The organism is Chthoniobacterales bacterium (assembly GCA_039930045.1).
Classification (GTDB): domain Bacteria; phylum Verrucomicrobiota; class Verrucomicrobiia; order Chthoniobacterales; family DASVRZ01; genus DASVRZ01.
Genome location: JBDSQB010000006.1, coordinates 1 through 170,915, shown reverse-complemented (window position 1 = coordinate 170,915; position 170,915 = coordinate 1). Strand labels below are relative to the sequence as shown.

The following is a 170,915-nucleotide window of genomic DNA, read 5'->3' as shown; positions in this document are numbered from 1 at the left end:
ATGGCGTCAAGACCGGTACGCACCCGCTGGCCATGAAAATCGGCAAGCCGGTGTTCAAGGCGATGGCCAAGCGGGCAGGAGAAAGTGGCGCGGAAAATCAGGCACCCGACTACATCAGCAGCGACTGCGCACTGGCCGGTCATCACATTGCACAAGGCATGGCTGAAAACGGCCTGCCGACTGCGCAGTTGCGACACCCGTTGTCCCTGATGCGCATCGCTTACGGTCTGGAGTGAAAGCCATGCCCACCATCACGACTGAAAGCCTGCAAAGCCTGGAGGCCTACGCACGTATCCGCAAGAGCAGCAAGACTGACGCCATTGCCCACCGCCGCCTGCGTAGCGTGCGCCTGGGCGATCACCTGACGCTGCAGTTCGAAGACGAGCAGACCATTCGTCGTCAGATTCAGGAGATGTTGCACATCGAGAAGATCTTCGAGGCCGAAGGCATCCAGAGCGAGATCGACGCCTATCAGCCGCTGGTGCCCGAAGGCAGCAACTGGAAGGCAACGATGCTGATCGAGTACCCCGACGCGCACGAGCGCAAGCGCGAACTGGCGCGGCTGATCGGCATCGAGGACCGCATGTTCGTCGAGGTCGAAGGCCACAAGCGCGTGTTCGCCATCGCCGACGAAGACATGGACCGCGAGAACGACGAGAAAACGTCGGCGGTGCACTTCGTTCGCTTCGAGTTCAACGCGGCGCAGCGCGAAGCCATCCGCGCCGGTGCCGGCGTGCGCATCGGCTGCGACCACACGCATTACCCGGCGCATGTGACGGTCGAGCCGGAAACACTGGCGAGCCTGGCGGGTGACCTGCGGATGTCTTGAGCTGCAGGTGTCTGTCGGCTGACATAAGCTGCGCGTTTGCGCAACGCTCGAAAGAGGCTCCAGATGAATCAGAAGCAGCAACCAGACAAGCACGACAAGCCGGACAACGCCTTCGGCCTGATAGGCCTGGCGGTGATGGGCCAGAACCTGGTGCTCAATGTCGAGAGCCGCGGTTTCGGCGTCAGCGTCTACAACCGCACGACCGAGGTCATGGAGGCCTTCGTCGCCGAGCACCCGAAGAAGCATCTGTACGGCGCGAAGACGCTGCAAGACTTCGTGCAGAGCCTGGCCAAGCCGCGCAAGATCATGTTGATGGTCAAGGCCGGCGCGCCGGTCGACGCCGTCATCAAGCAATTGACGCCGCTGCTGGACAAGGGCGACATCGTCATCGACGGCGGCAACAGCCTCTACACCGACACCGAACGTCGCGACACCGAACTGGCCGACCAGGGCTTGCGCTTCATGGGCGTGGGCGTCTCGGGTGGCGAAGAAGGCGCGCGCAAAGGCCCGTCGATCATGCCGGGTGGGCCGGCGTCTTCATGGGAAGAGATCAAGCCGATCTTCGAGAAAATTGCGGCGCAGGTCGACGGCAAGCCGTGTGTGATCCACATCGGCCCAGGCGGCGCCGGGCACTTCGTGAAGATGGTGCACAACGGCATCGAATACGGCGACATGCAGCTCATCTGCGAGGCGTATGCGATCTTGAAGGCCACGATCAACCCGACGGCGGACGAGTTTCATGAGATCTTCGGCGAATGGAACCGGGGCGAGTTGGATAGTTTCCTAATCGAGATCACCACGAACATTTTCACCAAGAAAGACCCGGAAACCGGGACCCCGATCGTCGATCTCATCCTCGACAAGGCTGGTCAAAAGGGCACCGGCAAATGGACCGTCGGCCACGCCACTGAGATGGGCGTGCCCCTCAGCGTCATCGGCAGCGCGGTCGAGGCCCGCATTTTGAGTTCGCTCAAAGCCGAGCGCGTCGCCGCCAGCAGCCAGCTTCCAGGGCCGACTCCGGCTCCGTTCACCGGGGATCGCGCAGCGTTGATCAACTCCGTTCGCGACGCGCTTTATGCCTCGAAAATCATGAGTTACGCCCAGGGAATGGTGCAACTCGGGGCGGCCAGCCAGCTCTACAACTGGAACCTCAACTTCAAGGACATCGCCAGCATCTGGCGCGGTGGGTGCATCATTCGCGCCCGTTTCCTCAACCGCATCACGGATGCCTACCAGCAGAATCCGGGTTTGAAAAACCTCATCCTCGACCCCTTCTTCACCGAAGTCGTCACCCGCACCCAGGCCAACTGGCGCATCGCGGTCCGCACGGCGATCGAATACGGCGTCGCCACCCCGGCCTTCAGCGCGGCGCTCGCCTACTACGACAGCTATCGGCAGGCCCGGTTGCCAGCGAATTTGTTGCAAGCCCAGCGCGATTATTTCGGCGCCCACACCTACGAGCGGATCGACAAACCAGCAGGCGAGTTTTTCCACACGGAATGGTTCGCCTAAGAGCGGACTGAGTCGATTCAGCAAAAAGGCGGCGCCTCGCGAGGGGTGCCGTCTTTTTTCGTTGGTGAAAAGGGAGGCTCGTCGAGGAGGAAAATGAAACTCGAATGGCAAGTCGGGCGTCCGTTTGGGCATTCGTAGAACTCCCAATGGCACATCCGGCCTGATCGGGTAGCCTTTCAGGAGGTGAGGGCCTATTTCCCGATCAGATGCAGGAGTGGGGCGGGGTAAACGCCGAGGATAAAGACGGCGGCGATAACCGCGTAAAGTGTGGTGCGGGTGAGCGGAGTCAGAGGCGACTCGAGCGCGGTGTCGGTGCTGGAGATGTTCCAATACATGGCCTTGACCACTTTCAGGTAGTAATAAAAGCCGCAGCCGACGCTGATGACGCCGACGCCAACCAGCCAGTAAAGGTGGGATTCGAGGGCGACTTTGAAGATCATGAATTTCCCGAAGAACCCGGCGGTGAGAGGCACGCCGGCGAGGGACATCATGGCGACGAGCATGGCAAAGGCGAGAAACGGGCTGCGTTTCCCGAGGCCGTTGAAGTGGGAGATGTCGTCGCCTTCGAGATGGCGGCTGGCGAGGATGAGGACGAGGAAACTGAGGAGGGTCATCACGAGATAACCCGCGAGATAGAAAGCGATGGCTTGTTGCGCGGCGGCGGCGAAACTGCTGAGGGCGACGACGGCCATGAGCAAATAACCGGCGTGGGCGATGCTGGAGTAACCGAGGAGTCGCTTCAAATTCGTCTGCGGGAGCGCGGCGAAATTGCCATAAATGAGGGTGCAGAAGGCGAGAATGGAGAGTCCGGTGCTGACGCGCGCGCCAACGACGGGCAGCGGCAGGATGACGGCGAGGAAACGGAGGAGGACGATGAAGCCGGCGGACTTGGAGCCGACGGAGAGGAAGGCGGTGATGGGAGTCGGGGCGCCCTGGTAAACGTCGGCGACCCAGAATTGAAAGGGGGCGGCGGCGATTTTGAAGCCGAGCCCGATGAGCACGAGGACGATGCCGAAGAGGAGCGCAGTCTGATTCTTATCGGTGACTTGGGCGGCGGCCTGGCCGATGGCGGCGAGGTTGGTTTCGCCGGTAACGCCGAAGATCCACGTGATGCCGTAAACGAGGATGCCGGTGGAAAGCGCGCCGAGGATGAGGTATTTCGTGCCCGCTTCGAGAGACGGACGCGACCGGCGGAGGAAGCTGACAAGGATATAAAAGGAGATCGTGACCAGTTCGAGCGCGACGAAGATCATGATGAAGTCGGTCGCGGAGGCCATGAACATCAGCCCGACGCAGGTGAAGACAGGAAGGGTGTAGAATTCGCCCAGACCGGCTCCGGGTTTCTCCGCAGGCACCAGGCGCTGGACGGTGGAGGCGTATTCGAGGCTCATGATCAGGACCACGATGGTGGTGAGGAGGATGAGTTGCTTAAAGAAGAGCCCGAAGCCGTCGGCGACGTAGAAGGGGCCGCAATCGACGTTGGTTTTGGTGAAGAAGCTGAGAATGAGGACGACGGAAAGACCAGCGATGGCAAACAAGCCGAAGCCACGGCGGGTGGGCGTCGGGACAAAGGCCTCGAAGAGCAGCAGGCAAAGACCCAGGAAGAGAACGATGGTCTCGAGAAGAAGCGGTGAGGTCATTTTAAGGAAATCTCAGGGAAGCAAATGGGAAAGCGTCGGGCCGACGAGGTGCAGGAAGCCCTGCGGGTAGAGGCCGCAAACGAGGAGCGCGCCGATGAGGAGGACGAGCGGGAATTTGTAGAGCGGGCGGATGTCGCTGATGCCAGCCCAGCGGGAGACGAGGTCGCCCATGAAGATTTTGCGGTAGGCGCGCAGCATGTAAACGGCGGAAATAACGACTCCCCAGAGGCCGACGATGGTGGCGATTTGATGGAAATTAAAAGCGCCGGTCTGAAACGCATTCGATTCAAACCCGCCTGAAAACGCGCCAAAGAAGACCATCGTTTCGGAGGCGAAATTACCGAAGCCGGGCAGACCGATGGAGGCGAAAGTGGCGAGGCCGAAGCAAAACATGAGGACTGGGGCGCGTTTGCCGAGTCCGCCGAGATCGGAAAACTCCAGCGTCCCGGTGCGTTCGCGGATCATGCCGCTCATGGCGAAAAGAGCGGCGATGGAGAGGCCGTGGGCGAACATCAGAAGCGCAGCACCGTTGATTCCGGTGAGGTTCATGCTGACGATGCCGAGATAGATGTAACCCATGTGCATGACGCTGGAATAGCCGAGCGTGGTATCGAGTTGTTTCTGGGCAATGGTGGCGAGGCCGACGAAGAGGATGTTGCCGATGAGGAGGATGAGAATGATGTAATCGTATTGCTGGACGCCGAGCGGAAACATCGGGAGGGCGATGCGCAACATGCCGTAGAGGCCAAATTTCTTGAGCACACCGGCATGGAGCATGGCGGCGGGAGCGGGTGCCGAGGCATAGGCTTTGGGAGCCCAGGAGTGGAATGGGAAGAGCGAAACGAGCACGCCGAAGCCGACGAGCAGCGTGGGGAAGATCCATTTCGCCGGGAGAAAGGCGGAGGTCTTGGCCAGCGCCTGGAGTTGGGGAATATCGAAAGTCCGCTGTGCGACGGGCACGGCTAGATAAACGCCGATGAGCCCGGCGAGCAGGATGATGCTGCCGATGGCGAGATAGATGGTGATGCGCCAGGCGGCTTGCTGTTTTTCACCGCTGCCCCAGACGCCGATCAGAATGAAAGTCGGGATGAGGGCGAGTTCGTGGAAGGCGTAGAAGAAGAAGAGGTCGAGCGAGAGAAACGCCCCGATCGCACCGGCCGCAATGAGGAGCAGGCAGGCGTAGAAGGCGTTTTCAGATTTCTCCATTTTCGGCGTGACCCAGACGGCGGCGACGGTGACGAGGGTGGCGAGGAGCACCATCGCGAGGCTGAGGCCGTCCGCGCCGAGGAAGTATTTCAAGTCCCACTCGGCGACGACGTCCACATGCGACTGGAACTGGAATCCGCCAGCGGTGCCTTGATAGGCGAGGACGGAAATAATCGTCAGCGCGAGGGCTGCGATGGAGGCCCCGAGAGCGGTTTTGCGGGCGGGTGATCCGAGTAAGATCGCAATGGCCGCGCCGAGCGGCAGCAGCACGATGAGATGGAGAAGCAGGGCGGTATTCACAGAAGTTTAAGCAAAGACGACGTAGTAAAGCAGCGCGATGATTCCGACGCCGAAGAGAATGGCATAGCCCTGGATGTTGCCATATTGCAGGAAACGCAGGACGTAGCCGGTGATCCAGACGCCGCCCGCGCCGACGCCGCGCACGAGCACAGTGTCGATGAGCCACTTGTCGAGGAAAGCGGAAATGACGGCTGCCGAGTCCTGGGTGGCGCGCACGAGGATTTTGTAGAAATCGTCGATGTAAAAGCGGTTGGCGAAGAGCGCGATGCGGACCGGGTCCTTGGTTTTGCCTTTATAGAGAACCAAGGCCACCAGTGCGCCGAGCACGAACACGCCGACAGCCGAGCCTTGGACAATCATCGGCGCGTGCTCCTCGGGCAGCGTGAGAAATTTCCCGATAAAGAACGGATAGCCCGCGATGACGGATGGGATCGCGAGGATCAGCAACGGAACGGTCATGATCAGCGGCGACTCGTGCGCGTGCTCGGCTCCATGGGCGCGAGGCTTGCCCAGGAACGCCACAAACCAGAGTCGGAACATGTAGAACGAAGTCAGAAACGCCACGAGCACGGCGAGGCCGAAGACCCAAATATTATGCTCAAAAGCCCTCGCGATAATCGCGTCCTTCGAGAAGAATCCGCTCAAACCGGGAAACCCGGTCAGCGCCAGCGTGCCGATGGTGAAAGTAGCAAACGTGATCGGCATCTTCTTTCCGACGCCGCCCATTTTCCAGATGTCCTGCTCGTGATGCAGCGAGTGGATGATCGACCCGGCCCCGAGGAACAGCATCGCCTTGAAAGCCGCGTGGGTGAAAAGATGAAACATCCCAATTTGCGGCGCGGCCATACCGACGGCGCAGACCATGTAGCCGAGTTGCGAGAGGGTTGAGTAGGCCAGAATGCGCTTGATGTCGTCCTGTTGCGTGGCCATGAACGCGGCCATGACGGCGGTTCCGATGCCGATCCACATGATGAATTGCAGGGTGAACGCGGCTGGCACAAAGAGGAAAAAGACCTTCGCGAGCATGAAAACACCTGCCGCCACCATCGTCGCCGCATGGATCAAGGCCGAGACCGGAGTCGGGCCTTCCATGGCGTCGGGCAGCCAGACGTGGAGTGGAAATTGCGCGCTCTTGCCCATGGCACCCATGAAAACACCGAGCGTGGCCACGGTGATAAACCAGCTTGGAAGACCCATTGTGGCCCATTTGAGTTCGATCTCACTGAAGACGACGGATTTCGTGGCCAGCCAGACGCAGAGGATGCCAAACATGAAGCCGAAGTCGCCGATGCGGTTCGTGAGAAACGCTTTTTTCGCCGCGTCGCCCGCCGCCGGGCGTTCAAACCAATGGCCGATGAGCAGATACGAACTGACGCCGACCAGTTCCCAGAAGATGAACATCATCACGAAATTGTTCGCGAGGACGATGCCGAGCATGGAGAAAATGAAGAGCGACAACGACGCGAAATACCGGGAGCGGCCCTCGTCCTCTTTCATGTAGCCGACGGAATAGAGGTGAATGAGCAGGCCAATCCCTGTGACCACGAGCAGCATGAGCTTGGTCAGTTGGTCGATCGAGGTGCCGATCGGAATGCGCAGCGCCGGGAGGTTGATCCAATCGAAGGAGACATCCATCGAGTGATCGGGTTTGCCGAATAGAATCAGACTCCCAATGAAGGAAATGGCCACCGCTGCGACAGAAATCGCGGTGCTGAGAGATTTCGAGGGCCGCGTGACAAGGGCAATCAGAATCGCAGAGATCAACGGGGTAAAAAGGACAATCCAGGGTATCACGAGTTAAAATTTCATGGAGTTTAAGTCCTCGACATGGGTCGTCTGGCGCTGGCGATAAAGCGCGACGATGATGGCGAGCCCGACCGCAACCTCGGCGGCGGCGACGGTGATGATGAAAAACACGAGCACTTGCGCGTTGTAATTAGGCAGGCCGTCCACGGTGCGGAAACGGGAAAAGGCGACGAGCGAGAGATTGGCCGCATTCAGCATCAACTCGAGCGACATGAATATGATGAGGATGTTGCGCCGCAGGAGGACGCCGGCGAGGCCGATGGTGAAGAGGAGTCCGCTGACGAGCAGGTAATCGTTAAGTGTGACCATGAGTTTACTTTAACTCCCGTTTGCTGAGGACGACGACGCCGACGGTGGCGACGAGGATAAGGACGCCGATGACTTGGAAGGGCAGATTGAAGGTGGTGAAGAGGGTTTCGCCGACGTGCCAGATGTCGGATTTATCCGTGTGGACCAGTGCGGGAAGTGGCGCTTCGCCCATTTCAAAACTGCTGACGACGCCGCGCACCATGAGTCCGAAAATGAGGACGACGGCTAGGGCGGCGAAGGTCGCGGGCAATTTGAAATTGCGGCGCACCTCGGCCTTCAAGTCGAGCAACATGATGATGAAGAGAAAGAGGACCATGACGGCACCCGCATAGACCATGATCTGGATGACGCCGATGAAAAAGGCGTCGAGCGAGACGTAAAGCGCCGCCAGGGCGAGGAACGAAACGACCAGGCTAAAGGCGCTGCTGACGGGTTGGCGCAGGATGACGACCATGGCCGCGAAGAGCAGCATGAGGCCGGAGAAGATCCAAAAGAGAATGGCGGGCATGATGGAAAATGACTAATGACTAAATCCTAATGACTAAGAAACCTGAAAGCTGAAACCTGAGTGGAAGGTTTCATTTTAGAGGGTTCCACTTGTGGACGAGGCCGTTCATCTCGCCGCCGAGTTCGTAGAGTTTCTTTTTGTCGTGGACCATGTCGGCACGGGTGAGGCCGGTGATGGCGTAATCTTTTCGCAGGAAAATGGCCTGCTCGGGGCAGACTTCCTCGCAGAGGCCGCAATAAATGCATCGGATCATGTCGATTTTGAACTCCTCGGGATATTTCTCCACCTTGGCAAACTTCGACTCGCTGGGGAGTTCGCCGGGTGTGATCGTGATGGCGCGCGGCGGACAAATGAACTCGCAGAGCTGGCAGGCCACGCAGCGCTCGCGGTCGTGCTCGTCCTTCACGAGGGTCGGCGCGCCGCGATAATGTTCGGGCATGTGCGAGTCCCATTTTTCCTCGGGGTATTGCATGACGACCTTGGTGCGGCCGAGGATCATGTTTTTGAAATGTTTCGCCGTGATGGCGAGTCCAGTAACAATGGCGGGAAGATACATCTTCTCGGCCAGAGTCATTTTTGGGCGGTCAACGGTGTAAGCCATGAGAGAAAGGGTTATTTCACAAACGCGAGGATGATCGCGGCGAGGAAGATGTTTGCCAAGGCCAGCTCGAAGAAGAAATACCAGCCGAGTTTCATGAGTTGATCATAACGGAAACGCGGCAAAGTCCAGCGCACCCAGATGAAAAAGATGAGGAGCACGGCCACTTTTCCGAAGAAAACGGCGATGTTGACCAAGCCCCAGAAAAGCGCGGCCAGACCGACGCCGTTGCCGGATGGGATGAAGGGCAGATGCCAGGCACCGAAGAATAGCGTCACGATGACGGACGAACCTGCGATCATGGCGGCGTATTCGCCGAGGAAGAAGAGGGCGAATTTCATCGAGGAATACTCGGTGTGATAACCGCCAACGAGTTCCTGCTCCGCTTCGGGCAAGTCGAATGGAAGTCGATTCGTTTCCGCAAACATCGCGACGGTAAACACGAGGAACGAGATCGCTATCGGAATCCAGAGCAATATTTCCTGGAGGCTGAGATGGCCGTCTGTGAAAGGAATCATTAACCAGCCATGATCGATCTGATACTGGACGATGGTGGTGAGATTCAGATTACCAATGAGGAGAAAAATCGGGATCACCGAAAGGCCGAGGGACAGCTCGTAGGAGATCATCTGCGAACTGGAGCGGATGCCGCCGAGAAAGGGGTATTTCGAGTTAGCCGACCAGCCGGCGAGGACGATGCCGTAAACGCCGACCGAGGCGATGGCGAAGATGAAGAGAACGCCGATGTCCACATTGGCGATGACCATCGGAATCGGGCCGAAGCCGAGGTCGATTCCAAGGGCGTGACCGAGCGGAACGAGGATCGGGTCGAGGTTCAGAAAGCTGCCGAACGGGATGACGGCCAGTGTGATCAGGGCTGGAGCCACGCCGAGCGCCGGGGCCAGCCAGTAGTAGAATTTATTGACGTGACCGGGAGTAAAATCCTCTTTGATGAGGAGTTTCACCGCGTCCGCAATGGGCTGGACGAGGCCGAAGAAGCTGAAATCCTTTTTTCCGCCGAAGAGAGTGAGTGGCACGCCGACTCGGTTGGGGCCGACGCGATCCTGAATAAGCGCGCTGACTTTACGCTCGGCATACACGGTGTAGGAAACCATCGGCAGGACGACGCCGAAGATGATGGCGAGCGTTTTAATCGCCGAAATGAGGATAAAGGTGATGATCGTCCAGTCCATGAGCTGCGAGAAAATGACAAGTCCCGCCCGCTCTGTAAACGAACAAATTCAGCCCGCACACAAAAAAGCCCGGCGGCTCATCGCTGAACACGCCGGACTTTTTTTGATTAGAATGGAACTCGGATTAGGCGACTTCGATGCGGCGGGGCTTCACGCGTTCCGCCAGCGGGAGATTCAAGCTCAGCACGCCGTCGCGGAGTTCGGCTTGGATGCGATTCGTGTCGATACTGGACGCCAGGGAAAATACGCGCCGGTAATCAAACGGACGAATTTCCTGGTGAACCCATTCGCCGACCGGCTCCGCATTTTTGCGATGGCCGATGATGGTCAGCCGCTGGTCTTCGACGGTGATTTCCACGTCGCCTTGGGCAACGCCGGGCACGTCGAGGACGAGCTGCGTGCCCTCCGCGTTGGCATGGAAGTCCACTTGGGGCGTCGCGTAACGCGTGCCGTCCGCAGCTTGGTTGTCAGTGGTGGTCAATGTGTTGAAATACATAGGACTTGGATTCGATTAGGAGACGTTGATGTTGATTTGTTTCGGTTTCGCTTCCTCCGCCTTGGCCAGAGTGACCGTGAGGAGGCCGTTCTGGTAAGTGGCGTTGATGCGATCTGGATTGACCTCGACTGGAAGTTCGACGGACCGCTCGAAGCGACCGAAAAAGCGTTCGCTGCGATGGGTTTCGCCGTCTTTCTGCTCGGTCGTGTCCTTGCGCTCGCCGCTGATCGTGAGAACGCCGTCTTGGAAGGAAAGGGAGATGTCTTCCTTCTTCAAGCCGGGCAATTCGACCACGACCTGGACCTGTTCCTTGTCTTGAGTCACGTCCAGGGCTGGAGCCCAGCCGGTGAGTCCATCGGAGAAAATGCTGCCGTCAAAGAGGCGGTTCATTTCGCGATGGAGTTCGCTCAACTGCGCCAGAGGCGAATTATGATAAACGGGTGTTTTGCGATATTGAATGATGCTCATTGGTTTAGTTTGGTTGAAGTTTGACTGTCCCTTATTTGGGATTCGATTTACCTCTGAGCGTGAATTATGCCTCGGCAAACAGCAGTCGCAGTGAAGTTGCAAACCATTGAAAGTGAGCCACTTCCAAAACGTGCCCTGATTCTCCTGCAACTCGCGCCAGCGTCAGCCTGTCACGCCGATTAGCCTTCTGCGCCGTACCGTGACAACTTGTCCCAAAATAATTTCAACTCCTCTCGCCGAATGGAACCGAAGCTGCTTATTTTCTAAGAGAAATTATGGTTCCAGAAACTCACACGTCTCATCACACTGCCGCGGAAGACTCCTTCGTCATCCAATGCGGAGCCTGCCATAAAAGCGTCGCCGCGCCAAAAACCATGGTCGGCCAGTTCGTGGAATGCCCGTTTTGCCAGCATCAATTCGTCATCGAAGCCCCCGCCGCCGCTCTCACCCGCGATCCGGCAATCGTCAAAGCCGAACTCACCAGCCTCGAAGGCCAGCTCAAGGAAAATGTAACTCAAATCACCGAACTGCGCGGGCACGTCAGCCGGCTCAACATGGAGTTGCACCGGCATCAGTTGCGCATGCAAAATTTATCCGAGCGCCAGACGGAATTGCAGACTGGAATCACTGCCGCCAAGGTCGAACTCGGCTCTGCAGAATAATTTCGCGGGCCTAAAATCGCTGCTTGCGTGTTGTCTGGAAACAACGCAAGTTCGCCGTCCGCAAAGAAACCAAGGATGGGTGGCAGAGTGGTCGAATGCGCACGCCTGGAAAGCGTGTTTGCTGTCAAAGGCAACCAGGGTTCGAATCCCTGCCCATCCGCCACTTTGATAGTAATCGAAGTCCCGCCCTACGCCTCGTCGGCGTCGATATAATCGAACATCGTCTGGATGTCGTCGCGGTTCTCAAAGCCGGATTCTTTCTTCCTCCGCTCGAGAATTTCATTCGCCTCATCGCGCCAGCCGCGCTTCGACATGAAGCCATTCCAGACCTCGATCTCCTCCGCGTGCGGCACGCGTCCATTGGCGAAGCACCAGGCCAGCATTTCCTCGTCTGATTTTCCCGTCAGCGTCTCCAGGACCACATCGCCGTAAGCTACATGGAGAAAATTCAAAATGCGCTCATCGAAGCCGCCGCCGAGGTTTTTCACATAGTCCGCCGGCAGATTACCGGCTCCATTGAGGCGAATTTTGTCGAGCATGCGTCCGAAATAAACGATGCCGCCGACCTTGGCGTGGGGACTGCGCAAATTGGGAATCTTCATCCGGGCAAGAAACTCCATCTTCGTCCCGGCGCAAGAAACATCGGAGTTCCATTGGCATGTGGCCGGTGTTAACAAGGGACTATGACTCCACCGAAAATCGTCGCCTTCTCCGGCAGCAGCCGCACCGGATCCTACAATCGCCTGTTGCTCGCCGCCGCCGTAGAGGCCGCGCGCGCCGCCGGAGCGGAAGTGACCGTTGTCGATCTGCGCGAACTCGCCCTGCCGCTAATGGATCAGGATCTCGAAGCCGCCAGCGGATTGCCTGCGGGCGCGAAGAAATTCAAGTCGCTCCTGCTCGCCAGCGACGGATTCCTCATCGCCTCGCCGGAATACAACAGCGCATTTACGCCGCTGCTGAAGAACGCCATCGACTGGGCCTCGCGCACGGAGTCCGACGACGAGCCAGCCCTCGCTGCCTATCGCGGGAAAACCGCCGCCCTCTGTTCCGCGTCGCCTAGCGCACTCGGCGGCTTGCGTGGACTCGTCGGTTTGCGCGCTTTGCTCGGCAACATCGGCGTCCTCGTTTTGCCCGATCAAGTCACCGTTTCCAGCGCCTACGAAGCTTTCGACGAGGCTGGAAAACTGCTCGATCCGCGCAAGGCAAAACAGATCGCCGACCTCGCGGAAACCTTGGTTGACACGATCGCCAAGCTGCGAGGTTAGTATGAAACTCAAATCAGGCCGCGCTTTTCCAGGGCGGCGGCCATGGCGCGCTCCATCAGCAGCGTGGCGAGGTTTTGCGTGCCGGCATCGAGGGCGGCGTTGGCGCGTTTCAACCGCTGACTTTCCCCCAGCTCGACCGCCTCGCGAACTTCGTTGGTTAGCAGCTCGATCTGTCCGCGCTCGTCCGCACTCACTTCATCTCCTAACACCGCCAGAGCATTGTCCACGGCGACTAACATTTCTTTCGCCTTCAGGCTCGCCTCGGTAAAAATGCGCTCGCTCATGTCGTCGAAGGCGTGCTCCACCGATTCGGCGATCATTTGCTCCACGCGTTCATCGGCCACATCGACACTGCTGGTTACTTCCAAGGTCCGATCTTTCCCCGTCGCCACGTCGCGGGCCAGCACATGGAGAATGCCATTCGCGTCGATCTCAAATTGCACTCCCACTCGCGCCACACCGCGCGGAGCCGGGGCGAAATCGATGGTAAACTCCCCCAGTTTCCAATTGTCTCTAGCCATCTCGCGCTCGCCCTGGAGGACTTTGATGACCATGGAAGTCTGATTGTTAGCACTCGTGGTAAACATCTCGCCGCGCTTCAGCGGAATCGTGGAATTTCTCGGAATGAGAACATTCATTAGGCCGCCCGCCGTTTCGATTCCCAGTGAAAGCGGAGTGACGTCTAACAACGTGATGTTAGTCACCGCACCGCTCAGAATTCCCGCCTGAATCGTGGCTCCGAGCGCGACCGCCTCATCGGGATTTTGCGTGAGGTTGGGTTCCTTGCCAAACCACTCCGCAACCAAGGTTCTAACCAAGGGCATCCGGGTCGATCCGCCGACCAGAATCACTTCATCGAGATCGCCCGGCTTCAATCCGGCATCGGCCAAAGATCTAACACAATGAACCCGCGCGCGCTCGATGATGGGACGCGCCATCTGTTCCAATCGAATGCGACTCAACTGGTAGCTTTGCGGACCCGTCGCCGAAAGAATGGCCAGCTCCACGTTCTCCTCGTTGGACAGCCGATGCTTGGCTTTGATCACCAGCTCGCGCTTCTCCCAATCTGGAATAGCTAGATCACAGTCGGCGATCAGTGCCGCATCCAGATCGTCGCCTCCGAGCTGCGTGTTGCCATTGGTCGAAAGCACCTCGAACACGCCCTGGTTCAACTCCAGAATACTAATATCAAACGTGCCGCCGCCGAAGTCGTAAACGGCGATCTTCGAGCGATCCCGCAGCTTGTCCAATCCGTAGGCGAGCGCCGCTGCGGTGGGTTCGTTGAGGATGCGCTCCACAGTTAGTCCGGCCAATTCCCCGGCGCGTTTCGTGGCTGCGCGCTGGGCGTCGTTGAAGTAGGCGGGAACGGTAATCACCGCACGACTAACCATTTGAGTGAGAGCCGATTCAGCGTCTGATTTGAGTTTGGTTAGGATCAGCGCCGAAATCTCTTCGGGCGAATGAACCACGCCATTGATGGTGACATTTTCTCCACTGCCGATGAGGCGTTTGATCGAGGAAACCGTCGCTTCGGACCGGACCGCCCGCATCCGCGAAGCCGCGCGACCGACGAGCGGAGTTCCATCGTTCTCTGGAAAATAAACCACGCTGGGTGTGAGCCTTTCGCCGTCTTGGTCGGCCAATAAGAATGGAAGTCCGGCCTCCATGAAACCCACCGCCGAGTTCGTCGTGCCGAGGTCGATGCCGATGATGATTTCCTGTGTGCTCATACGATTTTTCCCATCAACGTTTCCTGCAAACGCGTCTCGCGTTTTTGAATTTCGGCGGCCCATTTGGTTAGGAAGGCGAAGTCGCTGCCGAGCGAGGTTAGCAGGTCCCATTCGGCGTTCGACATATGGGGGAACTTCTCTGCCAGCGAGGTTAGCTGTGTGTCGCGAGTGGCTTTTTCCGCCGCCACCGCCGCGCCAGCCGAGGTGAGATCATCCAAGCTGGTGAGAAGGCGCGGAGTCTGCCCGGCGCGTTGCAGGGCCGAGGCGGCGGACTCGATTTGAGTTACAATGGCATCAGCGTTTTTCAAGACCGCGGCGACGGTGAAAAAAAGATCAAAAAGCCGTGCGCCCGGCGTTTCCGCGCCAGCCGGTGTCCGTCCGTGGCGCTCCAGCAAATGGCCGATGCGCCGGGCCGGGTCGCGCAATGCCGAATAGGCTCGATGAATCTCCTCCGCATCGCTGGCTGCCGCTGCGGCCTGGTGCCAGGCGTCTTTAAGCTGCGCGTCGTCCAGCACCAAGGCCTGCCGCAAACCCAGCGTCGCAAAATAATCCTCCATCATTTCCTTGCCGACTTCGTGCCGTTGCGTCTTCGTGGTTACAATCGTCTACGCCGCAAAACTTTCGCCGCACGAGCAATGCGCCACCGCATTCGGGTTCGTCACCTTAAACCCGCCCGCCTGGAGATCCTCGCTGAAATCCAGCTCCGATCCGCTGACAAAGAGCGCGCTTTTCGGATCGACGACCACATTCACCTCCTGCGAGCGCACGAGGATGTCGCGGTTGGCCGGGCCATCGACGAGGTCCATCTTGTATTGCAACCCCGAGCAGCCGCCGCCGATCACCGCCACGCGCAAGGCACCATTGGGCCGCCCCTGCTTCGTGAGCAATCCCGTCAAGCGCGCCCCTGCCCGCTCGGTGACTTTCACGAGGCGTTCGTTGCCGATTTTGTAGTTAATGCCGGGGCTGACTTCCATGGTTTCGCCTACACTAAGAGCAACTCCCAAGGGGTCAACGCTGGAAAAGAGTGACGGGTGGGAGGAAAAAGACGGTGGTGTGCCGAAACGGACCGAGACCCGTTGGGGAGGGAGCCGGGCTAGAAAATGCGCCATTTGGAGTGGCGTTTGCGCCAGCGGCGTTGGGTTTTTTGCTGTTGATGCTGGCGCCAGAGAAGAATGGCGATGCCGGCCACTCCGGCAGCGATGAAGGTCCACACAACGACGGTGCGCAGGTGGTTGGAGCCGGGGTTGCTGGTCACCGGATAGCTGACTGGAGCCGGGGTGAGCCGGGGCATGACCACAAGGGCGGGACCGGGCGACGTGGTATCGAGGACGGGGCGGATGATGACTTCATCGTGCGGCGTGACGGAGGGCACGGGTTCGTAGCCGGGCGCAACGACTGCCGCGATGCTGTGGATGGCGGTGAGCCCGAGTATCAATGCCGCTGCGATGTGTCCCCTGCTTTTCATAATAACCTGACTTTCTGGCGTTAACGACGCGACCGTCTGAGGAGATGTGCGGAGAGTAGGAGGAGCAGCCCCGTTTTTCCAGAGAAAAAGGGCGGCGGCGCGTTTTTTTCTGGAAGGCGGCACCGGCACGGGTAACTCCGACCTTTACAGATGCGGCGCGATGCAGGAATGATTTCGCTCCCTTTTTCCTGTGAATCGAATGCAACTCAAATGAAAAAACTCGGCATCGGTCTGGCTGGCCTCGGCAATGTGGGCGCGGGTGTTTACAAGCATCTGGCGCAGAATCGCACGCTGTTGCGCGAGCGGCTGGGCGTCGATTTCGAGGTGCGGAAGGTGGCGGCGCGCGACTGGAGCAAGGCGCGCGGGATTTCTGTTCCAGTCGAGTTGCAGACGACTGATCCGCTGGCGGTGATCGCCGATCCCGAGGTGGAGGTGGTGGTGGAATTGATGGGTGGGATCGAGACGGCGCTGGAGTTTGTCCTGGCGGCGATCTCAGCGGGCAAGATCGTGGTGACGGGCAACAAGGCGCTGCTGGCGGAGCACGGCGAGGAGATTTTCGCGGCGGCGGCGGCGAGGAAGGTGCCGATTTTCTACGAGGCAGCGGTCGCGGGCGGCATTCCTATCATCAAGGCGGTGCGCGAGGCCTTCGTGGGGAATCATATTTTGTCGATGCACGGCATCATCAACGGCACGAGCAATTACATTCTGACTCGCATGTCGGAGGCGGGGCTCGATTTTCCCACGGCGCTGGCCGAGGCGCAGGCGCTGGGTTACGCGGAGGCCGATCCGGCGCTCGATGTGAATGGCTGGGATGCGGCGCACAAGGCGATCATTCTGGCGTCGCTGGCGTATGGATTTTGGGTGGATTCGAGTCAGATCTTTGTCGAGGGCGTGGAGAAAATCACGGCGGCGGACATCGTTTTCGCGCGGGAACTCGGCTACACGATCAAGCTGCTGGGCGTCATCAAGGCGGGCATCGGCGAACGGGTGGACGTGCGGGTGCATCCGACTTTGATCCCGAAGGGCCATGTGCTGGCGTCGGTAAATGGAGTATTCAACGCCATCGCCGTGCGCGGTGATCTGGTCGGCGATACGCTGTTTTACGGACGCGGGGCGGGTCAGGACCCGACGACGAGTTCGGTGATTTCGGACCTGGCCGAGGCGGCGCTGGCGTTGCAGGCTCCGCGGAATTTCTTTGGGTTCACAGCGCACACCATTTACGGGAAATTGCTGCCCATCGAGGAGGTGGTGACGTCGTTTTACCTACGGCTGCAAGTGGAGGATCGACCAGGCGTGCTGGGTCAGGTCGCGAGTATCTTCGGCGCGCACGAGATCGGGATTTCGTCGGTCATTCAACCTGAGACGCACGAGGGCGACACGATCCCGCTGGTGCTGATGATTCACCTCGCAACAGGGGGTAAAATGCGCCGCGCGCTGGCCGAAGTGGAGGCTCTGGATTGCGTGAAGGCCCCGGCGGCGTTACTGCATGTGGAGACTTTTACCTAACTCAGCCCTCTTTTTATGCAGCCTATTCTCCACGACCGGGGGGTGATTTCCCGGTATCGCCAATATCTTCCAGTGTCGGATGCGACTCCGATCGTTTCCTTGAATGAAGGGTCCACGCCGCTGATCTATTCGCCGAAGCTGAGCGAGCGTCTGGAGAGCGAAGTTTATATCAAATACGAGGGCCTGAATCCCACGGGGTCGTTCAAGGATCGCGGAATGACGATGGCGATCTCCAAGGCAGCGGAAGCGGGCGCGCAGGCGGTGATTTGCGCCTCCACGGGCAACACTTCGGCGGCGGCAGCGGCCTATGCGGCGCGAGCGGACTTGAAGTGCTTCGTCCTCCTTCCAGCGGGCAAGATCGCGATGGGAAAACTGGTCCAGGCCTTTATGTATGGCGCGGAAGTGATCGCCATTGAGGGCAATTTCGACGATGCGCTGCGGCTCGTTCGTGAAGTGGGCGAGACGGGTGCGGTGGCGATTGTAAACTCGATCAATCCGTATCGCCTCGAAGGTCAAAAGACGGGCGCATTTGAGATTATCGAGGAACTCGGCGACGCCCCGGACTGGCATATTCTCCCTGTGGGAAACGCGGGAAACATCACGGCTTACTGGATGGGTTACCGGGAGTTCCATGCGAATGGGAAAGCGACGAAACTACCGAGAATGAGTGGTTTTCAGGCAGCGGGCTCGGCTCCGATCTACCACAATTGCGTGGTCGAGCAGCCGGAAACCTGCGCGACGGCGATCCGGATCGGCAACCCCGCGAGCTGGACTGGCGCGAACACGGCGATCCGGGATTCCCAAGGCAGCATCGACATCGTCAGCGATGAGGAAATTTTAGCCGCGCAAAAATGGCTTGCAGCCAATGAGGGCATTTTCGTCGAACCCGCCAGCGCGGCGTCCATCGCCGGTCTGATGAAATGCACAGGCGCGGACCGGTGTTCCATCTGCCCGCGTCCACAGATTGCGCCCGGCAGCAAGATTGTCTGCGTGGTGACGGGTCACGGCTTGAAAGATCCCGACACGGCGCTGAAACAATGCCCGCCCATTCGCCAGGTGCGCGCCAATTTGTCGGAGATTCTGGCGTTGATGAACTAATTGTTCGCACTGGAAAATCCGGTCAAGCCAGTCCATATAACTGCAACTCGTCTCATGAAAAAACACCTCATCTTCACTCTCACCGCACTCGTTGCGTTGCTGCTTTTGCCCGCCTGCACCACGATGGCACCGCACGGCAAATACACTGTCACCGCCTACAAGCCGCATGACCCAGACAAGGTCGTCGTGAAATTGTCGCTCGCCACGCAAAACCTCTATGTGAAGGAAGGCGACCGCCTCCTCATGGCCGTGCAAGGTTGCGTCGGCAAGCCCAGCGATCCGACTCCGACGGGCAGCTTTCACATCACCGACAAAGTGAAAAACAAACGCCGCCAGAGCCAGCCGGACGCGGGTTATCCCATGGCTTACTGGTGCGAGTTTAAGCCGGCTTACGGCTTCCACGAGGGCTTCGTTCATCCCTATCCCCGCACCCACGGCTGCGTTCGCTTGCATCGCGAAGCCGCCGCTCGACTCTACGCTCTCGTTAAAGTCGGCACGCCGGTGACCATCGCCCATTCGCTGCCAGAAGATCAGAAATACGGCAAGCAGGTCACCAAGCTCGACCAGAGCAAGGACCCCGATCCACCCCGCTCCTACATGCTGTCCTCCGCCTGGTTTAAGGATCCGGCCGGGCCGCTCTTGATCAATCAATAATGTCCGCCTCCGCGCCCAGCCAGCCAGCCAGGGTGAACCTGCGCACGCCCGATGTCATGGCGGCGGTGCAGGCGCAGGTCGAGACGCATTATCGCAGTGAGATCGTGGACCGGTTGCGGGCCAGTGGCGGCACGATTTCCGTCGGCGACACGACGGTGATGCTGGCGAAGCAATTTGGCTTTTGCTACGGCGTCGAGCGAGCCATCGATCTAGCTTACGCGGCGCGCAAAGTTTTCGCAGACAGGGATTTATTCATCCTCGGGGAGATCATTCATAACCCCGAGGTGAATGAACAGATCCGGTCGTTTGGGATCAAAAACCTCATCGGCAAAAACCGCGAAGCCGACATCGATTTGCTAAAACCGGAGGACGTGGTGATCGTTCCCGCGTTCGGCGCGGAGGTTTCCACGGTGGAAAAAATCAAAGCCAAAGGCTGCCAGATCGTGGACACGACCTGCGGCGATGTAATGAGTGTCTGGAAACGCGTCCGCCAAAACGCCAACGACTCCGTCACGTCGATCATTCACGGCAAGGCCAACCACGAGGAAACGCTCGCCACTAGTTCGCACGCCATGGGCAAAGCGGGCACCGGCCATTATCTGGTCGTGCTCACGCTGGAGGAGACGGATTACGTCTGCAATTACATCCGGCACGGCGGCAATCCAGAGCTGCGGCAGGCTTTTCTGGAGAAATTCAAAGGCGCCTATTCGCCTGGATTTGACCCCGACTTGCATCTGAAATCCGTCGGTGTCGCCAACCAGACGACCATGCTTCGTGGCGAGACCGAGGAAGTGCAACGCCGCGTAAAACAAGCCGTCGCTGATCGCGATGGAACTCGACTGGAGAATCCTAATTTCCGCTTCTTCGACACAATTTGCGGGGCCACTCAGGAGCGGCAGGACGCGCTGAATCATCTCTTGGAAGAACCGCTCGATCTCCTCCTGGTCGTCGGCGGCTACAACAGCTCCAACACGTCGCATCTCGCAGAAATCGGCCAGGAAAAGCTTCCGACTTATTTCATTCGCAACTCGACCCGGCTCACCTCGGCCCAGGAAATCGTGCATTACGACTTGCATGCCCACGAGGAAATCACCACCCGCGACTGGCTGCCGCAGGGTCCGCTCAAAGTCGGCATCACCGCCGGCGCCTCCTGCCCGAATAACCTGATCGAAGAAGCCATCATCCGTCTCTACGAACTACGTGGCGTCGGACGCGAAGAGCTGGTCGGAAACGGCTGAGTTCCATTCCCATGGCGGAACGCTATCTGATCGTCGATGGCCATTCCGTGATCTTTGGCTGGCCCTATTTGCGCGCCAAACATGACCGCAACACCGCCGTGGCCCGTGAGGAACTCGTCCGGCTGCTGAGGGATTACCAGGACACCTCGTCTGTGAATGTGGTCCTCGTTTTCGACGGGCAAGGCTCCGAAGTCAGCCAGGAAAACGACCCCGGCGGCATCCAGATTTTCTACTCACGCGCCAATCAAACCGCCGACTCGATCATTGAGCGGCTGGTCGCCAAATACGGCTCCCGTTATCAAATGACCATCGCCACCAGCGACCGCGCGATCCAGCAAACAGCAATCTCATTCGAAGGCGGATTCATCACTGTGGATGAGTTGCAGACGCTGCTCGACGACACAGCAGCCCAGTTTGCGAGGGAGCTGAAGAAGCGGAATAAACGTTAACTGCACCCCTTGAAGAGGAAGATAATGGCGAGCACAGGAATGGGCACGCCTAACAACCAGAGCAAGGCATAGGAGCCTCCGCCGCCCGATTCCGATTGCCATCTTGCACGTGTCTTTTGGAGGAACGTTTTCATACAAATAATTCGCGTGGCATGTGACTCCCGGATGTTTCTGGCTAGCTTCGCTGTGAGGCGAGGGAGATTTTTCCCACACGCCGCCGTGCCTGCCGATCCTGCGAAAGATTGACCCGAGCCGGGCCTAACTCGACATCCAACATTGAGCGGATGAGTTCCACTTCATTGAAACCAGCGTCGGCGATCTGATGATGTTGCAGCCAACGGAGAATTGTGCGGCGTTGCAATGCGACGGGTTGTGTTAGCAACTCGGAAACAGAAAGTGGTGCGTCCCAATCTTCCACGGTGACCAGTTTTTCCAGGCAAAGGCTTTCTTCGCTCAGAATGACGGCGGTGCGGTGGAGATTTTGCCGAACGTTGCGGCCCAGTTTCTTTTCCAGCCAGGGCAGAATGTCGTGCCGCAGGCGGTTGCGTGTGAACTGCCGCGAGCGATTGGACTCGTCTTCCACATAGGTGAGCTGGTGCTCTAAAACATAGGCATCGATCTCGCTGCGCCAGATGTCGAGCATGGGCCGCAAGAGTCGAATGGAACCCGATTCAGTTTCGATTACCTTCTCGCGCTGAATGCCAGCGAGACCTGCGGAACCGCTGCCGCGCAGGAGATTCCAGAGAAATGTCTCCGCGAGATCGTCGGCATGATGGCCGAGAAAAACACCCGCGGCTTGGGTGGCTGCGGTCGCACACGCGAAGAACTCCTGACGCGCCACTCGGAGTCGATTTTCCAAGGAACTAGTCTTGGCAGTCTTTGGCAGAATATCAATAATGACTCGCATATTTGCTACGACTCCGAGTCGTTCAACGAACTTACTGTCGGCCTCAGCGGCTTTGCGCACTCCATGATTGAGGTGGCACAAGACGATGTTCTGAAAGCCCGCAACTCGCAAGAGATGCACCAGAACCACCGAGTCTCGTCCACCAGAAACGCCGGCGAGGTAAGTTGCATCACGCTGTAAGTCCTTGGTAGCCAAGGTAAAGCGCTCAGAGATGGACTTCATGGATCGGTGAAATGGTAAAAACAGCGGATGCGCAACCGGCAGGGCAGATCGTGGATTCGGGCGGCGTTTATCCTGTCAGATCGATAACTAACAGGCAAGCGGCGGCATTTTACGGCTCAGGCTGTGCTCTTAAAGAGTCTAGGAACTCCACCGTTTATGAAAGCACCCTATTTCTCCAATCTGCTCAAAGTCGCCGCCTTGTGTCAGGCATCGGCCCTGTTTTTCTCTGCGACCGCCCAAGCTGGTCTGGTCGTGGACACCTCGAGCCGCGAGCAATCCCGGGTCTTTTACAATGCGATCTATCCCGCCTCGCAAAACATTTCCACTGGCTGGACGGGCAGCGTCGCCGGCAGCAATCCAGGGACGACTTCCGATGCATTCAAGGCCCGGGTGTTTCTGCGGGTTAATTTCTTTCGCGCTTTCGCCGGGCTGCCTGCCGGGGTGACGAACAATCCGAGTTGGAGCACAATGGACCAATCCGCGGCCTTGATGATGAGCGCCAATGGAGCCGTCGATCACACGCCGCCGACCTCATGGAAATGCTACTCCACTCCCGGCGCCACAGCGGCGGGCAAGTCGAATCTTTCCCTTTCGAACTACGGCTCCGACGCGATCTCCGGCTACATGGAAGACCCCGGCAGTGTGAACGCTCCGGTGGGTCACCGTCGCTGGATTTTGTATCCCGAGACCCAGCAAATGGGCACGGGCGACGTTCCCGCGAACGGCTCCAACTACTCTGCCAACGCCTTGTGGACGCTCGACTTGAATCATTATGCTGACGAGCGGCCTGAGGTTCGCGACGGATTTGTCGCCTGGCCGCCGAAGGGATTTGTGCCTTATCAACTGGTCTATCCCCGCTGGTCGTTTTCGTATCCAGAAGGCGATTTTTCCAGCGCATCCGTCAGCGTGACCCGGAATAACGTCAGCATCCCCGTGAGCGTGCAGAGCCGGATGCAGGGCTACGGCGAAAACACGATCGTCTTCGTTCCCAATAACTTGAACCCCGATGCCTGGTCTGGCCCGGTGAAACCGGCGGACGACACGGTGTATCACGTGACCGTCAGCAACGTCGGCGTGGGCGGTTTGCCCCAAACCTTCAGTTACAATGTAATCGCCTTTGACCCCGCCTCGGCGGGGTCGGACACGCCGGATTTTGCCATCAACGGGTCCTACACTCCGACTGTGGGCGCGGATAATGGATACACGGTGGCCGAGCAAACCCTGGCCACCGGTTACCAGTGGAAGATCAGTATGAAAGCCGCCTACACCACCGTCGTCGGTGCTGAATCCACCGCTGGAGTGGACATGAGGGGCACGGCTCGCGACAGCCGGGTTCGTGCGGTGGGGAGATATTCCTATCACCTGACGCATCCCCGTTTCACGGAATCCAGCTTTGTCCTGCAAACGCCCGTTCTCTGCACGGGTACTACCAAACTCAACTTCAGCAGCCGCTTAACCTACGCCACCGGTTATGAAGCCGGCACAGTCGAAGTCTCCACCGATGGAGGCAGCCAGTGGACTCCCGTTTGGTCCCAAAGAGGACGCAACAATGCGGGCGAAAGAGCATTCGCCAAACGTTCGGTCTCGCTTGCTGCCTACAATGGCCGCGAGGTGAAAGTCCGCTTCCGTTACGCCCTGCGCCAAGGCTCGGCTTACACCCAGACCAACACCGGAGTCGGCTGGTATGTGGACAATGTTTCCTTCACCAGCGGACAAAAACTCGTCGGAACCACCGTCTCCGAAGTGAGCCCGACGCCGGAATTTAACTTCCATCCGAATGTCGCCGGAGCCTACCTGCTGCAAGTGCGGTCACAGGTTTTCGACAGCTACTACAGCGACTGGAGCATGACGAAACCCGTCAGCGCGCAGTAATTTCAGCGGCCCCGAACCAAGGTTGCAATGCAACTGGAATCTTCACCGAACCGTCCGGTTGCTGCCAGGTTTCGACCAGCGCGACGAAGAGCCGGGGCATCGCGGTGCCCGAGCCGTTAAGGGTGTGGCAAAAACGATTTTTGCCCTCGGCGTCCTTGTATTTGAGTGACATGCGGCGCGCCTGAAAGTCGCCGAAATTGGAGCAGCTCGACACTTCGAGATAGGCATTTTGGCCCGGAGCCCAGACCTCGATGTCGTAGGTTTTGGTCGAACCGAAACCCAGATCGCCGGTGCAAAGTTCGATCACGCGATAGTGCAGCCCGAGTTTTTGCAGAACGACCTCCGCGTTGGCGGTGAGCGTTTCCAGCTCGGCAAAGGCGTTCTCCGGGGTGGTGATTTTCACCAGCTCGACTTTGTTAAATTGATGGACGCGAATCAGTCCGCGCGTGCCGAGTCCGGCGGCTCCAGCCTCGCTGCGGAAGCATGGCGTGTAGGCGACGTATTGTTTCGGCAGCTCCGCCCAGGGAAGAATTTCCTCGCGATGAAGGTTCGTCACCGGCACTTCGGCGGTCGGAATGAGATACAAATCGGCGTCGCGAGTCGCATATAATTGATCGGCAAATTTCGGCAACTGGCCCGTGCCGACCAGCGCGTCGGCCTTTACCAGAAACGGCGGATTCACCTCAGTGTAGCCGTGCTCATTACCATGCAAGTCGAGGCAAAAATTAATCAGCGCCCGCTCCAATCGCGCCCCAGCTCCGGTGTAGCAAACGAATCCGCTGCCACTCATTCGCGTCGCCCGTGGCAGATCGAACAAGCCGAGTTTCTCCCCCAGCCGCACGTGATCGAGCGGGTTTTCCAGATTCGGCTTTTCGCCCCAGGTCCGCACCACCGGATTAGACTCGGCATCGGCTCCAATGGGGGCGTTTTCGTGCGGCGTGTTGGGCAGATTCAAAAGTAACTCGTTTTGGGCCGCATCGGCTTCGCGCGTGGCCATTTCCAGTTCCTCGATCTGTTTGCCGATGCCTTTGACCTCGAGTTCCATCGCACTGCTGTCGGTGCCTTTGGCCCGCAGCATCCCGATTTCCTTGCTCAGTCGTTTGCGCTGTCCCTGCGCTTCCTGCAACGTCGTTTCCAGCTTTCGGCGGCGCGTGTCGCAGTCCAAAATCGCATCCACCGTATCCGCGAGCGCTGGTTTCCGCGTGGCAAGACGGCTTTTGATCAAATCAGGATTTTCGCGGAGCAAACGGATGTCGAGCATGGGAGGCGCACCATACTGGAGGAGCTCAGAGGGGAAAAGCTGAAAAAACACCCGCGACGCCATGGGTTTCGGGTTGCGACTGTTAGCTGGAGTGATTAGCGTTTCGCAGTGTTTAACTTCGTCTCCTCGTCTCTCAGAAACTGCCTGCTCGCGCTGCTCTTCAGCGGGCTAACCGCTGGTCTGCTTCAGGCTGAAACAGCGGTCCCCTCGCCCACTCCGGCCATTCCGCGCGCGCTGCCGGTGGAGAAGGAAAAAAAGCCCGGTTTCCTCGGTCGTATTTTCAAGAAAAAAGCCACGCCGACTCCGGCTCCCGCGCCGGTAATCGCTCCCACGGCGACGCCGAAGCCGAAATGGAAAAAACGCCCCAAGGCGCCAGTGGACGCCGAAGCGACTCCAACTCCTGCCGACGCCGAGCCCGCCGCTGATACCAATCCAACTCCGAACCCCGGCCTCGCCCCGCTCCCAGAGGCGAAAACCATCGAAAGCCTCCCGCCGACTCCGGGTTCCGCCAGCGCGAATTCCACTCCACTTCCGTCGTCGCTCCCGCCGCTCGTGGGCGGTTCCGTGGATAATTCGGACGATGCACCCGCTGTTCCGACTCCAGCGCCCGCGCCCGTGGCCGTTGCAAAACCCACTCCGGCGGCGACTCCCATCGCCCTCGACGTTCGCAATAATCCGCTGAACCAGCCCATTGCGCTGGTGGACGACTCCATGGCGTTGCAGATCACGCCAGAATCGACTCCAAGTCCCGAGACGACTGCCGCAGAGCGCGTCCAGTTTCAAAAAGCCAAGGCCAAGGCACTCGAAGACGCCAAGCTCCGCGAGTTGAAGACCAAGGCCGATCTGGCTTCCACCACGGCCGAACGCTACGGCGCGCTCAAGCAATATTACCCACGCCTCTTCGCCTCGATGCGCAAGATCGACTCGACGCTCGACGTGCAGATCGACGAAATGGAAGCCGCCGCCCGCCGACGACTCGAACGGATGCAGGCCGACAATTCGGCGTCGCAGTAAGAAAACTGCATCCGGCAGGCGGCGAGTCGCGATTTTCCAGCAGAAATATGGGAAAACGAGTCCTCATCATGTCCACCAGCGCCGGCACCGGTCATGTCCGCGCGGCGGATGCGCTCGCCAAAACCTTCGCCGCGCATCCTGGCGTCTCCAAAGTCATCCACGAGGACGCGCTAAAGTTCACCAACAAGCTGTTCAGCGATTTCTACTCGAAGTTTTACGCCACGCTCGTCGAGTCAGCCCCAAATTTTCTCGGCTGGTGGTATAAGCAAAGCGACGAGCCGTGGAAAACCGATTCCATGCGACTGGCACTCGACCGTCTAAACACGGGTCCGCTGGTTAAGTTCATCGACGATTTCCAGCCCGACATCACGGTTTGCACGCACTTCATGCCGGCTGGAATCATCTCGCATCTGATCACCGAGAAGAAACTTTCCACGCACCTTTCCATCGTCGTCACGGACTTGGATTTTCATGCGATGTGGCTGTCGCGCGTCTTCCATCGCTATTTCGTGGCGCTCGACGAGACCCGCGCTCACCTCGAGCTTCTAGGGTTGCCCAAGGATCGCATCACCGTCTCCGGCATCCCGATCGATGCCGCATTTTCCGCCACGTATGATCGAGATGCGCTGCGAACGGAACTCGGGTTGCGGTCGAATCTCCCGACGCTTCTTATTTCCGCAGGTGCCCTCGGCAAAGGTCCCGCCGAAGACATCGTCTCGGGCCTGCTCACACTGCGGCATCCTGCGCAAACCATCGTCATTTGCGGCAAAAACGAAGAGCTGAAAGAAAAAATCGAAGCGCTCACCGCCGGGCATCCGAATTTCGCCATTCTCGGCTACACCGACCGCATGCATCACTGGATGGCAGCGTCGGATCTCTTCATCGGCAAACCCGGCGGGCTCACCACGTCCGAGGCGCTTGCGGCGCAGCTTCCGATGGTCATCGTTTCCCCGATTCCGGGCCAGGAGGAGCGCAACAGCGATCATCTGCTTGAGAACGGCATCGCCATCAAGGCCAACGACATCATCACGCTGCCCTACAAGATCGACCGCCTGCTCGACGATCCCGACCGGCTCGCCGCGATGCGCAAAAACACCGCGCTCCTGTCGCATCCGCACGCCGCCGACACCATCGTGCAGACGCTGATGCACGATGAATCCAACCCCATCTCCATAGAACCCGACGAAGACGAGAAGAAAGGCGTCGTCGTCACGGAAGTCGTCTAATTTTTTTGCCGATGCCCGAACCGCAACCATTCCTCTGGGGCGTCGCCACGTCGGCGTATCAGGCCGAAGGACATTACAATGGGCCGGGCGAGCCGAGGACGAATTGGGCCGCAGCCGAGGAACGCGGCGACGTGGCGAAACTGGGAGGCTCGGCGGATTTTTTGCGGCACTATCCCGAGGATTTTGCCCGTTGCCGGGAATTGGGTTTGAGCGCGTTCCGACTAGGAATCGAATGGAGCCGGATTCAGCCAAAAAACGCGGACGAGTTTGATCCGAATGCGCTGGAAACCTACGCCCGGCTCATCGCCGACTGCCAGCGCGTGGGCCTCACTCCAGTCGTCACGCTGCATCACTTTGTGCATCCCGAATGGCTCGGGAGCGACCCATGGTTGGAGGCAAATGTCATCGCGCTCTTCGAGAGCTATGTAACTCACGCGCTCACCTTCGTTAACTCGCATCTAACCTCGCAAGGTCTCCAGCCGATTCACCATCTCATCACGATCAACGAGCCCAACATGCTCGTACTCAACAGCTACCTCGGACGCCAGTTTCCCACGGGCACGCGCGGCGGCTTTGGCAAGTGTCTGCGCGCCTACGACAGCCTCATCGCCGCCCATGTACGCGCCTACCATTCTATCCATCGACTCTATCGCGAAAACAACTGGCCGACTCCCTCTGTCACGGTCAACAACTACTGCAGCGACCTCTATTGGAGCGACAAGTTTCTCCTCGACCTGCTAGCCATGCGCGAGCGCGGCATTCCAGACAACAAGCTCGCGGTTTATCTGCACAAGAAGGCCGGTGAATTCGACGCCGCCTTTTCTGCTGCCAACATTCCACTACAGAAGAATCTCACCTGGCTCTTCGGCTCGTTCGTGAAGATGGTTAGCAAACAAGTCGGGCGCGTCACCTTCGGCAAGGCACACTTTCCTTTCGCCCTGCACGAAATCGCCGCCGGCCCGACTGCAAGAACTTTCGACTACATCGGACTCGACTACTACGATCCGTTTGCCGCGCACGCCTTTCGTTTCCCCGTCTGGTGGGATCACGAGTTTAAGTCCAAGTCCTTTCACGAATGGATTATGGCCAGCATCACCAGTAAGTGGTGGGACTGGCGCGTGCTGGCGAGCGGACTCAACTTCTTCTGCACCTACTACTCGAAGGATCTCGATGGACGCGACGTGCTCATCGCAGAAAACGGCATGGCCGTCCGACGCAAATGGGACAACACCGAAACCGGCCGCAGAGATCGCATTACTAGAAGCCAGTTTTTGGAGTTGCACATCGCCGAGGTGAGGAAGATTTGCGCACAGGGCGTTCCCCTCATCGGCTACTTGCATTGGAGTCTTTTCGACAACTATGAATGGGGTAGTTACACACCGCGCTTCGGACTCTATCGAATCAATTTTCTAACTGGCACGGAGCGTCAGGCCGCAACTCCGAACGGCGACAATCCCAGTGCGACTTACGCGCGATTGATCAAGGAATAAACCAACAAAAAAGGCGCATCACGAAAGATGCGCCTTCTTGTTAGTAACGAACTTAACCTTAGTAGGTGGTCGCGGAAGTCGTGGTCGAGGAGCGACGCACGGTAGTCGGCTGGGACATGGTGCTCATGGTGGTGCTTTCCATGGGCTCCGCCATCACACGACGGGAGGAAGTGGTGGTCTGGCTGGTGACTACTGGGTCATCGGCACAACCGCTGAGAACAGCGAGAATGGAGAGAGCCAGGACGGATTTGATGATGGATGTTTTCATAGTTTGGGGTTTCTTATTTTTTGGTTGTGGTGGTGGTTGTAGTGGTTTCCTCGACGACCGGGGCTGGCGCGGGAGCAGGTGCGACGACTTCGGAAGTGGTGGTGACCGTTGGATTAGCCACAAACTTCGTCACGACATAGCTGTCACCGACTCTGGTGTAGTAGATGCGTGCCGGTGTGTTTTGCTTGATGGATTCCTGGGAAACCACATTGCCAGCGGCGTCCACGAAAGTCGTCGTCTTGTTGTAGGTGTAATGCACGGGTGCCGCGGAGCCGGAGCTCACTATGATCTGTGACGAAGTGGGCTCGAATTGCTGCACGACGCCGTCGGTGGTGACAGTGCTGGAAGAGGAGACGACGGAATCTTGTGCGAAGGTGGCTGTCGCGGAGACAACCAGGGCGCAGGCGGCGGCTAGAATGGAGTGTGAGTAGGATGGAGTTTTCATATTTTTAAACGCCAGCTTTTTAATCAGCCGACGACAATAGATCGCAGCCATCCATCCGACTGGATGTAAGTCATTTTACGCTTCGGAAAGGATTAGCTGAAATCAATCCAGCAGCAGCCAGAGAGTGGCGGCTCCCTCGCCCTCGGGAAAATCGGGCAGCGCCTCAGTGCAATGGAACTCCGCCCTGCGCTGGGCGACCCGCAACTCGTCCTTCGCCAGCGCCTGCAACGCGTCGCGGTCGAGTCGCGTGCAATTCGTGGAGAGAAGAATTTTTCCCTTCGGAGCCGAAAGCTCGAGCGCCAGATGCAGCAGATCGCCGAGGTTTTTTTCGACCTGGAATTTCCGCCCCTTGGCACCACGGGAAAAAGTCGGCGGATCCAAAATGATCGCGTCGTAAAGCTCCATTTTCCGAATCATCCGGGGCATGACTTCCAAGGCGTCGTCGGCCAGAAAACGATGGCCTTCAAGTGAGAAATCATTGAGCGCGAAGTTGGCTTTGCCGCGTCCGATGGATTTGGCGGAAAGGTCGATGCTGACGGTTTTCGCACCCGCGCTGGCGGCGACCACGGAGAAGGAGCAGGTGTAGGCAAACGTGTTGAGCACCCGCTGCGGCGCGAGGGATTGGAGATAGGAACGATTGGCGCGCTGATCGAGAAAGAGCCCGACCGAATACCCTGCGGCGAAGTCGATCCCGTAGCGAAGGCCGTTTTCTGAAACGCTTGTTTCCAGAGGCAACGCGGCGTCGCCGGAGAGGAGAACGGGAGCGCTGCGCTCGTTGTTTTGGATCGCGAGATAGCGCCCAAAGACGCGCTGAGACGGGAGTTCCATTGCACTCTGCCAGCCAGCCAGATCTTCCTGAAGACAGGCGATGTCGGCGGAGTCTTTGTAGGAAATGAGATAGTCCGACCCGAGGCGCTCGATCCAGGCGTTACGCGAGGAAAAAACGCGGTGCGCGTTCGTTCCCTGCGAGGTGAGGAGATCGACCAGACCGCGCTCGATCCAGTCGTTGGCGTAGAAGCCGCTCATGTTAGTAATGAGGCGGGCGTTCGTCGCCGCGAATGGTGATGCCGTCGCCGTTGTTTTCCGCACGCAGACGATCCAGTTCCTCGGCCTGCTTTTCGATCTGCGTGCGCAGCTTCAGGATTTCGCGGTCCTGTTGCGAAACGTGTTCCTCCACGAAGGAAAATTTCACTTCGAGATCGGTGATGCGTGCGGCGAGTTCATTCATATCGTTGGGAAAGGAGGAGCGCGAGATGATGCAGGGCGGTGCCAAAAAGGAGAACGAAAAACGGCAGGAAGATCGGTAGCGCCAGCGAATAACCGCCCGCCAGCCACGTGCCAGCCAGCAGGTAAAACCCGAGCGTGACGATGAAGCCAAACCACCTGTCCACTCCCGGTCGCCGCAAAAACAAGAGCGGAGTTAGAACACAACCTGCGAAAATCAGCCCCCGCGCACCGGCTCCGACGGGAGTCAGCGGCGCGCCATTGCAAATCGTGGCGACGGTCGCGGCGGTCCATTCCGCGGGTGTGAGCGAAACGCCAGCGTGCGGATGAATCGTGCGGGCGGACGGCGCGAGATTGCCCAGGACGAGCACGCCCTGGAGTTGGTCGGCGTTGATTTTCTTTGTTCTGGGCGGCATTTCCCCGGCCAATGTGAGCAACAGGTCGGAGGAGTCGATCCGGCGAATGTTAGGAAGCAATCCGAGTTGCACGGGAATGGAGGCGTCATCATCGGTGGCGAGGCGTTGATCGTCGAGGAGCAGGCCGTTGTCCGTGTGAATGGTTTCCACAGAAATCTTGCGGGCCAGCAAGGCGGCTCGCAGCGCTTGCGACGGCACGTTTCGCTGGCCGATTCGGAAATAAATCGTGGCGCGATCCTCGTGATTGGCCAGATTCGCGACGCCGACCTCGACCGTGCCGCGCAAAACTTCGGGCGGCGATTCGCTGACCGAGCCATAGGGAGTCAGGGAGTTATCTGCGGGATCGGCGTTCCAGCCTTTCAGCCACCAGATGTCGTCCTCCGTGTCCTCTTTTCCCCAGCCGAGGCGCACGGGCAAAACCAGCCGGGGCTGGCGGATGGCGAGATCTTTGAATGCGCGGTCAAAGGCGGTGTTTCCCGGCGCGGGCAGCGACTCGAGAATGACGATGGGCGGATGTTCCTTCGGCAGCGCCTTGAGAAAGAGCGAATACTCCAGCGCCGTCCAGTTTTCGGCGTCTTCCATGGAAATCAAAGTCACCGGGACCGGCAATTGCCGTGGACGTTGCTGCGCCGAAATCAGCGCGTCCTGAAACCTGCGCTCCACCTCGCGAATGACCGGGCTGCGGTCGCTGATGTGCCAGAGCAGGAACCCCAGGGCCAGGGCCAGAAGGACGTTGACCGAGGTGACCCACAAAGGCAAACGCATGGCTTTTTTCTACAACGAGTCAGGGCGCAATGTCCCGGAGTTCTTTCGGGAATTGGACCGCTGGCTCCGGCGGACGCGTGCGGTAGAAAATATACCACTGCACGCCGCCAACCAGGGCGCAGACGAAGACGGTGGCGACGAGTTTTCGCGGCCAGCCGTATTCGTGAAGCGCGGGCATTTAGCCGACGAGATTGTCGATCTTTTCGGCGAGCTCGAAGTCGAGATCGGTCAGGCCGCCCTTGTTGTGAGTCGAGAGCATGAGTTTCACCTTGTTCCAGCGCACGTCGATGTCGGGGTGATGCTCCGATTCCTCGGCGATTTCGGCGACGCCGTTGACGAAGTCGATGGACTCGGTGAAGTCGTCGAACTCAAATACGCGCTCGATCTTTTTCCCCTCGATGTCCCACTCGGGGATGCGCTTGAGATAATCTTTTAGTTCACTTTTATCGATGAGGTCGGACATAATTTTAGGAAAGTTGAGTGCTTCTGTCATGTTTCACGCACACCGCGCTTGAAGTCGCGCAGCGTTTGTGTCACTTAATGCCCTCCCTTTACTAAGAAACCTCCAACAGTCAACCGCGACAAATCATATGCTCTACAATAACATCGTCGAAACCATCGGCCGCACCCCATTGGTCAAACTCAATCGCATCTCTGCCGGGCTCGACGCCACCATCGCGGTGAAGTGCGAATATTTTAATCCGCTCGGCTCGGTCAAGGACCGCATCGGTGCAGCCATGATCGAGGCTGCCGAGAAGGATGGAACGTTGAAACCCGACACGCTGATCGTCGAGCCGACCAGTGGAAACACCGGCATCGCGCTCGCTTTTGTCGCCGCGTCAAAGGGCTACAAACTCGTCCTCACCATGCCGGAAACGATGAGCGTCGAACGCCGCACATTGCTCGCCATGCTCGGCGCGAAACTCGTTCTCACCCCCGGCTCCGAGGGCATGAAAGGCGCCATCGCCCGCGCCCAGGAAATCGTGGACAGCACCCCCGGCGCCTGGATGCCGCAGCAATTTAACAACCCCGCCAACCCGGCGATTCACGCCAAGACGACTGCCGAGGAAATCTGGGACGACACCGACGGCCAGGTCGATTTCCTCGTTTCCGCAGTCGGCACCGGCGGCTCCATCACTGGTATCAGCGAAGTCATCAAATCCCGCAAACCCGGCTTCAAAGCCATCGCAGTCGAGCCGAAGGATTCCCCGGTCATCACCCAGTCCAAAGCCGGCGAGCCGCTCAAACCCGGCCCGCACAAAATCCAGGGCACCGGCGCTGGATTTATCCCGAACAACCTCCACATGGACATCGTGGACGAAGTCATCACCGTCACGAATGACGAGGCTTTCGCCATGGCCCGCCGCCTCGCCAAAGAGGAAGGCATCCTCGCTGGCATCAGCTCCGGCGCGAATGTTCACGCCGCGATCGAACTCGCCAAACGCCCCGAAAACAAAGGGAAATTCATCGTCACCATCGCCTGCTCGACCGGTGAACGCTATCTCTCGACCGCGCTGGCCGACGAAGCCCGCGCCGCCGTTGCTGTTTAATTTGTAGCGCAAAAACATCATGGCCAAACTCACCCCCGCCGCCGCTGTGCCGGACCCGCAAATCATCGATCCGAGCCTGGAGGCCGACTTTTTCTTTGAGGAAAACAAAGGAAAAATCCTCACCTTCATCGTCGTCGCGCTCCTCGCGCTCGGCGGATGGATTTTCTATCAATACCACGAAGGCCAGACGCGTTCGGAGCAGGCTGCCGTCTTCTACGCGGCAAAAACTACCAACGACTGGAAGGCGATCATCGCGAAATACCCCGGCACCATCATCGCGGGCAATGCCCAGCTTTTGCTTGCCGACAAACTCCGCGACGAAAACAAACTCGACGACGCCATCGCGCTGCTCAGCGACTTCACGAAAAACGCACCCACCCACCCGCTCATTGCCCAAGGATGGCTCAGCTACGCCGGCACGCTGGAAATGAAGGGCGACCTACCCAAGGCCACCCAGACCTACGCCAATATCGCGGTCCAGTTTGGCTCGACTGAGGCGGCTCCGGCGGCCCTTTCGGCGCAAGCCCGGCTCGTGAAAAAAGCAGGCGACGCCAAGAAAGCCCGCGAGATTTACGAAAACATCGTCCAGCGTTTCCCGGCCAGCATCGAGGCGCAGGAAGCGCAGCAGGAACTCGGCAAACTCGCCGACTAGCCGAGCGGAGTTCCATTTCCCCGGGAGCGCACGCGTCTCGCGTGTTCCCTTTTGCGTCTCGCGAAAGGGCTTTGACGTAAGGCTGTCCCCATCTGAAACAGCTTTGAGGCGAACCGAGCGGAGCAAGATAGCCTGCCGCAGGCAGCCCGCAGGGTTGTGCGCGAAAGCGCCAAGCAAACACCTCAAAGAGCACGCGAGACGCGTGCGCTCCCGAAGAACTTCGCCCCGCCTAACTGGGAGTGCTTTCCCCCGCCACCTTCTCCACGGGCGCAGGCGTCGCTGGCATCAACTCCTGGCGCGGAGCAGCCATCGGTTGCGCCGCTGGCGGACTCGTGAGCTGATTGGCAAATTCCTCCTTCGCCTTGTTAAACTCGCGCACCGCGCCTCCCATCGAGCGCGCCAGTTCCGGAAGCCGTTTCGCGCCGAAAAAGATCAGCACAAAGAAACAAATCAGGAACCCGTCCGGTCCCGCGAGATTACTGATAAAGGCTAGATTGTTCATCGTGGAAGAGACATCGCGCTGATCGAAACCGTTGTAAAAAAGATTTTTCTTCCCTAGAAGAAATCGTCTATGCCACCGACTCTCGACGAACTTCTCGCCCACGCCCGCCGCGATGCCGCCCTCAGCACTGCCGACGGACTTCCTCTTCCCGCGCTGCCCGACGGCGTGCGCATCCGCGACCTTCCGAATTTCCCAGACGACCGCGGCCAGGTCACGGAGCTCTTCGACCCGCGCTGGGGCTGGCACCCGGAGCCGATGGTTTTCAGCTACTTCTTTACCTTGAAACCCCGTTCCGCCAAAGGCTGGGCCGTTCACCTCCAGCACGAGGATCGCTACGCCATCGTTCGCGGGGAAATGCAGGTGCTCCTCTACGACGCCCGGCCCGATGCCTCGACTTTTGGCCGAATCTTCGAGCTGCATCTGAGCGACCGCCGGCCCCGCGCCCTCAGCATTCCCGTCGGCATCTGGCACGCCGATTACAACGCCTCCGACTCGGAATGCATCTGCGTAAATTTCCCCACCATCCAATACAACCACGCCTGGCCCGATAAATACCGCCTCCCGCTGCACACTCCGCTCATCCCCTACCAGTTCCCCGCCGACATCCAGGGATATTGATGCGACTCACCATTCTGCTACCGACGCACAACCGGGCCGACACCCTGGAATGGGCTCTGCGCTCAGTCGCGGCGCAGACCGAGAGCGACTTCGAAGTCCTCATCTGCGGCGACGGCTGCACCGACGGCACGAATCGAGTTGCACTCGAATGGGAGAAAAAGGATGCCCGTTTCCGGTGGTTCGACCTGCCCAAGGCGCCCGGCTTCGGCTACGCCAACCGCAACCTCGTCCTCCAGCAGGCGCGGGGCGAATTCATCGGCTTCATGGCGCACGACGACCTCATTTTCCGCGATCATTTTGCCCGAATGCTGGAGCCCTTCGCCGACCCGAAGATTCAACTCGTGGCCAGCCGTCCGCTCTGGGTCGATGACTCTGGCACCATCCTTCCTGTCGCCAACAACCTCGAATGCAGCCTCGTGCAGGAAGATTTTCTAGCCGGGCGCCATCGGATTCCCGCCACCTGCTACCTGCACCGGCGCACGGCGTTTGCGGAAGTCGGCTTCTGGAACGAGACGCTGCTCCAGAGAGGCGACCTCGACCTCTGGCAGCGCATCGTCCTGCATCACGGCCCGGCCAGCGTGCGCTATCTCACCACGCCCGGCGCACTCCATTTTCGGGCCATCTGGAAAACTGACGCTCAAAAAGATCCGCATTCCTTCCGTGGCTGGCAAACCCTCCTCGAAACGCCCGGAGCCTTTCCTGAAATCCTTCGCGTCCGCCCCGGCGCCAACGAACTCCCCCAGGCCGCCGTCGGCGCGCTCCTGCTCGCGGAAAATGGATGGGAGTCCGCTGTCCGACGCGCGGCAGAACTCGCCCTTGACGCGCAAGCCTGGATTCTCCAACAGCCCCGCTACCAGCCAGAGCTCGTCGAACTGCGCGAAAAAGTGAAGCTCCTCCAGGAGGAATGCCACAAGCTTCAGTCGAGTTCCATCGCACTGCGGGAGAAACTGGCCGCGCAGAAAGCGCGCGCCGAGAAGTGGAAAGAAAAAGCGTCCGCGCCGCGCGTTCGCCGCTGGCCCTGGTCAAAAAAATAGCCCCGTCCTCCCACGACCCGCGTATAGCATTCACCCATGAAAACCCAACTTCTCGGCACCACTGACCTCGAAATTACCCGGCTCGCCTACGGCTGCATGCGCATCTCGGGCACTTGGGAACGCACCGAAGTCGATGCCGAAAAAATCAAGACGGGCAAGGCCGCCGTTCTCGCCGCTGTGGATGCGGGCTACACTTTTTTCGACCACGCCGACATCTACGGCGACACCACTTGCGAGTCCATTTTCGGCGAAGTCCTCAAGGAAAACCCCGGCTTTCGCGAAAACATGGTCATCGCCACGAAGTGCGGCATTCGGTTTGAAGACGAACCGACTCCCGGCCTGCCGCATCGCTACGATTTCTCCTACGAACACATTGTTTGGTCGGTCGAGGAATCGCTCAAACGCCTGCAAATCGAGCAGATCGACCTCCTCATGCTGCATCGGCCCGATTTTTTGGCGGACCCGGATGAAATCGCCCAGGCGTTTACCGAACTCCGCGAGGCGGGCAAAGTCCGGGAGTTTGGCGTTAGCAATTTCCGCCCGTCGCTCCTCTCGATGGTGCAAAACGCGCTCCCATTTGAGTTACAGGTGAATCAGGTGGAAATCCACCCACTGCGCCTCGACGCCTTTACCGACGGTACGCTCGACCAATGTATCGAACGCGTCGTGACTCCCATGGCCTGGAGCCCGCTGGCTGGGGGAAAAGTCGCCACCGGCGCTGTGCCCGATCCGGCGGCGGCCAATTTTGAGCTTCAGACGAATCTGCTCGCCGTCCTCGACACCGCCGCACGGGAATACGGCTGCGACCGCACGGTGATGGTTCTGGCATGGCTTTTGAAGCACCCCAGCGAGATCGTTCCCGTTGTCGGTAGCGCCAACCCCGAAAACATCCGCAACGCCGCCCGCGCCACCGAAGTCCATCTGGATCGGGAAACGTGGTATCGCATCCTGCGGGCCGCGCGCGGGATAAAATTGCCTTAACTGCTGACTTCACTTCGGTGTGTCTTCGGGAGCGCACGCGTCTCGCGTGCTCTTTGAGGTGTCTCGCCTCAAAGCTGTTTCAGAGAGAGGACCACTTACGTCAAAGCCCTTTCGCGAGACGCAAAAGGGAGCACGCGAGACGCTCCCGGGGAATTAAACAGCTATGCCCGCCATGTCCCGGACGATCTCGTAGGAATGCTGACGCGCGTCGGGATCGTAAATCATGGAGTGAATAATCAGCTCGTCGGCCTGCGTTTCCTCCAGCAGCGCCGTGAGTTTTTCCTCCACGGTCGCCGCGCTGCCAATGATCGAGCCGCGCAAAAAAGGCAATTGCTCGGGTCCGGCGTAAACGGCTGCCAGCGATTTCTTGGGCGGCGGAAGCTGCACCGGCATGCCGCGAGCCAGAAACAAATGCGCCTGGTATTGCGAGGTGGCGAGCGATTCGGCTTCGGCATCGGTGTCGGCGGCGAAAATGTTCACGCAGACCATGGCGTAGGGCCGCGGCAGCGTTTCCGAAGGGCGAAAACGGCTCCGGTAAAACTCCAGCCCCGGCAACAAATTATCGGGTGAAAAATGGCCCGCCGAAGCGAATGGAAGTCCCAGCTCGCCCGCCAGTTGCGCGCTGAAACCGCCCGAGCCGAACAGGTAAATCGGCACTTCCGTGCCCGCTCCGGGAAAGGCGCGAATGCGCTGGCCGGGCGTCGGTTCGCGCAGATAGGAGCGGAGTTCCTCGAGCTGCTGGGGGAAGTCGTCGCCCGTGGCGTCGAGTCCCTGCCGCAGCACGCGCATGGTGGCCTGGTCGGCACCGGGGGCGCGTCCGAGTCCGAGGTCGATGCGGCCTGGGTAGAGCGAGGCGAGGGTTCCAAATTGCTCGGCGATGATGAGCGGGGCGTGGTTGAGGAGCATGACGCCGCCCGCGCCGACGCGGATGCGGGAGGTGCCGGCGGCGAGGTAGCCGATAACGACGGAGGTCGCGGCGCTGGCGATGCCCGGCATGTTGTGGTGTTCGGCGACCCAATAACGATGGAACCCAGCTCGCTCCGCATAACGCGCCAACTCCAAGGAGCGCCGAAGGCTGTCGACAGCGGTCCCGCCTTGGAGAACGGGGGCGAGATCGAGCACCGACAAGGGAATTTCGGAGAGTCGCATGAGGGAAGATGGACCGGTGTAAAGCGCAAGCAACCCGGTTGTTTCGAGAACCGTCGAAGTTTCGGACGAGAGGCCGTGGAAGGGCCGACGGCAAGTCTTCGGGAGCGCACGCGTCTCGCGTGTTCCAGCGGACGTCTCGTCCGATGGCCGGAAGAGCTTTGAGGCGAGACACCTCAAAGAACACGCGAGACGCGTGCGCTCCCGGGGAAAGCTACACCGTCAGCTCGGTCTTTGGGTAGCTCCCGAGGATTTTGACGAAACTGCAATGCGCTTCCAGTTCCTCGATCGCCTGCGCGACCGCCGGATCGGCGTAGTGGCCGTCGAGATCGACGAAGAAGAAATATTCCCACGCCTTCCGTTTCGACGGACGGCTGACGATTTTGCTGAGGCTGATTTGCAGCCGGTTAAAGGGTTCCAACGCCGAGAACAACGCCCCCGAACGATCCCGCACGCAGAACATGAGCGACGTTTTATCGTTTCCCGTCGGCGGACAAGTCGTCGGGCTGATGACGAGGAATCGCGTGGTGTTGTTCGGGTTGTCCTGCACGCCAGCTTCGAGGACGTTCAGCCCGTAAACCTCGGCGGCCATCCGTCCGGCGAGCGCGGCGGCGTGGGGCTCGGAGGCGGCGAGTTCGGCGGCGCGGGTCGTGCTGCTGACTTCGATGAGGTCGATGCCGTGCATGTTGCGCTCCAGCCACATGCGGCATTGTCCGAAGACTTGCGGATGCGAGTAAATTTTCCGAATATCCTCGCGCGGGATCCTGGCGATGAGGTTGTTTTCGATCTTCAGCAGGATCTGCGCGCAGATGCGCAGTTCGCTGTCCATGAAGGCGTCGAGGGTGTAATTGACCGCGCCCTCCGTCGAATTTTCGATGGGAACGACGCCGTAATCGGCCTGGCCACGGGCGACTTGGGTAAAAACGTCGCTGATATTCGTCTGCGCCACGTAGCGAACGCTGGCCCCGAAACGACTGCGAGCCGCTTGGTGCGTCCATGTCGCCTCGGGTCCGAGATAGGCGATGGCGAGGTCTTTTTCGAGGGCGAGCGAGGCCGACATGATCTCGCGATAAATGGCGCGAATCGCCTTGGCGTCGAGCCGGCTATTGGGGATCGCCTTCGACATGGCGACGAGTTTTTGGAGGAGCGATTCCTCGCGTTCCGGCGCGTAAATGGAAAGGTTTTGGGCGCGCTTGGTCTCGCCCACTTCATGGACGAGATCGGCGCGCTGGTTGAGGAGTTCGATGATCTGGAAATCGAGGGAGTCGATCTTTTGGCGAATGGGTTCGAGGCTCATACCGGAGAAAGTTCGGGGTTGGATTCCACTGGGGCGAGCGGGAGTTGCTCGGCCTGCGGCTCGGTGGGAAGCGGCGCCTTCGGCAGCGCGATGTGGCGGAGTTCGGTCGAGTTGGGGAGTTCGTCCAATGTTTTCAAACCGAAATGCTCCAGGAAAAACTGCGTGCTTTCGTAGAGCAAAGGCCGCCCGGGAACGTCGGCGCGTCCGGCGATTTTAATCAGACCCGCCTCTAAAAGTTTCTGGATCATGCCATCGACCGCCACGCCGCGAACAGCCTCGATGTCGGCTTTCATGATCGGCTGCCGATACGCAATGATGGCCAAAGTTTCCAACGCCGGCGGGCTCAACCGCGACGGTTTTCCCTCGGGAAAAAGCTGGCGCACCCACACGGCATAGGCGGGCTGCGTGGTGAGCTGCCAGCCGTTGACCTGCTCGACTAGCTGAAACGCGTGCCCGGCGTGGAGGTAGTCGGACTTGAGTTCGTTCAGCGCGATGGCGGCCTCGGCTTCCTTCGTTTTGGCGAGATCCATCACCTCGACGTCATCGGAAAAATCCGTCGCCCCGCGCAGAGCCGCCACGATTTCCTTGGGCAAAAGCGGTTTCTGGGAAGCGAATAGGAGCGCTTCGAGGACGCGTTTCAAACTCATCGCCGGATTCAATACAGAAGCGACTTCCATTTCAATCACGAAGGAAACGCCATCGCGTTTTCCCTAAAATCGCCAAGTGAGGCCTGACAGAGCATGAACCCCGCCGGGTTCGATGGAGGAAATTACGTTGCCGCCGATACCCACGGTAGCTTCGAGGTTCTCGGTGAGATTAAAAGTGTAGCTGAGGTTGACGGAAAGTGTCTGACTAGAACCCGAGGAATCATCCGCTCCGGCATTCGCATTCAGGCTGATCGAGTCGGATTCATTCGGCAGCCAAGCGCAAAGATAGGTCACAAAAACGTCGGCAGTGGGGTGAATTGGCTTATGAGAGATTTTGGGTGAGGTCGAGGCATCGATTCCGAATCCGCCACCGATCCAAAGCGCATCCGTCAATCCCCAGGCGAAATCCAGGCCCGGAGACAAGTCCATGCCTTGGGTGGCGTAACGCGAATGCGGATCGAGCGCAAAAGTGGCATTGAGATAAAAGCGAGTGTCATTATTTCGATAAAGAGCCGCACCGAGTTTGAGGCTCAAGTAGGAATCGCGTCGGATGCGGAAATCGCTGAAGCTACTGAGGTTAGTATCAGTGGAAAGACTGATCCAGGTTTTGGTATCGCCAAACTCGATTTCACTGGAGAGGTTAAAGGCCTCGGAAGAAAGACGGGTGCCGTCATAGCCAACTCCTACTGTGCCACTCAAGCCGTCGATACGAGGGTGTCGAATGTCTTCGGCTTGTAGCGAGAATGCCGCAATGATGCTTAGTAGCGGAGTAACCCAAACATGGAACTTAATTGCACCCACAACCGCCCCCACCCACGCCTTTGCCTCCAGCATAGGCCTCGCGAGTAAACCAGACGTGCTCCGAGATGGAATCGCTCAGTGGATCGCGCCCCGGACGCATGGTGTAGTCGGCGAGATGCCCGCGTTCCCAAGGTTTGACCGTGGTGCAGCCAGTGATAAAGCCGACTACTACGAACAAGGAAAGAAAACATAGTTTTTTCATAATCGCGTAATGTTCAAGAATGGAGTGATTATTTTTGATTTAGCAACTCGCTAATCAACGAAGTAAGAGCCACCTCATCACTTGCTCGGAAACCGTGATGCACTTGATGGATAACACCATGACGATCGATGATGAAAGAAGTCGGCATAGTGGCGACATCTGCTACGGCCACCAATTTATGGCTGCTATCGTGGACCACGGGAAAAGTAACCGGGTTGTTTTTTAGAAAAGTCTGCATGTTAGGTGTGGTTTCGTCCACACTCACTCCCAAGACGGTGAATCCTTTGCCAGAAAATTGTTTCTGCCACCGTTCCAGCACCGGAAAAGACGCCTTGCAAGGAGCACACCAGGAAGCCCAAAAATCGAGATAGACGACTTTGCCATGTAGATCGGGAATATTTCCGGCAAGTCCATAGCTGTGGAGATCGGGGAGAGGTTCGCCCTCTTTCCAACCTGCGGAAGCTGATGAGATAAGGCCTGCGAGAGTGCAGAAACAAATAGATAGTAGAAATATAAACGAGCGGTTTTTCATAAGATCGGGCTTGTATGGTGGGGAGGTAGAAATAAAGCTCAGTCGAACCAGTCTTTCGGAAGAATGGACCGACGAAACCCTCGAGTTTCGTATAACTTTCCATCGCACCAGAGACAGCCTTCGACGTTTTGCGTGCGATCCAGCATGGCAATGGCGTTTTGGCCCCCCAACACCAAGGCCGAGGTGGAAAGCAATCCCGCAGCTGTGCAGCGATTGGCGATAACGGTTGCCGATTTGGTTCCATTCGCAACAGGCCAGCCAGAGCGACAATCCAGTACATGCCCATAGCTGCGCCCCTCAAATTCAAAGCGTCTGCGGTAGTCTCCCGAAGTCGCCACGGTGGTGCCACTGCGCAGGCGGAGTCCACAGTAAGTTTCGCCTGGCCGTGCTGGATCTTCCAGACCGACATACCATGCCCCGGCTTCGTAAGACTCGCCCAGCACAGCGATGTCACCTCCTAGGTTCACCATAATATTCGTAATCCCCATTCCGACGGCTAACTGGCGCAAACAATCCACTGCAAATTCCTTGCCCACTCCGCCGAGATCCAGCATCATGCCTTTTTGCGGAAGAAAAATACGACCCGGTGATCTTTCGACTCGCAGCCAACCTACGAGACTTCTAGCTTGCGCGATCTCCTCTTCCGTGGGCAGGGAATCGCGCTTCCGCTTCCAATCCCATAGTAAACTCAGCGGCAAAGAAGTCGCATCGAAAGCGCCTTGAGTAACGAAATGACACTGCTCGCAGAGATCGAGCAGCATCTCAAACTCTGCATCAATTTCGACTAACCTTATTCCGGCCATTGCATTGACGCGGCACACTTCGCTGTCGGGCTGGAAACGGGAATAGCGTGCCTCAAATCGCCCCAGCCATTGGCCTGCTGCCTGATGATAGGCTTCTGCCTTGGCTAAGTTCTCCGCTTCATAGATTAGCTGGCACTGCGAACCGAGTGCATAGAAATCAATCTCATAAAATTCATCAGCGCACTCCGTTATTCCGGCTGCTGCGAGAGGCGTGTTTATTACTGAAGCAATTCCAGTCATTTGAAATAAGTTAGAATCCCCAATGCATGCCGACCGTTATTGAGTTGGCATCGGGATAGGCCGATTGCGATGTCTTGTGATCCAATCCCTCGATGAGATAGCGCTCATAGCCAAGATCCAAAGCGAGGCGGTCCTTGAGTGCTTTAATGGGGTAAGCCCGCACCTGCAAACCATAGGTAAAGGTTTGCTCGGCAGACAGGCGATAATCAGAGGAATAGTATTTCGGATTTCCCTTAAACTGAGTGTCGTAGAAACTGGCCGCTGTTTGTCGATAATAGCGAAAGCTAGGCCCAATGGTTACTCGCCCGTCGAAAAACGATTTGTAAAATGCGATTCTGGCGGTATGCGAAAAGATGTCGCTATCGTTATGGCCGAAGCGATACGATGTTTCCATGCTTGCATCGGCCCAAGAAATGTAGTGTGTCCACTGGGCGAATAGTAGCTGCTCGAACTTTCGGTCAGGCCTCACATCGCCTTTCACATAATCATAGGGATATATGGTTCCGTAGTAGTCGAAGAACCCAGAGAATAAGGTGCGTTTGTAAGGATCGCTCAGGTAACCTTGCTTCCAGCCCAAGGTTAGATTGACACTTAACAAATCGTTGGGGGTTAGAATCTGGTTTATTCCGATAATGGCATCATAGCTTCTTTTGGCTGCACTGAGCGCAGAGCCATTAGCTCCCACTGTGTCGTCCGAAATAGCAAATCCCAGGACGAGATCGGTATTCTTCTGATTAAGCGAAATAGTATCCTGGAGAGAATAACCATAGGAGATATAATCCGATTCATTGCTATACGAGAATCCAGCAGCGATCGTGTGGTTTTGCCATTGTTTGGCTAGACCCAGAGTAAAGGCGTAGCGCTTGTCGTGCATTTCCACCACAGGGACGTTACCTCCCTTGGTCCAAGCGGGTAGGCCAGTGGGTGATGCCCCGGAGATCGCGCTATATAGTAAAGAACCGTCGAGGACCAGCGTGTCGTTAATATCGAGGCTAAAGAGCGAATACTCCGAATCCACCCGGATGCGGTTATGATCTTCCTGGTAATACTGGTAGCGTGTGTCAAAGAAGTTCTCCGCAATGGCGCTTGAGATGACAAATAGATAGACCATGCCGACCAGCGCCCAAACCCGGATTTGAAAAGGCAGCGCGCTAAAGGAAGAGATGTTAATCATGGTTTTAAGTTGTGAAATTTCTGACTTTCAGGATACCAGCGTGCAGGAATGAAAGCCTGCACGCTGGAATTTTGGGCGTTGCCTCGGAGGAAATATCCTACGGCGAGATTTTTATATCCTCACTCGTTTACGAAGGCTTTGAGACCGGAGGTTTTGGCTTCGGTTTTGGTTTTGGTGGCTTCGGTTTTGGTTTCGGCTTCGGCCTTCTCCTCATTTCTGAAGTAGAGCCATTACCCTCAACATAACCAGGGTCTCCGCTGGGAGGAGCTTCATTGCCTTCGGACGCAATGATCTGATTACTAGTATCTACTTTGGGTGAATACATTGCATTCACCGTGTGCCCGCAGCAAAGCACACCGATCACCAAATAGCTGGCTATTTGTTTTTTCATTTTGTGTTTGTTTGTTTTGTTTCTTTGCTGTTTTTTTTATTCTTCTACTAACTGTAGCTCCATTAAAGCTACGGACTCACATTCGTGGGCATTTCCAGGGAAACAAATGACAGTGCCATGACAATATTGTCATCTGGAAGAACTAGAAATGGCACTTCGTGACAATACTGTCACAAATAATTCATTAGGTTAGTTTTCAGGAGGAATTATGTGAGCCTTTGATGCATTTTTCTCCTAACATGAAACTAAAACTAGACCCCAAAAAGTTCGCGCTCTCTTTAGTCGCGCTCTTTTGCCTGCTCGCCAGCGCTTCTACCCAAATCTATGAAGGACAAACACTAGTTAATGCACGTCTCATTTCCGACACCACCAGCATAGCTTCGGGAAAGTCATTCCAAGTCGGCGTCCTTTTAACTATGGCACCCGGTTGGCACATCTACTGGCGGTTGCCCGGCGACACCGGTTTGCCGACAAAAATCGATTGGACACTGCCTGCTGGATTTCAAGTCGGTGATCTGCAGTGGCCTGCGCATCATGTTGTTAAAGAAGAGGGCAATCTCCAAGTAAATGTTTACAGTGGTGAAGTCCTTCTCTTTGCCACGGTCACTCCGCCCGCCAAGCTGCCCGAGAGTGGGATCACTATCGGCGCTCAAGCGAGCTGGCTAGTCTGCAAAAACATGTGTGTGCCCGGCAAGGCGGACCTCACTCTTCATCTCACCACAGGCAAGGTATTTAGTAGTCCCGATAATGTTTTTTTTGCCCACTACAAGACGCTTGTTCCTAACAAGGTCATTACCGCCCCCTCCGTTCCGCCGACCTCCAACCTTACTCTTCTCCCTGCCTTGCTCTTCGGTTTTATCGGCGGGTTGATCCTGAATCTCATGCCCTGTGTTCTTCCCGTGATTTCGCTGAAGATGTTTTCTTTCGTTAAGCAAGCCGGGGAATCGCGGCAGCGGATTATGCGGCTTGGCCTCGCCTTTGCGGCAGGCATGTTTGCCTGGTTCCTGGGTATCGCCGTTGTTCTACTTATTCTTCGCTCTACCGGACGTGAAATCGTCTGGGCTCAGCAATTCCAAAACCCTTGGTTTAATATCGGCCTCTGCATTCTCATCTTTCTCTTCGCTCTGAATTTACTTGGCGTCTTCGAGATCACATTGCCGAGCTCTACCATTACCAAACTCGACAATACCGCCGGAAACGACGGCTATGGTGGAGCTTTCTTTCAAGGCATGTTTGCCACCATCCTTGGCACTCCCTGTACCGCGCCTTACTTGGGAACCACACTGGCTTTTGCCCTTACCCAGCCCCCGCTGTCACTCCTTGCCGTCTTTGCTGCCATCGCTCTCGGCATGAGCTCGCCCTACCTGCTCATTTGTGCAAATCCCCGCTGGCTGCGCTTCCTGCCTAGACCCGGAATGTGGATGGTTCACCTCAAGGAATTCATGGGCTTCCTACTATTGGCCACTCTCGTCTGGTTCATCTGGATCGTAGGGCGTCAACTAGGCGTCAACGCCGTCGCTTTTCTCGGCACTCTACTCCTCCTTTGCGGCTTGGGAGCTTGGATTTACGGCACCTTCCTGGCTCCTGCTGTGAAAACAGGCTTGAAACGCTTTGGTGCGATAGCTCTCGTCATCGTCCTCGGACTCATCGCCTCCACTTGCATCTGGTTCCAACCCAAGCGGGAAATTGCGAAATCCACCCTTAGTTTCGACGCGCAACTCGCCGCCGCACTGGCCACCGATCAGACCGTTTTCGTCGATTTCACCGCCGATTGGTGCCTCTCCTGCAAAACGAATAAACGTCTCACCATCGACTCCGCTGCCGTTCAGTCTGCTTTTCGTGACCGCCACATCTTCTTTCTTGAAGCCGACTGGACCAGCGGCGATCCCGCCATTACCAAAGTCCTCAAACACTACGGACGCGCGGGCGTGCCTCTCTACATCATCTACCCTGCTGACCGCACCCTGTCTCCTCGAGTGCTGCCTGAAGTCATTACTCCCCAACTCGTTCTGGACGCCCTTTAGAATCACGAAGGCCGCCGGGGCGCGGTTTTACAAACCCGAACCGGCCTGCAACGTGTCGCGGCCCTCAGTGATGACGTCCTTGTAGCTCCCGCCGCTCGGAATCATCGGCAACACGTGCTCGGTGTAGGGAACCATGACGTCGAGGACGTAACATTCCTTGGAATCGAGCATCCGCTGGATGGCGGCGCGGAGGTCTTTCTTGTGAATGACGCGCTCGCAAGTGACGCCAAACCCGGCGCACATCGTCGGGTAATCGGGATAAATGCGCTCCAAATCGTCCGGGTCGCCGAGGAAAGTGTGGCCGCGGTTGCTCTTGTAGAAGCGGTCTTCCCATTGCACGACCATGCCGAGGTATTGGTTGTTTAGAATGATGACTTTGGCGGCGATCTTCTCGATATGAGCGAGGGCCAGCTCCTGAACGTTCATCAAAAACGAGCCGTCGCCGTCGATGTCGATGACTTCCTTGTCGGGAAACGCGACTTTGGCTCCAATGGCGGCGGGCAGGCCGAAGCCCATCGTGCCGAGGCCGGCGGAGGTGATCAAAGTCCGGGGTTTATCGTAGTCGTAATGTTGCGCGGCCCACATTTGATGCTGACCCACGCCGGTCGTGATGATCGCCTCGCCCTTGGTCATCTCGCAAAGGAGTTGAATCGGATATTGCGGCTGGATGAGTTCCTCGGTGTCTTTGAAACAAAACGGGAATTCTTTTCTCCAAGAGTTGATCTGGATATACCAGTCTGGGAACGCGGTAAAACCGGTTTTTACCCTCTCGCGACCGCTCTTGGCGAGCAACTCGTTCAGTCGAGTCAGGGCGTACTTCACGTCGCTCAAGATCGGCAGGCGCACGACTTTGTTTTTGTTGATCTCCGAGTTGTCGATGTCGATGTGAACAATCGTGCCGTGCTCGGCAAACGTCTCGATTTTGCCCGTCACGCGGTCGTCAAAACGCACGCCGATAGCCAGCAGCAAGTCGGCCTCGTTCACCGCGTTGTTCGCGTAAACCGTCCCGTGCATGCCCAGCCATTTCAGCGACAGCTCATGCGTTTCGGGAAAACCGCCGATACCCATCAAAGTCGTCGCGACTGGGATTTGCGAACGCTCAACAAATTCCAGCAACTCCGCCGACGCTTCGCCGGAAATAATTCCACCGCCGCAATAGATCATCGGATGCTTGGCCGCGGCGATCATGCCGATGACTTCGTTCAAAGCCAGATCGTCCGCCTTCGGACTCGGCTGATAACCGCGCAGATCGATATTCACCGGGAAAACCGGCTGCGTGCGGGAGTTCTGGATGTTTTTTGGAACATCAATCAAAACCGGACCCGGACGACCGCTTTGGGCAATGTAAAACGCCTCCTTTACTATGCGCGGGATCTCATTCACGTCCCAAACGAGGTAATTGTGCTTCACGATGGGCAGCGTCATTCCAAAGACATCCGTCTCCTGAAACGCCCCGCGCCCAATCATCGCCTGAGGCACTTGACCCGTAATCGCGATCAGCGGAATCGAATCCATGAACGCATCCGCGATGCCCGTAACGAGGTTCGTCGCGCCCGGTCCCGAGGTCGCCATGCAGACACCCGCGCGACCCGTCGCCCGCGCATAACCGCCCGCCGCAAACACGCCGCCCTGCTCGTGACGCGGGAGCAAGGTCCGAATCTTAGTCGATTTCGTCAGCGCCTGGTGGATCGGCATGGAAGCGCCGCCCGGATAGGCAAAAATGGTGTCCACGCCTTCGCGTTCCATGCAGGCGACGAGGATTTCCGCCCCGTTCATGACTTCACCGCGCTCGGCGGCCATGCTAATGGAATGAATAATGTCTGCGGCAGGGGTCGTGCTCATAAGTTTTTTGAAGAGGGCGAAGTATCTAGCCTAAAAACGGCGCGCGAACAAGCCGAAAGGCGACGGTTTTCATTCGAGTTCCAGTCCCCTCACAGGAGACGGGCGTCCGTGGTTGACTCGATTCTCTCGTAAATTATAGTCGCAAACAATGGACCCGCTGACTCGTGAACGTATGGAGGCTTTCCTCAAGGAAAAAGGCTTCCGCCGCACCACCCAGCGCGATGCCATCGTCGAGGCGGCGTTTTCCACCAACGAACATTACACCGCCGAGGATCTCCTCCTCATGGCGCGCAAACTCGACAAATCCGTCTCCCGCGCCACCGTTTACCGCACCCTCCCGATCCTCGTGCAGAGCGGAATGCTTCGCGAAATGGACTTTGGCCGCGACTTCAAATACTACGACCCGAATTTCGTCGATCACCCGCATCACAATCACCTCATCTGCGTCGATTGCGACCGCATCGTCGAGTTTGAAGACATCGGGATCAACACCATGGAAGACTGCATCTCGAAGCGGCTCGGCTTCTCGCCCGAGGCAAAAATGATCCGCATCGAAGCGCACTGCGACGAGTTGCAACGCGTCGGCACTTGCCAGAAGCGCCTCATTCCTGCCTAACTCCGGTCATGTGGCGCGGACGTTTTAAGCAATCGACGGCGGATTCTCTCCGCACTTTCTCGGAATCCATCTCCTTCGACTGGCGGTTGTATCGTCACGACATTCAGGGGTCCATCGCGCACGCTTCGGCGTTGGAAAAAGCCGGACTCCTGACGCCTGCAGAGTTGCAGCAAATCAAGGACGGCCTGCTCGGCATCGAGGCCGACATCGACGCGGGACATTTCCAATGGGATACCGCCCTCGAAGACGTCCACATGAACATTGAGGCCGAGCTCACCCGGCGCATCGGCTCGGCGGGCGCGAAACTCCACACCGCGCGTTCCCGCAACGACCAGGTCGCGACCGACTTGCGGCTCTATCTGCGCGACGAGATCGTCCACATTCAAGCCGCACTCCGCACCTTGCAGCAGAGTCTATTAGCACTCGCCGGAAAAAACGCCGACGCCATCCTCCCCGGCTACACCCACCTGCAACGCGCCCAGCCCGTTTATTTTGCGCATCATTTGTTGGCTTACATCGAGATGTTTTCGCGTGACGACTCCCGGCTCACTGACACGGCTCGTCGGATGAATTCGCTCCCGCTCGGCTCCGGCGCGATCGCGGGTTCCACCATCGTCCTCGACCGGACTTACATCGCCAACTTGCTCGGCTTCGACAGCGTCACCCACAACAGCATGGACGCCGTCAGCGACCGCGATTTCGCCGTCGAACTCCTCAACGCCCTCGCCCTCATCGGCATGCATCTTTCGCGCCTCAGCGAGGACGTCATTCTCTGGGCCAGCGCCGAGTTTGGCTACGTCACCCTCAGCGACGCCTACACCACCGGCTCCAGCCTCATGCCGCAGAAAAAAAACCCCGACGTCGCCGAGCTGACTCGGGGCAAAACCGGCCGACTCTACGGCAATCTCCTCTCCCTCCTCACCACGTTGAAGGGCCTCCCGATGACCTACAATCGCGACATGCAGGAGGACAAGGAGCCCATCTTCGACTCCATCGATACCGTCAAAAACGCCCTCGAAGTCTTCGCCGGCATGATGTCCGAGGCGCGCGTCAACACCGCCCGCATGGCCGCTGCCGCCGACGATTGGAACCTCATCGCCACCGATCTGGCCGATTATTTGGTGAAACGTGGCGTCCCGTTTCGTCATTCGCACGAGATCGTGGGCGGGTTGGTTGCCCTCTGCAACGAACGCAATTGCGGCCTAGCCGACCTCTCGCTGGCCGATTTTCAGTCGAGTTCCAGTGCCTTCGAGGAAGACATTTACACCATCCTCAACCCCCAAGCCTCCCTCGCCGCCCGCCAAGGCATTGGCGCACCGTCGCCGGAGAACATCCAGAGCGAGCTCACGCGCTGGAATGAGCTTTTGGCGGCATAACTGACGCTCTGAGGCCTTCACAGGCGCTCGATCATTGGGGCCGGATCGGCTTCGCAAAAACCCACCAGGTCTCACGCAGCCCTGCAAATGCCATTGCGACTTTCCGCAATGCTCCGCGCAGTCCCGCAAATGCCATTGCAACTTTCCACAATGCGCCGCGCAGTCCCGCAAATGCCACTGCGACTTTCCACAATGCTCCGCGCAGTTCCTGGTGATTGGCTCGCTATTTTGCCGCCTGCTTCGGGTGATCCCGATCAAACTCCCGCAGTTTTCCTAGGAAATACGGGCCGGTTTCCACCGTCTTTCCATCCGGCAGCCGAATCTGGTAAGGCGTCCCGCTGAACGACGACTTGCTGGCGCACCCGGCGATGAAATCCTCCGCCGTTTTCACCCGCTCGCCGCCCTTGCTGAGCTTTAATTTCAGGTGCGCCACCGCCTCCGACGCGCTGTATTCCGAGCCATTGCGAATGAAGACGCCGCCCTTCATCGACGCGACCGATTGCAGCAAATACTCGATCCGCTGATCCTCCCGCGCGTCGCGGGCGCAGAGGACATTCATCAACAGGAACAGCGGGAGAATCGTCAGGAGGAAGCGTCGCATGGGGTCCAATAAAAAAACGCGCGCCGCCACGAGTCGAGTTGCATTTTCCTCGCGCCAAACGCCGACCAACTTGCGATACCTTGCGCCGATATGCGTCTCGTCCGCCACATTCTCGAAAACTACTGGGTCGCCACGGTGAGCTTCATCGCATTCAGCACCCTCATCGCCCTTTCGCTCTCGATCTCCGGCCTCCATGCCTCGAATGCCGCCATCGCGCTCGCCCTCGGCTCCGTCGCCACCGGCCTCACCCTCTGGAAAACCAACCTCCGCTCCCTCAGCCCCACATCCAACGACTTCTGGCTCTGGAAAAGCGCCGCCGCCATCGCCTTCGTCCTCTTTGCCCTGCGCGCCTTCCTCTGGCTCATCTTTCTCAAAGGCGACCAGATCGCCGTCCTCTCGCGCAACAACCTAGGCGACCTCCCGTTGCACATCCAATACATCCGTTTTTTCTCCCACGGCGCGCCGCTCTGGCCGGTGAACCCGATCCACGCGCACTCCTCGATCGGCTACCCGTTTGGCATCGATTACTTCAACGCCCTGCTCGATGTCCTCGGCGTCCCGCTCTTCAACGCCCTCATCGTCACCGGACTCGCCGGGGCGCTCGCGACCGGCATCGCGCTCTATCGCTGGGGACGCGCGTTCGGCGTCGCCGGGTTTCTCTTCAATGGCAGCGTCGCCGGGTTCGCCATTTTCACCACCGGCAAATGGCTCGACTACCAGCAAGACCTCGATTGGAAAAGCCTCCCGCTCGCGCTCTTCGTCACCCAGCGCGGCTTCCTCTACGCCCTGCCCGCCGGCCTGCTTTTGCTAACCCACTGGCGGCAAACGCAGTCCGCTGAGTCGAATGAAACTCCGCTCAAAAATCCGCTGCCGCTCTGGCTGGAATGTCTCATCTATTCCACGATGCCACTCTTTCACATCCACACGTTTCTTTTTCTCTCCGCGATGTTAGCCAGCCTTGCCGTCTTTGGAAAAAACCGCCGCCGGTTCTGGTGGCTGATCGCCGCCGCGTTTCTCCCCGCGACGCTTCTGATGCTGAAGCTCACCGATAATTTCCACGCCGCAGGTGGGCTCGCCTGGCACCCCGGCTGGATGCAGGGCGCACACTTTTCCGCGACATACTGGCTGGAGAATTTCGGCGCGCTCCCATTTCTCATCGCGGGTTTGATCGTCATGTTAGTCCGCCGCCCCGACCGCGCGGCCTGGCTCTTCGTGGGACCGGCGCTGGGGATGTTAGTCGCGACATTGTTCGTCCAATTCTCCCCGTGGGAATGGGACAACACGAAGCTCATGATGTGGAGTCTCATCGTGCTCCTGCCCTATCTCTGGACTTCGCTTCTGGTGAGAACGCCGATGTTAGTCCGAGTGCCCGTTTGCCTGCTTTTTTTTGGTTCGGGTTTCATTTCACTCTGCGGCGGATTGGCCTCCACCGAGAAAGGCTACGACATCGCCGATCAATCTGTCGTCCTCAGCGTCGCGCAAGCCGTGGAAGACATTCCCATCCTGGAAACCTTTGCCTCCGCCCCCGGTTACGCGCATCCGCTTGTCTTCGCCGGTCGTCGGCTCGCTCTCGGCTACCACGGTCACATGGTCGGCCACGGCATTCCCTACGAGGCCGAGAAACGCGCCATGGATCGTCTCATGACCGGCGCCGACGACTGGCAGGACGCCGCCAAATTTCTCGGTGTCCACTACATCTTCTGGGGCTTGGAAGAGGAAAAGACCTGGCCCGCCAGCGAGAAACCATGGGTGCTAACCAGCGAGTTGATCGCCACAGAGGACTGGGGCGAAATCTACAAGCTCCCGTAGCAGCGGAAGTTTTTAGGGAGCGCACGCGTCTCGCGTGATCTTTGAGGTGTCTCGCCTCAAAGCTGTTCCAGGCCATCGGACGAGACGTCCGCTGGGACACGCGAGACGCGTGCGCTCCCGGGGAATTTACTCCGCTTCCTTCGCCGTCAGATCCGGCTCGCGATCCCCAAACTCTGGACCAAACACCGCAGCGTTGAAAAGCGCGGTGCACGGCTCCTGACCCGAGCGCAAACGGAAAGGCACGAGGTAGTAGGCTTCCTGCAAATGCCCGGCGAGCTCGTCCACTTTGTCGGAGTCGCAGATGAGAAATTCCGAATCTTCATCCGCCTGATACACGCCCGGTTTCGGACAATACACGTGGTTCAAGCCGCCGAAATACCACGGCAGCGGATAGTAACTATCGAGATGCATCTGCCCGCGCATGTTCATTCGCGACGGATCGCGCCGCAGCAGGGAGTCGATGGGTTCCAGCACTTTGTTAACATCGCGATAAGTCTGCACGTAAACATAGGGCAGCTTGTCGTCGTCAAACTTGCGGTAGTTGAGTTCGATAGTTCTCGCGACGGAAAAACTAAAGGCGGCTGTGGTTAGCACGCAGGTTAGAAACGTCCAGCGCAGGCGCAAAATCCAGTCGAGTCCGATTCCGCTCAGCAGATAAAACGGCCAGGCAATGGAGATCACGCACCACGGCGTTTTGTAGGCGATGATCGAGTAGCCGCAGAGCGCGGCCAATGCATAGAGCGCCAGCCAGCGGGCCGGGCCGGTCGAGCGCCAGAGTGTGACCAGACTCGCTGCCACACCAGCTAACATTAGCGGCTCAAACTTCCATCCGAGCCAGAGCCAGTAGTAGTTGAATGGGCCGATTTGCTGATCCTTTTTGGCGTGGCCGGCGCTGTCCATGCCAGTGTGGGTCCAAGTGAGGAAAGTGCTGAAGATTCCTTTCAATCCTTTCCAGTAGAAGAAGTTGCCGGAGTAGAAAAAAATCACCGCAAAGACGGCGAAGGCTAGGTATTTCCAGAATTGATCCCGACTCCAGTGTTGTCGCGATGTTTCCCATTCGGGTCTCACTGGAATGGCGCGTTGCCAGATCGAGTAAGATAGAAATGCAAGTCCGATGGCGACGAAATGGATGGCGTAAGTTTCCTTGGTTAGGATGCAACCCGTCGCGCCGATCACGACTGCCAACATCCCACGAGGGCTCCCTCGACTAACCATTTCCAGGATGCCCCAGGTGAGTTGCATGAGAAAGAGGACGAGCCACGTTTCGTGAATGGCGTAGCGCTGATAAAAGACAAACCCCGGAGAGACGGCCAGGCCCGCCGCAGCGATGGCCGCCGCCCGATCTCCGAAGTGTCGGCGAAACGCCCAGGCCATCCAGATGGTTAGCAGGCCGACTAACACAACGGGTATTCGCAGCGCCCAGAGGTTGCGTCCGAACATGGTCAGCGACAGAAACTCGACGTAGAAATGGAGCGGCCCGTGGTAGTTGGTCGGATCGTATTGATAGCAGCCATTTTTCGTCATCTGATCGCAAAACCAGCCATTGATGCCCTCGTCGAAATGGGCCGGTTTAATGTCGAGCCAGGCGATGCGGAAGAACGCGGCCACAAGCAGGATGACCCACGGAATCCAGCGCGGGACGACATTTTCTTTGGACTTGGCAGAGTCGTTGGCTACTAGTGGCATCTCGCGCATGTTACCGGAAAATCACCCCAGTTTGTCCATTGTGATTCCGGCTTTTAATGAGGAATCGCGGCTGCCGGGGACGCTGGCGGTGCTGGCGGAGTTTGTCGCTGGGAAAAGTGCGGAAGTGATTCTGGCCGTTGAAAAAAGCACCGACGCGACGCTGGCGCTGGCGGAGTCGTTTGCGAAAAAGCACCCTCAATTTCGCGTGCTGGCGAATGACGTGCAACGCGGCAAAGGTTACGCCGTGAAACGCGGGATGCTCGCGGCGCAGGGCAAAATCGTGTTTTTCATGGACGCGGATCTGAGCGTGCCGGTGGCGACGGTGGAGGTGTTTGCAGCGGAGTTTGAGTCGAATCGGGAGATCGACATTTTGGTCGGCAACCGGCAGCACGCCGGGAGCGACATCGTGGCGGCGCAAGGCTGGCTGCGGCGTTCGATGGGGCAGACGTTCAATCACCTCGTGCGAATGATGTCGCGGATTCCGCTGCGCGACACGCAGTGCGGGTTCAAGGCGTTTCGGCGCAAGGCGGCGCGGGATCTTTTTGCAGCGCAGACGATCGATGGATTCGCCTTCGATGTGGAAATTCTCCTGCTCGCCCGCCAACGCGGCTACCGCATGGCTGATCTTCCTGTGGAATGGCGCAACTCGACCGCGAGCAAAGTCCACATCATCCACGACAGCCTGCAGATGCTCTGGGACATCTGGCGGTTAAAAACCTAGACTTCTGGCGGCGTCTGGCCGCGCGCGGCGAACCATTGGCGGAGAAAATACAGATCGCCCCGGTCTTTTTCGCGTCCGGTGCGCGATTTCATGCGCCACAGCAGTTCCGGGCTGGCAAAGGGAATCGCTACGCCGTCGATCTCGTGAATGACGACGCTTTTGGAGGCTTCGGCGTAGTCGATGCCCGAGGCGCTGGCCATGAGGTCAATGAGGATTTCGTCGGCCACACGCACGACGGTAAATTTAGCCACATCGCCGGGATCGAGTTCGCGCACGCAGCCGTCGGGCAGAGTGGCGAGAGCGGCGAAAACGCGGGCTTCGTTTTCCAGACTGGCGTCGATGAGGAGGTCCACATCGCCGGTGTGCCGAGGGTAGCCGTTGGCACGAATGGCAAATCCGCCTACGACGATGTAAGTGGCTCCTTGGGAAGTTAGCTCCCGGCAGAGCGCCGCCAGATCCTCCAATGAAGGATCGCGAGGAATCAGTTCGCCGGTATCCGGGTCAAATGGTCCATCAGCCATTGGTCAGCCTCCTCATGGCTTTTGAAACGATAGACGCCTCTCTTCACACGCAGACCGATGCCTGCGTTTTGCCATTGTTTATTGGCTTCGGTTTCGGAGCGTTTTGCCTGCAAAACACCAGAGGGATTCCTGCGGCCAACCGTTTTGCCGATGAATTCTTCGCAATTAACAATCGGTTGCATGGGGCAAGCACTACTCCGGTTGCAAGGCAGCAGCAAGAGGTTTGAGGTCGCACGGAGAAACACGGAGTTCACGGAGGAGGAAATGAGGCGCTTTTATTCCCTCTTTTTCTCCGTGAGCTCCGTGCCTCCGTGTGAAATTTTTTTAGAGGCGCTCCAGAATGGCGTCGCCCATGGCAGCGGTGCCGACGCGGGTCGTGCCTTCGCTCCAGATGTCGCCGGTGCGGAAGCCGTCGTCGATGCTCTGGCGAACGGCACGTTCGATGGCGAGGGCGGCGGTTTCTTCTCCGAGCGAGTGGCGGAGCAACATGGCGGCGCTGAGAATTTGCGCGATGGGATTGGCAATGCCCTTGCCCGCGATGTCGGGCGCGGTGCCGCCGCTGGGTTCGTAGAGACCGAAGGGAAGCGAGGTTGCGGGGTTGATTTTGCCAAGGCTGGCGCTGGGCAACATGCCCAGGGAACCGGTGATCATGGCCATTTCGTCGGATAAAATGTCGCCGAAAAGGTTTTCCGCGAGGACGACGTCGAAGCTTTTCGGCTGTTTGATGAGCTGCATCGCGGCGTTGTCCACGTAGAGGTGGCTCAAAGTCACATCGGGATATTCGGCGGCGACTTCGGTGACGGTTTTACGCCAGAGAACGCCATTTTCGAGAACGTTGGCTTTGTCGATGGAAGTGAGCTTTTTACTCCGGCCTTGGGCGGCTTTGAACGCAATGTGGGCGATGCGCACGATCTCGGATTTTTTGTAGATCATGGTGTCGATGGCGACCGGTTCGCCGTCGCGCATTTCGGTGCCTTTCGGCTGGCCAAAATAGAGGCCGCCGGTGAGTTCGCGGACGCACAGAACGTCGAATCCGCCCGCTACGAGGTCGGGCCGAATGGGCGACGCATGGGTGAGCGCCGGGAAGCAAAGCGCGGGGCGCAGGTTGGCGAAGAGCCCGAAATGTTTTCGGAGCGGCAGAAGGGCGGCGCGCTCGGGCTGCAAATTGGGCGGGAGCGATTCCCATTTGGGTCCGCCGACGCTGCCGAAAAGGATGGCGTGGCTTTTTTCGCAGGCCGCGAGGGTCGTTTGCGGAAGCGCCTCACCCTCGACGTCGATGGCGATGCCGCCGACGTTGTGCTCAGTGAAATGGAAGTCGAGTGCAAATTTTTCCGCGACTTTGTCGAGGATGCGCCGGGCCTGGGTCATGACTTCGGGGCCGATGCCGTCGCCGGCGAGAACTGCGATTTGATAGGAGTTGGACATAAATGAGGTGTGAGAAAATGAAAACGCCCCGGCCTCACTCAGGCCGGGGCGTTCATTTATTCAGAGCGGAGTCTGTCGATCAATTATTTCCCGCGATAATTCGTCGTGGTGATGGTGGTCGAACTGGATTTGACCCGCTTCGGCTGCTTGGGAATGCCCGGGGCCGGAATGCTAGCTGCGGCGGTCCGATTGGAAGTCGGGAGGATGCGGATCGAGCCTTTGGCGTTGTTTCTCCAGCCATTTGGATCGGCGAATTCCTCGCCGCTGTTGCTCAGGCCAGAAACCTGGTCTTCCAATCCGGTGCCGTAGCCCTGCTGAATGATCGTGGGAGTAACGAAGACGAGCAGGTTGCGCTTGGTCTTGGAATTAATCTTCTCTTGGAAGAGGTAGCCTAAGCCGGGAATGTCGCCCAAGACTGGAACCTTCGAGCGCTGTTTGCTACTTTCATCCTGTAAGAGACCGCCGATGGCCAGTGTATCGCCGCTCTTGATAAGAACATTCGATTCCAAGGTGCGTGTATCGATGATCGGGCTGAACACCGTGGCACCGCTGATGGTGAATTGAGCGTCGGAGACTTTGTTGCTGATCTCGGGTTTGACCGAGAGAGTCACAAAGTCGTCTTTATTGATGGAGGGTTTCACGACCAGCTTGTTGCCGTATTCCTTTTCTTCAAATCCACCGAAGACCGCAGTCGCCGTCTGCTCGTTGAAGTTCAGTTGAGGAACCGGTTGGCTGCGGACAATTTTGATCGTGGCTTCCTGGTTGTCAGCAGTGACGATCCGAGGGTTGGCGAGGAACTCGGCATCCTGATCCTCGTTCAAAAGGCGCATCGTCAGGGACATGGACGGAATACTCAAAATCGCAAACTGATTGCCAATGGAATTGAACTTGTTGCTACCCAAACCTGCGGCCTCATAGAAGTCTGTAGGTTGAAATTTGCCATCAGCAGTAGTCAATGTGGGCGGCTTGTCACCAACAAGAAAGGTTCCGGTTGGATCATACTTGGATGTGCCAGGTGTTACACCACCGTAGCGAAGGGTCTGAGCTTGGGATGAACTACCAAAAACGCCGCCCCAGTTGACTCCGTAGGCTTGCTTCGGATTAGCAGTGACTTCCACGAGGCGCGCTTCGATCATCACTTGGCGGGTGGGCTTATCGATGAGCTGGAGAAACGCTGCAATGGTGGCCATGTTCGACTTAAATTCCCGGTAGAAAATCGTGTTCGTGCGAGGATCGATCTGCGGCGGGATGCCGCTCAGGATTTGCGCTTGGAGCAGCGCGGCAGACGCATCGGCGCGGCCGTAGCTGAAGGTGTAGAAACCAGCGTCGGTCGGCTCTTTTTTCTTCTCTGCCTCGGTCTTGATGAAAAACGTGCCGTCGGTCTCATACATATAGAGGCCCTTGTCTTGGACGATGATCTGGATGGCTTGCATCGCCGTCTTGTTCTCGAGGCGCATCGTCACTGTTCCTTGAATGCTCTCGCCAACCACGAGATCGATCTTGGCCTGGCGGGCAAGCAAACGCAGCACCTGACCGAGTTCATCGCCTTGGAACTCACGAGGCTTGGCCCCGCCGGAAGCGACGGTCGATGTTTCGCTCGTACTCAGCGGGGGAAGACCTGCTTCTCCGGCAGGAGTTGCAGCCGTATCTGGAGCCATGTCGGAGGCAGCTCCGCCAATGGGAGGCTCGATGGCTGCGGGAATTTCGTTATTGGGCACATCCACAGGAGCCGGAGCCTGCAAAGTCGCAGGCGCTTCCGCAGTCGTGGGAATGGCCGGAGTGAGGCTCGGCTCGGGAGCCGCTGGCGGCGTGGGCACCGGAGCGGTGGGTGTAGGTGCTTGGGGAGTTTTCGGCTGGAGGAGGCCAGAGACGAGCTTCGGTGAAGCGGTCGGCGAGGCGACTTCCTGGGCTGAAGTGATGAGGGGGAACAACAGGCACAGGGAACTGAAGGCGCCCAGTGTGGAGATATTTCGGATTCGGGTAAACATGGCGTGCTGCTTTCTAAGGTTTGCGGTTTGCACAATCCTTTTAAGCAGAAAGCAGACCAACCCTGTTCCCGGAGTCAGAAGAAATTGCAGCCTCTTGCATTTGCGAATAAAGCCCCGAATTGGGCGGTTTCTTTCGCAGAAAAGAGATGCGAGTCGGGCCTAACTCGCTGATTTCCGCACTTCGGCGACGAATTGCCGCACTTCCCCGGCGCTTTTTTGCCGGGGATTTTCCTCAACTCCGCTCGCCACATCGACGTATCGCAATTTTGTGAGTCGCAAAGCCGTGGCCACATTCTCCGGAGTCAACCCTCCAGAAAGCAGCAGCCGTTCGGTTTCCGGGGCGGCCTGAATCCAGTTCCAATCAAATGTATGCCCGGTTCCGCCTCGTTCATTTCCGGCAAACGCGTCGAGCAACACTGGAAATTCCTCAAAGTCCGCCACGGCGCGCAAAGATTCGGCATTTTGCACGCGCAGAGCCTTGATCACCATTTTCTCACTCGCGGATGAGAGAGCTTTCGCAAAATCGACCGTTTCATCGCCATGCAACTGGATCGCGTCGAGGAACGGCTCCTCTAGCAGACGCATCGCCTCGTCGCGGGTCGGATTCACCACGACGGCTACGCGAAGCACAGAATCTGGCACCTTTTCCAGCCAGTGACGCTCCGTTTCCAATGCCACGAATCGCTTCGAGTCCGCATAGAAATTAAACCCCAACGCGTCCGCGCCCGCCTCGATCGCCATGCCCGCGTCTGCCGCATTGGTAATCCCGCAAATTTTCACTCCGACCGCTCCGGGCGCGAGCCGCTCAAAGGGCGTCCTCACTCGATCACCCGCCCCTGCGCTTGCTTCATCCCGCGGATTTGCGACGCGTTCGTCATCACTCGCACCCGTTTGTTTTCATCCTGAAACAGCGCACTTAACAACCACGACACCGTGCTGATAATAATGGAACCGAAAACCGTCGTCCAAAACCCGGTCACTTGAAAACCTGGCGTCAGTCCGCTGGTCAGCTTTAGCACCGCCGCGTTTACGATTAGGATAAAAAGGCCCATCGTCACGAGAATGAACGGCAGGCTCAAAAGCAGCAGCACCGGACGCACCAGCGCATTCAGCAGCCCCAAAACCAGCGCCGCCAATAACAATGCCACCCAACTCGTGTAGGTAATCCCGTCGAGGAGTTGGGCCGCGACCAGCACGGACACCGCCGTCACCATCCAGCGCAGGAAGAACGATTTCATGGCGGAAAGTAGCCCAGCCCACCTTGAAACCAAGCGGGAATCTTTTTTCTTCCGTCCCCGGCGTTTTCAGATATAAGACAACGCGTGTGGTCCTTTGGGTGGACCCTCAAACAGAAAGAAGAAAGTCGTATTATGGGAAAAAAAATCGTTAAACCAGCCGTCGTCGAGCCTGTAAAGGCCGTTACCAAAGCCGCTGCGCCAGTCGCGAAGCCGGCCGTGAAATCAGCAGCCAAAGCCGTGGCACCAGTCGCTCCTGTGAAGGAAGTGGTCGCCAAGAAACCGGTCGCTGCCAAAGTCGTTGCCGCCAAGGCCGCCGTCTCCGCTCCCAAGGCGAAGCCTGCCGCCAAGAAAGCTCCGACTCACGCGGAAATCCAGACACAGGCCTACTTCGTCGCACAGCGCCGCATCGCAAACGGCCTGCCCGGCGATTCCGCCAGTGATTGGATTCAGGCCGAAAAAGAACTTCTCGCCGGAAAGTAAGCCGCGCCGGCAAGATTCAGCCCCCATCTGAAAACGGTCGTCCCCGACCGTGCGGCAGCTTTTTATTCTAAAAACACCACTGCCGCCCATGCCGAACGCCTACGAAAAACTCGCTGAACGCGCCCGCGAGATCGCTCTGATCGACAACACCTCCAACGTCCTGCAATGGGACCAGGAGACGGTTCTTCCCAAGTCCGCCGCCGATTATCGCGGGCAGCAACTCGCCTACCTGACTGGGCAATCGCACCGGCTTTTCATTGCGCCCGAAGTCGGCGACTGGTTGAAAGCCGCCGCCGACCACGGCTACGAGTCGGGTTCCATTGAACTCGCGAACATCGCCCGCTGGCAGCGACGTTACGAACGCGCCACGCGGGTTCCAGTCGAGTTTGTCGAGACGTTGGAACGTGAGAAATCCCGCGGCCACGTCACCTGGGTCGAGGCCCGGCAGAAAAACGATTTCTCCCTCTTCCAGCCGAGCCTGACCCGACTCCTCGACCACTCGCGCACCTTGGCCGATTTCTGGGGTTATTCCTCCGACGGCGAACGCTACGACGCGCTCCTCGAATCCTACGAACCCGGCATCACCACGGCCCAGCTCACGAGTTTGTTTGCCGAGTTGCGCCCGCCGCTGATCGCCCTGCTTAACGAACGGAAAAACCAGCACCGCCCGCTCCAGCGCCTCGATGGCACGTTTCCCGCCGCTGACCAAGCCGCCTTTGCCCGCGATGTGGCGGAGGCGCTCGGGTATGATTTCAATGCAGGTCGCATCGACGTCACGGCGCACCCATTTTGCCTCACCGCCGGGCCGCGCGACATCCGCATCACCACGCGCTACGACGAGTCGGACTTTCTCTCCTCTTTATATAGCGTGCTCCACGAAACCGGCCACGCGCTCTACGAACTCGGGCTGCCGCAGGACCAATTTGGCCTGCCCAGCGGCACGGCGAGTTCCAATGGAATCCACGAAAGCCAGTCGCGGTTGTGGGAAAATCACATCGGTCGCTCCAGCACGTTTTGGCAGCGCTGGACCGACGACGCCCTCGCGCGGTTTCCCGATTTGCGCGACTTCGAGCCGGAGGACATCACCGCGGCGACGCAGTCGGTGCAGCCGAGTTTCATTCGAGTGGAGGCCGACGAAATGACCTACGACCTGCACATCATGCTGCGGTTTACCCTCGAAACGGCCCTTCTGCGCGGCGACCTCGAGGTGGCCGGACTTCCATCCGCATGGAACGAACTTTTCCAGAAATCGCTCGGACTCCGCGTGCCCGACGCCGCCCGCGGCTGCCTGCAAGACGTCCATTGGAGCTTCGCCGGGTTTGGCTATTTCCCGACTTACACCCTCGGAAATCTGAACGCCTCGCAACTCATGGCCACGGCGGAAACGAAAATCCCTCACCTCCAAGACGAGCTGACTCTGGGTAATTACGACCCGCTCCTGCAATGGCTGCGGCAGAATATTCATCGTCATGGGCAGACGTTGCTCGCTCCGGAAATCATGCAGGCCGCGACTGGGGAGACGACGAATCCGAAGTATCATCTGGCCTACCTGCGGGCGAAATATCTCTGATCGGGGACGTTTTCGGGAGAGCACGCGTCTCGCGTGTTCCCTTTTGCGTCTCGCGAAAGGGCGGTTCTCGCCATCGGACGAGACGTCCGCTGGAACACGCGAGACGCGTGCGCTCCCGACTGAGTACGCCTACTCCGGCGGTGTGGCTGGCACGCCCTTCAACGCATCGGCCACGGCATCGGCGTATTCGTTGAAAATGCTTTTGCGCTGGACGCCATTCACGTCGCGGGTGCCTTCGTAATCGCCCATCTGGATGCGGTCAAACGTGTCCAAATTGTTCATCACATAGGGCTCCAGGTAGAGCGTCGGGTTCCGGTAAAGGCGGTTCGCGAGGAGGTTGCGATACCAGACGTAGTCGCTGCCGGGCACTTTGAGGGCGTTGGGCGTGGTGTATTCGTAGGGCGGCAGGCGCGTGGCCACGGCGAGACTGCGGGCGACCGTGGCCGAGAGGGCGAGTTCGGTATTAATCGTCTGACTGAGCAATTTCTCGAGCATTTCCAGCCGCACGTCGTCGTAGGCCAGTTCGTCGGCTCCATACTGGCCATTGACCAGCAAATGCAGGTGATTCTTTTCCACAAACGATGGCAGCGTCGGGTCGCCCCAGGCCTCGGCGTTGAAATGAATGCAGATCGTGAGGTCGGGCTTTAGCACCTCGTTGTTGCGCTTGGCCCGGGCGCGAATCTCATTCACGCGATAAAACAGCCGCTCGGCTTCCCATTGAATGGAGTTTTGCTTCTGCGAATCGCTGATTCCACTGTAAGTCGGATGGATGTCCTTCACGCCTTTGAGCTGGAGCGATTCGGTCGCTTCCTCGGTGAGAATCTCGGGTCGAATCGGCGTCAGCGGCTGGTTGTCGTCGCGAACGAGCGCCACGAGGGCACCGGCAGAGCGGAGTTGGGCCGCAATCTTCCGGGCCACGAGCAGCGTCATGTCGCCCTCCGCGACGGGAGTGGTGTCGCCGACCTTAAACCAGCGCTCCTCCATTTTTGCCCAGTCGCCGCCGATGTGGCCGGGGTCGATGGCGATGCGTTTGCCGATGAGCGAACCGGGAACGACCGGCTTCCAGGTGACCGGCACCTCACGTTTCAGCTCCTCGCTTTCGGCGAAATCGAGCTGATAAAACCCCTCGTCGCCCGAGCCTCGCCGGATCAACGCGTGATCGGTGTCGATGCGAATCTGGTCCGCCGCCGCTCCATTCGGCGCATAAATCTCCCGCAGCAACCTCGCGAAATTATCCCGCGTGATCGTCTTTTGAAACTTGTCCAGCCGCGACCAATCCGGCGGGCGCGCCATCACGCTCACCCTCGCTTCCACACTGCCGATGAGCAGAAAAAACGCCGCCACCACCCAGATTACTTTGCGCTCGCTCATGGGGCCGGAGTATAAACCACGGCCTGATGTTACGGATACTTTTTTTAGGCGATATCGTGGGCTCACCGGGCCGCCGCGCAGTGATCGAAATGCTCCCCGACTTGCGCGAGGAACTGGCGCTGGATTTCGTGATTGTGAATGGCGAAAACGCCGCCGCCGGTCGCGGGATCACGGGTAAAATCTCCATCGACCTGCTGCGGGCCGGAGTCGCGGTCATCACCACCGGCGACCATGTCTGGGACCAAAAGGAGACTGCCGGTTACATCGTTACCGAGCCGCGTTTGCTGCGTCCGATCAACTACCCCGCCGACACGCCGGGGACGGGTTCCATCGTTCTCGAGACGGCCAAGGGCAAAGTCGGCGTCATCAACGTCCAGGGCCGCACCTTCATGCAGCCGATTCTGGAAAATCCGTTTCTCGCCATCGAAGCCGAAGTCCTCCGTATGCGCGAGGAAACGAAAGTCATCTTCGTCGATGTCCACGCCGAAACGACCAGCGAAAAGATCGCCATGGGCCGCTTCCTCGACGGCCAGGTTTCCGCCGTTTGCGGCACGCACACCCACACGCAGACCGCCGACGACCAGATCTTCCCCGGCGGCACGGCATTTCTCTGCGACGCCGGCATGTGCGGCCCCGTGGAATCCATCTTGGGTCGTGAGATCGGGCCGATCGTCAGCCGGTTCATCACGAATATGCCCGTCAATTTCCCCGTCGCCGAGGGCGAAGTCCGGCTGCACGGGATGCTCGTCGATATTGATGAAACCACCGGCCACGCCCTGGCCGTCAGCCGTTTCGTCCGCACCCACGCCGCATCACTGGCAGCCCCGGTCGAGTGAACACAGCGCCGGCGGCCTTCCCTCGAAACTGGGAATGCATCGATCTGCTCCGCGGGCTCGCCATTCTCGGGGTGGTCTTTTACCACTGCATCTATCCGGCGTTTCGGGTGCCGCCGATTGGGCTGCGCGAGTTCTTTACCGAGCCGTGGAGTGCGGAGCACTGGCTCTTCCCGCTGACCTTCAGTTCCATCCGCATCCCGCTGTTTTTTGTGATCAGCGGTTTTTGCATTCATTGGTCGTGGTTGCGCTCAAAGTCGTGGAGCGCCGGACGTTTCTTCTGGCGTCGTTTCTGGCGACTCTACCCGGCCTACCTCGTGGCCTTGGTCTGCTTCATCCTCCTGAAAACCGGCTGGCCGATCCGCTGGTCGAAGCACGGCTGGAATATCTCCTCGCACCTGCTCCTCTTCCACAATCTCGACGGGAAGTTCTTCAAATCCTACAACGGCGCCTTCTGGACCCTCGCCATCGAGGTGCAACTCTACGCGCTCTATCTGCCGCTGCTCGCGTTGCGCCGCCGCTTCGGCCTCGGCAAAACCGTCGCCGGGCTCTTCCTCCTCGCCAATGTCCTGCGACTCGTCCTGCTCCCGTGGGCCTTCGATGACCGGGGAAAAATCCGCCTTTTCCTCATGGATGCCACCCTGCTCCATTGGTTCGACTGGGCCATCGGCGCGTATCTGGCCGAGAAAATCTTCCGCCGCGAACCCGCCCTTCGTCGTTGGGCGCTCTGGCCGCTCGTCCTCCTCTGGCTGCTGGCCGACCTCTCACCCTGGACCGCTTTTTGGAAATTCACCCTCGCCTCGCTCATCGCCGCCAGCATCATGGAACGCCTCCTCCTCTGGGAACAATCCGGCGGACGCCTCTCGCGCTGGCCGGTCTGCCGCTGGCTGAGCGGAGTCGGAGTCGTCTCTTACTCACTCTACCTCTGGCACCTGCCCCTGCTCGATCTGGCCGTGAAAATGTTTGCCCCCTGGATTCGGCAGCCGTGGCCCATGTATGCCGCGCTCAATCTCCTCATCGTGCCCCTGCTCCTCGTCCTCGCGTGGGTCAGTTGCCGCTGCCTGGAAGTCGCTGGCGTGAAAATTGGCAACCGCCTCGCGCACCGCCCGGCCCGTCACGAACCCGATTCTCCGCTTGTTCGCGACGGAGCCGCAGGCTAAAGCACAGCCATGGATTTCCACTGGATCAGCGACTCACAAATCTGGATCAGCCTGCTCACGCTCACCTTTCTGGAGATCGTGCTCGGCATCGACAACCTCGTCTTCATCTCCATCCTCTCGGGCAAAGTCCCGCCCGACCAACGCGCCCGCGCCCGCACCACCGGCCTCGCCCTCGCCCTCGTCACCCGCGTCCTGCTCCTCCTCAGCATCTCCTGGCTCATGGCGATGGACCACCCGTTCATGCACGTCCTCGGCCACGGCGTCTCGGGAAAAGACCTCATCCTCCTGCTCGGCGGCCTCTTCCTCATCTGGAAATCCATTCACGAGATTCATAACAAACTCGAGGGCGCCGAGGAAGAGCACGCCACCGGCAAGACCCACGCCACCTTTAAGTCCGTCGTCATCCAGATCCTCCTCATCGACATCGTCTTCTCGCTCGACTCCGTCATCACCGCCGTCGGCATGGGGCAAAACATCTACGTGATGATCGCCGCCGTCGTCATCGCCCTCTTCGTCATGATCGCAGCCTCGGGCGGCATCAGCGCCTTTGTGGAAAAACATCCCACTGTCAAAATGCTCGCGCTCAGCTTCCTGCTCCTCATCGGCTTCGTCCTCGTCGCCGAAGGCTGCGGACAACACATTCCAAAGGGCTACATCTACTTCGCCATGGCCTTCTCCGTCGCCGTGGAAATGCTGAACCTGCGGATGAAGAAAAAGTCAGCGCCCGTGCATCTGCACCAGTAGGCGCGGCGCGTCCGAGCCTCCTGGCGGCCCACTTTTCTCTCCTCGCGACAGGTTGCAGCCTCCTCCTCGTTCCCAAACTCCGTTTGGGAATGCCTTGTCCCCGAAACTCCGTTTCCTCCGGGAGACTTCGGCAGAAGGAAACAAAGTTTCCCGAGCAAGTGCGTTCCCAAACTGGAGTTTGGGAACGAGAAGAGGTTCACTTTCCTCTCCTTGCGACGGGTTGGAGTCTCCTATTGGCCCACTTGGCCATCCTCCTGGCTCACTTGGGCATCCTCCTGGCATCTTGGGGCCGTCAGAATGCCGCGAGGATACGAAAGTGGGCCGCGAGGAGGTGATAAAATGCCCGGAGGAGGTCCCGACGCACCGCGAGGAGGCTCCATCCTATCGCGAGGAGGCCGGCATCTCCTGCCAGGAGGCCCCAGCGGACGGCGCGGGGAAGTTTTTTACGATTTGACTTGGATTGAATTGACTTTTCCCTGCGAAAAGGGCCCTATCGGCGGCAACAACCAACCACAAGGAGTCATCATTATGAGCGAAAGCGTCGAATTTATCAAAAATCGGGCCGTGAAAACCATCAGCGCAGCGAATCAAGTCGCCGCAGACTGGGTCTGGCCGGAGAAATCCCCCGCAGAAATGCAAACGCAGTTGCACGGCATCATCGGCGATACCGATGCGACTCCGCCCGTCGTCGGGCAGGAGGAAATCGTGGCCACCGCTCAGCAAACCATGCTCGGCTCGCGCATTGCCTGGGATGCCGGGCTCGACCAGTTGCATCTCTGGACGACGCAAGGCCTCGGCATGGCTCGCATCAAGTATCGCAACCAGCCGCTGCAGTTTGCCAAGCTCGACGGACTGACGGCGGTCGGTTCTAGCCGTGAGGAAACGCTCGCGGAGGCGCTGGAATGGCAGACGGCCTGGAAAAAACTCGATCCGAGTTGGGCTCCACTGCCCGCGAATACGCTGGTGGCGTTTGAGGCGTTGCGCGATCAATGCGCGGGCGACCTGAAGACCCATTACGCAGCGAAGCAGAGCGATCTGCGCGACGAAACCAACACGCTCGCCGCCCTCGCCCGCGACATGGAGGACATCAACGAAGCTTGGTATGCCGACGTCTGCCGCGTCTTCGTGGCCGGCACCCCGCACGGCGACATGATCCGCAGCACCATCCCCACGACTTACACGCCTCCCACTGCCAAACCACCCGTGCCGCCGGTGGGATAGGCGTATTCACCGCCTCATGATGAAACTCAAGCCGAGAACGGAGTTAAAACTGGCGGGGATTGGATTAGCTGTCATGGCCTTGCTGTTGACGCTGGCTGTCATTGTCTTTCTCAGGCAATTCATCCGGTTTCAGCACATCGCATGGCAGACAATGTTCCGTTCAGAGCACACCTACAACGCTTGCAAAGAAATCTGGCAGTCGCAAATCTTGGGTTTAGCTGGCATCGCGCTCATTTTCGGAGTCGGCGCGTGGGTTATCTTTAGACATGTGGATAAGATTCCAGACTGAGGAAGACGAACCACGTCACGAGGCAGAGCCGAGTCTGAGTCGAATGACGGAATAATCCGCTTTCCCTCGTTCCCAAGCTGAGCTTGGGGACGCGCTTGTCTTGGAAGCTTAGCTTCCTGGACGCTGGCTCGCGGTGTGGACCATGACGCCTCACGAAGCGGGAGCTTCGAGGACAATTACGTTACCAAGCTGGAGCTTGGTAACGAGGGGAACCTTGACCGTCTGAAAACGGATGCAGGGCGACGTTTGTGACTTTCCTGCGTTATCCGATTTTCTTGATTTCCTGATTCCTTCTTTCGGCTTACAGGTGTCGCCGTATGCCGAACCTTCGCAAAGGACATCTCGCTCTGATTCTGCACGCTCATCTGCCGTTTGTGCGGCACCCGGAGCATGCCGATTTCCTCGAGGAGGATTGGCTCTACGAGGCGATCTCGGAGACGTATGTGCCGCTCCTGAAGCTGTTTCACGGGTTGGAGGCGGATGGGATTCGCTTCCGCATGACGATGTCGCTCACGCCGACGCTCTGCGCGATGTTGCGCGATCCGCTGCTGCAACGGCGTTATGTGCGGCACATCGAGCGGCTGATCGGCCTGGCGCGGCAGGAGACGCATCGCACGATCGCCGATCCGCTGGTGCATGCGGAGGCGGAGCGTTATCACGCGCATTTTGTGGAATGCCGCGATCTGTTTTTGAAGTGGGACTGCGACCTGGTGCAGCAATTCGCGGGTTTGCAGAACCGGGGTTCCATTGAAATCATCACCTGCGCGGCGACCCATGGGTTTCTGCCGTTGATGCATTCCTATCCCGAAGCGGTGCGGGCGCAGATTCTGATCGCGCGCGACTCGTATCGGGAGTGTTTCGGACGCGACCCGCGCGGTATCTGGCTGCCGGAATGTGGCTACATTCAAGGCATCGAGCAGGTGTTGCAGGAGGCGAATATCCGGTGGTTTGTGATCGATTCGCATGGGCTGATGTTTGGCCAACCGCGGCCGCGCTATGCGATCTACTCGCCGTGTTACACGCCGGCGGGTCCGGCGGTGCTGGCGCGGGATCGCGATTCGTCGCGCCAGGTCTGGAGCGCGGAGGAGGGTTATCCCGGCGACCCGGCGTATCGGGATTTCTACCGCGACATCGGGCACGATCTGTCGCTGGATTATTTGCGCCCCTACCTGCCGGCGAACGGCGAGCGGAAGAACACGGGGATCAAGTATCACCGCATCACGGGCCGCACGCCGCACAAGGATCTGTATCATCGCGACTGGGCGATGGCGGCCGCCGATGCGCACGCGGGAGATTTCCTGCAGCATCGCATTGCGCAGTTTGAGAAGCTGCTGGCGGGCACGAATATCGAGCCGATCGTGGTGACGCCATTCGACGCGGAGTTATTTGGTCACTGGTGGCACGAGGGCCCGGAGTTTTTGAATCTGTTTCTGCGCAAGGCGGCGTGCGATCAGTCGGTATTTGAGTTGACCACGCCCGAGCGTTATCTGGAGTCGCATTCCACTCAGCAGATGATTATTCCCTCGGCCTCGAGTTGGGGTCACAAGGGTTATTGGGAGGTCTGGCTCGACCAGAGCAATGCGTGGATTTACCCGCACCTGCACGTGGCGGCGGAGCGGATGATCGCGACGGCGACGGAGTATTTCGGTGAGGCGGATGGGTTGAAAAATCGGGCGCTCAGCCAGATGGCCCGGGAGCTTCTCCTGGCGCAGAGCAGCGACTGGGCGTTTCTGATGAAGACGGGCACGGCGAGCGAGTACGCGAGCAAGCGAACGAAGGATCACGTGCTGCGTTTCACGCGGTTGCACGAGCAGTTGCAGGCGGGAAAGATCGACGAGGCGTTTCTGGTTTTCTGCGAGGAGCGCGACAATCTTTTCCCGACGGTGGACTGGCGTTATTATGCGCGCCCGATGGTGGCGGCGGCGGCCTAGAAGACTGACCCGGCATCCGGGATGACGGGGAGGCGCGTTTTTCCAGCATGGCGACTTTGAGTGCAATGCAGGCCGACATCACTACGCTGGCGGTCGATGCGGTTGTCAATGCGGCCAATTCCTCTCTGCTCGGTGGCGGCGGCGTGGATGGCGCGATTCATCGTGCAGCGGGTCCTGCACTGCTGGAGGAATGTCGTACGCTCGCCGGCTGCCAGACAGGCGATGCCAAACTCACCCGCGGTCACCGGCTGCCGGCGAAATATGTCATCCACACGGTCGGCCCTGTCTGGAATGGCGGCACCCAAGGCGCCGGGGGCGAGGCGGAATTGCTCGCCTCGTGCTATCGCCGCTCGTTGGAAATCGCGGCTGCAAACAACCTGACCTCGATCGCGTTTCCGGCGATTAGCACTGGAATCTACGGCTATCCGGTGGAAGCGGCGGCGCAGATTGCGGTGACGACGGCGAGAGATTTTCTCCAAACAACGACTTCGCTGCGGGAGATTATTTTCTGCTGTTTCTCGACACGCGACCTGCAGATTTACCAGCAGCTGCTCGCAGTAGAGTAAGAGCGATATCTCACGCTGATTAAGATGGAACTTGGAGGCGGGGGGGGGAATCGAACCCCCGAATAGGGCTTTTGCAGAGCCCTGCCTTACCACTTGGCTACCCCGCCAGATGATCCGGCAATGGAAAAAAGTAGCGCATACGGGACTCGAACCCGTCCACCAGCCTTGAGAGGGCTGTGACCTAACCGACTAGTCGAATGCGCCGTTTGGTGGGTTGTAGAATAATCGCGAAAATCGGAATGACAAGCGGCAAACCGCGCCCAGATTGCGATGCAACTCGACCCTTAAAATTTTCAATTCTCCAGAGACGGCTGGAGGTCGGATCGTTCGCCGGTCGGGGCCTTGGCCTCGCTGTCGGGGCTGTCCGCGCCCTCGGACTTTGTCTGAACCAGGGCCGCCGGTTTGGTGGGAGCCTTGTAATCGGGCTCGGTGCGAATGCGGGCGAGGCGGTTTTGCTGGGCAAACGACCATGCCTGCGCCTGCGTCTTGAGCGCGGGCGAGGTCTGGCTGATGTGCGTCTCGATGGCCTGATAATACTCACGCAGCAGGGCGCGTTTCTCACGTTCCGTCGGCGCGGCAAAGGCCCGCAGCTTGATGTCGGCGAGGGTAAAATTTTCCTCCGCCTCGGTCTTGGCCGATCGGAAAGCCTCCGCGAGTTTGCGTTGCTCATCCACGGTCGGGCCGCTCAGCGGAATGATGCCGCCCGAGGGCAATGGCTGGACAGCCATGCCGCTCAGATCCGGGCTCGGCTCGGGTGTGGGCGTGCTGAGAAGCGGTTCCTCGGGGAGAACAGATTGCTCGGTGGCCTCCTGCGTGGCGGCGGTGGAATCGTCCTTCGGCTTCGGGCTGAGGGCCTGGGCCAAAGTGAATGCGCAGCAGGCGGCGAGGGCGATAAGTGGTGTCTTCACGAGGCCAAGGTAACAAATTCGCGCCGTTTGCAAAGAATGCGTTTGCACCCATTTCAGCCCGCTGCCAAAACTCGCTCATGGCGACGCACCCGCCCACCATTTCCGCTTTTTCGTCGCTCGCCCTGGACCTCACGCCGTGGGAAGTGGCCGCGGGGTTGCGAACCTGCGCCGGGTTCGTGTTTCTGGATTCCGTGACGGCAGCGGCGGGTCAGATCTCGATCATCGGAGTCGAACCCGACTGCGTTCTGGAGGGAACGGATTTTCCTGAACTGGAGGCTGAGGTCGCGAAACGTCAGCGCGTGACGTCCGACCAGGGCTGGCCTGTCGGCGCGGCAATCGGGTTCGTCAGCTACGAGGGAAAATTTTGCTTCGGCTTCTACGACGATCTGCTGGTTTACGATCACGGGCAGCAGCGCTGGTTTGGCAGCAGCCGACTGGTAGAAAAAATCGCGGCTCCAGTCGAGTTCCATGCGAATGAGAAACTCCACTTCCGCGCCACGCTTTCCGGCGACGAATATTGCCGGCAAGTCGCGCTGGCGAAGGACTGGATCGCGGCGGGCGACATTTATCAGGTCAACGTCACGCACGAGTTTGAGGCGACTTGGAGCGGCGAGGGTTTTGCGTTGTTCGAGCTGTTGCGACACTACTCGCCTGCGCCGTATTCGGCGTTCCTCGATTTGAATGGAACCCAGATCATTTCCTCGTCGCCGGAGTTGTTTCTAAAAATAAGCGGACGCCACATCGTCACGCGTCCGATCAAGGGCACCCGGCCCCGCGCCGCCGACCAGGAACGCGACGAGCTGGCCGCTTACGAGCTGATCACATCGCCGAAGGAAGTGTCGGAGCTGGTCATGATCACCGACCTGGAGCGCAACGATCTCGGGCAGATTTGCGAGTATGGCAGTGTGCGCGTGACCGAGCTTTTGAAACTGGAGCGCTACGAGCAAGTCTTCCATCTCGTCTCGACGGTCGAAGGTGAGTTGCGGTCGAATGTCAGCCACGTCGCGGCTCTCGCGGCCTGCTTTCCCGGAGGCTCGATCACGGGTGCGCCGAAGCATCGAGCCCGGGAAATTATTCGCGAACTGGAGCAGCGCGAGCGCGGCATTTACACGGGCGCGATCGGGTATTTTGGCTACAACGGAGAGAGCCAGTTTAGCATCGCGATCCGGACGATTTGCCAGCAAGGCGACCAAGTCAGTTTCGCGGTCGGTGCGGGAATCGTGGCCGACTCCGATCCGGCTCGCGAATACCAAGAAACGCTCGACAAAGCCGCAGGCATCCTGCTGGCGGCAAGTCGAGTTTGAGTGTTATCGCGGCCAGCGCACAGCCAGCGTGACCCAGAAAACGAGGTTCAGGAGCCCGAGCAAAATCACCGGTTGGATATGACGTCCGACCGGTCGCGACGCCGGAAACGCGAACCACGCCAGCAGCGCGGCGAGGCAAAACCAGCTCGGAAAGTTTTGCAACGGCGGCCAGTTTGGCGTGTTGGCCAGCGGGAAATACCAGAGCCACCAAGCGCGAATTTTCCAGGCGATCCACTCCAGACTCGCATCGGTGGCGACGGCCAGAAGTCCGGTACCGACAGCGATTTGCCAGCGCCGGGCGTGTTCCCAGAAATGCAGGACGGTGTAGCGGGATGCCACCAGAATCACCATCCAGAGTAAGGGAACGGCAAAGGGAACGCCCGCAATTTTCGCGCCCATCTGGCCGGTAAAAATGAATGGGCCAAAAGGAAATCCCGTTTTCGCCCCAAGACCGGCGACCAGCCCAGAGCCGAGTAAGATCGCAATCGCGGCGCGGCGGGCGACCGGGAGGCCTTCGCGGCGGATGAGGTCGATGTAAACAAACGCCGCCGCCAGCACGATCCAGATGGCGTCGGTGGCTCGCAAGAGGGCGATGCAAGTCGATTGGAGACCGGAAGGCGCTCCGTTTTTCGCCTGCGCCGCGCCGATGTCGAACGTCAGCACGACGCCCTCGACCAGTGTCCAGAAAAGGAACGTCCGCCAGAGCCAGCGATGCAGCGTTTCAGTTCTCATCGGACGCGATTTTCCATCCGCGACTCTATACAGAAGCACGCGGGTGGCGAAATAGGTTTGTCGGCGCGCAGGAACTGCGGTTTACTCGCCGACCGCATGAAGATCGTCGCTGTTGCCAATCAAAAAGGCGGTGTTGGAAAAACCACCACCTCCGTCAATCTGGCGGCGTGTCTCGCTCTCATGGGACGCAAAATTCTCCTCGTTGACCTCGACCCACAGGGCAACGCCACCAGCGCCCTCGGCATGAGCGAGACCAAAGACAAGAGCTGCTACGGCCCGCTCCTCGGCGAGTCCAAGCTGACCGACAACGTGGTGGAAACGCGTTACGAAAATCTGTCGCTCGTCCCCGCCGATCTCGATCTGGCTGGCGTGGAAGTCGAAGTCGCCCGGCTCGACGACCACCTCGTTCGCCTGAAAGCCGCGCTCGCTCCGATGCGCAAGAAGTCGCCCTACGATTTCATCCTCCTCGATTGCCCTCCGTCGCTCGGAATTTTGATGACCAACGCACTCGCCGCCGCCGACCTGGTGCTGGTGCCGTTGCAATCGGAATATTTTGCCCTCGAAGGCCTCACCCGCATCATGCAAGTCACCGAGCAACTCAATTCCGTAAACCCCGGCCTGAAGGTCGAGGGGATCGTCATCACGATGTACGACAAGCGGACGAACCTCAATCAGCAGGTCGTCGCCGAAGTTAGAGCGCATTTTCCCGAGGTGCTCTACGACACGATGATCCCCCGCTCCGTCCGACTCGGCGAAGCTCCCAGCTTCGGAAAACCGATCATCGAATACGACCCGAGCAGCCTCGGCGCCTTTGCCTACACCGCCCTCGCCGGGGAATTTATCCGCCGGAATACAAAATCCGCCAAATAACCATGGAATTCCGTTTGACAACCCACGGAGCATTCCCTAATTTCACCGCCCCTTGCAGAAGTCTCGGGAAACCGCATTTATGAGCACATTTTCAGCTAAAGCCAACGAAGTCACCCGCAAATGGTGGATCATCGACGCCAAGGATCAAGTCCTCGGCCGCGTCGCCGAGCGCGCCGCCACCCTGCTTCGTGGCAAACACAAAGCCATCTACACCCCGCACGTGGACACCGGCGATTTCGTCGTCGTGATCAACGCCAAGGAAGTCAAAGTCCTCGGCAAAAAAGAAGTCGCCAAGGAATACATGAGCTTCTCCGGCTTCGTCGGCGGCCATAAATCCGAGACTTTCAAGGCCCGTCAGGCGCGTCATCCCGAGTTGCTCATCGAGCGCGCTGTTCGCGGAATGATTCCCCATAACCGCCTCGGACGTTCCACTTACACGAAACTCAAGGTGTATGCCGGAGCCGAGCATCCGCACGAAGCGCAGAATCCAGCCGCCATCGCCCTCGCCTAATTTTATGTCCACCACACAGGAATACATCGCCACTGGCCGTCGCAAAACCGCCGTCGCCCGCATCCGCCTCATCTCCGGCACCGGAAAAATCGAAGTCAACGGCAAGTCCTTCGAAGACTATTTCCCGACCTTGAACCTGCAAAACACCGTTTTGCACGCTTTCCACACCGCCAAAACGATCAATCAATTTGATCTCCGCGTAAACACCTCCGGCGGCGGCGTCAATGGCCAGGCTGGAGCCATCAAGCTCGCTGTTTCCCGCGCTTTGCTGCAATTTGACCCCGCTCTTCGTGGCACTTTGAAAGAGGAAGGACTCCTCACCCGCGACCCGCGCATGAAGGAACGCAAAAAATCGGGTCAGCCCGGCGCCCGCAAGCGCTTCCAGTTCTCCAAGCGCTAATCCGCCGAGACGATTTCTTTATCGAACAGCCGCAAACGTCAGTTTGCGGCTGTTTTGTTGGGCGGTGAGTCCGCTGAAACTCCCATCGGGGACGTTGAGAGTGAAATGGAAGCTGTTTTCAGCGGAGCGAACGACGTTGCGGGACTAATCGGAGATGTTGCAGCCTTAATTTGAAACGTCGCGGTCTTAATGGGAAATGTTGCAGCGCTAATCTTCAATGTTTTCGCGCTAACTTTCAGTGTTTCCGGGCTGGCAATTGCTGCAAACTGTCTTGAATCAACAACTTGCGCACGGTTCTTGAGCCCTCGCAAATGGCGGGGGATTCGAGTTCCATCGCACCCTATTGCCAAGAAAGAACGTCGTCGGAGTTTTGGAATTGGCCGTGCGCGTTCGGATTACCGAAGATGCCGTCTTTGCCCGCTGACCAGACGATTACGCCTGCATTGATTTCGCGGGGGCCAGCTTTGGCATCGGAGTAGGGATTTGGAATAATTCCGTTGTAGTCCGTGTCGATTTTCACCCAAAACGGAGCTCCATAGGGATCGAGCCATGCGCCTGTTTGTGGATGGATTCCATTGATCCAGCGTCCGCTTTTTTTCCTAGCCTCCTGAACTTCGATGAAGACAACTTTGCGAGGGTTTTGCTCGTGGTCTTCGCCTTTCAAGATGGACATCAGCCGACCATCGGACGGAACGCATTCACGAGAGATTTCAGGGTAATGACCGTATTCCGTGTAGAAGGCTTTGAGTGCGTTTGTGAGTTGTTGGACATCATTATGAGCCGCGGGCTTTGCACAGAACGTGGGCCTATCTTCAACCATCGGGAAAAAAATTCCTAAAATCACCACTGCGGCAAAAACACCGAGAGCGACTTTGCCGACCCAGTTCATAGCAATTTGGATTCGAGTTCCATCGCACTCTGGACGAGGGGCTCGAAACGGGCTTTTTCGGCGTTACAGAAGTCTTCCAATGGGGCAAAGGTCGCGGCGAGATCCTGGTAAAAGAGCGCGATGGCGTGTTTCAGTTGATCGTCGAGGGCGGTGACCAGAGCGTCGCGTTTTTTGGACATTTGCTGGGCGTATTCGCGGAGGATTTGACCGCGTTTGAAGACGGCCACAATGGTTCCGCCCACGGCTCCCACGGCGGCGACGGTGCCGGTGACATCCAATATGGCGACGTGCGTGAGGGCGGCGATGACGGTAGCGACTCCGCCGACGGCCGTGATGGCTCCGGGGACGCGCAGCCAGGCAGCGGTTTCGCCGAAAAGGGATTGGAGTTGGGTTTCAATGCGTCGATCCGACATCTGTTCCAGCAAAGTGAGGTCGAGTTTGCGGACGACCTCGGCGCGTTGATCGAGGAAGAGTCGCGCGGCCTGCAGCCGATCTGCGCTTTCGCCGGTGAAGCCGCGTTGCAGGCTCTCGTGGAGCGATTGCCAGAGGGATTTCAGGTCGCCTTCGATGAGGTCGAGGCCACGTTTGATCTCCCGCTGAACGGCTTCCTGCAAGTCGCTTTCGACCCGTTTCTGGAAATCCTGCTGCCATTCGCCCTTATGCAGCATGAGCTTGAAGGTGCCCATGAGGGTGAGCCGTTCGCGCAAGACTTCCTCGCCTCGAATGCGGCATTTGTCGCAGGCTTGCTCGACGGTTCGCAGGAAGCCGCCGATCTGGCGCAGCGATTGTTCGCGGCGTTGCGCGAGGATGGTTTTCAGCTCGGTGAGGCGAACGAAATCCTGCTCGATAATGGCGAGCGCGTTCTGTGTTTTCTGCTGCAAATCGCGGAGAACGACGCCCGCTGTCCGGCGAATGGACGCGAGTTTCTCCTGACGCAATTCGCCGCCGGCGACGGACTGATTGATGAAGTCTTCCAGTTTTTGAAACTGACTCGAGTTCCATTTCAATGGGTCGCCGGTTTGCCGCGATTCGAGCGCGAGCCTGGCGGAAACGGAGAAAACGGGACACTCGACGCCCAGTTTTTGCAGCGAAGTCTGGCGCAGGTGACTTTCAATCCGCTCCAAGTCCGATGGCGAACGCAGGTCGGCTTGCTGCACGACGAAGGCGACTTTTTTCAGCCATTTCTGCTGGATAAACGCCATGAATTCCCACGCCGACGCGCCCCACGGATTGGTGACGCTGAAGACGAATAAAATCAGGTCGGCCAGCGGGACGAAGCGCTCGGTGATTTCCTGGTGCTCGGCGATGATCGAGTTCGTGCCGGGCGTATCGACGATGTTGAAGTCGCGCAGAAACTCGATGGGCCGGTGCAGCTCGGCGAAGTGGGCGTTGATGTCCACGTCCTCGGCGGTCTCGCCGTGTTTGAAGAGGTAAATGCGGTCGGTCGCGGGCAGGACATCGACGCGGCAAAATTCCTGTCCGAAGAGGGCGTTGAGCAAGGAGGATTTTCCGGCTTTGACCTCACCGGCAACGACGAAAAGAAACGGCTCGCTGAGTTGCTGGCCCAGCGAGGCCACGGTGGCGAGGGTGTCATTTTCCGCCTTGCTGGCGCGGGCGAGATCGGCCAATTCGGCCAGCGCATTTTGCAGGGCGGCGCGGGCTTGCAGGTAGTCCGCCCCGAGTTTCACTGGGCTTTTTTAGAGTGGAGTTTGGGTGTGCTCTCCGGCTCGCCTTCTGGCTTGGTTACCGGCGCTTTGGCGAGCACTCGGGGAGTGGGCGAGGGCTTCGGCTGTTCCATGGCGAGCAGTTCGGAGACGGTGGCAAACTTGTAACCTTTCGCGATCAATTGGTCGAATGTCTCGGGCATCGCCTTCACCGTGCCGCCGTGAATGTCGTGCGCCAGAATGATCGCGCCGTCCGCCGCGCCGCTCAGAATCCGGGAACGAACCACGCTTTCGCCGGGTCGTTTCCAGTCCAGCGGATCGACGGACCAGAGGATGATCTGCGTGCCAAATTCCGCAGGGATCCATTTTTTCTGCGACTGCGTGACGGAGCCGTAAGGCGGGCGCAGCAGGGTCGGTTTCACACCACAGGCGGCAACGATGGCGTCCTGGGTTTTCTGGATTTCGTTGCGCACGGCGGCATCGCTCATTTTGGCGAAAGCCGGATGCGACCACGAGTGGTTGGCGACTTCGTGGCCCTCGGCGACCATGCGTTTCACCAGATCGGGGTATTCCGCTACGTTTTGGCCGACGAGAAAGAAGGTGGCTTTGATGTTCCGCTTCTTGAGTTCGTCGAGGAGAGTCGGGGTGTATTCGCTACTCGGACCGTCGTCAAAAGTCATCGCGAGATACGGCCCCTTAATGTGAACCTCGGCATACGTGTTGGCTTTGCCGGGGGTGAAATTGGCCATGGAAATCTCGGGATCAGGGGAGAGCGGTGCAGCCTCGTTGACGAGGGGTTTTGGAGTGGGCAAAGAAGCCGCCGGAGTGGGAGTCGAATCGAGCTGGCGCGGGGTGGGAAGCGCGTCCTGGGCGCAACCGGTTTGCAGGCCGAGGCCCAAAAGTGAGACGAGTAAGAGAGAAATGCGGACCTTCATTTTTGCTGGAGAAAACGATAGAGGATGGCTTCGAGTTTGCGACTAGTTTCTTCCGGCCACAATGGGCGCGGCGTGACGATGGCCGTGTCCAATGCCGTGTGCTCCGGCCAGTTGGGTTGCAGAGGTATCTGCGGAATGACGCGGGCGAGGACGGATTTGGCGGTCTCGGCATTGGCGAGGAGATGGCCGATGACCATCGTGAGGCTTACTGGTTCCTCGTCCACTTTCCAGCAATCGTAATCGGTGATCATGGCGATGGTGGCGAGGGCGATCTCGGCCTCGCGAGCGAGCTTGGCCTCGGGCAGATTTGTCATGCCGACGACGTCGAAACCGAGCTGCCGGTGAACGTTGGACTCGGCGCGGGTGGAAAATGCCGGGCCGTCCATGTTCACGTAAGTGCCGCCGTTGGTGTGGTCGAGTTCCATTTCATTCAGCGCGGCGGAGAGCAATTTTCGCAATTCACTGGAAGTCGGATCGGCGAAACCCACATGCGCGACGATGCCTTTGCCAAAAAACGTGTGGCCCTCGCGATGCGTCGTGCGGTCGAAATATTGGTCCGGCAAAACGATATGACGCGGCGGAAATTCCTCCTTCAAACTGCCGACGGCCGTCACGCAGATGATCCAGGCGACTCCGAGTGATTTCAGCGCGTAGATGTTGGCGCGGTGATTGATTTCCTGCGGGAGAATGCGGTGGCCCTTGCCGTGGCGCGGGAGAAAATACACCCGGCGACCGGCGAGCATTCCAGTGACAATCGTATCACTCGGCGCTCCAAAGGGCGTTTCGACGGTGATTTCTTCCGATTCGGTGATGCCTTCGATCTGGTAAAGACCGCTCCCGCCGATGATGCCGATGGCTGGTGTGCTCATGATTTTTTGAGTTTCAGGATTTCGTCAAAATGCTGGTCGGCGTGCTCCAGTTCCACTTTGTGAAACAGGGCGCACGCGGCGATGAGCAAGTCGTTGCTGGGGAATGTTCGGCCAGTGGCGCGACCAAGATCGGCCAAGTCGCAGGCGAGTTGCCAGACTTCATCGGTGATCGGCAGTTCCGGGATGACCTGCTCAAACTGCCGCAGCATCGATCTTTCAGCGCCGGGGCCGATTCCCGCCCATAATTCCAATCGCACCGGCGCGCACCAGGCGGCCTGACCGGATTCGACCAAAAATGTCATTCTTTGCCGGATGTTCGCGTCACCTTTTCGGCGCATGGCCTGCACCCAAAAAGTCGTGTCGATCAACTTCACGGGACGTTGTTGTGATCGTCCAAATCATTCAACGCTTCGATTTCGTCATTGGTCATGAGCGACTCAAAAGTCCCAAAATATTTCACCAACTCCGCCATCTTCTTCCGACGGTTAAAATCCTGCACGGCGGTGACGATGGCATCGCGCTTCGTTTTGGCTCCGGTCAGGCGCATGGCATCCGAAAGATCGCTTTCTGGAATATCAATCGTGGTTTTCATGATTCCGATGTAACTCAAATCTGCTTCCGAAACAACCCATTTACCAATTCTGTTTGGTGTGGCGCAGGAGTTCGATGAAGGCCAATTGTGCGGCGGTGAGGGCTTTTTTCTTTTTCTTGAGCAACCCGAGCGGGCGCCACATGTCGGCCCCGACCACTTCCACAGCACTCAACGTACCTGCACGCACTTCGTCTTTCACCGTGACGCGGGGCACAAGCGCGATGCCGCTCTCGATGGCGACGACGCGTTTCACCGTCTCGATATTGTCGAGTTCCATCGCGATCTGGATGCGAATGCCTGCCTTCGCAATCATCTGGTCGATGGCTTTGCGCGTCGGTTGATCGTAGCTGAAGGAAACAAATTTCTCGCCGTCCAAGTCGCGCAAACGGACGCGTTCGCGACTGGCGAAGCGGTGCGACGGCGGGCAGATCAGGACCAGCTTGTCCTTCCAAAACGATTCGACTTCGATGCCTCTCCGCGCCGCTGGAAATGCCACCAGACCGAGATCGACGCGTCCATCGAGCACGGCTTGATAGACCTGCGCCGAGCGCAAAAACTCCAGCCGGATATCCACTTCGCGGTATTTGTTTTTGAATTCCTTCAGATACGGCGGCAGCTCGTGCAGGCCGATGCTGTGTACCGCCGCGATCTGGATGGTGCCCGCGACTTGCGTCTTCAACTCCTCCAGCCGCTGACTGAGCGAGTCGTAAATTTTTAAAATATCGCCTGCCGCCAACAGCATTGCGCGGCCCTCTTCGGTCACGGAGAAATTTTTCTTCCCCCGCTCGATCAGCGTCACTTGGAACTTCTGTTCCAGCGCACGGATTTGCTGGCTGACCGCGCTCTGCGTGATTCCGTGCATTTCCGCCGCACGCGAAAAGCTGGCGGTATCGACCAAATCAAAAAAAATCTGGAAAGTCTCAATTTGCATCGGCGAACTCCGGCAGACTATGATCATTTCTAACCAATGAGCACGTCTTTTTCCAGCATGGCCGACGCGGTTGATTCGATTGAAAGTCGCATCTGTGCCACCGCGCAACGGGCCGGGCGTGAGCGGAGTTCCATCGAACTCATCGCAGTCTCGAAAACGCATCCGCTGCAGGCGATTCGCGAGGCGCGGGACTGTGGATTGCGGCTTTTCGGCGAGAACAAAGTGCAGGAGGCGCGGGCGAAAATCCCCGACGCTCCATCGGATTTACGCTGGCATCTGATCGGTCATTTGCAGAGCAACAAAATCCGGCACGCGCTGCCGCTCTTTGAGCTGATTCACAGCGTTGATTCACTCGAACTCGCCACACAAATCGACCGCATTGCGATGGAACTCGGCTTGTTTCCAAAGGTGCTGCTGGAAGTAAATGTGGCAGGCGAATCGTCGAAATTCGGATTCCAGCCCGATCAGCTTCTGACTCAAATGGAGCCGCTGCTGGCGCTGCCGCGCCTGCAAATCGACGGGCTCATGACCATCGCGCCCTACGCCGAGGAACCGGAAGAATCGCGTCCGTTTTTCCGGCAACTCCGCGAGCTTCGCGACCGGCTTGCAGGTGAAATGGCCATTCCCCTCACGCACTTGAGCATGGGCATGAGCGGCGATTTTGAGGTGGCGATCGAGGAAGGCGCGACTTTGATTCGAGTCGGCACAGCGATTTTCGGCGCACGGAGTTACGCAAAAACACTGCGCCAGGCGGACTAGGTCGCCGTCATTTTTCGCATCGCGGCAAGGACGATTTCCAGACGCGACTCCAAGTCGGATGTCTCCAGAATTTCCTGGCGAATATCCGGCTCCTCGACAAACGCGGCGGCCATCAGATCGCCGACGACTTCCGGGTCCTCGATGCTGTCGAGATATTGATCCATCTTCGGCGGCATCTGGTAGCCGCGCTGGCGCAAGGCCCGGCTTTGCTCGCGGAGTTGGGCGGCCAGGAGGCGAGTCTGAACGCTATCGGTGACGTCGGTGCTGACGCTCTCGATCTCGACGACTCGAAACGGCTCCGACTGCGTTTCTCCGATGATTTGGACGCGGGTGAGACCCTGCAAAATGAGGTCCGACGTTCCCTCCAGACGCTCCACGCAGGCTCGAATGACGCCGATGCCCATGATTTCGGCGAGGTCGGGCACAGGCAGCGCGGGGTCGGCCCATTCAAGGGTTTGCGCGACGCCGAAGATGCGCGGGCCGCCGAGCGACGCCGCCAGCATGGCGCGGTAGCGCGGCTCGAAAATGTGCAGCGGCAGCAGCGAATTGGGAAACAAGACCGCCTGCGGCAGGACGATGATCGGTATCTCATTCGGTATTTCCAAGGGCGTCTCCATGCTCACTAGGGATTACGTTTCTCCCCGGCTGAGCGGTGATATAAATCGAACTCCGATAAAAAAATGACGGCTTTCGGCGCGCATCAGGGCCAAAATCGTGAAATGGCTCGTTGACGCCCCGTGGGTCCGAGTCCATATTCGCGCCCCTTTTCCCACCGGGGAAATCATTCACCCAACCGGGATAAAGCACGCATCATTATGGACCACATTCGCAACATCGCCATCATCGCCCACGTTGACCACGGCAAGACCACGCTCGTCGATCAACTCCTGAAACAATCCGGCACTTTCCGCGCCAACGAGGCCAAAGCCACCGAGGACCGCATCATGGATTCCATGGATCTGGAACGGGAAAAAGGCATCACGATCAAGGCCAAAAACGCCGCATTCCAGTGGCATGAGTATCACGTGAACATCGTGGACACGCCCGGACACGCCGATTTCGGCGGCGAGGTGGAGCGCATTATGAAGATGGTGGACGGCGTGCTTTTGGTCGTCGATTCGCATGACGGTCCGCAGGCGCAGACGAAATTTGTTCTCCGCAAAGCTCTCGAAAACGGCGCGAAACCGATCGTCGTCATCAACAAGATCGACCGCGAAAACGCCCGTCCGCACAAGGTGCTCGACATGGTTTTTGAGCTTTTCATGGAACTCGGCGCCAGCGACTTGCAACTCGATTTCCCGGTCGTTTACGCCAGCGCCAAGGCTGGTTACGCCAAGGACGAGATCGATCAGCCGAGTGAAAACATGGAGCCGCTCTATCGCGCCATCGTTAAGCACATTCCGGCTCCGAAGAAAGCCGATCACAGCTTCTTCCAGATGCTCGTTTCCAACCTCGATTACTCCGATTATCTCGGACGTATTGCTTTTGGCCGCATCATTTCGGGTCGCGTGAAGGTCGGCGACAGCATCGTTTGCATTCATCTCGATGGACGTCGTGAACGCACCAATGTCACTGCACTCTTCGGCCATCAGGGTTTGATGAAAACCGAGATCAAGAACGCCAGCGAAGGCGACATCATTGGTCTTTGCGGCTTCGAAGACGCCTACATCGGCGAGACGCTGACCGATATGGAAGACCGTCCTTCTGTTCCGTTTGTCGATATCGATCCGCCGACGATCAGCATGAAGATTTGCATCAACGACGGCCCGCTGGCTGGTCGCGAGGGCAAATTGCTCACCGCCCGTCAGATTCGCGAACGTCTCATCCGCGAGACGCGCACGAACGTCTCCATTCTGGTGAATGAAACCGAACTCGCCGGTCACTTTGAAATCAAGGCTCGTGGCGAAATGCAGATCGCGATCATCGTCGAGCAAATGCGCCGCGAAGGTTTCGAGCTGCTCGTTTCACGTCCTGAAGTTATTTTCCAACGCGACGAAGAAGGCAAATTGCTCGAGCCGCTCGAAAATCTTTACGTCGATGTTCCGCCGGAAAATCTCGGCACGATTTTGCAATCCCTCGCGAACCGCAAAGCCGAGATCGTCAGCATGGATCACCAGGCGAACAGCGTCGCCGTGCAGGCGGTCGTCCCAACTCGCGGTCTGATCGGCTTCGAGACCGACCTCGTCAATGCGACGAAAGGCCACGGCATCATGTCCCACATTTTCAAGGAATACGCCCCGCACAAAGGCGACATCCCGACTCGTTTCAACGGCGTTCTTATCGCCATGGAAGGTGGCGTCAGCACCGCTTATTCGCTCGAGCCACTTCAGGAGCGCGGACGTTTGTTCATCGCCGCAGCCGTCGAAGTTTATGAAGGCATGATCATTGGCGAAAACGCTCGTCCCGACGATATGCCCTGCAATCCGTGCAAGGCCAAGAAGCTCAGCAACATGCGCTCCACCGGCGACGGCAAAGGCATCTCGCTCTCGCCTCCGCTGACCATGACTTTGGAGCGTTCGCTGGAATACATCGCGCCCGACGAATACGTCGAGGTGACTCCGATCAGCCTGCGACTCCGCAAAAAGATTCTCAACGCCAACGCCCGCAAGCGTTCGCAGCCGATGGTCGCCGTCTAAACGGCGTTCGCTGCCAAACCGAGGTCGTCGAGGGCGACGCGCAGTTGATCCACCGTCGCGGGTTTGGCCAGAAAGCCGCTCGCGCCGGAACGCTGCACGAAAGGGTGCGCGGAATCGTAATTGCCGCTGAAAAAAATCACCTTCGGCGTCGGCGTTCGCGTCATGAGAATGTGACACGCCGTCAGCCCGTTGAGGCGTGGCATCTGGATATCCATAATGACCACATCGGGCATCAGTTTGTCGTAAGCGGCAATGACATCGAGGCCGCCCGTGGTCACAGTGCCGACGGTTTCGTGATCGCAACTCGCCACCATTTTGGCGAGAACTTGGGCGACGTTTCGTTGGTCTTCGGCAATGAGGATTCGCATGAGGGTTTGGCCTCATTTGCAGCCTAACTCGTGCCACCGATGCGGCGGAGTTAGATAATTATGGAGCCCGACTCACGCCCGGCGCTTTGCGGGGTTCACTATTTTCCGGCTGGCCAACGCGTCGCATTCGTCTGAGGTTGGGCAGATGAAGCTTCCCCTCGCCGCCCTCTGCATTGCGCTGCAACTCCTCCACCTCAACACCGTGCTGGCTTATTCCGAGGCTGGCCACCGCGTCGTCGGAGCCGTGGCGGATCAGTTGATCGCCGGCAAACCCACGGGCGATGCCGTGAAAAAACTCCTCGGCTCCGTCACTCTCGAACGTGCCTCGACCCTGCCCGATGAATTGCGCGGAGAGGATCGCGCGAAGGGCACTTTCACGCTCCCGGAAAATCCTGCGCTGCAGTCCGAGTTGCTCGCTTTTCGCACCGCCAATCCGCCGAGCTACGACGACCTCAACCGCATTCCGCCGTCGCATCACTGGTTTCATTACACCGACGTTCCCATCCAATCCGCGAGTTATTCCGCCACGAAACGCGGCACTTCGCAATGGGACATCGTTCACATGATTACCTTCTGCGCCCGCGTTTTGGAGGGAAAGGAAAAGCCTGATAATTCGCTGAAAATCACCCCGGCGGTCGCGCTGGTTTTGCTCACGCATTACGTCGGCGACATTCATCAACCGCTCCATGTCGGCGCGATTTACCTCAACAAAAACGGCGACAGACTCGACCCTAACTCCGACCCTGCCGCCCTTGAGGATCGCGGCGGCAACGACATTAACTTCGGCGGCACCAGCCTGCACGCGTATTGGGATTACGACGCCGTCGAATCCTGCCTCACTTATCGCCGCCGGACGCTGGGAAAATTGACCGAGCAATATCAGCCACGCGACTTCGCGATGGAACTCGCAAAAAAGGAACCCATCAACTGGAAGCCCGCCGCCGGTTCCTCTCCCGAAACCTGGGCCGAAGCTTGGGCGAACGACGTTCTGCCGCTCGCATTGGAAGCGCACAACCGGCTTAAATTTCTCCCGCAGGAGGAGTTTGCGAAGAACCGCGACGGCACCTCCGTCCTGCATTGGACCGCCATCGAGGCGCCGCACATCGGCTCGGACAGTTACAGCATCTGGGCGTCGAAAACCGTGGAAAAGGAACTCCCCAAAGCCGGTTGGCGGTTGGCCGCGATGCTCGATGCGACCCTCGGCGCTCCAGCGAAATAGAATCGCTTTGCTTTCGCAGGGCGCTTGGTTAGTTTCGCAAAAAATTCCATTATGAAACGCGCCTTGTTTGTTGCCGGTGGCTGGGAGGGACATCAACCCGTCCAGTGCGCCGAGATTTTTGCCCCGCTGCTGGAACTGGCCGGTTTCGAGGTGGAAATCAGCCTCACGCTCGACTGCTATCTCGACACGAAAAAAATGCAGTCGCTCGACCTCATCGTTCCCATCTGGACCATGGGCAGCATCACCTCCGAGCAGCTCAAGGGCCTGCTCACCGCCATCGAGCGCGGCACCGGACTGGCCGGCTGGCACGGTGGCATGGCCGACTCGTTTCGCACCGCGACGGAATACCAGTTCATGGTCGGCGGCCAGTGGGTAGCGCATCCGGGAAACATCATCGACTACCTCGTGGAAATCACCGAGCCCGAGGATCCGATCATGGCAGGGATTGAGGATTTTGAGATGCACAGCGAGCAATATTACATGCACGTCGATCCATCGAACGAGGTGCTGGCCACGACCACTTTCGAGAGCCCGCTCTACCCGCACATCAGCGGCACCGTCATGCCCGTCGTCTGGAAGCGGCAATGGGGAAATGGGAACGTCTTCTACTCCTCGCTCGGCCACGTGGCGGATGATTTTGGCGTCACCGAGGCGCGCGAAATCATGCTTCGCGGAATGCTCTGGGCCGCGCGCTAACTAACATCATGTTCGCATCCCCCACTCCCATCGGGATCATCGGCTGTGGCAACATCAGCGGCGCGTATGCGAAGGCGTGCGCCACATTTCACGACCTCCGCCTCGTGGCCGTCGCAGATATCGATCTCACTCGCGCGCAAGCCAGGGCGGCCGAATTTCAGATTCCCAAGGCTCTCAGCGTGGAGGAAATCCTCGCCGACCCGGAGATCGAGATCATTGTTAACCTCACCATTCCCGCGGCTCACGCGGCAGTCGCGACCCGCATTCTGGAGTCGGGCAAATCGGCTTACAACGAGAAGCCGCTCGGCGTTTCGCTGGAAGACGGCCAAAGGTTAGTCGCGCTCGCCCGCGAGAAAGGACTGCGACTCGGATGCGCGCCCGACACATTTCTCGGAGCGGGTTTGCAAACCTGCCGGAAACTCATCGACGACGGAGCCATCGGACGTCCGCTAGCCGCCACGGCATTCATGCTCAGCGCCGGTCCGGAACGCTGGCACCCGGACCCGGAATTTTTCTATCAAATCGGTGGCGGCCCAATGTTCGACATGGGGCCGTACTATCTCACTGCGCTCGTCACGATGTTAGGACCCGTCGCCCGCGTGGCTGGACTAACATCGCAATCTTACTCCGAGCGCACCGTTGGCAAAGGCCCGAAAAAGGATCAAAAAATCCCGGTGCACATCCCCACGCATGTCGCGGGAAATTTGCAGTTCGCCTCCGGCGTCATCGCCACGATGGTCACCAGTTTCGACGTGCAGTCGCACCAGCTTCCGTGGATCGAAATCTACGGCAGCGAAGGCACCCTCGCCGTGCCCGATCCTAACATGTTTGGCGATCCAGTGAAGCTGCGGCGCGCGGGTGAAACGGAATTCCAAGTCATCCCGCACACACACGGTTACGCGGAAAACAGCCGTGGAATTGGCGTCGCCGACATGGCCGTGGCCACAAGTTTAGGACGTCCCCACCGCGCCAGCGGCGAGCTGGCTTTGCATGTGCTGGAACTGATGCACGCCTTCCATCTTTCCTCGGATTCCGGGCGCTATTACGAGTTGCAGTCCACTGTGGAGCGGCCTGCGGCATTGCCATTGAACCTGATTCCCGGTGAAATAGAACCCGTTTCCCAATGAAAATATTCCTCGTCCTTCTAGCCATGATCGGCCTTGCCTCCGCGCAGACGCCCAGCCCATCGCCCGAGACCTTGCCGCGCCAAGGATTCTGGCGTGCGGTGCTGCCGGGTGGCGTTTTCCGGGTCCGGCTGGATCGCATTCAGTCTGTTAGTACTCACGAATACACCATCGAGCCGCTCACACGCGTGACCGAACTCACCATCGACACCGGCGGCGCGGTCGTCACGCGTTTCTATTACCTGGAAATACTAACACCGCAGACTCCGATGGGTCTCGGCCAGTCTGCGGTGGATCTGGTGAAGGAGAAAGCTGAGGAGGCGGCTAACACAGTCAGCGGCGACGCCGGCATCTGGAAAAAGGTGACGAAGATTTATCCCTCCACGACTCACGCGCACACGGTCGAGTATCGCGTGGAATCGAAAGACGACATCCGCAAGCTCATGTCCAGCGCCGAGAAGGCCTGGAGCACGAACCACGGCGAGGAAATCAAACTCGACTAACCTCCCGCGCTTCGATCTCGGCGATGGCCCACTGCGCGTGCTCGGCGATGAGCGGCTCGGGGTCGTGGCTAACATTCCGCAGCGTGGGCAAATCGTCGGGCGTTCCGATGTTTCCGAGAGCGACGCAGACGTTGCGGAGAAAGCCGCGCCGCTTGATGCGCTTGATCGGCGAACCGCGAAAGCGCGCGCGAAATTCGTCGTCGTTCCAAGTGAGATAATCGCGTAACTCGACTGTGCCCGTCGCCTCGGTCGCTTGAAACGTGATATCATTGGAAGTCGCCGCAAACCGATTCCACGGGCAGGCGGTGAGGCAATCGTCGCAGCCGTAAACGCGATCACCGATGGCGCGCCGAAACTCCAGCGGAATGGAGCCTTTGTTCTCGATAGTTAGATAGGAAACGCAGCGCCGAGCGTCGAGCTGTTGCGGCGCGATGATCGCATTCGTCGGGCACGCCGTCATGCAGCGCGTGCAGGACCCGCAATGGCCGGTCGCCGGCACATCCGGCTCAAACTCCAATGTGGTGAGGATCACGCTCAGGAAAAACCACGTGCCCAGTTCGCGGTTGAGTATCATCGTGCTTTTGCCATGCCAGCCGATACCGGCGCGGGCGGCGAAATCGCGCTCCAATACCGGCCCGGTATCGGTGTAACTCCGCTGGCGTCCGCCCTGCGAGGTTAGGAAATCGTTAAGCGAGGCGAGGCGAGGCTCGATGGTGTCGTGGTAATCTTTTCCCCATGCGTAACGGGCGATTTTTCCACGGGCACGAGTGGATTCGTTTCCTTGGAAATAGTTCGTCGCCAGCACGATGATCGATCTCACACCCGGAAGGACTAGTTCCAAGTCACCGCGTTTGTCCGCACCTCGTACTAACCAATCCATCGTGGCGTGTTTTCCCTCGGCCAGCCAGCGGCGGAAGTCTGCCGCGTGCGGCGCGGCCTCGGCGGTGGTCACGCGACAAAGATCAAACCCGACTCTGCGCGCACGCGCGGTGAGTTCGTTTTTCAGTTCGGCTTGCATGACCATCCGGCGGCCTCGAGAACCGTGCTCACCGCCTGTCCGCGACTCACCTTGCCCGTGTCGATCTCGAGCTGCGCCACCTCGCGATACCACGGCTCACGCAAGACCAATAAATCATGCAGCGTCCCGCGCGGATCGGGCGTTTGCAGGAGCGGGCGGCGGTTGTTGCGTGAGACGCGCTCGAAGATCACCTCCTCCGACGCTCGCAGCCAGACGACGAGTCCGATCTGCGGCAGGAGTCGGCGGTTTTCCTCGCGCACCACCATTCCGCCGCCGGTGGAAATGATGCAGCCGCTCTGGCCGAGATGGCTGCGGAGGACTTCGGTTTCAATCTCGCGAAAGACGTTTTCCCCGCGCCCGGCGAAGATGGCGGAGATCGGCTCGCCCGCTTTCTTTTCAATCGCGGCGTCCGTATCGACGAGCAGACAGCCGGTTTTGCGCGCGAGAATGCGGGCCAGGGAACTTTTTCCCGTTCCCATGAAACCGACGAGAAGAATGTTGCGCGCTGGGGCCGGCATGGCCCGAGAACTTACGTCTTGCGGGTCACATTGCGAGCTTTTGCGCCCTTGTCGTCGCGAAAAATCTCGTAATCCACGTGCTCCCCTTCCATGAGAGTTTTGAAGCCCTCCGTCCGGATTTCACTGAAATGGACAAAGATGTCCTCGGCGAACTCGGGGTTCGTGATAAACCCAAAGCCTTTTTTCTCATTAAACCACTTCACAGTTCCTGTCGGCATAACATCTACATCCTGGTTGCGAACGCTCCATCTGGAGGGTTCTTTGCAACATTTACGCTCTTTACAACCGGGCAGATGCGCACCTTGAATGGAAAGATGCCAGCCAATCGTAAAACCGTTGCCGTCGTCATGGGATCGAAGTCCGACTGGGAAACGCTCCGTCACGCCGTCGAACAACTCCGCGCCTTCGACATCGACGTCCACACCCAGGTCGTCTCGGCGCATCGCACGCCGGATTTGCTGGCAGAGTTTGCGAAAAATGCCGCCCAAAAAGGCATCGCAGCCATCATCGCCGGAGCGGGCGGCGCCGCGCATTTACCGGGCATGATCGCCGCGCACACCACCGTGCCTGTGCTCGGCGTGCCGGTCGAGAGCGCCGTTTTGCGAGGAGTCGATTCGCTCCTTTCCATCGTGCAAATGCCCGCCGGCATCCCGGTGGCGACATTCGCGATTGGCAAGGCGGGCGCGATCAATGCCGCGCTTTTCGCCGTCGCCCTGCTCGCTGGCAACGACCCGGAACTGGCCGCGCGCCTGCAAGATTTCCGCAAAAACCAGACGGACACCGTGCTCGCGCAGGAACTTCCCCATTTGTAAATGCAAACGACCGTGCTCGATGCGGCGGACGCCAGGGCCATCGCGCAGGCCGTGGCGGTTTTGCGAAGCGGCGAAGTCGTCGCGCTGCCGACCGAGACGGTTTATGGGCTCGCCGGTGACGCCCTGAATCCGCTCGCTGTCGCCCGCATTTTCGAGGCGAAGAACCGCCCGCACTTCGATCCGCTCATCGTCCATGTCGCCGACTTCGCGATGCTGGAAACCGTCGCCATCGCCGATGATCCGCTCGTCGCCCGGCTCGCGGAAAAATACTGGCCCGGCCCGCTCACGATCCTCCTGCCGAAGCGCGCCATCATCTCCGATCTGGTCACGGCGGGCAGTCCGTTCGTCGCCGTGCGAATGCCCGCGCATCCGGTTTTTCGAGCCGTGTTGCAGTCGTATGGAAGTCCTATCGCCGCGCCGAGTGCGAATCCATTTGGGCAGATCAGCCCGACGGAGGCGCGTCATGTTCTCGACGGTTTGGGCGGTCGCATTCCACTCCTACTCGACTCTGGAAACTGCCAGCACGGGCTGGAGTCCACCATCGTTTATCCGGAAAACGGCACGCTGCACATCCTGCGCGACGGCCCGATTCCAATGGAAGAACTCGCCGCCTTCGGACCGATCCAGCATCAAAGAAACGCCGCCGCTCCGGGCCAGATCGCCTCGCATTACGCCCCGCGCAAACCGCTCATCCTCGTCGATTCCGCCGCCGATGTGCAGGACGCGACCGGAAACGGCTTCCTCGGTTTTCAGTCGAGTTCCATCGGATTCAGCGCCAGTGAAGTCCTCTCCCCAAGCGGCAATCTGGTGGAAGCCGCCGCTAATCTTTTCGCCGCGCTGCACCGGCTCGACGCGGCTCCCATCCAGACGATCTACGCCGAAATAATCCCCGAACTCGGCCTCGGACGTGCCATCATGGACCGCCTAAAAAGAGCGTCCGCCAAACGCTAATTCCCCGGGAGCGCACGCGAGACGCGTGCGCTCCCGGAGACATTACGGCACGCGAAACGCCTTGCCGCTATACGGGTCCTTCGCCAGCGAGCCGGGGGGCAATCCCGTGACATCGATGAAACCCGCTCCGGGGCTAAACGGACTCGTCACATAACCCTTCTTCCCAGGCACCGGCGAGGCAAAGGGCGGCGGTTCGTTCGATTCCGCAGGCGTCGGCTTGGGAGTCGCCTCGGTGACCGGCTTCGGCGTGGGAGAGGCTTTCACTTTCGGAGTCGGCTTTGGCGAAGGCTTCGGAGTCGGGGAAACATGCGGCGCCGTCTCGTGTTTCACCACCGGACCCGAGGCTGCCGCCGAACTGCGAAATGGCTTCAACCGCACATTGCCAGCGGGCGCATCCGACCGACGCTCCAGATTTCTTTCCGCCACCGGCGTCGGCTTCGGCCCGAGATACACCGTGTCGGAATCAATCGAGCGGCGCTGCGGCTGCGACGGCCCATTTGAGTTCAACCCGTATCTGGCATCGCTGTCGTCCTCGTGCTTCGGCGAGAGACGGGTCACGGTGTTATTCCAGGAATCCGCCAACGGCGTTTCACAAGCCGAAAACGCCAGTGCGACCGCGAGAAAGAAGGGAGCCCGAATGAATTGCATGGCCCTGAGATAACGGAAAGTTCCTGAAAAATCCAGTGGCCTTCCTTGGGCTGCCGACATTTTCCAGAGCATGTCTCGATTGAGTTGGCCGACGCTCGGAGAAATCGATAGAGCTAGCTTTGTTTCCCGAGAACTCCGGGCAACTACCTCTCCCATTTATGAACATCCATGTCGCCAAAGACGGGCAGCAATTCGGCCCGTATCCACTCGCCGAGCTCGAACAACTCGTGAGATCCGGCACGTTTCGCGTCACGGATTTGTGCTGGCACGAGGGCATTGCCGACTGGCAGCCGATCAGCTCGCTGGTCACGTTTGCCACGGGGAACGTGCCGCCGCCGATGCCTGTGTCTGTGCCGCCGCCCGTTCTCCCGGCGACACCGGCGGTCAACTCCAGACTCGCCGTCTGGAGCCTGGTCCTGGGCATTCTTGCCTTTATCTTCCTTATCCCTTTTTTGCCTGCGATCATCTGCGGTCACCTGGCTTTGGGCCGCATCAAGCGTTCCGATGGCGCACTCACCGGCCGAGGCATGGCGATTGCCGGCTTGGTGATGGGTTACTTCTTTGTGGCGATATTCATGTTGGGCATCATGGCTGGCATTGCTTTCCCGGTCATTTCCAAGGTGCAGGAAAATGCCAGGCTCACTCAGGATCTGGGTAATGCCAAACACATTGGACTGGCCTGCAAGCTGTGGGCTCAAGATCACAACGGCCATTTCCCTCCTAACTTGGAAGTGTTGGTCCCGGAATATCTGCCCAACCATTCCGTGCTCACCTCCGCCTTCGCGACGGATAAATCCGAGGTCAGCTATGAATACACTCCCGGCCTCACCGAAAGCAGTCCGGGAGATACCGTCCTCTTGCGCGACAAATACACGCGGAGCCACAAGGAAATCATCGTCCGAGTGGACATGAGTGGCGCCGTGCGGCGGATTCAGTAGATTTCCCATGTCATGATTCGCATCCTCCTCGTCCTTTTCCTCGCCTTTCTGGGCAACGCTCCCGCGCTCACGCCAGCAGTCGCGCAACTGCCAATGAACGTCAAACGGGTCGTCTTCCTCGGCGACAGCATCACCTACGCGGGCCAATACACCGCTTTTGTGGAGGCTTACTACGTCACACGGCATCCGGGGCAGAGGATTGAATTCATCAATGTCGGACTGCCGAGCGAGACCGTTTCAGGATTGTCGGAGCCGGGGCACGCGGGCGGTGCCTTTCCCCGGCCAGACCTCCATGAGCGCCTCGCCCGTGTCCTCGCCGCCACCCAGCCCGACCTCGTCTTCGTCTGCTACGGCATGAACGATGGCATCAATCTGCCCTTCGATGAAAAGCGTTTCGACGCGTTCAAGAAAGGCATTCACGATGTTCACAACGCCGTGCTCGCCGTCCATGCCCAGGTCATTCATCTCACTCCGCCTTACTACGACGCTCGGAAAAAGAACAACCCCGCGTATGCAGACACCCTCGACCGCTACTCGCAATGGCTCCTCGATCAGCGCGCCCAGCAATGGAAGGTGGCGGATATTCATGGCCCGATGACCGCCTTCATCGAGGAGAAACGGAAAACGGAACCCACCTTCGCCTACGCCACCGACGGCGTTCATCCCAATGATCTCGGGCACTGGATCATGGCCAAACAAATCCTGCTTTTTCTCGGAGCCAAAGACTTGGAGAAGGCCGAAGACGTCTCCCAAATGCTGGCCGACAACCCCAATGGGCTGCCCATTCTCGCCCTTGTGCGTCAGCGCGAAGACATGCTCAAGGACGCATGGCTGACCTCCACCAAACACCTGCGCCCCGGCATGCAGACCGGCCTGCCCATGGAGGAAGCCCTTAAAAAATCCGCCGAGATACAGATGCAACTCGACGCGCTGTTGAAAAAGCCGGTGCCCGCCACCTAGCCCAGCGCCTCCACCACCATCCGTAGATCACTCACAAACAGCACGTAGTTTTGTTTCCGCATCTCTTCATCGGGGGCGCGGAGGAGGGCGCTGGGGTGGAAGGTGACCATGGTTTTGGAAGTCCACTGCGACTCCAGCCATTGGCCGCGGTCGCGGGTGAGTTTGATTTGATTGCCGAGGAGGCTTTGCGCGGCGGTGGCGCCTAGGCAGACGAGGAGTTCGGGTTGGATGATCTGCAATTCGCGCTCGACCCAAGGGCGGCAGGCGGCGATTTCCTTGGAAGTCGGCTTCTGGTGGATGCGCCGTTTGCCGCGCGGCTCCCATTTGAAATGTTTCACCGCGTTGGTGACGTAGGCCAGCGAGCGATCCAGCCCGATCTCGGCGAGGGCGCGGTCGAAGAGGGCTCCGGCGGGTCCGACGAAGGGACGGCCAGAGCGGTCTTCCTGATCGCCGGGTTGTTCGCCGACGAAAACGACGCGCGCTTTGGTTTTTCCCAAGGTGGGCCCTTCGCCAAAAACGGTCTGCGTGGCATTGCGATAAAGCGGGCAGGCCTGACATCCCCTCGCCGCCTCGCGGATGACCTCGATGTCGTGCGAATCGGGCAGCTGAATCGGATCAAACTCGACTGGAATTTCCTTCGCGGCACTGGCGGCGTTCATCTTCGCCACGCGTCGCGGAGCCTCGGCCAGCAACTCGGGAATGAGCGCCGCCTCGGGAAGATTTTTCCAATATTTCTTCGCCATCTCACTTTGCATCATCGTTTCCTTCACCCGCGCCGGATTGAAAATATGGGCGTAATACGTCAGCCAAAGCGGCTCGACCGTGTCGTCCGTCGGAGCCTGATCCTTCGTCACGCCATCGGTAAACGTGAGCCGGATTCCATCCCAATGCGCGCAACGATCCGGCGTGAGGATCGACCATTTCATCGAGGCGAAACGATCCACGAAAAACTTCGCATTGCGCTCGACGATGTGATGCTCCGGCTCGAACCACGCGACGAACCACGCGACGAACCACGCGACGAACCACGAGTCGGCTCCGTCGCGTTTGATCTCCCGAAACCGGACGAACGCCCGCATTTTGTGGACATCGTGCCGGATGCTTTTCTCCATCGCGAGCAACTCGTAAACGTCCGCATCGACGAGGATTTTCAGCAAATTCGGCTCCCCATGCGTCAGCCGCCAGAGCACGCGATAGAGCAGCGCCCAGCGTTGCGCCGACCGATGACACGCCACCGTCTGCGCCAGATCGAGAAACGCCTTCGGCACGCGAAACGCCGTCGCTGTGGGCGGAGTTGCATCCGATTCATCGAAGATCGCCAGCTCCGGCTCCCCGCTCCCCCATTCCGCCCAGACGATTTCCTCCGGCGGCCACCCCGAAGCGAGCGCTGATCGCGCCAATTTCTGCCAACTGGCAAAATTCGGCAGAACAGTGAGCTGGTGCATCAGAAATGATAGCATCAGTCCGCTCGAATCGCCGCTTGCGGGGCCTACTAACTCGAGTGAGTCACCACGAAAACGTGTTCCAGCCTCGGCTGAAATTTCTGTCGTTTACCCGGTTATTGCGTGTAGTCTCATGGCTGGCCGCTCTTTCCTCCCATGAAAAGCTATCAACCTCCCTCCCGCGTGACTCTGCGCGATGTCGCCAAGACGCTCGGCGTGTCGCATGTCACCGTCTCCCTCGCCCTGCGCAACAGCCCGAAGATCACCGAGGCGCGGCGGGCGGCCATCAAGGCGCGCGCGGAGGAGATGAATTATCAGCCCAATCCGATGGCGGCGGCGCTGGCGCATTTTAAGCAAAACTCCAAGGTCGTCCCGGTTTCGGCTGCGCTGGCCTGGTTGAATTTCTGGCCGCAGCCGGAGAAACTGCGGTCGTATGCCGAGTTTGATCTTTATTGGCAGGGCGCAAAAGTTTACGCGGAGAAACTGGGGTTTCACCTCGAAGAATTTATCTGCAACGAAAAAATGCCCGTGCCACGCATCGAGCAAATCCTCCACGCCCGCGGCATTACCGGCATCCTTATTCCGCCGCACGGCAGCCATCCCATCGACTGGGGCGACTTCCATTGGAATGACTACTCGGTGGTGAAATTTGGCCGTTCGGTGCCGCAGCCAGACGTGAATCTGGTGAGCGCCGACCAGGTGTCGAACACCCTTCTGGCCTTTGACGAAATCCGGGCGCGCGGCTACGAGCGGGTCGGCTTTATCACCGGCCAGTCGGCCAGTCGCGGAATGCTTTTCCAAGGTGGATTTCTGCTCGCGCAGCGCTTCGTCGAGCCCTCCCTGCGGCTGCCGATTCTAGAGGTGGACGAGGTGAATCCGATGCTCTCCCTGCAAACCACGCGGCAGTGGTTTAAAAAGGAAAAACCGGACGCCATTTTTACCGACATTAGAAATCTCCTGCCGCTGCTGGAGAAGGTTGGCTGCCGCGTGCCCGATGATGTGGGATTGGCCGTGACGAGTGTCTTGGACGCCACGGCGGACTCGGGCATTTATCAAAATCCCGAGGAAATCGGGCGAGTCGCATTGTTATCGCTGGTGTCGCTGATCCATGACAACGACCGGGGAGTTCCGAAGATTTCGCGGCAGATTTTGGTCGAGGGCGACTGGGTCGATGGCAAGACGCTGCCGAAGAAGGTCTAACTCGCATCTTCCGAGAGAAGATACGGAGTCGACGGGGCTCGAACCCGCAACCTCCGCCGTGACAGGGCGGCGCTCTAACCGATTGAGCTACGACTCCAAAAATTTTGGAGAGCGGTCATTTTAGGTCGAAAACGACGACCAGCAACGATTATTTTCGGGAAAGTGCCGGAGCTAGGGCAAGGTGGTTAGGAGCAATTCCTGCATCCAGCCGTAGATCGTGATTTGATAAAGCACGAGCTCGCGCAACGACTTGAGCTGGGGCGGAAAACGCTCGTTCAGTTCCTCGTCGCTGAACTCGTAGCGCGACGTCAGGACGAGTCGGGCTTGATTCAACGCGCTCAGCCAGGCATCGGTGTGTTCCAGTGGAATCTGGAGGCGAAACGGGAAATCGTCGTCGCCATCGGACTCGCAGAGATTCTCCGCCAGATCGTGCTCGACGAGGGAGACAGCGGAGCGAAATTGCGTTTTTAATTCCGGTACCACCAACTCCTTCCAGTCGGCGGCCAGCTCCGCATTATCCGGGCTGGGCGAGGAAAAAATCCGGCCTTGCGCCAGCGCGCTGTCCTCGGCGTCCGCCGCCTGCGGAATCTGGCGGATCAGCTCGGCCAGAAAGGGATCGATCCCGAGAAATTCCGCGTATTGGCTGCCGTGTCGGTAAAATTTCATCGTGGCTAATCCTTCTCAATCGTCGCCAGCAGGAGAAATCCGTGAAGTTGCTGCACGATCATCTCGCCTTTTTCACGTTCACCCGTCCAGACCACCGAGCGACCCGCCTTGTGGACCTCCATCATGTGCTTCTCGGCTCGCTTGCGATCAAACCCGAGCACGCGCTGGAAAACCATCGTCACATAGCTCATCAGATTCACCGGATCGTTGTGCACCACCACATTCCAAGGCCGTGCGACTGATTCCTCGGTGCGCGTTTTTTCCTGGGTGAGGGTGTCAGCCATGCGATCTCCCCAGAATCGCTCCATTTGCCCGATGTGAAACCATTTTTCTCTGCAAAAATTCCCCGATCACCTCACCCGCGTCCGCCAGTTTTTCCTGGAAATGCCCGTCGTGCCAGTCGGGCGCACCACAGCGGAGTTCCATATAAATGTAAGCCAGCGCGGCGGACCGCTGACCGATGGCAAAGACGCCGCAGCGCGCGCCAAAAATCGTCGCCAGATGCGCCTCGGCCCCGCCTTCATCGACCGCCTGCCGCAGACGCGAAAGGCATTTTACTCCCGCCGGCACGCCTTCGCGCAGGAGCAGGCGTCCGGCGCGTCCGCTGCCATTGCGCAGCAACTCGGAGGCGTTGCGCAAAATCCCGGAGTCGCACTCGATCAGCTCGCGGCCTTTTTCATCGCTGCCGAGACGCACCGCCTCCAGCAAGCCGGGAAGGATTTCCTGCTGAAAAATCCCGTGCAGCCAGACGGAAAACCGGTCGTCCACCGCGCGAAATCCGGGGTAATAGGTCACCGCCGCCATAGCGACCAAAGCCGGGTTCGCCACCCGCACGACGCGCTGGCATTCCTCCACCAGGCTGAGGAAGGGGCGTTCTGGTGCCGTTTTCATGGCCGGGACGTTACCATGCCGGGTCCGGTTTTCAAATTCGGCACAGTTTCAGCACGAGCGACGAGCCTCCATTTCTGTGCTAGTCTCGACGCCGATGCGGATCTCCAGGCGCGCTTTTCTCAGGACGACCATCGGTGCGGCGGTCGGCGCTGGCGTCGTTTCCCCGGCGCTGGCCGAGCCGTGGCGCGTGGCGGTGGAAAAAATCACCGTCCGTCTGCGAAGACTGCCGCCGGCGTTTGCGGGCTTCAAAATCGTGCAACTGAGCGACCTGCATTACCGGCCTTACACCACGCTTCGGCAGATCGCCCACGTCGTCGATCTTACGAATCGACTGCAACCCGACTTGGTCGTCATCACCGGGGATTTTGTCACCGAAGGGCACGAACACATTGACGAACTCACGCCCATTTTAATGAAACTCCAGGCGCGCCACGGAATCACGGGCGTTCTTGGCAACCACGACCAGGCTTCCGGAGCGAACGCCATCACCGCCGCGCTGCGCCAGGCTGGAATCGAAATGCTCCGCAACCAAGGCCGCGCCCTCACCCACGAAGGTGCCAGCATTTACCTCGCAGGGGTGGATTCCATCTGCGGCGGCGACGGCGCGTATCCGCATCTAAACGACGCCCTCGTGGGACGCCCGTTTGACCAGACCACGATCCTGCTCGCGCATGAGCCGGATTATGCGGACCGCATTCCCATTTCATCCGGCATCTCGCTGCAGCTCTCCGGCCATTCGCATGGAGGTCAAATTTGCCTGCCTCTGGTCGGTGCGCTTGTCCTGCCGGATTGGGGCAAAAAATACTGGAAAGGCCTCCGCCAGCTCAAGCAAACCCAGCTCTACACGAATCGCGGGATCGGCACTATCGGCGTGCCCATGCGAGTTGGCAGTCTGCCGGAAATCACGGAGATTACGCTGGCTCCCACCCAAGCCAGCTAACCATGGCCGAAATCCTCCGCGAACGACCCGACCTCAATAAAAAACTCCACGACGTGCCGCACCGGCCCGGAGTGTATCTGATGCGCGACCGGCTGAACCGCGTGATCTACGTGGGGAAGGCGAAGGATTTGCGCAAACGAGTTGGGCAATATTTCATGCCGTCGCGCAAAATGACTGCCGATGCGAAGACGCGTGCGCTGCTCGACACGGTCTGGGATTTCGAGGTGCACACGGTAAAAAGCGAGCCCGAGTCGCTCCTGCTGGAAGGCAAGCTGATCAAGGAATACCGCCCGAAATACAACATCAGTTTCCGCGACGACAAACACTTCCTCCTCGTCAAAGTGGACGTAAATGAGGAGTGGCCGCGCTTCCGTTTGTCGCGGCAAAAAAAGGACGACGGCGCGCGTTATTACGGACCGTTTGCCCATGCAGGCGCACTGCGGCAGACGCTGGCGTTTATGCGGAAAAAGTTTGGCGTTCTCACTTTCGGACGCGGCACGCCGACCGAGCGCGAGCTGAAGTCTTCGACCTATCAGGTGCCGATGAAGCTCGCCGACATTTCCGCCCCGCAATACCGCGAGCGCGTGGAGCAGGCCTGCGATTTTTTCACCGGACAATCCAAGGAATTACTCGCGCCGCTGGTCGAAGAAATGGAAAAAGCTGCGGCCAAACTCGACTTCGAGCGCGCTGCGGAACTCCGCAACATGCTCGACGACCTACGCCGCACGACCGCGCCTACGAAACGTTTCACCCGCCATACGCTGCCGAGCCAGGTGAACCCGCAGGACGATTTGCTCGTCTTGAAGGATGCCCTGCAACTCGACCGTCCGCCGATGGTGATGGAGTGCTTCGACATTTCCAACATCTCCACCACCCACATCGTCGCCAGCATGGTGAGCTTCCGCAACGGCGTCCCCGACAAATCCAACTACCGCCGTTACCGCATCAAAACCGTGAAGGGCCAGAACGATTTCGCGAGCATGGCCGAGGTGGTGAGGAGGCGGTATTCGCGGGTGTTATTGGAAGGCCGGGAGTTACACTCGGATGCCGCCGAGTTCTCCCAGGAAAATCCTCAAGACGCCCTGGAGCGGCTCTCAACTGCCCCCTCCCCCGTTCGCCTGCCCGACCTCATTATCGTCGATGGCGGGCGCGGGCAGCTCTCCTCCGCTTGCAAGGAACTCCAGCGCCTCGGGTTGCACGAATTGCCTATCATCGGGCTCGCCAAGGAGAACGAGGAGATCTATCGCCCGAGCAAGCCGCTCCCGCTCGTTCTGCCGCATGATTCGGGTGCGATCCGGCTCTTGCAACGCATCCGCGACGAGGCGCATCGCTTCGCCAACGGCTACCATCAGCTCCTCATGAAACGCCGCATCGGCGAGAGCATTTTGGACGATTGCCCCGGCATTAGCCAGAATCGGAAAAACCTCTTGCTGGCCAGGTTTGGCTCCGTGAAACGCCTGCGCAAAGCCAGCGTCGAACAAATCGCCGCCATCGAAGGCATTGGACCGCGACTCGCCGAAAACCTCGTCGCCTTCCTCAAACGTCGGGTAAATTTGCCTGTCGGCCAGCCGGGTTTCTAGCCAGAGTGCCAGGATGACTGCGCCGTTTATCTCCCCCGATTTTCTCCTCGAAAACGACACTGCGCGGCATCTGTTTCACGAGGTCGCGGAGACGCTGCCGATCATCGACTACCATTGCCATCTGCCTCCGCGCGAGATCGCGGAAAACCGGCGTTTCGCCAACCTGCACGAGATCTGGCTGGAGGGCGATCACTACAAATGGCGCGCCCTCCGGGCCAATGGCGTGGCCGAAAATCGGATCACCGGCGACGCCTCACCCCGCGAAAAACTCCAGGCCTGGGCCGAGACGCTGCCCGAGACGTGGCGCAACCCGCTTTTCCATTGGAGTCAGATGGAACTCAGCCGGTATTTCGGGATCGACACGCTGCTCGACGAGACAAACGCAGAGGACGTTTGGAAGGAGGCGAACCAGCAGTTGCAGGCGCCGGAGTTCTCGGTGCATTCGATTCTAACTCGATTCCAAGTCGAGGTCATCGGCACGACCGACGATCCAACCGACTCCCTCGAATGGCATCAGGCGATCCGCGCGTCGGGCATTTCCACCCGGGTCGTTCCGACATTTCGCCCGGACAAAGCGATGGCCGTGGCCGACTTGGAAACGTGGAATCCGTGGATCGATCAATTGGCGAAAATCAGCGGCTGCGTGATCGAGGATTTCACCGATCTACTCTCGGCACTGCGGCGGCGGCACGATTTTTTTGGAGAACTGGGCTGCCGTCTCACGGATCACGGGCTGGCTTTATGCCCCTCGGCCACCGCGACTGATGCGGAACTGGCGACGATCTTTCGTGCAGCGCGCTCGGGCCAAAAACCAACCACTCCCGACGCCGAAAAACTGGCGACTCGCATTCTTATGGAAGTCGCCCGCTGGAACGCCGAAAAAGGCTGGACGATGCAACTCCACCTCGGCGCGCTGCGCAACAACAGCTCCCGAAAATTGCGCGCCCTCGGCCGCGATGCGGGCTACGACTCCATCGGCGACTGGCCGCAAATGGAGCGGCTCGGCGCGTTTCTCGATGCGCTCGACGCCACGGCAGAACTACCGCAGACGATTCTCTACAACCTCAATCCGGCGGATAATTACGCCTTTGCATCGATGGCCGCGAACTTCAACGAAGGTCCGGTGCGCGGCAAAATCCAACTCGGTTCCGGCTGGTGGTTTCTCGATCAAAAAGAGGCCATCGAGTGGCAGCTCAACGCGCTTTCCAATCTCGGCCTGCTCTCGCGTTTCGTCGGCATGACGACCGACTCGCGCTCGTTTCTGTCGTATCCGCGGCACGAATATTTTCGCCGGATTCTCTGCAATCTCCTCGGGCGCGACGTCGAGGCGGGGCTGATTCCGCGCGACTCGAAACGCTTGGAACGTCTCGTCACGGACATCTGCCACGATAATGCCGCGACCTATTTTCGCTTCCGATGAAGCTGTCCCAAGTCGCCCTTCAGCTTTACACCTTGCGCGACCATTGCCAGACGGCGGCGGACTTGGCGGCGACTCTGAAACGCATCCGGGCGATGGGATACCGGGCGGTGGAGCTGGCGGGTGTGGGGCCCATCCCGGCGGCGGAGTTAGATAACATCCTGGCCGGGGAAGGTTTGCTCTGCTGCGCCACGCATGAGCCAGCGAAAGAGCTCCTCAACCACCCCGCCGCTGTGGTCGAGCGTCTGCAAAAACTGCGCTGCCAATACACGGCTTACCCATTTCCGCAGGACGTCGATTTTACCTGCGCTGACGCCGTTCGCCAGCTCGCCCGCAGCCTCGATGCCGCCGGAGCCATGCTGCACGCGGCGGGCATCCAACTGTGCTATCACAATCACGCCATCGAGCTGGCGCGCCACGGCAAAAGCACGATTCTGGAGACGATTTACGCGGAGACGAATCCCGAAAATTTACAAGCGGAGTTAGATACTTATTGGGTGCAATACGGCGGCGCAAATCCGGCGGCGTGGTGCGAGAAATTGCTGGGCCGGCTCCCGCTGTTGCATCTGAAGGACTACGCTTTTGGCCTGAACAACCAGCCGGTGATGGCTGAAGTCGGCTCGGGAAATATCGACTTCGCGACCGTCATCGCCGCAGCGGAAAAAAGCGGCTGCAAATGGTTTATCGTCGAGCAGGATGTGTGTCCCGGCGATCCGTTTGCCTCGGTGAAACAGAGCTTCGACTACCTTCAGGCGCATCTCGTGAGCTAGCTTTATGGCACGGGTTTCACTCCAGAATGTCTGCAAGATTTACGCCGCCGAGAAGGGCCAAAAAGGCCACGCCGTTCGCGACTTCCATCTCGATGTGGCGGATCGTGAGTTCGTCGTTTTGGTCGGCCCGTCCGGCTGCGGAAAATCCAGCACGCTGCGGATGATCGCCGGACTGGAGGACGTTTCCAGCGGCGAGATTTCCATCGGCAACAAGGTTGTTAACCAACTCGCGCCGCAGGACCGCGATATCGCGATGGTCTTCCAAAACTACGCGCTCTACCCGCATCTGAGCGTCTATGAAAACATGGCCTTCAGCCTGAAACTTCGGAAAATTCCCCAGGCGCAAATCCAGCGGCGCGTGCAGGAAGCCGCCGCCATTCTCGGCATCACGGAATATCTCGACCGCAAGCCGATGATGCTTTCCGGCGGTCAACGCCAGCGCGTCGCGGTCGGTCGCGCGATGGTGCGCCAGCCCAAGGTGTTCCTCTTCGACGAGCCGCTTTCCAATCTCGACGCCAAGCTGCGCGGGCAGATGCGGACCGAAATTATTCAACTCCATCAGCGCCTCCAGGCGACGATGATTTACGTGACTCACGATCAAGTCGAAGCCATGACGATGGCCGACCGGATCGTGGTGATGGCGGCTGTCGAAAACCCGGAAACGGGCGGCAAAGAAGGCGTGATCCAGCAGATCGGCGAGCCCTTGAAAATTTATCACGAGCCGGTGAATCTCTTCGTCGCAGGTTTCATTGGAAGTCCGCCCATGAACTTCATCCACGGCACGCTCCGACTGATAAAAGACGCGCTAGTTTTTCAGGAAAATCAGAATGGCCCAATCCAACTTAACTTCACGGATCTACCCGCAGCCCGGGCCTTCGTTAATCGCGAAATCATCCTAGGGGTTCGCCCTGAGGATGTCGTGTTAGTCAGCAGCGAAGGCAAACTCGCGCCGGGCACTTTTCCGGCCATTGCCGACGTGATTGAAGCCCTCGGTGCGGAGACCCATATTCATCTGCAAACCGGTGTCCAAACCTGCGTTTGCCGCACGCAACTCCCTGTGGATCAACGTGAACTGGGACATCGCATGCGGTTCCAGATCAACGCCGCCAAGGCTCATCTTTTCGATCCGGCGACTACGAAGCGGCTCTGCTAGGAAGCGGTGTTAGGACAACACCACGCATCTCCACTAGTTAGGAAAAATCCATCCAGAATTTTCTGGATCGCGATTTATTCATTACTATGGAACTCAACACACTCAAAGACCTCTACATTGTGGAACTCAAAGACCTCTACAGTGCCGAAAAACAAATCATCAAGGCACTGCCGAAAATGATCAAAGCCGCCTCCAACGAGCAACTCGCCGCAGGCTTCAAACAACATCTCGAAGAAACCAAGGTGCATGCTCAACGACTGGAAAAAATCCTTTCCGATCTAGGCCAGACCACTCGCGGACCCAAGTGCAAAGGCATGGAAGGCGTTCTGAAAGAAGGCGAGGAAATGATCGAGGAAGAAGCCGACGAAGAAGTGCGCGACGCCGGGTTGATTGCCGCTGCGCAACGCGTCGAACATTACGAGATGGCTGGCTATGGCTGTGCACGCACCTATGCAGAATTGCTGGGTGAAAAAGAAGGCTCCAAACTTCTGCAACAGACTCTCGACGAAGAAGGCGCCACCGATAAAAAGCTCACTCAACTGGCCACTACCGCCATCAATGTGGCAGCAATGAAGTAACGGCTTCGATTGAAATCTCATGGCCCTGATGACACCTGTCGTCAGGGCCATTTTTTTACATTGCAGTCTGAGTCAAATGTCGGGACACATAGCGTGTCCCTTTTGTTTTCAAAGACAGCCGACCTTCCATGCGTATCGCGTTCATCGCTCCACTCTGGGCTCCTGTGCCGCCGGTGCAATATGGCGGGATCGAGCTCATCCTCGGCCTGCTCTGCGACGGCCTCATTGCATTGGGTCACGACGTCACACTTTTCGCCAGCGGCGACTGCCAGACGCGGGCAAAAGTTCACGCCACGATCCCGAAAAATCTTGGCGAAATGATGGGCGACGCCACGGCCTACACCTCGGAATATTACACGAGCGCCGTGCTGGCCGATGCGCTGCGGCGGCAGGACGAGTTTGATATTTTTCACGCGCACGTGCCGCTGGCCTGGATGCCGCTCGCGTCGTTGTCGCGCCAGCCGTGCCTCTTCACCCTGCACACCAGCGTCCATGTCGATGATCTCTGGGCGCTGGATCGTTACCGCGAAAATCCCGTGGCGGCGATCAGCGAAGCCCAATGCGCCCCGATTCGACAGCAGATCCGGCGCGAATTACCGGTCATTCACAACGGAATCGACTTTGATGCCTATGACGCCGCATTCGAGTCCGGTCCCTATCTGGCGTTTCTCGGCCGCATGTCGCCGGAAAAAAACCCGCTCGACGCCATTCGCATGGCCGCCGCCATCGATTTGCCCATCGTGCTCGCCGGCATTCCGCAGGATCACAAGGAGAAACGTTATTTCGAGGAACAAGTGAAACCGCTCATCGACGGCGAACGCGTCCGCTGGCTCGGCCTGGTCGATCACCCGCGAAAAGTCGAGCTGCTGCGCAACGCCGCCGCGCTCCTTTTTCCGATTCAATGGGAGGAGCCGTTCGGGCTCGTCATCATCGAGTCGATGGCCTGCGGCACGCCCGTTCTTGCGATGAACCGGGGCGCCGTTCCAGAAATCATCGAGCCGGGTGTGACTGGATTCACCGGCACGACGGTGGAGGAACTGATCGAGCTGCTGCCCGCCACGATGGCCCTAGACCGGAGGCAGGTGCGGCACTGTGCGCGGCTGCGTTTCGGCTGCGAGCAGATGATGGAAAATTACCTCGCGCTTTACCGGCAGTTGATCGAGGAAAAGCGCTGATGGAAATGGAACTCCGCCCGCGTTTGAATGTGGCCGACTTTGAGCGAACTTAGGCGCAGTTTTCCGACCATGACCGACCCATTTTCCACACCGACCGATGCCCTGGGACGACGCGTAGATTATCTGCGCATCTCGGTCACGGATCGCTGCAACGAACGGTGTCTGTATTGTCTGCCCGCGGATTTTCACGACTGGCTCCCGCGCGAAAAAGTCCTCACCGTGCCGGAAATTCTAGCCGTCGCCGAAGTCGCCGTGCAACAGGGCGTGCGGCGTTTCCGCGTGACCGGTGGCGAACCCACGGCGCGCAAGGAAATCGTGGAAATCGTCGCCGCGCTGGCCGCCTTGCCCGGCGTCGAGCACGTCAGCATGACGACCAATGCGACCCGGCTAAAAGACCTCGCCCAGCCGCTGCGCGAGGCGGGTTTGAGTTCACTCAACATCAGCCTCGACGCGCTCAATCCACAGCGTTATCGCGAGATCACCGGCGGTCATCTCACCTCGGTGCTCGCCGGGATCGACGCCGCGCTCGCTGCCGGGTTTTCGGTAAAGCTCAACACCGTCCTGATCCGTGGTCGCAACGACAACGAGATTCCGGGTTTGATCGATTTCGCGGAGGCGCGGAATGTTCTCATTCGCTTCATCGAGCTGATGCCAGTGAGTCTCACAGAGATGCTCGACGAATCGAACTTCCTGCCCATCGCCGAAGTGCGGCGGAGTCTGGGCGAATTGATCCCCATCGAGCGCAGTTACGGAGCCGGGCCGGCGAAATATTTCCGGCTCGCCGGGCGCAAGGCCATCGTGGGATTTATCGGCGCGCTGACCGACCTGCATTTCTGCGAGCGCTGTAATAAAATGCGGCTCACCTGCGAGGGCCAGTTGCGGCCTTGTCTGGGGAATCACCAGGAGACCGATCTGGTTCCCGCGCTGCGCCCGGTGATCGACCGCGCGTGGCTCACCCGGCTCTTTCTCGAGACGCTCGCGACGAAGCCTGCGGAACATTTGTTTCGCGAAAATTATCAGCCGGGCCGCGTGATGACTGCCATTGGCGGCTGAATTTCTAACAACACCCGTGAGCTACTCCATCGACGAGATCAACCAGTTCAGTCACGACGAATTCATCAAGATCGTGGGCCCTATTTTTGAGCACTCTCCCTGGATCGCCGAGCGCGGCTGGGCGGCGCGTCCGTTTGAGAACAAAAAACACCTCCACACCATGCTCCGGCACATCGTGGAAAGCGCCACCGCGAAGGAACAGATGAGCCTCATTCGCGCCCATCCAGATCTGGTGGGCCGCGTCGTCCTAACAGCCGAGTCGCAGGGCGAGCAAACCGCCGCCGGCCTGTTGAATCTAACCCCGGAGGACGTGGCGGCCTTTGACAAATACAACCACGAATACAAGGTGCGCTTCCATTTTCCGTTTGTGATTTGCGCGCGCAAAAACAAGAAGGAAGCCATCCTCGCCGCCTTTCCAAAACGCCTCCAGAATACACTGGAACTCGAACAGAAAATCGCGCTCCAGGAGATTTTTGAAATCGCCCTGCTCCGCATCAATGACCTGATTTCTCCATGAGTGGAAAACTAAGCACGCACGTCCTCGACACCGTCATCGGACGCCCCGCTCCGGGCATGAAAATCGAACTCCGCTCGCTCGACAGTGGAATGTTAGTCAAATCTGTTTCGACTAACATCGACGGACGCACGGACAGTCCATTGTTAGCAGGATCGAAAATGGTGGAGGGAACCTACGAGCTCACCTTTTTCGTCGGCGACTACTTCGGACAAAAGCGCTTCCTCGACCTCGTCCCGATCCGTTTCATCATCGACGACATCGACGCCAGCTACCACGTCCCGCTCCTCTGCAGCCCCTGGGCTTACAGCACCTATCGCGGAAGTTAGAATGAAACCTAACTCCGCTAAAAAAGTCCTCGTCCAGTGTGACGAACTCGCCGCCGTCACCGATGAGCCGGGGCGCATCACCCGCACCTTTCATTCGCCGGCGATGCAGCGTGCCAACAAGCTCGTGGGAGGCTGGATGCGCCAGGCCGGACTCGCTGTCTCGGAGGATGCGGCCTTCAATCTTTTCGGTCGCTGGTCCAGCGCGAATCCGAAGGCGAAAACCTTATTGTTAGGTTCGCACCTCGACACCGTGCGCGATGCTGGAAAATACGACGGCCCGCTTGGCGTGCTGGTCGCGCTGGCGGCGGTGGAGAAACTGAAAACGAGCGGAGTTGCATTGCCCTTTCACATCGAGGTCGTGGGTTTTTCCGACGAGGAAGGCGTGCGTTATCAGACGACCTATCTCGGCAGCCGCGCCCTCGCCGGAAAACTAACCAAAGCCGATCTCGCGCTGATCGAGGAGAAAGGCATCGAAAAAGCCCGTCGCAAAGCTGGTGAATTTCTCGCCTACGCCGAGGTCCATATCGAGCAGGGGCCGGTTCTCGAATCCAGAAATCTGGGCGTCGGCGTGGTCACGGCGATTGCGAGTCAGAAGCGAGTCAAAGTCACCTTCACCGGGCAGGCCGGCCATGCTGGCACGACTCCGATGCATGGGCGGCGCGACGCATTGTGTGGCGCGGCGGAGTTCATCACGGCGGTGGAAAATTGCGGCATTCTCGGCACGGTCGGCATCGTGGAAGTGCATCCGGGAGCGAGCAACGTTATCCCCGGAAAAGTCGAGCTCAGCCTCGATCTGCGGGATCAAAGTGACGCCGTTTGCGACCGCATTTACCGGCGGTTGCACGAGCACGCAGATAGAATCGTTAGTCGCCGTCAGTTGACCCTCACTTGGGATCTTCTTCAGGAAACCGATGCTGTTCCCTGCGACAAAGCTCTCACCAAACTCATGCGCCGGGTCGTCGCGGCGCACGAAACGGCCGTCGTGGCGATGCCCAGCGGCGCGGGTCATGATGCGGCGGTGATGGCCAGTTTGTGCCCGATGGCGATGCTCTTTATTCGCTGCAAAGACGGCATCAGCCACCACCCCGCGGAGTCGGTGCAGGCGGCGGATGTGGCCAAGTCCATCGACGTGCTCAGCGACTTCATTGTGGCTCTGGCCGCGACGAGTTAGCCGCTTTATTTCCAGACCAGCTCGACGAGGCCGACATCGGTGGGCAGGGTTTTCAAGCCGCTTTTCGCCAGAACGGAGGTGAGTCCCGCAAAGACAGCGGCAGCCGCGTCCATACCGCCGAACTGAGTGGAATGGAACTCAAATGCAACCGGCGGTTTACGGATGGCATGGGGTTCCCCAGCTCTTTCGGCAGATGGCCAGTTTGCGTCCTGGAAATCGTCTCGTCACCAGCGTGCGCAGACTTCCAGGGTGGCTTTTTGTTCAATATAAGCGCATGACAAAACTGTCATCGGCCTCACCGTGGCTTTTTCCTTTCGCTGAGCTATATTGGCTCATGTCGTTCGCTAGCTTGATCCATTCTCGCCCCCTTTCCACTTCCTCGAAACGGCTTTGCCGGGAGTTCCCGTTGCTGCTCGTCGGCTGGATGGTCCTCACCTCGTTTTGCGGCGCCATCGTCATGGGACTCGTCATGGACGGCATCCTCCGCACGGTCCTCGATAGCAAGGAAGACGAACTTCTCGCCAGCCGCCATCTCGCCCTCAGCACCGCCTATCGGGACGCTGGTCTGCCCGGAGTGGAAAAACTCCTCCGCAGCAACAGTTTCCAACACGAATACATCCGGCTGTCCCAGCCCAGTGGACAAATGATCTTGGAACAAAACCCCGATCACGTCCGATTCAACCATCCGCTCCTGCCCAGGCCCGCCATCGGCGGCAACTCCAGCGTGCCCGATTGGGCGGAGACGATCACCGACCGCGGGCTCGATTACGATTTGCTCACCGGACGCCTTCCCGGCGGTGCGACGCTTTGCCTCGGACTCAACGAGCAGCCGCAGGAAAAATTCTTCCGCCGCTCAGAGAAAGTCGCCGTGCAAATTGGCGGCAGCTTTCTGGTCCTCGGCATTTTGGGCGCGGCGATCCTGCTCTTTCGCTTCCGCGAGCCCACATCATGACGAGTCGGCCGCTCGATCATTCGTGCCAGATTTCTTCCCTCCTGCGGCGCACCTTGTGGGCACTGGCTTTCATTTTTCTCGCCTGGATACTGATCCTGGCCTTCCGCCATCCGTTTAAGAGCGGGCGCAACACCTTTTCCGCTTTTTACTATGCGGCGGCAGCCATTCGTTCGCAGGCCGGAGCCGCCGCTTTGCCGGGCAACTATATTTATCCACCCTTTCTGGCCTGGGCCATCCAGCCGCTCACCCGGCTGCCTGTCGCCGTGGCTTTTCGCGTGTGGCTCGGCTTCAGTTTTTTGCTGACCAGCAGTTCCATGTTAGTCGGATGGAGCGCGATCTCCCGTTATCTCGGGCTGAAACTGGACGTTAAAAACGCCATCACCATCGTTCTCGGTGCGTTTCTGCTCAGCGCGGGCGAGGCCAAAACCGAATGGTCCGTCGCCCAATGCGATGGGCTCGTCCTGGACTCCTTTTCATTCTCCCTCGCCCTGCTCGCCGCCTCGCCCATTGCCGCCGGACTCGTCATCGCCCTCGGTGCCAACATTAAATACCAGACGCTCGTCCTCGTGCCCTATCTCGTCTGGCGCGGACACTATCGGGCCGCCTTGGCCGCGCTACTTGGCTTCCCGCTGATTGGCGCTGTCTCGGCGATTTCACTCGGCTGGCAGGGCAACCTCACCGCCTGGTCCTCGGCCATTGGCGGACTCGGCAAATTCATCGGGCTGCAATCCGAAAAAACCGCCCAGATTCACGCCTTGGATTGGACTTCCAGTGTTTCCCTGCCCAGCGCGCTGGCTCGCATCCTGCCCGTGCTCGGACTTGAGCAAAAATGGGCGTATCCACTGGCACTTGGGCTGGCCTTGGTGCTCTTCGCCGTCATCGCCCGACTTTACCAAACTCATCGCGTCCCCTTCATCGGTCGGCTCACCGGCGGTTGTGAACGGCTGGTCGTTTTTGAGTGGAGTTCCATCATGCTCCTGCTCCTCGCTTATGGACCACAAACCACCCGGCGACACCTCTTCATCCTCATGCTCACGCATCTGCTGGTCGTCATCCTGCTTTTCTCCGACGCCCTGAGCCAGCGCCAGCGCCGACTCCTTTTCTGGACCCTCCTCTTCTATCAAATCGGCCTGCGCCTGCCGCCTTCCAACGGATGGTTCGATCCTTATGCCGACACCTGGAAATGGCTTGGCGGTCCCTCCTGGTGCATCCTGCCGCTCCTTTATGTCCTCATTAAAACGGGAGTCGAATTGGTCGGAAAAACCCGCTGCGTCGTCGCCAAAACGGCCGTATTTCTCCCCAAGTCCCATCGGTTGGCCGTTTAAAGAAACTCAGGCTGGACTTGTCCGCCATCGGCTCGCAGCATCGCAAGTGAATGCCTGATTTCGACCTCATCATTCGCCACGCCGAGGGCCAGCCGTTCGTCGGCATCGCGGAAGGAAAAATCGCCGCGCTCTCCGGCAACGGCACCGCCGCCAGCGAGATCGACGCCGCCGGGCTGCTCCTCCTCCCCGGCGTGATCGACGCCCATGTTCACTTCAACGAACCGGGCCGCACCGACTGGGAAGGCCTCGAGACCGGCTCCCGCGCCGCCGCCGCCGGGGGCGTGACCACTTTTTTCGACATGCCGCTGAACTCCGATCCGCCCACCGTCACGGCGGAGGCGTTTCGAGCGAAAGCAGCCCTTGCAGCGGAGAAATCCGTCGTCGATTTTGCACTCTGGGGCGGGCTCGTGCCGGGTCACGTCGATGATCTGGAGGCGTTGCGCGATGCAGGTGCCATCGGGTTCAAGGCCTTTATGTCCGGCAGCGGCATCGCGGAATTTCCCAGCGCCGACCTGCGCACCCTGCGCGAGGGAATGAAACACGCCGCGCGCCTCGGCGTCCTCGTCGCCGTTCATGCGGAACTCGACCATCTCCACAGGGAATCCGGCCACACCATTCGCGATTACCTTGCCTCGCGCCCGATTGCCTCGGAAGTCGCCGCCATCCGGGCCGCGTGCGACATCGCGGGCGAGACCGGCGGCGCGCTGCACATCGTCCACGTCAGCAGCGCGGCGGGCGTGACAGCCGTCGCCGAGGCGGCGGCGCAGGGCGTCGATGTCACCTGCGAGACGTGCCCGCATTATCTTTTTCTCAACGAAGCCGACGTCGAACGCCTCGGAGCCGTGGCCAAATGCGCCCCGCCCATTCGCAGCGAACTCGAGCGCGCCGCCCTGCTCCAGTGCGTCCGCGACGGCGGCATCCAGACCATCGGCTCCGACCATTCCCCCGCCCCTACGTCGATGAAGCAAGATGTCAATTTCTTCCGCATCTGGGGAGGCATCTCCGGCGTGCAGCATCTGCTCCCGATCCTTCTGGAGTTGAACCTAACTCCCGTGGAAATCGTCCGCCTCACTTCGACCAATGTCGCGAATCGATTCCAACTCCGCTCAAAAGGAGGCCTCGAAATCGGTCGTGACGCTGATTTTGTTCTCGTCAGCCAAACGCCGGAAACCGTCACCGCCGAATCACTCCACTACCGCCATCGCCAAAGTCCCTATATCGGCGAGACCTTCCACGCCACCGTCGTCCGCACCCTCCTGCGCGGCCAAACCGTCTGGGAACGCAGCCACGGTTTTTCCAAAGGCCGTGGCCGCTTGGTGACGCCATGACTCTACATCTGTGGCATTCGGAGCTCGCTAGCCGCCGCTGAGATCAAGACCCGCCCTGAGTACTATGACAAAATTCAGGTTAGATCGGTGTAAAACTTTTGTCGGGAACAGAAAAGGGGTTCGGCCTGAAACCGAACCCCTTTTCTGATTTTTAATTTCCTAAAAACTTAGATGCGGAATTTCTTGGCGCCTTCGTAAGCGTAGTTCTGCACGTAGTTGCTGCGAGGGCCGTCGTTAAGTGCGCGCACTTTGTTGTCGAAGGTAGGGTCGAGGAGATAGAGTTTGCCCTGGTAGTTCATCTCGAGCCAGGCGTGGGTGAGCTTGCTGGTCTTGGTGCGCATGCCGATGACGAGGCGGAGGTTGTCTACGCCGCGTTTTTTGAGGATGGAGTAAAGAGCGATGGCTTTGGCTTTGCAGTCGGCTTTGAATTCGGTCTGCACTTGCTGAGGGGTCTTCCAGTTGGTGCTGTATTGGTAAGGAATCGAGCGCAGGTCGCGCATGTAAGAGTTGACCTCATTCATGGAGACTTCGTTCTGGCCCTGAGGACGCTGCTCGAGAATGAGGCGAACCGGTGTCATCTGGCGGTCGTAAGGAGTGGCAGCCACTTGCTGGAACTGGGCTTTGGCCACACCGCTCAACGCCATCGTTACGAGCACCAAAAGAAGCGAGGCGGTGGAGCGAAAGGAGAGAGTCGAGAAGTTTTTCATACAATATTCTTTAAGCAGTGAACGTGCCACGGCGAAAATTGCGCACTTCGAAAGGTTAATCTACTGATTATCAACGACTTATAGCCGGATCAGCACCGCGCCACCACTTACGCTTTATCAGAAATGATAATCATTGATGAGAAAAATGAGCCTTGAAGCTGGGCTTTTAGGCGGCTTGAGCCTTTTGAAATCTGTTGACCCGCATCCATCGCCTTATACCTTAGCGGTGCTGGAAGGCCTGTTTTACGCGCGATTAGCTCAGTGGTAGGGCGCTTGCTTCACACGCAAGAGAAATACGATGGGATGTGCTAGACTCTTGTGCTTATCTAGTACAGGCATCCACAATAACCCGCCCGGAATCGTGCAACCAGCGATTCCGAATAACTGAAGCGTTCCATTCATCCGGCGTGATTTTCGCGCCGAGAAAAATCGTTGGTTCTAAGGTGCTTTAGAGTCCAACAGCCACCGCCAGCTCGGCCACAGACCTCTGCATAGCTGATAGAAATCGATCACACCGCCTCCGACCACTTCTGTGTGAGGATGACGCACCGCCCTTAGAGACGGATTTACTGCGTGGCCGATTTGGAGTAAGATTCAGTATTTCAAGTCCGCATCGATCAGAGATCTGGAGAGTAATCCTCGAATTTAATCAGAATTGGGGCGTTTAAAATCTTTCGCGATAGCGGTTCGCAATGCCTCTTCGAGGCTGCATCTTTTGATCGTTTCAAGAATAAAGCGCTCGAACTCTCCGAATGCCTACAGGCTTTTGCCGGCAGAGATACCGATCCGAAAGAACAGGCGAAGCACCTCCACCGCGCCATCCATGGAAGTGCTGAATTGACATCGGCATCAGGGTGTCGTTTAATGCGTCGATCGAAATCCTTTTGCGTATAAGACCGGCCGGTTTCAGCTGTCGCGGCTTGAATATCAAATATGGGCCGTCCCAAAGCGTTGTAATTTCGCGTTTAATCGGGGACAGCTTGCGCCACGAAGATGTGCCCAAAGCGGGGAAAGAATCACCGCAATCCAAAGTGCTGCGCATCGGGAGGGCGATCGCAGAACGATCATCGGCGGCAGGGCCTGCCACCCTACAAAGGAATAGCATTTGGGAAGCGAAGCTTCTTTGAGTGCGCCGATAGATTCGGCGCTTTGGTGATTTGTGCGGAGGTGATAGGTTAAAAAATTCAGACCGTGAATGTGGCTATTTGAACGCGAAACACTCTGGTACACAGCACAAAATGAATGTACAGCTTATTACGTCAGGATTAATGTGGAAACGCTCTAGTGCCGGGGCGAGGGGGGTGACCCACTTGACCGCGAGCAGGTCTCGCTGGGAAAATTGCCAGTAATCGAACTTGAACAGTTCTTCGCCGGCCGCGCCGCGGAACACGTAGAAGAGGGGCGCGCCTCAGGGCATGCTCGTGAATTTGTAGAGCACGATCCCATGGGCGGGGATCGTAAGCGGCAGGGACTCGCGAGCCGTATCCACCGTCGCCACGTCCATTTGACGCCATAAATCGCGAGCTTGCTGACGTCCTTTCAGACCGAGCGGCGCAAAGGCGTCGTAACGTATAACCGCAGGGAGACGGCCAAAGTTGCAGAAGCCAACCGCGCGAGAGCCGTCCTCGAGCTCCTTCACATAGACTCGAATATCACCGATGGAGTGCACGCAAGTGGCCTGCCGCCCCAAGGCATCCTGGTTTACCGCGATGACCTCGTCGTTGGTGAGGAGATTGAGCGTGAAGTCATCGAGTTTTTCCATGTCGCAGCCGATCAGCAGCGGCGCGGAAAAGAGGCTCCACAGGCTCATGTGGAGATATTGCTCATCCGGGGTCAACCGGGTGGGATGAGGATTGCCCCAGCCCACGTGACCGAGGATCAGCATGTCCGGGTCGCTCCAGTTCCCCGGTCCCGCGTGGGCGGCGGAGTTGTCCTGCGCCAATGCAATGCCCCGCATGCTAGCCCACGTGTCGGTAATATCATGGGTCGTGCGCCAGCAGTTGCCGTTGACGGAAGCGCCCCAACTGGCGACGTCGGACATGCCGTATTGGCAAAGGCTATACACGATGTCGCGCGGCTGCTCACGCAGCAGGGTCCCCATCAGACGATAGGGAGCGATCTCGGCCTCGCGATCACGCTCGCCCCGGCCGAGGTTGAATGAAGGAGCCTTCTGCGGATCAAGCTTCTGGCCCGCGTCGACGGCACCATAGCTGCACCAGTCGTATTTGAGATAATCGATCCCCCACTTGGCGTAAGTCTCGGCATCCTGCCGTTCGTAGCCATGACTGCCGGCGCAACCTCCACAGGTCCAGGGGCCGGGCGAGGAATAGAGGCCCACCTTCAGGCCGAGGTCGTGAATGGAGGCGACCAAGCCCTTCATGTCCGGAAAGCGCTGATTGGGGATGATCACGCCTCGCTCATCGCGAAAATCCCCCTTGAGCGTGGGATCGCCGGAATCGCGGTGGTTTTGCCAGAAATCGTCGATATTGACGTAGCTCCAACCGTGATTGACGAGGCCGCTGCGCACCATGACTTCAGCGGCGCGTTTTACCTTATCGGCGGAAACCTCTTGGGCGAAACAGTTCCAACTGTTCCAGCCCATCGGCGGCGTGAGCGCGATCTGGTCGCCGCATACGATACGAAACCGCTTGCTCGCGTTTCCTTTGGAGTTCTCCGCGCGCAAAGTCACCGCATAGGCGCCGGGCTTCGTCACGCGACCGGTGATACGACCGCTGGCACCGTCGATTTTGATGCCGTCCGGCAAACCATCGGCCGAGAATCGCATCGGTCGATCTCCCGTGGCGGGCACCGTGTAGAGGAACGGCGAACCGGGACGGACGCCAAAAATAGTCGGGCCATTGATTCGGGGAGTAGCCGGCGAAGGCGGCGTAAGAAGGTAGGGAGCCACGACAGGCATCCCGACCGCGTGGAGGTGTGCCCCCTCGGGCGCACTAAACCGGGCCTCGGCCCAGTCCGCATGATCGGAGTCGATGCCATTTCCGCCGTCGGAAACTTGCAATTCGAGAAGTTTCACCCCGGCGAGGTTCACCCGACAGTCTCGCGCGATATCCCCGGCTTTCATAACGCCGCTGCGCCAAAGCTCCCGGCTGTCGCCTATCACGATAAACTCAACGCTGGATACGCGCCCCTTGACCTCGTCATCGACGCCGACGTGCGCGGCAAACTCATAGGCGCCTCCATCCAGTTGGATTTGCACCGAGCTTTCGGCATGGGTGCCGACACCGCGTGCGTAATCACGTCCTGCGATCCGGAGTGGCTTGCCATCGACGGACGCGTTTTTGCGGGCCGTTCCCCAGCCTTGGGTGACCTCGGAAATATCCAAATCGTCGAGCCAGACGGTGGCGCCGTCATGGACCACAGGGGCCGGATCCGGGTTGAGTGCGAATGACGCCGCGGGCAGCAAGGCCAACACGGACAAGAAAACGAGAGCGGAGCGGGTTATTTTTTTCATGTAAAATGGGCGAGGATGGATGATTGATTCAAGGAGCCGGTTCAACCGTCTCGACGTCGATGAAAACCTTCTCCGGTCGCCCATCGGGCTGCTGGGTTTTCACCTTGATGTTCTTGAAAGCCGCGCCGCGGACGTGCCGCGCATAGATGCCGTAGGTGGGCAGCGTCGCTCCAAACATCCTGTTTTCGGGATAGCCATTTTCGTTTTCCGACAACTGGATCCTCGCATCCTCGGCTGTTCCGCCACCGGGCACCTCGATCTGGATGTTCTCCAAAAGCAGGGTCTCGACCGGATAGCCGGGAATTCCGTTGATAAGAATACCGCTCGTTGCGCTGTTGGTGGCGCTTAGGTTTTTGATCGTGACGCCGGCAAGTTTTCCGGGGGTCGTTTTGGGCCGGTCGCCGTCGCGGAAGGTCTTGAAACGCGCGCCGCGGCGGATGCTGACGGGCGTGCCCACGCGGTCCATCGTGATGTCGCTGATGGTCACAGCGCGCAGGTCGCCGCCATCGACGGCGTAAAGGGCGATGCCGGCCATCCCCGCAGTGGTGACACGGCAGTTGGAGACGGAGATGTTTTCAAAGCCACCGATGGACTCCGTGCCGAGTTTGATGGCATTGCACCAGGTGGAGAGCGTGAGGTTCGTCGCCGTGATATTCCGGGTCGGGGTGAGGCTCGTGGATTTCAGGCATAACGCGTCGTCGCCGCTTTCGATGTCGCAGCGGGTGATCCGCGCATCCTGACAGGAATCGAGGTCAATACCGTCGGCGTTGTTTACCCCCGAGTCCCGGGTGCGGATGGTCACGCCCTCGACAAGGATTCCTTTGCTCTGGAAAAAATTCAGCGTCCACGCTCCCGGATGGGTGAGGTGAACATCCCTGACCTTCACACGGGTGCATCGCACCCAGCGCACCAGGAAGGGCCGTTTCTTGTAAGGACTCTGCCTCGCTCGCAACTCCCGGCCTTGCCCGTCGATGGTGCCCTCTCCCTCGATGCCCACGTTCTCCGCATCGACGGCCACCACGAGCGCATAGCCCATCGGATCTCCGGGGCCATCAAGGAAGGGATCAAGATTGAGGTAGTCGGCGATATCGGTGCTGCCGAGCAACGTCGCGTCTTTCGCCAGGCGCAAAGTGATGTTGTTTTTGATTTGAATCGTGCCGGTCAGATAGCGGCCTGCCGGGAAGTGAATCGTTCCGCCACCGCCGGCGGCGCAGTCATCAATGACTTTCTGGATACTCGCGGTGTTGAGCGTCATGCCGTCACCGATCACGCCGGCCTTGGTTGCATCGATTACTGTGCTCGCGGCGGCGATCACCGATGGCGTGAAAAGAAGATTCATCGCTGCGAGCGCAAACAGCGCCACGGCAAGTTGCAGACCGGCTTTGGGGTATGATGACATAGATCGAATACGGTTCACGCGTGGGGCCGGTGTTAAGGCTTTAGGGATAAGATGGCGGCGTAACCGCCACCCGGGGAGAGGCGGAGGGTGAGCGTGCGCGTGTCACCGAGATCGCGGGTGGTTTCGACCACGGTCTCGGGCGCGGCAGGGTCGGCGCCGTCGGCGAACTCGCCCAGAGTCCAGCCGCGGCCCTTGGCGCGGAGCGCGTCGAGGGAAACGTCCAGCGTGAGGGCGTCGTCGCCGTTCATCGCGGCGATAAACCAGCGCTGGCCGGAGCGACGGGCGATGACGAGGTGTTTGCCGACTTCGGCGGAGAGGACGACGCTTTCGTCCCAGACCGTGGGGAGGTCGCGGAAGAACTCGACGCCGGGCTGGCCGCGGTAGTTGGCGGGACTGTCGCAGAGGACGAGCAGCGGACTGTGATAGACGACCGTCATGGCGAGCTGGCGGGCGCGGGTGCCGATGACCTGGGCGGGATGGGTGACCTTAAACGTGGACTGAGTGCGGTTGAGAAAACCGCCGGGGGTGTAGTCCATCGGGCCGAGGAGACCGCGGGTGAAGGGGAGGATGAGGGTGTGGCGGGCGGTGACGCTGCCACCGAGTTTGTTATACTCGTTGCCGAGGACGCCTTCCTGGGTGATGAAATTCGGGTAGGTGCGGGCGAGTCCGGTGGGTTTGTAGGTGCCGTGGAAGTCCACCATCAGGTGGTTGCGGGCGGCGGCTTCGAGCACGCGAACGCACCACTGGACGGCTTCTTGGGAATCGCTGTTGATGAAGTCAATTTTCACGCCGGCCAAGCCGAGGGAGGCGAGATAACCGAGGGTTTTGTCGATGCCCGCAGTCTGGAGATCGAGGGAATGGCCCCAGGCGAAGAGGCGCACGTTTTTGGCGCGGGCGTAAGCGACCAAGGCGGGCAGGTCGATGTCGGGGACGGAATGGGTGAAGTCGCCGGAGGGCTGATTGGGCGGGGAGAAGAGGCTCTTGTTCCAGTCGGTCATGTGCTGATACCAAAACCAGTCCACGAGTTGGTAGGGCCAACCCATCTCGGCGGCGAAATCGATGTATTCGCGATGGGAGCGGTTGTCGCCGCGGGCCAGCACGGCGGTATATTGGGGCTGGGAGGGATTGACGCCGGTCCACCAGGCGTCCCAGGCGCTCACGCCGGGTTTGACCCAGTCGGCGTCGGCGACGCGGGACGGCGTGGCGAGGGTGGCGACGAGGTCGTTGGTGACGAGGTCGGCGGCGGTGTGGCCGACCATGAGGACGCGCCACGGGCTGACCATCGGGACGCGGCCGACGACGGCTCCGCGTCCATCCTGGCGCGGGGCAAGTTCGGCGCGAACGGCGGCCTCGCCGGTGCCGGTGAGAAAGAGGCCGGCCCAGTCAAGGAGGTCGGACTCGGCCACGGCGACGTAGGCGGAGGGCGTTTCGACGAGAAGGGGCAGGACGGAACGGTAGGCTTGGCCGGGGCGCCAGCTCTCGGAGGTTTTTGCGGGAATGTCGGAGAGCTTGCGTTCGAGCCAGGTGTTCTCGGCGTAGGCGGATTCCATGCCGGCCCAGGCGCGGTGGTCGGCGGGGAAACGGAATTCGGTGAGTTCGCGTTGGAGGGTGAATTCGCCGAGGCCGGATGCTTCGGGTAGGTCGTAGCGGAAGGCGACGCCTTCGTCATACGCGCGCGCGATGAGGGCGAAGGTCCGGACGGGAGCGGTGCCTTCGCTCAGGGTGATGCGAAGCTCGCGGAAGCGGTCCGGCACGGTGCGGCGTTGGCCGAGGGGGTTGTCCCAGGTGGTCTTGCGAGACGCTTTCTTGGTGCCGGTGATTTTGGCGGCGGGGCCGAGGGTGGTGCCGTCGGCGAAGTCGAGGCCGAGAACGGAGTCGGCGAGGAGGGGTTTGCCGTCGAGTTCAACACGGTAGCGCAGGCCGGCGGCGTCGGAGACGACCAGCGTGAGCTTGCCGTCGGGCGAGAGCACCCGTTGCTCGGCAGCGGACGCGAGCGATGCCAGCAGGGCGGTGGCGGTAAGGAGGATGGGGATGAGACGCATGGGAAAAAGGGAGAGGGTCAGCGGGAGTCGCCGCCTTGCCCGACGCGGTAGTAATCAAAGTCCACACGGCCGCCGGCGGTCTTGGTCGAATAATAGAAGAGGGCGTAGCGATAACCCATGAAGTGCAATGGGAAGGTATAGGTTAGACGCGAGGGACGACCGATGGGGGTCCAGGATTTGCCTTCGAGGCTGTAGGAGAAACGGGCAACTTCAGGCGCGGGCTGGAATTCGCATTCGACCTTGAGGTGAACGGTTTTACCGGAGAGAGGAACGGAGGCGATTTCCTCGGGAGTGTCGGAGTCGGCGCTCACCATGACGAGAGATCGGGTGCCGCCGCTCATCTTTACGCCCACAAAACCATAGAGCTTCTGAAACACGGCGAGGCCGGCATAGTCGCCGTCTTTCATGCCGCTCACATCGATGCTGGTGGTGGCGGAACTGCTCGGGCCAAAGGTGCGCTGAGTGAGGGTATTCGGGGCCTCCGGCAGAGTGGCCACGACCCGGTTGGTGACGAAGCTCATGTAACCCGGGCGCGAGGCGAGCGACCAGTAACGAGACTCGGGATTGTGATTCCATTGCCAGGCGAGAGGCAGCTTGGGAGCGCCGGGCTGGCGGTCGAATTCGTCGGAGGCGACGATGCCGGAGGCTCCGGAGACGCCCTGTCCGCCAGCGGGGAGGTCGAGCGTCATGGGCACCTTGCCGTCTTCGCCCAGAACGGGCCAGCCGTCCTTCCACGTCACAGGCACGAGGTAGGGGATGCGACCGACGGCGCCGTTGCCCCTGAAAAGATACGCATACCATTTGCCCTCCGGGGTATCGATGAGGCCGCCTTGGGCGACACCCCGATCATCGAGCGCAATGCGGCCCTCGTAGGGACCGTCGATTGCGTCGGCGCGGTGGACGATGACGCTGGGAGCCCAGCGGCTCTTGGGCGAGGCGATGTTAAAGAGGTAGTAGCGGCCGTTGATCTTGGAAAGCTGCGAACCCTCGCCATTGAGTCCGCCCAAGTCGGAGCCGAAGATGGTGTTGACGTTTTCGATGAGAACCTTGTTCACGCCGCCGGGCTTGATTCCGGAGAGATCGGGTTTCAGCTCGATGAGCGTGATGCGACCGCCTCCGTAAACCATGTAAACGCGACCGTCGTCATCGAAAAACAGGCTGTGGTCATGCAGCACGGGCTCGAAACTCATCTCTTTCCACGGGCCGCGCTCCGGATCACACGTGGTGTAGATGTGGGTGCGTCCGCTGGTGTAGGAGAAAGTCGAGGCATAGAATACGCCGTCGTGGTAACGCAGGCTGCTGGCCCAGGAGCCTTTGCTGTAAGCGTCTTTGCCGTTTTCGAGGCGGAGGGCTTCGTTGTCGGCAAGGGTTTCATAGGCGTAGGAGGCCATGCGCCAGTTGACCAGATCCTCCGACTTCATGATCGGGAGGCCCGGGCTCATGTGCATCGTTGTGCTGCTCATGTAGTAGGTTTTCCCTACACGGATGATACAGATGTCCGGGACGTCGGCCCAGATGACGGGATTGTGGGCAGGATTCGCCGGGGCCGCCGGAAGGGGCTGAGACGCGACGGAGGCGAGGACGAGGGTCACCAGAAGGGAAAGGATAGTGCGGTTCATGGGGAAAGAGGGAGTGCGTAGGGTATTCATATTTGTGCTAAAGGTTTTGACGTGGTCAGTAGGCGTCAGCGTCGCTTATGAACTTGAAAGTGGCATCGCTCTTGTCGGCGCTGTTGGTGGCGGAAGTGATCATCTCGGCCGTCAGTTTGCCCGTCACCGCCGAGCGCCGGAGATAACGGGACGGATCGGCGAGCGACTGGAAAGCCGTCAGCGTTTTATCCGACGGCACCGGAATTGTTTTAAAGGTCGCACGTTGGCGGAAGCCCACGCTGGCGTCGTTCTTCTCCAAGGCGACGGCATCGCCTTTCACGGTGAGATAATAGCCCGGATGAGCCACCGACTGGATCGACACCGTATTGAGCGTGCCTTCGCCTGCCAGGCCCAGCGTGACGTCCCAGCGGAAGGCCCGGTCATCGGCCGGCAAGGTGTCCAACTTCACATCGAAACCAAGGAACGTAATATAATGATCCGGCTGACGGCCCGACTGAATACGAACGGCCCCTCCAATCGGTCCGGTCGATGTGATGAACGATCGCGCGATGGAACCATCGGCGTTGTAGCTCATCTTCTCCACGCAAACCGAGCGCCGTGTCTGGCCGCCCGTCGGCAAGGCGGCGTTGTGGTAGAATACATACCACTGGCCCTTGAACTCGATGACCGCCGGATGGCTGGTGTCGGAACTGAAATCACCCTGGCTTCCGTCGGGGCGAACATTCTCGTTCAGGATAACACCCTTATATTGCCAAGGACCGCGCGGACTGTCGGACATCGCGTAAGCCACTTGCTGGGGCATGCTCATGGCGTCCACGAGGTAGTATTTCCCATTCGCTTTATATAGCCAGGGGGCTTCCCCAAATCCAGATCCGGCGGGACGATCCTTGATTTCGATCTTCGAAAAGATGTCCGCGCCTTCGGTTATCTTTCCGTCTCCGTTCAGGTCCTTTAACGAAATCATATCCTCGTTGAGCAAGGCGTAGTGCAACGTGCAATTACCCCAATAAAGGTAGGCCTGACCATCGTCGTCCACGAAGACGGTCGGATCTATATCCTCAATGCTGTCCACGGGACCGCCGGTGGTAATCGCGTTATCAAACAGCGGACCGCCGATCGCATCGACAAACGGCCCGGTGGGTCGATCCGACACCGCCACACCTACGCTGTAACCTTGGGGATACGGACGTCCTGTCGTGGAATATAAAAAATACTTCCCGTGCCGCTTAACCACTTGGCACGCCCAAGCCGTGCCCGGCCTGCCCCAGGCAAAATCGGCGGCCTTCAAAACGACCCCTTCGTATTTCCAGTCCACCATGTCCTTGGTCGAGTAGCAGACCCACTCGTTCATGTTGAACCAGGCACCGATGGCCGCCTCGTCGCGCCCGGCATAAATGTAGAGCGTATCGCCCTCCACCAGCACGGTGGGATCGGCCGTGAAAATCTGATTACCCTTGGCATCGCGCTTCAAAATCGGGTTGTAACTCTCGGATTTTAACGGATGGCCGACCGGCGGCGCGGTGGCGCCGTCTTTGCCGGTGCCTCCTGCGGGCAGGTCGCGCTGGGAAAATTGCCAGTAATCGAACTTGAACAGGTCTTCGCCGGCCGCGCCGCGGAACACGAAGAAGAGATCGTTGATGCCGGAGGCTCTGGATATCCGGGCAAACTGCGGCTTCCATTCGCCGCCGGTTCCCGAGACCGGCAGAGTTCCGATTAGCTGCCCGTCGAGCTTGCCAAGTCGAATCTCGATCTTCGTCCCGGTGGCCCCCTGCGCCTTGGCCGTGCTGGAGAGGCTGGCCTTGAAGGTGCGCGCGCCGGTCGCGCCGAAATCGACGTGGTTTACCCGGATGTAGTCCCCGTCGTGGATGTTTCGCACAGCCTGGCCGCCGGCGCTGCTCGGCTCTATTTTGACCCCGGAAGACCAGGCAATGGTCTCGGCTTCCACCCGCTTGTAGGGATCGAGGGTGCCGACTGGTGCCGGCCCTTCCTTGGTTGACTGCACCATCGGGATCGAGCCATCCGGGTTGAACTTCAACTCATCGACGCACACGGAACGGTTGAAGCCGCCGCCTCCCGGAAGCGCGCCGTTGTGGTAAACGAGGTAGGTCTTTCCCTTGTAATCCACCACGCCCGGGTGGTTGGTGAAGGAGGTGTTTTGCGGAGCCATGATGACGCCGCGGTAGGTCCACGGACCTTCGGGTGAGGGGCCGGTGGAGTAGCCGAAATGCTCGGGGAGCGGACCGCCGGCAAAAAACAGGTAGTAGAGATTGCCGCGCTTATAGAGCCAGGGAGCCTCTTCGTAGGACGTGCCGCGTTTTTCGTCCGGAGGGGTGCGCCCGCCCAAGGCTTGGACGGTCATCGGATGGCGAATGAGGCCGTTCTCCCCGACGCTGGTGTCGTAGGAAATCATGTCCTTGTTCAGTTTCACCGACCACAGATTGGGATTGCCCCAGTAGAGATAGGCCTGGCCCTTGTCGTCGATGTAAACGGTCGGATCGATGCTGTCGTATTGGGCGCCGATCAGCGGTTTTTGGAGGGGAGAGGTGTAGGGGCCGAGGGGATTATCGGCCACCAGCACGCCAATGCCCCGGCCTTGCACCGGGCAATAGAGATACCATTTGCCATCCCGCTCGATCGCCTGGAGAGCCCAGGCGCCGTTGTCAAAACCGTGCCAGCCGGAGATCTCCTTGGCGGCCCAGGGAAGATCCCGGAGGGAGGCGATCGCGCCGTGCTGGGTCCAGTTCACCATGTCCGTCGTCGTGGCGAGCACCCAGTTCTTCATGTTGAAGTTGCCGATGCTCCCGTCTTCGTCGTGGCCGGAAAACAGGTAGAGCGTGCCGTCATGGACCACGGGGGCCGGATCGGCGGTATACATCGTTTGAATAACCGGGTTGAGCGCGAATGACGCCGCGGGCAGCGAGGCCAACACGGACAAGAGAACGAGAGCGGCGCGGGTTGTTTTCTTCATGGAAATGGGGGCGGGGGGAATCAGGATTGAACCTTCAACGCGAAGGCTGTCTTGCCGTCGAATTTCTCGGGCAGCGAAACGTGCAGGCCGGCGGCGTCGCGCGTGAATTTCAATTTGCCCCCGCCGACGAGCTGGACGCTGCCGATCTTGCCCGGCCACTGCGGCGAATCGGATGCCAGGGATTTGACCGTGAATTTGCCGTCCGCGGGAAGCTCCAGCGCGATGGCATAAAGCGTCTTGCCGTCCTTCGATTGCGTGAAGCGGATGTCTTCGGAGGTGAAGGGCTTGTCGGAGACGTCTTTCTGTCCGTCAAACGGGCCTTTCTCGGCCACCTGGGTGGAGGGTCCTTCGCCATAAATTTTCCACGGACGGGTCGCATAGATCGCCTCGCTGTTCACCTTCAACCATGCGCCGATTTCCTTGACGATTTCGATCTCCAATTCGTCCGGTTGGCCGTCGCGACGCAGCGGCACGCTGAGCATGAGATTGCCGTTTTTGCTGACGATGTCGGCCAGCATCCGCACGACGGACGCGGCGGATTTGTAGCCTTTGCGGTCGTAGATGCCGCGGTCGTAGTGCCAAGAGCCGATACAGGTATCGGTTTGCCAGGGTTGGGGCAGGATGTCGTGCGCTTTGCCGCGCTCGATGTCATAGACCATGGTCCGGCGCTGCATCTCGTCGAGGTGCTTGCCATTCATCACCGCTTGGGTGCGTCCGTTCTTGTCGAGACGCGTGTTGTAGAAATGGGCAGCGAGCTTAAGCGGCACCTCTTCCGCGATGTTGTAGAAGGGAAGGACGCGGTCGTCGTAGTAGATCTGGTCCGGCTGGTAATCGTCCCAGAGTTGCTTGGTGCGTTTGAAGAATTTTTCGAGATACGCGTTGTCGGGCGGACTGCCGGGGCGGTGATTCTGCGCGTAGAGATCCTGCGGGTCGAGGCCCTGCCACCAAAGGCCTTTGCCATCGGCTTTCGTCAGCTTGCCGTCGTATGGCACGCTCGCGAGCGGGCCGTCCTTATCCGCGCCTTGAGCCGCTTCATACCATGTCCAGGCGCGCGCGGCGTGGACGCTCACGGCAAACCGCAGGCCATTCGCCTTGGCGGCCTTCGCCCAGCCGACGATCAAGTCTTTCTTGGGACCGATCGCGACGGAGTTCCACGGCTGATACTTCGAGTTGTAGAGGTCGAAATTGTCGTGGTGATTGGCCAGTGCCATGAAGATTTTCGCTCCGTTTTCCTTGTAGAATTTCACCAGGGTGTCGGGATCGAAATGTTCCGCCTTCCAGGCGTGGATCACGTCCTTGAATCCCTCCTTTGAGGGATGTCCGTATTCGGCGAGGTGGGTGTTATAATGGACGCCGCCTTGTTCATACATGCCGCGGGCATACCAATCGCCGTGCTCCGGCTCGCATTGCGGTCCCCAATGCGCCCAGATGCCGAACTTCGCGTCGCGAAACCATTCCGGTGTCTGGTAATTCGCCAGCGATTCCCAGCTCGGCTTGAACGGACCGTCCGTGATGGGCGGCAGCTGCAGAGGTTGAGGTTTCGTCGCCGGCTCCGGCGCGGCAAATGCACAGCTCAGCGTTAACAAACCTAATGCAAGGTTTTTTGATATCATGGCGTTGGTGGCGTCGGGTGCGGCGGGGATCTTGAGGTTCAACGCGCGCGGAGGCGGTAAAGCGCAGAGCCGTGCGAGGGGATGACGGGGGCGAAGGTGCTGCGGACATCGTCCTGGGTGCGGCGCGCCCAGAGATCACGGACGGCGACGCGGCCGGTAAACCCGACTGCGGAAAGCTCGACGGGAACGGGCGCGGGCGCGTCGCCGGTGTTGAAGACCGCGAGGTATTTGTCCTTCGACTCCGGGACATCGGCGACCCACGCGATGAGGTCCCCTTTTTCGAAAAGCTGGCGGTTGCCCGCGCTTGCCTGGTTGACGGCGAGGACCTCGTCGTTGGTCAGGAGCGCGAGCGTGGCTTCGTCGAGCTGGGTCATATCGGTGCCGAGGATGAGCGGAGAGCGGGCGATGCACCAGAGGCTCATCATCGTGCGTTGCTCGTCGGGCGTGAAGCGGGTGGGTCGGTTCCACTCGATCCTGCCGAGCGGGAGCATGTCGGCGTCGGGCCACGCGCCGGGCGCGCGATACGGCGTCCAGTCGTGGAGGCGCTTGAACTGCTCGCGGAGCTCGGGCCATTTGTCCCAAAAATCATTGCTGATGCGCCACATGTTGGCGTGGGCGGCGATGTGCTCTCCACGAGCGAGTGGCGTGGCGCCGGGCGAGGTGCTGAAGACGATGGGGCGACCGGTCTTGTCGATGGCGCGGCGGATGGCTTCGACCTCCGCCAATTGCACGTCGGTGTAGGGCTGACTAAGGTCGTCCACCTTGATGAAGTCCACGCCCCAGCTCGCGTAGAGGGCTATGATGGAATCGTAGTAGGCCTGGCCACCGGGTTTGGCGGCGTCCACGCCGAACATATCGGGGTTCCAGTAGCAGATGTTGGAGGTGATCGCGATGTCGGCGGCGCGGACGTTGGAGCCAAGGATGGGCGTGTTTTCCTTCACCGCCTGGCGAGGGATGCCGCGCATGACGTGGATGCCGAATTTGAGGCCTTTGGCATGGATATAGTCGGCCAGAGGCTTGAAGCCGGCACCATCGGCGGCGGAGGGGAATTTTTCGACGGCGGGAAGGAGGCGCCCGTAAGCGTCCATGGTGAGCGTGGCGTCCTTGCGGTATTCGAAGCCGATGGAGGCGGGCTCATACCACTGGATGTCCACGGTGAAGATTTTCCAGCCGTGCGGGAGGAGTTTGTCGGCCATCACATCGGCCTGCGCCTTGGCCTGGGTTTCTTTAAGCGCGGTGCCGAAGGCGTCCCAACTGTTCCAGCCCATCGGCGGCGTCAGAGCCACGCCTTTCCATTTCTGGGCGAGGGCCGGCGTGGTGAGGCAAAGGAGCAAGCAAAGTAGTTTTTTCATTGTTTGACGGTCGTGAACTTGCAGAGCACCACGCCGTGCGCTGGGATCGTGAGCGGGAGGGAATCCATCGCGGTGTTCACTGCGGCCAGGTTTTTCTGCCTCCAGAGATCGCGTGGGGTCTGCCTGCCGGCGAGGCCGAGTTTTGCGAAATCTTTGAACGACAATTCCATCGGCTTCACGCTGCGGTTGAAGAAGCCGACGGCGCGGCTGCCGTCCTCCAGTTCGCGGGTGTAAACGCGCAGGTCGCTGTCATTGATGACGCACGTCGCCTGTTTTCCGAGCGGATCCTGGTCAACGGCGATGACTTCGTCGTTCGTGAGCAGTGAGAGCGTGAAGTCGTCGAGTTTTTCAAGATCGCAGCCGATGAGCAGCGGCGAGGCGAGCAAGCACCAGAGGCTCATGTGCGTGTATTGCTCGTCCGGCGTGAGCCGGGTCGGATGCGGCTTGCCCCAGCCGACGTGGCCGACGACGAGCATGTCGGGATCGTTCCAGTTGCCGGGCTTGGCGAACGGCGCGGCTTGGTTCTGCTGGTCAAAACCGATACTGCTCATGCTCTCCCACGTGTCGACGATGTCCCAGGTCGTGCGCCAGCAATTGCCATCGACCGATGCGCCCCATTTCCAGACCTCGGACATGCCGTATTGGCACACACTATAAACGATGTCGCGCTTCTGCTCGCGCAAAAATTTCCCCATCAAGCGAAACGGATGAGTCGCGACTTCGACATCGCTTTTGCCCTTCGCGCCTGCATCCCACGACGAAATACTTTTGTCCGTGGCCGCTTTCCCATCGGCGATGCCGCCGTAGCTGCACCAGTCGTATTTGAAGTAATCAAAACCCCACTTCGCATACGTCTGCGCGTCCTTCTGTTCATGGTCGTAGCTGCCCGTGTGACCGCCGCAGGTCCACGGACCGGGCGAAGAATACAAACCAATCTTCAAGCCCAGACCGTGAACGTAATCCACCAGACCTTTCATGTCGGGAAAGCGCGCGTTCGGCACGATGAAACCGTCCTTGTCCCGATGCGGCCCTTGCAGCGTCGGATCCTGCGAGTCGCGATTGTTCTGCCAGCCGTCATCGATGTTGACGTAAGTCCAGCCGTGGTTGGCGAGGCCGCTCTTGACCAGCACATCGGCGGCAGCTTTCACCCTGTCGGCGGAAACCTCTTGCGCGAAGCAGTTCCAACTGTTCCAGCCCATCGGCGGGGTGAGCGCGATCTGGTCGCCGCAAACGATGCGGAATTTTTTCTCCACCGCGCCGAGGGAATTTTTCGCGCCGAGCATGACGATGTGTTCGCCTTTGATTGCGAGCGAGCCGGTGATGCGACCGGTGGCCGGATCGAGCTTCAGTCCCTTGGGAAGATTCTGCGCGGAGAAGGTCATCGGGCGGTCGCCAGTCGCGGCAATGGTGAACAGGAACGGCGATCCGGGCCGCACGCCGAAGACGGATGCGCCGTTGATGCGCGGCGAGGCCGGTGCGGGCGGGGTGAGAATGTAGGGCTCAACCGATGGGGCGGCAGCTGGGGCGGCTATTGAGTTGGCTGCAAGCAGGGCTATCGACAGCAGGGAGAGAGCGATTCGATTCATGGTGGTGAGGTTAGTGTGTATTTGGAGTTTGGACGGTGCCTTGGGCGCCGTAAATCGGCGATTGTTCTGGCGTGAGCGCAGTCGGCTTCGGCATAGGCGCGTTGACGGCTTTGATGAGAAGATTGTCGAACCACGGCGTGCTGAGCTTTTTCTGCTCGCCGCCGCCCGCGAGCAGGCCGGCCATGCCGTGGGAGTAAAGAGTGTCCGTCACGCTCAGAACCGGCTTGTCGTCCACGAGCGCCGTGATCGAGGAACCCTTAAAACGGAGCTTTAAATTGTGCCATTGGCCGGGCGCGATTCCGGGGACGTGAACAGTGCCGAGCACCTTTTCGCCGCCTTCGCTCTCGCCCTTGCCCGCTTTGATGAGAGCCTGCTGCTCGGCGTCGCCGACGAGTCTATTTTTATCCGTTTTCCCTCGAATGACGACCAGCTGACACTCGCCGTCGGCCGAGAGTTGCAGGAAGTAGCCTTTCGGGTTGAAGCCGTAGCCGGCACCGATATGGTTGATGCGCCCCATCACACCCGCCGAGTCGCCTGGATTCAGGCACACATCGACGCCGACTTCGTAGTCCTGCCACTGGTCATCACCCAGAATCGTGTAAGGCAGCCAATCCGGTTGCGCCCACGAGATCGTGCGAACCGGCACGACTTGGTGCAGGCATTTCCCCTTCCCGTCCGGGCGCTCCGCGATCTCGAAAGCGCCGGAAATGTCGGCCGTGTAGCGCGGCAGCCAGCCCCAGATCTTCGGGTCGGTGTATTCCTCGAATGTCTCGTGGTAGGGGAACGGAAACGGTTTCGCGGCGGGTATATTCGCGAAGGAGCCCTTCTGCTGCCCCGTCGTTGTGGAGAGCGAATAGATCGCATTCGGCTCGAGCGTGAGCGTGAACGCACCGCTCACGGGCGTGATGTCCGGCTGCCGGACGAATTGCGCCTTCTCGTCACTGCGCCAGACACACAACGGTTTCGCGGGCAGGCCGCCGCCGATTTGGAAGCGCACCTGCTGGGACACCTTCGCGCCCTTCGTCTCGAGAATGATGCTGTAATCGTCGCCGCCCGGAGATTTGAAGGTCACGACCGTGCCGCCGCCGTCGAGCGGGCCGCACCCGCTTTCGAGGTAATGCCAGCCGATCTTCGTGAACTGGCCGTAGTGCGCGTAGCCCCACAGCGCCTCGCGGACTTGATAATTCCCGCTCCAAGGCGACCACGCGAGGAGCGCCGCAGGGTCTTCTGCATACGGCTCGATTGGGTAAACGCCGGCGATATCATACCAATTCACGATCCGGGTCGCGCCACTACGGATGTGATTTACGTTGAATGCCTTCACGACGCTGATCGCGCAGTCAAAGCCCTTCAAATAGACGTGCTCCTCGGTGTTCCAGATCGGCTTGCCCATCTCCGCCGCCAGCTTTCGAACTTCGGCAGAGACGGGTTCCTCCGCCAGCGTGTGCGCACTGAGGATGGCAATGGCGTCACGCGCCTTCTCGTCAGCGAGCAGGTTCTTCACAAAGTCGAATTTGTCCTTCGGCCAGTTGTCGAAGGCGTGGATTTTGATTTTCCCAAATCCATTCGCGTCGAGGCTCGCGCGGAGCTGCTTTGCAAAGTCGAGGCTCACGCCCATTTCGTTGCGGCATCCCATGGCGTCGAGCTCCAAGCCGTAGATGCTGCGCAGCCCCTGCAGCCATTTCACGTAATAATCGGCGGCGTCCTGCGACCAGAAATTTCCGTTGCCCACCCAGCCGGGCGCGCTCCAGGCCGAGCCGTCGAGCGAGAGGTCGGGATTGCGCTTCTTCGCCTCGCGCAAGATCCACCACGTGTAGCCGCGCGTGTAGTTGAGGTCGTCACGCGTGTGCATGTGGCTGGGCATCGAGCCCTGCGTGGAATTGCCGTCTCCGGGGATCTCGACGAGCAGCGCGCTCACGGAGGCACCGAACTTCGGCTTGTAAACGAGGTCGAGAATCTGGCTGCGCTGCGGTTCGGGATAATCTTTGAGCAGCACCGACGTCGCGCCACCACCGTTGACCACGCCGATGCCGTCGAAGCGCGGGCCTCCGGCGGCGCCGTTGAGCTGCATGGCTTGCACGGAAGCGGTCGGCGCCGCAGGCACCGACGAAAGGGTGGAGATCACTAGACAGCCGATGGCGGCAAGACGGAGTTGCATGGGAAGATTTTTCAAAGGATGAAGGGAGTGTATTGGAAGTGGTTGAATCGGACGTCGCTTGAGCCGGCGGCCATCAAGCCGGGGCGCAGGGCGAAGAACCCTTTGTAGCGGTTGTGATGCAGGTCGGAGATGTCGATGCGGGAGCGAACGGGCTCCCAAGCGTTGCCGGCGCGGCTGGCGAGCAGGTCGGAGGGAGCCTCTTCGTAGGACGTGCCGCAGTTTTTGTCCCGAGGGTGCGCTCGCCCAAGGCCTTGACGGTCATCGGATGGCGAATGAGGCCATTCTCTCCGGCTTCTTCGTCGTGGCTGGAAAATAGGTAGAACGTGCCGTCATGGACCACCGGGGCCGGATCGGCGGTAAACATCGTTTGTATAACCGGGTTGAGCGCGAATGACGCCGCAGGCAGCGAAGCCAGCACGGACAAGAGAACGATGGCGGAGCGGGTTGTTTTTTTCACGGAGATGGGGCGTTAAGGGCGGGTGGCTTCGAGACGGAGCCCGAAGAGTCCGCCGACTCGGCCTTGGTTCGAGCCTTGGAAGCGCACGGTCAGATTTTGCTGGCCGGTGAGCGACTCGGGCGGAAGGGGATAAGCGACCTCGATCGCTTTGCCCGGCTGGCGGCCTTCGAGGGTCTGCGTGGCGACGACGACTCCGTTGACCACGATATCGAAGGTGCGGTCGCGGTCGCTTCCCCAGTAGGTGCAGATTAGGGTGGACTTGGGGACGGTCGGGAGCGCGAGGACGTAGGAAAAGGCTCCGTTCGGGGCGGCATCGCGCCAAGAGTAGTTGGCAACGTGTCCGGTCAGGCTCTGCTCCGCTGAGAGATCGTGGGCACGCTCGGAGTCGGTGTCGCCGATGATGACACGGTCGAGCACCGAGGTCGCTTCCTTGGCTGAGGCGTTCGGCGCGGGCGTGGTCGGAGATGCCATGGCGGCGGCGTCCGCGAGTTCCCAATACACCGAGTAACGTTCGTGATGCACGGCGTAGAGCGGCTGGAATACGATGCCGGACGCGGGGCCGACATCGTGCGTCTTGAACGTGAGCGTGGAGGCGTCGGCGAGGGTCAGCCAATCGGAGGGGTTGGCGGCGGCGTTGATGATGGCGGGCACCGGCGCGGGCGGGAGTTTGAGGTAGGCGTCTTTGTCGGCGAAATCTCCGGTCATGCCGTCGTGGCCGAGCCGGCCGGCGAGGAGGAGGGGGCCGTAGAAAACGGAGATCATGGAGGGAACGTCCTTGGCGCGTTCGAGGCGGAGCGCCGAGGGGAGCTTGAGGGTGACGACGTCGCCGGTTTGCCAGACGCGTTTCACGGCGAGATAGCTGGAGGGCTTGGCGGTGGCGGGTTGCGGGCGTCCATTGATGGACAGCGCGACCGGGCCGGACAACCAGCCGGGAACGCGGAGGTGCAGCGTGGACTCGGCGGGACGGGCGGCGCGGACGACGGTGAGGCGGACCGTGTCGGTGAATGGAGGGAAACCCTCCTGTTTGATCGCGAGACCCTGGGCGGTCCAGTCGAGGGCGGACGGGATGTAGAGATTCACCCAGAGGTGACCGGGGTGTTGGAAGTAGATGCCTTCGTTGTAGCGGGCGGTGTTTTCGATGCCCGAGCCGACGCAGCAATGGGTGCCGTCGAGGTAGGTGCGGAAGTCGCCGTGCAGGGGTGTGAAATAAGTCATCGCGCCGGTGTCGGGGGCGATGGTGGCGAGGAGGTGGTTGTAGAGGGCGCGTTCGAAGTAGTCGGCGTAGTAGGCGCGGCCAGGAGTGCGTTCGATGAGGCGCGCGGTGAGCTTCAGCATGTTTTGCGTGTTGCAGCTCTCGGCGGTGGTGGGCGGGAGGCGTTTGCCATCGTTGATGGATGGGCCGGCCTCGACGTCGGGGGCGTCGAACCACTCTTTGTATGAGTTGCCGCCGATGGCGAAGGAGTGGTGGCGGGTGACCATTGCCCAAAAGTTTTCCGAGGCGCGGAGGTCGGCGGCGTCACCGGTGAGGTTGGCGTAGCGGGCGATGCCGGCCAGCTGGGCGACGTGGGTGTTGGCGTGGAGGGATTTCAGGCGGTCCTCGTTGGCGGCGAGCGGGTCGATCAGCCAGGGGCGGTTGAAGAGGGCGGCGAGTTCGAGCTGTTTTTTGTCGCCGGTGATCGCATACAGTTCGGAGAGCACGTCGGCCATGCCTCCGAATTCGGTCTGCGGGTTGCGGCTTTGATCGGTGCGGAACATGCGCTCGATCTGGTCGGGCGGGAGGGAGAGGAGGCGTTTCTGGAGATAGGCCGAAAGCTTCAGGGCAACGTCGAGCGCCTGCTTGTTGCCCAGGTAGTGGTGGGCGTCCACGAGGCCGGCCATGATCTTGTGGAGCGTGTAATAGGGCACGACCACGCCGCCCGAGTTTTTGGAGGCGCCCTCCTGCCAATCGAGGGCGACGGACGGGAAGGCGGCGAGGTAGCCGTCCTGTTTCAACGCCTGCTGGCACTTGGCGAGCTCGGCGACGAGGTAGGCGGCTTTTTTGCGAAAGGAGTCGTCGCCGGTGGCGGCGGCCATGCGGGAGGCGGCGGAAAGGTAGTGGCCGGCCATGTGTCCCCGGATGAAGCCGCTGTCCCAGCTGCCGTAGCCGGCGGTGATGCCGGCGGGTTGGGGCAGGCCGGCCAGCTTGCGGTATTCGAAGAGCAGGCGGTCGGGATCAAGCCGGCCGACGTAGCCGGTGCGATGCAGCTCCTGCCGGTCGTAGAAGGGACTGCCGGGGAGCAGCCGCACGTGGGACGCGTCCACCATCTCGGCGGAGCCGGCGGGCGGTTCGGCGTGAGCGGAGGCGGCGAGCGCGAGGAGGAGGAACGCGATTCGCGAGAGCCTGGAGGTGTGGGTGGGGAATGCCACTGGGGGGGCTTACTTGGCGGGTTGGGCCGGAGCGGGCTTGAGGATCGCGAGGCGGTAGGGCAGGAGGAGGTAATTGGGCTCCTGGGTGCCGACAGGAAGGCCTTGGTAGAGGAACTGCAGGTTTTTCGGATCGACCGTCATCGTCTCGTCACTGCCTTCGCGGAGGAGTTCTCCGTGGCTGATGCCTTCGGCCCAGCGGGGGCTGCCGTCGCTCGTGCGCACGTTGGCGTCGCCCGCGAAGGGGGTTTCCTCGGAGTCCGCACCGGGCACCGGCTTCCATTCGCCGTCGAGGCGCTCGGCCAACCAGGCGCGGTAGTAGCGGTGCCCGTGCTTGCCGATGCATTCGACGAGAAGGAGGAACTTGTTGGAGCCCTTGATCCGGTAAACGCAGGAGCCTTCGAAGAGGTCGTTCTTGGCCTCTTGCAGGACGACGACGGGTTCGTCGAAACCACGCGGGAAGTCCGCGAGGGTCGTGCGGCTGCGATACATGCGGCCGGCGTCGTCGGGGAAAAACAAATACGCGTGGGTGTCGTCGCAGATGATCCAGTAGTCGAGCCAGCCTTCGACGACGCTCTTCGGCTTGCCCTCGAAAAAGTCCTGCGGCTGGCTCCACGACATCGGGTCTGCGATGTTGTCGCTGGTCGAGAAGCGCGGCTGCCCCGACTGGAAGATCAGATACCACTTCTTCTGCAGCCGGAAGTAGAAGGCCTGCGGCGCGCAGTTGTAGCCGGCGAGGTTCGGGTTTTCGTCAAGGTAGAAGGGCTTGGCTTTGGGCGCCTCGTCCCAGTTGGCAAAATTGAAATAGGCCATGCCCCAGCCTTTGCTTCCTGCAGTGGTGGCGAAGATGTGCCAGCGGCCGTCGTGAAAAACGACGGTGGGATCTTTCACGGCGACAATGGGGTGAGCCTCGTCGGCTGTGGGGTGAACCAGCGGGCCGGTGGTCGTCCAGGACAAGGGAGTAAGCGGCGCGGTGCCCGAGAGGCTGTCGGCGGCGGAAAGCGTACCGCCAAAGCCGAGCAGACAGATGCCTGCGAAGGCGAGGCTTTGAGAAAGGATGTTATTTTTCATGGGAATCGGCGGGACGGGAGGTGGAGCAAGAGGTGAGCAAGGCTGGAGGCATCGGCGTTGGTGGAGAGGTGGGGCAGGAGGCTGTTTGTTAACCACCATTTTTCGCCCCTTGCCCGACCCGGTAGTAGTCAAAGTCCACCCGGCCGCCGGCGGTCTTGGTCGAATAATAGAAGAGGGCGTAGCGATAACCCATGAAGTGAGGAAAGGTGTATTTAAGGCCCGAGGGACGACCGATGGGGGTCCAGGATTTGCCGTCGAGGCTGTAGGAGAAGCGGGCGAGTTCAGGTGCGGGCGCGAATTCGCATTCGACCTTGAGGTGAACGGTTTTGCCGGAGAGGGGCACCGAGGCGATTTCCTCGGGAGTGTCGGAATCGGCGCTTACCATGACGAGGGACTTGGTGTTGCCGCTCATCTTTACGCCCACAAAACCATAGCGTTTCTGGAAGGCGGCGAGGCCGGCGTAGTCGCCATCTTTCATTCCGCTCACGTCGATGCTGGTGGTGGCGGAACTGCTCGGGCCAAAGGTGCGTTGAGTGAGGGTATTCCTGGCGGAAGCTAAATCAGCGTCAACCCGGCCCGTAGTCAAACGCAGAAAGCCGGGCCGTTGCGTGACTGACCAAAGCTTGTTGTCGGGATTGTGATTCCATTGCCAGGCGAGAGGCAGGGCGGGGTCGCCGGGTCGGCGGTTGAATTCGTCGGAGGCGACGATGCCGGAAGCACCGGAGACGCCCTGTCCGCCGGCGGGGATGTCGAGCGTCATGGGCGCCTTGCCGTCTTCGCCGAGAACGGGCCAGCCGTCCTTCCACGTCACGGGCACGAGGTAGGGGATGCGACCGACGGAGTCGTTGTCCTTGAAAAGGTAGGCATACCATTTGCCTTCCGGGGTGTCGATGAGGCCGCCCTGGGCGATACCGCGATCATCGAGCGCGATGCGACTCTCGTAGGGGCCGTCGATCGCGTCGGCACGGCTGATGATGACGCTGCGTGCCCAGCGGCTCCGGGGCGAGGCGATGTTCACGAGGTAGTAGCGGCCGTTGATCTTGGAAAGCTGCGAGCCCTCGCCATTGAGGCCGCCCAGGTCGTCGCCGAAGACGGTGTTGACGTTTTCAATGAGGACCTTGTTCACGCCATCGGGCTTGATTCCGGTGAGATCGGGGTTCAGCTCGAGGAGCGTGATGCGACCGCCCCCGAAAACCATGTAAACGCGACCGTCGTCGTCGAAAAACAGGCTGTGATCATGCAGCACGGGCTCGAATTTCGTCTCTTTCCACGGGCCGCGCTCCGGATCGCGCGTGGTGTAGATGTGGGTGCGTAAGCTGGTGGAGGAGAAAGTCGAGGCATAGAACACGCCGTCGTGGAAACGCAGGCTGCTGGCGTAGGAGCCTTGACCATAGGCGTTTTGGCCGTTTTCGAGGCGGAAGGCCTCGTTGTCGGCAAGGGTTTCATAGGCGTAGGAGGCCATGCGCCAGTTGACCAGATCCTCCGACTTCATGATCGGGAGGCCCGGGCTCATGTGCATCGTCGTGCTGCTCATGTAGTAGGATTTTCCTACACGGATGATGGCGATGTCCGGGACATCGGCCCAGATGATGGGATTATGGGCCGGCTCCGCCGGCTCCGCCGGGAGGGGCAGAGATGCGACGGAGGCGAGGACGAGGGCCACAAGGAGGGAAATTTTGTGCGCGGGGGCAATCATTGTGAGTAACTGAGTGTGTAGGGTAGTCATATTTTGTGGCTATCATGTCTTTCTTGTTAGACGGATTCAGACCTTCTGGCTCTTCTTCGGTGAAAAGCCCGAGCTCGGAGAGGTGCGTGCCCCTTGGCGCCGTTGTTCACGGTGATGTTGAGTCGGTGGTAGGGATACGCTAGTCTGACAGGACATTAGGGCATTTTAAAATTTGGGTCTTATGTAGTTGAGCAAAGACGATTAGGGTGGATTGTTTCTCAGCTTAGTTAGCAGAATGCGGAGGATATTTTGGGGGCGATGATTCCATCTCCATTCACTTTACAGGGCGTAACCAAAAAGCTCCATTTCGTGTGAAATGGAGCTTACGTTACTGTAACACAGCCTGCCGGCGGATACACTTTTTATATCGCCGCGTTTTGACCTAGACTTATGAAATGAAAATCCACTCCTTTCTCCCAGCCAGCCTCGCCTTGGCGATATTTACGATGTCTATCGGTGCCCTGTCGGCGGCGGACGAACTGTTTATCGATGAAAACTTTGATGTGGGGAATCCCGGTCTGCCCGAGACACCGGGTGGTTACGTCACCGATGAGGCGGAAGTGACGGCCAAGTACGCCTTCAAGGAGGGCGTGGGCGTGGCGGGTTCCCGTGCGATGGTGTTGGACGCCGACTTTGTCGCTATAGATGGGGGGACGCTCGCGGCGATTGGGTTTTCGCGCGCCCAAATGACCGGGAACGAAGGCGTGAGTGCATCGGAATGTTTCATTGAATTTGCTGCCAAGGGATCAAAGGAATCCAAAGAGTTTCAGGTCATCATCAAAGGCTGGAGAGATGCCAATTTTTCAGGGGAAAGTACCGGTTCGATCTCGACCATCCTCAAGCTGCCGGAGACACCCAACACATTTCAGGTCTATCGCATCGCGCTGGACGACTCGTCGCTACAGGAACCCTTCGATCCATCAGGCAAGACACTCCAAATCCTCTTTCAAATTTATGGCTCTAACTGGGGTAACGGGCCGGAGAACGAACTGGTCATCGACGACATCAAGGTCGGGCGCAAGACGAAACCGTGAGGCTCGCGCTTTGGCGCAGCTCGCGGCTGGCAGACATTTTTCCCCAGAGTCTCCATGAAGCGTTTCGTCCTCTTCCTCCTGCCGGTGATTTTTGGAATCACCGTGGGCGGCAGTCTGATTTTTAACCAATCACCGCAGGCGCTGTGGAGGCGCGCTGCAGAGCGGAGCGGGATTTTCACCGGACAAACATCATCAGCCCCCGCGCAGCCCGTCGTCACGCTTCTTCCGCAAGGCGAGCCTGACGCGCCAGACGCGGAGGAAATCACCGGCCCTTATCGCTGGCGCAATGTGGAAATCGGCGGGACCGGCTTCATCACCGGCGTTGTTTTTCATCCTAAGAAACCGGGGCTGGTCTATGCCCGCACCGATATCGGCGGCGCGTATCGTTGGGCTCCAAAAAGTATGCGATGGATTCCGCTATTGGACTGGGTCGGCAACGATGATTGGACATTGTTCGGCATCGAGAGCCTTGCGCTCGACCCGCAGGATGCGCAGCGCGTTTATCTGGCTGCTGGAACTTACACAAACAACTGGGGAAAAAACGGCGCGATTCTGCGTTCCACGGACCAGGGGAAGACGTGGGAGAAGACTCCGGTGCCGTTCAAGTTTGGCGGGAATGAAGACGGGCGCGCCATCGGCGAGCGGCTGGCGGTGGACCCGAATCTGAGCAGCCGTCTTTTCCTCGGAACGCGAAACAACGGACTTTGGAAAAGCGACGACTTTGGCAAGACGTGGCAGCAGGATGCAGCGTTCCCGGTGAAAGAAAAAACGGACGGCGCGGGTGTCGGCTTTGTGCTTTTCGACGCAAAAAGCGGCAATCGTGGGACCGCTTCCTCGACCATCTACGTCAGCGTGGCTACCACGAAGACCAGCCTCTATCGCAGCACCGACGCGGGTGCGAGCTGGCAGGAAATCGCCGGGCAGACAGCGGGTCTCATGCCGCATCACGGGGTGCTCGCTCCTGACGGCACGCTTTACCTCACCTACTCCGACAAGCCGGGGCCAAACGGCGTGACCAACGGCGCGGTGTGGAAACTCGACACGACGACCGGCCAATGGACGGACATCACGCCGCTGAAGCCGGACGTCGGCGGCGAGGGAAAATTTGGCTACTCCGGTCTCGCCGTGGATGCCACAGACCCGAAGACACTCATGGTCGCAACGCTGGATCGCTGGAACAAAGGCGACGACATCCTCCGCAGCAAAGACGGCGGCGCGCACTGGAGCGACTTCGCGCAAAAAGCGACCAATGCCCCCTCCGCCGCGCCTTACCTGAGCTGGGGCCGGGCCAAAACGGACTTTGGCCACTGGATCGGCGATGTGGAAATCAACCCCTTCGACAACAAGCAGGCGTTCTACGTCACCGGCGCGACGATGTGGGCGACGGACGATCTCAACGCAGCAGACGCAGGGCTTCCCACGACTTGGAAAGTTCACGCGCAAGGCATCGAGGAGTCGGCGGTCACTTCGCTCCTCAGCCCGCCGAGCGGCCCGTCATTGATCAGCGGCCTGCTCGATGTCGCCGGATTCCGCCACGACGATCTCGCCGTCTCCCCGGCGGGCGGGATGTGGACGAATCCCACGATGAGCTCTGTGTCTGGACTGGACTTTGCCCAGATGAATCCCGATCTCGTGGTGCGGGTGGGCAGTGGATCGAAGGTTCGTGGCGCGTTCTCCACTGATGGGGCGAAATCGTGGCAGCCCTTTGGCAGCGAGCCCGCGATGAGCCAGGGCACGGATGAAAATTCCCACTGCGTCGTCGCTGTTGCGGCCGACGGCAGTTCATTCGTGTGGGTGGCGCCGGACGGGTCTGCCTACGTCTCGCAGGATCGCGGGACAAATTGGAAACGTTGCGAGGGATTGGGCGCAAAAGTGGAAGTCATCGCGGATCGCGTAAATCCAAAAACTTTCTACGCGCTCTCGCCGGAGGAGCGGAAGCTCTTTGTCAGCACAGACGGCGGCAATACTTTCGCCGAGCAAAGTCACGAACTGCCCGCCGGAGCGAAGGCATTGCGCGCAGTCCCCAGCCGCGAAGGCGATCTCTGGCTCACGGCGGACTGGAACGGCCTTTGGCGTTCGACAAACGGCGGTGCGCAGTTCCAAAAAATCACCGAAGTGGCCAATGCGGAAGTCGTCGGCTTCGGCAAAGCCGCGCCGGGTGGGAACTACGACGCAATCTACCTCGTGGGCGTCGTCGGTAAAACCCACGGCGTCTATCGCTCCGACGACGAAGGCGCGAAATGGACGCGCATCAACGACGACCAGCATCGCTATGGCTGGATTGGCAAAGTCATCACCGGCGATCCGCGTCTCTATGGCCGCGTCTATTTTGGCACCAACGGACGCGGCATCATCTACGGCGATCCGGTGATGAGCCAAGGCGGCACGGCCCTTATCTCTCCATGATGAATCCAAGACAGTAACGATCCTGCGCCGGATTCCTCAATCGACCTAAAAAATGCCCCCCCATCAAATATTATTGCGCAGGACTTCTGCGGGGGATTCCGCGTGTCTGGACGCAGGTCAAAGTGGCGTGTTTGGCCGTCTTGCTCCACCTCACCGCCAAGTCGCAAAAACACATGTCTTCGTTCAAACTCAAAAAATGCGGCGGCGAATGCCTCCTGATCAACCAGCTCCATTCGTTCCTCTTGCTGTGGCTCGTCCTTTTGGCGGCGCCTTCAGCTGAAGCTCAATCCTATGTTTTGAAAGAGGTCGTGATCAAGGGGGGCGGATTCGTGACGGGCATCGTGACGCATCCGAACGTGCCCGGCGTGATGTATTGCCGCACGGACGTTGGCGGAAATTACCGGTGGAATCCCGCGAATAATTCCTGGGTCCCGTTGCAGGATTTCATCGGTCCCACGAACTCGGAATTTGGCCTCTTCGGCGGTGAAAGCATCGCCCTCGATCCGCAGGACGCCAACCGGCTTTACATGACGTGCGGCTGGTTGGGCGCGGGACGTCCGAATGAAATTTGGATTTCCACGAACCAAGGCGCGACTTTCACGCGCGTCACGGCGCCGTTCACGCTGCTGGCTAACAGCGACGGCCGCAGCAATGGCGAGCGCCTCGCAGTTGATCCCAATCTCGGCAGCATCTTGTTCAACGGCACGCGCCTTGACGGTTTGTGGAAGAGCGTGAATTACGCCGCGAGTTGGTCCAAGGTTACGAGTTTCCCCGTCAACACCACGACGAACCAGGTCGGCCTCGTGTTCGTGGAATTCATCAAGAGCAGCGGGGGCAATGGAAGCGCCACGCCCGAGATCTGGGTGGGGGTTTCCCAGGGAGGGAACAATTTATACCGCAGCACGGATGGCGGCGCCAGCTGGTCGGCGGTGCCTAGCGGCGCGCCTGCCGGCTACATGCCGCACCGTGCCTCCCAGGACGGCCTTGGAAACATGTATGTCACTTTCAACGACGCGGCGGGACCGAACGACGTGGGCGCCGGGGCGGTTCGTAAAATCAATCTCGCCACGCTCGCCACAACGAATGTGACGCCGCCGACGAGCCAGGGCGGCTTCGGGGGCGTTTCCGTGGACAAGCAAAATCCCACCACCCTCGTCGTCTGCACGATGGGCCGCTGGTATCCGCACGATGAAGTCTATCGAAGCACGAACGGCGGCACGACTTGGAACGCGTGTTATGGCAGCACGCCGGTCATCGACGGATCGAGCGCGCCATGGGTTAACCTCGATCAGGCGACACCTCCCGTGCCCACTTGGATTGGCGACATCAAAATTGATCCGTTCAACTCTGACCGCGTCTATCACATCAGTGGTGGTGGTGTGTGGTCGAGTTACAACCTGACGGCGACATCGCCAACATGGCAGTTCCGCTCGGACGGCATCGAGGAAATGGGTTTGTGGGGCGGCGGCGGCGCGCTATGCAGTCCGCCCAGCGGACCTCTGTTTTACTGCGCGTTCGGCGACATCGGCGGGTTCGCGGACTACAACCCCGATGTTTCGCCACCAAAAACGGATCACTTCTTCCCGTTCTATGGCAGCAATACGAGCGTGGATTTCGCGGAGCAGAACCCCGCCATCGTCGTCCGCACCCATTATGGCACCAAGTCGGATGGCACGAGTGCGACGGGGGGCGGGCGTTCGACCGATAGCGGAAAAACGTGGACGGAGTTCCCCACGCATCCCTCCGCTGCGGACAACGACCCCGGCGTGATTGCGATTTCCGCAGACGGCACACGGCTGGTCTGGGTGTCACAGGGTTCACCTGCGTTCTATTCAACCAACAATGGCGCGACCTGGACCCAGTGTGGCGGCAACATCACGCCGACCTATTCATGGGAGATGCCGCTTCTTTGCTCCGACCGGGTCAACCGCAACAAATTCTATCTCTACATCACCTCCACGGGAGTGGTCAATGTCAGCACGGACGGCGGTGCGACTTTTGTCGCTGGAGCAACCGTCAGCCCTGGCGCCCCGAACACCATCAACGTGGATAAAGCCATGCGCACCGTTTATGGTCAGGAAGGTAACATCTGGATCTCGTGCATCGACTACGACACTAACAGGGCGGGCCTTTGGCGCTCGACCAACTCCGGCGTGAGTTTCACCAAAGTGAGCGGCGTCCAGAATGCGCAGGCCATCGGCTTCGGTCGCACGGCGAGTGGCAGCGGATATCCGGTCCTCTACCTGAGCGGGCAAGTCAACAATGTCTGGGGTATCTACCGCTCCGAGGATACGGCCGCGAGTTGGATACGCCTCAACGATGACCAGCACCAATACGGCATTGTATCCCAAATCACCGGCGATCCGAAAATTTATGGCCGCTGTTACTTCAACGGACGCGGCTTGCTCTACGGCGACATTTACACCCCGCCGCAAGTCACAAAGATGATCTATCAGGACTCGCTGGTCGATGGCTGGCAGAACTGGAGCTGGGCGACGACGAACACGGCGTCCGCAGCTCCGGTGCGGCGCGGAACGTCCGCCATCTCGGTCACGGCGGGCGGTTATGAGGCCCTCTTTCTGCGGCGGCCGGCGGAGCAGTCCACCGTCGGCTACTCTGCGGTGGCCTTCTGGATCCATGGCGGGCAGAGCGGGGGACAACCGCTCCAGGTCGCCAGTCTGCGCAGCGGGAACACCCAGGTGTTCAAGCCGATCCCGCCGCCACTGGCCGGCCAGTGGACACGCGTGGTGATCCCCTTGTCCGAGCTGGGCCTAACCAACGTGTGGGACTTCGACGGACTGTGGATCCAGAACTCCAGCGGCTCGGCAATTTCCACCTTCTACGTGGACGACATCGCGCTCGTCGGCGAAGCCGATGCGGGAGCTGGCGCGCCGTCGGCTCCGGGCGAACTCGCCACCACGGCAGGCAACGCACAAGTCGCGTTGACCTGGAACGCTTCGAGTGGCGCGACTGATTACAACGTGAAGCGCGCCACCGTCAGCGGCGGGCCTTACACGACAGTCACCACCGTCACCGGCACGAGTTTCACCAACACCGGCCTGACCAACGGGACGACCTATTACTACGTGGTCGCCGCGCTGAATACCTACGGCGAAAGCACGAACTCCTCGCAGCTCGCAGCCACGCCGCTGACTCAAGGGCCTTACGGCGGCACGCCCTGGCCGGTGCCCGGAGTCATTGAGGCGGAAAACTACGACATCGGCGGCCAAGACTTCGCCTACAACGACAGCGATACCGCCAATCAGGGCGGACAGTATCGCTCCGATGGCGTTGACGTGGAGACCTGCGCGGAAGGCGGCTACAACGTGGGTTGGACCGCCACGGGCGAATGGCTCGAATACACCGTCAACGTCGCCTATACCGGCAGTTATCGCATCACGCTACGGGCCGCCTCCTTGTCCCCGCAGATCCAGGGGCACGTCGAGTTTGACGGCGTCAATGTCACCGGCCTGATGACGGCTTCCGCCACGGGCGGGTGGCAGACCTACACCGACGTCACCGTCCCGGACGTCACTCTCACCGCCGGCCCGCACGTCATGCGCGTTTTCTACGACGGCGGAGGCTGGAACCTGAACCGCGTCACGCTTACTGCGAACCCGCTGGCCGCGCCGCAGAACCTGACCGCCACGCCGGGCAGTAAGAAGATCACGCTCTCGTGGAACGCCGTGAGCGGTGCGAACGATTACACGATCCAGCGCTCGAGCAGCAGCGGCGGCTCCATCACGAGCCTGGCCAGCGGAGTCACGGCCACGAGTTACATCGACTCCGGCCTGGCCGATGGGGCGTCCTGGTATTACACCATCGCCGCCAACGGCCCCTCGGGCTTGGGGTCGGCCTCCAGCCCGGTGTCGGCGACTACCTATACCGCGGTCGAAAATTGGCGGCTCACGAATTTCGGCACCATCGCCAACACCGGCAACGCCGCCGACACCGCTAATCCCGATGGCGACGACCAGGCCAATGCTCAGGAATACGTCGCCGGCACGAATCCAAACAGCGGGTCGAGCGTGCTGAAGATCGGCCAGATGCAGACCAACGGAAACAACATGGTCCTGAGCTTCGCGAGTGTGTCTGGAAAAACCTATCGCGTGGAGCGCTCCGACACCCTCCAAAACGGCTCGTGGGTCACCGTTCAGGACAATATCGCTGGCAACGGCAGCGTTATCCTGATCACCGACACCGGCGGTGCCGCCCAACCCAAACGCTTCTACCGGGTGGCCGTCAGCATGTGAAACCCGTCATCCAGCCAGCGTTACCAAAAATACTGTAACATCAATTCCCAGGTTCATTTGTGGGATTTATTATCAGCTGGGCCTATTATGCAAAAGAGTCGAACCCACCAGCAAACTCAAACCTTCCACCCTCCAAAATCATAAAATCCATTAAAATTACCCCTTGGAAGTTCCTTGCCCTGTCCGCCGCCGGATTTGTTCTGAGCGTGACTCCCGCGTTCGCGGCCTGGACCTACACCGGTCCAGGAACTATGACCGGCACTCAGGACTTCTCCGACGCGCCCACCAATACCTACGACATGGGTCCTAGTGATGATGGTGCCTCCATCAATGCCACTCTGAATATCAGCAGCGGCACGTTGACCCTCACTGCGAACATCGCCACGCTTGGCAATGGAGCGGCATCTCCTGCAGGACCAGGCACGATCAACGCAACCGGCGGCACCTTGAACATTATTAATAGATATTGGCAGACCTCCATCGGCCAGCATGTTGAGGCCGCCGGTTCCTCGGTCAATATCAGCGGAGGTGCCACGGTGAATTGGGATATCACGAGCCAAGGCTGGAGTCAGCAAAGACTCGTGATTGCCAATGGCCCTTTTAACTCTGCCTCTGCCTCGATCAATCTGATCGGCGGCACATTTGCGGTCACGTCCGCAAATTCAGGTGACGATGGTCGCGGAGTTTACGTCGGCCCCTTCGGGAATAATTCTGTGGGCACGATCAATCTGACTACCGGAACATTCAGTGTGTCGGGGGCCATTCCCTTCGGACTTGGTGGAAATTTCAGCTCCTTGAATAGCACAGCGGTTTGGGCCAGTGGCAATGGGGCAAGCAAGATAAACATCACGGATGGCATCTTCAAGCAGACGGGCTTTACACTTGCGACCGGACTTTCCACCACGGCAAGCACGTTCATGATCGGCACCAATTCCTATGTCAACTTCATCAGCGGTGGCACGGGTGCCCTCTCGCTTCAGGGGTGGGATCAGTCCAGCTTCGATGCCCTTGTTACTGCTGGCCAGATTAAGCTCAATGGCGCGGCGGCTTCGATCAGCGATTTCTCCTTCTCCTCTGCAGACGGTCAGGGCATATACGGTTTGGCGTCCGTTCCCGAGCCGACCACAATCGCCACTCTTCTGGGTGGCATCGGGATGCTCGCTCTCTTCCGTCGCCGTGGAGCAACTCCTCGAGTTTAGTTTTCAAACCACAAACTCCGAAGCCTCATTTCGTAACAACTGCTGCAAATAAGGGTAGGCATTTTAGGGGGGCCTGGGCCATGCTCAGACCCCTTTTTCTTTTCCGGGTATCACACCGTCCGAAATCATTCGAGTTAGTTTTAGAGTGCCCGCCAAAAGTTCCTTCCGCCTTTGGCAATGTAGCGTGCGCTCTGTGAGCGCATTTTCGGCTCACAGAGCCGACGCTACACCGGCGCAGCCGGAAATTCCTTTTGGCACTCGCTATAGTCAGAATGGGAAGCCGCTTTAGTCAGGATCGTAAACTCGATTCGAGGCTCATTCGCATTTTCTCCTCCAATGAACTCTCTCTCCCTGTAATCAGTCTTCATCGCGGCAACGCTCATCGTCACGACGGGAATCGCCGCCGCGGCGAACACTACCGAGATCAAAACGTATCAGTCCACCATCAGCACGGATGCGGGAGGAGTGCTCGATCTGAAGATGTAGGTAAATTATAATAACGCCGTCTCCAACGCGCCGGTGATGGTGACGACGCATCAGTATTCCGGGTCCACAGGGCTCTTCGATCAGGTGAGACCCAATGCCCAGCAGCTTCGAGATTAGGCCTTTGGATCGCTGATAATGTCCACAGATGGACCGATTTACGGGGGGGGGGAAATACTGTAACATCACGGCGACGGCAGAATGTTTTGAAAGTTTTTCAGCAAACAGAGAATGTTTATCACAGCTCCAATATCCCTATGAGCACAATCTCAAATCAGAGCCAATATGAAAGCTCCCATGAAAACCTCCCATCCCGTTCGATCAAATTTTTTGCACTGAGCCTCCTCCCCTCAAAACCAAGATGAAATACAAGCCCTCTTTCTCCCTCAAACTCCGCAACCGCTTCGCCGTCGCCGTTGCAACCGCGTCCACGGTCGTATTCCTCTTCTCCGGCGATTCCGCCCAGGCGGCGATCTATTATTGGGATACGACCCCGGGCACCTGGCAAACGAGCGCCAATTGGTCCGACAACGCCACGACCGGCGGCACCACGGGCGTTGCGCCTACTTCGACCGATACCGCGGTGTTCAACCAGTCGAGCGTAAACGGTAACGAAACCATTTCCCTGAGCGGCGATACCTCCGTGCTCGGGATGACGACGTTGTAGCCCGGGTCAGTGACCCGGCCACAGCTCTCGTTCAGGGTGGCGTGTGGAATTTTGACAACGCGTCTTTCAGCGGGGTCAACGTCCTCAACGGTGATACCGTTACGTTATCATCCACATTTTTTCGCATTTTCTCCTCCAATGAACTCCCTCTCCCTGAAATCCATTGTCACCGCCGCAGCATTTATCGTCACGACGGGAATCGCCGCCGCGGCGAACATTACCGAGATCAAGACGTATCAGTCCACCATCAGCACGGATGCGGGAGGCCCCCTCGATCTGAAGATGGAGGCGAATTATAACAACGCCGTCTCCAACGCGCCGCTGATGGTGATGCTGCATCAGTATTCCGGGCCGTCAGGTCTTTTCGATCAGGTAAGGCCCAATGCCCAGCAGGTTCGGGATCAGGGGTTCTTTGTCGTCACAGTCGCCATGCGCGGGCGGGAGGGTTCCGGCGGCGTCCGCGACTCCGGAGGGCTTGAGATTTACGATATCCTCGACGCCGTGGAGGCTGCGAAGACCCAGTATGGCAGCTTGATCAACCCGAATAACATCAACATCACCGGCTATTCAGGCGGAGGAGGAAACACCATGTCGGCCCTCACGAAATTCCCCGACTTGTTCCGCACGGGGGGAGCCTTCTATGGCATGTCGGACTACGGTTACGACCTGGTCAATGGCTGGTATAACAATGGGGCCGCCAGCAATCACAAGACGCAGCTTGATACCGACGTGGGCAATCCGAACGGCGCGACCGCGCTGATCACCTCGCGCTACATGGCGAGGGCCTCGAATCTCGCCTCCCGGAACAATCCCTACAGCGAGATTCATTTCTTCGTGAACGGCGACGAGCCCACTTGTCCGCCGATCAACGACACGAGCTATCGGAACAATGCGATCGCCGCCGCGAGTTTTACCGGGGAATTCAATAACATCACTCTGCATACGGGAAATGCCGGGACCTATCAGGATTTCAACGGCAATGGAATCAATGACGCCAGCGAGCAGCAATACTGGCCGCATACCACCTTGACGACCGACCAGCAGGCGTCGGGCCTGTCGTGGTATCTCAGCCGCGTGCTCAATGGCTCGATTGCCGCCCCCGTGCTGAATGCCAGCGACAACCTGTTTGTCGCCGGCTTCGTCCGCACCAAAAAATTCAGCTTCTTCGTCGGCGACGGGCAGAACGGGGCGGGCTCGCTCCTCTATTCCTTAACCCCCGGAGTGAAGACCTTCACCTTCCATCTGCAGAGCACCTACGCGGTCACCGGCAAACTCACGGTGGACACGGCCGACATGAATGGCCAAACGGTCAACGTGGTGCGTAACGGCGTTGTGACCGCCACCTTCACCGGCGGCGGCACTTACCAGGTGACGGGGATCGCGGACAATGAGACGGTTCGACTGGTCGCCCCCAGCGTCGCGACGACCAATGAGGTCCAGTATCTCTCCGGCACCGACAAGGACAACACCGTGCCGTGGGATTTTCGCGTGTCCGCCGGGCGGAATGCAGGCGTCTGGACGACGATTCCCGTGCCGTCGTGCTGGGAGACGAAGGGCTTCGGCACCTACGAATACGGCAACATCAACACCACCGAGTATGGCGAGTATAAGAAAACGTTCAACGTGCCCGCCAACTGGGCCGGCAAGCGCATATTCCTCGTCTACGAGGGCTCGATGACCGACACCGAGACACGCATCAACGGCGCGGCGCCCGGCGGGGGGACGGTCTCGACCCCGACACCGCTGGCCAACGACCGCGCCTTCAACAACGCCGCCTCCACCTCGATGGGGCAGGGCGGTGGCATAGCCGCCAGCGCCACCGGCAACGTGAACCTCGGCACGCTCACCAGCTTCACGCTGGCCTGCTGGATCAAGCCCGAGGCGGACTTCAGCACGATACCCGACGGGCGCTTCCCCCGGCTCATGCTGATCGGCGCGACTGCGAACTACGATGCAAACGGCAATGGCGTCTATCTCGCCGCCTACAACTCCGGCGGCAACACCCGCACGCTCCAGTTCAAGGTGAATACCGATTCCGGGAACGGCGTGATCGCCACCCCCAACGTACTGAGCGGAAGCGACTGGACGTTCGTGGCGGTGACCTACGATTCCACGCTGGGCTCGAACCAGGTGAAAATTTATGTGGGAAACCGATCCGGTGCCTTGGGAACCCCGGTGACCACGGCCACTTACGGGGCGGGCGCATCGGTGCCGTTTGGTGCGAACGCTTTCGCCTATTTCCTGAACCGCGGCGATCGCGGCCGTGCCTTCGACGGCTCGGGCGACGACTTCCGCATCTTCAACGGCGCCCTCAGCCAGGCCCAGCTCGAGTCGGTGCGCGCATCCGGTCTCGGCGCAAGCGCCACGCCACCCACGCCGCTGTATCAGTGGAATTTGAACACCGCTTCCAGCGGCACGACCGTCGCGCCGGTCACGGGTGCGGGCGGCACTCTCACCCTGCAAAACTCCGGCGGCACGGCCACAGACCTGTATTCCGCCATCGGCAGCGGCGTCAGCGCGGGCCAGGCGGCAACATCCACCAGCGCGCTTCACCAGGGCAGCTTTTACGAGTTCAGCTACGACGTGACGAATAACCTGAACTACGGCGCGAGCAATCTGCTCGAAGCCACCGTCAAGAAAGTCTCCGCGAACGCGTCCGTGAACGATGCCGAGCGGACGGCGGATTACTGGGTTTTCGGCGGCATCCATCGGCCGGTGTATCTCGAAGCCCGCCCGCCCGCGAATATCGAACGCGTCGCCGTGGACGCGAAGGCCAACGGGCAGATCAGCGTCAGTTCGTTTCTCTCCGGCGTGACCAGCCCCTGCACCGTGGCGGCCCGCGTGACGGACATGAACAACAACCCACTCGGTGCAGAGTTCACCCAGGCCGCGGCCACCGGCACCACCAGCGTCGTTCTTTCCGCCACCCTGCCCACCCCGCAGCCGTGGTCGCCCGAGTTCCCGAACCTCTACAAACTCACCATCGAGTTGCGCGACGGCGCGGCGGTGCTGAATTCGCGCACCGAGACCATCGGCTTTCGCACGATCGGCTTCGTCGCGAACAGCGGGTTCACGTTGAACGGGAAGAAGATCGTGATGCGCGGTGCAAACCGGCACGAGATCTGGCCGACGGACGGACGCACCACCAGCCGCGCGGTGAGCATCGCCGACATCGAGCTGATGAAGAGCTTGAACATGAATGCCGTGCGGATGAGCCATTACCCGCCTTCGAAACATTTCCTCGAAGAGTGCGACCGGCTTGGCCTGCTCGTGCTCGACGAACTGGCTGGCTGGCAGGGAGCTTACGACAATATCATCGGGCCGGGCCTCGTGCGCGAGATGGTGATTCGGGATGTGAACCACCCGAGCATTTTCGCGTGGGCCAATGGCAATGAAGGCGGTTCCAACGGAACCTTGGACGACGACTTCGGGCTCTGGGATCCGCAGAATCGCAAGGTGCTGCACCCGGCCAACTGGCCCACTGAGCTCACTGGTGGCGTCCGCACGCACCACTACGCCCCTTACGACACCTTCATCAGTTATCTCGGCGCGGGCCAGCCGGTGTTCATGCCCACGGAGATGCAGCACGCTCTTTTCGATGGCGGCGGCGGTGCGGGCCTGGCGGATCATTGGAACGCGATGCGCACCGCGCCCAACGGCGGCGGCATGTTCATCTGGTCGCTCATCGACGAAGGCATTGTGCGCGACGACCAGGGCGGCGCGGTCAGCGTGAGTGGTGCCGACGCGGCCGACGGCATCGTCGGCCCGTATCGCGAGAAAGAGGCCAGCTATTACAGTGTGAAAGCCTTGTGGAGCCCGGTGCAAATCACCGCGCCAAACCCGGCCACCTTCACCGGCTCCCTCGCGGTCGAGAACCGGTTCGACTTCACCAATCTCAACCAATGCACGTTTAGCTGGAAACTCGGCTGGTTTCCGGACCCGACGGATTCGACGGCGGTGCAGAACAGCGGCTTCATCGTCGGCAAAAGCAGTGTGGAATTCGCCGGACCTTCGGTCGCCTCCGGTGCGTCGGGCACGCTCACGCTCGGCGTCCCGGCGAGCGTGGCCAGCTACGATGCGCTGCGCGTGACAGCGAAAGATACCTTCGGGCGCGAGATTTATACCTGGACATGGCCGTTGCACAGCGTGGCCCAGGTGCACAACCGCATCGTGAACGTTGCCGGCACGCCCAGCGGCCTTACCCCTAGTGTCAACGGCAGCGTGCTCAGCATCACCAACGGCACACGCACATGGGCCTTCGATCTCAGCACCGGGAGACTGAATGGAGTGACTGTCTCCGGCCAGCCAGTGTCGCTCTCGAACGGGCCTCGCCCCGTGTCGGGCTCCTGGACGACGTCGAGCGTCACCCACGGGTTCGACGGCGCGGATTATGTCGTGACGATGAATGATGTTACCAGCGCAAGCAACGGCTTCCAGTGGCGTATCCATCCGAACGGATGGGTAAATCTGAAATACCGCTACACGCTCACCGGCACGCAGACGTGGCTCGGCGTCACCTTCGACTATCCCGAGGCGAATGTCACCGGCATGCGCTGGCTGGGGCAGGGTCCGTATCGCGTGTGGAAAAATCGCCTGGAAGGTCAGGAAATCGGGGTGAACTACAAGGCGGCTAACAACATCGTCAACGGAACGCAGTGGGGTTATCCGGAGTTCCGCGGCTACCATGGCCAGCTTTATTGGGCGCAACTGGGGACGACCCAGCAGCCGATCACCCTGACGACCGACACCTCGAATCTCTTCCTGCGCGTGCTCACCCCGAGCCTCACGCCGTCGAACTATACGTGGATCACCAGCGTGAGCCCGACATTTCCCGCCGGCAATCTCTCGCTGCTTCACGCGATCAACGCCATCGGCAATAAATTCCAGAGTCCCGCCGCGACCACCATCGGACCGAGTTCGGCGGATACGACCGCAACGGGCCTCTACGAAGGTGGGGCGGATTTCTACTTTGGCGCGCTGCCCGAACCCGGCGTTGACCGCGATGGCAACGGCCTGGGCGACTCGTGGGAATTGCAGCAATTCAACACGCTCGGCCAGGATCCCAATGCGGATCCCGACGGGGACGGCATGACCAACGCGCAGGAATTTGCGGCGGGAACGAATCCGAACGACTCGTCGAGTTCGCTGAAGATCACCCAGATACAAGCGAGCGGAAACGACTTCGTGCTGAGTTTCCCGAGTGTGTCGGGTAAAACCTACCGCGCGGAGCGTTCCGATACGCTGCAAGGCGGCTCATGGACCACGGTGCAGACCAACGGCGTGCCGCAGGACAATATCGCCGGCAACGGCGGCACCAAGCAGGTCACCGACACTGGCGGGGGCGCCCAAGGAAAACGCTTCTACCGGGTCGTCAGTTGGTGAATCCACCCGGTACGAGGTTCGCGTCGATCTCAATCCTCTTGCCCGCCTTCGCTTCCCCCAAGCTCGGACGGGGAAACCCCAAACGGTTGCGCCCGGGCGCTCCTACTTCGCGTAGCGGCTTTTCAAATGGCGCGGAACCACCGCAGCACTTGCAAGGCGGGCCCAAGTCGTCAGATCAAGGGCGTGGCGCCAAGGATGGTTTTGAAATGTCTTTGCATGATACTGTATCAATTTTACGGCAAGATTATTAATTGGGAAGTTCGCCCGCATTCTGTATTCCTTGAGCAGTATCACAGCAGATCCATGATCGTGAACCCCCTTCTCACCTCCCAGGAGATCCAAGTACCGTGCAAACGGCAACGGAATCTCATCGACTTCGCCGCGTTGCGTCCCAGTCGCGGTGGGAAAGATTCGCTCGACGAAGAAAAGATTTTCCACAAAAATCCGAAGTAACCGTAGTCGTAAACAAAAAAAATATGAACCCAGAAACCTCAATCATCGGATGCGATACGGCATCCACGCCAACACAAAGTACCTGCTCCAAAAAAACCATGAAATCCATACTCGCCATGGCCGGCATCTTGGCCGCTTCAATCACCGCCGCATCTGCGACCCCCCTCATCGACACCACGGTGGGAGTCATGAACACAAACGGTCATACGATTCTCGACGCCACGGGTTCCATTTCCAATGCGACTTTTGCGACGAACGTGGCAAGCGCATTCACCAACAACACCGGTGGTGTTTGGGACTTTAACAGTGCCGCCTTTGGCGCCTTGGGCGACGCCGGCATCGCTAACGGAGATACCATCACCTTGTCCTATGGCACTTCGGCGACCAACAGCTTGGTTATGACATTGGGCTCCACCGACCGTATCAACCAATCCAATAACGGAACCGGGGAACTGACTTCTGCGGGTTTGGGAATGGGGCTTGGTGGCGATTCGGCCACCCGAACTTTTACTCTGAGCACGCCGCTGCAATCCATCGGAATCTTCCTCGGGAATCGGAACGATAACGCTCGCTCTTCCGTGCTGACGGTTACCTTTCTGGACAACACCACCGCCAGCACCTCGGGAGCGTTAGCGGGACCGAATACGACCCCGCAATCCAATTATTTCGAGGGTCTGTCAGCTACTGGGACTAACTACATCAAGAGCTTTTCGATCGCCCAAAATGCTTTCGTCCGTTACGACGATCTTGGTTTCGTCGTCGTTCCCGAGCCAAACGAATTGGCGCTTGTCGCCGTGGGCATGGTCGGCACGGCCATCTTCGTCCGTCGTCGGCGCATGATGGCGTAGGCGCTTTTTTTCGCCAAGTCTCAAAGTTCAAAAGCCTCTGTGGGAAGCCGCAGAGGCTTTTGTAGTGTAGCCGACTTTCGTGAAATTCGATGAGAGCGGCTACGAACGCGATGCGACGCTGGTCACGGTGCAGGACAACATCGCCGGCACTGGTGGCACCATCCAGGTCTATCGACACCAACGGAGCCACGCAGCCGAGGCGATTCTACCAGGTAGTCGTGTGATGATGACTTCGCCACGAATGTTCACAGTGGGTGGCGCAATTGCGCCCATTTTTCTTTAGATGACCTAGTCCTCCAATCCACTCCGCAACACACTTTTTCAAATACTTGAACATGACATCGAAGTTCTACATTAGCACTTTGAAGCCCATAGCCAGGATAGTAAGAACCACTCCAGCAGCGCGCGTTTTTGCCCGATTGAAAGGCTGTCTGTTCATGCGCTCCATTATTGCCTGCGTCTGGGCGGCGCTTTCCGTCGCGCAACTTTCAGCTGCCGAATCACCACGCGAACGTCTCTCGCTCGACGCCAACTGGAAATTTCATCTGGGCGATGACTGGCCGAAAGCGTTGCGGCTGGACAAGGCGGGCGCGAACGCCGGGCCGGCTTCCGAAAAGCATTTCAGCGACGCGACGTGGCGCACGGTGAATCTGCCGCACGATTGGGCGATCGAACTGCCGTTCGACAAAAGCGCCGACAAGAATCATGGCTACAAGGCGCTCGGGCCGGGATTCGAGGCCAACAGCATCGGCTGGTATCGCCGCACGTTCGAGCTGCCGAAGGAGGACGAAGGCAAGCGCATCCGGCTCACGTTCGACGGCGTGTATCGTGACGCGACCATCTGGGTCAACGGCTGGCTCGTCCGCCGTAACGAGGGCGGTTATTACCCGATCCACGAGGACATCACGGACGTGGTGAAGTATGGTGAGCCTAACGTCGTCGCGGTGAAGGTGGACGCGACGAAGTTCGAGGGCTGGTTCTACGAAGGCGCGGGCATTTACCGCCATGCCTGGTTGGAGAAAAGCGCTCCGGTCGCCATCGCGCCGGACGGGATTTTCGTTTACTCGCAGTTCAAGGACAACGTGCCGTCGGATCAGGCGGAGATTCACGTCGAGGCGGACGTGCTGAACACGCTCACCACTGCCGCCAACGCGCAGGTGAACTGCGAAGTCATTTCGCCGGATGGAAAATCCGTCGCGCAATTCAAGGGAACGCAGTCCGTCGGCGGCGGGTTGCAGGCCACGCTGAAGTTGCAGTCGAAAGTTTCCTCGCCGGTGCTGTGGTCGCCGGAATCGCCCCAGCTCTACAAGCTCGTCACCACGGTCTCGGTGGATGGCAAAGTGGTGGACGAAAAGGAAACCGTGTTCGGCATCCGCACCGCGGTCTTCGATGCCGACAAAGGCTTTCTGTTAAATGGCAGGCCTTGCCCGATTCACGGCGTCTGCAATCACCAGGATCACGCGGGCGTCGGCGCGGCGATTCCCGATGCGTTGCAGGAGTTCCGCATCAACCAGTTGAAAAAATTCGGCTGCAACGGCATCCGCACGTCGCACAATCCGCCCACGCCGGAACTGCTCGACGCCTGCGACCGGCTCGGCATGTTGATCATGGACGAAAACCGTCTGCTCGGCAGCGATTCGGAAAACATGCGGAAATGGGACGTGATGATCCGGCGCGACCGCAATCATCCGAGCATCATCATCTGGAGCGTCTGCAACGAGGAGGGCACCGTGGAAAGCAATGATCAGGGCCGCAACACCGCGCGCACGATGCAGAACTACGTCAAGCGCCTCGACCCTACGCGGCCCGTGACGTATCCCGCGCCGCAGGGCGACACCGTTGGCGGCATCAACAGCGTCATCGAAGTGCGCGGCTGGAATTATCATCCCGGCCCGGATATGGACAAGTATCACGCCAAACATCCGCTCCAGTCGAACGTCGGCACGGAACAATCCAGCGCCACCAGCACGCGCGGCATTTATGAGAGCAGCCGGGAGCGCGGCCACGTGGCGGCTTACGACGAAAAGCCGAACCAATGGGTGACCAACTCCGAGACGTGGTGGAGCTGGTTCGCGGAACGTCCGTGGCTCTCCGGCGGTTTCGTGTGGACGGGTTTTGATTATCGCGGCGAGCCGACGCCGTATGCCTGGCCGAACATCAACTCGCACTTCGGCGTTCTCGACATGTGTGGTTTTCCCAAGGACAACTTCTATTACTATCAAGCCTGGTGGACCACCGACACCGTGCTGCATCTCCTGCCGCACTGGAACTGGCCCGGGCGCGAAGGCCAGGAGTTTCGCGTGGACGCGTTGAGCAATTGCAAGGAAGTCGAACTGTTCCTGAATGGCGAGACGCTCGGCAGGAAGGCGATGAAGCCAAATTCCAAGCTGACGTGGAAGGTGAAATACACGCCGGGCACTCTGAGCGCGAAAGGCTTTGATGCCGCAGGCAAAGTCATCGCCGAAACCAAGGTCGAAACGACCGGCGACGCGACGAAGATTCAACTCACGCCGGATCGCAAAACCATCAACGCCGATGGCGAGGATGTGGCGGTGTTCTCCGTGACGGCGTATGACGCGCAAGGTCGCTTTGTTCCAGTGGCGCAGAACAGGATCAACTTCGCCATCGAAGGCGCCGGCAAAATCATCGGCGTGGGCAACGGCGACCCGAGTTGCCATGAGCCAGACACGTTTGTCTCGAACCCTTCCGTGCGGGAGATTGCATTGACCGAGTGGCGTTGGCAGGTGACGAAAGATCATGGGAGCACCAGTTCCGTCCCGGAATACATGGCGAATTTCGACGACTCCAGTTGGAACACGCTCCCAGCTAAAGGCGGCGAATCCTCCACGATTACGACTGACAACACGGCGGCGATTTACCGTGCGCATCTGACGCTGACCGAGGAAGACTTGAGCGGCACGGGCGTGCAAATCCAGTTCGCCGGCTGTGACGACGAGGGTTGGTATTTCGTGAACGGCCAATACGTCGGCGAGACGCACGACTGGGACGCGAAGCCGGCGTTCGACATCACGAAGTTCCTTCGCCCCGGCGACAATCTCATCGCGGTTTGCTGTCTGAACGGCGGTGCGCTGGGTGGGCTGAATCCGAACGTGACCGTGGAAATCATCGGCAAACCCGCCACGCAGCCGTGGTCGCGCAGCCTCTTCAACGGCCTGGCGCAAATCATCGTCCAATCCACACGCGACTCAGGCGAATTCAAATTGACGGCCACCGCCGACGGCCTCCCTGCGGCAACGGTCACAGTGAAAACGCAACCCAGCAAGTCTCGTCCATCCGTGCCCTGAGAATCGGCAACTCTCAAGGAAGATTAGTCCGAGGCCTAGGTCTGATGTTACCGTCACATGAGTTCAATGGATAGGTCATTTGATAACCACCATTTCGACCTACATACTCGCTCGATGAACCAAACGATTCTTTCACTCCTCCTCTGCGCGGCGACATTGCTGGCCGGCGGCAGCGGACTGGCTGCCGGAAATGACAATATGCCCAAGCAAAGGACCGTCTCCGCCGATCTGCGACAAGTAGGCGGCCCACTGAATACCATGTTCAAGCGCTGCGTTGGCGCAGGCCGCGCGAATGAAGGACTACGCGCCGACTGGCAGCGGCAATTGGCCATCGTCCACCGCGAATGTGGTTTTGAGTATATTCGCATGCACGGATTGTTCACGGATGACATGGGCGTTTACCGTGAGGTCAACGGCAAGCCGGAGTATAACTGGCAATACATCGACGAGCTCTTCGATTTCCTGCAAAGCATCGGCATGAAGCCGTTCGTCGAGCTGGGCTTCATGCCGTCGGCGCTCGCCAGCGGTTCCCAGACGATCTTCTGGTGGCGCGGCAATGTGACGCCCCCGAAGGATTATGCGAAATGGGAGGCGTTCATCGCTGCCTTTGTGAGGCATTGCACCGAGCGATATGGGGCCGACGAGGTGCGCTCGTGGTATTTTGAAGTCTGGAATGAGCCAAATCTCGATGGCTTCTGGATGGGAAATCCCGGGAAAAAGCCCTATGAGGAGTGGGTTCCTGGCGCTCGGGCCGAATACTTCAAGCTCTACGCGACCACGGCGCACGCCGTGAAATCCGTTGACCCGGCCTATCGGACCGGAGGCCCGGCGACGGCGGGTTGCGCATGGATTCCGGAGTTCATCAACTTCTGCAAGACAAACGACGTGCCGGTGGATTTTGTATCCACGCATACCTACGGCACCGAGAGCGGTTTTCTGGATGAAACCGCCACTGCAGGCACGGCGCTCTCAAAGAACCCGGACTCGATTTATGGCGAGGTGAAGCGTTCGCGTCAGGAGATCAAGGACTCCGCGTTTCCAAAACTGGAGATGCATTTCACCGAGTGGAGTTCCTCCTATACGCCGACTGATCCGATGCACGACAGCTATCACAGCGCGGCCTACATTCTCGACAAGCTCAGGAAATGCGGTGACTCCCCGGATTCCATGTCTTACTGGACATTCAGCGACATCTTTGAGGAGCCCGGTCCGCGTTGGGAGGCATTCCACGGCGGCTTCGGCCTGATGAATTACCAGGACATCAAAAAGTCAGCGTATTTCGCATATCAGTTTTTGAACCGGCTCGGTCCGACGGAGCTGAAATGCAGCGATCCCTCCTCGTGGATTTGCACCGACAACGATGGAGGCGTGGAGGCGTTGGTCTGGGATTTCACTTACACCTTTCCGGCCAAAAACATGATCAACCAGGTTTTCTACAAACGCGATCTGCCGTCACAGCCGAAGGGCAAAGTCACGCTCAGCGTGGCGAACGTTCCGAAGGGCAAATATACGATGGAGACCTACAAGGCCGGCTACCGTGTCAATGACCCTTACGCAACGTATCGGGACATGGGCGCGCCGGCGCAACTTACGAAGGCGCAGGTCGCCGAGATCAAATCCAAAAACAGCGGTGCGCCGCTGGAGACCCGCACAGTCGAGATCGGGGGCGACGGAAAATTCGAGCAGCAGTTCGACCTCCGCGAAAACGACGCGGTGATGATCACGCTTAAGCCGCAGCGGTAAGAGGCGCTTTTTGCAAACAATAGAAAACAACACAATGCGTTTACTTCCCGCGCTCGTAACTCTCATAGCCTCCACAGCGTTTGCTGCCGGGCCTTCCTTCACCGTTGATACGACCAGTTCCAAGGGTCAGGTCAGTCCCAAGCTTTACGGATTGATGACTGAGGAGATTAACCACTCCTACGACGGCGGTCTTTATGCGGAGCTGATTCAAAACCGCGCTTTCCTGGACGACGCCAAGGCGCCGGTTCACTGGTCCGTGGTGGCGAACGACACGGCAGCCGCGACCATTGCGCTCGACACGGCCAATCCCGTGAATGACAAGCTCACGACGAGCCTTCGCCTCACGGTCTCTCAAGCCTCGAAGGAAAACCCTGCGGGCGTTGCGAACGGCGGTTACTGGGGAATTCCCGTGCAACCGAAAACGCAGTATCGCGCGTCGCTGTGGGCGCGGGCGGAAGCGGGTTTCTCGGGACCCTTAACGGTTTCAATCGCGAGCGAGGATGGCCGCACAGTTTACGCCTCGGAAAAAATATCCGGCGTCGCACCGGAGTGGAAAAAATTCCAGGTAACACTCAAAACCGGCAACGTCACCCCCACCGCCAAAGCGCATTTCCAGATCACCACGGATCGCCCCGGAACAGTCTGGCTTAGTCTCGTTTCGCTGTTCCCGCCGACCTGGAAGGACCGTCCGAACGGACTGCGCAAGGACATCATGCAAATGCTCGTGGATCTGAATCCGAAATTCCTGCGTTTTCCCGGCGGCAATTATGTCGAAGGACCACGTATTGAAGACCGCTTTCCGTGGCAGAAGACGCTTGGTCCGCTGGAAGACCGGCCCGGCCACGCCGGTAGCTGGGGCTATCGTTCAAGCGATGGCATGGGGCTGCTCGAGTTCCTCCAATGGTGCGAAGACATGAAAGCCGAGCCGGTTTTGGCGGTCTATGCCGGTTATTCCCTCCAGGGCGATTACATCAAAGCCGGGCCTGAGCTTGAGCCGTTCGTGAAGGAGGCGCTGGACGAGATTGAATATGTGATCGGCGACACGAACACGACTTGGGGCGCGCGGCGGGCCAAGGATGGGCATCCCGCGCCGTTCAAATTGACCTACGTGGAGATCGGCAACGAGGACGACTTTGACAAGGCCAAGACTTACGATGGCCGCTATGCGCAATTTCACGACGCCATCAAGGCAAAGTATCCTCAGATCAAGCTCATTTCGACTGTTCCGTGGGGGAAACACGATGGGCGCAAGCCCGACATGGGTGACTATCATGACTACAGCTCCACGGACGAGTTCATCAAAAAGTCGCGCGATTACGGTGCCCAGATGGACCGCAAGGGGCCGGACGTTTTTGTCGGCGAATGGGCGGCGCACGAAGATGCGTCAGCGCGACCCTGGGATGCGGCTGCGAAAAAACTGCCGCCCACGCCCTCGATGAAGGCTGCCATTGGCGACGCCGTGTTCATGGCGGCGATGGAGCGAAACTCGGACATCATCAAAATGCAATGCTACGCGCCACTGTTTGCGAATGTGAATCCCGGCGCTTACCAGTGGCGACCTAACCTCATCGGCTATGACGCGCTTTCGGATTTCGGTTCGCCGAGCTACTACGCATTTCAGATGTTCAGCCGGAATCTGGGCGACGAAATTCTGCCGGTCACACCGATGGAAACCCCGGTCCAGGGAAGCGCCACGCGTGACAGCAAGACCGGCGAAATCATTCTCAAGCTGGTGAACCCGGAGCTGACACCGCAATCGCTGCCGATTGAGATCAAGGGCGTTAGCTCCCTTGAATCGAAGGTGATGGTGATCACGCTGGCGGCCAATCCCGAGGAGACCAACTCCATAAGCCAGCCGCGAAAAGTCGCGCCTGTCACCACGACCTTGAACGGTGTCAAACGTGTTTTTACCCACACCCTTCCGCCCAGCAGCATTGTGGTTCTTAAACTAAAAACCCGCTGATGAAATCGTGAAGCAGATCGTTTTGTTTTCAGTTGGAATCACGCTGTTGGCCCTCGTGGCCGGCACCGGCTGCAACGCTTTTGCCGCCGACTCCGCCGCCGACATCCGTGACTGTTCCTTCGATTCCGGCTGGCGTTTTCTGCGCGCGGATGCGCCGGGCGCGGAAGCAGCGGCGTTTGATGATTCCAGGTGGCGCGCGCTCGATGTGCCGCATGATTGGAGTATTGAAGATTTGCCGCCGCGCGAAGGCCCGGGTTTGGAATTGTCGGTCGTGCCGGGCGAGTGGCGGTTTCAAAAAGGCGATGACGCCGTGTGGAAGGCCCGAGAGCTAGACGACAGCGGCTGGCAGACCGTCACGCTCCCGGACAATTGGGAGCACCATTCGGATTATACAGACGACAAAGTCTATGGCTGGTTTCGCCGCCGCATCGAAATCCCCGCCGATTTCAAGGGCAAGGACTTCGACCTTCTGCTCGGCTGCATTGACGACGTGGATGAGACGTTTCTGAACGGCGAACGCATCGGCGGCACAGGTTCGTTTCCGCCCAACTTTCAAATCGCGTGGGACGTGCCCCGGCATTACCGCGTCCCGGCTTCACTCGTGCGCGGCGACGGTTCGGATGTGCTCGCGGTGCGTGTGTTCGATCAGCTCAACAACGGCGGCATTGTGGAAGCGGGCGTGAAGTCCATTCGCGTCGGCCCATTCGACACGGCTGAAACCAAGGGAGGCGGATACACCGGTCACGTCGTGGGCGGCACGGGCTGGTATCGCAAACACTTCACGCTTTCGTCGGCGGAGCAGGGCAAGCGCGTCGCGGTGCGCTTTGATGGCGTTTACATGAACGCCGATTTCTGGATCAACGGCCAGCCTCTCGGCAATCATCCTTACGGCTACACCGGGTTTGAATTCGACCTGACACCGCACCTCAAACCGGCGGGCGAGGAAAACGTCATCGCCGTGCGCGTTCGCAACGAGGGCAAAAACAGCCGCTGGTATTCCGGCTCGGGAATTTATCGGCACGCGTGGCTAACCGTCACCGATTCGATTCATGTGCCGACGTGGGGCGTGTTCGTAACAACGCCGGAAGTTTCAAAAGACAAAGCTGTCGTGAAGATTGCGAGTGAAGTTCGCAACGACGGCAGTGCCGAATCCGACGTGGTGGTGCGCACGCGTGTGCTGGATTCCAAAGGCAAGGCGGTTCAAACCACCGAAAGCAAATTGCATCTTTCCGGCAGCGAAACGCGCACGGTGGAGCAGTCGTTGGAACTGCGTTCGCCAAAACTGTGGTCGCCGGATTCGCCGGAGTTGTATTCAGCGGAAGTTGAAATCACCGCTGCTGGCAAAACGCTGGACAAGACTTCGACTCGTTTTGGTATTCGCAAAATCGAAGTGGACGCCGAGAACGGCTTCCGGCTCAACGGCCAGATGCTCAAGCTCAAGGGCGGCTGCATGCACCATGACAACGGCCCGCTCGGATCGGCCACGATTGATCGTGCCGAGGAGCGCCGTGTTGAGCTGATGAAAGCGAACGGATTCAACGCCATTCGCACCAGCCACAATCCGCCGTCGCCCGCGTTTCTCGATGCCTGCGACCGGCTGGGCGTGCTGGTGATTGACGAGGCGTTCGACTGCTGGCAGCAAGGCAAGAACGGGCAGGACTACAGCGTCTATTTCAAGGATTGGGCGCAGCGCGACATGGCTTCAATGGTCCGGCGCGACCGCAATCATCCCTCCGTCGTGATGTGGTCCATCGGCAATGAAATCCCCGAACAATTCCGCGCCGAAGCGACCGCGAAGATGCTCCGCGAGGCGGTGCTCTCGTACGACGCCACGCGCCCGATTACACAGGCGATCTGTTCGGACTGGGGCGAGGTCTTGAAGAATTGGGACACGCTCTCCGACGTCGCGTTCACGCATCTCGACATCGGCGGTTACAATTATCTGCCGGAGAAATATGAATCCGACCACGCCCGGAATCCCAAGCGCGTGATGTATGGCAGCGAATCGTATCCGAAGGGCTTCTTCGACTACTGGTCGCTGGTGGAGAAGCACCCCTACATCATCGGCGACTTCGTCTGGACAGCGATGGACTACTTCGGTGAATCGGGAATCGGACACAGCACGCCGAGCAACGAGAAGGACAACTTCCTCATGCCGTGGCCGTGGTATAACGCCTGGTGCGGGGACATTGACGTGTGCGGTTTCAAGAAGCCGCAGTCTTACTACCGCGATGTGGTCTGGCGTCGCAGCCAGATTGAAATGATGGTTCACGCGCCGATGCCGGAGGGCGTGTGGGAGCGCGTCAGCAACTGGGGTTGGCCGGATGAGACGCAGAGCTGGAATTGGCCGGGCCGCGAAGGAAAGTCGATGCACGTGGCGGTTTATTCGCGTTGCGAAAGCGTGCGCCTCGAACTCAACGGGAAAGTGATCGGCGAAAAAGAGGTTTCTGCGGCGACCAAACTCACGGCCAGGTTTGATGTGCCTTACCAACCCGGCGAGCTTCTCGCCATCGGTTTGACCGGCGGCAAGCAGGTTGCCAGCACCGTTCTTCGCACTGCGGGCGAACCAATGGGAATCCGGCTCACCGCAGATCGCTCCACGATTCGCGCCGACCGCAACGACCTTTCCTACGTGACGGTTGAAGTGGTGGACCGAAATGGCAACCGCGTTCCCACCGCCGCGATTCCGGTTCGCTTCACCATCACCGGCGCAGGCGAACTCGCCGCCACCGGCAGTTCCGCGCCGAACGACGCCTCCAGTTTCCATGCGCCGCTTCGCAAAACCTACGAAGGCCGTTGTCTCGCCATTCTCCGGCCGAACGGTGGAGCGGGCAAAATCACGCTCACAGCCGAGGCCGACGGCCTGAAGGGAACGACTATTGTGGTGCAAACCCGTTGACCAATGAGGAACTCCCGGTTGCTCCGTCTTATCGGCATCAGCGCCTGCACCGTGTGGTTAGCCGCGCAAGCTGCGACGGCCGCAGCACCGCGCGAACAGCTTTCGCTCGATGAAAACTGGCGGTTTCATCTCGGAGACATTCCGCTCGATTCATTTCCCGGCGGCCAGGGTGTCGCGCTCTACGGCCCGGATATTACTCACAGCGGTGCGAAGGCCGGACACACCTGGGGCGCGGCTGCTCGCGGGTTCGATGACAAGGGCTGGCAGCAAGTAAACCTGCCGCATGATTGGGCGGTGGAACAGCCGTTCGATTCCAAGGCGGTTAAGCAGCAGGGTTATCGTCCGCGCGGCATTGGTTGGTATCGTCGCACCTTCAAGCTCGATCCGTCCGACCGAGGCAAAAACATTGAATTGCAGTTCGACGGAGTGGCGACGCATTGCGCCGTTTATTTTAACGGGACGCCGGTGCATCACAACTTTTGTGGCTACACGTCATTCCACACGGATGTCACGCCGATGGCGCGCTACGGCAATGACGAGAACACCATCGCCGTCCGCGTGGATGCCGAGGCGATGGAAGGCTGGTGGTATGAAGGCGCGGGCCTCTATCGGCACACCTGGCTCGTCAAACGCAGCCCGGTGCATGTCGTCACGGATGGTGTTTATGCCAACCCGGTGAAAAGCGCGGATGGCAGGTGGACGATTCCCGCCGAGGTCACGCTCTGCAACACCGGAACGAACGCGGCTTCGGCGATGGTGGAAATCAGCGTGTTCGATTCCGCCGGAAAGAAAATCGCCGCCGGCAAATCCGCATCGGTGAACATTGTGCCGATGGATCAAGCGGTGGCGAAACTTTCGATTCCAGCGAACTCGCCGCAGCTCTGGTCGGTTGAGCATCCGAACCTGTATGAAGTGCGGACGACGGTGTTGAGTGACAACCAGCCGGTGGACGTCGTCAGCACGACGTGCGGTTTTCGCACGGTCCGCTTCGACGCGAAGAACGGTTTCTTTCTCAACGACCAGCCGCTCAAGTTGCAGGGCACATGCAATCACCAAGATCACGCCGGAGTCGGCGTGGCCGTGCCGGATTCGATTCAGGAGTTCCGCATCCGCAAATTGAAGGAGATGGGATCGAACGCCTATCGCACCTCGCACAATCCTCCGTCGCGGGAGCTGGTAGAAATTTGTGATCGCCTCGGCATGATGGTGATGGATGAGACGCGGCATTTCAACGCGTCGCCCGAATACTTGAAACAACTCGAATGGCTGGTGCGCCGTGACCGCAATCATCCCAGTGTGATCCTGTGGAGTCTGTTCAACGAGGAGGCGCTCGAAATCAACGAGGAAGGCATGGAGATGACGCGCGTCATGAACTCAGTGGTCAAGCGACTCGATACCACCCGGCCCACCACTGGCGCGCAGAACAAGGGCCAGATGGGCTGGGACGGCAAGGTCAACCCGAAGAACGCGGCTTGGACGATGGATGTCGTCGGTATCAACTATCAGGCGGGCGAGTATGACAAGATTCTCGCCGCCTATCCGGACAAGCCAATCATCAGCACCGAAGACACTTCGCAGGTGATGACGCGCGGAGCATACTCCACCGATTATTCCAAGTTCATCGTGACATCCTACGATGAGGTTTACCCGGGCTGGGACAAGTGCAGCAGTGCCCGCAATTCGTGGGAGGCCATCGCCACGCGTCCGCGCCTCGCCGGCGGCTTCTCGTGGACGGGCTTCGATTACCGCGGCGAACCCACGCCTTTCGGCTGGCCGTCGGCGGGGTCGTTCTTCGGCGCGATGGATCTCTGCGGTTTCCCGAAGACCGACTTCTACGTCCGACAGGCGCACTGGGTGAAAAACAAACCGGTGCTGACGCTTGTGCCGCACTGGAACTGGCCCGGCAAGGAAGGCCAGCCGATCAGGGTGATGGCCTTGTGCAATGCCGATCACGTCGCGCTTTCGCTCAACGGCAAGCTCATCGAAGAAAAGAAAGTCGATCCATTTCAAATGGTGGATTGGCAAGTGCCCTACGCACCGGGCCGGCTGGAAGCCGTCGCGAAAAAGGATGGCCGCGAAGTTGCGCGTTACGTCGTGGAAACAACCGGCAAGCCGGTGAAACTCCGACTCGCACCCGACCGCAAAACGCTCGCTGCCGACGGCTGCGATGCCCTGCCGGTGACGGTGGAGGCGCTGGACGAGCAAGGGCGGCCTGTGCCGACGGCAAACCTCGCGGTGGCTTTCGCAATCAGCGGGCCGGGCCGGATCATCGGCGTGGGCAACGGCGATCCGAACTGCCACGAGCCAGAGAAAGGCGATCGGCGCAGCCTGTTCAACGGCCTGGCGCAGGTCATCGTGCAATCCACGCACGACGCCGGTGAAATCAAACTGACCGCCACCGCCGACGGCCTCGCGTCCGCCACCGCCACATTGACAGCGCAGCCATGCGCCCCCCGCCCTTCCGTGCCATGAAGCTCATCATCCTCACCTTGGCCCTTGCCTCCGCGTGTGTCTGCAACGCGCAGCCTTACTTCGTTTCTCCGTCGGGCGACGACGCGAATCCCGGCACGCTGGAAAAGCCGTTCGCCACGCTGCAACGCGCGCAACAGGCGGTGCGCGGAAAAGGTGGCGAAGTCATGCTGCGCGGCGGCACTTACTATCTGCCCGCGCCGCTGGTGTTCACTGCGCAAGATTCCGGCACGAAGGACAAGCCGGTGCTTTTTCAAAATTACAAGGACGAGCAGCCGGTCATCGGCGGCGGCGTCCGGCTCGACGGGCTGAAGTGGCAGCCGTCCACCAATGGAGTTTTTCAGACGCAAGTCCCGGAGGACTTGCAGACGGAGGAGATTTTCATCAACGGCGAGCGGCAGATTCTGGCGCGTTATCCGAACTTCGATCCCAATGCGAAATACTTCGACGGATTCGCGCCTGACGCCATTTCCAAGGAACGCGCGGCCCGTTGGTCGGATCCGGCGGGCGGCTATTATCACGCCATGCACCCGGCGTTCTGGGGGGACTTCACCTGGCGCATCACCGGCAAGGACGCCGACGGCAACCCTCAGCTCGAAGGCGGCTGGCAGAACAACCGCGGTGCGGCGGCGCACGAGCAAGTCCGCTTCGTGGAAAACATCTTCGAGGAACTGGACGCTCCGGGAGAGTGGTTTCTGAATTCCAAAACGCACACGCTGTATTTTTATCCGCCCGCCGGGCTCGATCTGACGAAAGCCATCGTGGAAGCCACCCGCCTGCGGACGCTGGTGGAGTTTCACGGCGACGAGGCGCATCCGGTGAAATGGATCGCACTGCGCGGACTGGTTTTCCGTCAGGCGGCGCGCACGGTCATGGACACGCGCGAGCCGCTGCTGCGTTCGGACTGGGCGATCTATCGTGGCGGGGCGATTTTCTTCAATGGCGCGGAGGATTGCGCGCTGCTGGACAGCTTCATCGATCAGGTCGGCGGCAACGCGGTGTTCGTCAATAATTACAACCGCCGCGTGAGCATTCTCGGCACGCAAATCGCCAAGGCGGGCGCGAGTGGAATTTGTTTCGTCGGCGACCCGCAGGCGGCGCGCAGTCCGCTCTTCAACTATTATCAAGTTCAGGACCTCGACAAAATTGACCGCACGCCCGGACCGAAGGGCAACAACTACCCGGCGGACTGCCTGGTGGAGGATTGCCTGATCCATCTGACCGGGCGCGTCGAGAAGCAGACCGCCGGCGTGGAGATTGATCTCGCTCAGAGCATCACCGTCCGCCACTGCTCGATCTACGACATGCCGCGCTCCGGCATCAACATCGGCGACGGCTGCTGGGGCGGGCACGTCATTGAGTTTTGCGACATCTTCGACACCGTGAAAGAAACCGGCGACCACGGCTCCTTCAACTCGTGGGGCCGCGACCGTTTCTGGCGTCCTAACATTGATGAGGTCAACGCATGGGTGAAGCAAGCGCCCAAGTTGCCTCTGCTCGACGTGGTGAAGCCCATCGTGCTCGCGAACAACCGCTGGCGCTGCGACCACGGCTGGGACATTGACCTCGACGACGGCTCGTCGAATTACGTCATCAAAAACAACCTCTGCCTGCGCGGCGGCATTAAAAACCGCGAGGGATTCAAGCGCGTCGTCGAAAACAACATCCTCGTGGATGGCGGCTACGATCCACACGTCTGGTATGCGGAGTGTGGCGACATCTTCCGCCGAAACATCGTCTGGACCGATTATCGCCCCGCCAACATGCCGCCACCACCCTGGGGCGAGGAAATGGATTTTAATCTCGTGCATGTTCCCGGAGCAACGAAGAACCAGCCCGCGACCCGGCTACAGGAGCAAAGCGGACGCGATCCACATTCCATCGTGGCCGACGCCCGCTTTGTCGATCCCGTGCGTGGTGACTATCGGGTGAAGGTCGGCTCCCCTGCCCTGGCGCTCGGCTTTGTGAATTTTCCGATGGATCAATTCGGCGTGCGAAAACCGGCGCTCAAAGCCATCGCGCGCACCCCGCAGTTGCCTCAGGCGAAGATCACCGAAGGGTCCGCGCCCATCACCCGCGCCGCCGATCCCGTGACCTGGCTCGGCACTCGCGTGCGCAACATTACCAGCGAAGGCGAGATGTCCGCGTTTGGTCTGCCCGGCGTGACGGGAGTTTTGGTTCTCGAAATCCCAGCAGGTTCAGCGCTCGCCCAAGCGGGGCTGCGGAAGAATGATGTCATTCTTTCCGTCAATGACGCGAAGACGGCGGACACGGCTGCGCTGCGTCAGCAAACACCATCGTCGCCCGCCGGAAGTTCGCTGCGCCTCGGCGTCTCCCGCGATCAGAAGGAAATGGTCATCAAGGTGGTCCAATGAAAATGTCATTCGCTCAAAATTCCATGTTCACCAAAACACTGACAGCCAGTTTGCTCCTGCTTCTCGCCGGGTCGCAGGGCGCACTGCTCGCGCAGGAAAAACCCGAGCAGGTTTCCCCCGAACGCGCCCGCGCCAACTTTGGCCGACCCGTGGTGCTTGCGCCGGATGACGTGCGCGCGTTTCCCGACGCGCCCAACGGCTTTGACAAGCCCGCCCCGACCGGAATGGCCGGACGCACCGAGGTCTTTGAATACGATTCCACCGTCACCGGCGTGAAGCGGAAGGCGGTGGTTTATCTTCCGCCCGGCTACTCGTCCGACCGGAAATATCCCGTGCTCTATCTGCTGCACGGCATCGGCGGCAATGAGTGGGAATGGAGCGGCTACATTCACGCTGACGCCATCGTGGACAACCTCATCACTGACGGGAAGGCGACGCCAATGATCCTCGTGATGCCGAACGGTCGCGCACTGGCGGATGATCGCGTGCCCGCGCCAGACAAAACCTTCTCGCCGGAAAACGCCGCCAGCTTTGGGAAGTTTGAGCGTGATCTGCTCGACTGTTTGATTCCCGCGATTCAGGCGAAGTATTCCGCCAGCACGAATCGCGAGCAGCGCGCGATTGCCGGGCTTTCGATGGGCGGTGGCCAGTCGCTGAACTTCGGACTTGGCCACCTCGACACGTTCGCGTGGGTCGCCGGATTTTCATCCGCGCCCAACACCAAACCACCCGCCGAACTCGTGCCCGATCCCGCCGCCGCGCGGAAGCAGTTGAAGCTGCTCTACGTTTCCTGCGGCAACAAGGACGGCCTGATCAACATCTCTCAGAGCGTTCACGTTTCTCTGAAACAACAAGATGTCCCCCACATCTGGAACGTGGATGATCACGGCCATGACGGCTCGTCCTGGGGCAGCAATCTCTATCATTTCGCGCAGCAGCTTTTCGTTACCAACCAACAAAAATGAGAAGGTTTTCAAACCACACAATCCTGTCTGCACTGGCCTTTATGAGTTGCTCGTTGTTCGCCCAAGCGCAGTTCGACCTGTCGGACAATATCCTTACGCCACCTCCATCCGCATCGCCCCGCATCAACGGGCCATCGGTTTTTGGCGTCCGGCCGGGATCGCCTTTTCTTTATGCGGTTCCGGCGACCGGCAGCCGCCCGATGGAGTTCGATGCCGAAGGTCTGCCCGAGGGATTGAGCATCGATCACCAGTCCGGACGCATTACTGGCAAGGTGGAAAAGGCGGGGGAATACGAAGTGGTTCTGAAGGCCGGGAATGGGGTGGATTCGGCCACACGCAAGTTCCGGATTGTGGTCGGGAAGGAAATTGCGCTGACGCCACCGATGGGCTGGAACAGCTGGAATAGCTGGGCCGTGAACGTCGATCAGGCAAAGGTGCTGGAATCCGCGCGCATTCTGGTTTCGTCCGGTTTGGCCAACCACGGCTGGTCCTATGTGAACATCGACGACTCGTGGCAGGGCCGGCGGGAGGGCGCGGACAAGGCGTTGCTGGCCAACGACAAGTTCCCGGATATGGCGGGCTTGTGCGCCTCCATTCATGCCATGGGGCTGAAGGCGGGAATCTATTCCACACCCTGGATCACCTCCTACGCCGATTACCCCGGAGGCTCGGCGGATAATCCCGAAGGCGAGTGGTCCCGCGAGCGATCGGGCGGCTCGAAGGGGCAGAAAATCGGAACCTTCCATTTTGCAAAGGCGGATGCCCGGCAGTTCGCCGAGTGGGGGTTCGATTATCTCAAGTATGACTGGAATCCCAATGACGTTGATAGCACCCGGGAGATGTCCGAGGCGCTTCGTTCGACGGGCCGCGATATTGTTTTCAGCCTGTCGAATTCAGCTCCTTTCGAGAAACGCGAAGAGCTGTCCCGCTGGTCCAATGCCTGGCGGACCACCGGCGATATATGGGATCACTGGGAACCCAGCGAAGACCAGGCCTATCACGTTTCGTTATCCCAGATTATCGACGCCAACGAACGCTGGACGG

156 protein-coding genes and 4 tRNA genes are annotated in these 170,915 nt (G+C 59.3%); 80 read left to right on the top strand and 80 right to left on the bottom strand.

Translation table 11 applies throughout. From position 1 onward, the window contains the following. From ABIT76_06340 to gnd, 3 genes are all read left to right on the top strand, one after another. Positions 1-236, top strand: a 236-nt coding sequence (locus tag ABIT76_06340; GenBank protein MEO7932759.1) for a Fe-S oxidoreductase, incomplete at its 5' end; no start/stop codon positions are given. A gap of 5 nt (positions 237-241) precedes the next feature. Next, positions 242-829 (top strand): DUF3501 family protein, encoded by a 588-nt coding sequence (locus ABIT76_06335; protein ID MEO7932758.1) that lies wholly within the window; start codon positions 242-244, stop codon positions 827-829. 63 nt (positions 830-892) lie between these two features. Further along, positions 893-2,341, top strand: a complete 1,449-nt coding sequence (gene gnd / locus ABIT76_06330) for a decarboxylating NADP(+)-dependent phosphogluconate dehydrogenase (protein MEO7932757.1) — start codon at positions 893-895, stop codon at positions 2,339-2,341. Positions 2,342-2,532: 191 nt separating this feature from the next. Here gnd and ABIT76_06325 read toward each other — a convergent pair whose 3' ends face one another. The 9 genes from ABIT76_06325 to ABIT76_06285 form a co-directional block, all read right to left on the bottom strand. Beyond that, positions 2,533-3,981, bottom strand: a complete 1,449-nt coding sequence (locus ABIT76_06325) for an NADH-quinone oxidoreductase subunit N (protein MEO7932756.1) — start codon at positions 3,979-3,981, stop codon at positions 2,533-2,535. A gap of 12 nt (positions 3,982-3,993) precedes the next feature. Next, entirely contained in the window at positions 3,994-5,487 is a 1,494-nt protein-coding gene (locus tag ABIT76_06320) for an NADH-quinone oxidoreductase subunit M (GenBank protein ID MEO7932755.1), read from the bottom strand. Positions 5,488-5,493: 6 nt separating this feature from the next. Then, positions 5,494-7,281: an NADH-quinone oxidoreductase subunit L gene (nuoL, locus tag ABIT76_06315; GenBank protein MEO7932754.1), complete on the bottom strand. Its 1,788-nt coding sequence runs from the start codon at positions 7,279-7,281 to the stop codon at positions 5,494-5,496. Positions 7,282-7,284: 3 nt separating this feature from the next. Further along, the gene (nuoK, locus tag ABIT76_06310; protein MEO7932753.1) at positions 7,285-7,602 is read right to left on the bottom strand and encodes an NADH-quinone oxidoreductase subunit NuoK; all 318 of its coding nucleotides are present in this window, start codon (positions 7,600-7,602) and stop codon (positions 7,285-7,287) included. A gap of 4 nt (positions 7,603-7,606) precedes the next feature. Next, positions 7,607-8,110 (bottom strand): NADH-quinone oxidoreductase subunit J, encoded by a 504-nt coding sequence (locus tag ABIT76_06305; GenBank protein ID MEO7932752.1) that lies wholly within the window; start codon positions 8,108-8,110, stop codon positions 7,607-7,609. Between the two features lie 70 nt (positions 8,111-8,180). After that, positions 8,181-8,711, bottom strand: coding sequence for an NADH-quinone oxidoreductase subunit I (locus ABIT76_06300; GenBank protein ID MEO7932751.1), 531 nt, complete (start codon positions 8,709-8,711; stop codon positions 8,181-8,183). An 11-nt stretch (positions 8,712-8,722) separates the two neighbouring features. After that, on the bottom strand, positions 8,723-9,901 hold the full coding sequence (locus ABIT76_06295) for a complex I subunit 1 family protein (GenBank protein MEO7932750.1): 1,179 nt from the start codon (positions 9,899-9,901) through the stop codon (positions 8,723-8,725). A gap of 124 nt (positions 9,902-10,025) precedes the next feature. Next, entirely contained in the window at positions 10,026-10,397 is a 372-nt protein-coding gene (locus tag ABIT76_06290; protein MEO7932749.1) for an Hsp20/alpha crystallin family protein, read from the bottom strand. Between the two features lie 15 nt (positions 10,398-10,412). Continuing rightward, positions 10,413-10,865: an Hsp20/alpha crystallin family protein gene (locus tag ABIT76_06285; GenBank protein ID MEO7932748.1), complete on the bottom strand. Its 453-nt coding sequence runs from the start codon at positions 10,863-10,865 to the stop codon at positions 10,413-10,415. Positions 10,866-11,140: 275 nt separating this feature from the next. Between ABIT76_06285 and ABIT76_06280 the strand changes: the two genes are divergently transcribed. Then, the gene (locus ABIT76_06280) at positions 11,141-11,527 is read left to right on the top strand and encodes a hypothetical protein (protein MEO7932747.1); all 387 of its coding nucleotides are present in this window, start codon (positions 11,141-11,143) and stop codon (positions 11,525-11,527) included. Between the two features lie 73 nt (positions 11,528-11,600). Beyond that, a tRNA-Ser gene (locus ABIT76_06275) sits at positions 11,601-11,690 on the top strand. Between the two features lie 25 nt (positions 11,691-11,715). Here ABIT76_06275 and ABIT76_06270 read toward each other — a convergent pair. Then, complete coding sequence (locus tag ABIT76_06270; GenBank protein MEO7932746.1) at positions 11,716-12,129, bottom strand: DUF5069 domain-containing protein; 414 nt, start codon at positions 12,127-12,129, stop codon at positions 11,716-11,718. An 81-nt stretch (positions 12,130-12,210) separates the two neighbouring features. On the opposite strand from ABIT76_06270, the gene ABIT76_06265 reads away from it, so the two are divergent. Further along, positions 12,211-12,792, top strand: coding sequence for an NAD(P)H-dependent oxidoreductase (locus tag ABIT76_06265; protein ID MEO7932745.1), 582 nt, complete (start codon positions 12,211-12,213; stop codon positions 12,790-12,792). An 8-nt stretch (positions 12,793-12,800) separates the two neighbouring features. On the opposite strand, the gene ABIT76_06260 is transcribed toward ABIT76_06265, so the two are convergent. From ABIT76_06260 to ABIT76_06245, 4 genes are all read right to left on the bottom strand, one after another. Next, on the bottom strand, positions 12,801-14,522 hold the full coding sequence (locus ABIT76_06260) for an Hsp70 family protein (GenBank protein ID MEO7932744.1): 1,722 nt from the start codon (positions 14,520-14,522) through the stop codon (positions 12,801-12,803). Beyond that, complete coding sequence (locus ABIT76_06255; protein ID MEO7932743.1) at positions 14,519-15,082, bottom strand: hypothetical protein; 564 nt, start codon at positions 15,080-15,082, stop codon at positions 14,519-14,521. The genes ABIT76_06260 and ABIT76_06255 overlap by 4 nt, the downstream gene beginning before the upstream one ends. A 45-nt stretch (positions 15,083-15,127) precedes the next feature. After that, positions 15,128-15,496, bottom strand: a complete 369-nt coding sequence (locus tag ABIT76_06250) for an iron-sulfur cluster assembly accessory protein (GenBank protein MEO7932742.1) — start codon at positions 15,494-15,496, stop codon at positions 15,128-15,130. Between the two features lie 119 nt (positions 15,497-15,615). Further along, the gene (locus ABIT76_06245) at positions 15,616-15,987 is read right to left on the bottom strand and encodes a hypothetical protein (GenBank protein MEO7932741.1); all 372 of its coding nucleotides are present in this window, start codon (positions 15,985-15,987) and stop codon (positions 15,616-15,618) included. Between the two features lie 210 nt (positions 15,988-16,197). Here ABIT76_06245 and ABIT76_06240 point away from each other — a divergent pair, with 210 nt between their 5' ends. The 5 genes from ABIT76_06240 to ABIT76_06220 are packed head-to-tail and all read left to right on the top strand — an operon-like array spanning position 16,198 to position 20,932. Further along, positions 16,198-17,493, top strand: coding sequence for a homoserine dehydrogenase (locus tag ABIT76_06240; GenBank protein MEO7932740.1), 1,296 nt, complete (start codon positions 16,198-16,200; stop codon positions 17,491-17,493). A gap of 15 nt (positions 17,494-17,508) precedes the next feature. After that, positions 17,509-18,591: a threonine synthase gene (thrC, locus tag ABIT76_06235; protein MEO7932739.1), complete on the top strand. Its 1,083-nt coding sequence runs from the start codon at positions 17,509-17,511 to the stop codon at positions 18,589-18,591. 54 nt (positions 18,592-18,645) lie between these two features. After that, positions 18,646-19,245 (top strand): L,D-transpeptidase, encoded by a 600-nt coding sequence (locus ABIT76_06230; protein ID MEO7932738.1) that lies wholly within the window; start codon positions 18,646-18,648, stop codon positions 19,243-19,245. Beyond that, complete coding sequence (locus tag ABIT76_06225; GenBank protein MEO7932737.1) at positions 19,245-20,483, top strand: 4-hydroxy-3-methylbut-2-enyl diphosphate reductase; 1,239 nt, start codon at positions 19,245-19,247, stop codon at positions 20,481-20,483. Before ABIT76_06230 ends, ABIT76_06225 begins: the two co-directional genes overlap by 1 nt. 11 nt (positions 20,484-20,494) lie before the next feature. Continuing rightward, entirely contained in the window at positions 20,495-20,932 is a 438-nt protein-coding gene (locus tag ABIT76_06220; protein ID MEO7932736.1) for an NYN domain-containing protein, read from the top strand. Here the strand turns inward: ABIT76_06220 and ABIT76_06215 are convergent. Both ABIT76_06215 and tilS read right to left on the bottom strand, forming a co-directional pair. Further along, complete coding sequence (locus ABIT76_06215; GenBank protein MEO7932735.1) at positions 20,929-21,066, bottom strand: hypothetical protein; 138 nt, start codon at positions 21,064-21,066, stop codon at positions 20,929-20,931. The genes ABIT76_06220 and ABIT76_06215 overlap by 4 nt on opposite strands. A gap of 41 nt (positions 21,067-21,107) precedes the next feature. After that, positions 21,108-22,061 carry a tRNA lysidine(34) synthetase TilS gene (tilS, locus tag ABIT76_06210; GenBank protein MEO7932734.1) on the bottom strand — a complete coding sequence of 318 codons (954 nt, stop codon included), beginning with the start codon at positions 22,059-22,061 and terminating at the stop codon, positions 21,108-21,110. Positions 22,062-22,217: 156 nt separating this feature from the next. Between tilS and ABIT76_06205 the strand changes: the two genes are divergently transcribed. Further along, on the top strand, positions 22,218-23,933 hold the full coding sequence (locus ABIT76_06205; protein MEO7932733.1) for a CAP domain-containing protein: 1,716 nt from the start codon (positions 22,218-22,220) through the stop codon (positions 23,931-23,933). On the opposite strand, the gene serS is transcribed toward ABIT76_06205, so the two are convergent. Further along, complete coding sequence (gene serS, locus ABIT76_06200; GenBank protein ID MEO7932732.1) at positions 23,920-25,194, bottom strand: serine--tRNA ligase; 1,275 nt, start codon at positions 25,192-25,194, stop codon at positions 23,920-23,922. The genes ABIT76_06205 and serS overlap by 14 nt on opposite strands. A 108-nt stretch (positions 25,195-25,302) precedes the next feature. Here serS and ABIT76_06195 point away from each other — a divergent pair, with 108 nt between their 5' ends. The 3 genes from ABIT76_06195 to ABIT76_06185 are packed head-to-tail and all read left to right on the top strand — an operon-like array spanning position 25,303 to position 28,924. Continuing rightward, positions 25,303-26,208 (top strand): hypothetical protein, encoded by a 906-nt coding sequence (locus tag ABIT76_06195; GenBank protein MEO7932731.1) that lies wholly within the window; start codon positions 25,303-25,305, stop codon positions 26,206-26,208. A 47-nt stretch (positions 26,209-26,255) separates the two neighbouring features. Beyond that, positions 26,256-27,434: a glycosyltransferase gene (locus ABIT76_06190; GenBank protein MEO7932730.1), complete on the top strand. Its 1,179-nt coding sequence runs from the start codon at positions 26,256-26,258 to the stop codon at positions 27,432-27,434. Between the two features lie 11 nt (positions 27,435-27,445). Continuing rightward, positions 27,446-28,924, top strand: a complete 1,479-nt coding sequence (locus ABIT76_06185) for a family 1 glycosylhydrolase (GenBank protein MEO7932729.1) — start codon at positions 27,446-27,448, stop codon at positions 28,922-28,924. A 58-nt stretch (positions 28,925-28,982) separates the two neighbouring features. Here ABIT76_06185 and ABIT76_06180 read toward each other — a convergent pair whose 3' ends face one another. From ABIT76_06180 to ABIT76_06150, 7 genes are all read right to left on the bottom strand, one after another. Further along, positions 28,983-29,192: a hypothetical protein gene (locus tag ABIT76_06180; GenBank protein MEO7932728.1), complete on the bottom strand. Its 210-nt coding sequence runs from the start codon at positions 29,190-29,192 to the stop codon at positions 28,983-28,985. Positions 29,193-29,205: 13 nt separating this feature from the next. Beyond that, on the bottom strand, positions 29,206-29,637 hold the full coding sequence (locus ABIT76_06175; protein ID MEO7932727.1) for a hypothetical protein: 432 nt from the start codon (positions 29,635-29,637) through the stop codon (positions 29,206-29,208). Positions 29,638-29,739: 102 nt separating this feature from the next. Then, entirely contained in the window at positions 29,740-30,663 is a 924-nt protein-coding gene (locus tag ABIT76_06170; GenBank protein MEO7932726.1) for a class I SAM-dependent methyltransferase, read from the bottom strand. Position 30,664: 1 nt separating this feature from the next. Further along, a complete protein-coding gene (locus tag ABIT76_06165; protein MEO7932725.1) occupies positions 30,665-30,865 on the bottom strand; it encodes a SlyX family protein in 201 nt (66 codons plus the stop codon). Then, entirely contained in the window at positions 30,858-32,042 is a 1,185-nt protein-coding gene (locus tag ABIT76_06160; GenBank protein ID MEO7932724.1) for a hypothetical protein, read from the bottom strand. The genes ABIT76_06165 and ABIT76_06160 overlap by 8 nt, the downstream gene beginning before the upstream one ends. Before the next feature lie 19 nt (positions 32,043-32,061). Beyond that, positions 32,062-32,220: a hypothetical protein gene (locus ABIT76_06155; GenBank protein ID MEO7932723.1), complete on the bottom strand. Its 159-nt coding sequence runs from the start codon at positions 32,218-32,220 to the stop codon at positions 32,062-32,064. Further along, positions 32,221-32,505 carry a 4a-hydroxytetrahydrobiopterin dehydratase gene (locus tag ABIT76_06150; protein MEO7932722.1) on the bottom strand — a complete coding sequence of 95 codons (285 nt, stop codon included), beginning with the start codon at positions 32,503-32,505 and terminating at the stop codon, positions 32,221-32,223. Between the two features lie 127 nt (positions 32,506-32,632). Here ABIT76_06150 and cysK point away from each other — a divergent pair, with 127 nt between their 5' ends. Together cysK and ABIT76_06140 are read left to right on the top strand one after the other, a co-directional pair. Then, on the top strand, positions 32,633-33,592 hold the full coding sequence (cysK, locus tag ABIT76_06145; GenBank protein MEO7932721.1) for a cysteine synthase A: 960 nt from the start codon (positions 32,633-32,635) through the stop codon (positions 33,590-33,592). A gap of 19 nt (positions 33,593-33,611) precedes the next feature. After that, positions 33,612-34,244 (top strand): tetratricopeptide repeat protein, encoded by a 633-nt coding sequence (locus ABIT76_06140; protein ID MEO7932720.1) that lies wholly within the window; start codon positions 33,612-33,614, stop codon positions 34,242-34,244. Positions 34,245-34,473: 229 nt separating this feature from the next. Here the strand turns inward: ABIT76_06140 and ABIT76_06135 are convergent, their stop codons facing one another. Continuing rightward, positions 34,474-34,746, bottom strand: coding sequence for a twin-arginine translocase TatA/TatE family subunit (locus tag ABIT76_06135; GenBank protein ID MEO7932719.1), 273 nt, complete (start codon positions 34,744-34,746; stop codon positions 34,474-34,476). 69 nt (positions 34,747-34,815) lie between these two features. On the opposite strand from ABIT76_06135, the gene ABIT76_06130 reads away from it, so the two are divergent. From ABIT76_06130 to ABIT76_06120, 3 genes are read left to right on the top strand one after another with little or no spacing between them, the layout of a single operon-like run. Beyond that, positions 34,816-35,364 (top strand): dTDP-4-dehydrorhamnose 3,5-epimerase family protein, encoded by a 549-nt coding sequence (locus tag ABIT76_06130; GenBank protein ID MEO7932718.1) that lies wholly within the window; start codon positions 34,816-34,818, stop codon positions 35,362-35,364. Then, positions 35,364-36,398: a glycosyltransferase family A protein gene (locus ABIT76_06125; protein MEO7932717.1), complete on the top strand. Its 1,035-nt coding sequence runs from the start codon at positions 35,364-35,366 to the stop codon at positions 36,396-36,398. Before ABIT76_06130 ends, ABIT76_06125 begins: the two co-directional genes overlap by 1 nt. A gap of 36 nt (positions 36,399-36,434) precedes the next feature. Next, positions 36,435-37,379 carry an aldo/keto reductase gene (locus ABIT76_06120; protein MEO7932716.1) on the top strand — a complete coding sequence of 315 codons (945 nt, stop codon included), beginning with the start codon at positions 36,435-36,437 and terminating at the stop codon, positions 37,377-37,379. Positions 37,380-37,532: 153 nt separating this feature from the next. On the opposite strand, the gene ABIT76_06115 is transcribed toward ABIT76_06120, so the two are convergent. From ABIT76_06115 to ABIT76_06080, 8 genes are all read right to left on the bottom strand, one after another. Then, complete coding sequence (locus tag ABIT76_06115; protein ID MEO7932715.1) at positions 37,533-38,528, bottom strand: LLM class flavin-dependent oxidoreductase; 996 nt, start codon at positions 38,526-38,528, stop codon at positions 37,533-37,535. Between the two features lie 211 nt (positions 38,529-38,739). After that, positions 38,740-39,822, bottom strand: a complete 1,083-nt coding sequence (pheA, locus tag ABIT76_06110; GenBank protein MEO7932714.1) for a prephenate dehydratase — start codon at positions 39,820-39,822, stop codon at positions 38,740-38,742. After that, the gene (gene scpB / locus ABIT76_06105; protein ID MEO7932713.1) at positions 39,819-40,499 is read right to left on the bottom strand and encodes an SMC-Scp complex subunit ScpB; all 681 of its coding nucleotides are present in this window, start codon (positions 40,497-40,499) and stop codon (positions 39,819-39,821) included. Before scpB ends, pheA begins: the two co-directional genes overlap by 4 nt. Positions 40,500-40,532: 33 nt before the next feature. Beyond that, complete coding sequence (locus ABIT76_06100; GenBank protein ID MEO7932712.1) at positions 40,533-41,303, bottom strand: hypothetical protein; 771 nt, start codon at positions 41,301-41,303, stop codon at positions 40,533-40,535. After that, positions 41,257-41,472 carry a DUF4266 domain-containing protein gene (locus ABIT76_06095; protein ID MEO7932711.1) on the bottom strand — a complete coding sequence of 72 codons (216 nt, stop codon included), beginning with the start codon at positions 41,470-41,472 and terminating at the stop codon, positions 41,257-41,259. Before ABIT76_06095 ends, ABIT76_06100 begins: the two co-directional genes overlap by 47 nt. A 28-nt stretch (positions 41,473-41,500) precedes the next feature. Beyond that, a complete protein-coding gene (locus ABIT76_06090; protein MEO7932710.1) occupies positions 41,501-42,004 on the bottom strand; it encodes a TlpA disulfide reductase family protein in 504 nt (167 codons plus the stop codon). Positions 42,005-42,042: 38 nt separating this feature from the next. Beyond that, complete coding sequence (locus ABIT76_06085) at positions 42,043-43,047, bottom strand: FAD:protein FMN transferase (GenBank protein MEO7932709.1); 1,005 nt, start codon at positions 43,045-43,047, stop codon at positions 42,043-42,045. Between the two features lie 10 nt (positions 43,048-43,057). Continuing rightward, entirely contained in the window at positions 43,058-44,221 is a 1,164-nt protein-coding gene (locus tag ABIT76_06080; GenBank protein ID MEO7932708.1) for a DUF3570 domain-containing protein, read from the bottom strand. A gap of 11 nt (positions 44,222-44,232) precedes the next feature. On the opposite strand from ABIT76_06080, the gene ABIT76_06075 reads away from it, so the two are divergent. Both ABIT76_06075 and ABIT76_06070 read left to right on the top strand, forming a co-directional pair. Beyond that, a complete protein-coding gene (locus tag ABIT76_06075) occupies positions 44,233-44,466 on the top strand; it encodes a hypothetical protein (GenBank protein ID MEO7932707.1) in 234 nt (77 codons plus the stop codon). A gap of 367 nt (positions 44,467-44,833) precedes the next feature. Beyond that, complete coding sequence (locus ABIT76_06070) at positions 44,834-46,636, top strand: thioredoxin family protein (GenBank protein ID MEO7932706.1); 1,803 nt, start codon at positions 44,834-44,836, stop codon at positions 46,634-46,636. A 27-nt stretch (positions 46,637-46,663) separates the two neighbouring features. On the opposite strand, the gene ilvB is transcribed toward ABIT76_06070, so the two are convergent. After that, on the bottom strand, positions 46,664-48,412 hold the full coding sequence (ilvB, locus tag ABIT76_06065) for a biosynthetic-type acetolactate synthase large subunit (GenBank protein ID MEO7932705.1): 1,749 nt from the start codon (positions 48,410-48,412) through the stop codon (positions 46,664-46,666). A 214-nt stretch (positions 48,413-48,626) separates the two neighbouring features. Here ilvB and ABIT76_06060 point away from each other — a divergent pair, with 214 nt between their 5' ends. Both ABIT76_06060 and argH read left to right on the top strand, forming a co-directional pair. Beyond that, positions 48,627-49,094: a transcriptional repressor gene (locus tag ABIT76_06060; protein MEO7932704.1), complete on the top strand. Its 468-nt coding sequence runs from the start codon at positions 48,627-48,629 to the stop codon at positions 49,092-49,094. An 8-nt stretch (positions 49,095-49,102) separates the two neighbouring features. Beyond that, on the top strand, positions 49,103-50,470 hold the full coding sequence (gene argH / locus ABIT76_06055) for an argininosuccinate lyase (GenBank protein ID MEO7932703.1): 1,368 nt from the start codon (positions 49,103-49,105) through the stop codon (positions 50,468-50,470). 223 nt (positions 50,471-50,693) lie between these two features. Here argH and ABIT76_06050 read toward each other — a convergent pair whose 3' ends face one another. Then, on the bottom strand, positions 50,694-51,071 hold the full coding sequence (locus ABIT76_06050) for a DUF5329 domain-containing protein (GenBank protein ID MEO7932702.1): 378 nt from the start codon (positions 51,069-51,071) through the stop codon (positions 50,694-50,696). A gap of 90 nt (positions 51,072-51,161) precedes the next feature. Here ABIT76_06050 and ABIT76_06045 point away from each other — a divergent pair, with 90 nt between their 5' ends. Continuing rightward, positions 51,162-52,880 carry a hypothetical protein gene (locus ABIT76_06045; GenBank protein MEO7932701.1) on the top strand — a complete coding sequence of 573 codons (1,719 nt, stop codon included), beginning with the start codon at positions 51,162-51,164 and terminating at the stop codon, positions 52,878-52,880. Between the two features lie 126 nt (positions 52,881-53,006). On the opposite strand, the gene ABIT76_06040 is transcribed toward ABIT76_06045, so the two are convergent. Further along, complete coding sequence (locus ABIT76_06040; GenBank protein ID MEO7932700.1) at positions 53,007-54,575, bottom strand: flippase activity-associated protein Agl23; 1,569 nt, start codon at positions 54,573-54,575, stop codon at positions 53,007-53,009. 22 nt (positions 54,576-54,597) lie between these two features. On the opposite strand from ABIT76_06040, the gene ABIT76_06035 reads away from it, so the two are divergent. Continuing rightward, the gene (locus ABIT76_06035; GenBank protein MEO7932699.1) at positions 54,598-55,287 is read left to right on the top strand and encodes a dolichyl-phosphate beta-glucosyltransferase; all 690 of its coding nucleotides are present in this window, start codon (positions 54,598-54,600) and stop codon (positions 55,285-55,287) included. Here ABIT76_06035 and ABIT76_06030 read toward each other — a convergent pair. The 6 genes from ABIT76_06030 to ABIT76_06005 form a co-directional block, all read right to left on the bottom strand. Further along, complete coding sequence (locus ABIT76_06030) at positions 55,284-55,808, bottom strand: nucleotidyltransferase (protein MEO7932698.1); 525 nt, start codon at positions 55,806-55,808, stop codon at positions 55,284-55,286. The two genes, ABIT76_06035 and ABIT76_06030, sit on opposite strands and share 4 nt — an antisense overlap. Further along, positions 55,769-55,990, bottom strand: coding sequence for a hypothetical protein (locus ABIT76_06025; GenBank protein MEO7932697.1), 222 nt, complete (start codon positions 55,988-55,990; stop codon positions 55,769-55,771). Before ABIT76_06025 ends, ABIT76_06030 begins: the two co-directional genes overlap by 40 nt. A 142-nt stretch (positions 55,991-56,132) precedes the next feature. Next, complete coding sequence (gene leuB / locus ABIT76_06020) at positions 56,133-57,233, bottom strand: 3-isopropylmalate dehydrogenase (GenBank protein MEO7932696.1); 1,101 nt, start codon at positions 57,231-57,233, stop codon at positions 56,133-56,135. 83 nt (positions 57,234-57,316) lie between these two features. Then, a complete protein-coding gene (locus tag ABIT76_06015) occupies positions 57,317-59,221 on the bottom strand; it encodes a hypothetical protein (protein MEO7932695.1) in 1,905 nt (634 codons plus the stop codon). Positions 59,222-59,380: 159 nt separating this feature from the next. Beyond that, complete coding sequence (locus ABIT76_06010; GenBank protein MEO7932694.1) at positions 59,381-60,043, bottom strand: phosphoribosylanthranilate isomerase; 663 nt, start codon at positions 60,041-60,043, stop codon at positions 59,381-59,383. Further along, entirely contained in the window at positions 60,040-60,459 is a 420-nt protein-coding gene (locus ABIT76_06005) for a phage holin family protein (GenBank protein ID MEO7932693.1), read from the bottom strand. The genes ABIT76_06010 and ABIT76_06005 overlap by 4 nt, the downstream gene beginning before the upstream one ends. Before the next feature lie 132 nt (positions 60,460-60,591). On the opposite strand from ABIT76_06005, the gene ABIT76_06000 reads away from it, so the two are divergent. After that, entirely contained in the window at positions 60,592-60,939 is a 348-nt protein-coding gene (locus ABIT76_06000; protein ID MEO7932692.1) for a hypothetical protein, read from the top strand. Between the two features lie 88 nt (positions 60,940-61,027). Further along, a complete protein-coding gene (locus tag ABIT76_05995; GenBank protein MEO7932691.1) occupies positions 61,028-62,509 on the top strand; it encodes a carboxypeptidase M32 in 1,482 nt (493 codons plus the stop codon). Between the two features lie 129 nt (positions 62,510-62,638). Here ABIT76_05995 and ABIT76_05990 read toward each other — a convergent pair whose 3' ends face one another. Continuing rightward, on the bottom strand, positions 62,639-63,880 hold the full coding sequence (locus tag ABIT76_05990; protein ID MEO7932690.1) for a hypothetical protein: 1,242 nt from the start codon (positions 63,878-63,880) through the stop codon (positions 62,639-62,641). A gap of 26 nt (positions 63,881-63,906) precedes the next feature. Between ABIT76_05990 and ABIT76_05985 the strand changes: the two genes are divergently transcribed. The 7 genes from ABIT76_05985 (at position 63,907) to ABIT76_05955 (ending at position 70,624) form a co-directional block, all read left to right on the top strand. Beyond that, positions 63,907-64,716 (top strand): TIGR00282 family metallophosphoesterase, encoded by an 810-nt coding sequence (locus ABIT76_05985; protein ID MEO7932689.1) that lies wholly within the window; start codon positions 63,907-63,909, stop codon positions 64,714-64,716. Further along, on the top strand, positions 64,713-65,873 hold the full coding sequence (locus ABIT76_05980; protein ID MEO7932688.1) for an acyltransferase: 1,161 nt from the start codon (positions 64,713-64,715) through the stop codon (positions 65,871-65,873). Before ABIT76_05985 ends, ABIT76_05980 begins: the two co-directional genes overlap by 4 nt. 9 nt (positions 65,874-65,882) lie before the next feature. Next, complete coding sequence (locus ABIT76_05975; protein MEO7932687.1) at positions 65,883-66,617, top strand: TerC family protein; 735 nt, start codon at positions 65,883-65,885, stop codon at positions 66,615-66,617. A gap of 528 nt (positions 66,618-67,145) precedes the next feature. After that, positions 67,146-67,838, top strand: coding sequence for a hypothetical protein (locus ABIT76_05970; protein ID MEO7932686.1), 693 nt, complete (start codon positions 67,146-67,148; stop codon positions 67,836-67,838). Between the two features lie 16 nt (positions 67,839-67,854). Beyond that, complete coding sequence (locus ABIT76_05965) at positions 67,855-68,127, top strand: hypothetical protein (protein MEO7932685.1); 273 nt, start codon at positions 67,855-67,857, stop codon at positions 68,125-68,127. 317 nt (positions 68,128-68,444) lie between these two features. Further along, positions 68,445-70,058, top strand: coding sequence for a 1,4-alpha-glucan branching protein domain-containing protein (locus ABIT76_05960; protein MEO7932684.1), 1,614 nt, complete (start codon positions 68,445-68,447; stop codon positions 70,056-70,058). A gap of 47 nt (positions 70,059-70,105) precedes the next feature. Further along, positions 70,106-70,624 carry an O-acetyl-ADP-ribose deacetylase gene (locus tag ABIT76_05955; protein ID MEO7932683.1) on the top strand — a complete coding sequence of 173 codons (519 nt, stop codon included), beginning with the start codon at positions 70,106-70,108 and terminating at the stop codon, positions 70,622-70,624. Positions 70,625-70,656: 32 nt separating this feature from the next. Here ABIT76_05955 and ABIT76_05950 read toward each other — a convergent pair. From ABIT76_05950 to ABIT76_05940, 3 genes are all read right to left on the bottom strand, one after another. Further along, positions 70,657-70,731: transfer RNA gene (locus ABIT76_05950), tRNA-Cys, on the bottom strand. 24 nt (positions 70,732-70,755) lie between these two features. Further along, positions 70,756-70,828 (bottom strand) — tRNA-Glu (locus ABIT76_05945). Between the two features lie 89 nt (positions 70,829-70,917). After that, on the bottom strand, positions 70,918-71,532 hold the full coding sequence (locus ABIT76_05940) for a hypothetical protein (protein ID MEO7932682.1): 615 nt from the start codon (positions 71,530-71,532) through the stop codon (positions 70,918-70,920). 77 nt (positions 71,533-71,609) lie between these two features. On the opposite strand from ABIT76_05940, the gene pabB reads away from it, so the two are divergent. Further along, a complete protein-coding gene (gene pabB, locus ABIT76_05935; protein ID MEO7932681.1) occupies positions 71,610-72,836 on the top strand; it encodes an aminodeoxychorismate synthase component I in 1,227 nt (408 codons plus the stop codon). 3 nt (positions 72,837-72,839) lie between these two features. On the opposite strand, the gene ABIT76_05930 is transcribed toward pabB, so the two are convergent. Beyond that, positions 72,840-73,568 (bottom strand): carotenoid biosynthesis protein, encoded by a 729-nt coding sequence (locus tag ABIT76_05930; GenBank protein MEO7932680.1) that lies wholly within the window; start codon positions 73,566-73,568, stop codon positions 72,840-72,842. Positions 73,569-73,664: 96 nt separating this feature from the next. On the opposite strand from ABIT76_05930, the gene ABIT76_05925 reads away from it, so the two are divergent. From ABIT76_05925 to rpsI, 3 genes are all read left to right on the top strand, one after another. Continuing rightward, a complete protein-coding gene (locus tag ABIT76_05925; GenBank protein ID MEO7932679.1) occupies positions 73,665-74,438 on the top strand; it encodes a ParA family protein in 774 nt (257 codons plus the stop codon). Positions 74,439-74,517: 79 nt separating this feature from the next. Continuing rightward, on the top strand, positions 74,518-74,949 hold the full coding sequence (rplM, locus tag ABIT76_05920; protein ID MEO7932678.1) for a 50S ribosomal protein L13: 432 nt from the start codon (positions 74,518-74,520) through the stop codon (positions 74,947-74,949). Between the two features lie 4 nt (positions 74,950-74,953). Further along, positions 74,954-75,349: a 30S ribosomal protein S9 gene (rpsI, locus tag ABIT76_05915; protein MEO7932677.1), complete on the top strand. Its 396-nt coding sequence runs from the start codon at positions 74,954-74,956 to the stop codon at positions 75,347-75,349. 340 nt (positions 75,350-75,689) lie between these two features. Here rpsI and ABIT76_05910 read toward each other — a convergent pair whose 3' ends face one another. Genes ABIT76_05910 through ABIT76_05880 form a run of 7 tightly spaced genes read right to left on the bottom strand, consistent with a single transcriptional unit; the run spans position 75,690 to position 81,256 of the window. Beyond that, positions 75,690-76,238, bottom strand: coding sequence for a hypothetical protein (locus tag ABIT76_05910; GenBank protein ID MEO7932676.1), 549 nt, complete (start codon positions 76,236-76,238; stop codon positions 75,690-75,692). After that, positions 76,235-77,926 (bottom strand): dynamin family protein, encoded by a 1,692-nt coding sequence (locus ABIT76_05905; protein ID MEO7932675.1) that lies wholly within the window; start codon positions 77,924-77,926, stop codon positions 76,235-76,237. Before ABIT76_05905 ends, ABIT76_05910 begins: the two co-directional genes overlap by 4 nt. Beyond that, on the bottom strand, positions 77,923-78,837 hold the full coding sequence (locus ABIT76_05900; GenBank protein ID MEO7932674.1) for a polysaccharide deacetylase family protein: 915 nt from the start codon (positions 78,835-78,837) through the stop codon (positions 77,923-77,925). Before ABIT76_05900 ends, ABIT76_05905 begins: the two co-directional genes overlap by 4 nt. Next, entirely contained in the window at positions 78,834-79,706 is an 873-nt protein-coding gene (gene mtnP / locus ABIT76_05895; protein MEO7932673.1) for an S-methyl-5'-thioadenosine phosphorylase, read from the bottom strand. Before mtnP ends, ABIT76_05900 begins: the two co-directional genes overlap by 4 nt. Further along, positions 79,703-80,080 carry a PIN domain-containing protein gene (locus tag ABIT76_05890; protein MEO7932672.1) on the bottom strand — a complete coding sequence of 126 codons (378 nt, stop codon included), beginning with the start codon at positions 80,078-80,080 and terminating at the stop codon, positions 79,703-79,705. The genes mtnP and ABIT76_05890 overlap by 4 nt, the downstream gene beginning before the upstream one ends. After that, a complete protein-coding gene (locus ABIT76_05885) occupies positions 80,077-80,298 on the bottom strand; it encodes a type II toxin-antitoxin system VapB family antitoxin (protein ID MEO7932671.1) in 222 nt (73 codons plus the stop codon). Before ABIT76_05885 ends, ABIT76_05890 begins: the two co-directional genes overlap by 4 nt. A 40-nt stretch (positions 80,299-80,338) precedes the next feature. Beyond that, positions 80,339-81,256 carry a LysR family transcriptional regulator gene (locus tag ABIT76_05880; protein ID MEO7932670.1) on the bottom strand — a complete coding sequence of 306 codons (918 nt, stop codon included), beginning with the start codon at positions 81,254-81,256 and terminating at the stop codon, positions 80,339-80,341. A gap of 9 nt (positions 81,257-81,265) precedes the next feature. Between ABIT76_05880 and ABIT76_05875 the strand changes: the two genes are divergently transcribed. After that, positions 81,266-81,988 carry a YggS family pyridoxal phosphate-dependent enzyme gene (locus ABIT76_05875; protein MEO7932669.1) on the top strand — a complete coding sequence of 241 codons (723 nt, stop codon included), beginning with the start codon at positions 81,266-81,268 and terminating at the stop codon, positions 81,986-81,988. Here the strand turns inward: ABIT76_05875 and ABIT76_05870 are convergent. Further along, the gene (locus ABIT76_05870; GenBank protein MEO7932668.1) at positions 81,985-82,605 is read right to left on the bottom strand and encodes an LON peptidase substrate-binding domain-containing protein; all 621 of its coding nucleotides are present in this window, start codon (positions 82,603-82,605) and stop codon (positions 81,985-81,987) included. The genes ABIT76_05875 and ABIT76_05870 overlap by 4 nt on opposite strands. A gap of 198 nt (positions 82,606-82,803) precedes the next feature. On the opposite strand from ABIT76_05870, the gene typA reads away from it, so the two are divergent. Further along, positions 82,804-84,624: a translational GTPase TypA gene (gene typA / locus ABIT76_05865; GenBank protein ID MEO7932667.1), complete on the top strand. Its 1,821-nt coding sequence runs from the start codon at positions 82,804-82,806 to the stop codon at positions 84,622-84,624. Here typA and ABIT76_05860 read toward each other — a convergent pair. Beyond that, positions 84,621-84,992: a response regulator gene (locus ABIT76_05860; protein ID MEO7932666.1), complete on the bottom strand. Its 372-nt coding sequence runs from the start codon at positions 84,990-84,992 to the stop codon at positions 84,621-84,623. The genes typA and ABIT76_05860 overlap by 4 nt on opposite strands. 145 nt (positions 84,993-85,137) lie before the next feature. On the opposite strand from ABIT76_05860, the gene ABIT76_05855 reads away from it, so the two are divergent. The 4 genes from ABIT76_05855 to ABIT76_05840 are packed head-to-tail and all read left to right on the top strand — an operon-like array spanning position 85,138 to position 88,534. Further along, positions 85,138-86,211 (top strand): S1/P1 nuclease, encoded by a 1,074-nt coding sequence (locus ABIT76_05855; GenBank protein ID MEO7932665.1) that lies wholly within the window; start codon positions 85,138-85,140, stop codon positions 86,209-86,211. A gap of 51 nt (positions 86,212-86,262) precedes the next feature. Continuing rightward, the gene (locus ABIT76_05850; protein MEO7932664.1) at positions 86,263-86,907 is read left to right on the top strand and encodes a ThuA domain-containing protein; all 645 of its coding nucleotides are present in this window, start codon (positions 86,263-86,265) and stop codon (positions 86,905-86,907) included. A gap of 8 nt (positions 86,908-86,915) precedes the next feature. After that, positions 86,916-88,034: a Gfo/Idh/MocA family oxidoreductase gene (locus ABIT76_05845; protein ID MEO7932663.1), complete on the top strand. Its 1,119-nt coding sequence runs from the start codon at positions 86,916-86,918 to the stop codon at positions 88,032-88,034. Then, the gene (locus tag ABIT76_05840; GenBank protein MEO7932662.1) at positions 88,031-88,534 is read left to right on the top strand and encodes a hypothetical protein; all 504 of its coding nucleotides are present in this window, start codon (positions 88,031-88,033) and stop codon (positions 88,532-88,534) included. The genes ABIT76_05845 and ABIT76_05840 overlap by 4 nt, the downstream gene beginning before the upstream one ends. On the opposite strand, the gene queG is transcribed toward ABIT76_05840, so the two are convergent. From queG to ABIT76_05825, 3 genes are read right to left on the bottom strand one after another with little or no spacing between them, the layout of a single operon-like run. Continuing rightward, positions 88,521-89,552 carry a tRNA epoxyqueuosine(34) reductase QueG gene (gene queG / locus ABIT76_05835; GenBank protein ID MEO7932661.1) on the bottom strand — a complete coding sequence of 344 codons (1,032 nt, stop codon included), beginning with the start codon at positions 89,550-89,552 and terminating at the stop codon, positions 88,521-88,523. The genes ABIT76_05840 and queG overlap by 14 nt on opposite strands. Next, positions 89,537-90,070, bottom strand: a complete 534-nt coding sequence (locus ABIT76_05830; protein MEO7932660.1) for a shikimate kinase — start codon at positions 90,068-90,070, stop codon at positions 89,537-89,539. Before ABIT76_05830 ends, queG begins: the two co-directional genes overlap by 16 nt. Before the next feature lie 11 nt (positions 90,071-90,081). Further along, entirely contained in the window at positions 90,082-90,288 is a 207-nt protein-coding gene (locus ABIT76_05825) for a cold-shock protein (protein ID MEO7932659.1), read from the bottom strand. Positions 90,289-90,363: 75 nt separating this feature from the next. On the opposite strand from ABIT76_05825, the gene purE reads away from it, so the two are divergent. Together purE and ABIT76_05815 are read left to right on the top strand one after the other, a co-directional pair. Next, the gene (gene purE / locus ABIT76_05820; protein ID MEO7932658.1) at positions 90,364-90,882 is read left to right on the top strand and encodes a 5-(carboxyamino)imidazole ribonucleotide mutase; all 519 of its coding nucleotides are present in this window, start codon (positions 90,364-90,366) and stop codon (positions 90,880-90,882) included. Beyond that, positions 90,883-91,833, top strand: coding sequence for an L-threonylcarbamoyladenylate synthase (locus ABIT76_05815; protein ID MEO7932657.1), 951 nt, complete (start codon positions 90,883-90,885; stop codon positions 91,831-91,833). It begins immediately after the preceding gene. A gap of 42 nt (positions 91,834-91,875) precedes the next feature. Here the strand turns inward: ABIT76_05815 and ABIT76_05810 are convergent, their stop codons facing one another. After that, the gene (locus tag ABIT76_05810) at positions 91,876-92,481 is read right to left on the bottom strand and encodes a hypothetical protein (protein MEO7932656.1); all 606 of its coding nucleotides are present in this window, start codon (positions 92,479-92,481) and stop codon (positions 91,876-91,878) included. 158 nt (positions 92,482-92,639) lie between these two features. Between ABIT76_05810 and ABIT76_05805 the strand changes: the two genes are divergently transcribed. Together ABIT76_05805 and ABIT76_05800 are read left to right on the top strand one after the other, a co-directional pair. Further along, positions 92,640-93,419: a DUF4190 domain-containing protein gene (locus ABIT76_05805; GenBank protein ID MEO7932655.1), complete on the top strand. Its 780-nt coding sequence runs from the start codon at positions 92,640-92,642 to the stop codon at positions 93,417-93,419. A gap of 12 nt (positions 93,420-93,431) precedes the next feature. After that, positions 93,432-94,379, top strand: coding sequence for an SGNH/GDSL hydrolase family protein (locus ABIT76_05800; protein MEO7932654.1), 948 nt, complete (start codon positions 93,432-93,434; stop codon positions 94,377-94,379). On the opposite strand, the gene ABIT76_05795 is transcribed toward ABIT76_05800, so the two are convergent. After that, on the bottom strand, positions 94,376-95,824 hold the full coding sequence (locus ABIT76_05795; protein ID MEO7932653.1) for a UdgX family uracil-DNA binding protein: 1,449 nt from the start codon (positions 95,822-95,824) through the stop codon (positions 94,376-94,378). The two genes, ABIT76_05800 and ABIT76_05795, sit on opposite strands and share 4 nt — an antisense overlap. A 153-nt stretch (positions 95,825-95,977) precedes the next feature. On the opposite strand from ABIT76_05795, the gene ABIT76_05790 reads away from it, so the two are divergent. After that, on the top strand, positions 95,978-97,021 hold the full coding sequence (locus tag ABIT76_05790) for a LacI family DNA-binding transcriptional regulator (GenBank protein MEO7932652.1): 1,044 nt from the start codon (positions 95,978-95,980) through the stop codon (positions 97,019-97,021). Positions 97,022-97,044: 23 nt separating this feature from the next. On the opposite strand, the gene ABIT76_05785 is transcribed toward ABIT76_05790, so the two are convergent. From ABIT76_05785 to ABIT76_05770, 4 genes are all read right to left on the bottom strand, one after another. Then, positions 97,045-97,118 (bottom strand) — tRNA-Asp (locus tag ABIT76_05785). A gap of 74 nt (positions 97,119-97,192) precedes the next feature. Then, a complete protein-coding gene (locus ABIT76_05780; protein ID MEO7932651.1) occupies positions 97,193-97,687 on the bottom strand; it encodes a DUF2017 family protein in 495 nt (164 codons plus the stop codon). A gap of 5 nt (positions 97,688-97,692) precedes the next feature. Continuing rightward, on the bottom strand, positions 97,693-97,971 hold the full coding sequence (gene clpS, locus ABIT76_05775) for an ATP-dependent Clp protease adapter ClpS (GenBank protein ID MEO7932650.1): 279 nt from the start codon (positions 97,969-97,971) through the stop codon (positions 97,693-97,695). Beyond that, positions 97,964-98,578, bottom strand: a complete 615-nt coding sequence (locus ABIT76_05770) for a hypothetical protein (GenBank protein MEO7932649.1) — start codon at positions 98,576-98,578, stop codon at positions 97,964-97,966. The genes clpS and ABIT76_05770 overlap by 8 nt, the downstream gene beginning before the upstream one ends. A gap of 94 nt (positions 98,579-98,672) precedes the next feature. Between ABIT76_05770 and ABIT76_05765 the strand changes: the two genes are divergently transcribed. The 14 genes from ABIT76_05765 to allB all read left to right on the top strand — a co-directional run bounded on the left by ABIT76_05765 (position 98,673) and on the right by allB (position 112,863). After that, positions 98,673-99,518 carry a metallophosphoesterase gene (locus ABIT76_05765; GenBank protein ID MEO7932648.1) on the top strand — a complete coding sequence of 282 codons (846 nt, stop codon included), beginning with the start codon at positions 98,673-98,675 and terminating at the stop codon, positions 99,516-99,518. Positions 99,519-99,520: 2 nt separating this feature from the next. Continuing rightward, positions 99,521-101,098: an excinuclease ABC subunit UvrC gene (locus tag ABIT76_05760; protein MEO7932647.1), complete on the top strand. Its 1,578-nt coding sequence runs from the start codon at positions 99,521-99,523 to the stop codon at positions 101,096-101,098. 13 nt (positions 101,099-101,111) lie between these two features. After that, complete coding sequence (gene uxaC / locus ABIT76_05755; protein MEO7932646.1) at positions 101,112-102,518, top strand: glucuronate isomerase; 1,407 nt, start codon at positions 101,112-101,114, stop codon at positions 102,516-102,518. Beyond that, positions 102,515-103,285 (top strand): sugar phosphate isomerase/epimerase, encoded by a 771-nt coding sequence (locus tag ABIT76_05750; GenBank protein ID MEO7932645.1) that lies wholly within the window; start codon positions 102,515-102,517, stop codon positions 103,283-103,285. The genes uxaC and ABIT76_05750 overlap by 4 nt, the downstream gene beginning before the upstream one ends. 4 nt (positions 103,286-103,289) lie before the next feature. After that, complete coding sequence (gene ugpC / locus ABIT76_05745; GenBank protein ID MEO7932644.1) at positions 103,290-104,438, top strand: sn-glycerol-3-phosphate ABC transporter ATP-binding protein UgpC; 1,149 nt, start codon at positions 103,290-103,292, stop codon at positions 104,436-104,438. Positions 104,439-104,524: 86 nt separating this feature from the next. Continuing rightward, positions 104,525-105,016 (top strand): ferritin-like domain-containing protein, encoded by a 492-nt coding sequence (locus ABIT76_05740; GenBank protein ID MEO7932643.1) that lies wholly within the window; start codon positions 104,525-104,527, stop codon positions 105,014-105,016. 128 nt (positions 105,017-105,144) lie between these two features. Continuing rightward, the gene (locus tag ABIT76_05735; protein MEO7932642.1) at positions 105,145-106,191 is read left to right on the top strand and encodes a glycosyltransferase family 4 protein; all 1,047 of its coding nucleotides are present in this window, start codon (positions 105,145-105,147) and stop codon (positions 106,189-106,191) included. A gap of 69 nt (positions 106,192-106,260) precedes the next feature. After that, complete coding sequence (gene moaA, locus ABIT76_05730) at positions 106,261-107,244, top strand: GTP 3',8-cyclase MoaA (GenBank protein ID MEO7932641.1); 984 nt, start codon at positions 106,261-106,263, stop codon at positions 107,242-107,244. A gap of 16 nt (positions 107,245-107,260) precedes the next feature. Next, positions 107,261-107,761, top strand: coding sequence for a 2-oxo-4-hydroxy-4-carboxy-5-ureidoimidazoline decarboxylase (gene uraD, locus ABIT76_05725; protein ID MEO7932640.1), 501 nt, complete (start codon positions 107,261-107,263; stop codon positions 107,759-107,761). After that, positions 107,758-108,087, top strand: coding sequence for a hydroxyisourate hydrolase (gene uraH / locus ABIT76_05720; protein ID MEO7932639.1), 330 nt, complete (start codon positions 107,758-107,760; stop codon positions 108,085-108,087). The genes uraD and uraH overlap by 4 nt, the downstream gene beginning before the upstream one ends. Position 108,088: 1 nt before the next feature. After that, positions 108,089-109,258, top strand: coding sequence for an allantoate amidohydrolase (locus ABIT76_05715; protein MEO7932638.1), 1,170 nt, complete (start codon positions 108,089-108,091; stop codon positions 109,256-109,258). 334 nt (positions 109,259-109,592) lie between these two features. Beyond that, positions 109,593-110,210, top strand: a complete 618-nt coding sequence (locus ABIT76_05710; GenBank protein MEO7932637.1) for a hypothetical protein — start codon at positions 109,593-109,595, stop codon at positions 110,208-110,210. Then, complete coding sequence (locus ABIT76_05705) at positions 110,207-111,535, top strand: glycosyltransferase family 87 protein (protein ID MEO7932636.1); 1,329 nt, start codon at positions 110,207-110,209, stop codon at positions 111,533-111,535. Before ABIT76_05710 ends, ABIT76_05705 begins: the two co-directional genes overlap by 4 nt. A gap of 50 nt (positions 111,536-111,585) precedes the next feature. After that, entirely contained in the window at positions 111,586-112,863 is a 1,278-nt protein-coding gene (gene allB / locus ABIT76_05700; GenBank protein MEO7932635.1) for an allantoinase AllB, read from the top strand. A gap of 167 nt (positions 112,864-113,030) precedes the next feature. On the opposite strand, the gene ABIT76_05695 is transcribed toward allB, so the two are convergent. The 14 genes from ABIT76_05695 to ABIT76_05630 all read right to left on the bottom strand — a co-directional run bounded on the left by ABIT76_05695 (position 113,031) and on the right by ABIT76_05630 (position 137,427). After that, positions 113,031-113,570 carry a hypothetical protein gene (locus ABIT76_05695; GenBank protein ID MEO7932634.1) on the bottom strand — a complete coding sequence of 180 codons (540 nt, stop codon included), beginning with the start codon at positions 113,568-113,570 and terminating at the stop codon, positions 113,031-113,033. Between the two features lie 1,408 nt (positions 113,571-114,978). After that, on the bottom strand, positions 114,979-117,042 hold the full coding sequence (locus ABIT76_05690; protein MEO7932633.1) for an NPCBM/NEW2 domain-containing protein: 2,064 nt from the start codon (positions 117,040-117,042) through the stop codon (positions 114,979-114,981). 28 nt (positions 117,043-117,070) lie between these two features. Further along, positions 117,071-118,441, bottom strand: coding sequence for a glycosyl hydrolase family 28 protein (locus ABIT76_05685; protein ID MEO7932632.1), 1,371 nt, complete (start codon positions 118,439-118,441; stop codon positions 117,071-117,073). 32 nt (positions 118,442-118,473) lie between these two features. Beyond that, on the bottom strand, positions 118,474-120,483 hold the full coding sequence (locus ABIT76_05680; protein MEO7932631.1) for a glycoside hydrolase family 97 protein: 2,010 nt from the start codon (positions 120,481-120,483) through the stop codon (positions 118,474-118,476). 17 nt (positions 120,484-120,500) lie between these two features. Further along, positions 120,501-122,132: a glycoside hydrolase 43 family protein gene (locus ABIT76_05675; GenBank protein MEO7932630.1), complete on the bottom strand. Its 1,632-nt coding sequence runs from the start codon at positions 122,130-122,132 to the stop codon at positions 120,501-120,503. A gap of 25 nt (positions 122,133-122,157) precedes the next feature. Next, complete coding sequence (locus ABIT76_05670; GenBank protein MEO7932629.1) at positions 122,158-125,061, bottom strand: family 43 glycosylhydrolase; 2,904 nt, start codon at positions 125,059-125,061, stop codon at positions 122,158-122,160. Between the two features lie 20 nt (positions 125,062-125,081). After that, on the bottom strand, positions 125,082-126,716 hold the full coding sequence (locus ABIT76_05665; protein MEO7932628.1) for an alpha-L-fucosidase: 1,635 nt from the start codon (positions 126,714-126,716) through the stop codon (positions 125,082-125,084). Then, on the bottom strand, positions 126,713-128,026 hold the full coding sequence (locus ABIT76_05660; protein ID MEO7932627.1) for a glycoside hydrolase family 27 protein: 1,314 nt from the start codon (positions 128,024-128,026) through the stop codon (positions 126,713-126,715). The genes ABIT76_05665 and ABIT76_05660 overlap by 4 nt, the downstream gene beginning before the upstream one ends. Beyond that, positions 128,023-129,612 carry a putative Ig domain-containing protein gene (locus ABIT76_05655; protein MEO7932626.1) on the bottom strand — a complete coding sequence of 530 codons (1,590 nt, stop codon included), beginning with the start codon at positions 129,610-129,612 and terminating at the stop codon, positions 128,023-128,025. The genes ABIT76_05660 and ABIT76_05655 overlap by 4 nt, the downstream gene beginning before the upstream one ends. A gap of 10 nt (positions 129,613-129,622) precedes the next feature. Further along, positions 129,623-131,770, bottom strand: a complete 2,148-nt coding sequence (locus ABIT76_05650; protein MEO7932625.1) for a family 16 glycoside hydrolase — start codon at positions 131,768-131,770, stop codon at positions 129,623-129,625. A gap of 73 nt (positions 131,771-131,843) precedes the next feature. Continuing rightward, on the bottom strand, positions 131,844-132,227 hold the full coding sequence (locus ABIT76_05645; GenBank protein ID MEO7932624.1) for a hypothetical protein: 384 nt from the start codon (positions 132,225-132,227) through the stop codon (positions 131,844-131,846). A gap of 12 nt (positions 132,228-132,239) precedes the next feature. Then, positions 132,240-134,633: a beta-L-arabinofuranosidase domain-containing protein gene (locus ABIT76_05640; GenBank protein MEO7932623.1), complete on the bottom strand. Its 2,394-nt coding sequence runs from the start codon at positions 134,631-134,633 to the stop codon at positions 132,240-132,242. A 9-nt stretch (positions 134,634-134,642) separates the two neighbouring features. Next, on the bottom strand, positions 134,643-135,701 hold the full coding sequence (locus tag ABIT76_05635; GenBank protein MEO7932622.1) for a non-reducing end alpha-L-arabinofuranosidase family hydrolase: 1,059 nt from the start codon (positions 135,699-135,701) through the stop codon (positions 134,643-134,645). A gap of 88 nt (positions 135,702-135,789) precedes the next feature. Then, complete coding sequence (locus ABIT76_05630; protein MEO7932621.1) at positions 135,790-137,427, bottom strand: glycoside hydrolase 43 family protein; 1,638 nt, start codon at positions 137,425-137,427, stop codon at positions 135,790-135,792. 395 nt (positions 137,428-137,822) lie between these two features. Here ABIT76_05630 and ABIT76_05625 point away from each other — a divergent pair, with 395 nt between their 5' ends. The 6 genes from ABIT76_05625 (at position 137,823) to ABIT76_05600 (ending at position 152,851) form a co-directional block, all read left to right on the top strand. Continuing rightward, on the top strand, positions 137,823-138,461 hold the full coding sequence (locus ABIT76_05625) for a hypothetical protein (GenBank protein ID MEO7932620.1): 639 nt from the start codon (positions 137,823-137,825) through the stop codon (positions 138,459-138,461). A gap of 54 nt (positions 138,462-138,515) precedes the next feature. Beyond that, entirely contained in the window at positions 138,516-140,867 is a 2,352-nt protein-coding gene (locus ABIT76_05620) for a carbohydrate-binding protein (GenBank protein MEO7932619.1), read from the top strand. Positions 140,868-141,040: 173 nt separating this feature from the next. After that, positions 141,041-145,120, top strand: coding sequence for a carbohydrate-binding protein (locus ABIT76_05615; protein MEO7932618.1), 4,080 nt, complete (start codon positions 141,041-141,043; stop codon positions 145,118-145,120). A 59-nt stretch (positions 145,121-145,179) separates the two neighbouring features. After that, positions 145,180-146,319 carry a PEP-CTERM sorting domain-containing protein gene (locus ABIT76_05610; protein MEO7932617.1) on the top strand — a complete coding sequence of 380 codons (1,140 nt, stop codon included), beginning with the start codon at positions 145,180-145,182 and terminating at the stop codon, positions 146,317-146,319. Between the two features lie 844 nt (positions 146,320-147,163). After that, the gene (locus tag ABIT76_05605) at positions 147,164-147,469 is read left to right on the top strand and encodes a hypothetical protein (protein MEO7932616.1); all 306 of its coding nucleotides are present in this window, start codon (positions 147,164-147,166) and stop codon (positions 147,467-147,469) included. Positions 147,470-147,607: 138 nt separating this feature from the next. Continuing rightward, positions 147,608-152,851, top strand: coding sequence for a glycoside hydrolase family 2 TIM barrel-domain containing protein (locus ABIT76_05600; GenBank protein ID MEO7932615.1), 5,244 nt, complete (start codon positions 147,608-147,610; stop codon positions 152,849-152,851). Between the two features lie 102 nt (positions 152,852-152,953). Here the strand turns inward: ABIT76_05600 and ABIT76_05595 are convergent, their stop codons facing one another. After that, the gene (locus ABIT76_05595; GenBank protein ID MEO7932614.1) at positions 152,954-153,289 is read right to left on the bottom strand and encodes a hypothetical protein; all 336 of its coding nucleotides are present in this window, start codon (positions 153,287-153,289) and stop codon (positions 152,954-152,956) included. Positions 153,290-153,327: 38 nt separating this feature from the next. On the opposite strand from ABIT76_05595, the gene ABIT76_05590 reads away from it, so the two are divergent. The 10 genes from ABIT76_05590 to ABIT76_05545 form a co-directional block, all read left to right on the top strand. Beyond that, the gene (locus ABIT76_05590) at positions 153,328-154,152 is read left to right on the top strand and encodes a PEP-CTERM sorting domain-containing protein (protein MEO7932613.1); all 825 of its coding nucleotides are present in this window, start codon (positions 153,328-153,330) and stop codon (positions 154,150-154,152) included. Between the two features lie 79 nt (positions 154,153-154,231). After that, a complete protein-coding gene (locus ABIT76_05585) occupies positions 154,232-154,435 on the top strand; it encodes a hypothetical protein (GenBank protein MEO7932612.1) in 204 nt (67 codons plus the stop codon). 154 nt (positions 154,436-154,589) lie between these two features. Continuing rightward, on the top strand, positions 154,590-157,457 hold the full coding sequence (gene galA, locus ABIT76_05580) for a beta-galactosidase GalA (protein MEO7932611.1): 2,868 nt from the start codon (positions 154,590-154,592) through the stop codon (positions 157,455-157,457). A gap of 114 nt (positions 157,458-157,571) precedes the next feature. Then, positions 157,572-159,200, top strand: coding sequence for a glycoside hydrolase (locus tag ABIT76_05575; protein MEO7932610.1), 1,629 nt, complete (start codon positions 157,572-157,574; stop codon positions 159,198-159,200). Positions 159,201-159,234: 34 nt separating this feature from the next. Continuing rightward, positions 159,235-161,163 (top strand): alpha-L-arabinofuranosidase C-terminal domain-containing protein, encoded by a 1,929-nt coding sequence (locus ABIT76_05570; protein ID MEO7932609.1) that lies wholly within the window; start codon positions 159,235-159,237, stop codon positions 161,161-161,163. 7 nt (positions 161,164-161,170) lie between these two features. Further along, positions 161,171-164,062: a glycoside hydrolase family 2 TIM barrel-domain containing protein gene (locus tag ABIT76_05565; protein MEO7932608.1), complete on the top strand. Its 2,892-nt coding sequence runs from the start codon at positions 161,171-161,173 to the stop codon at positions 164,060-164,062. Positions 164,063-164,065: 3 nt separating this feature from the next. After that, the gene (galA, locus tag ABIT76_05560; protein MEO7932607.1) at positions 164,066-166,534 is read left to right on the top strand and encodes a beta-galactosidase GalA; all 2,469 of its coding nucleotides are present in this window, start codon (positions 164,066-164,068) and stop codon (positions 166,532-166,534) included. Next, complete coding sequence (locus ABIT76_05555) at positions 166,507-168,906, top strand: PDZ domain-containing protein (GenBank protein ID MEO7932606.1); 2,400 nt, start codon at positions 166,507-166,509, stop codon at positions 168,904-168,906. Before galA (ABIT76_05560) ends, ABIT76_05555 begins: the two co-directional genes overlap by 28 nt. 23 nt (positions 168,907-168,929) lie before the next feature. Continuing rightward, positions 168,930-169,871 carry an alpha/beta hydrolase-fold protein gene (locus ABIT76_05550; GenBank protein MEO7932605.1) on the top strand — a complete coding sequence of 314 codons (942 nt, stop codon included), beginning with the start codon at positions 168,930-168,932 and terminating at the stop codon, positions 169,869-169,871. 41 nt (positions 169,872-169,912) lie between these two features. Continuing rightward, positions 169,913-170,915 (top strand): putative Ig domain-containing protein (locus ABIT76_05545; GenBank protein ID MEO7932604.1); only part of this gene is annotated, 1,003 nt, incomplete at its 3' end.

Bases quoted from the DNA above. Each gene is read 5' to 3' on its own strand.
- ABIT76_06335 (MEO7932758.1), top strand. From the start codon at position 242: ATGCCCACCATCACGACTGAAAGCCTGCAAAGCCTGGAGGCCTACGCA.
- gnd (MEO7932757.1), top strand. From the start codon at position 893: ATGAATCAGAAGCAGCAACCAGACAAGCACGACAAGCCGGACAACGCC.
- ABIT76_06325 (MEO7932756.1), bottom strand. From the start codon at position 3,981: ATGACCTCACCGCTTCTTCTCGAGACCATCGTTCTCTTCCTGGGTCTT.
- nuoK (MEO7932753.1), bottom strand. From the start codon at position 7,602: ATGGTCACACTTAACGATTACCTGCTCGTCAGCGGACTCCTCTTCACC.
- ABIT76_06305 (MEO7932752.1), bottom strand. From the start codon at position 8,110: ATGCCCGCCATTCTCTTTTGGATCTTCTCCGGCCTCATGCTGCTCTTC.
- ABIT76_06300 (MEO7932751.1), bottom strand. From the start codon at position 8,711: ATGGCTTACACCGTTGACCGCCCAAAAATGACTCTGGCCGAGAAGATG.
- ABIT76_06295 (MEO7932750.1), bottom strand. From the start codon at position 9,901: ATGGACTGGACGATCATCACCTTTATCCTCATTTCGGCGATTAAAACG.
- ABIT76_06290 (MEO7932749.1), bottom strand. From the start codon at position 10,397: ATGTATTTCAACACATTGACCACCACTGACAACCAAGCTGCGGACGGC.
- ABIT76_06285 (MEO7932748.1), bottom strand. From the start codon at position 10,865: ATGAGCATCATTCAATATCGCAAAACACCCGTTTATCATAATTCGCCT.
- ABIT76_06280 (MEO7932747.1), top strand. From the start codon at position 11,141: ATGGTTCCAGAAACTCACACGTCTCATCACACTGCCGCGGAAGACTCC.
- ABIT76_06270 (MEO7932746.1), bottom strand. From the start codon at position 12,129: ATGAAGATTCCCAATTTGCGCAGTCCCCACGCCAAGGTCGGCGGCATC.
- ABIT76_06265 (MEO7932745.1), top strand. From the start codon at position 12,211: ATGACTCCACCGAAAATCGTCGCCTTCTCCGGCAGCAGCCGCACCGGA.
- ABIT76_06260 (MEO7932744.1), bottom strand. From the start codon at position 14,522: ATGAGCACACAGGAAATCATCATCGGCATCGACCTCGGCACGACGAAC.
- ABIT76_06255 (MEO7932743.1), bottom strand. From the start codon at position 15,082: ATGATGGAGGATTATTTTGCGACGCTGGGTTTGCGGCAGGCCTTGGTG.
- ABIT76_06250 (MEO7932742.1), bottom strand. From the start codon at position 15,496: ATGGAAGTCAGCCCCGGCATTAACTACAAAATCGGCAACGAACGCCTC.
- ABIT76_06245 (MEO7932741.1), bottom strand. From the start codon at position 15,987: ATGAAAAGCAGGGGACACATCGCAGCGGCATTGATACTCGGGCTCACC.
- ABIT76_06240 (MEO7932740.1), top strand. From the start codon at position 16,198: ATGAAAAAACTCGGCATCGGTCTGGCTGGCCTCGGCAATGTGGGCGCG.
- thrC (MEO7932739.1), top strand. From the start codon at position 17,509: ATGCAGCCTATTCTCCACGACCGGGGGGTGATTTCCCGGTATCGCCAA.
- ABIT76_06230 (MEO7932738.1), top strand. From the start codon at position 18,646: ATGAAAAAACACCTCATCTTCACTCTCACCGCACTCGTTGCGTTGCTG.
- ABIT76_06225 (MEO7932737.1), top strand. From the start codon at position 19,245: ATGTCCGCCTCCGCGCCCAGCCAGCCAGCCAGGGTGAACCTGCGCACG.
- ABIT76_06220 (MEO7932736.1), top strand. From the start codon at position 20,495: ATGGCGGAACGCTATCTGATCGTCGATGGCCATTCCGTGATCTTTGGC.
- ABIT76_06215 (MEO7932735.1), bottom strand. From the start codon at position 21,066: ATGAAAACGTTCCTCCAAAAGACACGTGCAAGATGGCAATCGGAATCG.
- tilS (MEO7932734.1), bottom strand. From the start codon at position 22,061: ATGAAGTCCATCTCTGAGCGCTTTACCTTGGCTACCAAGGACTTACAG.
- ABIT76_06205 (MEO7932733.1), top strand. From the start codon at position 22,218: ATGAAAGCACCCTATTTCTCCAATCTGCTCAAAGTCGCCGCCTTGTGT.
- serS (MEO7932732.1), bottom strand. From the start codon at position 25,194: ATGCTCGACATCCGTTTGCTCCGCGAAAATCCTGATTTGATCAAAAGC.
- ABIT76_06190 (MEO7932730.1), top strand. From the start codon at position 26,256: ATGGGAAAACGAGTCCTCATCATGTCCACCAGCGCCGGCACCGGTCAT.
- ABIT76_06185 (MEO7932729.1), top strand. From the start codon at position 27,446: ATGCCCGAACCGCAACCATTCCTCTGGGGCGTCGCCACGTCGGCGTAT.
- ABIT76_06180 (MEO7932728.1), bottom strand. From the start codon at position 29,192: ATGAAAACATCCATCATCAAATCCGTCCTGGCTCTCTCCATTCTCGCT.
- ABIT76_06175 (MEO7932727.1), bottom strand. From the start codon at position 29,637: ATGAAAACTCCATCCTACTCACACTCCATTCTAGCCGCCGCCTGCGCC.
- ABIT76_06170 (MEO7932726.1), bottom strand. From the start codon at position 30,663: ATGAGCGGCTTCTACGCCAACGACTGGATCGAGCGCGGTCTGGTCGAT.
- ABIT76_06165 (MEO7932725.1), bottom strand. From the start codon at position 30,865: ATGAATGAACTCGCCGCACGCATCACCGATCTCGAAGTGAAATTTTCC.
- ABIT76_06160 (MEO7932724.1), bottom strand. From the start codon at position 32,042: ATGCGTTTGCCTTTGTGGGTCACCTCGGTCAACGTCCTTCTGGCCCTG.
- ABIT76_06155 (MEO7932723.1), bottom strand. From the start codon at position 32,220: ATGCCCGCGCTTCACGAATACGGCTGGCCGCGAAAACTCGTCGCCACC.
- ABIT76_06150 (MEO7932722.1), bottom strand. From the start codon at position 32,505: ATGTCCGACCTCATCGATAAAAGTGAACTAAAAGATTATCTCAAGCGC.
- cysK (MEO7932721.1), top strand. From the start codon at position 32,633: ATGCTCTACAATAACATCGTCGAAACCATCGGCCGCACCCCATTGGTC.
- ABIT76_06140 (MEO7932720.1), top strand. From the start codon at position 33,612: ATGGCCAAACTCACCCCCGCCGCCGCTGTGCCGGACCCGCAAATCATC.
- ABIT76_06135 (MEO7932719.1), bottom strand. From the start codon at position 34,746: ATGAACAATCTAGCCTTTATCAGTAATCTCGCGGGACCGGACGGGTTC.
- ABIT76_06130 (MEO7932718.1), top strand. From the start codon at position 34,816: ATGCCACCGACTCTCGACGAACTTCTCGCCCACGCCCGCCGCGATGCC.
- ABIT76_06125 (MEO7932717.1), top strand. From the start codon at position 35,364: ATGCGACTCACCATTCTGCTACCGACGCACAACCGGGCCGACACCCTG.
- ABIT76_06120 (MEO7932716.1), top strand. From the start codon at position 36,435: ATGAAAACCCAACTTCTCGGCACCACTGACCTCGAAATTACCCGGCTC.
- ABIT76_06115 (MEO7932715.1), bottom strand. From the start codon at position 38,528: ATGCGACTCTCCGAAATTCCCTTGTCGGTGCTCGATCTCGCCCCCGTT.
- pheA (MEO7932714.1), bottom strand. From the start codon at position 39,822: ATGAGCCTCGAACCCATTCGCCAAAAGATCGACTCCCTCGATTTCCAG.
- scpB (MEO7932713.1), bottom strand. From the start codon at position 40,499: ATGGAAGTCGCTTCTGTATTGAATCCGGCGATGAGTTTGAAACGCGTC.
- ABIT76_06100 (MEO7932712.1), bottom strand. From the start codon at position 41,303: ATGCTGGAGGCAAAGGCGTGGGTGGGGGCGGTTGTGGGTGCAATTAAG.
- ABIT76_06095 (MEO7932711.1), bottom strand. From the start codon at position 41,472: ATGAAAAAACTATGTTTTCTTTCCTTGTTCGTAGTAGTCGGCTTTATC.
- ABIT76_06090 (MEO7932710.1), bottom strand. From the start codon at position 42,004: ATGAAAAACCGCTCGTTTATATTTCTACTATCTATTTGTTTCTGCACT.
- ABIT76_06085 (MEO7932709.1), bottom strand. From the start codon at position 43,047: ATGACTGGAATTGCTTCAGTAATAAACACGCCTCTCGCAGCAGCCGGA.
- ABIT76_06080 (MEO7932708.1), bottom strand. From the start codon at position 44,221: ATGATTAACATCTCTTCCTTTAGCGCGCTGCCTTTTCAAATCCGGGTT.
- ABIT76_06070 (MEO7932706.1), top strand. From the start codon at position 44,834: ATGCATTTTTCTCCTAACATGAAACTAAAACTAGACCCCAAAAAGTTC.
- ilvB (MEO7932705.1), bottom strand. From the start codon at position 48,412: ATGAACGGGGCGGAAATCCTCGTCGCCTGCATGGAACGCGAAGGCGTG.
- ABIT76_06060 (MEO7932704.1), top strand. From the start codon at position 48,627: ATGGACCCGCTGACTCGTGAACGTATGGAGGCTTTCCTCAAGGAAAAA.
- argH (MEO7932703.1), top strand. From the start codon at position 49,103: ATGTGGCGCGGACGTTTTAAGCAATCGACGGCGGATTCTCTCCGCACT.
- ABIT76_06050 (MEO7932702.1), bottom strand. From the start codon at position 51,071: ATGCGACGCTTCCTCCTGACGATTCTCCCGCTGTTCCTGTTGATGAAT.
- ABIT76_06045 (MEO7932701.1), top strand. From the start codon at position 51,162: ATGCGTCTCGTCCGCCACATTCTCGAAAACTACTGGGTCGCCACGGTG.
- ABIT76_06040 (MEO7932700.1), bottom strand. From the start codon at position 54,575: ATGCGCGAGATGCCACTAGTAGCCAACGACTCTGCCAAGTCCAAAGAA.
- ABIT76_06030 (MEO7932698.1), bottom strand. From the start codon at position 55,808: ATGGCTGATGGACCATTTGACCCGGATACCGGCGAACTGATTCCTCGC.
- ABIT76_06025 (MEO7932697.1), bottom strand. From the start codon at position 55,990: ATGCAACCGATTGTTAATTGCGAAGAATTCATCGGCAAAACGGTTGGC.
- leuB (MEO7932696.1), bottom strand. From the start codon at position 57,233: ATGTCCAACTCCTATCAAATCGCAGTTCTCGCCGGCGACGGCATCGGC.
- ABIT76_06015 (MEO7932695.1), bottom strand. From the start codon at position 59,221: ATGTTTACCCGAATCCGAAATATCTCCACACTGGGCGCCTTCAGTTCC.
- ABIT76_06005 (MEO7932693.1), bottom strand. From the start codon at position 60,459: ATGAAATCGTTCTTCCTGCGCTGGATGGTGACGGCGGTGTCCGTGCTG.
- ABIT76_06000 (MEO7932692.1), top strand. From the start codon at position 60,592: ATGGGAAAAAAAATCGTTAAACCAGCCGTCGTCGAGCCTGTAAAGGCC.
- ABIT76_05995 (MEO7932691.1), top strand. From the start codon at position 61,028: ATGCCGAACGCCTACGAAAAACTCGCTGAACGCGCCCGCGAGATCGCT.
- ABIT76_05990 (MEO7932690.1), bottom strand. From the start codon at position 63,880: ATGAGCGAGCGCAAAGTAATCTGGGTGGTGGCGGCGTTTTTTCTGCTC.
- ABIT76_05985 (MEO7932689.1), top strand. From the start codon at position 63,907: ATGTTACGGATACTTTTTTTAGGCGATATCGTGGGCTCACCGGGCCGC.
- ABIT76_05975 (MEO7932687.1), top strand. From the start codon at position 65,883: ATGGATTTCCACTGGATCAGCGACTCACAAATCTGGATCAGCCTGCTC.
- ABIT76_05970 (MEO7932686.1), top strand. From the start codon at position 67,146: ATGAGCGAAAGCGTCGAATTTATCAAAAATCGGGCCGTGAAAACCATC.
- ABIT76_05965 (MEO7932685.1), top strand. From the start codon at position 67,855: ATGATGAAACTCAAGCCGAGAACGGAGTTAAAACTGGCGGGGATTGGA.
- ABIT76_05960 (MEO7932684.1), top strand. From the start codon at position 68,445: ATGCCGAACCTTCGCAAAGGACATCTCGCTCTGATTCTGCACGCTCAT.
- ABIT76_05955 (MEO7932683.1), top strand. From the start codon at position 70,106: ATGGCGACTTTGAGTGCAATGCAGGCCGACATCACTACGCTGGCGGTC.
- pabB (MEO7932681.1), top strand. From the start codon at position 71,610: ATGGCGACGCACCCGCCCACCATTTCCGCTTTTTCGTCGCTCGCCCTG.
- ABIT76_05930 (MEO7932680.1), bottom strand. From the start codon at position 73,568: ATGAGAACTGAAACGCTGCATCGCTGGCTCTGGCGGACGTTCCTTTTC.
- ABIT76_05925 (MEO7932679.1), top strand. From the start codon at position 73,665: ATGAAGATCGTCGCTGTTGCCAATCAAAAAGGCGGTGTTGGAAAAACC.
- rplM (MEO7932678.1), top strand. From the start codon at position 74,518: ATGAGCACATTTTCAGCTAAAGCCAACGAAGTCACCCGCAAATGGTGG.
- rpsI (MEO7932677.1), top strand. From the start codon at position 74,954: ATGTCCACCACACAGGAATACATCGCCACTGGCCGTCGCAAAACCGCC.
- ABIT76_05910 (MEO7932676.1), bottom strand. From the start codon at position 76,238: ATGAACTGGGTCGGCAAAGTCGCTCTCGGTGTTTTTGCCGCAGTGGTG.
- ABIT76_05900 (MEO7932674.1), bottom strand. From the start codon at position 78,837: ATGAAGGTCCGCATTTCTCTCTTACTCGTCTCACTTTTGGGCCTCGGC.
- mtnP (MEO7932673.1), bottom strand. From the start codon at position 79,706: ATGAGCACACCAGCCATCGGCATCATCGGCGGGAGCGGTCTTTACCAG.
- ABIT76_05885 (MEO7932671.1), bottom strand. From the start codon at position 80,298: ATGAAAACCACGATTGATATTCCAGAAAGCGATCTTTCGGATGCCATG.
- ABIT76_05880 (MEO7932670.1), bottom strand. From the start codon at position 81,256: ATGATCATAGTCTGCCGGAGTTCGCCGATGCAAATTGAGACTTTCCAG.
- ABIT76_05875 (MEO7932669.1), top strand. From the start codon at position 81,266: ATGAGCACGTCTTTTTCCAGCATGGCCGACGCGGTTGATTCGATTGAA.
- ABIT76_05870 (MEO7932668.1), bottom strand. From the start codon at position 82,605: ATGGAGACGCCCTTGGAAATACCGAATGAGATACCGATCATCGTCCTG.
- typA (MEO7932667.1), top strand. From the start codon at position 82,804: ATGGACCACATTCGCAACATCGCCATCATCGCCCACGTTGACCACGGC.
- ABIT76_05860 (MEO7932666.1), bottom strand. From the start codon at position 84,992: ATGCGAATCCTCATTGCCGAAGACCAACGAAACGTCGCCCAAGTTCTC.
- ABIT76_05855 (MEO7932665.1), top strand. From the start codon at position 85,138: ATGAAGCTTCCCCTCGCCGCCCTCTGCATTGCGCTGCAACTCCTCCAC.
- ABIT76_05850 (MEO7932664.1), top strand. From the start codon at position 86,263: ATGAAACGCGCCTTGTTTGTTGCCGGTGGCTGGGAGGGACATCAACCC.
- ABIT76_05845 (MEO7932663.1), top strand. From the start codon at position 86,916: ATGTTCGCATCCCCCACTCCCATCGGGATCATCGGCTGTGGCAACATC.
- ABIT76_05840 (MEO7932662.1), top strand. From the start codon at position 88,031: ATGAAAATATTCCTCGTCCTTCTAGCCATGATCGGCCTTGCCTCCGCG.
- queG (MEO7932661.1), bottom strand. From the start codon at position 89,552: ATGCAAGCCGAACTGAAAAACGAACTCACCGCGCGTGCGCGCAGAGTC.
- ABIT76_05830 (MEO7932660.1), bottom strand. From the start codon at position 90,070: ATGCCGGCCCCAGCGCGCAACATTCTTCTCGTCGGTTTCATGGGAACG.
- ABIT76_05825 (MEO7932659.1), bottom strand. From the start codon at position 90,288: ATGCCGACAGGAACTGTGAAGTGGTTTAATGAGAAAAAAGGCTTTGGG.
- purE (MEO7932658.1), top strand. From the start codon at position 90,364: ATGCGCACCTTGAATGGAAAGATGCCAGCCAATCGTAAAACCGTTGCC.
- ABIT76_05815 (MEO7932657.1), top strand. From the start codon at position 90,883: ATGCAAACGACCGTGCTCGATGCGGCGGACGCCAGGGCCATCGCGCAG.
- ABIT76_05810 (MEO7932656.1), bottom strand. From the start codon at position 92,481: ATGCAATTCATTCGGGCTCCCTTCTTTCTCGCGGTCGCACTGGCGTTT.
- ABIT76_05805 (MEO7932655.1), top strand. From the start codon at position 92,640: ATGAACATCCATGTCGCCAAAGACGGGCAGCAATTCGGCCCGTATCCA.
- ABIT76_05800 (MEO7932654.1), top strand. From the start codon at position 93,432: ATGATTCGCATCCTCCTCGTCCTTTTCCTCGCCTTTCTGGGCAACGCT.
- ABIT76_05795 (MEO7932653.1), bottom strand. From the start codon at position 95,824: ATGCACCAGCTCACTGTTCTGCCGAATTTTGCCAGTTGGCAGAAATTG.
- ABIT76_05790 (MEO7932652.1), top strand. From the start codon at position 95,978: ATGAAAAGCTATCAACCTCCCTCCCGCGTGACTCTGCGCGATGTCGCC.
- ABIT76_05780 (MEO7932651.1), bottom strand. From the start codon at position 97,687: ATGAAATTTTACCGACACGGCAGCCAATACGCGGAATTTCTCGGGATC.
- clpS (MEO7932650.1), bottom strand. From the start codon at position 97,971: ATGGCTGACACCCTCACCCAGGAAAAAACGCGCACCGAGGAATCAGTC.
- ABIT76_05770 (MEO7932649.1), bottom strand. From the start codon at position 98,578: ATGAAAACGGCACCAGAACGCCCCTTCCTCAGCCTGGTGGAGGAATGC.
- ABIT76_05765 (MEO7932648.1), top strand. From the start codon at position 98,673: ATGCGGATCTCCAGGCGCGCTTTTCTCAGGACGACCATCGGTGCGGCG.
- ABIT76_05760 (MEO7932647.1), top strand. From the start codon at position 99,521: ATGGCCGAAATCCTCCGCGAACGACCCGACCTCAATAAAAAACTCCAC.
- uxaC (MEO7932646.1), top strand. From the start codon at position 101,112: ATGACTGCGCCGTTTATCTCCCCCGATTTTCTCCTCGAAAACGACACT.
- ABIT76_05750 (MEO7932645.1), top strand. From the start codon at position 102,515: ATGAAGCTGTCCCAAGTCGCCCTTCAGCTTTACACCTTGCGCGACCAT.
- ugpC (MEO7932644.1), top strand. From the start codon at position 103,290: ATGGCACGGGTTTCACTCCAGAATGTCTGCAAGATTTACGCCGCCGAG.
- ABIT76_05740 (MEO7932643.1), top strand. From the start codon at position 104,525: ATGGAACTCAACACACTCAAAGACCTCTACATTGTGGAACTCAAAGAC.
- ABIT76_05735 (MEO7932642.1), top strand. From the start codon at position 105,145: ATGCGTATCGCGTTCATCGCTCCACTCTGGGCTCCTGTGCCGCCGGTG.
- moaA (MEO7932641.1), top strand. From the start codon at position 106,261: ATGACCGACCCATTTTCCACACCGACCGATGCCCTGGGACGACGCGTA.
- uraH (MEO7932639.1), top strand. From the start codon at position 107,758: ATGAGTGGAAAACTAAGCACGCACGTCCTCGACACCGTCATCGGACGC.
- ABIT76_05715 (MEO7932638.1), top strand. From the start codon at position 108,089: ATGAAACCTAACTCCGCTAAAAAAGTCCTCGTCCAGTGTGACGAACTC.
- ABIT76_05710 (MEO7932637.1), top strand. From the start codon at position 109,593: ATGTCGTTCGCTAGCTTGATCCATTCTCGCCCCCTTTCCACTTCCTCG.
- ABIT76_05705 (MEO7932636.1), top strand. From the start codon at position 110,207: ATGACGAGTCGGCCGCTCGATCATTCGTGCCAGATTTCTTCCCTCCTG.
- allB (MEO7932635.1), top strand. From the start codon at position 111,586: ATGCCTGATTTCGACCTCATCATTCGCCACGCCGAGGGCCAGCCGTTC.
- ABIT76_05695 (MEO7932634.1), bottom strand. From the start codon at position 113,570: ATGAAAAACTTCTCGACTCTCTCCTTTCGCTCCACCGCCTCGCTTCTT.
- ABIT76_05690 (MEO7932633.1), bottom strand. From the start codon at position 117,042: ATGAAAAAAATAACCCGCTCCGCTCTCGTTTTCTTGTCCGTGTTGGCC.
- ABIT76_05685 (MEO7932632.1), bottom strand. From the start codon at position 118,441: ATGTCATCATACCCCAAAGCCGGTCTGCAACTTGCCGTGGCGCTGTTT.
- ABIT76_05680 (MEO7932631.1), bottom strand. From the start codon at position 120,483: ATGCGTCTCATCCCCATCCTCCTTACCGCCACCGCCCTGCTGGCATCG.
- ABIT76_05675 (MEO7932630.1), bottom strand. From the start codon at position 122,132: ATGAATACCCTACGCACTCCCTCTTTCCCCATGAACCGCACTATCCTT.
- ABIT76_05670 (MEO7932629.1), bottom strand. From the start codon at position 125,061: ATGAAGAAAACAACCCGCGCCGCTCTCGTTCTCTTGTCCGTGTTGGCC.
- ABIT76_05660 (MEO7932627.1), bottom strand. From the start codon at position 128,026: ATGAAAAAACTACTTTGCTTGCTCCTTTGCCTCACCACGCCGGCCCTC.
- ABIT76_05655 (MEO7932626.1), bottom strand. From the start codon at position 129,612: ATGAATCGAATCGCTCTCTCCCTGCTGTCGATAGCCCTGCTTGCAGCC.
- ABIT76_05650 (MEO7932625.1), bottom strand. From the start codon at position 131,770: ATGCAACTCCGTCTTGCCGCCATCGGCTGTCTAGTGATCTCCACCCTT.
- ABIT76_05635 (MEO7932622.1), bottom strand. From the start codon at position 135,701: ATGAAAAATAACATCCTTTCTCAAAGCCTCGCCTTCGCAGGCATCTGT.
- ABIT76_05630 (MEO7932621.1), bottom strand. From the start codon at position 137,427: ATGACTACCCTACACACTCAGTTACTCACAATGATTGCCCCCGCGCAC.
- ABIT76_05625 (MEO7932620.1), top strand. From the start codon at position 137,823: ATGAAAATCCACTCCTTTCTCCCAGCCAGCCTCGCCTTGGCGATATTT.
- ABIT76_05620 (MEO7932619.1), top strand. From the start codon at position 138,516: ATGAAGCGTTTCGTCCTCTTCCTCCTGCCGGTGATTTTTGGAATCACC.
- ABIT76_05615 (MEO7932618.1), top strand. From the start codon at position 141,041: ATGTCTTCGTTCAAACTCAAAAAATGCGGCGGCGAATGCCTCCTGATC.
- ABIT76_05605 (MEO7932616.1), top strand. From the start codon at position 147,164: ATGAAATACAAGCCCTCTTTCTCCCTCAAACTCCGCAACCGCTTCGCC.
- ABIT76_05600 (MEO7932615.1), top strand. From the start codon at position 147,608: ATGAACTCCCTCTCCCTGAAATCCATTGTCACCGCCGCAGCATTTATC.
- ABIT76_05590 (MEO7932613.1), top strand. From the start codon at position 153,328: ATGAACCCAGAAACCTCAATCATCGGATGCGATACGGCATCCACGCCA.
- galA (MEO7932611.1), top strand. From the start codon at position 154,590: ATGCGCTCCATTATTGCCTGCGTCTGGGCGGCGCTTTCCGTCGCGCAA.
- ABIT76_05575 (MEO7932610.1), top strand. From the start codon at position 157,572: ATGAACCAAACGATTCTTTCACTCCTCCTCTGCGCGGCGACATTGCTG.
- ABIT76_05570 (MEO7932609.1), top strand. From the start codon at position 159,235: ATGCGTTTACTTCCCGCGCTCGTAACTCTCATAGCCTCCACAGCGTTT.
- galA (MEO7932607.1), top strand. From the start codon at position 164,066: ATGAGGAACTCCCGGTTGCTCCGTCTTATCGGCATCAGCGCCTGCACC.
- ABIT76_05555 (MEO7932606.1), top strand. From the start codon at position 166,507: ATGCGCCCCCCGCCCTTCCGTGCCATGAAGCTCATCATCCTCACCTTG.
- ABIT76_05550 (MEO7932605.1), top strand. From the start codon at position 168,930: ATGTTCACCAAAACACTGACAGCCAGTTTGCTCCTGCTTCTCGCCGGG.